Genomic DNA, 230,686 nt, shown 5'->3' on the forward strand with positions numbered 1-230,686 from the left:
TCGAGTCCCAACACACCTCGAAGTTGATCACGGTGGCCGTCTCACATCCCCGGCAGGTCATCGACCAAGATCACGCCATGCGGCTGTAGTACTAGGACGCACCCGGTCGGCGGCCCCTTCGCCGGGGCCGCTGATCGGGCTTATCGTGCGAAAGGTGCTCGATACCCGCCAGCTAGAGGTGTTCGCGACCGTCGCCAGGACCGGGTCGTTCAGCGCGGCCGCGCGGGAGCTGCACTGCACCCAGCCCGCGGTCAGCCAGCAGATGCGGGCACTGGAACGGCAGGTCGGCGGCCCGCTGTTCGTCCGGACCGGCCGCGGCCTGGCCCTCACCGAGGCCGGCCGCATCCTCGCCGAACGCGGCACGGCGCTGCTGGACCAGCTGGCCGCGACCCACCAGCAGATCAGCGCGATCGCGACGCACGACATCGGCACGATCCGGATCTGCGCGTTCCCCAGCGCCAACGTCTCGCTCGTGCCTGTGGCGGCCGCCATCCTGGCGAAGGAACGCCCCGGGCTGCGGCTCGAACTCCTCGAGGAGGAGCCGCCGGACTCGTTCGGCCTGCTGCGGCGCGGCACGGTCGACGTGGTGATCAGCTTCAGCTACCGCGGTGAGCCCCGGGACGAGACCGCCGTGGCCGGGATGCTGCGGGTGCCGCTGCTGCGCGAACCGCTCGCGTTGCTCGTGCCCGCGGGGCACCGGCTGGCCGGCCGCGACCGCGTGTCGCTCGGGGAGACCGAGGGCGAGCGCTGGATCGCCGGCTGTCCCCGCTGCCGACGCGCCCTGGACCAGGCCTGCGCGGAGGCGGGGTTCACCCCGGACGTCACCTGCTCCACCGACGACAACCTCGCGATCCAGAGCCTCGTCACCGCGGGGCTCGGCGTCGCGCTCGTGCCGCGGCTGCTGCTGTCGTTCCTGCAGCACCCCGGCCTGACCGCGATCGCGGTGGACTCCCACGCGGAACGGGAGACCGCGCTCTACACCTGGCCCGACCTGATCCGGCTGCCGTTGATGCGCGCCGCGGTCGACGCGGTGGTGAGCGCAGCCGCCAGGGCATAACGCGAACTTATATGTCCCCAAGCAATGACCATCTTCTGCGCGTAGCTCGTCAGCGTGATGGTTGCTCACATGGGCAGCCTCGGGACCACCACGCGCACGACCGACTCACCGCTACCCGGCCTCACGCTGGTCGCGGCCGGGGTCGCGGTGGCGATGGTCGTCGCGTGGCTGCTGCCGTCGGTCAGCGCGCTGACCGCGGCCGTGCTGCTCGGTGCCGTCGTCGCCAACGTCGTGCGGCTGCCCGCCGCGACCGGCCCCGGGCTGAAACTCGCCGGACGCCGGCTGCTGCGCCTCGGCATCGTGCTGCTCGGGCTGAAGCTGGTGGTCAGGGACGTGCTGTCGCTCGGCTACGAGGTGCTCGCGCTGGCGGTCGTCGCCGTGGTGGTGACGTTCGCCGTCACCCGGTGGCTCGGCCGGGTGCTCGGGGTCGGTGACGGGTTGTCGTTGCTGATCGCGACCGGGTTCTCGATCTGCGGCGCGTCGGCGGTCGCGGCGATGAACGGCGTGCGCGAGCAGGACGAGCAGGACGTCGCCAAGGCGTTGGGCCTGGTCACGCTGTTCGGCACGGTCGCGATGTTCAGCCTGCCCGCGCTGCACTCGCTCACGGGCCTCTCGCCCGCCGCGTACGGGGTGTGGGCGGGCGGGAGCGTGCACGAGGTCGCCCAGGTGGTCGCCGCGGCCGGACCGGTCACCGGCGCGCTCGCCATCGCCGTGGCGGTCAAGCTGACCAGGGTCGTCCTGCTGGCGCCGATGCTCGCCGCGGTGAGCGTCGCCGAACGCCGCAGGTTCCCCGAGGCCGGCACGCGGCCGCCGCTCGTGCCGTTGTTCGTCATCGGTTTCCTGGTCGCGGCCGCCGTGCGCGGCACCGGCGTCCTGCCGGACGTCGTGCTGTCGACCGCGACGTTCCTGGACAACCTGCTGCTCGCCGCCGGGATGTTCGCCCTCGGCACGGCGGTGCGGCTGCGCGCGCTTGCCCGCTCCGGCCTGCCCGCGCTGACGCTGGGCCTGCTCTCCACCGTCCTGATCTCACTCGTGGCCCTGATCGGAGCTGTTGTGATCATGTGACCAGAAGGTGCAAGGAGTCACCGCCATGCCTCGTCTGCTCTCCCCCACCGCCGCGCGCCTGGTCGGCGCGGTCCGCACCGCCGTGACCGCGGGCGGTGACGACGCCGTCGTCGCCGCGCGGGTCGCCGGTGCCCTGACCGTCCACCTCGACGACCCGCGGCTGCTGGACCCCGAAGACCGCGAGCCCGACCCCCACCACTACCGCCAGCACGTCCTGCACGTGGAGCCCGACGGCAGGTTCTCAGTCATCGCGCTGGTCTGGTTGCCTGGTCAGGAGACCTGCATCCACGACCACGTGTCGTGGTGCGTCGTGGGCACGTACGTCGGCGAAGAAGAAGAGACCACCTATCGGCTCGCGGGTGATCACCTCGTTCCGTTGCGGCTCAATCGCACTCCGCAAGGGGTGGCGTCCTATCTGGTCCCGCCGGGCGACATTCACAAGGTGTGCAACAACTCCAGCTCGGTCGCGATCTCGATCCACGTCTACGGGGCCGACATCGGCGTGCTGGGCACGAGCATCCGCCGCCGCTACGACCTCCCCGTCATCGGCGCGAAGATTGCGACTTGAACGCCATTTGGAGCAATTTCGGCATCTGCGGCTAACCCGCGTGCCGGATCGCAGCGATAGGACGGGCGTGGAACAACCCGATCTGTGGGCGATCGCCGCGGAGGCCCTCGAAGAGCACGAACGCCCAGAGGTGCGGGCACGGCTGGCCGGCGTCGTGGTCCAGCAGGGCCAGACGGAGCGGCTCGCGCGAGGCGAGCGCGACGTCCTCTTCCTGCTGCCCGACCGGCTGGTGCTGGTGCGGCCGGACCCGTTCTGGGTCGGCGCGTACCCGAAGGACCACGTGGCGAGCATCCTGATCGTCGCCGGTCACGTGCAGGTCGAGGTGACCGGCAGCGACAGCTTCGAGTTCTGGGTCGACACCGAGCAGACGCCGCTCGCGCCCTTCTCGGAGGAGGCGGAGGCCTGGCTGCGCCCGAAGAAAGGGCCCGGCGTCGGTGTCTTCGCGCTCGGCCTGCTGATCGTGGTCGCGCTGCTCTTCGCGTTCGGACCGGCGGAGTGGGACTCGGAGGAGAGGCTCAGCACCAACTCGACGTGCGGCGACTTCCTGTCGGCTGGGCTCGACGCCCAGATCGACCTGTTGAAGCGGCTCTTCGGGCAGGCCGGCAGGTCGGACGAGGCGAACAACCCGGCCACGCTCACCGCGTCCCGGCGCGCCTGCGGGGAGAACGGCTCCGCGACGGTGGACTCGCTCGTCAGCGGGAAATGACGCCCCGCTCGATCGCACCGGTCGCGAACTCGACGAGGTGCGCGGGGGTGACCCGGTTCGTGCGCGCGCCCTGGAGCAGCAGGTCGTCGGCGAGCCCGATCATGCAGTCCCACACCCAGTGCGGCAGCGCGGGGTCGTCGACGAGCGTCTGACCGGACGCCGCCGCGGTCTCGGCCAGCGCCTGCGCGAGCGCCTTGATCGTCTTGCGGTAGTCCTGAGCGGACCCGGCGACCTCCTTGCCCCTGCGGCCGCCGGACAGCACCTTCGCCTCCCACTGGGCGGCCGACCTGCCGAACCGCCGCCACAGCTCGGTGACCTGCGGCTCGATCTCCCTGAGCACACCCGCGATGCCGAGACCTCGGTCGACCTCGGCGAGCGTGCGCTGCAGCTCGTCCAGACGGCGTTCCATCAGCGCCGCGAAGACGTCCTCCTTGCCGGAGAAGTACTGGTACACGGTGCCGGAACTGACGCCCGCCCCCACCGCGATCGCGCGCATGGTCAGGCCCGCGTAGCCGCTCTGCTCGAGGATCCGCTCGGCGGACGCGAGGATGTCCCGCCGCCTGCCCTCCGCGTCACCCCACGCGGTCTGCTCGGTGCTCACGTCTCGGAATTCTACGTTGAACAACGTTCAAAAGCATATTGAACGTTGTTCGGTTTGCTCGCTACCCTCGGTCGCATGGCGGAGACGGATGCGGAACTGGCCCTGCGGCTGGCCACCGAGACCGGCCGGTTGCTGATCAGCGTGAGACCGGGTGACGGCGACCGGGTCGCGCAGCTCTTCCTGGCCGCACAGCTGGAGGAGCACCGGCCGGACGACGCCGTGCTGTCCGAGGAGGCGCCCGACGACCCCCGCAGGCTGACCGCCGACCAGGTGTGGATCATCGACCCGCTGGACGGCAGCCGCGAGTACGCCGAGCCGGGCCGCACCGACTGGGCCGTGCACGTGGCGCTCTGGGAACGCGGCGAGCTCGTCGCGGGCGCGGTCGCTCTGCCCGCGCTGCAACAGGTTCCGCGCGCACCGCGCCGCCGGCCGAGGATCGCGGTGAGCCGCACCCGGCCGCCCGAGTTCGCGCAGCGGGTCGCCGAGGCGATCAACGGCGTGCTGGTGCCGATGGGCAGCGCGGGCGCGAAGACGATGGCCGTGGTGCGCGGCGAGGCCGACGCCTACCTGCATGCGGGCGGCATGTACGAGTGGGACTCGGCCGCGCCCGTCTTCGTGGCACGCGCGGCCGGGCTGCACGCCTCGCGCGTCGACGGGCGGCCACTCGTCTACAACCAGCCCGACCCGTGGCTGCCGGACCTGCTGATCTGCCGGCCCGAGCTGGTGGGAGCGCTCATATGAACCACCTCGACCGGCTCGAAGCCGACAGCATCGACATCTTCCGCGAGGCGGTCGCGGAGAGCGAGCGGCCGGTGCTGCTGTACTCGATCGGCAAGGACAGCTCGGTGCTGCTCCACCTGGCGCGCAAGGCCTTCTACCCGTCGAAGCCGCCGTTTCCGTTGCTGCACATCGACACCACGTGGAAGTTCCGGGAGATGATCGCGTTCCGGGACCAGACGGCGCGCGAGCTCGGGCTGGAGCTGATCGTGCACCGCAACCCGGAGTGCGTGGCGCTGGGCATCAACCCGTTCGACCACGGATCGGCGCGGCACACCGACCTGTGGAAGACGCAGGGGCTGCGGCAGGCTTTGGACGAACACCGGTTCGACCTGGCGTTCGGTGGCGCGCGGCGCGACGAGGAAGCCTCGCGTGCCAAGGAAAGGGTGTTCTCGTTCCGCACCGCGCAGCACCGGTGGGACCCGAAGAACCAGCGTCCCGAGCTGTGGCGGCTCTACAACACGCGGGTCGCGCCCGGCGAGAGCATCAGGGTGTTCCCGCTGTCGAACTGGACCGAGCTGGACGTGTGGCGCTACGTCGAACGCGAGCGGATTCCGGTGGTACCGCTGTACTTCGCGGCCCAGCGACCGGTGGTCGACCGCGACGGGATGCTGATCATGGTGGACGACGACCGGATGCCGTTGACCGCACCGCCGCGCCACGAGCTCGTCCGGTTCCGCACGCTCGGCTGCTACCCGCTGACCGGCGCGGTGCGCAGCGAGGCGCGGACGGTGGCGGAGATCGTCGAGGAGATGCGGGCCGCGACCACGTCCGAACGGCAGGGGCGGCTGATCGACCACGACCAGAGCGGCTCGATGGAGCGCAAGAAGCGGGAGGGCTACTTCTGATGGGGCTTCTGCGGTTCATCACCTGCGGCAGCGTCGACGACGGCAAGAGCACGCTGATCGGCCGGCTGCTGTACGAGTCGAAGTTGTTGTACGCGGACCATCTGGCGGCGTTGGAGGCCGACTCCCGCCGCGTCGGGACGCGGGGCGGCGAGCTGGACTTCGCGCTGCTCGTGGACGGCTTGGCGGCCGAACGCGAGCAGGGCATCACGATCGATGTCGCGTACCGGTTCTTCGCCACGGAGGCGCGGCGGTTCATCGTCGCGGACACGCCGGGGCATGAGCAGTACACGCGCAACATGGTCACCGGCGCGTCCACCGCTGACGCCGCGGTCATTCTGCTCGACGCGCGCAAGGGCGTGCTCAGCCAGACGCGACGGCACGCGCGCATTGTGTCGTTGCTGGGCATCCGGCACGTCGCGCTCGCGGTGAACAAGCTCGACCTCCTGGGCTATTCGCGGGAGGCGTTCGAGGAGGTGGTCGCGGAGTTCACCGAGTTCGCGGCGGAGCTGGACTTCGCCGAGATCACCTGTGTGCCGATGGCCGCGACCGAGGGCGTCAACGTGGTCGGCCACAGCGAGCTGACGCCGTGGTACGGCGGGCCGACCCTGTTGCAGTGGCTGGAGACGGTCGACGTGCCGGCCGAGGTGGACGGGCCGTCGCGGTTCCTCGTGCAGTGGGTCAACCGGCCGGACTCGTCGTTCCGCGGCTTCTCCGGGCGGGTGCTGCGCGGAACCCTGCGCCAGGGCGACGAAGTCCGCGTCGGAGATCGAGTCTCCACTGTGGACCGGATCGTCACGATGGACGGCGACCTGACCGAGGCGCCGACCGGATCGTCGGTCACCGTGGTGCTGACCGACGACGTGGACGCGAGCCGCGGTGACGTGCTGGCCGCCGCCCAGGACCCGCCGGGAACCGCCGACTCGTTCCAGGCGCACCTGGTCTGGCTGAACGAGACCGGGTTGCTGCCCGGCAGGCAGTACCTGGCCAAGATCGGCGCGCGGACCGTCGGGTTCACCGCCACCAAGCCGTTGCAGCTCAACGAGATCGGCGTCGACCGCGTGCACTTCGACACGCCCGTGCCGTTCGAGGGCTACCGCACCAACCGCGACCTCGGCTCGTTCGTCGTGCTCGACCGGCTGACCAACGCCACGGTCGGCGCCGGGATGATCGACTTCGCGCTGCGGTCGGCGAACCTGCGCTGGCAGACGCTCACCGTGGACAAGCGGGCGCGCAGCGAGCGCAACGGCCACCGGCCCTGCGTGGTGTGGCTGACCGGGCTGTCCGGCGCGGGCAAGTCCACCATCGCCGACCTCGTCGAGAAGGCCCTGCACGCCGACGGCAGGCACACGTTCCTGCTCGACGGCGACAACGTGCGGCACGGGCTGAACTCCGACCTCGGGTTCTCCGACGCCGACCGGGTCGAGAACATCCGGCGCATCGCCGAGGTGGCCGCGCTGATGGTCGACGCCGGGCTGATCGTGCTGGTCTCGTTCATCTCACCGTTCCGGGCCGAGCGGGCGCTGGCCAGGGAGCTGGTCGCCGAGAACGAGTTCTGCGAGGTCTTCGTGGACACGCCGCTGGCCGTCGCCGAGCAACGCGACCCCAAGGGCCTCTACGCGCGGGCGCGGCGCGGTGAGCTGCCGAACTTCACCGGCATCGACTCGCCCTACGAACCACCGGAGAACCCCGAGCTGAGGCTCGACACCACGGCGTTGAGCCCCGAGGAGGCCGCCGAGGCCGTGGTGGCGCGGCTTCGCACGCTCGGCGTCTGTTGAACGTTGTCCAGAATCGGGTATGTTCCGCTAGAACACGTTCTAAATTCGGGGAGGGTCCCGTGCCGGATCAGGCGTGGTCGCAGTTCTGCCGGGCGTTGGAGAAGGCCGGTGAGGTGATCGGCTCCGGGCCGGACACCCCGCTGGACCGGGCGGAGGGCTACCGCTACCTCGCCCGGCTGACCCGCGAGATGCTGTACTCCTGCCTGGACAACGCCGATCCCGACTTCCCGCGGTTCCACCGGCTCGACCTGGTGAAGATCGGCGCGGACAACCCCGACAACGTCTACCTGTCGGCGAACATCCGCGGTGACCGCACGTACCGGATCACCGGGACGCGCGGCACCATCGCGTACTTCAGCATCGGCTCGAAGGCCAACCGGTACGCCAAGGACGGCACGATGGCCTCGACCGGTGAGCTGTCCGACGCCGACCTGACGATCGCGCCGGACGGCACGGTGGAGATCATCGCGAGTGCCGTCCAGCAGGGCGAGAACTGGCTTCCGCTCGCCCCCGACTCGACCGGTCTCGTGGTGCGCCAGACGTATCTCGACCGCACGACCGAGGTGCCCGGGGAGTGGTACATCGAGCAGGTCGGCGGACCGGCCGAACCCGCCGAGCTGACGCCGGAGTTCCTGGCCAAAGCGCTGCAACGGGCCGCGCTGTCGGTGCACGGCACCGCGGCCACGTTCGCGCACTGGACGCAGACGTTCATGGCGCGCCCCAACGAACTGCCCGACTTCGGCCAGGAGATGTTCCAGCGGGCGGGCGGCGATCCGGAGATCTTCTACCTGCACGGCTACTGGACGCTGCGGCCCGGCGAGGCGTGGGTGGTCGAGACCGAGGTGCCCGACTGCCCTTACTGGAACTTCCAGCTCGACAACTGGTGGATGGAGTCGCTCGACCACCGCCGGCGCGTCACGGTCAACAAGCACACGGCCGTGCTGGGCGCCGATGGCCGGCTGACGATCGTGGTGGCGCCGCGCGATCCCGGTGCGGGCAACTGGATCGACACCTGCGGGCACAACTCCGGCACCGCGCTGCTGCGGTGGCTCGGCGCGAGCGAACACCCGATCCCGAAGTGCCGCGTGGTGCCGCTGGAGGAGCTGCGATGACGGTGACGACCGAGCTGAACGTCGCGGAGCTGCTGGAGAAGGCGTCCACCAAGACCGGGCTCTCCGACTTCGGCGACGACTGGTTCCGCGAACCGCTGGATGTGCTCGTGCGCGCCCTCAACACCGAGGCCGCGCTATCGCCGTTGGGTTTCGAGCTCACCAAACACCGGCTGACGGCGCTCTTGGCGGACCGGCTGCGGCTGCGCGCGCTGCAACGCGAGAACCCGTCCGTGCTCGACGTCGAAGTGCGCGTGGCCGCGGAGATCTGCGGCCTGCCCCGCACCGGATCGACGCTGCTGCACCGGTTGCTGGCCGCGTCACCGCAGGTCACCTCCACGCTGTCGTGGGAGGTCGCGTACCCGATCCCGTTCCCCGGCGAGGGCCCGGACGCCCCGGACCGCAAGCGCCGCGCCCAGGAGCGCATGCAGATGTTCGCGCAGCTCTCCCCCGAGTTCGGCGACCTGCACACGGTCGTGTGGGACGGGCCGGAGGAGGACGTGATCCTGCTGGACCGCACGTTCGTGTCGATGAGCTACGACTCGTTCTACTGGGTGCCGTCGTACGGCGACTGGCTGCGCTCCGCCGACCAGTCTCCCGCCTACCGCGAGCTGCGCGAGTGGCTGCAGGTGCTGCAGTGGCAGAACCCCGGCCGCGACCGCCCGTGGGTGCTCAAGTCGCCGCACCACCTGACGGCCGTCGACACGGTGCTCGACACGTTCACCGGCTGCAAGATCGTGATGACGCACCGCTCCCCCGTCAACGCCGTGCCGTCGTACGCCTCGATGGTGCGCGCGATGTCCTCGCAGTACAGCGAGAACGTCGATCCGGTCCTCATCGGACGGTACTGGTCGCGCCGGTTCGCCCGCACCCTGCAGGACTTCGCCACCGCCCGCGCGGCACGCCCCGGCCGGTTCGTGGACGTGCGGTTCGCCGACACCGTCAGCAAACCGCTCCCGGTCGCCCGCGAGGTCCTCGACGCGCTCGGCCTGCCGCCCGGCCCGGCCGACAACGCCGCGTTCGAGGCGTACCTGGCGCAGAACCGCACCGAACGGCACGGCTCGCACTCCTACACGCCAACGGACTTCGGGCTCTCCGAGGACCAGCTGCAGCGTGACTTCGCCTTCTACTCGGAGGTCTACCTGTGATGCTGCAAGACGAGGTCGTGGTGATCACCGGCGTCGGCCCGGGCCTGGGCTCGAAACTGGCCCTGCGCGCCGCCGCGGAGGGCGCGAAGGTCGTGATGGCCGCACGCTCCGCCGACGTGATGAAGCAGGTCGAGAAGGACGTCCTCGCGACCGGCGGCGAGGCCGTCGGCGTGCAGTGCGACGTCCGCCGGCCGGAGGACGTGGCTCAGCTCGTGTCGACCGCCGTCGACCGGTTCGGCACCATCACCGGCCTCGTGAACTCGGCGTTCGGGCACCCCGGCTTCTTCGACCTGCTGGACACACCGGAAAAGGCGATCCGGCGGTCGATGGACATCATCCTGCACGGGGCGTTGAACGTGACCCGCGAAGTCGTGCCGCACATGAAGGCCGCGGGCCGCGGCTCCATCGTCAACATCGGCACCATGACCACCCGCAAGCCGATGCGCGGCGAAGGCGGCTACGCGGTGGCGAAGTCGGCCATGGCGACCGCGACCCAGTTCCTCGCACTGGAGCTGGGCCCGTACGGCATCCGCGCCAACCAGGCGGTGATGGGCTGGCTGGACGGACCGGGCGTGCGGTTCTACCTCAAGCTCACCGCCGACGCGCGCGGCGTGAGCGAACAGGACGTGTACGACGAGATCGCGTCCCGCAACCCGCTCGGCCGCATCCCGGCCGACGAGGCCTGCGCGGGCGCGGTGCTGTTCCTGTTGTCCCGCCTGGCCTCCGAGGTCAACGGCGCGGTGCTGGACGTCAACGGCGGGGAGTACATGCCGGCATGAGCCATCTCATCGAGTCCGCGGTGGTCGAGATCGACGCACCCGCGTCGTTCGTCTGGGACGTGCTGATCGACTACGCGCACTATCCACAGTGGAATCCTTACACGATGGCCGTCTCGACGACTCTCGCCGTCGACTCGCCGATCGACCTCACCCTGCCCATGCCGGACGGCAGCGAGGGGACGTGGGTGAGCCGCGAGTACATCCGCGTCGTGGACCCGCCTCGGCTGCTGCGCTACGACACCGGGGACACGTTCCCCGGCCTGCTCGGTGTGCGTGATCAGGTGATCACGCCGCTTGGGGTGGGGCGCTGCAGCTATCGGACGTTCGAGACGTTCACCGGCAAGTACGCGGAGGCCGTGTTCACGGCTCAGGGCGCTTACGTGCAGAAGGGGTTCGACGCTGTCGCTCACGCTCTGCGTGAACGCGTGGTGCAACTGACGCGGACGTGAGGCCGATGACGGGGGTTGGTTGCGTCATCGCCGCTTCGCGACGATTGCGATTGGGGCTTGACTTCGGGGCCCTTGCGGGGTGCTGGTCGGCCTTCAAAAGTCAAGCCCCAATCGCGAGTGTGCGTGGTTGCGTTGGCACCGGTTTCCGCATTACCGCTTACCGGGGCGGTATTAGTCCTTTTCGGGCTCGGCTTCGCCGTCGCTTCATACTTTCGTGTACGGATTTACCTGCATTTATATCGTGATCTTGCGGTAGATTAGAACACGTGATGAGCGAATCCGACCTTCCACTCCTTTCCACTGGCGAGCTGCTGAGCAGTCTCGTTGGTGAGGTGGCGGAGATTCGGGCTCGTGAGCACGCGGTGATGCGCAAGATTGCCGAGTTGGGTCGGCGTGCTGCCGCGAGTGAACTCGGTTATAAGGATTTGCCGGGCGTGTTGCAGCACGCGGTGCGCTGGAGTCGGAATACCGCCAAGCAGTGGGTGGCGAATGCCGCGCTGCTGGGTTCGGGGATCACGCCGACCGGTAGCGAGATCACTGCCGAGCTTCCGGTGACCGCGTCGGCGGCGGCCGAGGGGGCGTTGTCGGTCGAGCATGTCGCGGTGGTCGCCGAGGTGATGAAGGAGCTGCCCGCTGAGTACGAGGAGGCCGTGGTCAGTCTCGCTCGCGAGCATGATCCGGTGGCGTTGCGGGGGTTGGGCCGCAAGCTGGTTTACGCGCTGCTTCAGAACGATCCGGAACCACGTGACCGTGAGCCGGTGCGGCAGGTCAATCAGCATGTGATGCGCTGGAAGGGCGACCAGCTGGAGATCCGGGCCAAGCTGGACAAGGTCACCGGTGCCCAGTACGAGGCGCTGCTGGACCCGCTGGCCAAGCCCCGCCCCACTACGACCGAGGAAGGCCCTGATTCGCGCTCGCGTGCCGAGCGTGAGGGCGATGCGCTGGCCGAGCTGGTGGACCTGATGCTGCGCGCCGATCAGCTGCCGGAGCATGGTGGTGAGCCGGTCACGTTGACGGTGACGGTGCGCTATGAGGACCTGGCGGGCAAGCTCGGTCGGGGCATGCTGGACAACGGTGAGCGCATCTCGGCCGCGGAGGTGCGTCGGCTGGCGTGCAGCGCGGGGATCATTCCGCTGGTGCTGGGTGAGCGGTCGCAGCCGATGGACATCGGCCGCAAGACCCGCAGTTTCCCCGCCGGAATTCGTCGGGTCCTGGTCGCCCGAGACCGAGGTTGCGCTTTTCCGGGTTGTGGCAGACCGCCGAAACAGTGCGACGCGCACCATATCCAGCACTGGGCGAATGGCGGCGATACGTCCGTCAAGAATGCTGTGCTCCTGTGTCGCCACCATCACACGCTCATTCATCAGAGTGAGTGGGAAGTGAAAATGGTGCACGGCATCCCGACGTTCTACCCGCCCGCCTGGCTCGACCCGCAGCAAAAACCGAGACGCAACCTGATCAACGCGGTCGCGTGATCGGCCTAATACCGACTCGGCAAGCGGTATGACGTGACGTACCCGCCCAACGCAACCACGCACGACTGCGATTGGGGCTTGACTTTGGGTGCGAGGTGCTACCGTGCTCGGATCGGCCGGGCTCCTCATGCCCGGCTTTTGAAGGCCGACCAGCACCTCGCAAGGGCCCCGAAGTCAAGCCCCAATCGCAATCGTCGCGAAGCGGCGATGACGCAACCAACCCCCGCCCTCGGCCCTGAAACGCAACCACAGGGTGAGTAGTTGTACCGATGCCGCCGAAACCGCACCACGAGCACTCTCGACAGCATGACCGAACTCGACCGCGACCGAGGCGCCGCGTTCCTCGGCTTCACCGTCTCGGCGGCCCTGCTCGTGCTGACCGTCGGCGCCTACTTCAACGACTCCCTCGCGCACCTCGGCTGGCAGGGTGGCGAGTACGCGTACGCGTTCCTCGGGATCGCGATCGGTTCCACCGTGGTCGGCGGGGTGATCAAGCTCGCCGCGCCGGCGCCGTGGCGGTCTGTCGGTGCCGGGCTGGCGGTCGGCGGCATCGGTGGTGCGGTGGTCGTCGCGGTGCTGGTGCTGGCGTTCGTCGTGTTGCTCGCGACGAGCGACTGGGGCATCACCGTGCCGTGACCGGCGCGGTTACGGGGTCGCCGCTCCCAGCACCTGGCTCACCGCGGTGGCGATCTGCTCGCGGTGCCCGCTCAGCGCCTCCACCGTGATGCCCGCCGTGCTGGCCCTGGCGACGTCGTCGGTGGCCACCCGCAGCACCGCGCTCGCGGCGGCGGCTCGTACCCGGACGTCGATCGAGTCCGGCGGCAGGCCCATGCGTTCCGCCAGCACTTCGGCCAGTGCGTCCTCGGCGCGTTCGCGCAGCACGAGGTACGCGGCGCGCAGTGCGGGTTCGCCGTGGGTCAGGCGGACGACGGAGAGCACGGTGTCGACGTCCGCGCCCGAGACCGAGTCGACCACCGGTGAGTAGGCCTGGCGCAGGTGGTCGATCAGTTCCAGTTCGGGGGGCCAGGCGCGCAGCACCACGCAGAAGGCGTCGACCATCTTGGTGAGCACCGGTTCGACGCAGCTCTCCTTGTGCGGGAAGTAGCGCCAGAAGGTGCGTTCGGAGACCCCTGCGGCCTGGGCGATCTGCTCTCCCGACGTCGCGGCGACGCCCTGCTCGGTGAAGAGCCGGACCGCGTGCTGGGAGATGTCGAGGCGTTGTCGTTGACGCTGCTCGTCGCTCACCGGCGGCCTGCCTCGGCGGGGCTTTTCGGTCGCAACGTCCGTCATCGGGCGATTTAAGCACGTCATCGCCCAAAGTTTTATGGCAGTGAGTGCCATTAAGCGCTACGGTCGGTGCATGAGCATTGACGCAGAGCGCCTGCAGCTACCCCTGAGCAGGCCGAACGTCCTCGAACTCGCCCCGCTCTACGACGTGCTGCGCCGGGAGGCACCGATCGCGCCGGTCACCACGCCGGCCGGTGACCCCGCCTGGCTCGTGACCCGGCACGAGGAGGTCCGTCTCCTGCTGGGCGACAAGAGGTTCGGCCGCTCCCACCCCGAACCGGAGAAGGCGTCGCGCTTGTCGTCCGCCGCGGTGCTGGACGGGCCGAGCGGCGAGTACGAGACCGAGGAGGCCGACCACGCGCGCATGCGCCGGCTGCTGACGCCGGCGTTCTCCGCCAAGCGGATGCGCATGCTGTCCGACCACATGGGACAGTTGGTCGACGGCTACCTCGACGCGCTGACGGCCTCTTCCGACGACGTCGTCGACCTGCACTCCGGGCTCGCGTACCCGTTGCCAGTCGCCATGATCTGCCGCCTGCTCGGCGTGCCGGAGGCCGACCACGAGCTGTTCTCCCGGCTGTCCGAACGCATGGCCAACCTGACCATCGGCGAGGAGGCCCACCACGCGCGCGAGGAGTTCATGCGCTACATGGTCGGCCTGGTCGAGACCAAGCGTCCACAGCTCGGCGAGGACGTGATCTCCGACCTGATCCGCGCCCAGGACGAGGATCCGTCGTTCGACTACGAGCAGATGGTCCGGCTGTGCGTCGGGCTGCTGTTCGCCGGGCACGAGACGACCGTGAACCGCATCGGCCTCGGCGTGCTGTTCCTGCTGACCGAGCGGTCCCGCTGGGAGGCGCTGGTGGCCGACCCGGACGGCCGCGTCGACGCCGTGGTGGAGGAGATCATGCGGCTCGGCGCGCCCGGCGACCTCGGCCTGCTGCGGTACGCGCACGAGGACGTGGAGATCGCCGGGGTGACCATCCAGCGCGGTGACGCCCTGGTCCTGTCGATCAACGCGGCCAACCGCGACGCGACCGTGTACTCCGACGCCGAGTCGTTCAACCCCGACCGTCCGGAGAGGACACACCTCGGGTTCGGCCACGGCGCCCATTTCTGCATCGGCGCCTCGCTGGCCCGCACGGAGCTGCGCGTGGTGTTCGCCGCGCTGGCCAAGCGCCTGCCGAACCTGCGGCTCGCGAAGGAGCTCGACCAGCTGCCGTTGCGCGCCACCCTCACCGGTGGTGTCGCCGAGCTGCCCGTCACCTGGAGGTAGTCGTGAAGGTCGTGGTGGACCGCGAGAAGTGCGTCGGGGCCGGGCAGTGCGTGCTGGCCGCCGACGACGTGTTCGACCAGCGCGACGAGGACGGGCTGGTGGACCTGCTGGACGAGAGCCCGCCGGACGCGCGGCTGGCCGACGTGCGGCACGCGGCGGCGGTGTGCCCGGCGTCGGCGATCGTCGTGGAGGACTGACTAGCTCCGCATCAGGGGTTCGGCCAGCGCGGTGCCGTCCGCTTTGCCCACGAAGCAGTGGATGATGCGGTCCGACGTGCGATAACCGTTCTCCTGCTTCATCTTCCACGCCTGCTCGGTCGGGATGATCACCCAGTACCGCAGGGTCTTCTCCTTGTCCTGACCGGGCACCTTCGACGACAGGAACGTGCGCGTGCACCCGGTTCCGCCGATCTTCGTCAGCTCGGCGGCGCCGGGGTACGGCACGTCCTTCTCGGTCTCGGTGTTGGCGAGGATGACGTCGAGCACCTCGGTCTCGTGCTCCTTGTAGCAGCCGACCCGGTCCTTGGTCTCGATCTTCCGCACGCCCTTCTCCGGCTTCCAGGTCAGGCAGTCCTCGCGGAACGCCATCAGCCCGTCGTAGGGCAGGTCGCCGCCCGGTCCCAGGGTCAGCACTGGCTGCATGGCGGGTGAGCTCTCGGGTCCGGTCAGGCCCATGCCCTCCAGCATCGGCTTGAACACGGTGAGGTACAACGACACCAGCGCGCCGACCAGCACCAGCGGGGTCAGCGTCGCCGAGAGGACCAGGGCGATCGACCGCCGCTTCTTCGGCGGAGGCGCAGGCGCAGGCGAAGGCGGAGCCGGAGGGAGCACGACCGGTGGGGCGGGTTGCAGCCGCTGGGTCAGGTCACCGCCGGGCAGCTGGGCGCGTTCGATCAACCGGTGCGCGGCCGCCACGCCCAGGCGGCGTTGCGGATCCGGCTCCAGCAACCCGGTGATCAGCTCGCCGAGCGGGCCGGAGACGCGCGGCTGCGGCCGTTCGCTCATCACCGCGAGGATCGTCGCCGAGGTGGTCGGCCGGTCGAACGCCCCGCGGCCCTCGGCGGCGTAGAACAGCGTGGCGCCCAACGCCCACAGGTCCCACGCGGGCGTCGCCTCGCCGCCCGCGAGACGTTCCGGCGACATGTAGGCGGGCGAGCCGATCAGGGTGCCGGTCGCGGTCAGCCTGGGGTCGTCGAGGGACTGGGCGATGCCGAAGTCGGTGAGCTTCGCGGTGCCCCTGCCGGGCACCATCACGTTGCCCGGCTTGACGTCCCGGTGCACCACGCCGGACGAGTGGGCCGCCTCCAGCGCGTTCAGCAGCTGCGCGGCGAGCGTGGCCGCGGCCTTCACGTCGAGCGGGCCGTCGCGTTCGACCAGCTCCTCCAGCGTCGGAGCCTTGATCAGCTCCATCACGATGAACGTCTGGTCGTCCTCGGAGATGAGGTCGTAGACGGTGACGACGGCGGGGTCCTGCAGCTGGCTCGCGATCCGCGCCTCGCGCAGCACCCGCTCCCGGTACACGACCCGTTCCTCGGTGGGCACGTGGCCGGGCAGCAGCAGCTCCTTGACCGCGACCTCGCGGCCGAGCACGGTGTCCTGGCCGAGCCACACGGCCCCCATGCCGCCCCGGCCCAGCTCGCGGACCAGCCGGTAGCGTCTGTTGCCCACCTCGCGCATGGCGGGAAGTTTCCCAGCCGATCACCCGCGCCCGTCACCCGGTCCGGTGACGTACAACAGCAGCGTCATCTGACGGGCGCGAGCGTCGGATCCGCGCACCTAGCGTCGCGGCGTGAGATTGACGAAGCTCTTGGCCACCACCCTGCTCCTGACCGGACTGGCGCCGCTCGCACCCGCTTCGGCGAGCACCACCTCGTGCGCGGCGGTCCCGGTCACCGCCCCGGCCGGCGCCGGGGTCGAGTCCGTGGACGCGGTGCGCCGCCCCGGTGGGACCGTGACGTTCCCGCAGACCCCCTTCTCCGCACCGCCACCGATCCACGACGTGCCCGCGTACTGCGAGCTCACCGTCACCCTGACCCACGACGGCGGCGACCACGTGAAGGTCGTGGTCGGGCTGCCGGAGACCGGGTGGTCCGGCCGTCTGCAGGGCATCGGCGGCAGCGCGTACGCCGCCGGTGACACCGGCGCGCCGTTCGTGCAGGCCGTGAAGGACGGCTACACCGCCGTCACCACCGACGCCGGTGTGCTGACGGGCCTGGACACCAGCTGGGCGGTCCGCAACGGTCGGCTGGACCGGACGCTGCTCGCCAACTTCGCGACCAGGTCGGTGCACGAGTCGTCCGTCATCGCCAAGGACGTGGTGCGCGAGCACTACGGGCGCACGATCTCCTTCTCGTACTGGAACGGCTGCTCGACCGGCGGCCGCCAGGGCTACGCGGAGGCGCAGAACTTCCCGGACGACTACGACGGCGTGCTCGCCAACGCGCCCGCCGTGAACTGGGCCCAGTTCGCCGTCGCGACCCTGTGGCCGCAGATCGTGCAGAAACAGGACGGCCACGTCGTGAGCAACTGCGTGCTCAACGAGTTCCGCAAGGCCGCGATCGAGGCCTGCGACGCGGCCGACGGCGTGGTGAACCGGATCGTCGACCGGCCGGACCGCTGCGGCTACGACCCGCGCCGGCTCGTCGGCAGGGTCGTCGTCTGCGACGGGGTCGAGGTCACCGTCACCACGGCCGACGCCGACGTCATGCGCAAGATCTGGAACGGCCCGGCCGACGAGCGCGGACGTTCCCTGTGGCCGGGGCTGCCGAAGGGCGCGGACCCGGTCTGGCTCGCGGGCACGCTGCCGGGCTTCCCCGGCCCCGGTTTCCCGGTGGCCTCCGCGTGGGTGGCGAGCTTTCTGCTGCGGCAGCCCGGTTTCGACACCTCGAAGCTCACCTATCAGCAGTACCGCGACCTGTTCCGCCAGTCGGTGCGCGAGTTCGACGGCGTCATCGGCACCGCGAACCCCGACCTGTCGGCGTTCCGGCGCGCGGGCGGGAAGCTGATCACGTTCGTCGGCACCAGCGACCAGCTGATCCCGCCCGGCGGGACGCTGCGGTACCGCGAGCAGGTGGAGCGGCGGATGGGGCAGGTGAACGACTTCTACCGCCTGTTCCTGGCGCCCGGCGTCGACCACTGCGGTGGCGGCAACGGTGCCGCGCCGGTCGACCCGCTCGGTGCCCTGGTCGACTGGGTCGAGCACGGCAGGGCCCCGGCGGTGCTGGCCGGTGCCTCCGCCGACGGTTCCGCGACCCGCGACCTGTGCCCGTTGCCGCAGGTGTCGCGGTACCGGGGCCACGGCTCACCGCTGGTGGCGTCGAGCTTCCGCTGCGTCTGACCCCGCTGCGTCTGACCGCGCGCGCCCGTCAGCTGTGCTGCAACGCCTTCGGGTACAGCCAGCTGCCGGGCGTGTTCTCGGCGGGGTTGGTGTAGTAGTCCCGCACCGCCGCAACGTACTCCTGCACGCTGATGGCCCCGTCGCCGTCCGTGTCGAGGTGCGCGAACGCCAGGCCGCACTCCTCCTCGCCCAGCCCGCGCGCCCGCAGCAGCACCGCGAACTCGGCGGCGTCGACCCGGCCGTCCCCGTTGGTGTCCATGATGTCCAGCAACGACTGCACGACCTCCAGGAAGTCGGCGTCGAACGGCCCGTGGTCCACGAACGCCTCGATCATGGCGGCCCGGTACTCCTCCGGCCCGATCCTGCCGTCGCGGTCGGCGTCGCAGTGCTCGACCAGCATCTCCCAGAACCTGTCGTAGGCGTCGACCAGGTCGCTGCCGCGCTCCGAGGACGCCGGCTCCCCGAACGCCTGCAGGAGGCGGTTGGCGAGCGCGTAGATGTCCGCGAGCTCGATGACGCCGTTGCGGTTGACGTCGTAGTGGGCGAACGTCGAGTCGATCCTGTGCTGCAGCACCTGCTTCATGCTCAGGCACTGTGGTGAGGTGAGCCGGGTGAGCGCAAACCGCGTCCCCCTCCTGGGTGGTGGAGTTCAGCCGTCTCCGCGAAGCCGGTATTGTTATACCGGAGACCATCGCACCGGAGGATCACGTTGATCGAACTGAAGTCGCCGGCGGAGATCGAGCGCATGCACGTCACCGGCCGTTTCGTGGGCGAGCTGCTCGACGAGCTGTCGAAGGTGGCCGCGGTCGGCGTGAACCTGCTCGACCTGGAGCTGCACGCGCGCGGGATGATCGAGGAGCGCGGCGCGGTGTCGTGCTACTGGGACTACTCGCCGTCGTTCGGGCGGGGACCGTTCCGCAACGTCATCTGCCTGTCGGTCAACGACGCCGTGCTGCACGGCCTGCCGAAGAGCTACGTGCTGCGGGACGGCGACCTGCTCACCATGGACATCGCCGTGGGCATCGACGGGTGGGTGGCGGACTCGGCCGTGTCGGTCATCGTCGGCACGCCGCGCGAGGAGGACCTGCACCTGATCCGCGCGACGGAGGTGGCGCTCGAAGCCGCGATCGAGGCCGCGCGGCCCGGCAACCGCATGGGCGACATCGAGGCCTCGATCGGCGAGGTCGCGGCTCAGTTCGGGTACACGCCCAACCTCGAGTTCGGCGGCCACGGCATCGGGCGGACGATGCACGAGGCGCCGCACGTGTCGAACAACGGCAGGCGCGGGCACGGCATGAAGCTGCGGCCCGGCCTCACCATCGCCATCGAGCCCTGGCTCGCCGCCACCACCGACCGGATCGTCTTCGACGACGACGGCTGGACGTTGCGGTCCGCCGACGGGTCGCGCACCGCGCACTCGGAGCACACGGTGGCGATCACCGAGGACGGACCGCTGGTGCTGACCCGCCGGCCGAGCGAACCGTCATTCGTACCAGTCGCGTGACCACTGCTCGCGGCGTTCCTGCTCCCTGGCGATCCAGTCGCTGCCCTCGGCGGCGACCGCCTCCAGGATCGGCAGGGCGGCGTCGATGCCGGAGGTCTGCAGCGCCACGAGGAAGAGCTCCGAGTCGTCCTCCAGCGCGGAGTCGTCGGCGTTGCGGAAGTTCTCCGCGACCACGGTGATGTCCCTGCCGTTGACGAGGGTGAGGCAGAACTTGCGGCTGCGCAGCCGTTCCACCTCACGCGTGCCGTCGCCTTCGCCCCTGGTCGCGCGCAGGCCGGTCTCGGTCACGCTGGCGGAGGCGAGGGCGTCGTAGCGGAACAGGTTGCGCCGCTCGTCGCGCGCCTCGCCGGTCAGGAAGTTCAGCTCCAGCCGGGTCTCCCGGACGCCGCTGCGGGTGAGCAGGAAGATCTGCACCTCGTAGTGGGAGTACCGGGGCGGTCCGTGCAGCACGCGGGCACGGGCCGCTCCATCGGCACCCTCGGTCATGACCACGTGCATCACCAGGTCGTGCGTGGTCAGGTTGTTGCGGCGCACCAGGTCGTTCTTGAGGTAGATCTTGTCCATCGCCAGCCAGCGGGCCATCTCACCGTCGGTGGGACGGTCGGACAGCACCCGCAGCCACTCCTCGTAGCCGCGCATCTCCTCGGCGAACGTCCGCTCGTCGTCGGCCCGCGCCAGCGCGCTCATCCGCTGCAGGCCGCGGATCCGGGTCGCGCCCTTGACCGCGAAGTACCCGCCGCCCGCGACGAACACGGCCGCCACCCCCGCGCCCGACGCGAACAGCACCACCAGACCCGCGACGAACGAGCCGATCCCGACGCGGAGCAGCAGGGTGTCCCGTGCCGCCGGGCCCGTGATCGACCCGAACAACGCGTTGTCCGCCCAGCCTTGCGCGACGCGGCGGGCGTGCCAGCGCGCCAGCCAGCTCACCGCGCCGGCCGGGACCTGCGCGTTGCCGTAGAGGTCCACGAAGCGCTGCTTGAGGTGGGCCCTGATGCCGGCGGTGTAGGCGGGCCAGTCGCCGGGGACGTGCGGCCTGGCCTTGGCGAACCGGGTGTCGACGATGCGGTGGACCTCCCGGACGAACGCGGTCGAGACCCAGTGCCCGGGAGAACGCGCGTCCACCGGGTGCGCGGGCGGGTTGACCCTGGCGAGCTGGATCTGCCCCCACATCGCCGCCGCCACCCGCTCCGCCCCGTGGTGCAGCCACAGGAAACCACCGGCCGCCACCAGCGGGATCGCGAGCAGGACACCGAGTGGTGACGTGCCGCCGAAAGCACCGAGCACACCGAAGAGCACGACCAGGCCACCGCAGACCGCGTGCACCCAGGCCTTCTGCTCGGCCTTCGTCTCAGCGGCCACGTACCGGCGCGGCTCCGCCGGTTCCGGCTCGAAGAACTTCCACGCCCGCTGAACGCGGCCGTTCGACATCCGCTGGGTGACCACGCGGTGCGCGTACGCGGCTTCGAGCCTGGACTGCGTGACACCGTTGAGGATCATCTGCAGGTGCAGCGCGATCTCGTCCTGGCGGTCGGCGGGCAGCGCGGTGAACGCGGCGAGCACGTCGTCCAGGTTCTCGCGGTGCTGCTCGCCCTGGACCTCGCCCCGCACGAACCGCATCAGCCGCCACACCACGGCGAACGCGTCCTGCCACCGGTCGTGCGGCAGCGACTGCGCGATCTTGCGGGCGTCCCGGACGTTCTTGAACAGCTCGCCGTTGACCTCGTTGGTGGACCGGCCGCTCACCGCGGAAAGGACGTAGTAGTAAGCCCTTTCCGCGGTGAAGTGCCCTTCCCGCAGCAGGTCGCCCAGGATCTGCTCGGCCTCCCTGGGCACGCCCGCGGCGAGGAAGTTGAGCGCGACCTCGTTGCGCCGCTCCGGCGGGTCGCCCTGGTTGATGTGGTAGGTCGACTCGTGGTGGAACGTCGTGTCGCCGTAGTTGGCGCCGATCTGCTGGCCGACGGTCTCCGCCGTCTGCTCGAAGTGCTCGAAGTTCACCGCTCGCCCCCCAGGTTCATGTGGAAGTCACCCGTGTTGACGCCGATCTGCTGGCCCACGGTCTTGGCCTTCTGCGTGAAGTTCCCGATGCTGATCGGGAACTGCTTGCCCGCACCGGCGGGACGCGTGCTGCCGCGGTCTTCGTGCACCGACGCGGCGAGCGCCACCGCGAAGGCCGCGGCGTTGCGGGCGGCGAGGCGCTGGCCGCCTCTGCCGTCCGTGACGGACTTGGAGCCGTCGGCGCGGTCGCTGATGCCGCGCACGGCCGCCGTGCGCACCTGGCCCGCGAGATGCCCGGCCAGCGCGAAGCCGGCGCTCTCCATCTCGACCGCGACGGCGTCGTTGTAGTTGTGGTGCAACGCGTTCGCCACCGGCGAGGTCGTGGAGTCGAGCACGACGTCGCCCGCGGCGATCGCCTCGAAGTAGACCTCCGGCGCCTGTGCCTCACCGGGCGGCGCGAGCGGCTCGTACCACTTGCGGGTGCGGTGCACCTTGCGCGCGACCTGGTCCAGCTCGTGCGAGATCTCCCACGACCGCGGCCGGGCGAGGAAGTCCGCGTCGGTGCTCTTGCCGCCGTGGTAGGCGTACACCTTGGTGCCCACCACGACGTCACCGATCTCCAGCCACGGCCGCAGACCACCCGCGATGCCCACGAAGAGCACGGCGGCCGGGGAGAACTCGGTGATGGCCCGCTCGGTGAGCGTGGCGGCGGCCAGCGTGCCCTGCCCCGTCACCCCCACCGCGACCTCGCGGCCGGGATGCCCGGCCAGGGTGCCGACGTCGAACAACGTGCCCTGGGCGTGCCGGTGCTCCCGGACGTCCTCCAGGTGCGCGAGCACCGCTTCCTGCTCGACCGCGAGCGCGGTCAGGATCACGATCATCGTTTCACTCCGCTACGCACGACGAAGAAGCGGAGGGCGAGTCCGCGACACGGCCGAGTCGTTCTGGTGGAGACAGCACAGAGCTGGGATCGCGGAACCAGGTCCGCGGCGCGGAGGAGGTTAACCCCACCGGGCGTTTCGCGTCAAACCTTCGGGTGATACCGGCCAGTAAGTCCTCAGTGGACGGTCACTGACCCGAGAAGTGCACGTCTGCCAACGATTCCATGCGAGCTTGAAAGCCGAACCTGCTGGCCACCGCGTCCGCCACGATGCGGCGGTGATCGAACGCGACGGCCGCTTCGAAGAGTTCCGCCAGCGTCACCCACCTCGCTCCGGCGGCGTCACCTCCGTCCCGCGGCACCGGCGCGCCGGGGAGGTAGGCGTGGAACGCCACGCTTTCGACCGCTCCACGCGGATCGCGCCCGCGCTCGCGATAACACCCGAAGCGCCGCAACCGATCGCGCGCGAGCACGATGCCCGCCTCCTCGGCGAGCTCGCGCACGGCCGCGTCGGCCGCGCGCTCCCCCGGCTCCACGAACCCGCCGGGCAACGCGAGCGCACCGCGGAACGGCTCCTTGCCGCGCTCCACCACGAGAACCGCCAGCACCCCGCCCCGTTTGGTGAACAGCACGACGTCCGCGGTGAGCCGGCGGTCGTGCGCCCCACTGCCATCTGCCATATCGGCAGGTTAGGTTATTGTCAGGATGACATCAAGTGGTTCGACGGAAGAACTTCCTTATGCCAAGCCAATTGTCAAGTGGACAAAAAGTGGTCAGGAAGCGGTCAGGAATCGGCCGGGCGGGGTCGCATCATGGGCGGCGACAAGGTGAGCGCACCCCCGGCGCGGTAGAGCGCGGCGGGACGGCCGGTGGGGCTGGGCCGCTTCTCGCCGGTCGGTTCGACGAACCCGGCGGACTCGGTGACCTTGCGGTGGAAGTTCGGCTTGTCGAGCTCGACCCCCCAGACCGCCTCGTACACCTCGCGCAGCTCACCGATGGTGAACTCCGCACCGCAGAACGCGGTGGCGATCGTGCGGAACTGCAGCTGGGCCCTGGCCAGCTCCAGCGCGTCCGCCAGGATCTCGTCGTGGTCGAACGCGAGCCCGTGGCGCTGCACCTGCGTGACGGGCAGCCAGTGGGCGGCGCGCGCGTCCGAGCCCGCGGTGGGCAACGGCAGGTCGGGCGCGATGGCGAGATAGGCGCACGTCACGACCCGCTGGCGGGGGTCGCGATCGGGCGCGGAGTAGACGCCGACCTGCTGCAGGTGCAGGAACGTCGCGTCGAGCCCGGTCTCCTCGGCGAGCTCGCGCGCGGCCGTCTCGTCGAGGCTCTCCTCGCCGCGCAGGAAGCCGCCGGGCAACGCCAGCCGGCCCGCGAACGGCTCGTTGTCGCGTTCCACCACCAGGACGCACAGCACCCCACCGCGGATCGTGAGGATCACGAGATCGGCGGTGAGGGCGATGGTCTGCCGGGGACGGCGGCTCATGGGGTGCAGCGTACCCAGCGGGTCCGCAGTGGACCTCTGCCAGCGGTCTCACCTGCCGTAGTCGACCAGCGCGGCATCATCGTGACGCTGGGCCTGGTGAGCTTCGGCCTGGTGATGATCAGCCTGGTCGCCGCGGCGAACAGTGGCCGCGACCGCTGAGGTCCAGCCGCTCCCCCGCCCACCACCGCCGCAGCAACCGGTCGTGCGACACCAGGACCACCGCGCCGGCGTAGTCCGCGAGCGCGCCTTCGAGCTCCTCCACCAGCGCGGGCGACAGGTGGTTGGTCGGCTCGTCCAGCAGCAGCACGTCCGCCTCCCGCACGAGCAGCCGGGCCAGCGCCAGCCGCCGCCGTTGCCCGATCGACAGCATCCCGACAGGTGTGGTGAAGTCCGCCCGCCGGAACAACCCGAGCGACGCCAGCTCCTCCGCGTGCTCCTCCGGCGCGCCCGGCCGCCCGTCGGCGAACGCGGCGAGCACCGGGCGCCGGGGGTCGCGCACGACGGTCTCCTGCGGCAGGTACCCGACCACGCCGTGCCGCCGCACGGTGCCGGACGACGGTATGAGCACCCCCGCCAGCACGTCGAGCAACGTCGACTTGCCCGACCCGTTCGGGCCGGTCACGAGCAGGCGCTGCCCGGTGGTGACGACGAGCTCGTCGACAGACAGACGGTGGTCGACGGTTACGCCGCAAGCCTCCAGCACCGCATCGCCTACGCGCATCGACGCGGCGGCGAGCGGCCCTTTGCCGTCGGACACCCTGGTTGCCTCCGGCATTGTGCCCTCCCGCACTGGAGAAACGTCGCGCACCGGTGAAGCCTCGGACAGGCCCTCACCGACCGGCACCCCGCCAGCCTCCCGCACCCCCGTGCGCAAGGGTGCGTTGAGCCGCAACGGATCCGGTGGCCGAGGCACCGGGTCGGCCCGCAGCCGCTCCAGCCGTTCCGCGGCGCTGCGCACCCGCGTCGAGATCGACGCCTGCACGCGCCGCCCGTCGCCGTTGTACTTGCACTTGTTGTGGTCCTTGATCGCCCGGCCCGGCGCGACGTGGTAGGCCGTCGAGCCGCGCCACCGGGTCCAGTGCGCGATCTGGCCGGCCCACTCCGCGTAGGCCTGCTCCCAGCGCTGCCTGGCCGCCCGCTTCTCCGCGAGGTACCCGGCGTAACCGTTGCCGTAGCGGGTGATCGTCCGCCGGTCGCCGTCGACCTCGGCGATCGCGGTGGCGACCCGCTCCAGCAGCAACCGGTCGTGCGTCACCACGACCAGCGTGCCGCGGTGGGCGCGCAGCCGGTCCTCCAGCCAGGTCAGCGCCCCGGCGTCGAGGTGGTTGGTGGGCTCGTCGAGCAGCAGCAGCTCCGGCTCGGCCGACAGCACGCCGGCCAGGGCCAGCCGGGCGCGCTGGCCGCCGGACAGCGTGCCCAGCCGCCGGTGCTCGTCCAGGTCGCCGATGCCCAACGCGGACATGGCGGCTTCGACGCGGGCGTCCGCCGCGTAGCCGTCCCGGTGCTCGAACGCGGTGAGCAGCTCGCCGTACGCGGCCAGCTCGGCCGCCGAGGCGGTGCCGAGCGACCGTTCCGCCGCCGCGATCCGCTGCTCCAGCAGGCGGATCTCGGCCAGGGCGGCGTCGATCGCGTCGGCGACGGTCGCGTCGTCCGGCAGCGCGAGCACCTGGCCGAGGTGGCCTACGCCGCCTTCCGCGACCACGGTGATCTCGCCGTCGTCCGGCGTCTCCTGCCCGGCGATCAACCGCAGCAGCGTCGACTTGCCGGACCCGTTCTCTCCTACGACACCGAGCTTCTCGCCGGGGCGGACCGTCAGGGAGACGGCGTCGAACACGCGGCGGTGGGCGAAGGTCCTGCTGACGGACCGAAGAGTGAGCTGACCTGACATACAAGCCTCCGAACGCGGGTGAGAGGAAGAGACGGGACACCTTGCGCGCGGTTGTGGAACATCTCCCGTTGTCCTTTCTTCTCGTTGGAGGTTTCAGGCGACGCGGCCGGAGGCGAGGGCCAGTTCGGGCCCCTCCCAGCCGCGGCGCAGCCAGCGGTCGTGCGACGCGACGACCACGGCACCGGGTGCCGTCTTCAGCGCGTCCTCCAGCTCCTCGGCGAGGCTGAGCGAGAGGTGGTTGGTCGGCTCGTCGAGCAGCAGCACCTCGGGTGGCCGGGCGATCAGCAACGCCAGCGCCACGCGCCTGCGCTGCCCCACCGACAGCTCCCCGACCGGCCGGTCCAGGTCACGGGACGCCAGCAAACCCAGCTGTGCCAAGGGAACCGCACCGGCGGCCCGGTCGTACAGGTGCCGGGCCGACCTCGACGGGTCGGCGAACACCACGTCCTGCTCCAGCAACCCGACGCGGACCCCGCGGGCCCGGCGCACGTCACCGGCGTCCGGGCGCAGCACTCCGGCCAGAACCTTGAGCAGAGTGGACTTCCCCGCCCCGTTCGGGCCGGTGATCATCAGTCGCGCCGACGCCGGCACGTCGAGCTGTCCGATGGCGAGCCGGCCGGAGAGCCGGACGTTCCGCAGTGACAACGCGAACTGCTCGGCGCCGACCTCACCGGTCATCGCGCCGCTGAACCGCAGCGGTGCCGGAGGCCGGCGAACCTGGTCGCGCGTCAGCTCGTCCAGCCGCTGCCGCGCGTTGCGCACCCGCCGCGAGATCTGCTTCTGCACCCGGCCGCCGTGCCGGTCGTAGGCGACCTTGTTGTTGTCCTTCATCACGCGCTGGTGGTTCACCTGATGTGCCGTGACCTCAACGGAAACGCGCAGCTCCTTCAGCTCGTCCTGTTCCTGCGCGTACTGCTGCTCCCACCGGACGCGTTCAAGCCGTTTGGCCGCAAGGTAATCCGAGTAGGCACCGCCGTACCGGGTCACCCCGCCACGGGCCGGGTCGAGGTCCACCACGTCCGTGCACACCTCGTCCAGGAACACGCGGTCGTGCGACGCCACCACGACGACGCCGGGCAGGCCGCGCAGCCGCCGCTCCAGGAACGTGACCGCCTCGTCGTCGAGGTGGTTCGTCGGCTCGTCGAGCAGCATCGCCCGCGGTTGCCGGATCAGCAGTGCCGCCAACCCGAGCCGCGACCGCTGCCCGCCGGACAACGCGCCCAGCCGGCGCGAGCTGTCCACATCGGACAGTCCGAGCCCTGCCAGCACCAGCTCCGCCCTGCGGTCGGCGTCCCACAGGTCGTGGTCCTGCGCCCACTCCAGCAGGTCGCCGTACTCGGCGAGCACCGCCTCGTCGTCCGGCCGCCGCTCCAGCGCCGCAGTCAACTCATGAAGCCGGGCCGCGGCCGCGCGGAGCTCGGCCAGCGCGTCGTCCAGCACGTCCCGCACGGTCGCACCGGGCGCGAAAGGCAGTTCCTGCCACAGGAAACCGCAGTCCGCGGGCCGCTGGACCGCACCGTCGTCCGGTTCGTCGACGCCCGCGAGGATCCGCAGCAACGTCGACTTGCCGGCACCGTTCTCACCCACCAGCCCGATGCGCTGACCAGGCGATCCCACCAGGGAGACCCCGTCGAGCACACGGCGTTCGCCGTAGGACTTCACCAGGTCGCGGGCATGCAAAAAGGGAATGTTCGACATAGGACACCCATCGCCGAAGGAGGATCGGAAACGGACGACACACCGGGCGCACGGCGCACAGGAGGCGCGGGCCGCGGACGCGTGTCGGTGAGGGTGTCAGTAGATCACGTTGAGGATGGTGCCACGACACGAGCGGAACCGTCAACCGCGAACTGCCCTGCCGGGGCGGAAACCCCGGCAGGGCAACGCTTTCCGCCGGATCAGCCGCAGCGGTAGACCACCGCGTCCCACCCGCGCTGGCCGTACGCGACACCGGAGTCGGTGATGCCGACGACGTAGCCGTCGACGTCCTGCGGCCGGCCGCCGGTCCAGATCGCCCAGCTCCGGCGAGCACCGTCGGCGTGCAACCCGGCGATCACACCTCCGGCGTTGACCGCCTCGACCGTCGCCGCACCCGGGATGACCCGAGTGACGTTGCCGCGCACGCCCCACTCGATGATCTCGCCGTTGTTGTTCACACCGACCGCGTGACCGCGGGCGTAGTGCTGCGGACGCGCGCCACGACGATCCCAGATCTGCACGGTTCTCGCGTCAGGCGACCAGATCTCCCCCTCGGTCGTGACGACGCGGCCCTCCTCGTCGAGCCCGGCGGGCTGGCCGTGCCCGATCACGACGGGCTGCACCGACCCGGCCCGCCAGACCACGACCCGGTCGCCCCGGCCGTCGTCCACCCAGCCCACGACGTCGCCGCGTTCGTTGATGAAGTTCGCCACGCCGTTGCCGCTCGGGACCTGCAGCCACTCGTAGGTGCCGTTTTGGGAGTTGTAGCGGTACGAGCTGGTCAGACCGCTGTAGTTGTCGTAGGTGTAGCCGACGACGACACCGGCGTTGTTCACGTCCCACGGCGAGTTGTCGACGCCGGGGCCGCGGTTCGGGTCGGCCATGCCCACCGGGGTGGTGCCGCGCCAGAGGACGCCGTTCAGCACCCCGAAGTCGATGTTGGTGGCGTCGCCGACGGTGATCGTGCCGTCCGGGGACATCCCGGTGACGCGCTCGTGCTCGACGTGCGGGTGGGTGGGCAGTCCGGCGGCAGTCCAGACGCAGCCGGCGGCCTGAGCCGGTGCGGGCAGTGCGGCCAGCACGAAGGCGGCCGCCACCGCAGCAGGGAAACGCATTGAGGCTCCTAGTGAGCGGATCATGTACGACCACCTAGTCGCCCGCGTGGACCCGACGTTAGCGAGAAATTCTCATATTTTTTCGATGGATCTCCCGTCATCTCGTTCGACATCAAATGATGCCTCCGCCGGTGGCCGGAACGCCCGGAATTGCTGCGAACGGTGACACGATTTCGGCCGCCTTAGCACGAATAGCATTAGCCTCACAAACCGCGCTCATTCGAATCCAAGCGACCCCGCATAGCACACGGGCGGCGGTCCGGGCAATTCGCACAGCACATCGACATTCACAGCCCCGGAATGCCGTACACACCATCGAATTCGGCCGTAGTCAATAGTCCGTGCAGTGCAACCTTGATCACAGCTCAGAGTGCCGCACACAACCCCTCTGGCTCTTGACCAGGGCAGGCAGGTGGTTGAGACAATTCACCCGCGATTCCACCCCCGACGGATTGCACCCCCGCCTGATTTCCCCCGCCGATCAGGAGAGCCCCATCTTGAGCGCGCCCGACGTCTCAATACGCGATTTCGCCGTTGAACAACTGCAGATCCTGTTGCGCGCCGTCGGATTGACCGAGTCCGCGGAAAGAGCCACGTCGCTGCTGGCCGAGGCATTGGGGCCCGGCAGCCGGCAGCCGCTCTCGGCAGCTCCCCATTGGCCGTCCTTCGTCGCCGACGACCACACCCCGGTCGAGTTCTCGGTGGCACTGGCCCACCGCGAGCCGCCGGCCATCCGCATGATCGTCGAGCCGCTCGCCGAGGAGCCCGGCCTGCGGGCGAACCTCACCGCGGCGCTCGACGTGCTCGACGGGCTGGCCGGACGGCACCGGCTGGACCTCCGCCGCCTCGACCTCGTGCGCGACCTGTTCCTGCCCGAGCAGCCGCAGGGCGCGTTCGCGTTCTGGTACTCGCTGATCCTCCAGGCCGGCGCGGCACCGGACATCAAGGTGTACCTCAACCCCGAGGTGCAGGGCCGGGAGAGCGCGACCACGCTCGTCCGGGAGGGACTCGGCAGGCTCGGTCTCGACGCGGCCTACTCGACGGTGGCAGGCCACGCGTTGCGACGCGACGGGCTGGACCGGTTCTCGTTCTTCGCCCTCGACCTGATGGACGAGCACCGCGCGCGGGTGAAGACCTACGTGGCGCACGAGGCCGCCGAGATCCCGGACATCATCGCCGCGGCGGCCGCGGCTCCGGACACCGATGCCGAACTGGTGTCGGACGTCATCGCACTGGCCTGCGGCGGCTCCGGACCGTTCGCGCTGCGCCCCCTGATGTCCAGCTACACCTTCATGGCCGGCGACACGGACCGTCCGAGCGGCTACTCGCTCTACATCCCCGTGCGCGACTACGTGCAGGACGACCTGGAGGCGTGCGAGCGCGTTCTCGCGATCATGGCCAGGTGCGGGCTCGACACCGCACCGTTCGTGATGGCGCTGGCGAGCATGGTCCGGCGGCCGCTCGCCGAGGGCGTCGGGCTGATCGCCCACGTGTCGCTGCGGCTGGGCAGACCGCGGCCGGGAGTCACGGTCTACCTGTCGTCCGAGGCGTACGACGTGACGCCTCCTCGCACCAAAGCAACTCGCACCAAAGCACTGTCGCACTGAGAAAGGCACCGCCGTGGAGCCGTACCGCATCAAGGTCGTCGAACCGATTCCCATCACCACCCGTGAACACCGGGAACGCAGGTACGCCGAGGGCGGCTACAACCAGTTCAACCTCACCGCCGAGGACGTGACGATCGACCTGCTGAGCGACTCCGGCACCGGCGCGCTCTCCGCCGAGCAGCAGGCGGCCGGCATGCGCGGCGACGAGACCTACGCGGGCGCCCGGTCGTGGTTCCGGTTCCGCGAGGTCGTCGAGGAGCTCACCGGTTTCACGCACATCTTCCCGGTGCACCAGGGCCGTGCCGCCGAACGGATCCTGTTCAGCGCGTTGCTGAAGCCCGGCCAGATCTCCATCAGCAACACGCACTTCGACACGACGCGCGCGAACGTGGAGATCGCCAGCGGTGTCGTGCGGGACCTCCCCTGCCCGGCGGCGGCGGACCTCGACAGCGACGCGCCGTTCAAGGGCGACATCGACCTCGTGGCGCTGGAGGCGGCGCTGAGCGGGCCGGACGATGTCGGCCTGGTGCTCATGACGATCACCAACAACGGCGGCGGCGGCCAGCCCGTCTCGATGGCGAACCTCGAAGCCGCGAGTGCGTTGTGCCGCAGGCACGGCGTGCCGTTCATCCTCGACGCGGCCAGGTTCGCCGAGAACGCGTGGCTGGTGACGCAACGGGAGGAGAAGTACCGGGGCATGAGCCCGCGCGAGGTCGCGAAGCTCGCGTTCCGGCTCGCCGACGGCTGCGTGGCGAGCCTGAAGAAGGACGGCATCGTCCACATCGGAGGGTTGCTGGCGCTCAACGACCCGGCGCTGGCCAAGCAGTGCGAGCTGCTGCTGATCGCCACCGAGGGGTTCCGCACGTACGGCGGGCTTTCCGGCCGCGACCTCGACATGTGCGCGCAGGGCCTGATCGAGGTCACCGACCCGCTCTACCTGCGCGAGCGGGCGGACGCCACCGCGTACCTCGCCGAGTGCGCGCGACAGGCCGGTGTGGACAGTGTGCAGCCGACCGGCGTGCACGCGGTCTACCTCAACGCGGCCAGGCTGCTGCCGCACATCCCGCCGCACCGGTTCACCGGGCACGCGCTCGCCTCCGAGCTGTACCTGGCGGGCGGAATCCGGTGTGCCGAACTGGGTTCGCTCTACCTCGGCGAGATCACCGAGGACGGCGAGCTGATCACGCCCGCGCCGTTCGAGCTGGTGCGCCTGGCGATCCCGCGCCGCGTCTACACCCGCAGCCACCTGGAGTACGTGGCCGAGACGCTCGCGGGGATCGCCAAGAACCCCGAGCAGGTGCCCGGTTACCGGCTCACCGAGGCACCCGCCCTGCTGCGCCCGTTCCGCTGCCGGCTGGAACAGGTCCGCGACACGGCGGCGTTCCGTCGCACGGAACCCCGCCGCACGGGGTGAGGTACAGCTAGGCGACCGCGTGGTCGAGCTTGCTCATCGCGTGCTCGATCACGCGCGCCAGCACCGTCTTGCACGACTCGCGGTCACGGGCGTCGCACATCACCAACGGCACGTTGTCCGTGATGTCGAGCGCGTGCCGCACCTCGTCCTCGGTGTAGGAGTAGCTGTTCTCGAAGCAGTTCACCGCCACGACGAACGGGATGCCGCGGCGCTCGAAGAAGTCGATCGCCCCGAACCCGCCGTCCAGCCTGCGGGTGTCGACCAGGACGACCGCGCCGATCGCGCCGTAGGACAGCTCGTCCCACATGAACCAGAAGCGGTCCTGACCGGGCGTGCCGAAGAGGTACAGCACGACCTCGGGGTTGATCGTGATGCGGCCGAAGTCGAGCGCCACGGTCGTCGTGTTCTTGCCCTCGACGCCGGCCAGGTCGTCGATCTCGGTGCCGGCCTCGGTGAGCAGCTCCTCGGTCCGCAGCGGGGTGATCTCGCTGACCGCGCCGACCATCGTGGTCTTGCCGACCCCGAACCCGCCCGCCACGACGATCTTGACCGAGGCCGGGACGAGCAGCTCTTCAGATTGCACGGACGCCATCAAGCACCTTCTGGAGTAGGTTTCTGTCCGGCGCGACCGCCATCCGCGACGCGTCGCTGGTGATGACGTCACCGCGCTGGATCAGGTCGCTCAGCAACACCTTCGCCACGACCAGTGGCGCGTGCAGGTACGCGGCGACTTCCGCCACGGACAACGGTTTGCGGCAAAGTCTGATGATCTCGAGGTGCTCGACGGACAGCGAGCTGGTGTCGGACGAGGTGCGGATCGCCCGCACCTGGGTCGCGAGGTTCAACCGGCCCCACGTCGGCCTGGTGCGCCCGCTCACGAGGGCGTAGGGGCGGACCAGCGGGCCCGCCGCCTCGTCGTACCACCAGTCCGACGACCGCGGGCTCATGACAGCCCCATCGGGTGGCGGGGCGCCGCGAGAGTTCGGGGTGCCGACGACAGGTAGGAGCCCACGCGCTTCACGAGCATGTTCATCTCGTAGGCGATCATGCCCATGTCCGCGTCCTCGTCACCGACGACCGCGAGGCAGGCGCCCTGACCGGCGGCCGTCACGAAGAGGTGCGCGCGCTCCATCTCCACGATGGTCTGCCGGACCTGACCGCCGCCGAAGTGCCGTCCGGTGCCGCGGGCGAGCGACTGGAACGCCGACGCCATCGCCGACAGGTGGTCGGAATCGTCCTTGGACAGTTCGGGAGAGCGCGCGAGCAGCAGACCGTCCGCGGAGAGCACCACCGCGTGCCGCGCCCCGACCACTCTGGCGACGAGGTCGTCCAGCAGCCAGTTCAGCTCGGGGTGCCCGCCGGTCAGATCGTCGTCCACGGCAACTGCCTTTCGTGTTCAGTTCGGATGATCACGGTTCGACGGCGTCGTCGGCCCGGCGGGCCTCACGGGTGCCCTGCTGGAAGGCCGACATGCCGTCGCGAGTGCGTTCTGCCCGTTCCTCGGTGTGCACCTCGGTGAAGTCGGGCTCCTGCCGGAGGTCGTTGTTCGCGAGCTGTGGCACCAGGTGCTGCTGCCGCCTCCGGCGCGGCAGCTCTGGCCGGGTGTCCTGACGCGTGTCGTCACCGTCCAGGGCGTTCTCGGCCGGCCGCGGGGCCACCGGGTGGTCTTGAGTGGGCAGCACGCCGACGATGCTCCCGCTGTCCGGATCCCTGTCCGCGCGGAAGCCCTGGTCGTTTCCCACTCCTCCCCCTGCCCAGAACTCGTTCAGCTCCGAGCTGGGCCGCGCGTCGAGCACGACGTCCTCGGCGCGTTCGGAGTGCGGGAGGGCGGCCTGGGCGAGCGTCTGCTGCCGGAACGTCGGCTTGGGCATCTGCACGGGTTCGGACGTGTCCGCCACGCCCGCCTCGCCGACGATCAGCTCGGACGGGACGAGCACCAGCGCGATCGTGCCGCCGGTCGGGCAGTCGCGCAGCTCGACGTGGATGCCGCGGCGGGCGGCCAGCCGCGCGACGACGAACAGGCCGAGGCGGGACTCGCCGCGCAGGCGCATGGCCTCGAAGTCGGGCGGCGCGGTCAGCATCTTGTTGTGCTGCTCGCGGTCCTCCGGCTTGATGCCGAGACCGTGGTCCTCGATCTCGATCACGAGGCCCTGCGGCACCTCGCTGCTGTGCACCTCGACCTGCGAGCGCGGCGAGGAGAACGACGTGGCGTTGTCGACCAGCTCGGCGATCAGGTGGATCACGTCGGCGACGGCGGCACCGGCCAGCGCGATCTCGGGCACCGGGTTCACCTTGACCCGCGCGTACTGCTCGGTCTCCGCGACGGCGGCGCGCACCACGTCGAGCATGCGGACGGGCTTGCGCCACTGCCTGCCCGGCTGCTCGCCGGTGAGGATGATCAGGTTCTCGGCGTTGCGGCGGGCGCGGGTGGCGAGGTGGTCGAGCTGGAAGAACGCGTCGAGGTGGTCCGGGTTCTCCTCCTCGCGCTCCAGCTTGTCGAGGATCTTGAGCTGGCGGTGCACCAGACCCTGGTTGCGGCGCGCGATGTCGAGGAAGACCCGGTTCACGCCCTCGCGGGTCTGGCTCTCCTTCACGGCCGCGGCGACGGCGGTGTACTGCGCGGCGTTGAACGCGTCGGCCACCTGGCCGATCTCGTCGTTGCCGTAGTCGAGCGCGGGCACCTCGTGCGCCACGTCGACGTGCTTGCCGTCGCGCAACCGCTCGACGATGTCCGGCAGCCGCTCGTGCGCGAGCCGCAGCGAGTCGCTCTTCAGGTTGTTCAACCGGACGATCAACGCCTTGTTGACCAGGCGGCTGGAGATGCGCACCGCGACGAAGATGCCGATGATCACCGCGATCAGCGCGATGAGACTGCCGATCAGCACGGTGTTGAACTTGTCCTTGCCGTTGGCCATGGCCACGTTCACGGCGCCGGTGGACTGCTCCTCGACCAGCTTGGTCAGCTCGGTGGACACCGCGCGGTCGGCGGCCTCCCAGTCGGACGCCACGACGGAGCCGCCGATGGGCCGTTCCGCGTTCTGCAGCAACCGGTTCTCGTAGGTCACCAGCTGCTGCCACTGCGGGTTGTCGACGAGCTGCTTGTAGTGCTCACGCACGTTCGGCAGCGCGTAGGGCTCGATCGAGCTGAGCGAGGACCGGTACGCGCCGACGAGGTAGACGAACTCGCGGTGCTCCTCCGGCGTGAACCTGCCCGCCGCCAGCGCCCCCGCCGCGACCGAGCCGGCCCGCGACATCGAGTCGGCGGCCTGGAAGTACTGCACCGCGGCGAGCGCGCCCTGCACGGTCTCGGCGTCCGGCACGATGCGGGCCTGCGTGTTGAACAGCGCGGCGCCGGCGTCGAGCACGCTGTTGTAGTAGCGGTAGACCTCCGGCTTGGACGCCGTGCCCGCCTCGAGTGCCGACCGCTGCTGGGGAAGCTGGTCCAGCAGCCCGTTGAGCTTGCCGATGCCGTCGACGATCTCCCGCGGCGCCTTCGAGGCGAGCTGGGTGAAGGCCGCCTTCATCTTGGTGAGGTCCGCGTCGGTCGCCTGCTGCTGCTTGACGAGCGCCGACGTGCTCGTGCCCGGCTTGCTCAGGCTCGTCATGCTGAGCTCGCGTTCCTTCTGCAGCGACGCGAACGACTGCACGGCGGGGATCGACGCGTCTCGCACCCCGGAGGCCACCAGCTGCAGGTACAGGCCCTCGAACACCGTGTAGGACGAGAACAGCGCCCACATGGCCAGGAGGACGATGCTGGGAACCACCACGACACCAGTGAGCCGCGAACGAATTGTCTTGTAATTCGTCTCAGGCACGTTCTTCAGCTTCACAACGCTCCACGAGCACCCGAATTGGCGACGGAAAGATAGCACCGCGCGATCTGCACGATCAACCAGCGATGATCTTGGGGGCGCGTAGAGACTACTCAGTCACATGACCACCGCAACACCCCCTGCACGACTGTTCTGGCTCTTCCACCGAACCGTTGTTGTCGTGCGTGAACGCGCTCCCGCTGGTAGAACGGTCGCCGATGCTTCTTCCGGGCGGCCGATGCCCAACTGGGCCTTCTCCGACCGAACTCGACAAACACCGCAGCTATTGCGGCCGACTTGACATTCCACGCGAAGTCTTCTAAGGGCAAACGGAGTGCGACCGACGGTCGCTTTCCGTCACCACTCGTTATTCGATGAATTTACAGCGGGGTTACCGTGGACGGATGGCATCCGTGCACCCGCCCGGCCTGACCAGGTTCCGGACGCACGACCTCCCCTGCCCGCGGCGGCTCGCCGGGTGGGAGGACCACAACGCCCGCGCGCTGGTGGGCCTGCGCGCCGAGACGGCGGGCGACCGGCCGTTCGACGGCACGGAGACCAACCTCACGCTGCCCCGCCTGCGGGTGGCGCGGGTGACCGGCACGCCGCACGCCGTCGAACGGGACGTCCGCCAGATCGCCCTGCACCCGGCCGACGGCGTGGTCGTCCACTTCGCACTGGCCGGTGCCGCGCGGTTCTCCCACCGCGGCGGCGACGAGCTGATCAGGCCCGGTCAGGCGCTGGTGGTGGACGGCGACCAGCCGTTCCGGCGGACCTTCCCGGACGGCCTCACCGAACTGGTGCTGAAGGCACCGCGGTCGTTGCTGCGCGAGATCCGGCCGGGTGCGGTGAAGCCGCAGGTGTTCAGCTTCCAGGACAACGCGCACGCACGGGCGCTGGTGACGGCGTTGTCCGGTGCGTTGCGCGGCGGCCCCGCCGACTGGGACGGGCTGGAGACCGTCGCGACCGGGCTGCTCGGCGCGCTGCTCGGCGGGGAGTGCTCCGCGGCCGCCGACCTGGCCGCCGCGCACGCGTTCATCGCCGCCCACCTGCACGAACCCGACCTGTCGGCGGGCCGGATCGCGGCCGCGGTCGGCTACTCGGAACGGCACCTGTCGCGGTTGTTCTCGAAGTCCGGGCAGAGCGTGCCGCAGGCGGTGCTGACCGCCCGGCTCGACGCCGCCCGCCGGATGCTCGGCGAGCCCGTGTCGCTCGCGGAGATCGCCGCGCGCAACGGGTTCGTGTCGCAGGCGCACTTCTCACGCACGTACCGGGCGCGGTTCGGCGTGCCCCCGAGCCAGGACCGCCGCGGGTTTTTGCCTTTTTCCGCCACGTCCGGCCGCTGACCCGCCACGATGCCACCGGAGGCGGCACCGTTGCCGCCATGGTCACCTTCCACGACGGCCTCGCCGAGACCGCCCCGCCGACGCACACCGCGGTCGAGACCGACGTGCTGATCGTGGGCTCGGGTCCGGCCGGCGCCTCCGCCGCGCTCTTCCTGTCCACGCTCGGCGTGCCGAACATCATGATCACCAAGTACCGGTGGACGGCGAACACGCCGCGCGCGCACATCACCAACCAGCGGACGATGGAGATCTTCCGCGACGTCGGCATCGAGGACCAGGTGCTCGCCGACGCCACCCCGCACCACCTGATCGGCGACACGGTGTTCTGCACCTCCATCGCCGGCGAGGAGATCGGCCGCATCCTCACCTGGGGCAACCACCCCGCGCGGCACGCCGACCACGAGCTCGCCTCGCCGTCGCACAACTGCGACATCCCGCAGACGTACCTGGAGCCGATCCTCGTCCGCAACGCGACGGCCCGCGGCACGCAGACCCAGTTCAGCACCGAGTACCTGGGCCACACCCAGGACGCCGACGGCGTGACCGCGCGGGTGCTCAACCGGCTCACCGGTGCCGAGTACACGATCCGCGCCAGGTACCTGATCGGCGCGGACGGCGCGCGGTCCGCGGTGGCCGCCGACCTCGGCCTGCCGTACGAGGGGCGGATGGACGTGGCCGGGTCCATGAACATCACGTTCAAGGCGGACCTGACCGAGCTCTGCCGGCACCGGCCCTCGGTGCTGTACTGGGTGATCCAGCCCGGCGCGAACGTCGGCGGCATCGGTGCCGGGCTCGTGCGCATGGTGCGGCCGTGGCACGAATGGCTGATCGTCTGGGGCTTCGACCTCGCGCAGGGCGTGCCGGAGGTGACCGAGGAAGACGCGTTGCGGATCGTGCGCAACCTCGTCGGCGATCCCGGGCTCGACGCGGAGATCACCGGGATCTCCTTGTGGGGCAACAACGAGCAGTACGCCACCCGGTTGCAGCACGGCCGGGTGTTCTGCGCGGGCGACGCCGTGCACAAGCACCCGCCGTCGAACGGCCTGGGTTCCAACACGTCCGTTCAGGACTCCTACAACCTCGCGTGGAAGCTCGCGCTGGTGCTGAACGGCCAGGCAGGACCCGAGCTACTCGACACCTACACCGCGGAACGCGCGCCCGTGGCGAAGCAGATCGTGTTGCGGGCCAACAAGTCCGCCCGCGAGTTCGGCGCGTTGTTCGAGGCGCTGGGGCTCGACGCGGCCGAGTCCGCCGAGCAGATGCACGCGCGGATCGAGGAGCGCAAGGACGCCGGTCTGGCGGGTGCCGCCAAGCGGGCCGCGGTCCGGGAGGCCATGGAGCTCAAGAACTACGAGTTCAACGCCCACGGCGTGGAGATGGGCCAGAGCTACGAGTCCAGTGCGGTGGTGCCCGACGGCACGGCCCGTCCGGTGCCGGCCCGCGATCCGGAGCTCTACTACGAGCCGTCGACGTTCCCCGGAGTCCGGCTGCCGCACGCCTGGGTGGGGGACAGCCGGCGCAAGGTGTCCACGCACGACCTCGTGCCGTACGGCGGGTTCACGCTGCTGACCGGGATCACCGGCGAGGCGTGGGCCGATGCCGCGCAGAAGGCGGCCGACCGGCTCGGCGTGCCGGTGCGCACCGTGGTCATCGGGCCGGGACGCGACGTGACCGACCTGTACTTCGACTGGTCGCGGCTGTCCGGTGTGGACGAGGACGGCGCGGTGCTGGTGCGCCCGGACAAGCACGTCGCCTGGCGTTCCCGCGCACTTCCCGCCGATCCCGAGGCGGCGTTGATGGCCGTGCTGACCACCGTGCTCAGCCGGGAGGAGAGCGCATGAGCCGGCAGCACGTCACGCTCGGCCAGCGGGTGCTGTTCGGCACCGGCGAGGCGGCGGCGAACCTGGCCGCTGAGGTCGAACGCCTTGGCGCGCGACGGGTCCTGCTGATCGGCTCGGCGCCCGTCGCGGACGCGGTGGCCGCGAAGATCGACGTGGCGGTGCGCTGGACCGACGTCGCGCCGCACGTGCCCGTCGCCGTCGCCGAACGCGCTCGGGCGCGGGCCGCCGGCGCGGACCTGCTGGTGAGCGTCGGTGGAGGGTCCGCGACCGGGCTGGCCAAGGCCGTCGCGCTGACCACCGGCCTGCCGATCGTCGCGGTGCCCACCACCTACGCGGGTTCGGAGGCCACCGACGTCTGGGGCCTGACCGAGGGCGGCCGCAAGACCACCGGCAGCGACGACCGCGTCCTGCCGGTGACCGTGATCTACGACGCGTCCCTCACCGCGTCGCTGCCGGACGAGCTCGCGGTCGCCTCCGGGTGCAACGCCCTGGCGCACTGCGTCGACTCGATGTGGGCCCCGCGCGCCGACCCGATCAACCAGGCCCTGGCGGCGGAAGGCATCCGCGCGTTGAGCGGCGGCCTGCGCCGGATCGGCGAGGTGGACGGCCACGAACAGACCCTCTACGGCGCGTACCTGGCCGCGGTGGCGTTCGCGTCCGCGGGATCCGGGCTGCACCACAAGATCTGCCACGTCCTGGGCGGCGCGTACGACCTCCCGCACGCCCGGACGCACACGGCGGTCCTGCCGTACGTGCTGGCGTTCAACGCCCCGGCCGCCCCGAAGGCCGCCGCCCGGATCACCGAGGCGCTCGGAGGTGACCTGGCCTCGCTCTACGCCGGCATCGGTGCCTCGCACGTGCTGTCCGGCGTGCCCGACCCGCGCGAGGCCGCCCGCCTGATCCTGCCGTCCGTGCCGCCGTCCAACCCGCGTCCGGTCACCGAGGACGACCTGACCGCGCTGCTCGCCGCCGCCTCGGCGGGCCGGAACCCGACCGAGTGGAGCCTGCCATGACCACCGCCCAGCAGGAGATCGAGGAGCGGCTGACCGCCGAGGTCGTCGCGTCGTTCGCGGACACCCCGGACCCGCGCCTGAAGGAGCTGCTGCAGTCGCTCACGCGGCACCTGCACGCGTTCATCCGCGAGGTGCGCCTGACCGAGCAGGAGTGGACGCGGGCGATCGAGTTCCTGACCGCCGTCGGGCACACCACCGACGCCAAGCGGCAGGAGTTCATCCTGCTCTCCGACGTGCTGGGCGCCTCGATGCAGACCATCGCGGTGAACAACGAGGCCTACCTCGACGCCACCGAGGCCACAGTCTTCGGGCCGTTCTTCGTCGAGGAGTCGCCGCTGGTGGGCAACGGCGGTGACATCGCCGCGGGTGCCTCCGGAACCCGTTGCCTGGTGGAGGGAACCGTGCGCGACACCGACGGCGAGCCGGTGCCCGGCGCGCGGATCGAGGTGTGGGAAGCGGACGGCGACGGCCGCTACGACGTGCAGTACGACGACGAGCGCGTCGCGGGCCGCGGCCACCTGTTCTCCGGGCCCGACGGCGGCTTCTCGTTCTGGGGCGTGACGCCGACGCCGTACCCGATCCCGCACGACGGCCCGGTCGGCGCCCTGCTCGAAGCCGCGCACCGCTCCCCCATGCGCGCCGCGCACCTGCACTTCATGGTGACCGCCGACGGTTTCCGCACCCTCGTCACGCACATCTTCGTGGCAGGGGATCCCCAGCTGGAGATCGGCGACTCGGTGTTCGGGGTGAAGGAGTCGCTCGTGAAGGAGTTCGCCGAACAGCCGGGCGAGCAGCCGTGGACACGGGCCCGGTTCGACATCGTGCTGGCGCCTCAGGGCTGAAACGGCTCGTGGCGGCAGGACCAGGCCCCCAGCCCTGTCCTGCCGCCGCGCCCCCCAGAACCCGACTTCGACGACTGGGTGCGTCTCCGTCGTGCCTCCAGCATTGCCGCCGCCGGGCCGCGGCGGCAGGGGTCTCCCGTCTCCCGGCCGGGAAGGCGACGGGAGACGCCTGGGCATCGGCAGGAGGGCGGATCAGACTCGACTCGTGCAGCCAGTGGCTCGGTAGTCTGCGGAGCGTCTGGAGCAGACGGGGGACCCATGGCTGAGCAGTCGGATGTCTTTGGTGTGGAGCTGCGGCGCTTGCGGACCGCGGCGGGTCTGTCGCTGGCGACGCTGGCGCAGCAGGTCCACTACAGCAAGGGCTATCTGGGCAAGATCGAGACTGGCGTGAAGCAACCAGGTGTTGATCTGGCCCGGCGCTGTGACGCGGTTCTCGGAGCCGGTGGACGTCTGGCCCGCATCGTGGACCAGCCCGCTCCCGCGACCCCGCCGGCAGCTGTCGAGGCCGACGGCGAAGTGTGGGTGATGAGCATGGCTCCGGACGGATCGAGCTGGATGGTCCCGATGCCTCGACGCGAGGCGATCGCGACGGGCGCGGCCTCGTTGCTGGGACTGACCTTGGGGACACCGCGCAGCGCGTCGGCGGCCGCGGCGCACGACGGCACGCTCACCGCGTTCCGGTCACTGTTCGCGCAGGTCAGACAGCTGGGGCAGACGACGAGCCCGAGCGTGGTGCTGCCGATGGTGACCGTGCACACGCACACCCTGCGCGGCATGGCGAACGGGGCGCCGTCCCCGATCCGCGAGCAGCTGCTCGGGCTCGCCGCCCGCTACAGCGAGTACGCGGGGTGGATGGCCCAGGAGGCGGGCGACGACCGGGCCGCGCTGTGGTGGACCCGCAACGCCGTCGAGATGGGCGCCGCGGCCGGCGACACCGAGCTCGCCACGTACTCCCTGATCAGGCAGGCCCTGATCACGCTGTACCGCGACGACGCCGCGGGCACGATCGACCTCGCGCAGCAGGCGCAGGCCGCACCGGGCACGTCGCCGCGCGTGCAGGGCCTCGCCGCGCTGCGCGAGGCCCAGGGCCACGCCCTGGCCTGCGACTACGACAACTGCCAGCGCGCGCTCGACCGCGCCGCCGCGTTGCTCGACCAGGCCGACACCTCCAGCGGCATGACGATCGGCTCGGCCTCGGTCAGCGGCGCCGACCTGAACAGCCTGGTGGCCGCGTGGTGCCTGCACGACCTCGGGCGGTCGCGCGAGGCGGCGGACGTCATGGACCGCCAGCTCGCCCTGGTGCCCGGCACCGCCCACCGCACCCACGCCCGTTTCGGCGCCCGCCGCGCCCTCGCCTACGCCTCGGCAGGCGACATCGACCACGCGAGCGCTCTCGCGGCGAAGGTCCTCGACGCGGCCGACCTGGTCGACTCCGCTACCGTCCGGCAGGACCTGAAACGACTGGCCCGGCTGCTCGGCCGCGAACGCGACCATCCGGCGGTGCGCGAGGTGTACCCCCGGCTGACCGCGGCGCTGCGCGGCCCGATTCACTGATCTTCACCTGGGGGAGAACGAAGTGTCCGATGCCGCGATCTTCCAGCGCCGGTTCGAGGCGCTGGCGGCGAACGTCGAGGACTTCATCCGGGGCAAGCCCGAGGTCGTCCGGCTCGCCCTGGTGTGCCTGCTCGCCGAGGGCCACCTGCTGATCGAGGACGTGCCGGGCGTCGCCAAGACCTCGCTGGCCAAGGCCATCGCCCGCTCCGTCGCGGGGGCCGAGGTGAAGCGCATCCAGTTCACCCCCGACCTGCTGCCGTCGGACGTGACCGGCGTGCAGGTCTACGACCAGGGCCGCTCGCGGTTCGAGTTCCGCCAGGGCCCGGTCTTCACGAACATCCTGCTCGGCGACGAGATCAACCGCGCCTCCCCGAAGACCCAGTCCGCCCTGCTGGAGGTGATGGCGGAGGGCCAGGTCACGGTGGACGGCCGCCCGATCCCGGTGCCGTACCCGTTCCTGTGCATCGCCACCCAGAACCCGGTGGAGCACCAGGGCACCTACGCACTGCCGGAAGCCCAGATGGACCGGTTCATGATGCGCGTGAGCATCGGCTACCCGCAGGACCTGGCCGACGAGGTGAGCATCCTCGCCTACGGCGTCACCCGCCGCCGCCCCGAGGAGCTCAAGTCGGTCATGGAGCTCGACGACCTGCGCCTGATGATCCGCGCGGTCCGCGACCAGCTCGTCGCCGACAACCTCCGCGAGTACGTCGCCCGCCTGGTCCGCGCCACCCGAGTCCACCCCGACGTCGAACTGGGCGTGAGCCCGCGCGGCGGCATCGCCCTCGTCACCGCCGCCCAGGCCTACGCCCTGGCCGCGGGCCGCCCGTTCGTGACCGCCGACGACGTCAAGGCCGTGGCCGTCCCCGTCCTCAACCACCGCCTGCTGCTCACCCCGGAAGCCCGCATCCAGCAGCGCACCCCGGAGTCGATCCTGCGCGACGTCCTCGCCGCCGCCCCGGTCCCGGCCGGTCGGTGACCGCTGTGCTGACCAGGTCCGGAGCGTGGATGACGGCTGCCGCCGCGGGTCTGCTCGCCCTGGGCGCCTGGACGGACTACCCGGAACTGGTGACGCTCGGACTCGCCGCGGCGGGCACCCTGCTGATGGCCGCGGCCTGGCTGGTGGCGGCGCCCCGGCTCACGGTGGTGCGGGAGATCCGGCCGAGACGCGTGTTCGAGGGCAGTGCCGCCCAGGGCACGCTCACCGTGACGAACGTGGGCAGGCGCGGCAGCCCGCCGCTGGTGGTGACCGAGACGGTGGGCGGCCACCGCACCACCGTCACGGTCCCCGCGCTGACGGCCGGCCACAGCTGCACGGTCGGCTACCCGCTGCCGGTCGCACGACGCGGCCGGTATCTCATTCCGCCGGTGGTGCTCGGGCACTCCGACCCGCTGCGCCTGCTGCACCGCGGCCGTGCGGCCGGAGGCGAGCTGGTCGTGCACGTCTACCCGCGCGTGCACCTGCTGGCCACGATCGCGACCGGCGGGCCGCAGGACACGGAAGGCCAGACGACCAGCAGCGCTCCGCTCGGCGGCGTGGCGTTCCACAGCCTGCGGGAGTACGCGCCCGGTGACGACTGGCGACGCATCCATTGGGGCGCGACGGCTCGCACCGGCACGGTGATGACACGTCACGTGGTGGTGCCCGACGAGCCGCGCCAGCTGGTCGTGCTGGACACCAGCTCCGCGCCCTACCGCGGCTCGCTGTTCGAGGACGCGGTGCGGGTCGCCGCGTCGTTCTGCGTCGCGGCCGAACGGTCCGGGCTGCCACTGCGGCTGCGCACCACCGGCGGGGCCGAACGGGAGTCCGGCGGCACCGCACTGGAGTTCCTGTCCACTGTGGACACGAACGGCACTGATCGCGGGCTCGCCGCGACCGCGGACCTGGTGCGGGACGTGGTCTCCGACACCCAGGGCGTCGCGCTCACCATCGTGACCGGCCACGTCGACAACGGGGTCGCGCAGCTGCTGATGTCGTTGCGCCCCAGGTTCCTCTCGGTCAGCCTCGCCCAGCTGGTCCCGCCGGACGCCGCGGTGCCGCCGAGGCCGCGCGGTGTGCTCGTGGTCGCCGCACCGAGCAGCGAGCAGTTCGCGACCAACTGGAACCGGCTGGTGCTGCGATGAGCCGGCGGCGGTTCACGCCCGGCGGCCCGTCGGCCGAGGTGGTGCTCGCACTGGTGGCGTCCGCCGCCGGAACGTTGGTGTACCGAGGGTTCTTCGCCACCCACGACCACCTGCTTCCGCTGGTGCTCGCCTGCCTGGCCGGTGGTGTCTCTGCCGCGCTGGGACACCGGCGTGCGTGGGTGGCGGCGGTGCTGGCGGTCGCGGGGCTCGCCTGCGTCATGGTCTACGGCGTGTTCGGCGGCGACGCCTCCGCCGTGCTCGGCGGCGTGCGCGGCAGCTGGAACCGCCTGCTCACCGTGACGGCACCGGCCGACGCCTGGGCCGAACTGCTGGGGGCACCGGCATTGGTGGCGTGGGCAGCGGCGTTCTCGTCGGTTCTGCTCGTCCTGCTGACGCGCAACGCCCTGGCGCCACTCGCGCCGCCGCTGGGCGGCTTCCTGTTCGCCCTCCTGGTCGTCGGCAACCAGGCCGGGGAACACCTGCTCGCCACCGTCGTGTTCCTGGTCGCGGCACTGCTCCTCGTCGCGCTCCGCACGCACCGGCACACCGGCGCCGCCGCGGTCCGCGTCGAACGTCAGTCGTCCAAGCCGGTCGTCGCGCTCGTCGTCGTGGGTTCGGTGATCGCCGCCAGCGCCTTGTTCGGTGTGGCAGGCGGGCAGGTGCTCCCCCTCGCGTCCGGTGACCACCGGTTCGACCCGCGCGACGTGCTCGCGCCCGCGATCGAGAGCACCGACGCGCTCACCCCGCTGGGGCAGCTGAAGAAGCAGCTCAACGAGTCCCCGCCCCGCACGTTGTTCACCGTGCGGACGCCTCCCGGCACCGATTCGCGGATCGACAGGGTGCGCACCGCCGCGCTGGACGCGTTCGACGGCACCACGTGGACGTCGGACGACACCTATCGCGTGGCCGGCAGCCACCTCACCGCCGATCCCGAACTGGTCCACCGCAAGCAGGTGACGGTCCACGTCGAACTGAAGGAGTTCTCCGGCCCGCACCTGCCGGTCGTCGGCTGGCCGTCCCGGCTGGCCGTCTCCGGCGAGACCAAAGGCCGGTTCGGTTTCGATCCGGACTCCGGCGTGCTGGTGAGCACCGGCTCCGTCCCGCAAGGACTCAGCTACGACGTCACCGGTGAGATCTACGCGCAGGACCGCGATCTGGCGCAGGCGGCCACGGCGCCGACCCGCACTCCCCCGCTTCCCGCCGGTGTCCCGGAAGCGGCGCGTGCGCTGGCGGCAGCGGCTGTGCAACGGCCGGGGAAAACCCTTCCTCGCGAACGGCTCGGCTTCGTCGAGTCCGACCTGCAGCGAAGGCCTTACCGGATGAGCACACCGCCAGGGCATTCCTACGCCGCCATCGCCCGTGCCCTGGTGGAGGGGCAAGCGGGCGGCGGATACTCCGAGCAGTACGCCGCGGCGTTCGCGGTGATCGCCAGGATGTGGGGCTACCCGGTCAGGATCGCGGTCGGCTATCGCCTTCGGACCAGCAAGGACGGTGTCTTCCAGGTCACCACGGCCGACGCCCACGCGTGGCCCGAGGTGCACTTCGCCGGCTACGGCTGGGTCGAGTACGACCCCAGCGTTCCCACTGATTCGAGCGTGCCGAGTCCTCCGTCGGAAGCTCCCCGCGTGGTCCCGCCGCAACCGTCCCCGTCGGCCACCGCGCCGACGCTCACCCCGCCGACCTCCGCACAGCTCGCCGAGGCGCCGAGCGAGCAGGGGTTCCGCTGGAGCAACCTCCTCGACGGCACCTTCGTGCTGGTGCCGTCGGTGATCCTGCTCGTGCTGCTCGCCTGCGGGCTCGTGGTGCTCGGCAAAGCCCGTCGCCGCAGGCGCAGGCGCCGCGATCCCGACCACGCGGCGCGGGTGCTCGGCGCGTGGCACGAACAGCTCGACCGGCTGACCGAACGAGGCATCTCACCACCCGTGTCACTGACGTTCCACGAGGTGGCTGAGCACGTGCGCGGCAGCCTCGGCGACGCGGCGAAGCCGATCGCCACGACCGCGGCACTGGCCACCACGGCGATCTACGCGCCGGAGCGCCTCGACCGGCAGGCCGCCGGCCACGCCTGGGAGCTGGTGGCACGGCTCGACGCCGAGCTCTACCCGGGACGCATGTCCGCGGCACGCCTGCGCGCGGCACTGGATCCACGTCCGTTGTGGACGTCGTGGAACGTCGCGCGACGCCGGCGGCAGGCGAGGGAGAGCCTGGAAATGGGGCGATACCGATGAAACCGAGACACACCGGAGTCGCACTCGCCGCCGTCGGCGCGATCGTCGGGGCTGTTCTCGTGGTGGGGCCTGGTTATGAAGCCGCACGGGTGCGGATGTTCTCCGGCGCGGTCTGGCTGGCATCGGGCCGGGCCGGAGCGGCGACGCTGGTGGACGGCGCCTCCGCCGAGGTGAAGTCCCACGTACCGGTGGCCGGCCCGGGCACCGCGCTGACCGTGACCCATCACGACGGCGCCGCCTTCGTCCTGAACGCGAAGACGGGCGCGCTGAGCCGCATCGACAACGCCACCGAACAGGTCTCCCGGCCGTCGTCGGTTCTCCCCGCGAGCGACGGCCTGGTCGTGCTGCCCGCGCCGGACGGGCTGCGGGCGGTCGACGTCCACAGTGGAATGGCCGTCTCGGTCGACCCGGTCACGCTGGCCGCGGTGGGCGAACCGGAGCACCTGGCCGGCGGGCTCAGACGGGACGGTGTCGTGGTCGACGGCCAGGGCCGCGTCTGGGCGGTCGACGACACGACCGGCGATCTGGTCTGGTCGAGCAACGGACAACGGCGCACCCGTGCCACGGCGGCCGAGCACGGTCTTCTGGCGATCACGCAGGGCCGGCCCGTGCTGGTGGATCCCGGACACGGCACGGCCGAGCTGCTCGACCCCGAAACCGGTGCTGCCCGGAGCTCCCTGCGGCCGGATCTCCGCACGGGCGACGCGGTGGTCGTCAGCGGTTCCGCCGACCGGTCGCGGTTGTTGATCGCGGTCGCCTCCCGCGGCGAGCTGATCTCGTGCACGTTCGACACCGGCTCCTGCGCCGAGCCGGTGAAGGTCGGTTCCGCCGGGGCCGAGTTCGGCCCGCTGGCCGAGGTCGACGACCACGCGGTGGTGCCCGACCACTCGACCGGTCAGGTGACGATCGTCGACCTCGCCACGTCACGAGTGGTGGCCCAGCGCCGGCTGTTCGAGCAGCCGACCCCGTTCGAGCTGATCGCCCGCGACGGCATCGTCTTCTTCAACGACCCGGACGGCAACCAGGCCGGCGTGCTCGATCTGTGGGGCAAGGTCCGGACGATCACCAAGTACGCCGAGGACCGGTCCGCGGATCAGCCCTCACCGACACCCGGCCGGTCGACGCGGCCGGCCGACGTGAAGAAGGCGGGCAACGAGAAGTCCAGGACAGGGCTGGGCCTCCCCCGCCAGACCGGCCGGCCGGACCCGACCGCCCCGGGTCTTCCGGCGTCCATCGTGGTCGAACCGGGCAACCGCGGTGAGGCAGGCGACGAGTTCGAGCTGACCATGGTGCTCCGGTCCGACGCCAAGGCCACCACCCGGTGGTCGTTCGGCGACGGAACCGGCGCGTCCGGCTCCTCGGTCCGGCACAGCTGGTCCGCGCCGGGCGTCTTCACGGTCCGCGCGACCGCCACCTCCGACACCGGAGAACGGGCTGAGGCCGAGACCACGGTGACCGTCGACCCGGCGGGCGCCCCGCCGCAGATCACCGCGATCGGCATCCGCAGGCCCAGACCGGTGATCGGCGAGTCGGTGCACTTCAGCGCCGACACCACCCGCGAGCCCGACAGGTGGGAGTGGACGGTCACCAGGCGCGGCCGGACAGCACCCGAGGTGACCGCCGGGACGGCCGAGTTCGACCACAGGTTCGCCACGCCCGGCCACTACACCGTCACGCTCACGGTGGCCAAGGGGTCCCGGATCGCGCAGTCCTCCCAGCAGCTCACCGTGGGCAAGGGCTCGGTCAAGGCCTGGGGCAACAACAACCTCTTCCACCAGCTGGAGGTCCCGGAGGAAGCCGGGAGCGGCGTGATCGCGATCGACGGGGCGGACGGTCACGCGCTGGCGTTGAAGGCGGACGGCCGGGTGATCGCCTGGGGCCGGTACCAGAGCGAGCAGCCGGTGACGGTGCCTCCGGAGGCGTCGAGCGGAGTGATCGCGATCTCGGCCATGGGCCAGCACAACCTGGTGCTGAAGGCCGACGGCTCCGTCATCGGCTGGGGCAACTTCGAGGAGGACTCGTACGTGCCGCCAGAGGCTCGGCACGGGGTGGTCGCCATCGCCGCCGGGCTGGCGCACAGCCTGGCGTTGAAGACCGACGGCTCCGTCATCAGCTGGGGCATCGATGCCGTGAACGTGCCCGCGGAGGCCCGGCACGGAGTGGTCGCCATCGCCGCCGGCCAGTCCCAAAGCCTGGCGTTGAAGGCCGACGGCTCCATCATCGCCTGGGGCTGGGACCCCCAATCGGTACCGACGCCGCCCACTGTCACGGGTGGTGTGCGCGCTCTTGCCATAGGAATGAGCGTCGGCCTGGCGTTGAGGAACGACGGCTCGGTGATCAGCTGGGGGAGCAGGAAGTCCAAGGTGTACCGGGTACCGGAGGAAGCGATGAGCGGCGTCGTCGCGGTGGACTACGGCTACGAACACGCCCTGGCGCTGAAGGCGGACGGCACGGTCATCGGCTGGGGTGACGTCGGCAGCGAGACGGAGGTGGCGCCGCCCGAGTACGACCACGGCGTGCTGTCCATCGCGGCCGGCGCGTTGTTCAGCCTGGTCGTGCTGGAAGAGATCGACTGACCGATGAGATCACTGACCCGACGTACGCGGCTCCTGACCGCCCTCGCCGCCGTCACCGTGACCGCCGCGGCCGTTCTCGTGGTGGGGCCCGGCTATCACGCCTCGCAGGTGCGCATGCGCTCCGGCACGGTCTGGCTGGCGTCCGGCCAGACCGGCGAGGCGACCCTGGTGGACGGCGCCGCCGCCGAGGTGAGCGCCCACGTGCCGGTCGCAGGGCCGGGCGCGGCGTTGACCGTCGCTCAACGGGGCGGCTCAGCCGTTGTGCTCGACCGGAGAACCGGCCGGTTGAGCACGGTCGACAGCGCCACCGAACGGGTCACCCCGGCGGTGCCGGCCCTTCCGGCGAGCGATGGACTGGTCGTGCTGCCCGCTCCGGACGCGCTGCACGTGGTCGATGTCCACAGTGGAATGACGGCTGTGTTCGACCCCGCGACCCTGGCGGCCAGGGGCGAACCGCGGCGCCTGGCGGGGGCGATCAGGCCGGGCAACGTCGCGCTCGACGGTCGTGGCCGGTTGTGGGCGATCGACGACACGACCGGTGACCTGGTCTGGCTGAGCGGTGGACAGCGACGGACTCGTTCCGCCGCGGCGAAGCGCGGTCACCTGACGATCGTCGACGGCAGTCCGGCGGTGGTGGATCCCGACCGCGGCACGGCCGAACTGCTCGACCCCGAGACCGGTGCGGTCGCGCGGTCGGTACGGCTTGACGTGCGTGCCGACGACACGACGGTGATCGGAGCGGCTGCCGGCCGGGCGAGGGTGCTCATCGCGACCGGCAGCCGCGGCGAGCTGGTCTCCTGCGAGTTCGACACCGGCTGCACCGGGCCTGTCCAGGTCAGTTCCGCGGGCGCCGAGCTCGCGGCACCGGTCGAGGCCGGCAACCACGCGGTGGTGCCCGACCACTCGACCGGTCAGGTCACGATCGTCGACCTCGCCACGTCACGAGTGGTGGCCCAGCGCCGGCTGTTCGAGCAGCCGACCCCGTTCGAGCTGATCGCCCGCGACGGCATCGTCTTCTTCAACGACCCGAACAGCAACGTCGCCGGGGTGCTGGACCTGGCGGGGAACGTCCGGACGGTCACCAAATACACGCAAGGCCCTGTCGCCGGCGACGTACCTCCCACCGCCGACCCCCGCAGGCAGGCGGACCCGCTGACGAAGATCGACCACCGCGAGCAGACACCTGGCCTCGGGCTTCCCGGCCGGACGAACCGGCCGTTCCCGCCGGAGCCACCCACGACGAGGCCGACCGCGTCCATCGTGGTCACCCCTGGCGTCCACGGCGTGGTCGGTGACGAGTTCGAGCTGACGATGGTGCTGCAGCCCGCCACCCCGGCTTCGACCAGCTGGTCGTTCGGCGACACCACCGGCGCGGAGGCGGTGTCCACCGTCCGCCACCGATGGCAGCGACCGGGCACCTTCACCGTCAGCGCCACCGCCACCCTCGGCGGTGGCCGCACCGTGCGGTCGGAGGTCGCGGTGACCGTCGCCGAGCCGGGGGCGCCGCCGAGCATCACCCGGATCGACGTCCTGCGGCCGCGTCCGGTGGTGGGCGAGTCCGTGCACTTCAGCGCCGAGAGCACCAGAGACCTCGACAGGTGGGCGTGGACGGTGACCAAGGAGGGTGAGCCGGCGCCCGAGGTCACCGCGCAGACACCCGAGTTCGACCACGCGTTCAGCACGCCGGGCATCTACAGCGTCACGCTCACCGTCGCGAAAGGCGCTCTGACCGCGCAGTTCTCGCGGCAGTTCACCGTCGCGCGAGGCGCGGTCAAGATCTGGGGCGGCAGCCCTGCCGACTCCGGTCTGACCGTTCCACCGGCGGCCTCCAGCGGCGTGATCGCCATCGCCGCCGGCCCCGGCCATGCGCTTGCGTTGAAGTCGAACGGCTCCGTCATCGCCTGGGGCCCCGAGTGGAACGATGCCGTGCGCGTGCCTGCAGAAGCGCTGAGCGGAGTGGTCGCGATCGCCGCGGGTGCCCAGCACAGCCTGGCCTTGAAATCCGACGGTTCCGTCATCGCCTGGGGCACCGACTTCGAAACAATCCTGGACGTCCCGGCCGCGGCCAAGCACGACGTGATCGCGATCGCCGCCGGACTCACGCACAGCTTGGCGTTGAAGAAGGACGGCAGTGTGATCGCCTGGGGCGTGCTGTGGGGAGGACCTGACAAGTGGGTGCCCGCCCCGGCCCTCACCGATGCCGTCGCCATCGCGGCGGGGGTGACGCACAGCATGGCGGTGAGAGCGGACGGCACCGTTGTCGTCTGGGGTGACTTCACCGACTTCAACTGCGACCGCGAGACGCCTGTGCGCAACGTGCGTGCCGTCGCCGCCGGGTGGGGATCGTGCCTGGCGCTGCTGGCTGACGGCTCGACCACGGCATGGGGCTTGAACTTCCGAGATCAGCTCTCCATCCCGGCCGCGGCGAGAAGTGATGTCGCCGCGATGGACACCTTCAAGTGGCACACCCTGGCGTTGAAGACGGACGGTTCGGTGGTCGGCTGGGGGGACAACGAGTGGGGGCAGGCCTCGGTGCCACCGCAGTACAGCAAGGGCGCGCTGGCCGTGGCCGCGGGTGAGGATTTCAGCATGGTCCTGCTGGAGTGATCCGGCTGTCCGCTACGAGTAGCGGGCTCGGGTGGCCTGGCGCAGCTCGCGCCACGCCGCGGCCACCTGACCGGGATCACCACCGAACGCGCCGGCCCGCAGCAGTGCGGAGTCGGCGTCGAGACGGGCGATGTTGCGCTCGTAGATCACGTCACCGACCTGGTCGAGGTGCACGGCGAACTCGCCGAGCGAGGAGAACGCGCCGTCGTGCAGCTCCAGCAGGCTGCGCAGGAACTCGTAGTCCGCGAACGCCCACTCGAACGCGCTGCCGTCGACGACGTTGAAGAACACCCTGCTCAACACCAGCCTCAGTTGCACGCTCAACGCCTGGTGCGGTGGTGCGCCCGCCCACGACGGGAGGGCTGCCGCGTGCCGCGGGTCGACGACGTTGCGCAACGCCAGCGCGCGCAGGGCCGGGGTCGCCCGCTCGTCAGGAGTTCGGCACAGCAGGCGGTGCAGGAGGTCCTCGCGGCCCGAGGCCACGGCGGCCACGCCGATCACGTAGACCAGCAGCAACGCCGGGTAGGCCGCGGCGTTGACCCAGACGTCGTGTGCGGCGCGGTCGCGCGGGGCGGGGCGCAGGAAGCGTTCGACCAGGGCGGTCCACAGGTCGTCGTGGCGGCGGTCGCCGGAGCGGACGCCGATGGCGACCAGGCGCAGCAGCGGGGCCAGGTCGTGTTCGTAGCCGGTGAGCCGTTTTTCCAGCTCGGCGGGGAGTTCGTGGACGTCCAGGTGGCCGGTGGCCGGGTAGCGCTGCTCGGTCAGCAGGTCGAGGACCGCGGACGCGGCGGCCTGGACGCGGTCGGTCACGGTCTGACCCACCGGTTCGGCCAGTGCCTGCCGGAACTCGGTGACCGGGCTGCGCAGCTCGCCCTCGGCGGGGCGGTCCGCGCGCGGGTGCGGGGTGGGCTTCGCGGCCACCAGTTCCGGGACCAGCTCGACCAGTTCGTCCACCAGGCGCGGCAGGTCGAGGTCGTCGCTGCGGTGGTGGATGCGCAGGTACTGGCAGCGGGCGAGGCGTTTCAGCGCGTCCGGCAGGTCGGCCTCGGTGAGCGGGGCGATGCCGTCCATCAGCACCGGGATGACCCGCAGGCCGCACTGGAACGCCTCGGTGATCTCGCGCCGCACCCAGTCGTCGGCCTTGTCGAGCCGGCGGGCGCCCTCGCGGTCGAGGGCGCCCACCCACCTCGGGCCGATGAGCGCGAGCAGCACCTCGCACCGGCGCAGGCCGCTCAGGATCTCGCGGGAGAAGTCCTCGCCGAGGCGGATCGACTGGCTCGCGTAGAAGACCTGGCCGGCTCCGAAGCGCGCGCTCAACTCCCGTTTGACCAGGGCAGCAGCCCACTCACCGTCTCCGGTGCGGTAGTTGACGAACACGCCAGGCATCGCTCATAGCCTCTCATGGTGAGCTGTGGCCTGGAGATTACTGATCGCCGTTCAGCTGCTCCGGTAGACCTCGGTGATCTCCCGGATCTCGCCGGCCAGACGTTGCTGGAGCTGGTCGAGGAACCTGGTGTTGCGCACGATCTTCGTGCGCCGCAGCAGCGGCCGCTTCACGTCGCGCCGGAACACCGAGACGCAGTCGGAGAAGTCCTCACCGCCCCACGGGATGAGCTCCTGCGCCACGCACCGCAGCCCGGCCGCCTCCGCGTACCGCCGGAACTTCGCCGCCGACATGGTCGGCGCGCGCCAGTGCTCGTTGCCGACGGTGAGCTCGCCGGTCCTGGCGTCGCGGTACTCGTCGATGTTGGAGTGGTGGAACACGCCGGTGCCGCCGGGCCGCAGCTTGCGCCCGAGCTGCGCGAGGTAGGACTCCAGCACGTCGTCCTCGGCGTGGACCAGCGAGTCCCAGCTGAACACGAAGTCGATCGAGTCGTCGGCGATCATGTCGAGCGACTTGCCGTCGTTGACGTGGTAGTCGATGTGGTCGTGGCCCGCGAACCGCTCCTTGCACGCGTCGATGCACGGCTGCGCGAGGTCGACCAGCGTCAGCTTCTCACTGGCCGGCACGAGGAACTGCGTGGCGCGGCCGAACCCCGGCGCGATCTCCAGGGTGTGCGCGGACGGCAGGAACGGGCTGATCCTCGGCTGCAGGAACCACGCCCACATGGCCTGCGTGCCGCCGAAGCCCTCGGACCACTCGTCGCCCTTGTCGGTCCAGTCGTAGTTCGCCCATCTGCTGTGGTTCTCTTCAACGCTCGGCATGCCGCCCCCAGGTTCGAAGTTCCCTCAAGTGCGCAGGAGACTAGCGGTTCAGCCGGGCGACCTTGCCGTCGAAACACCGGTTCAGCACCGGCGCCAGCACGCCGCCGAACCTGGCCAGCACCTTCATGCTCAGGTCCGGGCAGATGAGGAACCTCCGCTTCTCGATCCCGGCCACGATCGCCCGCGCGACCACCGCGGCGGGCAGCGGCTTCACCGTGCCGCTGATCGCGAACGTCTCGGCGGGCTTGAACCGGTTCTCCTCCGCCAGCTGCGGCGTGTCCACGTCCGGTGGGAACACCACGCCCACGTGGATCCCGTGTGGCCGCAGCTCCGCCCGCAGCGACTCCATCAGGCCCCGCACCGCGAACTTCGCCGGCCCGTAGGCGCTGTAGCCGTAGATTCCCAGCAGGGCCGTCGCGGACGACACCGCCACCACGCTGCCGCTGCCGCGCTCCACCATGGCCGGCACCGCCGCGCGCAGCACGTGCACCGTGCCGAAGTAGTCGACCTCGATCATCTCCCGGAAGACCTCGCCGGGCAGCTCCAGGAACCGGCCGGGCCGCGCCAGCCCCGCGCAGCTGATCAGCACGTCGCACGGCCCCAGCTCCCCCATCACCTCCCCGACGGCCACCGCGTCCGCCACGTCGACCACGCGGAAGTCCACAGCGGACCCTTCGGCGCGCAGCTTCTCCGCCGCCGTCCTCAGCCGGTCCTCGCCCCGCGCGAGCAACGACAACCGCGCGCCGCGGGCCGCCAGCAGTTCCGCGGTCGCCAGGCCGATGCCGCTGGAGCCGCCGGTGATGATCACGTGCTTGCCGGTGAACATCGGCCCAGCGTGGCGGGGAGCGGTCTGGCCGTCCAGACGCCGAACTGTCACATTCGGCGCCGATACGACGATGTCGCAGGCGAGGGAGGACTCACGTGGCGAAGTCAGTCAAGTCGAGGACCGGCCGGATCGTGGCGGGAATCGTGCTGGTGGGGGCGATCACCGGGCTGGTGCTGGTGATCAGGTCGTCGGCCGAGCAGAAGTCCTGGGCCAGTGCCGAGGGGACCGTGCGGGAACGGCTGCGGTCGGGCAAGAGCTTCTCGGTCCGGGTCGAGTACCCGCTGCCGGACGGCACGAAGCAGGTCGCGACCCTGTCGGAGAACGGCCCGGCCCGCAACCCCGGCGACCGCGTGACCGTCCGCTACGACCTGGAGAACGGCCGGGTCGTCGACGCGGCGCTGGCCGACAACGACCAGGCGCACTGGGTGGCGGGCGGCATGCTGGGCGTCCTCGCCCTCGGCGCTCTCTTCCTGAGCTTCATCGCGTGGGCGCCGAAGCCGCGAGACGACTGACCAGGCTCGCCGCCGCCCTCCGAACCGGACCGGCCACGTCCTGGCGCCGCACCTCGGCACCGCCCACGAACACCCGCTCGACGTTGCCGGGATGCGCCGCCGTGACGACGGCGGCGACCGGGTCGTGCGTGCCGACGAGGTTGATGTCGTTGGCGCGCAACACGACCAGGTCCGCGTGCTTGCCCGCGCCGAGCGACCCGACCCGGTCGGCCATCCCGGCCGCCGCGGCACCCTCGACGGTCGCCATCCGCAGCACGTCGGCCGGTGTGACGTGCACGCCCTCGCTCAGGTGCGCCGACAGCAGGGTCGCGCGCATGACCGAGAACATGTCCCCCGCCACCACTGTGACGCTGTCCGCGGCGAGTCCGGTCAGGACGCCCAGACCGCGCGTGCGGCGCACCATCGGTCCACCGTGGCCCATCCGCGCCTCCAGGGCGGGCGCGATCGACACACCGGCACCGGCCTCGGCCACCAGCTTGAGCTCGTCGTCGGGGAGTCCGTTGCCGTGCACGAAGGTGATGCCCGAGTGCAGCAGCCCGCGGTCGCGCAGCACCGACATCGGCCGTTCCTGCCCGGCGAGGTGGACCATCAGCCGCAGCCCGAGCGACCGGGCGATCTCCCACGTCGCCTCGACGTCGGCCAGGCCGGCGAACGACGGCCCCATCGGGGCCAGCGCGACCTCGACGGTGCCACCCGCCAGCCCCGCGCCCCGTGCCACGTCCTCGGGCACCATCGCCGCCGCCAGCGGCTGCCCGTAGCCGAACAGCGCCCGCACGCCCGACGCGCGCAGGCCCCGCACCGCCGCCTCCGCGTGCTCGAAGGTCGGCGAGAACGAGAAGTCCAGCACCGTGGTGACACCGGAGGCGAGGCACTCCAGGCCGCCGGCGAGCGTGCCGATCTCCAGGTCCTCCGGTGTGACCACGCGTTGCGCCGGTCGCAGCAGCTCGTCCAGGTACTCCGTCAACGTCATGTCGGCGCAGAACGACCGCACGAGCACCTGCCACAGGTGCCGGTGCGTGTCGACGAACCCCGGCAGCACGATCCGGTCCGTGCAGTCGATCACCTCGGCCGCGGTCAGCCCCTTCCCCACCGCGGCGATCCGGCCGTCCGAGACCAGCACGTCCGTGCCCGGTAAGACCGCGACCGGGTCCGTGTCGATCACCAGCGCGTTGCGCAGCACGAAGTCCACGACATCTCCCTCACTCGAAAGCTTTCTCAAAAGCTATCACGGTGTGCAATAGCCTTCGACCTGTGACGGATCGAGTGGACGACCTGATGACGAAGTGGCGGGCGGAGCTGCCGGAGGTGCTCGTGCCCAGCACGGAACTCGGCAAGCGCGTGATGCTGCTCGCCGCCGCCCTCGGCGAGGCCACCCGCGTCACGGTGCACGGGTTCGACCTGACCGGCGCGGACTTCGACGTGCTCGCCGCCCTGCGCCGCAACGGCAAGCCCTACCGCCTCAAGGCGAACGAGCTCAGCCGGGCGTTGCTGCTGTCGACCGGCGGTACCAGCAACGTCGTCAACCGGCTGGCGAGCCGCGGCCTGGTCGAGCGCGAACCCGACCAGACCGACGGCCGCAGCACCTACGTGCGGCTCACCCCGCGCGGCAGGTCACTCGCCGAGGAGGTGACGCTCGCGAACACCAAGGCCCACGAGAAGATCCTCGGCGGCATCCCGGCGGGCCTGCTGGAGCAGGCCACCGCCGTGATGCGCGAGGTCTGGAAACACCTGCCGGACTAACGAACCGCGCGGACGCCGTTCTCGAAGAACGCGAGCCGCACCTCGGGGTCGACCGCCCGCTCGGGGTGGTCCATCAGCCCGAACGACAGCCCGTCCAGGCTCGTGACGCCCGCGATGTCCGCGAACGAACCGTCCGGGTTGGACTCCTTCTCGTAGCGCAGCGCCACGCGGTACTCCGCGGGCGCCGTGCTGTCGGGGTGGAACCGGCCCTCGCCGTGCGCGCACGGGAAGACGAGGGTCTGACCGCCGAGGCCGGCCAGCCACGGGCTGTCGTTGTCCTCGTCGACGACGTGCCGCTGGTGCTCCTCGTTGCGGAACGTGCCGGAGCTGTTCACCTTCAGCCCGACCTTGCCGAAGCAGCCGCCGCGCACCGCGATCTGGAACCCGTTGCAGATGCCGATCAACGGCCGGGTGCGGCACGTCTCGAACTGCTCGGCCAGGTGGCTGCGCAGCAACGCGCCCGCCACCGCACCCGCGCCGAGGTGGTCGCCGAACGAGAACCCGCCGGGAATGCACAGGATGTCGGCGTCGTCGAGCCGCTCGTCACCCGCCAGCAGGTCGGCGGCGAACCGCAGCCGCGGGGTCGCGCCGACCGCCGCGAACGCCGCGACGGTCTCCTCCTGGCAGTTGGTGCCGGGCAGGTACAGGACGTTGACGGTCGGCTTCATGCGATCCTCGCCGTGAACGAGTTGAGCCAGCCGTCGCGCGCGGCCGGGGTGAACAGGTCGGTGCCGTCGAGCAGGATGCCGGCGCCGGGCACGAGCGTGCCGAGCACGACCGGGTTGAGCTCAGCGGGCAGGCGGCCGACGTCGTCAGCGCCGACCTCGACGACCGCGCCGACGCGGTGCTCGGCGAAGAGCGACTCGGTGCTGCCGGACTCCAGCCGCACGCCGATGCCGCTCGCCAGCACGCCCTGGGCGAGCGAGGCCGCGACGCCACCGGCGCCGATGCGGGCACCGCTGCGCAGCAGGTCCCTGCTCGCCGCCAGCGCGGTCAGGTAACCATCCACATCGGACAGAGACAGCTCGTCCAGCGCACCGCCGGGCAGCCCCAGCTTGCGCGCGGCGACCGTGCCGACCGGTGACGGAGTGGACAGTCCGATGTGGACCAGCACGTTGTCCCGCGCGGTCCACTGCTCGCGCAGCAGGCCGTCGCGGTGCGGCACCTTGCCCAGCGCGGTCAGGAACACCGCGGGCGGCACGCTGACCAGGCCCTCGTCGGTGTGCACCGAACCGGCGGAGGAGTCCTTGCCGGAGATCAGCGGCACGCCGAAGTGGCGGACCAGCACGGCCAGCTCGTCGACCATGCCGACGAGCCACTCGCGCCAGTTCTCCGACAGGTGCGGGGTGTAGAAGTTGTCGCACATGCAGATGTCGTGCACCGCGACGCCCGCGAGCACCTGGCCCGCGAGCAGCGAGCAGAACATCTGCCGCGTCGCGGCGACCGGGTCGGCCTCGAACATCCACGGGTTGAACGCGGTGTTCAGCACGGCCGCGGCGGGCGAACCGGCGACCGGTGTGCCGGCCCAGTAGGCCGTGCGGACCGGGTGCTCGGTGCCGTAGTGCGGGCCGTAGAAGGTGTTGCCCTGCACGGTGGAGTCGTACTGTGAGTCCGCGTAGTGCTGTGACGCCACCTCCGCGTCGCTCACGACCTGCTCCAGCAGCCCGGCGAGCTCCGCGGGTGCCAGCGCCGGCCACTCCGGCACGCCGGACGGGCGCGGCGGCGGACCCACCTCCTGCCGTTCGACCTCGATGTCGAGCAGGTCGTACGACACGTCGAAGCCGATCTCGCCCTGGTGCGCGGGCACTTCGAGCGGCGGCGCGGCGAGCAGGGCCTCCTCGGTCAGGTCCGGGGCGTGGAACACGTGGTAACGACCCGTGTCCGCGAACCGGCCGATGGCCGTCGACCGCACCATGTGCTTGTCGAGGATCTTCTTCGCCCGCTCCTGGTGCTCCTGCGGCACGGCCAGCAGCATGCGTTCCTGCGACTCCGACAGCAGGATCCGCCACATCGGCAGCGCCGCGGTCTTCAACGGCACGAGCGCCGTGTTGATCCACACGCCGCACGCCTCGCCGATCTCACCGACGGCGCTGTTCAGGCCCGCGCCACCGACGTCGGTCAGCGCGCGCAGGCAGCCCTCCTCGCGCAGCTCGATCAGCGCCTTGCGGAACTTCACCTGCTCCAGCGGCGCGCCGATCTGCACCGACGCCGTGTCCATCGTCGCGCCCGCGGAGCTCGCGGAGGCGCCGTGGATGCCCTCGTTTCCGGTCAGCCCGCCGATCAGCACGACCAGGTCGCCCGGCTGCGGGGTGCCGCGCTGCGCCGCCGACACCGGCAGCAGGCCGATGCTGCCGCCGAGCGCGAACGGCTTGGCGCGGTAGGCCGGGTGGAACGTCATGCGCGACGACATCATCGGCACGCCGAACGTGTTGCCGTACTCCTTGATCGCCCTGATCGTCTCGCCGGCGAGCCTGCGCGCGTCCGGCCTGCCCTTGATCGGCGCGGGCGCCTCCGGCTCACCGATCGCGGTGTACTCGAAGCTGCCGATCGGGTCGGCGCTCAGGCCGGTGCCGAGGATGTCGCGCAGCACGCCGCCCAGCTTGGTCAGCTGTCCGAAGTAGCCGGAGATCGCCGACGGCCCGTTGTGCGTCTCGGCCTTGATCGCGATGGCGTGACCGTCGTAGAAGTCCCAGACGCCCGCGTTGTCGTGGAACATGCTCAGCACGTTCGGGTTCGCCACGTCCTTGGCGGCCGAGACGAGCCGGCCGAGCAGGCCGCCCAGCGACTTCCACGTGGTGTGCGCGCAGTGGTCGCTCCAGCGCGCGTCCAGGGCCTCCAGCAGCACGTCGGTGACGAACTCGTCGCCGAGGGTCTGCTGGACGTGCTGCACGTGCTTCATCTGGGCGAGCGAGAGGTTGCGGCCACCGGCCACGCCCAGCTCGGCGAGCGCGGCGTCGTCGAGACCGCGCAGGTCGTAGCGCACGGCCGACTCGTAGTGGCCCTGCGGCACGAGCGTGTCGTACTCGGGCTCGGCGTCGTGCAGCTCCTCGATCGTCGCGTTGAACCGCGTCGAGACGACCAGCTCGCGCAACCGCGGTGAGGCGGACTTGTAGCTCGTCGCGACCTTGCCGGCCCGGGCCTTCACGCCGAGCAGCGCGCACACGGTGATGATCGAGTCGCTTTCGTTGTCGACCACGCCGCGCTTGTAGGCGACCTGCACGGCGCCTGCCTCCAGCGGCTGGTCCACGGTGACCTCGACGTCGAGCTGGTCACCGAGCACCGCGGCGACCTCGGTCAGCGCGGCGGGCTCCGGCGCGCCCTCGAACTCGACGTAGTAGTCACGCCACACCTCGAGGTCGTCGAGCTCCCACGACCGGCCGAGCTCACGGATGTCGGGTTCCGCGCTGCCCGCGGAACGCACCGAGAACTTGTGGATCAACAATCCTCCTGGACCTCGACGGTGGCGTCACCGGAGATTGTCCTCAATGGCGGCCGGGCTCGTGGAAGTACCCCAGTGGTGGACACGATCGGGAATCGCCTGATGACGGACAGTGACTGCCGTCGCGGAGGGCCGGCCGGCGATCAGACAGGTTTTCCGACACCGAACACCATTGCGGCCGACTGCGCGCGGCCAACCTCACCGCAAAAGGCCGAAAAAGAAGGACAAAAGCTGGCCACATCTCCGCATGACCAGCTTTTGTCATTTGTTCGCCCTGCGGCCCGCCCGAAGAAGCTCGAACCCGGAATCGATCGGACGCCTATGGAATTTGTCGTCACGACCAGCGCTTTCATCACCCGGAACGCGAGTGGAACAACGCTTATCGAGCACTTGACGCAGGGTGTTACGACTCCAAACGGGTGAACAAAAATATTCGCCACGACCGTAACGCGTGTCCAGTCGGCGCCGATCAGCAGTTCGATGCGGCCGAAGAAAGCCCCACCACGGAGTGCGACGCCCACTTCTCGCATCGGTGATTGCCTTTGTTCACCCGGCACCGGAATCGGAGGGCTGCGGCGGCGATGAGTAACGGCCTCTCCGCGTACTGGTCGATGTTCTTCGGCGGAATCGACGGTTTCAGCCGGTCGTTCATCCTCATCGGGCTGATGCTCGCCATCGGCAACGCGCTGCGGTTCCTGACGAACCGCCCGTCCGCGGCCATCGGCGCGCACGACGCGCCTGACCCGTCGCCGCACATCGCTTTGCCGGGGGTGCTGCTGCGCGGCGGCGCACCGAGCCTGTGGTGGCCGTTCGTGCTGGTGTGGCTGGGTTTCCTGCTCGGGTCCGGGTTGCGGACCACGCACTGGACGCTCGCCGTCCTGATCCTCGTGCTGATCGCGGTGGGGTTCGGCCTGCACCTGCTGAAGGCCGCGCACGGCCGCCGCGGGGAGGCGCTCGTGTCCGGGCCCGCCTTGGCGGTGCTGCTGACCACGGGCGTGCTCGTCCTCTTCGGACTGTTGCTCACCGTGCGGCTGGAGGTCGTGCGCGACCCGGCCGTCGGCTTTCGCGGTGCTCTCGCGGGCAGCGCGCCCACCGACGCGCTGACCAAGGCGATCCTGCCCGCGGCGGCGCTCGCCCTGGTGCTGGTGCTGCTGGCGTTCAAGGTGCGGCCCGGCAAGATCAAGCCCGAGCGGCCGCGGCACGACCTGTGGCACGCGGCCGGACTGCTCGTGGTGTTCGTCCTGTTCGCCGCGCCGCTCGCGGGCGACGGGCAGCTGAAGATCGCCGGCATCGCGACGCCCGAGTTCGGCAAGATCGTCTACGTCGCGGTGCTCGCGATGATGCTGGCCGACCACGCGGTCGGGTTCCGGATCGAGCGCAGGCGGCTGCGGGACTCGCTGGACGACGTGACGCACGCGATCAGGGCGCGGCGGCACCTGCTCTACCCGTTCGTGCTGTTCGGCATGGTCGGCGTGGCGAGCACGCTCAAGTCCGACATCGGTCCGCTGATCCCGGTGTTCGCGGCCACCGTGGCGATGGTGTGGCTCGCGGTGCGCTCCGAGGTGACGCAGACGCTCGACGTGAGCCGGCAGCGCGGCACGGCGCGCACGGCGGCGGTCGTGCGCAACACGTGGAAGTTCACCCGCCCGATGCTCGTGCCGCTGCTGGCGCTCGCGGCGGTGGGTTTCCTCGTCATGCTGACCACCTCGTACATCACGACGCGGTGGGAGACCCAGCGCAACCCGTGGGTCTACAACTGGGCGCAGTCCTGCACCGACGTCACCGGCCCCGGTCAGCCGCCCGTGGTGCCCGCGGGCACCACGGCGTGCCAGGAGACGATGGCCGGCGAGCACTCCAGCGTGCACTCGCAGATCGCGCAGTCGCTCGCGACGATCGCGGACGGCGGCCTGTGGGGACGCGGCCTCACCGACACGACGTCCGGCACGCTGCCCGCCGGCAGCTCGGACCTCGTGCTCGCGGTGATCTGGAGCAAGCTCGGCGGTGTCGTCGTGGTGCTGCTCAGCGCACTGCTGGCGGTGCTGGCGGCGGCGCTCGCCCGGCTGTCCCGCACGACCGGCAAGCCGGCGTCGCCGGAACGGCTGTTCATCGGCGGGCTCGCCGGGATGATCCTCGCGCAGTTCCTGTTCGTGCTGGCCGCCACGGTCAACGCCGTGCCGCACTCGGGCATCACGGCACCGTTCCTGTCCTACGGCGTGCAGTCCACGGTCGCGCTCGGCATCGGCGTGATCGTCGCGGTGCTGCTGCACTACCGCGGCGAACCGCGGCCGGTCGCCGCCGCACCGTCGTCCCGGCTCACCTTCTCCGGCTCGCTGCTGACCTTCCTCACGTGCGTGATGCTCGCGTGGGGCGTGACGGTCTGGCCCTACACCGGTCTCGCGGAGAACCGCCCGTTCTGCGCCACGACCGCCGCCGTGGTCAGGGCCGCGGAGTGCTCGACGGACCGGATCGCACAACAGCGCACCTCCGTGCAGCTCGTCATCGGCGGCCGGGCGCAGTACCAGCGGCAGGGCGCCGCCCCCACCTGGACGCCGGTGGACCAGCCCCAGGTCGACCTGGCCGACCTCGCCGGGATCGTCGACGGCACCGCGCTCGGCGACGCGCTGTCGACCGGAGCCGGCACGTCGCTCGCGAGCAGGCTCGGCCCGCCGGCGGACGCGGCACCGGGCGCGGTCGAGCTGTCGGTCGACCCGAAGATCCAGCAGGCGATGGCGGCGGCGGTGCGCACCGGGCCGGGCAAGCTCGCGGGCGGGCTCGTCGTGCTGGACGCGGCCACCGGGCACGTGCTCGCGGCGGCCAGCGCCCCGACCGAGACGGCGCGGGCCACCACCCCGGCCCCGCTCACCCAGGAGACCGAGGACTTCCTCAAGTCGCACCAGGACTACTTCCACCGCGGGCCCGACGGGTCGCCGGACGAGACGCGCAGGTGCGATCCCGGGGACGTGACCGCACAGGACCGCGCGGACTGCGTGCGCTGGGGCCTGCGCGCGGCGACTACACCGTCCACAGAGGACAGGACCGTGCTGAGCGAGTACGTCGACGGGCGGACGGACGTGCGGCCGCCCAGTCCCGGGGTCAACCGGGCGTTCGGCAAGCGGTACGGCCTCGGCTCGACGTTCAAGGTGGTGGTCGCGGCGGCGTACCTGCGCCGGCCGAACACCGCCGCGACGGACCTGATCAGGGCTCCGCTGTCGGTCCCGGTCGGTGGCGGCAAGCAGATCCTCAACTACAACAGGGGCTACTGCGCCGGTACGACGCTGCCGCAGGAGACGATCACGCTCACCCAGGCGCTCGCCGTGTCGTGCAACACCGCGTTCGTCGAGCTGGCGAAGACCGTCGGGTGGAAGGCCGTCGAGGACACCGCGAAGGCGTTCGGGTTCGCGCAGCGGCAGCCGGAGGAGGGCACGGCGTGGCTCGCCGGCGTCACCGCGGGCCGGGACTCCGTCGTACCGCACGACCTCGCCGCCACCGACCTCGGCAACGAGGCGCTCGGCGGCGGCCAGGTCGAAGGCACGCCGCTGCAGATGGCGACGGTCCTGGCGGCGGTGGCCAACGCGGGCAAGGCGATCCAGCCGTCGCTCGTCACCTCCGTCACCGACGCGAACGGCGGCGAACGGCACCCGGTCGCCGGCGAGGTGCGCCAGGTGCTGACCCCGGCGCAGGCCGCGCAGCTGCAGCAGGCGCTGTCCGCCACGACCACGGACCGGACGGGCACCGCGTTCACCCTGGCCGCACCGGACGGCCGTGCGCTGTGGGTGAAGACCGGCACGCACGAGCTGGTCGAGGAAGGCGCGCCGCAGAGCCAGGAGTTCGTGCGGCAGATCGCGTGGGTCGTCGGCGCCTTCGTCACGCAGCAGGGGCCGGTGTCGTTCGCCGTCGCGGTCGAGACCAACGACGAGAAGGAGGGCGCCGCACGGGCCCGCCTGCTCGCCCAGCAGGCCATCGACAAGATCGTGGAGGTGCGCAGATGACCTCGGACATCGACCCCCGCTTCGAGGAGGCGGTGCGGATCGAGGCCACCACGAAGTTCCACGACTTCCTGGCGCGCCTGAAGGCTCCCGCCCCCGGCGGCCTGACCCTGGTCAAGATCAGGATCGGCACGGCGCGGGCGCTGTCGGACCCGGTGAAGGCGAAGATCCGCGAGTCGTTGCAGGACGTCCGCGCCGACCACCGCCACGTTCGCACCAGGGTCACGTTCACCGTCGACGAGACCGTGCCGCGCGGGCGCGAGGTGCGCTGCGACGCGGTGGAGGCGAGCCACGACGACTTCGCCGAGCCGCCACCGGAGTTCGACGACGACCGGTCCGAGCTGCTGGTGCTCAGCTGGGGCGCGGTGCGGTTCGAGTTCGTGCTCTCGGCGAGCCCGAAGTGGCTGCCGTTCGGCCGCCCGCACGCCAGGAACGACTACGGGCCGGGCGTGGTGCTGCCCCGCTCGATGCTGGCCGTGCCCTCCGGCCGGTTGCTGGACTTCCGCTTCCACGACGGGGAGCTGGAGCTGCGCCGGTTCCCGCACGGCGAGCACGTCGCCGTGAGCGCCGACGACCGGCTGCTGCTCGTCGGGCAGGAACCGCTCACCGCCGGCCGCCGGGGCCGGATCACCTTCACCGACGTCAGGACCGGGCACGAGTGCACGCTCGACTACGAGCTGCAGGACTGGCTCGTCGGCCAGCCGAGCGTGCCGGGCGAACCCGACCACCTGGACGGCTCGCCGCACCAGGCGATGCACCCGTCGGGACGGATCCTGCTGATCGAGCCGCCGCGCACCACGAACAAGCCGGAGGAACGGCTCTTCCCGGTGCCGTCGAGCAGCCCGGACCGCCCGATGCGGCACCTGGTCACCCAGGTGCTCTACTCCGAGGCGTCCGAAAAGGACAGACCGGGGAACCGCTGGCACGTCAAGATGTACCGCTGCGCGACACCGCAGCACGCCGGCCAGCTGCGCCGGTACCTGAACACGCAGGCGGTGCTCATCGAGCAGGTCAACGCGTCGGTCGGCGGCACCGCGCAGGCACCGCCGTGGGTGATCGCGCCGGTGCAGGTGCTGTCCGGCCGCACAGGCCTGACCGGGCCCGCGCAGCCGACGGACCTGCACATCCCGGAGCACGACGTGGTCTCGGACCCGGAGAACCGGCTGTCCGCGTGGTTCGGCGTCGCCGACCGGCCGCAGCCCGCGTGCTTCGTGCTCGTCGTGTCACCGCTGCTGACCCCGGTCGGCTGGCCGCTGTCGGACATGCGCACCTCCGCGCCAGGGGTGGAACAGCTGGCGGAGCTGCGCACGCTCGCGGTGGGCGTGGACGCCTGCCACGAACGCGACATCGCGCACTGCGACATCAAGCCCGCCAACGTCTGCCGCTACCTCACCGCCGACAACCGCAGCGGTTACGTGCTGATCGACGGCGACTCGGTGGCCCGTGCCACGGCCCAGCTGCCCGAGCTGCGGTTCAGCGCCGCCTACGCCTCGCCGGAGGTGCTCTACCAGCGGCACCGGATGCGGGCGCCCGGCCGTGAGGGCACCGAGGTCGACCTGCGCGAGCACGACAGGTTCGGCTTCGCGCTGGTGGTCCTCACCGCCGTCGCGGGCGCGGACCGGGTCACCCCGATGCTCACCCAGGACGACGACGGCCGGCGCACGATCGACTCGCCGGACGTGGTGGCCGGGGCGCTCGCCGCCTACTGGCCGCCGCACTGGCGCCCGTTCGCCGCGGAGCTCGCGGCACCGCTGCGGCCCAACGCGCTGGGCGGTGACGACTGGAGCGCGACCGCGTGGATCGACCGGCTGCACGCGCTCATCCCGGCACCTCCGTCCACAACGGACGGTCCACGGCCGGACGACGACCTGCCGCCGGTCGGCAGGCACGCGCGGCACGTCGACGAGATCCGCGCCGAGGCCAGGGCGGAGCTGGTCGGCTTCAAGACGCGGGTGCCCGCGGTCGCCGCGGCCGTCCGGCGGCACCAGCTGTCGGTGGCCAGGAACGCGTACTGGCGGGAGATCGCGGTGCGCGGGCTGCTGCCGCTGGCGGTGCCGTTGATCCTGCTCGCCGGTCTGCTGCTGGGAGGGAGGTGACGCCGTGCGCTACGAGGAGGTGCTGCCCGGTGCGTTGCGGGGTGCGGTGGAGCGGGTGTACCCGCCGATGGACTTCGACGAGTCGATCAGGCACGTGATCGGCGACTGGGTGCTCACGGAGGAGCCGACCGCGAGCCTCGCGCGCCGGGAGGCCGAACCGCACGTGCACACCTATCTGGAACGGGCGGCGGCGACCGGGGCCGCGCACGGCCGGGCGTTCAGCCGGAAGGTCCTGCTCCCGGTCACGGCGCTGCTGCTGGTGCTGTTCTTCGTCCTGCTGGCCCTGCTGTGAACGGAAACGAGCGGATGCCCCAGTCCCGCAACCTCAACCAGCTCAAGCGATGTCCCGCGTGCGACGACGACCTGGGCGTTCCTCCGACGCGCGCCGAGGACGGCAGCTGGCGGCGGCCGAGCCTCCTGCTGGAGGTCTGCGGCAGCGACCGCGGCGCGATGGAGTGGCGGCTGAGCTCGTTCGGCGGCGCCGTCGAGGCCAGCTCGAAGGGCTACCACGCGTCCCGGCCCGGCTGGGTCTACCGCATGTGCGGCGACGGCCACGTCTTCCTCGACCACATCAGGATGACCGGCGAGAGCGTCAGCACGGAGTGGACGGTCGACGACTTCGACGCCTCCGCCACGATCGGCGGAGTCGCCGCGGGCAAGAGCTATCTGATCCTGCGCACGCTGCACCAGCACCTGTCGGTCAACGGCCTGCCGCACCTGACGATGACCGACCGGCCGATGCAGGTCGACAGCCACACCGCGGACTGGCTGGAGGACACCCCGCTGCAGGTGCTGCTGCAGAGCTACCGCAACACCGAGGAGAAGGGCCTCCCGCTCGACCCGACCGTGCTGCGCACGACGGTGCCGTTCCACTTCCTGAGCACCAACGTCTCCCCCGACCTCGTGCCCGCCGTGCTGGAGCTGCAGGAGAAGCTCGGCGGCGAAGGACACCTCGACCGGTCGACGTGGGGACGCCGGATCCGGCAGCCGATCCTGTGCCGGTACTCGATCGGCGGCAGGCGGGTGCTCGTCGCGATCGCCGACCTGGCCGGCGAGCAGTTCGCGAGGTCGGCGCTGGAGGACGACCACCAGCAGCGGTTGCTGCGCAACTACGGCACGCTGACCTGGGTGGTCGACCCGGCGATCGCGAAGCCGTTCGCCGCGTTCATCCCCGCGGACACCGTCGAGGACACGATCGCGGCCAGCGTGCGCCCGGACGACAACGTGACCAACGACCTGCGCGGCGTGCTGCACCAGCGCAACTCGGTGCAGCGCAGGGTCGCGCTCACGCTCGCGCAGCGGACCGCCGCGCTCGCGGCCAACGTCGGCTCACGGCAACACGTTCTGGTGTGCATCAGCAAGATGGACCTGATCCACCTGGCGTTGCGGCGGGGCAGGAGGCTCGACGAGCTCGGCACCGAGGGCGCGGTCGTCGAGGGCACCGCGCGCTACCTCGCCCACGTCGCGATCCGGTTCTCCGGGCCGAAGCGCAGGCTGGTCGAGGAGGCGGCGCTGCGCTCGGTCGTCGAGCCGATCGCCCGCACCCAGCACGAGCAGAAGCTGTTCGAGGCGACCGTGCGGCAGTTCGCCAAGGCGATCGTGGATCACCACAGCGACCCCGACGCGTGGTGGAACCTGGTGCACGTCGGTGGTGGCGCGGTGATCCCGGTGCGCGAGGGCGAGCTCTCGTCGGTGCTGCCCGCGGGCCGGATCGTGCTGCCGTCGCTGGACGCGCACATCGCGGGCGCGCTCACCCCGCACGCGTCGGCGGTGCTGCGCACCAGGGACCTGGTGATGTCCGCGCTGGGCTGCGGCATCGCGTACGCGCTCGGGTTCGCGCAGCGCATCGAGTCGATGCTCGGCCACGAATGGCGCGACATCCGGTTCTTTCTGTGCTCCCCGCTGGAGCACGCGCCCGTCCGGGTCGCCGAGACGAGCGAGCTGATCGAGCCGCGGGACGCGAGCGCGGTCTTCCCCGATGTCGACGAGAGATCAGCGGCACTGTCCCAGTTGCTGCTCAGCCTTCTCCGGAGGATGCGGCCGTGACCGAACATGTCGTCGTCGAGTGGGGTGACCGGTCGGGTGGCGGCTTCGTGCCGTACACCGATCCGCGGCGGGGCGCGCCGCCTCCGCGCGCGTTCGTGAAGGTGGCGCACGACCTGCAGGACGACGTCGTGCACCAGCCGCCCGACGACGCGCGCGACAACGACAGGTTCCCGGTGTGGGGGCTGCAGCAGGTCGACGTCGAGGACCACGGTCCGCAGTGGTGCTTCACCGTGCAGGGCCGGGGCGGTGCGTTCGGAAGGGCGGGCAGCTGCCAGTTCCTGTTCGTGCCGGCCGCCGACGATCCCGCCGACGTGTGGGCGTACGGCGCCTCGCTGGTGGGCGCGGACGGCAGGCTCGGACTCGACCCCCTGCACCCGGCGCTGCCCTCGGTGGACGCGGAGTCGCTCGTCGGCCCGCTCACGGCGCTGGCGCAACGCCGCCGGCGCATCGCGCTGACCGGTGAGCCCACCGAGGTCGCCCGCGTGATCTGGCACCTGGTCGCCGCGCTGCCGGACGTGGTCGTGGCCGAGCACATCTGGCTGACGTTCCCGTTGAGCATCCCGATCCTCGACGAGCGGCCGAGCGTGACGGGGCAGTGGCCGGCTGAGCAGTCCGACAACCTGAAGGCCCGTCAGGTCGCGCGCTGGCTGGAACCCGATCCCGCCGAGCGCCCCGATCCGCTGCCGCCGCGCGCGGACGAGGCGATCAGGTGGCTCGCGAGGACCGTCACGACGCGGCGGCTGGACGAGGCGCACCGCGCGCACCCGTCGATGCGGGCGTTGCTGGAGACGATCATCGCCAACGAGCTGGACATCACCGACGCGGACGTCCCGAGGCTCGTCCGCGCGCACGACCCGCGGTTGCGCGACGGCGTCAACCCGGACCGGGTGCGGCGGTGGGCCGGCCGGCAACCGAACGCCGCGATCGGCGAACTGCTGCACCGCCCTCCGCCGTGGCTGGAGGAGGAGCTGCTGGAAGGCCTGCTCACCGCCCACCGGCACGCCGAAGCGGGGCAGAACCCGGCGAAGTTCCCACCGGCGAGCGCCACCGGCGGCTGGCACCAACGGCTCGCGGAACTCCTCCGCGCCCGCTATCCCGAGCGGACCGGGCTGGTGCGGTTCGTGTGCGAACACGTGACCGCGCCGGGCAGGCCGCTCGGGACGCCCGAACTCGTGCAGCAGTACCGGGGGTGGCTGGAACGCCTCGGCGTCCCGCCCAACGACCCGTCCGTCTTCGGCGTGCCGGTCAAGGAGATCGCGGCCGCGCTGGCGCAGAGCGGCCGGATCTCCGCCACGCACCGGGACCTGCTGCGCGCGGCACCCGACCAGATCGGCGCGCTGAGGTCGGTCGTGCAGCGCCTGCCCGAGGTGACCGCGGACCACGCCGCGGTGCTGATGACAGTGCGGGAGGACGAGGACGGCATGCGCCAGGTGCTCGAACTCGTGCTCGACCACAACCCCCACCGCGGCGAGCGGGCCGCGGCCTGGCTGGCCGACGTCATGCAGCGGGCCACGTCGGACCGGGTCAGGAGTGCGGTGGTCACCGCGGGAGAGGCGTACCTCGGCAGGTTCGAGGCGGGACCGCTGCCCGCCGCGTTCCTGTCGTTCGCGCTGCGGTTCTGGAGCGAGGGCCAGGAGGACCCGACCGCCGCTCGGGTGCTGCGCGACGCCGCGTCCCGGCTCAAGCCCTCGGCTGCCACGAGCAAGACGACGTACCGGTCCGAGCCGGTGCACCCGCACGACGACGGATGGTCGTCGATCCAGGCCGAGCCCAGGCCGCTGCCGGTCGCCGAAGCGTCCGAGGAGGACGAAGAAGAGTCCGGCGCCGCCGGCTCGCCGTGGACGGTGGTGCTGTTCACGGTCGCGGCGGCCTTCGTGGTGCTGCTGCCCGTGATCTTCCTGCTCAGCCGGTTGGGGCAGTGATGGCGGACCAGATGTCCGCGGCCGAGCGGATCACCGCGCTGACCGGCACCGCGATGTCCACAGTGGACAGGATCGCCGGGGTCTCCCCCACCGGCCGGCCACCGCACCTCGCTCAGCTGGGCGGCGTGCTGGCGGTGGCGGCGCGGCAGGCCGGGCGGATCGAGCTGAACCCGGCCGCCGCCGACCCCGACGCCGACCTGTGGCGGTTGCGCGAACCCGGCTACCTGCGGTCGATCTGCGAGCACCCGGTCGCGCACCCGAACACCGCGCTGGTGCTGCTGCCCGTCGTGCTCACCTGGTCCGCGCTCGGCGTGGCGGAGTGGCGGTACGTGCGGTCGGGCAGCACGGGCTCGCGCCCGTCGTTCTTCGCGGACTGGCTGGCGCAGCCGTGGTACCTCGGCCCGGTGATGCTGTCGCTGGTCATCGTCGTGACGGTGCTGTGGATCATGCTCAACCACCGCCGCACCTCGTCGTCCCAGCGCCGGGCCGACGCGATCGACCGGGTCGCGCACCAGCTGGAGGTGGACCTGCTGGAGCCGGTGGCGATCCTGCGGGCCCTGGTCGGTTCGTCGCCGGAGGAGCAGACGCGGCAGGCCGCCGCGACGCTGTCCGAGGCCGCGCACCGGCTGGGCGAGGCCTCGTCCCGGCTGGCGGCCGCGTCGGCGGTCGTCGACCGGCTCGGCGCGGTGGCGCAGGAGCTCGTGGCGGCACTGCCCGACCTGGCGCGCCAGGTGCAGGCGTTCTCGGCGGTGCAGCAGCGGTTCGGCGAGCAGGCGGCGCAGATCATCAGCGCGGTGGCGCCGTTGGAGAACGTCGTGGCGGAGGTCGGTGCGGCCGGTGCGCTGGCGCGGGACGCCTCGGCGAGGTCCGGCGACGTCGTGCGGGAGGCCGCGGTGCAGCTGGCGGCGGCCAACGAGCTGTCGACCCGCAACACGGCACATCGCGAGCTGCTGGACGAGGCCCAGAAACCGTTCTCCGCGGCCGCCGGCTCGGTGGCGGGCGCGGCGGAGAAGTTCCAGGCCACCACGTCCACGTTGCAGGAGATCACCGGCAAGCTGCGGGAGACGATCCGCGAGGTGAACTGGCTCGCGATGGTGTCCGACGGGCTGCGTCATCCCGCCGAGCACCCGGACCAGCCGGTCGAATCGGATCAGGTGGCCTGATGGCGCGCAGGCACCGCCCGGTCAGCACGCTCGGCGTCGCCGGCTGGCTCTTCGCGGAACTGGCGCTGCTGCTGATGATCGTCGCGCTCGGGTCGGAGGAACGCCGGTCGGTGGCCGAACCCGTGGCGCCTTCTTCTCCCCCGCCCACGACCAGTTCGGCCGTTGCCCCGGAAGGACTTTCGCTGACCACCGAGTCGTTCATCATGCACGTCGACCCTTCCGGCGCGGGCGTGGTGGAGGAGTTCGGGCGCAACCTGGCCGCGAAGGTCGGTGCGGACGGGCGCGTCGGGCTGGTGCTGCTGTTCGGGCGGTCGCGCGACCCGTTCACACCGACGCAGGGGACCGTGGTCTCCCAGCAGCTCAAGGACCTGGTGGTGCCGGCGGGCCTGCCGCAGCTGCGGACCATGAACGACATGCGCGCCTACCTCGGGTCCGACGGCGCGCCCGGTGACGTCAAGGTCGAGCTGTTCCTGCTCAACGGAGGCCGCTGATGCCGCGGCACGGCCCGGACGTGGTCGTGGTCGACGGGTCCGGCGCCGGCCGCGGCGAGGCGGTGCGTTCCGCCTTGGGGCGCAACGGGATGACCGCCGTGGCGGGGTCCGCTTTGGACATCACCGCGCATCCGGGGGCGTGCGTGGTGCTGCTCATGCCCGCCGACTCGCTGCCGGACGCCGGCCACCACGTGCTCTCGGCGGTGGCCGGACTGCGCGACCGGCACCGGGCGCGGTTCGTGGTGGCGTGGCACGTGCCGCACCGGTCCCGGCTGCGGGTCGCCGCCACCGCCGGGAACAACGCCGCGTTGCTGCTCGGCACCAGCTGGCAGCGCGAGCTGACGCACCACGCCACGCCGTTCGACGCGGTGCGCTGCCGCGACCGGCAGGTGCGGGCGCTGATGTCGGCGCGCACGGTCGGCGGCAAGCCGGTCCGGCGGTTCTGCGACGACCTCGCCACGCTGGACCCGCTGGCGTTGCACGACATCACCGCCCAGGTGGCCGATCTCGGCGAGGAGACGCGGCTGTGCTGGCCACCGCCGGAGTCGATCGCCCAGGCCGTCCGGTTGCGTGCCCGGTGAACGACGAGGTGTCGAACTCCGTCGAGGGACGCGCGGACGTGGTCGTGCAGGCGGGCACGCTCATCTTCGGCGCGACCGGTGACATCCCGGTCGGCGAGGCGGTGCGCTCGCTCGACCCGGTGTGCGCCGACGTGCTGCGGGACGGGTTCACCGGGCGGCGGTGGCTGATCGAGCAGATCGACGGGTTCCTGGACTCCCGACCGTGCGGCTACCTGTGGGTGGAGGGCGATGCCGGCGTCGGCAAGACCGCGCTGGCCGCGCATCTCGTCCGGGAACGCGGCTGGGCGGGGCACTTCTCGCGGCTGACCCGCGGCGGCTCGGCCAGGGTCGCGCTGCGCAACCTGGCCGGGCGGCTGGCGGTGGCGCACGGTCTCGCGCCGAACGGGTTGCTGCCCGCCAGGTGGTGCACGCCGGAGGGGTTCGAGACGCTGCTGGCCCGGCTCACGCCGCCGGTCGTCCTGGTGGTGGACGGCGCCGACGAGGCGGAACGGGTGCCGGGCGCGCAACCGTGGGGCCTGCCGAACGAGCTGCCCGCGGGCGTTTTCGTGGTCGGCACGTACCGGACCGGCAGCCCGCCACCCTTCGGGCCGTCGGATGTCGTGCTGCGGCTCGCGGCCGCGGATCCGCGCAACGTCGCCGACGTCGTGGCGCACGCGGCCCGCGTGCAGCCCGATCTGGCCGACGTCACCCGCTGCGGAGGCGTGTGGATCTACCTGCGGTACGTGCTGAACGAGATCCGTCAGGGCGTCCGCGCGGCGGCCGATCCGCTGCCCGCCGACCTGTCCCGGTACTACACCGGCGTCCTGGAGTCGTGGCCTGCCTCCGTCCTGCCGCTCGTCTCGACGCTGGCGGTCGCCGGAGAACCGCTCAACGTGCGGCAGCTGGCCGTTCTGTCCGATGTGGACTCCGCCGGGGAGCACTGCCACCGGACCCTGCGGCCGTTCCTCAGCGTTGTCGACGGGGCGGACGGCCGCGAGTTCACCTGGTACCACGCCGGTCTGCGGGAGTTCCTCACCGGCGTGCGTCCCGGCGAGGACGGTCGGGAGCAGGACTGGAAGTGGTGGGACGTGCTGAGCTCCGCCGCCACCGCCGCGCACGACCGCATCTGCTCCTACTACCTGACCTCCGCCCCGACCGACGGCTACGCGTTGCGGCACCTGGCACGTCACCTCGTGGCGGCGGGCCGCGAGGACGACCTGCACCGCCTGCTGCGCACGGACTCGTGGTTCACCGCGCACGACCAAGCCGACACGATCGACGACTTCCTGTCCGACGTCGCGCTGGCACGTGCCTTGTGCGCGCGGGAAACCGACCGCGCACTGGCCGCCGCGCAACCGGCCACGACCCTGTGCGACGAGCTGCGCTACGACCTGGTGGTGGCGTCGATCGCCAGCCGCACCAACGCGCTCTCCGCCGAACTGGTGGCCGCCCTGGTCGCCGGCGGCGTGTGGACCCGGCCCCGCGCCGTCGCGCACGCGCTCAGGCTGCCCACCGCCACCGCGCGGGCACACGTGCTGGCCGTCCTCGGCGCGGCGGACCTGGCCCTCGCCGAGTCCGCCCAGATCGAGTCCGCGTACGCCCGCGCCGAGGTGCTGCTCACCCTGATCCCGCTGGACCCGGCCCGCCGCCCGGACCTGGTGGCGAAGGCGTTGCACGCCACCGCGGACATCACCGGCGAACACCAGCGCGCCGGAGCCGTTGTGGACCTCGCACCGTGGCTGACCGCCGACCAACGCGACACGGCTCTGGCGCTGGCGCAGCACATCACGCAGCCGCACGCCCGAGCACGCGCGTTGACGGCGCTGGGCGACCACGCCGGTGCGTTGGCGGCGGTGCGCGCGATCAGCGGTGAGAAGGAACGGGCGGAAGCCCTGGCCGCGCTGGCGCCTCGCCTGGCCGCTGTCGAGCAACCCACCTCCCCCGCTCCGAACCTGTCCGCCGCCCTGACCTCGGCCCAGTCGATCACCGGCCCCCACCGCCTCATCGCGATCGCCGCGCTGGCCGCTCACCTCCCCGATCGCGACCAGGTCCTCCAGCACCTCCTCGACACCCCCGTCCCCGACCACCAGGCCGAGGTGTACACCGCCCTGGCCCACCACCTGCCCGCCGCGATCGCCCCGGCCCTGGCCGCCGTCACCGCGGACCCGACCCGAGCCGAAGCCCTGGCTCCGCTGCTCACCGAGCCCCAGCTGACCGAAGCCCTGCACACAGCCGACCCCCGAACCCGCGCTCGCTGCCTCACCGCCCTGGCCCAACATCTGCCGGATCCCCAGACGCTCCACCGAGCACACGAAGCGGCCAAGGCGATCCCCGACGCCCACGACCGCGCGGAGGCGTTGACCCGCCTGGCACCCCTGCTACCCGCCGCCCCACGCCGCCAGGCCCTGCTCGACGCGCTCGCCGCGGCCACCGCCGTACCACCGGAGAACAGGGACCTGCCCGCGGGACTGCGCTGGCCCGGTCCCACGAAAACCCAGAGCCGGCGCGAAGTCCTGGCCACCCTGTCGGCCCGCCTGCGCGCCGAGGACCCGCACGACCCGCGCGCCCGATCGGCGGCGCTGAGCGAACGGATCCCGCACCTGTCCGCCGCCGAGCTGCACGAGGCGCTCGATGCGGCGCCCTACGGCGACCGCGATCTGCTGTGCGCGGTGGTGCTGCGGGCCGGCGAGGTGGCCGGCGACGCGGAGTTCGTCGCGCTGCTGCGGCGGGTGCTGCGCGGCGGGGTCAGCCGGGCCACCTGCACAGCGGTGCTGGCGGCGGCGTTGGGCAGGCTCGTCCAGGTGGCCGGCGAGGACGTGGCCGACCGGATCGGGGACGCGCTGGCCGACGTGCACCGGTGGTGGCCGTGAGTGGCCAATTGGTGGACAGAAGCTCCGCACGGCCGCCGGTTCGGGGCCGTACGGCCTACGCTGCCCGCACCGATCGGCTCCGGCCGGAAGAGGGTGACGGATGAGCCCCGACGACCCGCGCCGGCTGGGGCCGTACCGGGTGCTCGGCCGCCTCGGCGCGGGTGGCATGGGCGCGGTGTACCGGGCCACGTGGTCGGGCACGGACCGCGAGGTCGCGATCAAGGTGATCAACCCCGCGTACTCGGCGATCCCGAAGTACCGCGCGCGGTTCACCCGTGAGTTCCGGACCGCCATGTCGATCAGGTCCCCGTACGTCCCGCGGGTGCTGGACGCGGATCTGGAGTCCGAGCAGATGTACGTGGTGACCGAGCTGGTCGACGGGAAGAGCCTCGCGGACGTCGACCGGCTGCCGGGCGACCGCGTGCCGGCGCTCGCGAAGGACACGGCGCTGGCGTTGCGGGACATCCACGAACGCGGCATCGTGCACCGGGATCTCAAGCCCTCCAACGTGATGATGACCGGCGAACGCGCCATGGTGATCGACTTCGGGATCGCCGCGGACCTCTCCGACCTCGTCCGGCTGACCACCACCGATCACGTCGTCGGCACACTGCCCTACCTCGCCCCTGAGCTGATGGACCCGCGCGCGGCAGCACAGCCGTCGCCGGCTTCGGACGTGTTCTCGTGGGGGTGCCTGATCTACTACGCCGCCACTGGACGTCCCGCCTTCCCCGGCGTGGGCAGCACCCTCACCCAGTCGGCCCCGGACCTCCGGGACGTGCCGGGAACCGTGCGCGAGCTGGTGGCACGAGCCCTCGACAAACGGCCCGAACACCGCCCGTCGGTGCGGGACGTGCTGGACGACCTCGCCACCATCGGCGCGGAAGTCGTGCTGTGCGGCGGGAACGGGCGCGGGTACACCGCGCGGCTGCGGGCCTGCCTGATCGACGCGGGACTGGCCGTGCGGACGTCCGCCGACCCGGACTCCCTGGCGGACGCGGCGGTTCTGGTCGTGGTCGTGTCCGAACGGCCGGACCCGGCGGTGCGGGACATGCGGCTGGCCGCCCGGCGGCGCGGGGTCGAGGTGCTGCCGGTGCTGGTCGGCAACTGCACCGAACCGGACGCGTTCCTCGACGCCCGCGCCGGCGCGCTGCCCACCGCGGCACAGCTGCGGGCGTTGCGCGAGTGTGCGGCCAGGAAACCCATCAGCACCAACGACTTCACTGACCCTGCGGTGACCGCGATCGCCGCCGCCCTCGCCGACGGCGATCTGGTGCTGGCGGACCGGCGCACCACGGCGGCGCTGCTGGCCGCGGCGGGCTGCGCGGAGCTGGGCTGGGCGGGACCGGACGAGGTCGCGTCCATCGGCAGGCAGCTGCTGCTCGACTGCGCGCGCGTGTGGCACGAAGGCACCGACGGCAAGCACGGTTTCCTGGCCCAGCGCGGTCTTCTCGCGGATCGCACCGGGACCGAGGTGGCCGACCTCGCGGAGCTGTTCGGCTGGGGCGACCCGCTGACCATTCCCGCCGACTACGCGAGCTGGGTCGCGGGCGCCGGGGCCGCGTTCTTCCCGACCCTGCGCCACGACCGGGTCACCGGCTCGTGGTTCGACACCTGGAACGTCACTGTTTCCGCGGTACACCGGCGAATCCGGAGCGAATTCCCATGATCGAAGGCTTAGTGATCTTCATCGTGCTGGCCGCGGTGCTCATCGGCCTCGCGGCGCTGGTGCTGCGCAGGATGCGCCATCTCTCGTTGCACCGGTTCGCCGTGGCCACCCGCAAGTGGGTGGTGCCGCAACCGAACATGTCGCGCGAGAAGTACGTGCTGAGCACCATGCGCGTCCTGCGGGGCGGGCAGATGCTCCCGTTGTGGCCGTGGCTGTACAACGTCCGCGAGTACGACTACATCAGCGTCCCGGTCGGCACGGTGGGCCTGGTCAAGGCCAGGGTGGGCAGCAGCGTGCCGGCGAGCCGAGACCTCGCCGCGTACGTCGACTGCGACAGCTTCCAGAACGTCGCGGCCTTCCTCCAGGGCGGCGAGAAGGGCATGCAGCTGCAGATCCTGCGGGGCGGCGAGGAGTACGCCATCGACCCCGAGCTGTTCGAGGTGTACACAGTGGACAGTCTGCCCAGCGGGTTCCCGGTCGGCGCGAAGGACCTGGAGCTGCTGTCGGTCGACAGCGAGGACGTCGGGGTCGTCATCGTCACCGACGCGCCCGCCCCCGACGACCCGAACGTCCCGGCACCCTCGGTGCCGGGTCACGACAACTTCCAGCTGCCGTGGGTGTTCCTGGCCGGCGGCGGGCGCAGCGGCCTGCAGACCGACATCCTGCCGGGCGGGGCGAAGTACGCGATCAACCCGTTGTTCGCGCGGGTCGTGCACATCCCAGTCCGCGAGCTCACCCTGACGTGGGGCGAGAAGTCCGGCAACGAGGACCGCTACGACTCGGAGCTCGGCCCGCTGCGGGTGACGATCCAGGGCTTCGAGCTGGAGGTCGACCTGAGCCAGACGCTGTCCATCCCGCCGCATGCCGCGCCGTACCTGGTCAAGCGGTTCGGCGAGGAGGCGGAGGGCGACATCGGCGGCCGCAAGTCCGCGGCCGTCAAGCGGTTCGTCGGCCGGGTGCTCGGGGAGAAGGTCAAGGGCTACTTCACCGAACGCACGAGCGGCGGCGAGATCGACAAGTTCATCCACCAGCTCGCCGACGTGCGCGGCAAGCTGAAGATCCAGATCACGCAGGCGCTGGCCGAGCTGCGGGTCGACGCCCGCGAGACGACGATCGGCGCGATCCGGTTCGCCTCCGACGAGCTCAACCAGGAGTACCGCAAGTACGTGCAGCGCCAGCAGCAGTTCCGCCAGCTCGAACAGGAGCTGCTCAACCAGCAGGTGATCAACGACATCCAGCGCAAGCAGCTGGAGGTGCGCCGGGAGGAGCTCATCGCCCAGGAGCAGGCGCTGTCCGACCTGTACGGGCTGGACCGCCGCGCGCTCGAACGGCTGCAGGCGATCCTGGGCAGCGCGAACCAGCCGACCGTGATCGTCAACGGCGGTACGGCGGCCGCGATTCCCGTGGCGCCGCACCGGCCGGCGGAGCGGATCGCGGTGCCGGCCTACGACCCCACGGCGGAGATCGACGTGTTCGACATCAGTCCCGGCGTGCTGCCGCCCGCGGACGGAGGAACGGAGTCCGGTGACGCGAACTGAGCCGGCCAGGCCGGTGCTGGGCATCGACCTCGGCACAACCTACACGTGCGTGGCCACGATGCGCGGGCGGGACGCGGTCGTGCTGCCCAACGCCGACGGCGAGCCGACCACGCCGTCGGTGGTCTACTTCGCCGAGGACGGCACGGCGGTGGTCGGCAGCGCGGCCGTGGCCCGCCGCGACCGGGAGCCCGGCCGGGTCGTGTCGCTGATCAAACGCGAGATGGGCAGGGCGAACGTCACCGTGGACGCGGCCGGGCGCCGCTACCACCCGCAGCAGGTGTCGGCGGTGATCCTGATCAAGGTCGTCCAGGACGCGTTGCGCCACCTCGGTTCCGCTGTGCCGGAGACCGGGCCGGTGGCCGACGCGGTCATCGCCGTCCCCGCCTACTTCGGCGCGGCCGAGCGCAGGGCCACCGCGCAGGCGGCCGCGCTGGCCCGGCTCAACCTGCTCGACCTGGTCAACGAACCCGTCGCGGCGGCCGTGGCGCACGGGCTGCACCAAGGCGGCGGACGCACGGCGATGGTGTACGACCTCGGCGGCGGGACGTTCGACGTGACCGTCATCCGGGTCGAGGAGGGCGTGCCCGCGAAGGTGGTGGCCATCGCGGGCGACCACCGGCTGGGCGGCGCGGACTGGGACCGGCGGCTCACCGCGCTCGTGCTGGCGCGGGCGAACTCCGCCGGGGACGCGGTGCGCGGCGACCCGCTGGCGATGGGCGGCCTGACCCGGCAGGTGGAGCAGCTCAAGATCGCGCTCACCGGCGCCGACCGGCACACCGCGCTGATCCCGGGCCGGGACGGCGCGACGCATCCCGTGACGGTGACCCGGGAGGAGTACGAGGAGGCCACGGCGGACCTGCTCGACCGGACTGTCGAGCTGACCCGCGACGCACTCGAACTGGCCAGGCGAGGCGGTGTCGAGGAGATCGACGACCTGCTGCTGTCCGGTGGCATGTCCCGCGGTCCGGCCGTGGCGCGCACGCTCGCCGAGCAGCTGCCCGAGCTGCCACCCGCGCGGTTGGCCCACGACGCCGACCACACCGTCGCCAAAGGCGCGGCGCGGATGGCGAGACGTGCGCTCGGCCAGAACTCCGCCGACGAGGTCGACACCGTGACCGCCAAGGGGTACGGGGTGGCGGTGGTGCGCGACGCCGACCGTCCGGCACTCGGCCACGGGGTGCTGTGGCTGATCCCGCCCGGCACCGACGTCCCGGTCGTGCGGCACCACGAGGTGTGCACGATCCGGGACGGCCAGCGCCGGATGGCCATCCGGGTCTGCGAGTCGGCCACCGGGTTCGTGCTCGGCGACCTGGCCGACGACCCGGCGGACCACACCGCCCTGGTCGACGGCGAGATCACCGGACTGCCCGCGGGCGTGCCGAAGGGCGAGCCGGTGGAGATCGAGTTCGAGCTGGGCGGCGACGGCGTTCTGCACGTGCACGTCCGCGCGCGCGACGCGAGCCTGCGGCTGGAGGCGAAGGTGGCGGGGGCGATGACCGAGGACGAGATGAGCGCTCCCCTGCCGGGGATCCGCCGCTGACATGGCCTCCTACACCGACGACGTGCTGGTGCCGGTGCAGACCGGGTGGTCGCCGCACCGCAACTACTTCCGCGTGTACCGGCTGTCGCCGTACGCGACCCAGTCCGAAGTGGACAGTGCACTGGGCGGGCAGCCCGCGCGGTGGGGCACGGCCGAGTCGCGCCAGTACGCCGTGGCCTGCGAACGCCTGCACGCCTCCCACGCCACGGCCGCCGCGGTGCTCCGCGATCCGGTGAGCCGCGCCCGGCATCGCGAGTCGGTGGAACACGAGCACGAGGCACTCGTCGAGGTGGTGCGCCACCGCCTGCACGGAGCACCCGCGATGACGCCGCACGAGATCGCCGCGCTCGTGCGCAACGCCGCGGGCCGGTGGAGCAGACCGGACGTGGTGGCCGCGCTGGAGGCCGTCGGCGCCGCCGTGCGCGAGCCCGTCGCGCTGCTGTGGCCCATCCAGCCCAAGCGGTGGCCGACGCTGCGCGAGCACTTGGCCGACCTCGCGCAGATGTCGTTGTGGGACTACCTTTCGCTCACGCCGGAACTGTCCGGAGTGGACACCACGGCGGCCGAGGTGGAGCTGCGCCGGCAACGGTTGCGGGTCGTCGCCCGCAACCAGGCGGCCGACGCCGAACGGGGTGTGCTCGCGCTCGTGCGGCCGTGGACGGCGCAACCGGGCGGCCTGGCCGCCGCACTCGCGTACGAGCTGGTGGCCGACCTGACCGCGGCCGCCGTGTGCGGCTACCCCGCGGTGCGGGACCTGGCCGAGCCGCAACGGTGTGCGGCGGCGGGGCTGACCGCCGATCCCGAGGACATCGCGTACGCGGTGTGGGTCTCGCGCGACGAGACGTCGTGGGCGGAGGAGTACTTCGCCGCGGTCGCGGAGCGCCGGCTGCCCGACGCGCTGGCCGTGCTGGACTCGCGCCCAGTGCCCGAGCCGTGGGTGCGCGTCCGCGACGAGCTGCGCTCTGACGTCGACCGGCTGCGCGCGTCGCTGGCGGACGCTCGCGCTCGTGAGGCGCACGCACCGGAAGAAGCCGCGGCCGGTTATCTCGCGATCGCCCGGGAGCTCGCGGATCCGGCCGTCACCGAGGGCCTGCTGCGGTGCCCGGCCGCCGCGCCCGCGACGGTGGACGCCGTCGTGACCGGCACCGAAGTCGTCGTCGGCTGGTCACCGTCCCCGTCGACCGCGGGCCGCATCGGCTACCGCGTCTGCCGCGGCACCACCGTGCTGGTGGAGGAGACGACCGCGCCGCCGTTCGTCGACCGGGAAGCCCCGGCCGGGCGGCTCTCCGTCTACCGCGTCACGGCGTTGCGCGAGGGCTCGCCAGGCGGAACCACGGCGGCGCAAGCGATTGCGGTGCTGCCGGAGGTCACCGACCTGCGGCTGACCGCCGAGCCGGGCGTCGTGCTGGGCCGGTGGCGGCTGCCGTCGGGCGCGGTGCGGGCGGTGATCCTGCGTGCGGGCACCGAGATCGCCGCGAGCGAGACGGGTTTCACCGACCCGCAGGTGCGGCCCGGCGCCACGGTCACCTATCGCGTCCAGGTCGAGTACCCCGAGGCACGCAGCCAGGGCATCGAGATCGCGGTGGTGTGCCTCGGCGAACCCGGGACGGTCACCGACCTGCACGCCGTGGCGAACGGTGACGTCGTCGACCTGTCGTGGACACCCGCCGCCGGGGACGAGGTCGGCATCCGGGTGCTCGCCCACCCCGAGGCGGCACCCGCGGGCGTCGTCCGGCTCGACCAGGCGGAGGCGGCGGGACCGCTCGTCGCCGGCAGCCGGACCGGGCACGCGCGAGTGGCCGCCGCCGACCTGGCCGGAGCACGCACCCTGGTCCCGGTGACGACGTCCGGGGCGTTCGCCGCGATCGGCCTTCCCGCGAACGTGCAGATCCCGCCGGAGCACATCACCGGACTGCAGGCGGTCCGGCTCGGCGCCCAGGTCCAGCTGTCGTGGCACTGGCCGGCCTGGACCCGTGCCGTGCAGGTCGTCTGGCGGCACGGCACCCCGCCCACCGGCCCGGACGACCCGGCGGCCCACCGGTTGCGCGTCACGAGAGCGGCCTACCTGACCAGAGGCCTGCGCGTGACGGCCGCCGAACCGGGCTCGCACTGGTTCGGCGTCTGCACGGCCGACGACCAGTTCGGTCCACTTGCGACAGTCGAGTCGCCCTGCCCGGTCCAGCTCCGCTACCACCTGCGCGGGCGGGCCCGCACCCGTGAGCTGCTGGTGGAGTCCGCGGCACCGCTGCCCGCCGTCGTCGTCCTCGGTCAGTCCGCCCGCCGCCCGCTGACCCCGGACGACGGCGTCGTGCTGGCGACGCTGCCCGGCGGCGAGCGGACTGGCCGAGCCGAGTTCACCGTGCCCGCGACCCTGCGCGGCCCGGTCCACCTGCGGGCGTTCGCGCTGGACGACTCGACGTGGGTGTGCCATCCCGACCCACGCGACCTGGTCGTGCGGTGATGATCTGCCCGTACTGCCACCGGCACTGCTCCAGTGGCGACCTGCTGATGCACTGCGGACCGCTGTGCCCGGTCCGTTCGTCCTTCCCCGCGAAAGCGCTGCGCCACAACCGATGCCCGCACGGCCGGCTTCCGCAGCCCCGGCGCCTCTGCCCGGCCTGCGCGCGGAGGGTGCCGCGCGAGTACGCCGAGGGGCCGAGCCACACGATCCTCGTCACGGGCGCGGCCCGGTCCGGCAAGAGCACGTGGCTCGCGGAGCTCCTGCGCGGGCTGTCGACCGGCGAGGTCGCCCACGCCGTTCCCGGTCTGTCGGTGCGCCTGCTCGGTGACCACGCGGCCCCGGTGCTGCTCAGCCTGCGTCGCTCGAACGCCGCCCCGGTGGTGCTCGCTCTGCACGAACTGTCCACAGAGGATGTTCCGCCTGGTGCGGCAGGTGTGGTGCACCTGGTCGATCCGGCTCACCTACCTGGCGTGCGGGCCCTGTTCGGCCGGAGCGCGGAACCGCCACTCACCGTCCCGGCCTGGCCACCCGGCCTCCCGGTCGCGGTGACCCTGAGCAAGCTGGACCTGGTGTGGGACGCGGTCGAGCACGGCTCACCGCTGCGCCGCCCCAGCCCGCACGCGCACGCCTACCTGGAGCCGGACGGCCTTGACGTGCACCACGAGGTGACGGCGTGGCTGGCCCGCTGGGGCGGCGCCCCGCTCCCGCCCCGGCACCGCTGCTTCGCGCTGTCGGCCAGGTTCGCGGGCTACCGGGTGGCGGACCCGCTGCTGTGGCTGCTGACCACGTTCGGCGCGTACGGCGTGGCCAAGGACAGGAGCTAGCCCGTGCGCACCCTCGCGATCGCGGTCTTCCTCGCACCACTGGCCTTGCTGCTGTTCGCGGTCACCTCCCTGACGAGCACGCTGATCGGCCTGGCCGCCGCGGCCCGCACCCTGACCCGGCGGGCGCCGGTGCACCCCGGACCGGGCTGGGACCCCGCCTACCTGACCGGCCCGACCCCGCGCGGCGCGTGGCACCGGGGACGTACCGCGGTGCGCGCGGCCCACGACAGACTTGTGGCGCTGCCCGATCCGGCGTTGCGCGACTCGCTCTTCGCCCGCCTGTGGCGCCGCCAGTCGGCCAGGACCCACGACGGCGCCCTGATCCTGCACCCCGCGAGCCTGGCGGGCGGTTACGCCCTGGGCTTCGCCGCGGCGGCCCTGCTGATCGCCACGACCACGGCCGCGCACGCACTTCTGGCCACGCTGGCGGCCCTGACCGTCCGGGCCGCGGCCCGCGCACTGCGCCGGCTCGACACCGCCCGGTCCGTCGCCGTCGAGTGCGACACGTGTCGCCGGCGCCTGCGCCACCCGGCGTTCCGCTGCCCCTGCGGCCGCGTCCACCACGACCTGGCCCCCGGCCGCCAGGGCGTCCTGCGCCGGACCTGCCTGTGCGGCCACCGCCTGCCCACCTTGCTGCGCAACGGCAAACGCGCGCTGCCCGCCCTCTGCGACCACTGCCACGCCCCGCTGCCAGCCGTCCCCGCCGCGCACTTCCCGGTGATCGGCGACAGGTCGGCGCTCGTGCGCGCCTTTCCGCCGACGGACGAGCACGTCCACCTGGAGGACTGGCCGTTCGCCGGCCAGGCCGACGGCCTGATCCTCGTCCTGGACCAGGCCTCCGCGAACCCGAAAGCCGTCCTCGACGCGGCGATCGACGTCCTCACCGAGACGTGCGGAACCGCCATCCCCCTGGCCGTCGTCCTGCCGGCCCGGCAGTGGTTGCTCGATCAGGGCCACATCGACCTGGTGAACACCGCGGACAACCACTTCAGCCGCGTCCGCTACTTCGTGGTCGACGACCCGTCGCCGCCCGTCCGCTGGCTGCTCGACCCCGTGGAAACGGAACAGAAGTAGCGCGGGGATCAGCCGGTCTGCGGTAATGGCCGGCATGTCGTTCAGCGTTCAGCCCGGAGCCCTCCACGCGTTCCAGGCACAGCTCTCCGCCCTCGCCGACCAGGCGGCGACGGGCAAGGGGTACGCGCAGCAGCACGTGGCGCTGACCAGCGCGCAGAAGGGCGCGGCCGGCGGGGTCTTCTGGGGCGAGGCGATCAAGCGCGTCGGCGAGGTCTCCGCCGCCGTCACCAGGAACCTCGACCGGCTCAAGGAGCTCGTCGACGCCAGCGCGCTGGAGATCGTGCGGTCGGCGACGATGTACTCGCGCACCGACCAGGCCAGCGCCCAACGGCTCGACGACACCTACCCGGAGAAGCCGTGAAGCCGGTCGAGGCGCTGGTGCCGCCGGAGGCGAAGGGCGCGATCCCGAGTGCCGCCGACGACCTGCTGTCCGTCAGCGACTGGCTGAACGTGAGCCACTCGGTCATGAAGCTCACGGAGTGGGTCACCGGTGGCGTCAACCCCGGCCAGTGGCTCGTCGACCGCGTCACCGGCGACTGGGCCGCGTACGGGCGGGCGGGCAGCGCGATGGTGCACCTCGGCGAGTTCTACGCGGCGTACGGGCGGACCCTGACCGAGCACAAGACGGTGCTGATGAAGTCGTGGCACGGCCATGCGGCGTCGGCCGCGGACGCGTACTTCACCGGGCTCGCCGACGCGGTCGCGGCCCAGCAGGAGGCCCTGACGACGATCGGCGGGGAGCTGCACCTGGTCGCGTACCGGATCTGGACCCTGTCGAAGCTGCTGGACAGCCTGTTGGAGCAGCTGCTCGACATCATGCTGGAGGCGGCCATCGCGGCGGCGATCGGCACCGCCACCGTCGAGACCGGGGTGGGCGCGATCGGCGGGTACGCCCTGGCCGCGTTGCGGATCAAGAAGGCCACCGGGGTGTGGCGGTTGATCGTCGAGACGCACGACAAGGCGTACAACGGTTTCCTGCTGTCGATGACGGTGATCGTCGGCGCGTTGTCGAAGCTGGAGTCGCTGACCGAGCATCCGCTGCCCAAGGGCGCCTACGACCACCCTGGAGTCTGACATGCCCTCGCCCGACGAGCTGCGGGTGCTGCGCGACACGAGCGGCGACCCGGCGTTGCGCACCCTGCTCGACGACGTGCTGGCGGGCCGGAAGTCGTTGCGGGAAGCGGCGTCCACCGACGTCTTCGACCGGGGCGTGGAGGCACGGGTGTCCCGCGGGCTCGACGTGCTGACGGCACTGTCCGAAGAGGACTTCGACGCCCTCGCCGAGCGGGGCGAGCAGGCGCTCGCCCCGCCTCCCGAGCCGGTGCGCCTGCGCCCCATGGCGCCCCCGCGTGCCGACGACGACGAGCCCGACTACGAAGTCGAAGTGATGGAGTAGCAAGCGTTTCAGCGACGCCCGCCGCGCGCGGAGTAGGCGGCGATCCCGCTCACCACCAGCACGGCCGCCGTCCACGTCGCCACCCGGTCGTCGAACGGGCCGAACGGCCACGCGGCGATCCTGCCGGGCACCGACTGCGGTCCGGGAGGCACGATCGCGGCCACCGCCCACCACAGCACCGGCGCGGCCGCGGCGAACCTGGCGCCGGCCGCGGTCGCCGCCAGGCCGGCGAGACCGACCAGGCCCGCCGTGTTCCGCACGACGAACGCCGCGTCGAACCGCTCCTGTCCCAGGTGCTGCACGAGCAGGACCGCGGCCGCGGCCAGCACGGCCGCGAGCAGCAGGTGCCCGAACCTCCACACGGGCCACGGGATCGCGGTCGTGGCGTCCAGTTCGGGGTCCTGACCCGCGAGCCCGATCGTGATCACCAGCACCGCGGCCAGGGACGTCAGCGTGACGCTCAACGGTGTCCACGGCGAGTGCAACGCCGACCACGCGGCGAGCACCACCACGGGCAGAAGCACCAGTGCCGCGGGAACGCCGCGCGACCGCGCGTACAACGTGAGGAGCCTCATCACGGCGCCACCAGCACGTCGAGCACGCGCTCGGAGTCCTCGCACGCCAGCAACATCCGCCGCGCCTTCGCGATCCGGTTCAGCTGCTCCCGCGCGGAGTGGCCGCGCAGGGCCTGCCAGGCCGTCTCCAGCTCGGGACGCAACCGGTCGTCGCGCCACAGGTGGGGATCGGACGCGAGCTCGGCCAGGCCGCCGTTGAAGTAGCCGGCGGTGAGGTAGCGCACCACGGACTCCTTGGCGCTGACCGAGTTCGGCGCGGTGCAGGTGGGGACGCCCGCGCCGGCGAGCAGTTCGAGCCGCAGGCGTTCGGGAGGTGCCGCCAGCAGCCGGGAGCTGTCCTGCGCCCGCAGGTAGACGATCTTGGCGTTGCGCTGTGGTGCGGTGAGATGAGCCATCGCCGAGGTGTCCTCGCGGACCTCGGTGGGCGGGTCGGGCAGCACCGCGAGCTTCGCCAGCACGTCCTTGCCGACCGCGGCCACCGCGGCCAGGTGCTGTTCGTGCACCCGGCTCAGGCAGACCTGGCCGTCGCACACCGGTTTGCTCGCGATGGAGTCGGTCACCAGCACGTCGGAGAACCTCGCCGGCAGGACCGACACGGCCAGCACGACCGCGAGCCCGGCCGGGACCAGCGCCGCCAGCCGCCCGAGCCGGGTCCGCGCCACCAGCAGGAGGAACGCCGTCACGCCAAGACCGGTGAACCACACCATCTGTCCTATGTCGACAGACGTCGACGTCGTCACCAGATCGGAGCTGGGCGGGTCGAAGGCGAGCGTGAGCAACGCCGGCCGGGAGATCTCGTCGTCCGGGGACCGCGCCTGCAGCGCCTGTGCGGCCGTGGCCGCCGCCGTGAACGTCGCCACCAGCGCCACCGGCACGGTCAGCGGGTGGGGCAGCAGCCGTCCGATCGCGAGGCCGAGCAGGACGCTCGACGTGAACGCGAGCACGACGGTCGCCATGAGCGGCACGAACCCGCCCGAGACGAACCCGCCGCCTCCGGCGACGAGCGCGACGAGACCCGCGCACAGCAGAGCCGCGGCCACCGCGACCACCCCCGCCACGGCCGACGCGAGAACACCCAGCCTGACCCGGCCGGGACGCGGCGCCGTGGAGAACAGCTCGGTCACCTGCGCCCGGCTGTCCCGCATGCCTTGCAGGACCGCCAGTCCGACGATCAACGCCCACACGTACGCCAGCGGCGCGCGGAGCTCCAGCACCGCCGACGTCGAGTTGTCCCGCCACCTCGTGCCACTGGAACTGGTCAACCACAGCATTCCGGTGCCCGCGACCAGGAACAGCGCCCCGGCCCAGAGCGCGGTCGAACGCCGCAGCTCGATGCGCAGTGCGGTCACCACGAACCACCCGCGCTCTGGCTGATGAGCGCCGAGTAGCCGCGTTCGATCGGGCTGTCGCCGACGTGCCCGGCGGTGCCCGCCGTGGCCAGATCGGCCGGAGTGCCCTGGAACACCAGGGATCCCTCCGACACGAGCACCACGTCCGTGCACGCCGCCGCGACGTCCTCGACCAGGTGCGTCGAGATCAGCACGCAGGCCTGCTGCCCCAGTTCGACGACCAGTTCGCGGAACCGCAGCCGTTGCGCGGGATCCAGGCCCACGGTCGGTTCGTCCAGCAGCAGGATCTCCGGCTCGTTGACGATGGCCTGCGCGATGCCCACCCGCCGGACCATGCCGCCGGACAACGACTTCATGCGGTCCTCGGCGCGGTCGGCCAGCCCGACCCGCCGCAGCGCCCGGTCGACGGCGCCGGGGATCTCGGCCGGTGGCATCTCCTTCAACCACCCCAGGTACTCGACGAACTCCCGCACCTTGAACCGCTTGTAGTAGCCGAAGTGCTGCGGCAGGTACCCCAGCCGCCTGCGCACCGGCCGCAGGTTCTCGTTCACCGCGGTGCCGAGCAGCGACAGCGTTCCCGAGGTGGGCTTGCGCACCGTCGCCAGCGTGCGGATCAGGGTCGTCTTGCCGGCGCCGTTGGGGCCGAGCAGCCCGTGCACGCCCCGGCCGAGGCGCAGGTCCAGCCCGTCGACCGCGTTGCGGCCGCGTCTGCCGCCCACCCGGACCACGAGGTTCTCCGCTGTGATCGCGTGCATACCGTTCTCCCTGAAGTAACCTTCGTGGACTGTCACGCTTCCGCGAAGTCCTTTCTGCGCAAGGCGATCACCGCGACTCCCAGCAGCAACACACCTGCCCACAACGGCGTCACGGCCAGCGCCGCGGGCGTGTGGCTGAACGCGACCGTCGGCACGACGATCGCCAGTGCCCACACCGCGACGAACGCGATCGCGGCACGCGTAACCCCCACCAGCGCGCTGAGAGCGAGCGTCCCGGCGGTGAACGCGAGACAGGGCAACAACCACCGCGACAGCCCGAGCCCGGTCAGCCGGCTCGCCACCGTCAGGCCCGGCACCACCACCGCGAGCACAGACGCGGTGCGGCGGAACACGAGCGACAGCCCCGCCCGCGGCGTGCCCGCGGTGAGCTCGTGCGCCGGGTCGAGCGCCGGCCCCCACGACGCGGCGACCCCGAGCACCGGCAACACCGGCGCGACCAGCAGCACCAGCGACACCCGCCCGCCCGCCACCGAACCGAGCCGGTCCAGCGCCACGGCCGCGGCGGTCACGAGCAGGATCATCGCGAGCCACGGCCCGGCCGCCGGCGAGACCCACCCGTGCACCCACCGCCACCACGCGTGCGTGCGCGGCAGCTGGCGGGTGCGCTCGATGATCGGCGCGAGCTCGGCCCACACCGCCGTGGCGATCGGGTCCGGTGCCAGGCGGGCGCGGCACGGGGCGCAGGTCTCCAGGTGCGACTCGACGGCCCACAGCTGGTCCGCCGGCAGGTCGTCACCGCGCGTGTAGCGGTGGAGCAGCTGTTCGCTCGGGTGGTGCGCGGTCATGGCCGGCCTCCTTCGCCGCGGCTCAGGCGGTCCGCGGTCGAGCCGGGGCTGCTCCGCCGCGATCCGCACTCGCCTCGCGGGCCGCACACAGCCGCGCCAACGCGGCCGCCCCGGCGACCCTTCGCCCCGCCAGAGCTCCCCCGCCACGATCCACGCTCACCCCGCGGATGCCGGTCTCGGCCAACGGTCATGCCAGCGCCTCCCTCATCGCGATCCGCGCCCGCCGGGCGCGCGTCTTGACCGTGCCCTCCGGCACCCCGAGCAGCACCGCGGTCTCCCGCACCGAAAGCCCGTCGAGCACCATGGCCAGCAACACCTGCCGCAGCTCGGGGGCCAGCCGCCGCAGCGCGTCCCCGACCTCGTCGCCGACCACCCCGTCCAGCACCGGCTCGTCGGCGGCGGGGGCGGTGGGCGCGGACGCGGCGGCGGCGGGTGGCTGGGCGTGGTGGGCGCGGCGGCGGAACGCGTCCACCAGGCGTCTGGCGGCGATGGTCCACAGCCAGCCGACGGCGCTGCCGCCGGTGGTGGCGCCGGCGAACGCGCCGGCGGCTCGCCACACCGCGAGGTAGGTCTCCTGCAGCACTTCGGCGACGATCTGCTCGTCGGAGCACCGCCGGCGCAGCCGCACCGCCAGCCACGGCGAGGTTCGGCGGTAGAGCTCCTCGAAGGCACGGCGGTCACCTCGTGCGACACGGCGCACGAGGTCGTCCTCGTCGAGCTCACGGACAGCTCTCACACTCCGCAAGACGCCGAGACGGCGGCTCAGGTTCTCGCAATCATGTGACCCGCGACACAGAACGGGCCCGGTGCCTCCACCGAGGGCGTGCCGGTGAAGACCGCCGACATCGACTCGATCAGCGTGATCTGCCGCATCGCCGGCCGGCGCCGGGAAGGGTCACAGTCGTTCCACCGCCTTGGTGAGCACGTCCGGCGGAGCCGTGAACGGCAGCCGCACGTAGTCCGCCAGCGTCCGGTCGACGGCGAACTGCGGCCCCGGGCTCACCGCCACGCCCCGCGACCGGGCCCGGTTCGCCACCACCGGGCCCGTCTCGCCCGGCGGCCGCGCCCACAGCGTGAGGCCGCCCGGCGGCACGTCGAACGTCCAGCCGCGCTGCGCGAGCAACGCCGTCAGGTGGTCGCGCTGGGCGCGCAGCTGGGCACGGCGTTGCGCCAGCACACCGTCCAAATCGGACAGCAGCTCCAGGGCGATCAGCTGTTCCAGCGGCGGTGGGTACATCGTCGCGTGCAACGGGTTGAGCAGCAGTTCCCGCACGAGCCGCGGAGTGGCGCGCAGCCAGCCGACCCGCAGGCCGCTCCAGATCACCTTGCTCGTCGAGGCGATCGTCACCACGCCCCGGCCGGTCAGGTGCCGGGCCGGCGACGGTGGCGTGCGCAGGTCGAGATCCCGCAGCGTCTCGTCCACGACGACGGTCACCTGGTGGCGGTCCGCGGCCTGCGCGATCTCGGCGCGCTGCTCGTCGGACATCACCATGCCCGTCGGGTTGTGGAAGTCGGGGGTGAGGTAGGCGAGATCGGCGCCGCTCGTGCGCAGCACGTGTTCGGCGTTGTCCCAGCCCGTCCCGGTGACCGGCAGCGACACCAGGCGCGACCGGTGGCGGTGCAGCGCGGCCAGGGCGCCGGGGAACGTCGGGCTCTCCACCACGACCGGCCTGCCGCGGTCGTGCAGCCGTTCGGCGAGCAGGATCAGCGACGCCATCGCGCCCGTGGTGACGAGGATCTGGTCCGGCGTGGTGGGCAGCCCCTCGCTCGTGTACCGGTCGGCGATCAGCTCGCGCAGCCTCGGCAGGCCCGCGTCGGCGGTCCCGGCGTCGACCAGCAGGCCCGGCAGCCGTTCGACGGCGCGGCGGGACGCGGCGACGTAGGCCTCGTGCGGCGCGGACGTCACCGAGCGGGTCAGGTCGATCTCGACGTCGCCGCCGTGGTCGAGCGACCACGGCGCGGTGCGCGCGGTCATGTGCGACGGCAGGCGCACGACGCTGCCGCTGCCGTGCCGGGTGTGCACCCACCCGGTCTCCCGCAGCAGCATGAGCCCGGCGACCACGGTGCCCCGGCTCAGCGCCAGGTCACTGGCGATCGCGCGTTCGGACGGCATCGCGCTGCCCACGGGGATGCGGCCGGACAGCACCGCGTCCCGCACCGCGGAGGCGAACGACTCGGCCAGGGGACGGCTGCGCAGCCGCCACTCCCCCAGCGCGGTGTGGAAGGACATGGTCCAGTTTTACCTGATTGGACCAGGACCCGCACGGATCCGCGGGCTAGCGTCCGAACTGTGCATCCACGACTCGCTCATGACCTGGCGGCGCTGCCCGAGCTGCTGGAGAACACCCGAGGACTCGCAGAACAGGTGCTGGCCGGCCTCGACGACCGCCCGGTCGCGCCCCATCCGCAGTTCCCGGCGCCCGACCCGCTGCCGCGCGACGGCGCCGGCCTGGCCGGTGCGCTGGAGAGGTTCGCCCAGCGCTGGGAACCGGGGTTCTCCGGCAGCGCGGGACCCCGCTACCTCGGCTTCGTCACGGGAGGGACGACGCCCGCCGCGCTCGCCGGCGACTGGCTCACCGGCGTGTTCGACCAGAACAACACCTCGGGCGCGGACACCTCGGCGGTCGCCCTCGAACGGGAGACCGTCGGCTGGCTGCGCGAGCTGCTCGGCCTGAGCCCCGAGCACACCGGCGCCTTCGTGGCCGGTGCGACCGCCTCGAACTTCACCGGTCTCGCCATCGCGCGGGAGTGGCTCGGCGAGCGACGAGGGGTGCGCGTCGGGCAGTCCGGGGTGGCCGCGCTGGGCGACTTCGAGGTGCTGAGCTGCACTCCGCACGCCAGCATCCCCAAGGCGCTGTCCATGCTGGGAGCGGGCCGCGACCGGTTGCGCCGGCTGCCGGCGCAACCGGGCCGGGAGGCGGTCGACCTCGGCGCGCTGCGCGCGGCGCTGGAGGAGCAGCAGGGCAGGCCCGCCATCGTCGTCGCCAACGCGGGCACCGTGAACACCACCGACTTCGACGACCTGCGGGCCATCGCGGCACTGCGCGCGGAGTTCCCGTTCTGGCTGCACGTCGACGCCGCGTTCGGCGGGTTCGCCGCGCTGTCGCCCGACCACGCCCACCTGGTGGACGGGATAGCCGAAGCCGACTCGGTGTGTGTAGACCTGCACAAGTGGCTCAACGTCCCGTACGACGCGGCGGTGCAGTTCAGCCGCCGGCGCGACCTGCAGGTGGCGGTGTTCCAGAACTCCGCCGCCTACCTCGGCGTGCCGGAGGGCGAGCCGGACTTCCTGCACCTGACGCCGGACAACTCGCGCCGGCTGCGGGCGCTGGCGGCCTGGTTCTCGCTCACCGCGTACGGCGTCGAGGGGCACCGGGACATCGTGACCCGCAACATCGCGTCGGCGCGTGCGCTCGCCGGCAAGCTGGCCGCGCTGCAGGGGGTGCGGGTCTTCGAACCGGTGCGGCTCAACGTGGTCTGCTTCACCGTGCCCGGTGACACCAAGCGGGTCGTGCGCGCGATCGCCGAGACCGGCGAGGCGTTCCTGACCCCGACCGTGCACGAGGGCGCCCCGGCGATCCGCGCCGCGTTCAGCAACTGGCGCACGACCGACGCCGACGTGGACCGGGTCTTCGCCGCGGTCAGAAAGGTGCTGACGTGACCGTGTCACTGGGCCGGGTGGGCCTGTGGGCCCCGTTGTGGCTGTGGACGCGCGAGGGCGACCGGCTGCCGGACACCGCTGCCGAGCTGGACGAGCTCGGGTTCGGCGCGCTCTGGCTGGGCAACGGACCGTCCATCATGGACACCGCGGCGGCCGTGCTCGACCACACCGCGCGCATCCCGGTCGCCACGGGGATCGTGAACATCTGGGTGCATCCGGCGGAGGCGGTCGCCGACGCGCACGCGAAGATCACCGCGCGCCACCCGGACCGGCTGCTGCTGGGACTGGGCAACGGACCGCGCGAGGCGTCGCAGTGGGAGCTGTCGCCGTACCGCAAGATGATCGAGTACTTCGACCTGCTCGACGCCGCGGGCGTGCCGCCGTCCGGCCGGGTGCTCGCGGCGAACGGGCCGCGCATGCTGCGCCTCGCCGCACAGCGCAGCGCGGGGGCGCACCCGTTCCTGATCACCGCCGAGCACACGCACCAGGCCAGGGCCGTGCTCGGCGCGGGACCGCTGCTCGCGCCGGAGCTCAAGGTCGTGCTGGAGACCGATCCGGCCCGCGCCAGGGGCATCGCCCGGCAGGCGCTCGGCTTCTACCTCACCAAGCGGGGGTACGCGGCCAACCTGCGCCGGCTGGGCTACACCGACGCGGACCTGGCCGACGGCGGTAGCGACCGGCTGGTCGACGCGGTGGTCGCGTGGGGTGACGAGGAGACCGTGCTGGGGCGGGTCGCCGAACACCACCAGGCCGGCGCCGACCACGTCGCCCTGCAGGTGCTCACCGAGGCCACCGACACACCCGACCTGGACCGTCGCGAGCTGCCGGTCGCCGAATACCGCCGATTGGCCGCAGCAATGATCAGTTGAACTTCACAATTGACCGAACAACAGGACTCGTCCGAATGCGACCATTTCGGTTCGCGAGGAAATTTCAGGGGGCCCGGGAGCCGAACAACGGACATTTAGAGCGGCCAGCGAGCCGGGAACTGGGTAGCGTGGCCGACAAGGGGGGAGGCGCAACTGATCTCATGCGCCCGCAACGCACTCACACTGGGGAGATCTCGTCACCATGACCTACTCTCTGAATGCGAGCCAGGTGGACAGAATGCTCGGACGCTGGCAATCCCAGGGTCCGGCATATCTCGACCTCGCCAACGCGTTCCGGACGCTGATAATGGACGGCCGGTTGCCGCTGGGCAGCCGGCTGCCGGCGGAACGCACCCTCGCCCCGCAGCTCGGCATCAGCCGCAACACCGTGACCGCGGCGTACCGGCTGTTGCGGGAGCAGGGCTACCTGCAGAGCCTGCGCGGCAACGGCAGCTTCATCACCATTCCCACCGACCACCAGCAGGCCAACCGGATCGCGTCGTGGATACCGGCAGGCCAGGACCGCGACGCCATCGACTTCACGATCGCCTCGCCGCAGGCGTCCACGTCGTTCTACGACGCGACCCAGTCGCTGCACGACGACATCGGCGGCAACGTCGAGGACGCGGGCTACGACCTGCAGGGCATCTCCGGGCTGCGCCGGCTGCTGGCCGAGCGCTACACCGGTCTCGGCCTGCCGACCAGCCCCAGCGAGGTCATGGTCACCGCCGGGGCGCAGCACGCCTGGGGCCTGCTGATCAGACTGCTCACCAAAGAACGCGACCAGGTGCTGATGGAGAGTCCCACCTATCCGAATGCCGTCGACGCCGTGCGCAGTCTGAATCGGCAGACGCTCATGATAGGACTGGACGGGTCGGACTGGCACACCGACCTCATACAAACAACCATCGGCCGGCGCAAGCCTGCATTGAGCTATTTCATGGCGGATTTCCACAACCCCACCGGGCTGGTCATGCCGGAGGAGACCAGAAACCGCGTCATCGCGAGCACCGAGAAGGCCGGTGGCCACGTCGTCTTCGACGAGACGATCTCCGATCTGGCGCTGGACGAGAACGCCCCGCTGCGGCCGACCACCACCCACCGCTCCCCGCACGTGATCATGATCGGGTCCTTCAGCAAGATCGTCTGGGCCGGGTTGCGGCTCGGCTGGGTGCGCGCGCCCGCGCCGTTGATCTCCCGGCTGGTCACGCTGCGCGCGGCCGCCGACGCGGGCAACTCGATCGTGCCGCAGATCATCGCCTGCCGGCTGCTCGAGTCGTACGCGGACGTGCTGCGCGAGCGCAGGAGGTCGCTGCGCCAGGGCAGGGACGTGCTCGCCGACGCGGTGCGCAGGCTGCTGCCGCAGTGGTCGTTCCGCCTGCCCGACGGCGGGCTCAGCCTGTGGGTGGACCTCGGCGCCCGAGTCAGCTCACGGCTGGCGCTGGTGGCTCCCGAGCACGGTGTGCGCCTGCTGCCCGGCTCGCGCTTCGGTGCCGACAGCACGCTCGACAACTACCTGCGGCTGCCGTTCGTGCACGACGAGGCGACCGCGCGCGAAGGCGTCGTGCGCCTGGCGGCCGCGTTCGACCAGGTGATGAACGACCACGACGCCCGGCGGCCGGACCACCAGGCACCCGCGCCGCGCCGGTCCGCGGACCGCAGCCTGGCCATGACCGGCGGGCACGGCTTCCTCTGAGTCACCCCACGGGGACGGTGGTGCGGCGCGGCGGCCGCATCACCGCTCCCAGTGCCGGATCAGGGTCGGCACCGCGAACGCGACCACCACCATGTTCAGCAGGGCGCCGACGATCCACGGCGCGATCAGCCCGTACTGCTGCGCGAGGAACCCGCCGGCCAGCGCGCCGAGCGGCAGCCCGCCGTAGGACGCCATCCGGCCGGCCCCGCTGACCCGGCCGAGCAGCTCGCCCGGCACGACCCGCTGCCGGGTCGAGTACGACACCACGTTCCACATCGCCAGCGCGACCGAGAACACGCTGAACAGCACCACGACGGTGATCGCGTCCCGGCCGAACAGCCCGATGGACAGCCACACGAGCGGACCGACGATCTGCACCGCGACCGCGACCCGCAACCCGCCGAACCGGTCGACCACCCGGCCGGCGACGAGGCTGCCGATGATGCCGCCGATCGCCATGGCGGCCAGCAGCACGCCGTACCCGCGATCGCCGACGTGCAGCACGTCGTGGGCGAACAGCACCAGCGTGGACAACGCCATCGTCTCGCAGAAGTTGCCGGCCCCGGCCACCACCGTGAGGGTGAGCGGCAACCGGTGCTTGCCCAGCCACCGCAGGCCGTCGACGACGTCGCCGAGCAACGAGGACCGCTCGGCCCGCACCGGCGCGGCGGGCCTGGCCCGGATGCGGGACAGCAGCAGCACCGACAGCGAGAACGTGACCACGTTGAGCCAGAACGGCAACGGCATCGCGAAGGTGAACAGCGCGGCCCCCAGCGGCGGACCGGCGAACTCCTTGGACACCGAGACCGTCGCGACCAGCCGCCCGTTCGCGGTCTCCAGCTTGTCGCGCGGCACGATGCTCGGCACCAGCGCCTGGCTGGAGTTGGTGAAGAGGATCTCCGCGCAGCAGAGCCCGAACGCGAGCAGGTACAGCATCCAGATCTCGGTCAGGTGCAGGGTGGCGAGCACGGCGACCACACCGACCAGGAGCGCCTGCGCCACCTGGGCGCCCATCATGAGGCGCCGGCGGTCGAACCGGTCCGCGATCGCGCCGCCGAGCACCGACAGCACCAGCCACGGCAGGGTCGCCGCGGCCGACACCCAGGCGATCAGCCGGGCGTCGGAGGTGAGCGACTTGGCCAGCAACGGCAACGCCGCGAGCAGCGCGCCGTCGCCGAGCGTCGAGAACAGGCTTGCGGAGATCTGGAAGGAGAAGTCCCGGCCCACGCCCGCACGCCGCGGGCGTTCGGTCGTCTCCGGTGGGGAATCGGTCACGTGACGCCGCCTCTGTGATGTCAGGAAGTCGAGTTGTCGCAGTGGAAAACGCCGGCCGCGAGCACCTCCTTGCCCTGTGCGAGGCCGATGACCGCCGGGCCGTCCTCACGGACCATCCAGCACCGTGCGCCCGCATAGCCGCGAGGTGTGTAGAACGGCCCCCACAACGTCCGCCAACGCTCCTCTTCCCCGGTCTCCGGGTCGACCACCACGTCGGGCACGGCCGTCACCCGCTCCTGCACGATGGCACCGTTGGCCACGCCGTGCCGCAGCGCGGTCCACCACTGGTCGGGCGTCGCCTCCCAGCCCGCGACCACGCCGATGCCGCCGTACATCGAGTTCGGCTTCAGGATGAGCTCCTCGCGCCGGTTGCGGCACTCCTCGACGAGCTCCTGGACGTCCGCCGCGGACCCGCGGTTCAGCGACCTGGTCCACGGCAGCATCCGGTCGATCAGCGAGCGCTCCTCCGCGGTGAACGCGCCACCCCAGGCCGGGTCGGAGAGCAGGGCGAGACAACCCTTCTCGCCGTAGAGGTTGGCCTCCATCGGGGTCCACAGCACCACCCGGCCCTCCTCGTGGGCCTTGGCGACCAGCTCCACCCGCGCGATCTCCTCCGCCTCGTGGCAGACGTCGGCGGCCTCGAACACCCGGTAGACCACGTCCACCGGCACCTGGCCGAGCATGATCCGGCCGTTGCGCTCGGTGATGTCGCGCAGCTCTCCGACGTGGAAGTCGACGCCGAGCTTCTGCATGCCCTGCTGCATCAGCAACCACGTGTCGCCCCACGTCGACAGCGCGCCGCTGGCCTCGACCAGCGCCACGACCGGCTCGGCCACGCCGGAGGCCTCGCGCAGCGCGGCGGCCAGCTCCTGGCCGGTGTCCACGAAGTCGAGCCGGTTGGCCGCGGCGAACCCGGCGAACTCCTCGGCCTCCAGCATCGCGCGGGGCAGGTCGCCCGCGAAGATCCACCCGCCGAGCTCGCTGCCGATGCCGAACTCGAGGATCTTGTAGCCCTGCTCGTCGCGGTGCACGTCGGCCCGTCCGACGAACTGCGGCGGACGGCCGCCGAACCGGGTCATCAGCGCGGCGCGGCTCGGTTCGACGCCGAGCGCGGCGCAGAACCGGTCGAGGTCCCCGTCGAAGATCCGTTCCGGCAGCGACGTCAGCAGCTCCAGCATCCGGCGCAGATCGGCGCCGAAGCCCGCGATCTCGGCGGAGGAGACGAACAGCGGCCTGCTCAGCGTGCAGCGGTGGCCGCCGTGCCGCAGCGACGGGTCGCGCTCGACGTGCCGGACGACGCGGGAGAGCCCGCCGCCGGGTGCGCGGCACGACTCGTTGTACTTCCTGGTGACCTCGTTCATCGGATCCCCCGTTCTCCTCTGGACACGGCCACGAACCCCGGCTCGGCCTCGGGGGTGGCCACCTGGTCTCCCGTGCACACCACACCGGCGCGCAACACGTTCGCGTAGCTGCCGAACGTCTTGTCCGACCGCGTGATCACCGCCCGCAGGAGCTCGCGGTCCTTGGCCAGTCCCCGCTGCGCCATCGAGATCATCACGCAGCGGCGGCACGGCCCGGTCACGTCCAGCAGCACCCGTCCGACCGCGATCGGGCCCCGGTGCGGCAGCTCGCCCGCGGACAGCACGACGTTCGGGCGGAAGCGGCGCACGTCCCACACGCCATCCGGATGCCACTCACGGCCGTGTGCCAGCAGGTCCTCGCTGAGCACGTGCACCGGTGACTCGTCGACGAACCCCCACTGCGGCAGCTCGAACGAGGCGAGCTTGGCCGACTCGGTCAGGTACTCCTCGACCTGCACGGCCTGCCCGGACGGGCGGCGCAGCTCGACGTCGAGGTGCAGCCAGTCGCTGAGCCGGTCGGCGCTCTCCGGATCGTCGCTGTGCACCGTGCCGCCGTCGGGCAACGTCAGCTCCACCGCGTCGCCGAGCCAGCGCGCGGTGGCCTCCAGCAGCTCCGGCGACCGGCGCGCGGTGAGGACGCGGCCGCCCGCCCGCGTGGCGATGGCGAACGCCCGGTCGCCCTGCACGCCGTCGGCCACGAACCGCAGCCGCTCGACCTGTTCTCCCCCAACGGATTTCACCGGGTACCGCCACAACCCGGTCACCGTGACGCCGGCCATCACAGGTCCAGCACCAGGTCGGTCACCGGCCGGGCGATGCACAGCAGCACCTCACCGTTCGGCGGCGTCACCTCGGGCTGGAGGTGGTAGCTGACCGTGCCGCAGGTCAGCCTGGTGCTGCAGGTGCCGCACACCCCGCCCCAGCACAGCGAGTCCACCTCGATGCCGTTCTTCTCCGCGAACGGCAGCAGCGAGTCGATCCGCCCGTCCCAGTCCAGCTCGACCCCGGACGCGGCGAACGTGACCCGCAGACCGGTCAGCTGCGGCACCACGTCCACGCCGTCCTCCCCGCGCACGGTCGGCCGCGTCATGGGCACCGACTCGCGCTCGGGGTCGATCATGGCGATCCGCTCGGGCGGCAGCGCGGCGGGGTCCAGCACCGCGAAACCGTGCCGCGCGAACCAGTCCCTGGTGGTCCTGGTGAAGACGAGCGCGTCCGCGAAGCCCTCCTCCGCCAGCACGATCAGCATGCTGGCCAGCAGGAAGCGGCCGAGGCCGAGGCCCTGCCACCGTTCGCCCACCGCCACGTTGAAGATCTCGGCGAGGCCGCCGAACCGGCGGATGCCCGCGCAGCCGGCGATCTCGTGGTCTATCTCCACCACGTGGAAGTCCTCGACGGAGGCGTCGAAGAGCTCGATGTCCCGCTCGATCAGCTGGCCCGCGGCGACGAACGGTTTGGACAGCTCGTGCATCGCCCCCACGTCCGACGAGCGGGCGCGGCGGAACGTCGCGTCGATGATCTCACCTCCCCCTGTGCGGGTGAGGATCACGTCCACTCTTTCCTTCACTGCCGCTCCCCCTAGAGGTAGGACTCAAGACCGCCCTGCCGCCGCACGTCGAGGCTGCAGCAGTGGAAACCGCCGCCGAAGGTGCGTCCGTGGCGGTACGGCACGGGCACGACCGTGAAGCCCTCCTTCTCCAGCAGCCGCGCGAGACCGGTCTGCTTGTCCGGCACGATCACGGTCTCCTCGTTGACCGACAGGATGTTCATGCCGATCCACGTGGACGCGCGCGCCCAGTCCAGCGCGAAGCCGTCGTCCTCCGGCTCGTCGAACCACAGGGTCTTCCAGCCCTGCAGCGGCGCCGGGATGTCGTCAGGGCCGAGCCTGCCCGCGTTGGCCAGCAGCACGCCCGGCCTCAGCAGGTGGATCGTCGTGCCGACGTGGTCGTCGCAGATCGAGATCTCGTGCACCCGGAATTCGGGGCCCAGCACCCGCGCGAGCCAGCGCGCGCCGATGCGGTTGGCGGTGTTGCTGATGTTGACGAACACGTCCCGCCCGCAGCGGATCATGTTGGCGGCGTCGAACAACGGCTCCACTTCGTCCAGCACGGCACCTTCCGGCGTGAACCGGTAGGTGCTGTCGGGCAGCTGCGGTTTCGGTGCCGCGAGCCACAGCGCGCCGCTCTCGAAGTACTCGCGCAGCAGCGACCGGAACGGGAACGTCTCGGCGTAGCGCGACCGGACCGGCATCGGCGCCTCGATGATCGTCTCGCCGATCACCAGCAGGCAGTCCCTCGGCATCAGCGCGTGCCCGGCCGTGGTCCGCCACTCCAGCAGCGACAGCGGGCGCGAGTGGTCGGCGGGCTCGGGCCTGCGGACCTTGACGCCGAACGACTCCAGCGTCCGGCCCAGCGTCGCCAGGTCCTCGTCGGCCTCGGAGATCGCCCGAGCGAGGTCGGCGGGCGCGGCCGCGTCGGCGTGGTCCGGCTCCAGTCCGAAGAAGTGGCGTTGCGAGATGTCCACCGGCGGCACGTGCAGGTTCGCGGCGCTACCGACGACGATCTCCTCCAACTGCGCGAAGTCGGTGTAGGACCGGACGGCGCTCACGGCGATTCCCTTCTGGTGTTCGAGCGGCTCAGGGACAGCCCGAACGGTTGGTCGACGGACATCAGCTCGACGTAGTTGATGTTGACGTGAGGTGGCGTGTTGCACGCCCACAGCACGGCACTCGCGACGTCCACGGAGGACAGTGGCTGGATGCCGGTGTACAGCGCGTCCGCGCGGCCGGCGTCGCCCTTGAACCGGACCTGGGCGAACTCGGTGCGCACCATGCCGGGCGCGACGCAGGTGACCCTGACTCCGGTGCCCTGGACGTCGACGCGCAGGTTCGCGGACAGGTGGTGCACGAAGGCCTTGCTCGCCGCGTAGACGTTGCCGCCGAAGTACTCGTGCTCGGCGGCGAGCGAGCCGAGGTTGACGATGTGCCCGCGGCCGGCCGCCAGCATGCCCGGCAGCACCGCCCCGGTGCAGGCGAGCACGCCCGCGATGTTGGTGTCGATCATGGTGCGCCAGTCGCCGGGGTCGCCGTCGGAGAGCGGACCGAGCCCGAGCGACAGCCCCGCGTTGTTGACCAGGACGTCCACGTCGAGACCGGCGAGCAGACCGTGCACGGCGTCCTCGTCGCGCACGTCGACCGTCTCGACGCGCAGCAGGTCCGTGCCGTGCACGTCGGTCAGCTCGGTCAGCCGGTCGGCCCGCCGTGCCACGGCGACGACCCGCCTGCCCTCCTTGAGGAACCCCTCGGCGATCGCCCGGCCGATGCCCGACGACGCACCGGTCACCACCACCCAGCCGGTCACCGCGCCTCACCGGCCACGTCGGCCGCGACCCGCGGGTGGAACGGGCAGGTCCAGTCGTCCTCCACCGCGCGGCCGGAGTACTGGGCGGCCTCGGACGCCTCGCCGAAGTCGGCCAGGTTCGGGTTCAGCGAGCCCTGCAGGGCCATCTCCCGCGCCTGCACCTGGGACTGGATCCGCGTGTACGCACCGCGTTCCCGCAGCCGTTCGAACTGCAGGTGCGAGTTGAACACCATCGTCGGGTAGCGGAACCGGCGGGTGATCCTGGACGCGTTGGAGTGCAGGCCGACGACGAAGAACGCGTGCCCGCCGAGGCTGAACCCGAACCGGGGTGAGGCCGGGTCGGAGTCGACCGCGGGGTCCCAGCCGAACCGGGTCGCGTCGAGCTCGTGCAGGTCCTGCAACTGCCGCCACAGCGCGGTCTCGAACTCCTGCTCGGTCAGCCCGAGCGGTGCGGTGAAGCTCGCCGCGAACGTGGCCATCAGCGGGTCGATCTCGTCCTTGTGGACCACGAAGTCCACGACGGCGTCGTGCAGCTCGCGGGTCGTCGCGGGCGCGCTCATCTCGCCGAAGTGCCGGTGCACCACGGTTCCTCGCAGCCACGCGGTCTTGCCGGCGACGCAGGAGAACTCGTCCCCGGTCAGCTTCTCCGCCAGCGCGACGCGCACGGCGCCGGCGTCCTCCCCCCGTTCGGTCATACCCCAGTCCTCCTCCGGTCCGCACCCGGCCCGTCGGGCACCACGACCAGCTCGTAGTTCTCGATGATCTCGGTCGCCGCGCGGTGCACGTCCGCGTATCCCTTGCCGCGCAACCGGAACCGGCCACCGATGTGGTAGTAGCCGCCCTTGCCGTCGAAGACCGAGCCGACCTCGGGCAGCACCTCCGCGTACACCTCGGGCACCACGCCGGCCATCGGCGTGCGCGAGACCACCCGGCTGGGCAGCGGCCCGCGTTCGGGCACCATCACGAAGCCGCCGCCGGACGGGTCGGCGAACTCCTCGGCCATGGTCAGCGGCGGCAGGCCGAGCGTGGCGCGGAACGTCTCACCGAACAGGTCGATGCCGAGCACGTCGCGGTGGATGAACCCGATCTCGCCGCCGCCCGGCCGCATGCCGACCTCCAGGAAGACCAGCTCCCCGGTGCCGGTGCGGAACAGCTCCAGGTGGAAGGCGCCGTCCTCCTGGCCGAGCGCGTCCAGGCAGTGCCCGGCGAACTCGGCGATCCGGTCCCGTTCGGCGCCCGCGTCGAGCAGCACCGAGCCCAGCGATCGTCCTTCGGTGAAGCCCAGACAGGTGTCGATGTACTCGGAAACGCTGACGTAGTGGAACTTCCCGTGCCGCCGGACGCCGTCCGCGTGCAGGACCTGACCCTGGATGTACTCCTCGCACTCGTGTCCGGCCGGGTCCACCTCGGCGAGCGCGGCGGCCAGCCCGGCGACGTCGTGGTGCACCGACACACCGCGCGATGCCGCGCCGGCCCGCGGTTTGAGCACCACCGGCAGTCCGAGCCGCGCCACCACGGCCTGTGCGTCGGTGTCCTGGTCGAGCGCCAGGTACCTCGGCACCCGCAGCCCCGCCCCGCCGACGAGCTCCTTCATCCGCGGCTTGTCCAGGAACCGGGTGACGTACTCCGGCGTCCAGCCCGGCGTGTCGAGCTCCATCCGCAGCCGGGCCGCGGTGAGCACGTCCCGTTCGGAGATGCCGACCACGCCCGCGAACTCGCCGTGCCGCCGGGCCAGGTCCCGCGCGATCGGCAGCACCGCGTCGAAGTCGAGGCTCTCCACGACGACGGTCTGCAGCGCGCTGTCCTGGTCGAGGACGGCCAGGCCGGCCGGCAACGTGATGTGGACCAGATCGCAGTCCAGGCCTTCGGTGAACCGGTGGTACTCGCCGAACTCGTCGTCGAACCTGTTCAGCACCAGGTAGATCGGCCGTTCAGACAAAACGCACCTCTCTCTCGATCGCTCGCCAGCGCTCCAGAGCGGCCGCGTACGAGTCGGCGTGGAAGATCACGTGGCCGAGCCGGGCGCGGAAGTCGTCCGGCCGCGGCAGCGGTTCGCCCGGTCGCACGTACACCTGCAGCTCCAGCACGTCGGGCGCGTCGCGGAGCTCGTCGAGGCCGTGCGCCCCGTTGAACCGCTCCCCGGTCGCCGTGAACCCGAGCAGTCCGGCGCACTTGACCTTCGGCGTGCCCAGCGCCGCGACCTGGTCCAGGTCGAGCCCGGTGTAGGCGGCGAGCATGACCCGCGGCAGCGACACCCCGGTGACCAGCTCGATCAGGTCGGCGATGTGGCCGCCCGGCAGCCGGGCGCCGATCTCGATCAGCACCGGGCCGTCCGGCCGCAGCCGCAGCTCGCAGTGGAACGGGCCGGTGGTGAGCCGCAGGGCGCGGCAAAGTTCGTCCACATAGGACTCGACGTCGGCGCGGACCGCCGGGTCCAGGTCCGCCTGCACGATGTGGCCGACCTCGACGAAGTACGGTTCCGGCCCGAGCAGCTTGGCGGTCACCGAGACGATCACCACCTCGTCGCCGCTCACGTACCCCTCGACGCTGACCTCCGGCCCGACGACCAGCTCCTCCAGCAGCACCCTGCCGTCCAGTCTGCGGCCGAGGTCGGTGCGCGGATCGGACGTCATGAACTCGTAGCGCCGCAACAGCTCCTCGGTGTCGTTCACCCGGCTGACGTGCACGCTGCCCGCCGAGTCGGTCGGCTTCAGCACCGCGGGGAACCCGACCACCTCCGCCGCCGCGAGCAGCTCGGCGCGGCTGGTGGCCCGGACGTGGCGCGGCACCCGCAGCCCCGCGGCCTGCGCCCGTTCGCGCATGACCGCCTTGTCCCGCAGCGCGAGCACGCTCGTCGCGGGCAGGCCGGGCAGCCCGAGCCGGTCCGCCAGCCGGGCCACGACGTCCACGTAGAACTCGAACCCCGGCAGGATCGCCGCGAGCGGGCGCTGCGCGTGCAGGTCCACCGCGATCTCGGTCAGCGCGGCCTCGTCGTTGGTGTCCACCTGGACGACCAGCTCGGCGAGGGCGAGATCGTCCGCCGAAATGACCCTGTCGTCGCCGTTGAACGTGGCCACGACAATGTCGAACCCGAGCTCACGCCCCACCCGGACGAGACCCAGGCCCGCGCCCATGGGTTCGATCACGAGAATTCGGCGGCCCTGACCCGGCTGCACACCAGCCATGAACACTCATCTTTCTGCGCTGTGGGAAAACCAGGCCTGGTGGAGGTGGCTCACCTGGCACGCCGAACCACCTCCGGGCACCTGACTCAGACTGCGGAGAGCTCCTTGTCGGCCACCGTCGTCTTGTGCAGCTCGGCGAAGTAGTCACCGATCAGGTTGACGAAGGTGATCAGGTCGGAATACGCCTGCTCGGCCGTGCCGAACGATTCCACCGCGCGCGACACCGTGCGGAACATCAGCTCGTCGTGGTCGTGCGACTCGTCGAAGTCCAGGTGCGCCTGCTTGCCGCGGGTGAATTCCTTGCCGAAGACCTCGGTGGCCTTGTTCGTGATGATCTGGTTGTAGCGGTCGGAGTACCACTCCACGAACCAGTCCCACACCGTGGTCGGCGCCGGGCCGCGGTCGTCGGCGGCCAGCCGCAGGTAGCCCATGAGCTGCTTGGTGGTCGGGAAGACGTCGTAGGTCTCCAGCTCCTCCGCGGACAGCCCGAACTTCTTCAGGTCGCGGGTGAACATGGTCTCGTGACCGAACTCCTCCGCCAGGTACTTGGCCAGGTTGGCGGCGAGCGTGTCGTCCTTCGAGCCGACCTTGAACAACGCGTAGGTGTCCACCTCGTTGTTGAGGCGGATCCGCAGAACCGTCTCGATCACGTGGCGGATGTAGTAGTCGCGGTCGATCCACTCGCCCGCGTGGAACTCACGCATCCGCGGAACCCGCTGGAACTGCTCCTCCATGAGGTCCGCAGCCAACTTCTCCAGACGCGTGCGGTCCAGCTTTTCCGTTCCTGCTGACACGAGTTTCTCCTTAGTTTGTGTTCAGTGAACAAGCCCAAGGAGGGAGGTGTGCACACCGCGCAGAGGGCAGCCGAAAACAGCCGCAGCGTCCAGCCGAAACCGAATCCCCCCGAAGACCCGCGCACCGCGCGGGCAGGTGTGACAACCCCTCCCAGGTCGTCTCAATGCCCCTCGTATCCGACGATAATGGGGCACCCAGGCGGTGCAAAGAGCCAATCCGAGACTCGTGGCCCCCTTACCGGAACTCTTCGCAGAAGCCGCCCCCTACCACACCCCGGGAGCCATTTGCCAGGAATGGATCAGCCATTGGTCTGGCCATCGGAACACGTGCACCCGCGGGCGGCGGCGGAAATTCGCTGGAATACGGCCCTGGCCCGGTACCGCGGGTGCGGTACCGGGCCAGGAGAGGTACTTCGGGAAACCGAAGGTGAGTGGTCAGGCGCCCACGGCCGGCTGATCCACCTCGTGCCGCGCAACGCAGTGTGCGCGGACGATCTCCCACACCTCCTCCGCGGTGGAGAGGGCGAGGGCCTGGCGGGCGACGGCGGCGCACGTCGCGTGGTCGAGCGCGCGGATGGTCGCGCGGACCTCGTCGAGGCGGGACGGTGCCGTCGACAACACGTCGCAGTCCAGCCCGACCAGCAGCGGCAGGACGAGCGGATGCGCGGCCGCGTCGCCGCAGATCGACACGCGCTGACGGTGGCGGTGGGCCGCGGCGATGGTGTCGGCGATGGCCCGCAGCACGGCGGGATGCGCGGCGAGCTGCGGGGTCAGCGCGGGGTCGCGGCGGTCCAGGCCGAGGATCTGCCCGGTGAGGTCGTTGCTGCCGATGGACAGGAAGTCCGCGCGGGCCGCGATGTCGTCGACCGCGGCAACGGCCTGCGGGAGCTCGATCATCGCGCCCAGCGGTGGTAGCGTGACGCCCAGGTCGAATGCGACGCGGGTGAGGACGTGCCGGCACGCGTCGAGCTCGGCCGGGGTCGCCACCATCGGGATCATGATGCGCACGTCGCACTCCCCCGCGGTGGCGAGGACGGCCCGGAACTGGCGCGCGAACGCGTCAGGTTCGGCGAGCATGAGCGGCAGGCCGCGGCCCACCCGGCCGTCGCGCCCCCTGGCCAGGAACGGCGGCAGCTTGTCGTCGGCGTAGTCGAGGGTGCGCACGGTGACCGGATGCCCGGCCAGCGCGCGCAACACCGGCCGCAGCACACCGGCGTGCTGCGCCTCGCTGGGCCACTCGGTGGCGTCGAGGAACGGCAGCTCGGTGCGCAGCAGGCCGACGCCGTCGGCGTTCGCGCTGACCGCGGCACGGGCCTCGACGGTGGTGGCTATGTTGGCGCGCAAGGTGACCGTGTGGCCGTCACGGGTCTGCGCGGGCAGATGTCGTTGCCCGGCAAGGGCCTCCCGGCGTTGCCGCGCGGACCGCATCGCCTCGCCCGCGGCGGCCTGCTCGGCCTGGCTCGGGTGGACGACGATCCGGCCCAGCTCGCCGTCGACGGCGACCGGTGCGCCGTCGGCGTGGTCGAGCACGGCGGGATGAACGCCGACGAGCAACGGGATGCCCAGTGAGCGCGCCACGATCGCGGCGTGCGAGTTGAAGCCGCCGGTGACGGAGACCGCCGCGGCCACCGCACCGGCCCGTTCCAGCAGATCGGCCGCGCCGATCTCGCCGGCCATCAGCACGACCGGGCCGTCGGCGTCCAGACCGTGGTCGTGGCCGTGCAGCCGGGCGATCACGCGCTTGCCGACCTGGCGGACGTCGGCCGCGCGTTCGGCGAGCGTCGGGTCGGGCAGCGCCGCCAGTGCCGCGGCATGGCGGTCCACCGCCCGTTGCACGGCCAACGCGAGCGGCAGGCCGTCCTGGGCGTGCCGGACGGCCAGTGCCCGCAGGTCGGTGTCCATGGCCAGGTAGCTGATGACTTCGAGGATGTCGGCGTCCTCCGCGCGGTCGTCCGCGCGCAGCCGCTCCGAGGTGGCCAGCAGGTCGGCGGCCACGCCCTGGAAGGCCTCGGTGATCTGGGTGACGGGGTTGCCGATGCCGTTCCAGGGCAACGCGGTCGGCAACGGGCGGTCGGTGCGGTGCAGCACACCGACCGCGGTGCCGGGGCTCGCCGCACGCCCGGTGAAGCGCAGCCGGTTCACGTGGCGGCCACCACCCCGGCCAGTGCGGTGAAGATCAACGCGGTGGACGTCGCGCCCGGATCCTGGTGGCCGATGCTGCGCGGACCGAGGTAGGACGCCCGGCCCTTGCGGGCCTGCAGCGGGATGGTGGCGTGCGCGCCCTCCTCGGCCGCCTTGGCCGCGTCCGCGACCGCCGCGGCCAGGTCGGCACCGTGGAAGACGGCCTCTTCGAGGGCGCTGACGGCCGGCGCGAGCGCGTCGAGCATGGTCTTGTCGCCGAGGGTGGCCGCACCGAGCTGGGTGACCGCGGCCGTCGCGGCGTGCAGGGCCGCCACGAGCTGCCGCGGGGTGGCCGCCGGTTCGGTCAGCGCCTTGCCCGCGGCCCGGAAAGCCGCGCCGTACAACGGACCCGACGCACCGCCCACAGTGGACATGAGCGTGCTGCCGGTCCTGACGAGGACCTCGCCGGCCGTGACCGGGCCGAGCTCGTCGAGCGCGGCGGCGACGGCGGTGAAGCCGCGGGACATGTTCGCGCCGTGGTCGGCGTCGCCGATCGCGGCGTCGAGCTGGGTGAGCTGGTCGCGATGGGACTCGACCGCCGCGGCGACCGCCCGGATCCACGCGATGACCGCGGTCGTGTCCAACGTGTCCACCGGATCCTCCTCGACTCGGACGGCTGTGCCGCCATCGTGCCCGGTGGGCTGATGGTGCGTCATCAGTTGCCCCACCGCAGCCCCGCCGTCGCCACCGGCGCCGCCCAGAGGTCGAGCATCTCGTCGTCGGCGCGGCAGACGGTGATCGACACCCCGGCCATGTCGAGGCTGGTCACGTAGTTGCCGACCAGGCTCGCGCCGATGCGCACGTCGTGCGCGGCGAGCACCGCGGCGGCTTCGCCCGCGACCACGTAGAGCTCGATGAGCGGTGTGCCGCCGAGACCGTTGATCATCACGATGGTCTTGTCGCCCGCGGTCAGGGGCTGGTCGGCCAGGATCGCGTCCAGCGCGAGGCCGACGAGCTCCCCGGCCGGCCGCAGCTTCCCGCGGCTGCGGCCGGGTTCGCCGTGGATGCCCACGCCGATCTCGATCTCGTCCTCGGGCAGGTCGAAACCGGGACGCCCGGCCGCCGGGGTGGTGCAGGCGGTGAGCGCGATCGCGAACGACCGCGACGCCGCGTTGACCTTCTCCGCCATCTCGGCGACCTTGTCCAGGTCCGCGCCCCGGTCGGCGAGCGCACCGGCGATCTTCTCCACGAACACCGTCGCGCCGGTACCGCGCCGGCCCGCCGTCCAGGTGGAGTCCTGCACCGCCACGTCGTCGTCGACCAGCACGGTCCGCACGGCGATGCCCTCGTCGGCCGCGAGTTCGGCGGCGAGCTGGAAGTTCATCACGTCACCGGTGTAGTTCTTGACCACGAAAAGCACTCCGGCGCCGCCGTCGACCGCCTTGGCCGCGGCCAGGATCTGGTCGGGCACCGGGGAGGTGAAGACCTCGCCGGCCACCGCGGCGTCGAGCATGCCCGGACCGACGAACCCGCCGTGCAGTGGTTCGTGACCGGAACCGCCGCCGGAGACCAGCGCGACCTTGCCCGTTCTCGGCGCGTCGCCGCGCACGATGATCCGGTTGCCGCCGTCCACCCGCAGCTCCGGGTGGAACGCCGCGATGCCCGCCAGCGCGTCGGTCAGCACCGACTCGGGGGTGTTGATGAGCTTCTTCACGACAGGACTCCTTCGGCCTGCACCGGCGCCGGGCGTTCGGCGACGCGCTGGGTGGTGGCGATGAGGTGGTAGACGGCCGCGGCCGCGAGCCCGCCCGCGACCTCGGCGGCCACGTACACGGGCAGCTGTCCCCAGTGGACGGTGCCGCCGAACAGCCCTTCGGTGAGCATCGGCCCGAACGTGCGGGCGGGGTTGATCGAGGCGCCGGTGGCCGGGGCGATCGGGATGATGATCGCGAACACGGCCAGTCCGATGGCCACGCCCGCGAAGCCCTGCGGCGCCCGTCTGTCGATCGCGCCGAACACCACCAGCACGAGCAGGAAGGTGCCGATCGCCTCGGCGGTGAACGCCTGGCCCGCACCGACTTCGCCGCTGTAGGAGGCGATGCCGAGCCCGGTGTCGACGGCCTTGTGGCCGAGGACGGCGACGATGCCGAACGCGCCCAGCGTCGCGCCCGCGAGCTGCGCGGCGAGGTAGCCGGGCACCTGCCGCCACGGCATCCGCCCGCTCGCGGCCAGCGCGAGCGTGACGGCCGGGTTGATCTGGCAGCCGGAGACGTGCCCGATCGTGTGGACCATCGCGATGACGGCGGTCGCGAAGGCCAGGGAGATCATGCCCAGCTGGGCCATGGTGAACGGGGCGTCGCCGCCCACGATCAGCGTCGCGGGGACGGATCCGACGCCGATGAAGACCAGCGTCGCGGTGCCGAGCGTCTCGGCGATCAGTGCCTGGGTGAATGAGTTGTCAGCCATGTGGGACGCCCGCGGCGATGCGGGCGCTCACCTCCTCGGCGGGGAACCAGGGTCCAGTTTGCTGAACGGCGGTCGGTAATGCTGAACGAGAGGAAGGTAAGCGTGGCCCAGGTCACTGTCAAGGCCGAACGTCAGGCGAGCACGCGCGCAAGCGGTGCGCGACCGGCCCCCAGCTCACGGGACAGCTGCCGGGACACCTCCCGCACCTTGACCGCCAGGTCCTGGTTCTGCCCCTCCGCCAGCAGCCGCTCGACCGGTCCGACCACGCCGATCGCGCCGGCGAGCCCCGACCGGTCGAACACCGGCGCGGCGATCCCGGCGTCGCCGAGCGTGGACTCCTGGTCCTCCTGCGCGTAACCGGCCGACCGCACCTGCGCCAGCTGCTCGGCCAGCACGTCCGGGTCGGCGATGCTGCGGCCGGTCAGCGGCGGCAACGGCCCGGCGAGCAGCTCCGCCTGCCGTTCCTCCGGCAGGAACGCCACGATCGCCTTGCCCAGCGCGCACGTGTGCCACGGGATGCTCGCCCCCACCTCGAGGATCTGCACCGCGCCCTCCGGCCGGAACGCGTGGTGCACCACCAGCACGTGATCCCCGGTCAGCACGGCGACCCAGACCGCCTCGTTGGCCCTGGCCGCCAGCAGGTCCGCCCAGGTCAGCGACCTCATCCGCAGCTCGTGCGTCTCCAGGAAGGCGTTGCCGAGCGTCAGCACGCCGGGCCCCAGCACGTACTTGCCGGTCTGGCTGTCCTGCGCCACCAGCCCCTCGGCCTCCAGCGTGCGCAGCAGCGCGTGCACCGTGGGCTTGGCGATGCCGATGCGATCGGCCAGCTCGGCCAGGCCCAGCCGAGGACCGCCCGCGCTCAGCAGTCGCAGGATCTGCACCGCCCGCTGCACCGACTGGACCACAACAACCTCGATTCAGTATTGCTGAACACCATTCAGCATGACAACATCCCATTCATGCAACCTGTTGGGATCGTACTCGTGTCGCACAGCGCGGAGCTGGCATCCGGCCTGCGCGCGTTGCTGAACCAGCTGGGCGTGGAACCGGGCTCGGTGATCGCCGCCGGCGGCACCGCCGACGGCCGCATCGGCACCAGCTACGACGCGATCGCCGCGGCCGTGAAGACCGCCGACCACGGCCGCGGCGTCGTCGTCCTGCCCGACCTGGGCAGCTCCGTCATCACCGCCCGCGCGGTGCTGGACGACCACGACCGGCCCGACGTGGTGCTCGTGGACGCCCCGTTCGTCGAGGGCGCCGTCGCCGCCGCCGTCACCGCCGCCGGCGGCGCCGACCTCGCCACCGTCACCACCGCAGCCCAGGAGGCCCGCCATGCCACCAAGCTCTGACACCTCTCGGCACACGGCCGACGTCGTCCTGCCGGCCCACCTGCACGCCCGCCCCGCGGGCAGGCTGGCCAGGGCGGCGGCGCAACTGCCGTGCCGCCTGGAGCTCTCGCACGAGGGCAGGACCGTCGACGCCACCGGCATCCTCGCCGTGATGGGGCTCGGCGCCACGGCTGGTACGACCGTCACCGTCCGCGCGCACGGCGACGGCGCGCACGACGCGGTGACCGAGATCTGCCAGCTGCTGCGCACGATCGACTGACCGAGCCGGGCCAGGCGCGACGGCGTCCACCTCACCCGCGGGCACCACCGTCCACGCGCACGGAGACGGCGTGACCGGCACCTGCCGACATCCACGTCACCTCTCGCGAACAGCTGCGCGGCCGAAGGCGGCAGCGAGATCATCTGTCTCATGACGAGCGCCAGCCGGTGGCCGGACGTCAAGGAGATCGTCCGGGTCGCCTTGCCGTTGTACCTCTCGATGATCGCGGTGTCGTTGAGCGCGCTCGTCAACACGGCGGCACTGGGACGGTTCGGCACCGCCGCGCTGGCCGAGTTCGGCCTCACGGCGGCGGTCTACCTGCCGGCGATGGCGGCGGTCTCGGGTGCCGTGCGCGGCGTGATGCCGTTCGTCGCCGCCGAGAAGGCCGACCCGGCGGGCTTGCTGCGCGTCGTGCGCAACGGCGCCTGGCTCGCGGTGTTCGCGGGGGTGCCGGGCGCGGCCGCCGTGGCGTGCGTACCGCTGCTCGCCGGTGCCACGGGCGTGCACGCGGCGGCCGGCCCGTTCCCCCTGCTGATGGCGGGAGGCGTGCTGCTCAACGGGTTCGGCTCGATGGCGACGGCCGGGCTGGTCGGACTCGGGCACGGCAGGACCGTCATGCACGCCGGGCTGGCCGGAGCCGCGTGCACCGCGGTGCTGTCCCCCTTGCTGGTCATCGCGGCGGGCATGGGGCTCAACGGCGCGGGCGTCGCGTTGCTCGCCTCGAACCTCGTCAGCGGCACCATCGCGCTGGCCGGGCTGCGCCGCCGTCTCGGCGTCCGGTTCACCGCGATGGTGGGCACCAGGGTCCACTTCGGACAGATGATGAGCCTCGCCGGGGTGGGTCTCCCGATGGCGGGCACGGTCCTGGTGAAGTTCGGCGTGCTGGGCGTCCTCGCGTTCGCGGCGGCACGGCTGAGCCAGACCGACGTCGCCGTCCACAACATCGCGACCTCACTGGTGAGCCTGATGTTCACCGCGGCGGTGGCGATCGGACAGGCGGCGGTGCCGCTCGTGAGCGTGCGGGCGAGCCACCACGACCTGCGCGGCGCGCGGCGAGGCGTCTTCGCGGGCCTGCTGACGGCGATGACGACGCTGACGGTGGTCTGTGCGCTCGTCCTGGCGCTCCGGGCGTTCGTGGTGCCGTTGTTCACCTTCGATCCGACGGTGGCGAGCGCGGTCACCGCCTTGCTGGTCCTGGTGGTGCTCGTGGTCCTCGGTGACGGGCTGCAGGCGATCCTCGGTTTCGGCCTCACCGGCCTGAAGCGCTCGACGCCGAGCTTCGTGGTGTTCGCCGCGTGCTACGGCACCCTGGCGCTGGCAGCCGTGCCGATCGCCGGGCACGCGGGGCTGACGGGACTGTGGGTCGCGCTGGCGGTCACGAACCTGGTCGTCGCTACGGGACAGGGGCTCGCCTTCCGGCGCGAGAGCACCCGCGTGATCAGGCCGGCGGCTCGGGCGTCAATTCACCAACTCGGTGAGCAGCCTTTTACCAGCCGGTAATCACTCGACCGGCGAGCAGGTCATCGGTTTCGCGAACACTCGCCATTGCTGCGGTCCAGCCACCCGGCGCGCTGAACAAAACCGCAGCTCAGCGAGCCGCGACTACCCCTCGATTCACCGTGCACTGGAATTAGTGGACATTTCCTGGCCACTTCCCGATCCGGCGTAACAGCTCGCCTGAGCGTCGCGATAGCGCAGCAGAAGGCGGCCCGGAGCGGGCTGCCGGCTGATTTCACTCCACTTATGGGGAACGAGGGTCGAGTGAGTTCGATGGACGCTGCCGCGAGCAGACTCGAACAGCTGGCACAAGAGCCCGCATATCAGAACTTCGTCGCGGACATCGAACGACTCGCCGGTGATCTGCGCGCGGGAGACACGGCCTCGTGGCGTCAGGTCGACCTGATGGCGTACTTCGACGCGGACTCGGTGGTGGGCCGGGCACGGGGCCGGCTCGCCAAGGTGTCGCGACACGTCGACGTCGTCCGCAACGTTCTGCTGTTCACCCCGCTGTTCTTCACCTGGGTGGGCATCTTCGCCGCCGTGCAGGCCTATCGCGAGCTGCTCGCCCAGCCGGTGCAGGTGCAGCAGGAGTTCAAGGACGCATCGTTCTTGCAGCTGTGGACCAGGGGTTTCGGCGACCGCACCTGGTGGACGCTCGACCACGTGGCGCTGTGCGACTTCCTCGCGCTCGCCGCGGTGATCGTCACGTTCCTGCTGGGGGCGTGGCTGCAGAACCGCACGGCCACCGCGGAGGAGTCCGACCGGCGGGCCCGGGTCAGCGCCCTGCGGTCCGCGCTCGCCGACGCCGCTCTGGCGGTGCGCGAGGAGAGCGGCGAGCTGGTGGACCGGATGAGCGCGAGCCTGCGCACGTTGCTGCCCGAGTACCAGCGGACCGTGCAACAGCTGGTGACCGCGCAACGCGAGCTCAACAGCCTCGTCGCCGACGGCAAGGACAACATCGCGCTGATGGTGCGCGCCACCGGCGAGCTCGCGATCACCAGCTCCACCATCGCCGAGAGCGCGAAGAGCCTGGGCGGCCCGACCGGCGAGCTCGCGGGGCACGTGCACGGCATGGGGGCCACGGCCCGCGATCTCGCCGAGAACCTCGGTCACGTCGCGGCCGGCCTGAGCTCCGCGAAGGACGGGATGGCCGACGTGGTCAGAGGAGCCGGCGATCTCAACCGCGAACTGCGCGAGGTGTACGCGAGCCGCGTCGAGGAGCTGCGCCAGGAGTCCTCCGCGCACGCGGCGACGGTCAGCGAGCTGATCGAGGCCAGACAGGAGATGAACCGTTCGATCGAGTCGGGACGGGCCGGGGTGGCGCAGTGGGCGCGCGGCGCCGAGGCGATCGCCGCGGGCGGGGAATCCGTTGTGGACAGTGCGAACGAGCTGCGGGGCAACGTCGCCGCGCTCCGGGTCGCGTCGGAGCGGTTCGACCGCACCGTCGGCACGTTGGTGTCCGGCACCGAGGGCCTCGCGGCCGAGCTGCCGGCCGCGCAGAAAGGCGTGCTCGACGTGCTCGGCGCCGTCGTGCAGGTCGGCAAGAAGCTCGACGGCGTCCACGAACGCCAGGAAAGGCTCACCGCGAACATCGCCGCGCTGGCCGACAACCCGCAGGCGGCGGCCAGCGCGGCGAAGCGGACGGCGGAGGCGGCACGGGACGCACAACTGGCCCTGCAGCGGGCGGTCGAGGCCCTGCCGGAGCAGATGGACCAGCTGCGGGTCGCCGTGGTCGCGGCGTTCGACCGCGAGATGGAGCACCGCAGGACGGCCGCGGAGAGCCTCGGCGCGTCGGTCGGCGCGTTCAACGGCAAGGCCGGGGAGACCGCGCAGGCACTGCGCGAGACCGTCGACACCCTGCGGGCCGCGCCCACGCTCATGCTGCCGGAGCTGCGCACCGCGTCGCTGGAACTCGTGCAGGCGCTGGATCAGTGTCGCGTTCTCGTCGCGGAGCTGGCCGCCGCCAACGGGAAGAAGCCGCGCAGGCGGCTGTTCCGGCGCGGCGGGTGATCGGCGATGGCAACGTCGCGCAACCGCGGCTCGCAGCTCACCGGTCTCGTCGGCTGGATCTTCGCGGACACCCTGCTGGTGCTCGTGGTGATCTTCCTGGCCACGCAGACCGGTGGTGCGGTGCAGAAACCCCCGGAGCCGAGCAGCTCGGCACCGACGACCACGACCACCACGACGACGAAACCACCGACACGTGGTGTGGACAGCGGTTTCGTCTGCTTCCGGGTGTCGACGGACCCCGCGCTGCTCACCGGTTCGCCGTCGCCGCAACGCGACGCGCATCTCAAGGCGGTCGAGCAGCAGGTGGTGGACCGGCTGACCCAGCCAGATCTGAAGGGCAGGCGCGCGGGCGTCGTCCTGACGTTCGGCGTGGCCGAACAACCGCTGGCGGGAGCCGACCGCGCGAAGGCGTTCAACGCCGAGATCCTGCCGCGCCTCGGCGCGTTCGCGAAACGCGACGACGGCGGAGAAGTCGCCAACCGCGCCTTCTGGGGCGGCAATCCCAAGGCGGACAAGCCCGATGGCGCGATCACCGTGAACGTCTACCCGTTGCTCGAAGGCGGCCAGGAACCACTCACCGGTCCTCCCACCGAGGACTGCTGACCCCAGGAGACGAGCTTTGACCACCCTAGATCTGCCTGGCGGACCGATCTCGCACCGCCCGCTCCGCTTCTACTGGATGCTCGACGTGTCCGGCTCGATGCACGGCGAGAAGATCGGCGAGCTGAACTTCGCCATCCGCGAAGCACTTCCGCACATGAAGGACTCCGCCGAGGACAACCCGCACGCCGCCGTCGAGGTTCGTGCGATGACCTTCGGCACCGGCGCGCGCTGGATGACGCCGAATCCCGTGCCGCTGAACGACTTCAGCTGGACCGACGTGTCGGTCAACGGCATCACGGACATGGGCGCGGCCCTGAAGCTGATGGCACGCGAGCTGTCGGTCGGGAACATGCCGGACCGCGGTCTGCCGCCGGTGCTCGTGCTGGTCTCGGACGGTCAGCCGACCGACGACTTCAACAGCGGCCTGACCGAGCTGATGAACCAGCCGTGGGGCAAGCGCGCGGTCCGCATCGCGATCGGCATCGGCGAGGACGCCGATCTGGACGTGCTGCGCAAGTTCATCGCGCACCCGGAGATCGAGCCGCTCAGGGCGAAGAACTCCGGCGACCTCGTCGCGTTCATCAAGTACGCCTCGACCGTCGTGCTGAAGTCCGCGTCGTCGCCCGCGAGCCAGCAGTCCGACAGCGCCCTGACCGGCACCCCGCCGCCCCCTCCGCCGCCGCCCGCGGTCGACGACGACCAGGTGTGGTGATCACGTTGGCGTGGTTCAAGAGGTCGCAGGCCGCGACCGGGCGCAGATCCCTGGTCTGGCGGACCGCACACCTGTCGCTGCAGGGCGACAAGCACGTCCGGGACGGCTCCCCCTGCCAGGACGACAGCGACAGCAGGGCGTTCGAGGACGGCGCCTGGGCGTACGTCGTGGTCGCGGACGGACACGGCTCGGAACGGCACTTCCGCAGCGGCAGCGGCTCGCGGCTCGCCGTCGCCACCATGCACGACGTCTTCCAGTCCTTCCTCGGCAAGACCGGCGAGCTCGGTGAACCGTCCCCCGCCGAGCTGGCGGAGCTGTGGGAGGCCAGGGCCGCCGAGATCGTGCGGAGGTGGCGCGCGAAGGTGCACTCCCACCTCGTGAAGAACCCGGCGCTGGTGCCGGGCAGGACCGACGGCGAGCGCGGTCTCGTCCGCTACCTCGACGACTTCGCGCGACGCAACGGTTACGCGCAGCTGGAGCTGTTGTTCTGGCAGCTGCGCAGGTTCGAGGAGTACGCGAAGGGCGTGATCTCCCAGGAGGCCGAGGCGCTCGGCCCGCTGCCGTACTCCACCGACGCCCGCTGGGACCTGGCGAAGTACGGCGGCTGGCAGGCGAAGGCCTACGGCACCACGTTGCTGGGGGTGCTGGTCGGTCCGGAGACGCTGCACTGGGTGCAGCTCGGCGACGGCGCGATGGTGCAGATCGTCGGCGGCGAGGCGAGCTACCTCGTCCCGCCCCCGGCCGAGGCGGTCGGCAACCTGACGCCGTCGCTGTGCGACGACGACGCGCAGCACAAGATCCGGTACGGCACCATGCCGATCCGAAGTGGACAGATGCCGTCCGGGATCGTGCTGGCGACTGACGGCGTGCCGAACTCCTACGACGACAACAGCGGCTTCTTCAAGTTCTGCCAGGAGATCGCGCAACGGGCGGACACCTCTCCCGCCTTCGCCGAGGACCTGCCGAAGTGGCTCAAGGCGATCTCGCGCCAGGGCAGCGGTGACGACGTGAGCGTGGCGCTGGCCTGGCTGCGGGAGCTGCCGAAACCGGGAAAGCCGGCCCCGCCGCCGGAGGAGGTTTCCGACGACCCCGCGCGGGACCGCGACGTACCCGCCGAGGTGCCCGAACCGGTGCGTGCCAGGCCTGAGCGAGTCAGGTCCGAGCGGGGCGAACCTGAGCGGGTCAGGCCCGAGCGGACCGAGCCCGAGCGAGTCAAGCCCGAACAGGTCAGGCCCGAGCGGACCGAGCCCGAGCGAGCCAGACCCGAACAGGTCAGGCCCGAGCGGACCGAGCCCGAGCGAGCCAGACCCGAACAGGTCAGGCCCGAACGGGCCGAGCCCGAGCGAGTCAAGCCCGAACAGGTCAGGCCCGAACAGGTCAGGCCCGAACGGGCCGAGCCGGAGAGAACCCCCTTCGACGAGCGGGCCGACTCGGCGATGGAACTGGTCGCGTCGGGATCCCGCCCCCAGTGCGTCCCGGCCAGGGCACGCCATGCCGCACCACCGGACGAGGACGCCGCCGGGGCGGACGAGCCGCCGAACGCACTGGAGACGGGCGCGCCCCGCGCCGTCCGCAGAGGAGCTCAAGAGGAAGGAGGTGACCGAGGTGCTGAAGACGGGCGATCAGCTCAACTGTGAGTCCGGTGCCGTGGTCACCGTCGGCGACGTGCTCGGCACCGGCGGCCAGGGCGAGGTGCGCGCGGGCCGCATGAGCGACGGCCGCACGGTCGCGATCAAGTGGTACCACCCGCAGTTCCAGACCGCGGACCTGCGCGAGAGCATCACGGCGCTGGTCGGTGAGAAGGCGCCGTCGGCCCACTTCCTGTGGCCGGAGGACATCGTCGTGCAGGGCGGTCACTTCGGTTACGTGATGCGGTTGCGGCCGGCGCACTACACGAGCCTGCCCAAGGTGCTCGGGCGCACGGTGCAGATCGGGTTCAGCGAGCTGGTCCGGGCGGCGAGCCACACCGTGGCGGCGTTCAAGGCGTTGCAGGCCAAGGGGTTGTTCTACTGTGACATCTCCGACGGCAACCTGTTCATCGACCCGGCCACCGGTGATGTGCTGATCTGCGACAACGACAACGTCGGCTCGACCCGCACGGCACCGCGGGTGCTCGGCACACCGAGGTTCATGGCGCCGGAGATCGTGCGCGGCGACACGAGACCGTCCGCGCTCACCGACAGCTTCTCGATGTCGGTGCTGCTGTTCCTGTTGCTGGTGAACGACCACCCCCTGCAGGGCGAGGCGGAGTCGAGGATCCACGTGCTGGACGCGCGGGCGATGCGGCAGATCTACGGCACCGACCCGGTGTTCATCTTCGACCCGGACGACGCGAGCAACCGGCCGGTGCCGGACGTGCACGTCAACGCACCCGCGTTCTGGCCGCTGTACCCGGCGGCGCTGCGCAACGTCTTCACCCGCGTGTTCACCGCGGGGCTGACCGATCCGGGCAGGCGGCCCACGTTCAGGGAGTGGGAGACGGCACTCGCGGCGACGTCGGACGCGATCCACCAGTGCGCTCGGTGCGAGCGGCAGAACTTCTACTGTGCCGAGAGGACGGACGCGACGTGCTGGGGCTGCCGCAGCAAGCTCGCCAAGCCGTTGCGGTTGCTGATCAACGGCCGCACCACCGTGGTGATGTCCCCGGACAGCAAGCTCTACCCGCGGCACCTGAGCAAGCGCGGCGACACGACCCCCGGCGACCCGCCGGTGGCCGAGGTGTCGAAGCACCCGACGCTGGACCGCTTGGGCCTGCGCAACCTCACCGGGCAGCAGTGGTTCGCGACCCCGTACGGTTCGAGCACGTCCCGGACGGTCGGGCAGGGCCAGTCGATCGGGCTGATCCCTGGGACCCGGATCGACTTCGGCGCACTGGACGCCGTCGTCGAGCTCTAGGGCCCGCGTCCGGCGGGTCCCGAGCCGCGTGCGGGACCCGCGGGACCCCGCCTAGCGGTCACCGCGGGCGGCGACCGACTGGATCTGCCCGCTCGGAGTGCCGAACGCCGTGCACGGCGCCCACTTGCAGTACCACTGCGGTTCCCCGCGCACCCAGCAGCTCAACTGCTCGCACGTGCCGCACTGCACGAACGCGTCCGCACCGCACCTCGGACACAGCACAAAGCCCGGATCAATTTGAATGGTGCCCTTGATGACCGTATCGCCGTACTTCTCCCGGCGCGCCGAACCCTCATTGATGACAAATGACCACGTCACATACCAGGAATCGGGGCGCTGCTCCGTCCGGAGCCCGAACAAGCCGGCGTCCCGTCTGCACCTGACGGTCAGAATTTCAGCTCTCATGGGGCGATAGTAGCTGATGAGAGGCACCTTCAGGTGTGCAGTCTGCGACGATCCACTGGGATTTACCTGGATGGAGGACCACTTCGACGAACGCATTTGCAAGAAATGCGTGCACCTGCCCCGGTGCTGGAGCTGCTCTGCCATCACGGGTGGAATCGGAATGCGCCGAGAAACCGTTCTCCCGGACGGCCGGAGTCGTTGCGCCCGCTGTTCGAAATGGGCGGTGGACCGCCAGGAGGACGTCGGCGCGGTGGTGCGCGTGGTGCGCCCGTTCCTGCACTCCCTGGGCCTGCGACTGCCGAACCAGGTGCGGGTGGAAGTCGTGGAGCCGGCCGATCTCCGCACCAACGCGGGCGAGCTCGCCCACGGCCGCACGGTCGTGGAGCAGGGCGGCTGGGGACGCGGGCCCAGGGTTCGCGGCATCAAGGTGGTCTCCGGCATGACGGCGACGCAGTTCGGCCAGGTCGTGGCGCACGAGATGGGTCACGGCTGGCTGTCCCTCTGCCCGGGACGGCGCACCCAGGTCCTCGAGGAGGGCATCTGCGAGCTGATCGGCAGCTGGTGGCTGCGGCACCGGGGCGGCCGCCTCGCCGAGCACTACCTGCAACAGCTGCTGCAGAACCCCGACCCCCTCTACGGCGACGGCTACCGGTCCGCGTACCGCAGGGCGGGGGACGCCACCCCGGCGGAAGTGGTGCGGCGCCTGGAGAGGACCGGCACGCTCTGAAGGGGACGGCTCATCCGCCCGCTCGACGGTGCCAGACCAGCCAGCCGACGCTCGTGAGCGAGATCGTCCTGCGGCGCGAGTCGCTCTCGTCCACGGCGGAGTCGACGAGCTGCGCCTGCTCCAGCCGCTGCAGCTGCGACCGCATCGCCTGGGGCGTGCGGAAACCGAGGTCCTCGTGGTCGCCGGGGGCGATGGAGCCGCCGACCCGTCCCATCGCGTCGAGCAGGGTCCACTGGGCGGTCTGGAGGTCGAGCGAGCGGGTGTGGCCGTCCGCGACCTCGGCCATCCACACCTCCAGCAACGCCGTTCTCGTCGACTCGTCCACGCCGAGCTGGTCGGTCTCGTCCAGCCACATGGCGAAGTCCTGCGCGTATTTCATCGCGTTGCGGAGGTTGCTGTTCGACACGCGGTACAGGTAGGAGAACCCGGCCTTCGAGACCGGCGCGATCGCGTCCGGCCGGTTCGCGTGGTGCGCGAGCCTCGTCCTGATCAGCTCCGGCACCAGGTCGTCGGGAACCGGCGCGAGCTCGATCGGCAACCCCACCCGTCCCGACAGCCGCGGGGAGGACACGGCACTGCGGACGATTCCCTTGGCTCCGCACAACACCCACCGCACGCCGGGGAACGCGAGCACCCCGTCGCGGATCTCCTCCAGCACCCGCCGCGCCTCCGCGGACGTCTGCAGCAACTCCAGGTTGTCCACGATCAGCACGAACGCGCCGCGGTCGCGATGGGGGAACGTGAGCGTCAGCCAGCTCTTCACCTTGCTGCGCAAGCCGGCTTCGGAGAACCCCGCCGACGTGTTCGCCTGTCTGGCGACGGTGGCACTGGCGCCGAACCCGAGGAACGAGCCGCCGCCTCCACCGCCGTGCAGCACCGGCGCCCGCAGCCAGGTCTCGATGTCCTTCGTCTCCGGGACGTCGAACCCCTCGTCGGCGAGAACGTCGCGGTAGAGCAGGAACGCCTCGAGGATCTTCAGCAGCGCTTCGCGCTCGAACTTCTGCGCGTCGCCGCCGATCTGCACCGGATCGGCGACCGGGAACAGCAGCTGCGTCGTCTCGCGGGCGAAGAACGACTGGGCCGCGCGGTAGGCGGCGACGAAGGCGAGGCTCGTCTTGCCCACCCCGTTGTCGCCCTCGATGGTGGGATGGGTGTCGGTCGAGCTCAGCTGCGTGATCAGCCTGCGCAGCTCGCGGTCGCGGCCGACGAACAGCGCGGCTCCCTCCGGCGTGGGCTGGAGGTGGTCGACGCTGTACGGGTTGTCCTTGTACCCCAGCTTGTGCCAGAGCGTCACGCCACTCTCCTGTCAGATCTCGACGGTCGCGCTCGCCGCGCCGAAGTCGATGCGGACGCCGGGCATCAGGCGGACCGACTGACCTGGCGCCACGGTCCGCACGACCGCGCCGGGCAGCACCGCGGTCCACGGCGAGCCGCCCATGTTCCTCAGTCCGAGGAAACCCAGCGTCGGATGCCGGATGACCTCCGCGCTGAGACCGCCCTCGTGGACCTCGGCACCGAACGCCAGCAGGACCACGCGTCCGCCGTTGACCACGAGCTTGCGCTGCTCCTGCAGCGGCTCGGCGCATCCCCAGCAGCTCGGGGAAACACCGTTCTCCTGCCAGTGGAAGCCCTCTCTGTTGCAGTGATGGCACTTCACGATCGCGCCGTCGGCAGACGAGAGAGCGGCGTCCCACTCCGCACACGACGGCCTGCTGGCGGGATCGTGCAGACCCGTGGTGAAGACGCGGGTGAAGATCTCCCTGATTCTCGGCGGGTACAGCGGCCAGAAGATCGGCGCGTTCACGTGGACCCCCGGCACCGGCCGGTTGCGGGCATCGTCCGGGTCGAAGATGAAGATCGGCTCGGTGCCGTAGAGCTTGCGCATCGCCCGTCCGTCGAGCACGTGGATCCTCGACTCGACCTCGCCCTGCAACGGGTGGTCGTTCATCAGCAGCAGGAAGAGCAGGATCGCCATGGAGTAGCCGCTGGAGATCGTCGACGGCCGCGTCTGGCCGCGGACGATCTCCGGTGCCATGAACCTCGGTGTCCCGAGCACTCTCGGCACGCGGTGCGCCGAGCCGAGGTTGTCGTGGTCCCCCAGCAGGACGTGGCCGGTGGACGGGTTCACGTAGACGTTGTTGTCGCTGACGTCGGACCAGAAGTAGCCCCTGCGGTGCAACGCGTCGAACGCGGCGACGAGGCTCCTCGCGACACGCAGCAACTCGCGGAACGCGATGGGGGTCTTGCGGCGCAGGACGTCGGAGAGGCTGACGTAGTCCCGAGGCCGCAACGGCATCCAGTAGCCGAACTGGCCGTCGTCGCGGTGCAGCACGTCAGACGGCCACAGGAAGTGGTCGGACGGCGCCCGCCACCTCACCATGTCGGCGATCTGGCTGCGCATCGCCTCACCCTGGAGGTGCGCGTAGTACCACTTGATCGCGACAGCGTGCCCGTCGTCGGTGTGCCCCAGGTAGACCTCGCCCTGGCCGCCGATGCCGAGCACCTCCCCGACCGTGACCACGTCACCGGACTCGCCCACCAGCCGCTCACCGCCCGCGAGCATGCTCCCGTACGAGCGTCTCTGCACCACGGCGTCACCACACCTGGTCGTCGTCGGTCGCCGGCGGTGGAGGTGGCGGCGGAGGCGACCCCTGTCCCCAGTCCGCCTCTTCGTCGGTGGACAGACTTTGCGGCGACGACGCGGCCTTGAGCGCGGTGGTGGACGCGAACCTGATGAAGTCGACCAGATCGCCGGGATTGCGGACGGTCAGCGGTTCGATCTCCCTTCGCCCGATGAACCTGCGCAGCACGTCGAAGTCGGCGTCATCGCCGAGCCCGATCGCGATGCGCATCGCTCGTTGCCCCCACGGCTCGCTCAGCAGCGCGTGCAGACCGGCGGTGAAGTCGTCGGTCGGATGCCCGTCGGACACCAGGACGATCACCGGAGGCAGCCCGCGGTCGGGCATGTTGGACACCGACAGCTCCACCGCCATCGCCTTCAGCGCGGCGCCCATGTCGGTGATCCCGCTGACCGTCACGTCGGACCACGCGAAGTCCGTCAACGGCACCGGGGCGGCCGTGACCCACCGGTAGCCGGTGCTGAACGTCATGGCCCTGACCTCGACCTCGGCGTGCGGGTTGTCCTCGGCCGAGTCCCGCATGCTCGGCAACGCCGCGCGAATCGCGTGGTTCAGCTCCGCGATCTTCTCCCCGGCCATCGACCCCGAGACGTCCAGCATCCAGTAGAACCTCAGCGGTCGCTGGGAGATGGCTCCCCCCGGAAGTTCCGCGTTCACACCACACCCCGTCCTGGGAAGGCACCCGGCCCGTCGAGGTCCGCGACTCTGAGTCCATCGCCGGGAAGGCGCACATCCGTTACGGCGGCCTCGCCGGATCGGTCACCCGTTCCGACGCCCGGCGAGGCCTCCTGTCCACAGTGGACGGACAGCGCCGTCCCGCGCGGCCGCCGGCCTCGACGAACCGGCGTTCGACCTGGTGGACTGCACACGAACACGACCGGAACAGGAGACTTATGCACCGTGACGACATGTTCTCCGCATTGCTGATCGGCGGACGGTCCGGCGTCGGCAAGTCGACCGTCGCCTGGGAGATCTCCGCTCAGCTGCAGGCGGCGTCCGTCGCCCACTGCTTCGTCGAGGGCGACTTCCTCGACCAGGCCCACCCGGCGCCGCCAGACGACCCGCACCGCACGGAGATGACCAGGAGGAACCTGGCGTCCCTCTGGGGGAACTACGCGGCACTCGGGTACCGGCGGCTCATCTACACCAACACCGTGAGCGTGCTGGAACGCGATCTGGTCGTCAGCGCGATGGGCGGGAACGTGGACGTGACCGCCGTTCTGCTGACCGCGGAGGACGAGATCGCGAACCAGCGGCTGAGCCTGCGCGAGACGGGCAGCCAGTACGACGCGCACGTGACGCGCGGGGTCGCTGCCGCCCGCCACCTGGAGACCAACGCGCCCGGCTGGGTGGTGCGCGTGCCGACCGACGGCAAGGGCGTCGCCGAGGTGGCGAGCGAGATCATCGCCTTGTGGGGCGTCACGACCCCGCACTGAACCGTCAAGCCGCGACGACGGCACTCAGGCCGGATCTTGCGGCACTCGGGTCGAGTTCACCCGTTTCGTACCGAACCGATCGACGACCACGTACTGTCACTGATCGGTGCCGAGAGGGGGCCGTCGGATGTTCGGACGGGGAACGCGGAAGGTCACCGCGAGCGGCTTCGCGGACGCGGTGGCCGAGGGCATCAGTCCGGACCTGACCCACCTCTACCTGATGTACCAGGTGGGCGGCGTGGTGATCGTCAAGTGGGAGGCGCGGCGGGGCGAGCGGCGCAAGTCGTTCCGGATCGTGCCCGACGAGGACGGCAACGCGTGCCCGCACTGCGCCGTTCTGCTCGCGATCACCAGGATCGGTGACGAGCTGCCGCTGGGCGACGAACGGGTCGAGCGGGTGCGCCGCGAATACCTCTCGGTCGTGCTGCGGGAACGGATGCTGCCCTGTCCCGCGATCGGCCGCGCGCCGTCGGTGCCCACGCCGTTCGGAGACCTCCCGTTGATGCTCGGCGCCGGTCCCTGGATGGCCGAGTGCCATGTGGGCCACGGGGATCCGCGCACGCCGGCCGACTGCGCGCGGCATCGTCCGTCATGATCGGGTTCGGCGCCGCCGAGTACGAAGAGGCCCAGGCGCACTTCCGGGCCTTCGAACGGACGGGGCGGCTGTCCGAGCTCACGGCGGCGATCGACCGGTTCCGCGCGCTGGCGTCGTCGCGCATGGACGGGTCCGTCGCGAACGGTCTCGCCATCGCGGTGTGGTCGCGGTACGAGGTGCTCGGCCGCGGGGAGGACCTGGACGAGGCCATCGGGCTGCTGCGCAACGCGGTGGACCGGCATCCCGACGACGCCGAACGGCTGCCGTCGTACCTGGCCAACCTCGCCGGAGCCCTGCGGCTGCGCTGGAGGCTGACGGGATCGGGCGAGGACCTCGCCGAGTCGGTCGCGGCCTGCCGACGTGCGGTGGAGGTGACACCGGCAGAGCACCGCCGGCGTTCCGCGCGACTGAACAACCAGGGCGACGGGATGCTCGCGCTGCACCTGCACTCCGGTGACAGCTCCGCGCTGGACCACGCGATCACGCTGTTCCGCCAGGCGATCGACGTCGCGGACGGCGGCAGCGACGACCTGGTGAACGCCAGGTCCAACCTGGCGGAGGCGTTGCGTCAGCGGTTCCAGTCCAGTCGCGACATCGGGCTGCTCGACGAGGCCGTGGAGCTGGCCCGCGCGGTCGTGCGACGGGCGCCGACCCCCGCACTGCGCGCCCGGTTCCAGTCGAACCTCGCGCTCGTCCTGCTCGCCCGCCACGGCGCGACGGGGCGGCAGGAGGATCTGCGCGAGGCGACCGCCCTCGTTCGGCAGGCGCTGAAGGCGAGCCCGCCCGGCCACCCCAACCGCGCGGAACGCTCGGCCGTGCTGGCGGAGTGCCGGCGGTTGGCGCTGGTGTCGTTGGTGGGCAGGGACATGACGTCGCCACGCCGGTTCACCCCGGCCGGCACGAGGCTGCCGATCCGGTGGTGGCTCGCCGGACGGCGGGTCGCCCGTGCCGCCGAGGACGCGGTGCGGTCCACGCCGCACGGACATCCGTCGCGCGCCGACGCGTTGCTGAAGGACGGCCTCGCGCTCGCCCTGGGCGGCAACGGTGCCGCGGCGCTCGCGCGGTACCGGCAGGTGGCCGAGGAACCCGATTTCCCGCCGCGCCTGCGGGTCGCGGCGGCCAGGGCGTGGGCGTACGACCTGGTGCGGCGCCGCGACTGGCCGGCCGCGCTGGCGGCTTTCCGGCTGGCCGTGGAGTTGTTGCCGCGCACCGCACCGAGGCACGTCACCCAGGCCGACCGGGAACAAGCGCTCGCGGCGTTCGCGGGGCTGGCGTCCGACGCGGCGGCCTGCGCGCTGCGGGAGGGTGATCCACCGCTCGCGGTGGCCCTGCTGGAACAGGGCCGTGGCGTGATGCTCGGGCGCGCGCTCGACACCCGGACCGAGCTGACCGATCTGGAAGAACACCACCCCGGCCTCGCGCGCCGGTTCGACGAGCTGCGGACCGCCCTCGACACACCCGAGAGCGCGTCGTTCAGCGGCGGCGAGACCGGGCTGACCGGTGAGCGCAGGCACGCGCTGACAGCGGAATGGGACCACCTGGTCGAGTCCATCCGGTCCCTGCCCGGATTCGCGGAGTTCCTGCGCCCGCCCGCGGTGGAGGAGTTCGTGGAGACCGCCGCCGGACACGGACCGGTCGTCATCGTGAACGTGAGCGCGTTGCGGTGCGACGCGCTGAAGATCGCCGACGGCGAGATCGTGCCGATTCACCTGCCGGGGCTGGATTTCGCCGAACTCGCGGCCCGCGTGGAACGGTTCCGCCGCAGCCCGTCGGACGAGATCGGCTCGGTCCTGGAGTGGCTGCGGGAGGCGGTGGTCGAGCCGGTGCTGAGCCACCTCGGCCGCGGTCAGGGCGCGCGACGACTGTGGTGGGTTCCGACAGGTCCGTTGGCGGCACTGCCGTTGCACGCGGCCGGTGACGTGATGGACAGGTTCGTCTCGTCGTACGCGCCGACGTTGCGGAGCCTGATGTCGGTGTGGCATGCGCCCGCGCTCAGCCGGCCGGCCGATCCGCTGGTCGTCGCCGTGCCGTCGGCACCACGCGTGCCCGAACTGCCGGCGGCGCGGGAAGAGGCCGACGACGTCGCGCGCCGGTTCCCGCGGCCGCGCGTGCTCACCTCGGACCAGGCCGTGCGGCAGACGGTCCTCGAAGCCCTGCCACGACACCGTTGGGTGCACTTCGCCTGTCACGCCGCGAGCGCGGACAGCGCCGGTGAAGGACGGCTCGTGTTGTGGGACCACCTCACGGAACCCTTGACCGTCAACGACATCGCCCGACTGCGCCTGACCGGCGCGGAGATCGCGTTCCTGTCGGCGTGCGAGACCAGCGCGGCACCTCCGGAGCTCACCGACGAGGCACTGCACATCACCGGTGCGTTCCACACGGCGGGGTTCCGGCACGTCATCGGGACGCTGTGGCCGGTCGGCGACCGCACGGCCCAGCTCGTCGCGAGCCACTACTACGACGCTCTGGAAACCACACCGACGCCCGCGATCGCGCTGCACGAGGCGGTCCTCAGGATCCGCGGCACCCGTCCCGCCCACCGGTGGGCTCCGTTCGTGCACGTAGGAGGTTGATCTCCGGCATCATGGCCGACATGACCGATCACGAGTCCGATCGCGGCCTCCTCGACGTCCTGCTCGGGGCTGCCGCGGGGTCCGCGCTGGTGCCGTTCGTCCAGGCCATCGCCACCAAGGGCGGCGAGGACGTCTACGCCAAGATCAAGGAACTGCTGTCCAGGCCCGAGCGCAAGAAGACCGAGGACGAGATCAAGAAGGCCGGCACGGTCACCCTGTTCTCCGCCGAGACCCGAGTCGTGCTGCGGATGCCGTCCCGGATGACCCCGCAGATGACCGCCCAGCTGAAGCAGGTCCGGCTGCCATTTCGCGGTGACGAGTGGCTGCGCGTGTCCTGGGACAACGCGAAAGGCCAGTGGCTCGTGCGGGAAATCGATCCACCGGACGACCTCGCCCCGCGGGGATGACCGACCTCAGTCCGCGGCTCTCTCCGGGGACGCGACCGCGCCGATCGAGGTCTGCCCGCCGTCGACCCGGATCGACTCGGCGGTGACGTACCCGGCCGCGGGGGTGGCGAGGAAGCGGACGACCGCCGCCACCTCCTCGGGACGTCCCATGCGGCCCAGCGGAATGCGCCCGGCGACGCGGCGCTCCTGCGCGGGATCGCTGAAGGCGTCGTCGTTGATCGGGGTGCGGATGAACCCGGGATTGACGACGTTGACCGTGATCCGGTGCGGCGCGAGCTCCGCGGCGAGCTGACGGGTCAACGCGATGATCCCGCCTTTCGAGGCGGTGTACGCGGGATAGGCGTAGCCGATCTCACCGGCGCACGAACCGATGTTGATGATCCTCTTGGCGCCGTCCCCGGCGCCGTCGAGCAGATGGGGCCGCGCTGCCTGGCACACCCGGAAGGCGCCGGTGAGGTTGATGTCGAGCACCCGAGCCCAGGTCTCGGCGTCGGTGTCGGCCAGACCGGTCCGGTGCAGCACTCCGGCGGCGTTGACGACGACGTCGAGCCGTCCGCGCCACGCGATCACGTCCGCGACGGCCTGGTGCACGGCCTGCTCGTCGCGGAGGTCCGCGGTCAACGGCAACGCGTCGCCACAACGCTTCGCGGTGCTCTCGGCCCCGAGGCCGTCGCGGTCCAGCACCGCGACGTCGAACCCGTCCTCGTGCAGCGCCACGCACGTCGCGGCACCGATGCCCGACGCTCCGCCGGTGACCAGCGCGACCCGTCGTTCCATTCCGGTCATACCTCCTGCGTCCTGTCGCCCGAGCGACCTGATACCAGCCACGACCAGCGCGGCAGCTCGGTCACCGCGGAGGCGGCCACGAGCACCGACACGCACGCGGCGATCGCGGGGTGCCAGGCGAACCACGACGACACCACCGCCGCGACCATCTGCAGCACCACCAGCCCGACCGTGACGTGGCCCGGGACGGGGACGATCACCTGCCGCTTGTCGCCCGGTGTGGCGAACACCGTCGGCAGTCCGATCAGGACGACCACCGCGACGATCGCCAGCGGCCACGAGATGCCCCACAACGCCCACGGTGTGGCGACCCACGCGACCAACTCGGTGAGGAACCTCAGGGCGGAGGCCGGACCTGGGCGGTTCGGAGAAGTCGGCACAGCCGCAGAGGTTAGCCGTTGGCCGATCACGCCCGACGGCGGAACGGCCGGAGAAGCGCCCGCACCTGCTCGGCCGCGCCCCAGTCGTGGTCGAACTGGGCGATCACGGCCAGGTGCTGACGCAGCTGGACCAACGGCATCCGCTCCCGCCAGCCGTCGTCCAGGCCGGTCAGCTCCGCGTACAGGCCGAAGAACCGCTTCGCCTCCGGCGGGTGCGGAGAGCACCACAGGTGCGCCAGGTCGACCTCGGCCCAGGTGAAGGAGACCGCCGGGTCGATCAGTGCGGGCAGACCCGCTTCGGTGGCGAGAACGTTGTGCGCCCACAGATCACCGTGCGTCAGGCAGGCCGGCCGGCGTGGCAGCAGGTCGGGCAGCCGCTCGCACAGCCGTTCCAGCGCCCGCCGGTCACGTTCGTCCAGCGCCGCCAGCACGCGTCGCTCCGGCAGCCAGCGCAACAGGCGGTGCCGCGCGAAGAACTCGTACCCGTCGGCAGTCCACGCGTTCTCCTGCCGGTAGCGGCCGAGCCAGTTGTCGCGCTCCCAGCCGAACCTGTCGTGCACCGTCGAGGTGTGCAGCCGTGCCAGCGCGTGGGCCAGCTGTTCCCAGAAGGCCTCCGTCGCCGGCCGTTCCCGCAGGACCGACAGCACCAGCAGGTCCCGCGTCACGAGAACGACTTCCGGCGTGGTGAGCCCACCGCGTTCCCGCAGCGCCCCCAGCCCTTCCGCCTCGGCCGCGAACACCTCGTCCGCCGGCACCTCGGCGAAGGACTTGACGAACAACGGAGGTCCGCCACGACGGGTCGCCACGCCGGCGAGCGCCGCGAACCCGCCCTCGACCGGGTCGACGGCGGTGACATCGCGCAGGCCCGCGGCGTGCAGGCGGTCCAGGAGCAACGAGGCGGTCGGCACGGGAACACAGGCTACGGCCGTGTGCGGCACCGCGGCGACGGAACCGAGCGCGACCGCACGTTCCCCGACTGTCCTTTGCAGACTGTCAAGTGCTCCGCGGGCGAAGGGCAGGACCTCGATCTCGTGATCCCCCGGTGGTCGCGAAGTCGCCAAAACCGCTCAGCTGAGCAGCTCCGCGACGTGCACCCGCTCACGGCGAGCCCAGAAGCGATGTCCTCCGCCGTGGAAGACCACGCGGACACCTTGTTCGAACGTGACCGCGACGACCTGACCGACCGGCCCGATCGAGCCGTACAGCCGGACGACGTCACCCGGCATCAGCTTCTCCGCGTGTTTCGTGCCGACGTTGCGGGCCGAGGACGCGGGCCGCACCCAGGTGATCACGATCCCCCAGACGGCACTGCACAGCACGGGAACCACGACCACCAGCACGCCGGCGGCCACCGGAAACGTGTTGAGCAGCAGCACCGCGCCGACCATCGCCCCCAGCATCCCCAGCAACGCCGCCATGAGCGCCGAGCTCACGGGCTGGTCGCCGAACTGCAGCCATCCCGTCGTGCGCACCCAGCCCTCCGCGGTCAGGCCGCGCGGTGGACTGCCGTCCGGGAGACAGAGCTTCTCGTCGACGGCAGGGGCGTGTTCGCGAAACAGATCGACATGATCCTCAGTGGACACGCCGCCACCTCAACCGGTCGCGACCGTTGCGCTGGCAGACCATCTCGTCACCGTTCGCGGACGTGCGCCGCGCGCCCTCGTCGAAACACGGCCTGCCCAGCAGAACGTCGATCCAGGAGTCGTCCCGCGGCGACGAGGTGGACGTGACCGGAGCCGAAGACGATGTGGGCTCGACGGAGCCGGTGGTGGTCGTGACGGTCGTCGTGGTGGCCGGCGCCGGTGAGGAGGACGCGGAGCTGCTCGACGCCGTGGTCGCCGCGGCGGCCGACGTCGTCACGTCCGCGGCACAGCCGGCCGCCCACCGGCCGCGGAGCTCCTGACGGGCCGCGGCGTCGACGACGGCGAGATCGGCGCGGCCTGCCGGATCGGCGGGCGCGTAACCGTCGTGCACGACGGTGCGGGCGTAGTCCGTCCCGTCCGGCAGTGCCACGTCGACGGTCATCCGGTCGCCGTCGAAGACGCCGTCCTTCCTGACCACGAGCCGCACGTTCTTGCCGAGCAGCAGGTTCTGCGCGGCCTGGCGCGACTGCGTCTGCCAGCAGCCGGTCCTGAGCAGCCCGGCGACGTGGGCGGAGAAGAAGAGCCCGGTGGCGGGCTCCACCCCGTCGAAGGAGTCCACATCGGACACCGCGTGGACCACGGCCTCGAAGGAGTCCCCGCGGTGCACGGCCGCCTCCGGCCCGTCGTTCGGGCGATCGCGCGGCAGCACCTCACCGGCGAAGCCGACCGTCCCGGTGGTGAAGACCGCGGTGAGGACGCCGAAGCCGATCAGTGCCAGTCTCGACCGCTGGTCGGTGCGCCACCAGAAGCGGCGGACAATCCCCGGACACCTCTTGTGAATGTTCAGCTCGATTGGTTTGGACAACGAAAGAACCCGTATCCGTTCGCGATGATCTCAACGTTTCCCCTGGTGGAGGCAGTGTCATCGCCGACAACCGATAGGTCAACAATCAAAACGGTTCAATCGAATAATCATTCGTCGTTCACATGCGTCGCGCTGTGATTGCCTCCGCACGCGTTCGACACCATCTCGTCGAACATTCGACGCGTCAGCGGAGCTGGGCGTCGGTGTAGTACCCGGACTCGACCAGAACCTTGTGGTAGTTGCCCTGGTCGACGCTCACCGGGTTGAGCAGGAAGGCCGGCACGACCTTGACGCCGTTGCTGTAGTCGTTGAGGTTGTTCACCTGCGGCGGCGTCCGGCCCTTCAGCACCGCGTCGGCCATCCTCGCCGTGGCGGTGGCCAGTTCGCGGGTGTCCTTGTAGATCGTCGAGTACTGCTCACCGGCGATGATGGACTTCACGGAGGCGAGCTCGGCGTCCTGGCCGGTCACGACCGGGAAGGCGGGCCCGTAGCCGTTGTTCTTCAACGCGGTGAGGATGCCCAGGGAAATGCCGTCGTAGGGCGAGAGCACGCCGCTCACCTTGGCCCGGCGGTAGGTCGTGGAGAGGATGTCCTCCATGCGCCTGCGGGCGGTCTCGCCGTCCCACCGCAGGGTCGTGACGGCCTGGAAGTCCATCTGCCCGCTGCGCACCACCAGGGCGCCGCTGTCGAGGTACGGCTTGAGCACGGACATGGCGCCGTTGAAGAAGAACGTCGAGTTGTTGTCGTCCGGAGAGCCGGCGAACAGCTCGATGTTGAACGGCCCCGGCGCGGAACCGGGCTTGCCGTCGGCGGTGCGCAGTCCCAGCCCGGTCAGCAGCGACTCGGCCTGGTAGATGCCCACCCGGAAGTTCTCGAAGGTCGCGTAGTAGTCGACGTACGGGCTGTTGCGCAGGAGCCGGTCGTAGGCGATCACCGGAATCCTGGCGTCGGCGGCGTGCTGCAGCGGCTGGGTCAGCGCGGAGCCGTCCACCGACGCGATGATCAGCACCTTCGCGCCCTTGGTGATCTGGCTCTCGATCTGCTTCGCCTGCGCGGGGACGTCGTTCTCGGCGTACTGCAGGTCGACCCGGTACCCCTGCGCTTCCAGGTCGTGCTTGATGTTCTGACCGTCGCGGGTCCAGCGCTCCGACGAGGTCGTCGGCATCGTGACGCCCACTAACGCGCCGCCGGGACTCGACGGCTGGTCCGCCGGGCGCGCACCGCACGCCGCAACCAGCAGCACGACCACGGGCACCACTGATCTAGCCAATCTCATGCCTGCTCCAAGCGCGGATCAACACCGGTGTTGACGACCGCCGCGGTTCCCGGGGCGGGCCGAAAGCACGGTCTTCTTGTGATCCGCGCCACGAGCGGCTGTGAACGTTAACAAGCGACGGCGCGCTGATCAAGCGGAACTTTCCGGTCATTCGACGCCGGCGTCGAACCCGTTCGCGGACCGGCAGAAGATCCGATGTGGACAGACCGCCGTTTCAGGCCACTTCTTCCAGTTCGCCGGATTCGACCGCCGCCACCTGCCCGCGGCGGCGCAGGACGACGATCACGCCGACGACCACCGCGACCGCCAGCAGCACCCACATCGCTCCGTTGAAGACGGACTCGACGTACTTCGCCGAGGCACCCGCCGCCGAGCCGATGCCGATGTGCAGCGCCGACCAGCACGCCGCACCGGCGACCGAGGCCGGCAGGAACCGGCGGTACTCCAGTTTCGACGCACCCGCCGACGCCGGCACCAGCGTGCGCACGACCGGCATGAACCGGGCGACGAACACCGCCCACGCCCCACGCCGCCGCAACAACTCTCCCGCCTTGTCCCAGTGCTGCCGGCCGATCCTGCGGACCACCGCGCTGTCGCGCAGCCGGCCACCGAACCGGCGGCCGAGGTAGTAGCCGATGCTGTCGCCCGCCACCGCGCACACCGTCACCACCAGCCACATGACCACGAACCTGGGCACGCTCGTCACCGCCGTCGAGGCCAGCAGGAGAGCGGTCTCGCCCGGCGCGAGGAAACCCACGCCGAGCGTGCACTCCGCCAGCGTCAACGCACCCGTCACCGCCAGCACGGCGGGCTGCGGCAGACCGGCCAGCCCTTCGAGGGCATCGGTCAAGAAGGCCATGAGCTCTCCCCAGTGGAACATCAGAACGCGGGTTCGCCGGGCAGTCCACCGCAATGAGCACCGCCCCCACATCGGCCCGCGGTCTGAACCGGCGGTACACCTCGGGGGTAAGGGCGAACCCCCAGTGGGAACGACGTTGTGACCAAGTGGCCCGATCTTCCGGACGGTCGGCCACTTGCCGGGCCCGCTCCCCCGTTCGTCGTCCTTGACACCGCGAGACGTGCCCCGCATTCTGGGAGCGCTCCCAGAATGTCGGCGGCGTTGCCAAGGGGTGGCCATGAAACCGTGTCGCAGCAGGCTGTCCGCACGTCGGCTGACGTTGGTCCTGGGCGCCGCCCTCGCGGTACTGGTCGTGGTCGCGGGCTCGCTCGTGCCCACGAGCTCGACGGCCGCCCCCGCGGCGCCGGTGACCGGCACCGCCACCCACTTCGACGGGCTCGGCGCACCCTACGGCGGCTGCGGACTGCCCCAGGAAGTGCTGGACTCCCAGGACTTCGTGGCGCTCAACGTCTACAACACGCCCGGCGACTACAGCTTCTACCCGAGGCCGATCCCGCCCTCGCAGGCGGCCAAGATCGGGCTGTGGGACAACGGGCGCAACTGCGGCCGGTTCGTGCAGGTCACCATCGGCGACTACTGCACCGGCACCAACGACGGCGCGGCCGGGCAACCGTTCTGCCGCAACGGTTCCTGGATCTCCGACGGGTACAACGGCGCGACCCTGACCATGGTGGTGGCGGACAGCTGCGGCGACTCCAACGCCTGGTGCCGCGACGACCCGAACCACCTCGACCTGTCCACCGCCTCGCTCAACAGGTTCCTGCGCAACGGTGTTCCGGTCGGCGACCTCAACCCCGCGCACTGGAACAACCGCAAGGTGTCCTGGTCCTACGTCCCGAGCCCGAACTACACCGGCGACCTGCGGCTGGGCTTCCTGCAGGGCGCCCAGCGGTACTGGCCGGCGATCGCGGTGTCGCACCTGGCCAACGGCATCCACGGGGTGGAGTACCTGAACGAGAGCGGGACGTGGACGCAAGCCAAGCCCAACAGCGACATGGGGCAGGCGTTCATCATCGGCCCGACCACGAACGCGGGGACCTCGTACGAGATCAGGGTGCGCGACGCTGCCGACGCGCTGGTGAACGGCGGCCGGACCTACCGGTTCTCGTTGCCCGGCCAGTGCTCGTCGACGTGTTCGGCCGCCTACACGGCCGTCACCTACACCACCGGCGACGGCACTCCGCCCACGAGCACGACCACCACAACGACCACGACCACGACGACTACGACCACGCCTCCTCCGGCCAACGGGTGCACCGCGACCGCGACGATCACCGGTACCTGGAGCGGTGGCTACCAGGTGGACGTCGTCGTCAAGAACACCGGGTCGAGCCCGCTGTCCGGGTGGACGTCGTCGTTCTCCTTCGACGGTGACCAGCGGATCACGAACTCGTGGAACGCGACCGTGAGCCAGACCGGACGACAGGTCACCGCGAGCAACCAGAACTACAACGGAAACCTGGCCGCGGGCGCGAGCACCACGTGGGGTGCCGTCATCACCGGGAACAAGGCCGCCTTGTCACCGGCCTGTGCGGCGCGGTGAACCCGCCGTACCGCAAAGAAGGACTCCTGCCAAGCGACGATCGTCTGGAATGACCGCCCACCAAGAAGATTCCACTTTTCCCGGAAACGCTGTCCGACCGCAGAAGCGCTACCGCCGAGCAACATCACGGCGATAACGTCCTTTCGGCGCACGACCGTCCGTGCGACCCGAAACCCTGCACTAGGAGCCTCGCAGCGTGCCTAGAACATCGTCAACGAATCGACTCAGGACAGCGGCCGCGGCGGTGATCGCGGTGACCGCACTGGCCGGACTGCCCGCGGTGAGCACCGCGGCGCCGGAGAACCCGTGGACCGCGGTGTCCGCACCAGGGGCGGCGTCCCTGTCCGCCGAGCAACCCGAGATCCGGACCGGCCGGTACGCGGGCTACGCGCTCGACCGCGCCGCCATGGCGTCCAAATTGGACGGTGAGGCCGCGCGCGAGGTGCTCCTGCCCACGCCGGAGGGCGGCTTCCAGCGGTTCCGGCTGGAGGACGCGCCGGTGATGGAGGCCGGGCTGGCCGCGGCGCACCCCGAGATCAGGACGTACTCGGGCAGGGGCCTCGACGATCCCGCCGCCTCCGTGCGGGCCGACCTCACGCCGCTGGGCTTCCACGCGTCGGTCCGCTCGCCGCGCGGCCAGTGGTACGTCGACCCGTACCAGCGCACCGGTCAGGGGCTGTACGCGAGCTACTACGGCCGTGACCTCGCCAGGCCGGCCAGTTCACTGGTGGAACGCGGGTCCGTCCGGGGATCGGCGCCCGACGTGCAGGCCAACGGCGCCGCCGGGCCCGTGCGGTTGCGCACCTACCGGCTCGCGCTCGTCACCGATCCGTCCTACGCGACGTACTTCGGCGCCGCCAACGTCACCGCCGCGAAGGTCACCCTGATCAACCGGGTCAACCAGGTCTACGAGGACGAGACCGCGATCCGGCTGCTGCTGGTCAACGACACCGACAAGACGAACCTCAACACCGCGGCGATGGCCTTCGAGCCCAACGGTCCCTGTGGCGCGGAGGCCTGCTTCGCGCCGAGCGACCTCACCGCGTGCGACGTTCCCGCGCTCTACCGCAACCCGACCGTGCTCGGTCAGCTCGTCGGCGCGAGCAACTACGACGTCGGGCACATCGGCCTCGGCGTCAACGGCGGCGGCCTGGCGGCCCTCGGCGTGGTCGGCCGCGAGGACAAGGCACTGGGCTGCACGGGGTTGCCGACACCGGTCGGTGACTTCTACGCGGTCGACTACGTGGCGCACGAGATCGGCCACCAGTTCGGCGGCAACCACACGTTCAACGGCTCGCAGTACAACTGCGCGTCGGACAACCGGAACGCGAGCACGTCGGTCGAGCCCGGCAGCGGGTCGTCGATCATGGCCTACGCCGGGATCTGCCAACAGGACAACCTGCAGCCGCACAGCGACCCGTACTGGTCGCAGCGCAGCTTCACCGAGATCACCTCGTACGTCACGAGCACCCAGCCCGTCATGAACGAGCAGCAGAACGTGTCGCTGCGCGACTTCGACGGCACGGACTCGTTCCGGATCAGCTTCCGCGGCCGGGAGTCGGCGCCGATCGTGCGCGGCACGAACTACACCGACACCGGCATCAAGGCCGCCATCGAGGCGATCCCGGGGTGGCCCGCGGGCGCGACGGTCGACGTGCTCGGGTTCGGCGGTCACGAGATGACCGACGCCGGGTTCCGGGTCAGCTTCACCGGCGGTCCGCTGGCGGGCAAGGACGTGCCGTCGCTCGTCATCACCGACGCGCACGGCACGACCGGTCTCGTGGGCGAGGAGATCAAGGGCGGCAAGCCCGACAACGGCGGACGCCGCGTCACCAACACCGGCAACCACGCGCCCGTGGTGAACGTCGCGCCGAAGTACACCATCCCGGTCCGCACGCCGTTCGCGCTGACCGGACGCGCGATCGACGTCGACGGCGACACCGTCACGTACATGTGGGAGCAGAACGACATCGGTGGCGCCACCGGCACGGGGCTGGTGAGCAACACCAAGACCGACGGGCCGCTGTTCCGGCAGTTCGGCACCGCCGCCGTCGTCAGCAAGGAGGACGCGCTCAAGTACCACTCGCCGGGTGAGAACGCCGTGACCACCAACCCCACCAGGGTCTTCCCCGACCTGGCCCAGATCGCGGCGAACAACACCAACGCCCGCAGCGGTGCCTGCCCGGCCGCACCGCCGCCGCCCACCACCGGCGGCGGGACGAACGTGCCGGCCGAGCTGATCGACTGCTACTCGGAGTTCCTGCCCACCGCGGACTGGGTCGGCGTCACCAAGGACCGGACGCTGCACTTCCGGCTCACCGCCAGGGACGGACGTCCCGGTGGCGGCGGCATCAGCAGCGCGGACACCGCACTCGTGCTGGCACCGACCGCGGGCCCGTTCCTCGTGACCTCGCAGGCGGCCGCGACCACGCTGGCCGGTGGCACGGAGCAGACGATCACCTGGGACGTGGCGGGCACCAACGTGGCGCCGATCGGCGTGCGCGACGTGAAGATCTCGCTGTCGCTCGACGGCGGCCTGACCTTCCCGCACGTGCTCGCGCACCGCACGCCCAACGACGGCAGCGCGACCGTCTGCCTGCCGCGGGTCAGCACGTCCAAGGCGAGGATCAAGATCGAGGCGGTCGGGAACGTCTTCTTCGACCTCAACGACGCGGACTTCACCATCCAGCCGCCGTCCTCGGGTGCCGCCGGACTGCTGTGACACACCGCAACGGAGGGGCGATCGACTCGCCCCTCCGTTCTGCGGCAGTAGTCCGACCAGGTGAACAACGCCGACAAGAACGCCCGTCCGGCTACCCGTGGTGACGCGAAGCAGGTATGGGTGTACTCCATGGAGAGACGGAAGGCGGCGATCGGCTCGGCCGCGTTCTTCGTGCTCGCTCCGGGCGGCGTCGCCGGGCTGGTGCCCTGGCTGCTGACCCGCTGGCGGCTGGGGGAGCCGCTGCCGTTCTGGTCGCCGCTGCGCGTGCTCGGCGCGGTCGTGCTGCTGGCCGCGCTCGCCGTGCTGATCTCCGCGTTCGCCCGCTTCGCGCTGGAGGGGCTCGGCACGCCCGCGCCGGTCGCGCCGCCCGATCGTCTCGTCGTGGGCGGGCTCTACCGGTACGTGCGCAACCCGATGTACCTCGCGGTGCTGTCGTTGATCATCGGGCAGGCGCTGCTGCTGGGGCAGCCGGTCCTCTTCGCCTATGCCGCCGTGGTGTCCGCGGCGTTCACCGCGATGGTGCACTGGCACGAGGAACCGGCCCTGCACCGCCAGTTCGGCGACCAGTACGACACCTACCGGGCGGCCGTGCCGGGGTGGTGGCCGCGGCGCAGGCCCTGGCAGCCGCGGTGACCGGGCCCAGGCCGGCACCCTTGATCACCGCTCGTCCAGCGCGTCCTCCAGGAACGCCGTGACGAGCTCGACGAACTCCTTGTTCGACGCACAACAGGGCGGATCCGTCGGTGGTCCCCGGCGAGCTGTTCCTCGCTGATCTTGCCGAGGGCGTTGTCGTTCAGGGCACGTGCTTGATCGGGATTCCGTGCTTCACCGCGACAACGCGACCGTGCGCCCGTCCACGACGACACTGCGCACGCGCCCGTCCTCCGGGACGTCGGAGGGATCCACCCGATGCCGTGACCGGCGTTGCACGAGGAGACGAGATGACTTTCGAAACGACCCGCCGCGCGTTGCACGGCATCGCGGAACTGGTCCTCGCCGGACCCCAGTACGACCGCAGCCGCACCATCCGGCTGCGCCCCAGGCCGGGAGGCTTCGGCACGGTCGCCGAACCGGACGTGCGCGTCGACGGCGACCAGCTCGTCGCGAACGGCGTGCGCGTGCCGCTCAAAGGCACGTGCGCCGACCTGGCGGCGGCCGCGGGCATGCGGGTCCGCTCTCTCGGCGACGTCTACCGCGACGGTTCCGGCGTCACCCCCGACGAGGAGCTCCGCGTGGATCCGGACGACGCCCGGCTCCTCGCCGACGCCTTCGCTGCGGGCGACCGGGCGTTGCGCGAGCTCGCCCCGGACCTGACGCCGGTGCTCTGGCCGGAGCACTTCGACCTCGGTATCACCCTCGACGAGGTCAACTACGGCATCTCCCCCGGCGACCGGCACCTCGCCGAGCCCTACGCCTACGTCGGTCCGTGGCGGCAGCGCAGCGGACCGTTCTGGAACACCGGGTTCGGCGCCGCGCACCCGCTCGCCGGGCTCGGCTCGATCGTCGAGTTCTTCCGCGAGGGCCGCGAGGAAGCCGCGCAACCGTGACCGGTGCCGCTCGACCTTCAGGGTGGCTTTAGCGGTGGCTTAAGGCGTGCTTTCCAGGATGGCCTGGCCGCAGTGCAGGCATCCGAAGGGAATCCAGCCATGACCACCGACGTCCGCGTCCTCGCGGCGGGCTCGGCGTTGCCGGGTCCGCTGGTCGACAACGCCGCACTCGCCAGGCGGTTCCGCATGACCTCCGCCTGGGAGCAGTGGGTCGACACGTTCATCGGCACCCGGTCGCGCCACCTCGCCGTCGATCTGGAGAGCGGACAGGTGCGCTGCTCGCTCACCGATCTCGCCGCGCAGGCGGGTGGCCGCGCGCTCGACGCGGCCGGGGTCGAGCCCCGCGACGTCGACCTGATGGTGTTCGGCACCGCGACGCCGGACAAGCTCATGCCCGCCACGGTGAACATGGTCGCCGAGCGGCTCGGCATCGACAACGTGCCCACCTACCAGCTCCAGTCCGGCTGCACCGGGGCGATCGGCGCGCTCGACGTCGCCAGGCAGTTGCTGCTCACCGGCGAGCACCGCACCGCGCTCGTGCTCGGTGGGGACGTGTGCGCCAAGCACTTCGACCCGGACATCGACCTGACCGCGCTCTCCCCGGCCGAGCTGGTGAACGTCGTGCTGTTCGGTGACGGCGCCGGCGCCGCCGTGCTCACCACCGACGCCGAGCCTGGCGCGCCGAGGATCCGCCGGGTGCTCAACCGGCTCGTCGGGCTCGGCCGTGAGCCGGGACAGGTCGTCGACTGGTACGGGCAGGCGCGGCGGGAACCGGACGGGCCCGCGTTGCGCGAGGACTACAAGGCCATCGAAGAGCTCGTTCCGGTGCTGTCCATCGAGGTGCTCAAGGAGCTGCTGGACGCGTTGTCCTGGCAGGACACCGATGTCGACTACCTGCTGCCGCCGCAGCTGTCCGGCTCGATGACCAGGCGCATCGTCGACGAGCTGGGCCTTGCCGCCGCGGAGGAGGTGAGCTGTGTCAGCGAGATCGCGAACATCGGCAACGCCGCGCCATTCGTCCAGCTGGAACGCCTGCTCCCCGAACTGGTGTCCGGTGACCGCGCGATCGCGATCGCCGTCGAGTCCAGCAAGTGGATCAAGGCCGGTTTCGCGCTGGAGATGGACTGATGGACCCGATCACCGAACTCGTCGCCATCCACCGCGCCGGCACGCTCGCGGAGCGGTACGCCGATGTGCCCGCGTTGCTGTCGGGACTGTCCGGTGACGACCTGACCCGTGCGGGCAGGCTGCTGGCCGGGGCGGATCCCGACCTGGTGCAGGCGCGCAACCCCGGGTTGACCGCGTGCACCGTGGCGGTGACCGGTCACGGCACGCTGTCGGGGCTCGTCGCGCCGCTGACCGCCGAGCTGGCCAGGCACGGCCTGCTCCCCCGGACGCGGGTCGGCGACTACGGCACCTACGTCTCCGATCTGTCCTCGGAGGACAGTCCGTTGCTCGCGGGCGACCCGCGGCTGGTGCTGTGCGTGCTGACCCATCACGCCGTGTTCGAGCAGGTTCCGGTGCCGTGGCGGGTCGAGGACGTGACGCTCGTCCTGGACGCCCAGGTCCGGTTGCTGGCCGGGCTCGTCGCGCGCTACCGCGGTTCGGGCACGGTCGTGCTCAACACGCTGCCGCTGCCGCAGGACGTGCTCGCGCAGCTGATCGACCACCGGTCGCGGGCCCGGCTCGGTGCCGCGTGGCGCGAGGCGAACGCGGCTCTGCTGCGCCTGTCCGCCGAGCACCGCCACGTCGTGGTGCTCGATCTCGACGCGCTGCTCGCGTCCGGCGCGGCGCTCAGCGAGCCGCGGATGTCCCGCTACGCCAGGGCGCACCTGTCCCCCGAGCTGCTGGGCGCCTACGCGAGGCAGGTCGGGCACCTCGCCCGCGCGGTGTCGGGCAAGGGCAGGAAGGTGCTGGCCGTCGACCTGGACGAGACGACGTGGGGCGGTGTGCTCGGCGAGGTCGGCCAGGAGGGCATCGAGGTCGCCGACACCTACCGCGGCGAGGCGTTCGCGGCGTTCCAGGCCGTGGTGAAGCAGCTGGCGTCGCAGGGCGTGCTGCTGGCGGCGGTGAGCAAGAACGATCTCGCGCCGGTGCTCGAAGCCGTGCGCACGCACCCGCGGATGACGTTGCGCGAGGAGGACTTCGTCCGCATCACGGCCGACTGGCGGCCCAAGCACGACCACCTCGCGCAGCTCGCCGGCGACCTCAACCTCGGCGTGGACAGCCTGGTGTTCGTCGACGACAACCCGTTCGAGTGCGGTCTCGTGCGGCACTCGCTGCCGGAGGTCGCCGTCGTCCAGGTCGACACCGAGCCGGCGCTGCACGTGCCGAAGCTGTTGCGGGACGGGTGGTTCGACGTCGTGGAGGCGACGGAGGAGGACCGGGCCCGGCCCGCGCGCTACCGCGACGAGCTGGCGCGCACGGACTTCCTGCAGAGCTTCGACTCGCTGGAGGACTACCTGGCCGAGCTGGACGTGTGGGTCAGGTTCGAGCCGGCCACGGCGGCCGAGGTCGCCCGCGTCTCGCAGATGACCCTGCGCACCAACCAGTTCAACCTCACCACCGTCCGGTTGCAGCAGCAGGACGTCACCGCCCTGCTCGACGGCGACGACACCGAGGTGCTGGTGATCGAGTCCGGGGACCGGTTCGGCGACAACGGGATCGTCGGCGCGGTGTTCCTGCGCCGCGACGGTGACGCGGTGCGCATCGAGAACTTCCTGCTCAGCTGCCGGGTGTTCGCCAGGGGGATCGAGCAGGCCTGCCTCGCGGAGGTGCTGCGCAGGGCACGGGCCGTCGGAGCGACGCACGTGATCGCCTCCTACCGACCGACGGCGAAGAACCACAACGTCGCGGACTTCTACCCCCGCAACGGGTTCGTGCCCGACGCGACCGGCACCGAGTTCCGCCACGACCTCACCGCCATCCCCGCCGGGCATCTCCACATCCGGCTCACCGCTGCCGAAGGGACCTCCGCATGAAGACCATCGACGACTTCGTGACGTTGCTGCGCGAGGAGATCGGCCTCGCGGTGAGCGCCGACGACGTCGAGGCCGACCTGGACCAGGTGCCGGGGTGGGACTCCATCCACCTGCTGGCGCTGACGATGGTGCTGGAGCAGCGGACCGGCCGCACGATCGCCATGCCGGACCTGCTGGAGGCGGCCACGCTCGGCCACATCTACCGGTTGGCGGCGGCCGCGTGAAGCCCGCGCCGGTACCCCACCACCGCAGGCAGACCCTGCACTTCCTCGACCACATCCGCGGGTTCTCGCCGGTGTTCCTGGGCACCGACGTCGACATGACCGCCGTGCTGGCGCACCGCGCGGCCGCCGAGGCCGACGGGCTGCGCTACTCCGTGGTGACCTACGTGCTGCACGCCGCGGCCGGTGTCCTCGCGGCACATCCGGAGGCCAACAGCGCCATCCACGGCCGGTGGCGGCCGCGGATCGCCCGCTACGAGCAGGTGAACGCGAAGCTGGCGCTGGACAAGCTCGTCGCGGGCAGGCGCGCGGTGCTGTCCGCGGTGCTGCCCGATCTCGCCCACGCCAAGCTCGCCGACATCCAGCGGCAGGTCGAGCACTTCCGCGACGGCGACCCGGACACCATGCCGGAGTTCGCGGGCGTGCGCCGGCTGCAGCGGCTGCCGATCGCGTTGGGGCGCCTGGCGTTCCGGCGGTTCGTCGGTCCCCTGCGCCGGCGGGCGGACCTCTTCGGGACGTTCGCGGTGAGCTCGCTCGGCCACCGGCCGGTCGACTCGTTCCACTCGGTCGGCGGCACGACGGTCACGTTCGGCGTGGGACAGATCGCGCCGAAGCCGGTGGTGCGTGACGGTGACATCGTTGTCGCACCGGTCATGCGGCTCAACACGTCGTTCGACCACCGGGTGATCGACGGTGGCGAGGCGGCGGACGTGCTCGCCGAGCTGAAGCACGCGCTGGAGCACTTCGAGGTGACGACGTGAACGACGTCGCCGAGCTCAAGCGGTTCATCGTGGTGCACGCCAAGGCGCAGGGCGTGCGCGCCGCGGAGTACGAGCCGCTGCTGCAGCGGATCACCAACGACACCGACGGCGAGCCGGGCTCGTGGGCGAGGGTGTGGCGCACCGCGGGTGAGGCGCTGGAGGCGCGCGGCGATCTGCTCGGTGCGAACCGCCGGTACGTGCTGGCGCGGTTCCCGTTCGTCGACGGCCCGAGCCGCGAACTGGCGCAGGAGCGCTACGTGCGGGCGTTCGCGCGGTGGAGCGCGGCGCAGACGGACCTGGAGCCCGTCGAGGTGAAGGTGGGCGACGACGTCGTGCGCTGCTGGGCGACCGGGTTGTCCGCCACCGCGCCGCGACCGCTGGTGGTGATCTGCGGCGGCATCGTCAGCGTGAAGGAGCAGTGGGCGCCGACGTTGCGGCTGGCGCGCAGGCTCGGCCTGGCCGCGGTGGTGACCGAGATGCCCGGCGTCGGGGAGAACCCGATGCCCTACGACGCGGACGGCTGGCGGTTGTTCAGCGCGGTGCTGGACGCGGTCGCCGACCGGGCCGACACCGATCGCACGACCGCGCTGGCGCTGAGCTTCAGCGGGCACCTGGCGTTGCGGTGCGCGGTCGCCGACCCGCGGATCACCGCCGTGATCACCGCCGGCGCACCGGTCGCCGGGTTCTTCACCGGTGACCACTGGACCACCCTGCCGAAGGTCACCACCGACACGCTCACCCGGCTCACGGGCAGGCCACCGGCCCAGCTCGCGGACCTGGCGCTGACCGGTGAGCAGCTCGCCGCGCTGGACATCCCGGTGCACTACCTCGCGAGCCTGCGCGACGAGGTCGTCCCGCAGGAGGACCTGGCGCTGCTGCGCCGCCACGTGCGGCGGTTGCGGGTCCAGGAGAACGACGACGTGCACGGCTCACCGCGGCACGTGCTGGAGAGCCGCCTGTGGGTGGTCGAGTCGCTGATGCGGCTGACCGGCCGGCCCGCGGTCACCACCGCGCTGGTCGGCGGCCTGCGCAGGACCCTGCGCGGCATCCAGCGACAACGCCCGCACGACAACGGATAGGCGACGCGACCATGGGGGATTTCGAAGCGATGATCGACGACACCATCGCCGTCATCGGCCTGTCCTGCCGGCTGCCCGGCGCGGCGAACCCCGCGCAGCTGTGGGACCTGCTGCGCGACGGGCGCGATGCCGTCGGTGCTCCCCCGCCGGGACGCGGCACCCGGCCCGGCGGCTACCTGGACGACGTGCGCGGGTTCGACGCCGCGTTCTTCGGGATCAGCCCGCGCGAGGCGACCGCGATGGACCCGCAGCAACGGCTGGCGCTGGAGCTCGCGTGGGAGGCGCTGGAGCACGCCAGGCTGCTGCCCGGTTCGCTCGCGGGCACGCGCACCGGCGTGTTCGTCGGGGTGATCGCCGACGACTACGCGACGCTCGCGCACCAGCGCGGTGCCGAGGAGATCACCCCGCACACCCTGACCGGGCTCAACCGCGGCATCATCGCCAACCGCATCTCGTACTCGCTGGGGCTGAGCGGCCCCAGCGCCTGTGTCGACACCGGCCAGTCGTCGTCGCTGGTGGCCGTGCACCTGGCCGCGGAGAGCCTGCGGCGCGGGGAGTCCTCGGCCGCGCTCGCCGGTGGCGTGCAGCTCAACCTCGTGCCGGAGAGCACCGAGACCGCCGACCGCTTCGGCGCGTTGTCCCCCGACGGGCGCTGCTTCACCTTCGACGCGCGCGCCAACGGTTACGTGCGCGGTGAAGGCGGCGCGTTCGTCGTGCTCAAGCCGCTCGCCGCCGCGCTGGCGGCGGGCGACGAGATCCTCTGCGTGCTGCGGGGCAGCGCGATGAACAACGACGGCGCCACCGGAGGTCTCACCGTGCCCGGCACGTCCGGCCAGCGCGAGGTGCTGCGGTCGGCACACCGGCGCGCGGGCGTGCGACCGTCGGACGTGCAGTACGTCGAGCTGCACGGCACCGGCACGCGCGTCGGCGACCCGGTGGAGGCGGCCGCGCTCGGTGCGGTGTTCGCGCCGGACCGCTCCGACGAGCTGCTGGTCGGGTCGGTCAAGACCAACGTGGGGCACCTGGAGGGCGCGGCGGGCATCACCGGGCTCGCCAAGGCGGTGCTGAGCATCCGGCACCGGATGCTGCCGCCGAGCCTCAACCACGCCACCCCCAACCCGGACATCAGGTTCGACGAGTGGCGGCTCGCCGTGACCGGCGAGCTGCGGCCGTGGCCGCACCCGGACGCGCCGCTCGTGGCCGGGGTCAGCTCGTTCGGCATGGGCGGCACGAACTGCCACGTCGTGCTCTCCGACTGGCCGTCCACCGCCACGCCCGCCCAGCCCGCGACCGGCCAGGTGGCGTGGCTGCTGTCCGGCAAGTCGGTGGACGCCGTCCGGGCGCAGGCCCGGCAGCTGCGGTCCTTTGTGGACTCGCCTGCGGCGGTCGCCGTGTCGCTGGCCGGGACGCGCACGACGTTCGGCCACCGCGCGGTCGTGCTCGACCCCAGCCCGGCCGTGCTCGACGCGGTGGCAACGGGCACACCGGTTCCCGGCGCGGTGACGGGCTCGGTGGTGCCGGGCGGGCTGGCGTTCCTGTTCTCCGGCCAAGGCAGCCAGCGCATCGGCATGGGACGCGAACTCCGCGCCTCACAGCCGGTGTTCGCAGCCGCGTTCGACGAGGTCTGCGCCGAACTCGACCGGCACCTCGCCCAGCCGTTGGCCGACGTGATCGACACCGACCTGATCCACCAGACCGAATACACGCAACCCGCCCTGTTCGCACTGGAAACCGCGCTGTACCGGCTCCTCACCCACCACGGGGTCACGCCGGATCACCTCATCGGCCACTCGATCGGCGAACTCGCGGCTGCCCACGTCGCTGGCGTTCTCTCGCTGGCCGACGCCGCCCTGCTCGTCTGCACCCGCGCCCGCCTCATGCAAGCACTCCCCACCGGCGGCGCCATGATCGCCCTGCAGGCAGGCGAAACCGAAGTCCTGGACTGGCTCGTGCCCGGCGCCGACATCGCCGGACTCAACTCCCCCGACAACACCGTCGTCTCCGGCGACGAACACGCCGTCGTCGCCGTCGCCGAGAACGCCAAAAACGCTGGACGCAAGGCAACCCGGCTCCAGGTCAGCCACGCGTTCCACTCCGCGCACCTCGACCCCATGCTCGCCGAACTCACTGCCGTCGCGGAAACCCTGACCCACAACGAACCCCAGATCCCGATCATCTCCAACCTCACCGGAACGGTGATCGACAACTACACCCCGGGCTACTGGGCACAGCAGGCTCGCGGAGCCGTCCGCTACCTCGACGGCGTCACCACGTTGACCTCACTCGGCGTCACCACCGCACTGGAGATCGGCCCCGACGCCACCCTCAGCCCCATCACGCCCGACGCAACCCCAGCCCTGCGCCGCAACCACGACGAGAACGACACCTACCTCACCGCACTGGCCCGCCTGCACGTCCGCGGCGCGAACGTCGACTGGACGACCGTCCTGCCGGACGCCCCGATCATCGACCTGCCCACCTACCCGTTCCAGCGCAGGGAGTTCTGGCTCGGCGAGGCACCGGCGAAGGCCGAACCGCAGGCGGAGGCCGGCGACCAGCTGGACCTCGTGCGTGCGCACGTGGCCGCGGTGCTCGGGCATTCCTCGCCCGCGGACGTCGACACCGGCCTGGCGTTCAAGGACCTCGGCTTCGACTCGATCAGCTCCGTCGAGCTGCGCAACGCGTTGAGCGCGGCGACCGGGGTGTCGTTGCCGTCCGGCCTGCTCTTCAACTACCCGACGCCCGCGGCGGTCGCCGAGCACCTCCGCGACCGGCTGGCCGGAGTGGACGGTCCGGTCGCCGATCTCGGTGACGTGCTGCCGGACGAGCCGATCGCGATCGTCGGCATGGCGTGCCGGCTGCCCGGTGGCGTCACGTCGCCCGACGAGCTGTGGGACCTCGTCGCGGCCGGGGTGGACGCGGTCGGGGACTTCCCGGCCGACCGCGGCTGGGACCTCGCGCCGGGTGACTCCGCCGTGCGGCGCGGCGGGTTCCTGCACGACGCGGACCGGTTCGACGCCGAGTTCTTCGGGATCAGCCCGCGGGAGGCCGCGGCGATGGACCCGCAGCAGCGGTTGCTGCTGGAGACCGCGTGGGAGACGTTCGAACGGGCCGGGATCGAACCCGGCACGCTGCGCGGCAGCAGGACCGGCGTCTACGTCGGCGCGACGGCGCAGGAGTACGGGCCGCGGCTGCACGAGACGGCGAACGGCCACGAGGGCTACCTGCTGACCGGCGGCACGGCGAGCGTCGCGTCCGGCCGGGTGGCCTACACGTTCGGGTTCGAGGGCCCGGCCATGACGATCGACACGGCGTGCTCCTCGTCGCTGGTCGCGTTGCACATCGCCGCGAACGCGCTGCGCCAGGGCGAGTGCACCCTGGCGCTCGCGGGTGGCGTGACCGTGATGGCGACACCGGGCATGTTCGTCGAGTTCAGCAGGCAGGGCGGGCTGTCGCCGGACGGCCGCTGCAAGGCTTTCTCCGCGAGCGCGGACGGCACGGGCTGGGCGGAGGGCGCCGGTCTGGTCCTGCTGGAACGGCTGTCCGACGCGCGGCGCAACGGGCACCGCGTGCTGGCCCTGATCCGCGGCTCGGCGATCAACTCCGACGGTGCCTCCAACGGTCTCACCGCGCCGAACGGGCCGTCGCAGGAACGTGTTGTGCGCCAGGCGTTGCACAACGCCGGACTGTCCCCTTCGGACGTTGCGGCGGTCGAGGCGCACGGCACCGGCACGACGCTCGGCGACCCGATCGAGGCCCACGCGCTGCTCGCGACCTACGGCCAGGACCGCGCCACTCCGCTGTGGCTGGGTTCGCTGAAGTCGAACATCGGCCACACCCAGGCCGCGGCGGGCGTCGCCGGCGTGATCAAGATGGTGCAGTCGATGCGGCACGGCGTCCTGCCCGCGACCCTGCACGCCGACGAACCCAGCCCGCACATCGACTGGGAGGCGGGCGAAGTCGCCCTGCTCACCTCGGCCCAGCCGTGGCCCGAAGGACCGCGCCGCGCGGGCATCTCGTCGTTCGGCATCAGCGGCACGAACGCTCATCTGATCGTCGAAGGTGTGCTGGACGAGCCCGGCCCCGCGCCGACCGGCGCACCGGCACCCTGGGTGCTGTCCGGCCGGTCGGCAGCCGCCGTGAGTGCGGCCGCCGAGGCACTCCTGTCCTTTGTGGACGCCGACGAGGCCGCCGTGGCACGGTCTCTGGTGACCAGGACCCAGTTCTCGCACCGCGCGGTGATCGTCGGTGACAAGGCCGCGGGGTTGAGCGACCTCGACTCACGGCACGTGGTCACGGGCTCGGTGGTGCCGGGCGGGCTGGCGTTCCTGTTCTCCGGTCAGGGCAGCCAGCGGGTGGGCATGGGCCGCGAGCTCCGCGCCTCGCAACCGGTGTTCGCAGCCGCGTTCGACGAGGTCTGCGCCGAACTCGACCGGCACCTCGACCGGCCGTTGGCCGACGTGATCGACACCGACCTGATCCACCAGACCGAATACACGCAACCCGCCCTGTTCGCACTGGAAACCGCGCTGTACCGGCTCCTCACCCACCACGGCGTCCAGCCCGACCACCTCATCGGCCACTCCATCGGTGAGCTCACCGCCGCGCACATCGCGGGTGTTCTCTCGCTGCCCGACGCCGCCCTGCTCGTCTGCACCCGCGCCCGCCTCATGCAAGCACTTCCCACCGGCGGCGCCATGGTCGCCTTGCAGGCAGGCGAATCGGAAGTCCAGAGCTGGCTCGTGCCCGGCGCCGACATCGCCGGACTCAACTCCCCCGACAACACCGTCGTCTCCGGCGACGAACACGCCGTCCTCGCGGTTGCAGAAAACGCCAAAGCCGCTGGACGCAAGGCAACCCGCCTGCAGGTCAGCCACGCGTTCCACTCCGCACACCTCGACCCGATGCTCGCCGAACTCACGGCGGTCGCGGAAACCCTGACCCACAACCCACCCCAGATCCCGATCATCTCCAACCTCACCGGAACGGTGATCGAGAGCTACACCCCGGACTACTGGGCACAGCAGGCACGTGGAACCGTCCGCTACCACCGAGGCGTCACCACACTCACCGAACTCGGCGTCACGACAGCACTCGAGGTCGGACCGGACGCGACGCTGAGCAGCCTCACCCCGGACGCCACACCCGCACTGCGCCGCAACCACGGCGAGAACGACGCCTACCTCACCGCACTGGCCCGCCTGCACGTCCGCGGCGCGAACGTCGACTGGACGACCGTCCTGCCGGACGCCCCGCGCATCGACCTGCCCACCTACCCGTTCCAGCGCGAGCGGTACTGGCTCGACGCACCCCGCACGACCGACGCCGAGGGCCTCGGTCTCACCGCGACCGGTCATCCCCTGCTGACCGCGATGATCACCCAGCCCGACGGCGACGCGGTGCAGTTCACCGGCGCGCTGTCCACCGCCACCCACCCCTGGCTCGCCGACCACGTGGTGAACGGCGCGGTGCTGGTGCCCGCGACCGCGTTCGTCGAGATGGCGAGCCTCGCCGCCGACCACACCGGGTGCGCGGGCATCGGCGAGCTGATGCTGCAGACCGCGTTGGTGCTGCCCGAACGCGGATCCGTGCGGCTGCGGCTGTCCGTCGCGGCACCGGACGGTGCCGGCGAGCGCCCGTTCACCGTGCACTCGCAGGTCGACGACGACATCTGGACCACACACGCCACCGGCGTGCTGACCGGGACGGCCGGCCGCGGCACGGCGCTCGACCAGTGGCCGCCCACCGCGACCCCGATCGAGCTGGAGGACGTCTACGACCGGCTCGCCGAGCTCGGTTACCGCTACGGGCCGGCGTTCCGCGGGCTGCGGGCCGCGTGGCGCACCGAGAGCGAGCTCTTCGCCGAGGTCGCGCTGACCGGTGACGCGGCGGGCCACGGCACGCATCCCGCCCTGCTGGACGCGGCACTGCACCCGCTCGTGCTGGACGCCGCCGAACCGGACGTGGTCAAGCTGCCGTTCTCGTTCTCCGGCGCGGAATTCCACGCCGCGGGCGCCACGGCGTTGCGGGTGCGCTGGACGCACACCGGCACGGACACCGCACGTCTGGTCGTCGCCGACAGCACCGGCGCACCGGTGGCCGTCGTGGACTCGGTCGCGCTGCGGCCGGTTCCACGCGACGGGCTGCGCGCGAGCGCACCCGACTCGCTTTACCGCGTGGCCTGGGAAGCCGTCCGCACCGACGGCACTGGCGAGGTGACGCCGTGGCACGAGATCGGCGACGACGTGCCCGAGTTCGTCGTCGTGACCGAGACCGACGTGACGGGCGACCCGCTCGCCACCGCCGAACGCGGGCTCGCGATCGTGCAGGACTGGCTGGCGCGGCCGGAGTTCGCGGACAGCACGCTGGTGTTCGCCGTCGTCGACGGTCTGGGCACCGCACCGCTCACCGGCCTGCTGCGCACCGCGCAGTCCGAGCAGCCCGGCCGGTTCGTGCTGGTGCACCTCGGCGACGAGAACGACCTCGGCGGGCTGCCCGCGGCCCTCACCGCCGGTGAGCCCGAGGTGTCCGTGCGCGGCGGAGAGGTGCGGGCACCTCGCCTGGTCCGCGCGGACGTCGCCGACGGTCCAGCACTCGACACCGACGGCACGGTGCTCATCACCGGCGCCACCGGCACGCTCGGCCGCCTGCTGGCCACTCACCTCGTGACGACGCACGGCGCCGCACACCTGTTGCTGCTCAGCCGGACCGGTGCCGCGACGCCGGAGAACCGGGCGTTCCTGGACGACCTCACCGCACTCGGTGCCGACGTGCGGATGATCGCGTGCGACACCGCGGACCCGGCCGAGCTCGCGGCGGCCGTCGCGGCGGCCGAGCGGCCGATCACCGCCGTGTTCCACGCGGCGGGCGTGCTGGACGACGCCACGGTCTCCTCGCTCACCGCGGACCGGCTCGCCTCGGTGTTCGCCCCGAAGGTCGACGCGGCGTGGCACCTGCACGAGCTCACCGCGGACCAGCCGCTCACCCACTTCGTGACGTTCTCCAGCATCGCCGCCACGATCGGCAACCAGGGCCAGGGCAACTACGCGGCGGCCAACGCGTACCTGCACGCGCTCGCCGCGCACCGGCAGGCGTCCGGGCTGCCGGCGACGGCACTGGCGTGGGGGCTGTGGCACACCGCCGACGGCATGGCGGGCAGCCTCAGCGGCGCGGACGTGGCCAGGTGGCGGCGCAACGGGTTCGTCCCCCTCACCCCGCGGCTCGGCCTCGAACTGTTCGACGCGGCGCTGCGCTCGCGGGAGGCCGTGCTGGTCCCGGCGCACCTCGACCTGAACGCCCTGCGCGCCAAGGCGAGCGACGGCACGCTGCCCGTCCTGTTCGCGCGCCTGGTCCGGGTGCCGCGACGGCAGGTGAACACCGCGCGGGCGGACACCTCGTGGGCGGCGCGGATGAGCGCCCTGACCGAGGACGACCGCGCTCGCGCGGTCCGCGACGTCGTGGTGAGGACGGTCGCCGTGGTGCTCGGGCACGACGCGGACACCGAGCTCGACTCGGCGAAGGCGTTCCGCGAACTGGGGTTCGACTCGCTCACCGGGGTCGAGCTGCGCAACCGGCTCGGCGCGGTCACCGGGGTGAAGCTGCCGACCACCCTCGTCTTCGACCACCCGTCACCGGACGCGGTGATCACGTTCCTGCTCGGGCGGCTCACGGGTGAGCAGGCCGTGCGGGGCGCGGCCACGGCCATCGCGTCCGACGAACCGATCGCGATCATCGGCATGGCCTGCCGCTACCCCGGTGGCGTGTCCTCGCCCGACGAGCTGTGGGAGCTGGTCGCCCAGGGTCGTGACGCGATCAGCGACTTCCCCGTCAACCGCGGCTGGGACGTGGAGAACCTCTACGACCCCGATCCGGACGCGATCGGCAGGTCCTACACCCGCCACGGCGGTTTCCTGCACGACGCACCCGACTTCGACGCCGAGTTCTTCGGCCTGAGCCCACGTGAGGCCACCGCAACAGATCCGCAGCAACGGTTGCTGCTGGAGGTCTCGTGGGAGGCGGTCGAACGGGCCGGGATCGACCCGCAGTCGTTGCGCGGCACCGACACCGGTGTGTTCACGGGCGTCATGTACAACGACTACGGAACCCGCCTCGTCTCGGCGCCGGAGGGGTACGAGGGCCATCTGCTCACCGGAACGATCGCCAGCGTCGTCTCGGGCCGGATCGCCTACACCTACGGGTTCGAAGGCCCCGCGGTCACCCTCGACACCGCCTGTTCCTCGTCACTGGTCGCGATCCACTTGGCCGCCCAGGCACTGCGCAACGGCGAATGCACTCTCGCCCTCGCCGGCGGCGTCACGGTCATGTCCACCCCCAACACCTTCATCGAGTTCTCCCGCCAACGCGGACTGTCCCCCGACGGCCGCTGCAAAGCCTTCTCCGCCAACGCCAACGGCACCGGCTGGTCCGAAGGAGCGGGCATCCTCCTGCTGGAACGGCTGTCCGACGCACGACGCAACGGGCACCCCGTGCTGGCCGTCGTCCGCGGTTCGGCGGTCAACCAGGACGGCGCGTCCAACGGCCTCACCGCCCCCAACGGGCCGTCCCAGGAACGCGTCATCCGCGCCGCCCTCGCCAACGCCGGACTGTCCACAGAGGACATTGATGCCGTCGAGGCACACGGCACCGGAACCACCCTCGGCGACCCCATCGAAGCCAACGCACTGCTCGCCACCTACGGACAAAACCGCGACACCCCACTGCGGCTGGGCTCGCTCAAGTCCAACATCGGCCACGCCCAGGCGGCGGCGGGCGTCGGCGGCGTGATCAAGATGGTGCAGGCCATGCGCCACGGCGAACTGCCGAAAACCTTGCACGCCACCGAGCTCAGCCCGCACGTCGACTGGACCAGCGGCGCGGTCGAGGTGCTGACCGAAGCGCAACCCTGGCCCTCCGAACGCCCGCGCCGCGCCGGCATCTCCTCGTTCGGCATCAGCGGCACCAACGCCCACGTCATCATCGAGGAAGCGCCGGCGCAGTCCCCCACCACTCCGGCCGTCACGCTGCCGTTGCTGCTGTCGGCCCGGTCGGAGGCGGCGCTGGCCGCCCGCGCGAGCCAGGTGCTGGACCTGCTGGACACCCGGGAGTTGAGCGATGTCGCCGCCGCGCTGGCCACGTCGGCGCCGCAGCTGACGCACCGCGCGGCCGTGACCGGCGATCACCGTGCCGCCCTGGCAGCGCTGGTGTCCGGCACGACCGCTCCGGCCCTGCTGAGCGGAACCGCCAGTGCGCCGGGCAAGACGGTGTTCGTGTTCCCCGGCCAGGGCTCCCAGTGGTCAGGAATGGCACTCGACCTGCACCGCGACTCCGAGGTCTTCCGCACCCAGCTCGACGCCTGCGCCCAAGCCCTCAGCCCCCACACCGACTGGGACCTGCTCACCGAACTCGCCGGACCACTCGACCGCGTCGACATCGTCCAACCCGCCCTCTGGGCCGTCATGATCTCCCTCGCCACCCTCTGGCAACACCACGGAGTTCAACCCGACGCCGTCATCGGCCACTCCCAAGGCGAAATCGCCGCCGCCCACATCGCCGGCGCACTCTCCCTGGAGGACTCCGCAACCGTCGTCGCACTCCGCAGCAAAGCCATCACCCGCCTCGCCGGCACCGGCGGCATGGTGTCCGTCCCGTTGTCCGTGAACGAAGTGACCGCGCTGCTGCGCGACGGTGTCGAGATCGCCGCCGTCAACGGGCCGCGGTCGGTCGTCGTCGCCGGCGACACGGCGGGGCTCGACGCGTTGCTCGCGCAGTGCCGCGACAACGGTGTGCGGGCCCGTCGCGTGCCGGTGGACTACGCGTCGCACTCGGCGCACGTCGAAGTGCTGCGGGACGAGATCATGGCCGCGCTCGCGGGAATCAGCCCGGTCACGAGCCGGCTGCCGTTCTTCTCCACCGTCACCAACGAGGTCGTCGACGGCGCTGAGCTCGACGCCGCGTACTGGTTCGGCAACCTGCGCGGCACCGTCCGGTTCGAAGAGGCGACCCGAGCGCTGCTGGGCACGGGACACGGCACGTTCGTGGAGGTCAGCGCCCACCCGGTGCTCACCGTCGCGCTGCAGGAGAGCACCGACGCGATCATCGTGCCCTCGTTGCGCCGCGACGACGGCGGCCTCTCGCGGTTCCTCGCCTCCGCCGCGCAGGCGCACGTCGCCGGAGTCGCCGTCGACTGGGCCACCGCGGCGGGCACGACGAGCACGACACCGCTGCCCACCTACCCGTTCCAGCGCCGCACCTACTGGCTCGACGCCACCGGCACCGCCGCCGACGCCACCGGCCTCGGTCTCACCGCCGAACCGCACCCGCTGGTCGGCGCCGTGCTGGAACTGGCCGACACCGACCGGATCGTGCTGACCGGCCGCGTGTCCCGCACCACCCACCCGTGGCTCACCGACCACGCCGTCGACGGCACCCCGCTGCTGCCCGGCACCGCGTTCGTCGACCTCGCCCTGCGCGCCGCCGACCGGGCGGGCCTGGACCTGGTCGAGGAGCTCACGATCGAGACGCCTCTCGCGCTCGACGGCGGCGTGCAGCTCCAGGTCGTGCTCGACGCCCCCGACGCGGACGGTCGGCGCGGCCTGACCGTGCACAGCCGCACCGACTCCGACGCGCCGTGGACGCGGCACGCCACCGGTGTCCTCGCCACCGCCACCGGTGCCGGCGAACCGCTGACCGAGTGGCCGCCGCCCGGCGCCACCCCGGTCGAGCTCTCCGACGCCTACGACGTGCTGGCCGGGCGCGGTTTCGGTTACGGCCCCGCTTTCCAGGGCCTGCGCGCCCTCTGGCGGGCGGGTGACACGTCCTACGCCGAGGTCGCGCTGCCCGAGGGCGTCGCGCCCTCCGGGTTCGGTCTGCACCCCGCACTGCTCGACGCCGCGCTGCATCCGCTCGCGCTGGCCGGCGACGAGCTGCTGCTTCCCTTCTCGTGGACCGGAATCCGCCTGCACGCCACCGGAGCCACGGCGTTGCGCGTGCGGATCACCGGCGACTCCCTGACCCTCGCCGACGGCACCGGCGCACCCGTCGCGTCGGTCGACTCGCTGACGTTGCGGCCGCTCACCGGCGCGAAGGTCACGCGTGGCGCGCTCTACCGGACGACGTGGACGGCTCTCGACGAGGGCGAGGCCGGGGACTGGGCCGTGGTCGGCCTCGGGCTCCCCGGGAACGCGGTCGGAGACCTGGCCGAACTGGCGGAGGTGCCGGCCGTCGTGCTGGCACCGCTGGCAGGTCCCGGGACACCGCAAGCGCTCGCCCGGCAGGCGCTGCGGCTCGCGCAGTCCTGGCTCGCCGACGAACGGTTCGCCGAGTCCCGGCTCGTCTTCGTCACCGCCGCAGGCGATCTCGCCGCAGCAGCGGTACCGGGACTCGCCCGCACCGCGCTGACCGAGCACCCCGGCCGCTTCGGCCTGCTCCAGGTCGACCGCTGGGACGTGCCGACCGCCGCACTGGCCCGCGCCCTGACCGCACCGGAGGCCGCGATCAGGGACGGCGAACCGGTCCGGCCGCGGCTCGCGAAGGCCGAGACCGCCGGCGATCCCGTGCCGTTCCGCGAGGACGGCACGGTGCTGATCACCGGCGCCACCGGCACGCTCGGCGGCCACGTGGCACGCCACCTGGTGGCGAGGCACGGCGTGCGGAATCTCCTGCTGCTCAGCCGAAGCGGCCGCGCTGCCGCGGGTGCGCTGGAGCTGGAGGCCGAGCTGGTCGCGCACGGTGCGGCGGTGACGTTCGTGGCGTGCGACGCCGCGGACCGCGACGCGCTCGCGGCGGTGCTGGCCGAGCACCCGGTGACCGCGGTGGTGCACACGGCCGGTGTGCTCGACGACGGGTTGCTGTCCTCGTTGACCGCGGAGAGGCTCGACGCGGTGCTGCGGCCCAAGGTCGACGCCGCACTCGCGTTGCACGAGCTGACGCACGACCTGGACGCGTTCGTGCTGTTCTCCTCGTTCGCGGGCACGGTCGGCACACCCGGCCAGGCCAACTACGCGGCGGCGAACGCGTTCCTCGACGCGTTGGCCGAGCACCGCCACTCGCTGGGACTGCCCGCCGTGTCGCTCGCCTGGGGCCTGTGGGACGAGGGCAGCGGCATGACCGGGCACCTGGCCGGCGCGGACCTGGCCAGGCTGGCGAGGGACGGCATCGCCCCTCTGTCCACGGAGGACGGACTGGCGCTGTTCGACGCGGCGCTGAACGCCGGGCAGCCGGTCGTGGCGCCGGTGCGGCTGGAGCTGGGCGCGTTGCGGGCCAAGGCGGGGTCGGGCACGTTGCCGCCCGTGTTCGACGGGCTGGTCCGAAAGCCGCGCCGCACGGCGGCGGCCGCCGAGGCGGGCACGTCGACGTTGCGCGACCGGCTGGCCGCCCGGCCCGCGGCGGAACGAGAGCGCGCGTTGCTGGACCTCGTGCGCGGGAGCGCCGCCGCGGTGCTCGGCCACGGCGGTGCCGAGGAGGTGCCGCCGGACCGGGCGTTCAACGCGCTCGGGTTCGACTCGCTGATGGCCGTGGAACTGCGCAACCGGCTGATCGCGGCGACCGGGTTGCGGCTGCCCGCGACGGTCGTGTTCGACCACCCGAACCCGGCGGAGCTCGCCGGGCTGCTCGGCGCGGAACTGTTCGGCGCCGAGGAGAACACCAAGCACACCAACGGGATCACGACGGACGAACCCGTCGCGATCGTGGCGATGGCGTGCCGCTACCCCGGTGGCGTGGCCTCGCCGGAAGACCTGTGGCGGCTGGTCACCGAGGGCGTGGACGCGATCGGCGAGTTTCCCGCCGACCGCGGCTGGGACCTCGACTCGCTCTACCACCCCGACCCCGACCACCCCGGCACGTCCTGCACGCGGCACGGCGGTTTCCTGGCCGGTGCGGCGAACTTCGACCCCGACCTGTTCGGCATCAGCGCCCGCGAGGCGACCGCGATGGACCCGCAGCAGCGGCTGCTGCTGGAGGTGTCGTGGGAGGCGTTCGAACGGGCGGGCATCGACCCGCTCTCGGTGCGCGGCAGCAACACCGGCGTGTTCGCGGGCGTGATGGCCAACGACTACGCGGCCCGGCTGCGCACCGCACCGGAGGCGCTGGAGGGCTACCTGTCGGTCGGCAGCACGGTCAGCGTCGCGTCCGGCCGGATCGCCTACACCTTCGGCCTGCAGGGACCCGCGATCACCGTCGACACCGCCTGCTCGTCGTCGCTGGTGTCGATCCACCTCGCCGCACAGGCGCTGCGCAACGGGGAGTGCGACCTCGCCCTCGCGGGCGGCGTGACCGTGCTGGCCACCCCGACGCTGTTCGTCGAGTTCTCCCGGCAGCGCGGACTCGCACCGGACGGGCGCTGCAAGTCCTTCTCCGACGCGGCCGACGGCGCGGCGTGGGCGGAGGGAGCCGGCATCGTCGTGCTGGAACGCCTTTCCGACGCCCGCCGCAACGGCCACCGGGTGCTGGCCGTGCTGCGCGGTTCGGCGGTGAACCAGGACGGCGCCTCGAACGGCCTCACCGCCCCCAACGGCCCGTCCCAGGAACGCGTCATCCGCGCCGCTCTCGCCAGCGCAGGTCTGTCCACGAGGGACGTGGACGCGCTGGAGGCGCACGGCACCGGAACGACGCTGGGCGACCCGATCGAGGCGCAGGCCGTGCTCGCCACCTACGGACGCGACCGCGAGACACCACTGCTGATGGGGTCGATCAAGTCCAACATCGGCCACGCGCAGGCCGCGGCCGGGGTCGCCGGCCTGATCAAGATGGTCGAGGCGATCCGGCACGGCGTGCTGCCGAAGAGCCTGCACCTCGGCGAGCCCAGCCGTGCGGTCGACTGGACCGCGGGCGAGGTGAAGCTCCTCTCCGACGCCTCGGCGTGGCCCGAGACCGGTCGCGCGCGCCGGGCTGCGGTGTCGTCGTTCGGCATCAGCGGCACGAACGCGCACGTGATCATCGAGCAGGCCGCGGAACCGGAAGCTCAGGCCGGGGTCGCGCTTCCCGCGGTGCCGCTGGTCGTCTCCGCGCACACGGAGGAGGCGCTCACCGCGCAGCTCGACCGGTTGGGCGCGGTGACCGCGGACCTCACCGGTGTGGGCCGGTCGCTCACGCCCAACACAACAACGCTGCCACACCAAGCGGACCTCACCGACGTGGGCCGATCGCTCGCACTCGGCAGGGCCGCACTACCCCACCGCGCGGTGCTCACCGGCTCAGAACCGGTGCGCGGCAAGGCCGTGGACGGCAGGGTCGCGTTCCTGTTCACCGGCCAGGGCAGCCAGCGCATCGGAATGGGCCGCGAGCTGCGCACCTCCCACCCGGCGTTCGCAGCCGCGTTCGACGAGGCGTGCGCCGAGCTCGACCGCCACCTCGGCCAACCGCTCGCGTCCGCGATCGACACCGACCTGATCCACCAGACCGAGTACACCCAGCCCGCGCTCTTCGCGCTGGAGGTCGCGTTGTTCCGGCTGCTGCAGAGCTGGGGTGTGCGACCGGACGCGGTGGCGGGGCACTCGATCGGCGAGGTCGCCGCCGCCCACGTCGCCGGGGTGCTCTCGCTGCCGGACGCGGCACGGCTGGTCGCGGCGCGCGGCAGGCTCATGCAGGCGTTGCCGGGCAACGGCGCGATGCTCGCGGTCGAGGCGGCCGAGCAGGACGTCCTGCCGCTGCTGGCCGGACGCGAGGCGCAGGTGGACGTGGCCGCGGTCAACGGGCCGCGTTCGGTGGTGCTGTCCGGTGACGCGGCCGTCGTCGAGGAGATCGGCGCCGAGCTGGCCGCGGCGGGCGGGCGCACGAAGCGGTTGCGGGTCAGTCACGCGTTCCACTCCCCGCACGTCGACGCGGTGCTCGACGAGTTCCGCGCCGTCGTGGCGGAGCTGACGTTCGCGCCGCCCGTGATCCCCGTCGTCTCCGCGCTGGCCGACGCCGATGTCACCGATCCGGAGCACTGGGTGCGGCACGTCCGCGGGTCGGTGCGGTTCCTCGACGCGGTGCGGGCTCTGCGCGCGGACGGTGTGCTGACCGTGCTGGAGCTCGGGCCGGACGCCGTGCTGAGCGCGATGGCCGAGGACTGCGCGGACGACGTGGTCGCCGTGCCGGTGCTGCGCCGCGACCGGGCGGAGGTGGACGCGGTCGCCACGGCCGTCGGGCACGCCCACGTGCGCGGTGTGCCGGTCGACTGGCACGCGTTCTTCGGTGCGGGACCGGTCGTGCCGTTGCCGACCTATCCGTTCCAGCACAGCAGGTTCTGGCTGACCGACGACTCCACCGGTGACGTCACCGCCGCCGGGCTCGACGACGCGGGGCACCCGTTGCTCGGCGCGTCGGTGCCGCTCGCGGGCGGTGGCCGGATGTTCACCGGGCGGATCTCGGCGCAGTCGCAGCCGTGGCTGCGCGATCACGCGGTGGCGGGCCGGGTTCTGCTGCCCGCGACGGCGCTGCTGGAGATGGCGGTGCACGCGGCGGACGGCCGGGCGCTGGCCGAGTTCACGCTGCACGAGCCGCTGGTGGTGTCCGAGGCGCGGACCCTGCAGATCATCGTCGGCGAGGACGGGACTGTCGCCGTGCACTCGCGCGGCGACGACGGCACCTGGGCCAAGCACGCCGACGGCGTCATCGGCGACACGCCTGAACCGTCCGATGTGGACTTCTCCGCCTGGCCGCCCGCCGGCGCGGCGGTGGTCGACGTGTCCGGGCTGTACGAAGATCTGGCAGGCCGCGGCTACCACTACGGGCCCGCGTTCCAGGGACTCACCGCCGTCTGGCGGCAGGGCGACGACCTGTACGCGGAGATCCGCCCGTCCGTCGAGCCCGGCCGGTTCGCGGTGCATCCGGCGTTGCTCGACGCGGCGCTGCACGCGTTGCTGCTCAACGACTCCGAAGGTCTGCGGGTGCCGTTCTCGTTCTCCGGCACGGCGTTGCGGGACACGCGGCCGTCCGGGCTGCGGGTCCGGCTGTCCGGCGGCCGGGTCGACCTCGCCGACGAGCACGGCAGGCCGGTCGGCGTGCTCGGCTCGCTCACGACTCGGCCGCTCGGCACCGTCGCGGCCACCGCGGACGGCGTGCTGTTCGGCGTCGACCAGGTCGAGGTGCGCCTCACCGGAGGGTCGTCCGGCGAGGTGATCCGGGTCCGCGAGGCCGAGCTGTCCGAGGCACGCGAACTCGCCGTGGAGGTCTTCACCGCGCTGCGGGACCGCACGGACCCCGTCGTGCTGGTCACCAGGGACGTGCCCGCGCACGGCGTGCTGGCCGGGTTGATCAGGGTGGCCCAGTCGGAGCACCCCGGTCGCATCCGGCACGTGATCACCGACGGGACACCGCGGAGCGCGGCGGCCGAACAGGCGGCGATCGCGGGCGGCCCCGCCGAGGTCCTCGTCCGAAGTGGACGCGTCACGGCACCGAGGCTGGTGCGGCTGCCCGTTCCGCCAGGAACTCGAGAGCTCGACGGCACCGTCCTGATCACCGGCGGCACCGGGGCGCTCGGCCGCCGGCTCGCCCGGCACCTCGTCGACCGGTACGGCGTTCGCGACCTGCTGCTCACCAGCAGGAGCGGAGGCGGCGACGACCTCGTCGCCGAGCTGACCGCGCTCGGCGCGTCGGTCAGGGTCGCGGCGTGCGACGTCGCCGACCGGGCCGCGCTGGCGGCACTGCTCGACGGCGAGCGGATCTCCACCGTGGTGCACGCGGCGGGTGTGCTCGACGACGGTGTGCTGACCTCGCTGACCACCGAACGGGTGGCAGAGGTGTTGCGCGCCAAGGTCGACGGCGCCCTGCACCTGCACGAGCTCACCGGTGACGTGACCGCGTTCGTGCTGTTCTCCTCCATCGCCGGGATCGTCGGCAACGCCGGTCAGGCCGCGTACGCCGCGGGCAACACGTTCCTCGACGCGCTGGCCGAGCACCGCCACTCGCTCGGGCTGCCGGCCGTGTCGCTGGCGTGGGGCATGTGGCAGGACGGCATGGCCGCGACGCTCGACGACGCCGGCCGGGCCAGGCTCGCCCGCGGCGGGGTGCGCCCGATGCCGGTGGAGCAGGCACTGGCGGCGTTCGACGCGGCACTGGTCACCGGCCGCGCGGTCGTCGTGCCCGCCGCGCTGAACCTCACGTCGCTGCGGCAGCTCGGTGACGCGCTGCCCGAGGTCTACCGCGAGCTGGTGCCCAGGCAGACGTCGACGATCTCGTTGCGGCAACGGCTCACCGGCGTTCCCGCGCCCGAGCGCGACAAGATGCTGCTGGAGTTCGTCCGCGAACAGGTCGGGCTCGTGCTGGCGCATCCCGCACCGCGCACGATCGACGTCAGGCGCGGGCTGCTCGACCTCGGTTTCGACTCGCTCACCGCGGTCGAGCTGCGCAACCGGCTCACCACCGCGACCGGGCTGCGGTTGCCGTCGACGCTCGTGTTCGACCACCCCACCACCGCGGCGCTCACCGAGCACCTCAGCGCCGCGCTGACGGTCCGCGAACCCGACCCGCTGCAAGCCGCGCTCGCCACCGTGGAGGCCGCGCTCACCGCGGGGGACACCTCGCTCGCCGACCGGCTACGCGCCCTGCTGCGCACGTCAGAGTCCATGCACGACAACGAGAACGACATCGACAGCGCGTCCGACGACGAGCTGTTCGCCGCACTCGACCACGAACTCGGCAGGTAGGCATGAACAACGAGGACAAACTCCGCGACTACCTGAAGCGGGCGACGGCCGACCTGCGGGAGAGCCGCAGGCGCGTGCGCGACCTGGAGGAGCGCGAACGCGAACCGATCGCGATCGTCGGCATGGCGTGCCGGCTGCCCGGCGGCGTCGCGTCACCCGACGAGCTGTGGGACCTGGTCGCCGACCGGCGGGACGCGGTCGGCCCGTTCCCCACCACCAGGGGCTGGGACCTCGACGCGCTCTACCACCCCGACCCCGACCACCAGGGCACCTCCTACACCCGCGAGGGCGGGTTCCTCCACGACGCCGACGCGTTCGACGCCGAGTTCTTCGGGATCAGCCCGCGCGAGGCGCTGACCGTCGACCCGCAGCAACGCCTGCTGCTGGAGACGGCCTGGGAGGCGGTCGAACGGGCGGGGATCGACCCGTTGTCGTTGCGCGGCAGCCGGACCGGGGTGTTCGCCGGGGTGATGTACGACGACTACGGCTCGCGGATGCCGCACGCTCCGGACGGCTTCGAGGGCTACCTGCTGATGGGCAGCACCGGCAGCGTGGCATCGGGCCGGGTGGCCTACACGTTCGGTTTCGAGGGCCCGGCGGTCACCGTCGACACGGCGTGCTCGTCCTCGCTGGTGGCGCTGCACCTCGCCGCGCAGGCGCTGCGGCGAGGTGACTGCGAGCTGGCGCTGGCCGGTGGCGTGACCGTGATGGCGACGCCGGGCACGTTCATCGAGTTCTCCCGCCAGCGCGGCCTCGCTCCCGACGGCAGGTGCAAGGCGTTCTCCGCCGCCGCGGACGGCACCGGCTGGGCCGAGGGCGCGGGCCTGCTCCTGCTGGAACGCCTGTCCGACGCCCAGCGCAACGGTCATCGCGTGCTCGCCGTCGTGCGCGGCTCCGCGGTGAACCAGGACGGCGCCAGCAGCCAGCTGACCGCTCCGAACGGCCCGTCGCAGGAACGCGTGATCCGCGCGGCCCTCGCGGACGCTTCACTGTCCACTTCGGACGTCGCAGTGGTCGAGGCGCACGGCACCGGCACGACGCTGGGCGACCCGATCGAGGCCCACGCACTGCTCGCGACCTACGGCCAGGACCGCGCCACCCCGCTGTGGCTGGGTTCGCTGAAGTCGAACATCGGCCACACCCAGGCCGCGGCGGGCGTGGCCGGCGTGATCAAGATGGTGCAGTCGATGCGGCACGGCGTCCTGCCCGCGACCCTGCACGCCGACGAACCCAGCCCGCACATCGACTGGGACGCGGGCGAAGTCGCCCTGCTCACCTCCGCCCAGCCGTGGCCCGAAGGACCGCGCCGCGCGGGTATCTCGTCGTTCGGTGTGAGCGGCACCAACGCGCACATCATCCTCGAACAGGCGCCCGAAGTGCCCGCGCCCGAGCCCGTCTCGCACACCGGGCCGCTGCCGCTCCTGCTGTCCGCCCGTTCGTCGGCCGCACTGGCCGAGCAGGTGGCCCGTCTGTCCACTCTGGAGAATCGGGCTGCGGTGGCGTGGTCGCTCGCGACGACGCGGTCGACGTTCGACCACCGCGCGGTCGTGCTCGACGACGTGGTGACGGGTTCGGTGGTGCCGGGCGGGCTGGCGTTCCTGTTCTCCGGTCAGGGCAGCCAGCGGGTGGGCATGGGCCGGGAGCTCTACGCCTCGCAGCCGGTGTTCGCGGCGGCGTTCGACGAGGTCTGCGCCGAACTGGACCGGCACCTCGCCCGACCGTTGGCCGACGTGATCGACACCGACCTGATCCACCAGACCGCCTACACCCAACCCGCGTTGTTCGCGTTGGAAACCGCGCTCTACCGCCTCCTCGCCCACCACGGCGTCCAGCCCGACGTCCTGATCGGCCACTCCATCGGCGAACTCACCGCCGCCCACGTGGCGGGCGTTCTCTCGCTGGCCGACGCCGCCCTGCTCGTCTGCACCCGCGCCCGCCTCATGCAAGCACTCCCCACCGGCGGCGCGATGATCGCCCTGCAGGCAGGCGAAACCGAGGTACTCGACTGGCTCGTGCCCGGCGCCGACATCGCCGGACTCAACTCCCCCGACAACACCGTCATCTCCGGCGACGAACACGCCGTTCTCACCGTCGCCAAGAACGCCAACGGACGCAAGGCAACCCGGCTCCAGGTCAGCCACGCGTTCCACTCGGCGCACCTCGACCCCATGCTCGCCGAGCTGACTGCCGTCGCGGAAACGCTGACCCACAACCCACCCCAGATTCCGATCATCTCCAACCTCACCGGAGCCGTGATCGACAGCTACACCCCCGACTACTGGGCACGACAGGCCCGCTCAGCCGTCCGCTACCTCGACGGCGTCACCACGTTGACCTCGCTCGGCGTCACAACGGCGTTGGAAATCGGCCCCGACGCCACGCTCAGCGCCATCACCCCCGACGCGACGCCCTCGCTGCGCCGCAACCACAACGAGCAGCTCACGTACGCGACGGCACTGGCCAGGCTGCACGTGCGCGGAGTCGGCGTCGACTGGCGCGCCTACCTGCCGCCGGCGCCGGTCGTCGACCTGCCGACCTACCCGTTCCAGCGCGAGCGGTACTGGCTCGACGCACCCCGCGACGCCGATGCCGCGAGCCTCGGCCTCACGCCGGAACACCACCCGCTGCTGACCGCGATGATCACCCAGCCGGACCACGACACCGTGCAGTTCACCGGAACCGTCCCGGCGTGGACCGCGGACCACGTGATCGGCGGCACGCCCCTGCTGCCCGGCACGGCGTTCCTGGAGATCGCCCTGCGCGCCGCCGAGGCGCTCGGCCACGCGGGCGTGGACGAACTGACGCTGCACACGCCGTTGTCCGGTGACGTGCCGCTGCGGATCACCGTCGACGGCACTGACCTCGCGATCTACGCGCGGCACGACACCGAATGGATCCGGCACGCCTCCGGCAGGCTCGCCGCCACCGCACCCGCGGCACCCGCACTCACCTGGCCGGCCGACGCGGACCCCGTCGACCTCGACGACTTCTACCCGCGGCTCGCCGATCTCGGCTACGAGTACGGCCCGCTGTTCCAGGGCCTCACCGCGGCGTGGCGGGCGACCGACGTGTTCGCCGAGGTCGCGCTGCCCGCCGAGGCACACGCCGAGGCCTCCCGGTACGGGGTGCATCCGGCTCTCCTCGACGCCGCGCTGCACCCGTTGCTGCTGGACGCGAACGGGACAACACCGCGCCTCCCGTTCGCGTTCAGCGGCGTCGTCGTCCACGCGCCCGGCGCCACGGCCGCACGGGTCCGCGTCGCGAAGCTCGACGACAACGCCTTCTCCATCGCGCTCGCCGACCACTCCGGTGCTCCGGTGGCCACGATCTCGCGACTGGAGGTGCGGGCCGCCCAGACCCCCGCCGCGCCGCTCTACCGCGTGCAGTGGGTCCCGGTGTCCGGTGGCACGGCGGAGCGTCCCGAACTGCTCGTGCTGGACCGCCACGAACCGCTCGTGGCGGACCGCGACGACGTGCACGGCGTGACCGCGTACGTCCTCGCCGAACTCCAGCGCTCCCTGCGGCGCCCGGACGGCAGGCTGGCCGTGGTCACCCGGCGCGCCGTGGCCGCGGTGCCGGGCGAGGCGGTCGAGGCGCTCGCGCAGAGCGCCGTCACCGGACTGGTCCGCGCCGCCATCGCCGAGCACCCCGGCCGGTTCCAGCTGGTCGACGTGGACGATCTCGCGGGACTGGACGCGGCGCTGAGCTGTGCCGAGCCCGAGGTGGCGGTGCGGAACGGCGAGTTGCTCGCGCCCCGCCTGGTGCGCGCCACGCCCGCCACCGGAGCCGGCTTCGACACCGACGGCACCGTCGTGCTCACCGGTGCCACCGGCACCCTCGGCAGGCTCGTCGCGAAGCACCTCGTCACGCACCACGGCGTGCGGCACCTCCTGCTGCTGAGCCGCTCCGGCGAGGCACCCGCGGAGTTCCTGGCCGAACTGGGCGAGCACGCACGGGTGGTCGCGTGCGACGTGGCCGACCGCGACCGGCTGGCCGAGGTGCTCGCGTCGGCGGACCGGCCGATCACCGCCGTCGTCCACGCGGCGGGCGTGCTGGACGACGGCGTCCTCCCCGCCCTCACGCCGGACCGGCTGACGACGGTGTTGCGGCCCAAGGCGGACGCGGCTTGGCACCTGCACGAGCTCACCGCGGGCCAACCGCTGACCCACTTCGTGCTGTTCTCCAGCGTCGCGGGCACGGTCGGCAACGCGGGTCAGGCCAACTACGCCGCCGGCAACACCTACCTCGACGCGCTCGCCGCGCGCCGGCACGCCCGCGGGCTGCCCGCCACCTCGCTGGTGTGGGGTCTGTGGGCGGAGGACGGCATGGCGGGTGCGCTGTCCGCGGCCGACCGCGAGCGCGTCGCGCGGTCCGGCATCGCACCGATGTCCGCCGCCGAAGGGCTGGCGTTGTTCGACCTGGCCGTCACCGCGGACGAAGCGGTGCTCGTGCCGGCGAAGCTCGACCTCGCCGGGGTCCGCGGGGCCGCGGAGGTGCCGCCGTTGTTCCGGGCGCTGGTGCGGCAGCCGGTCAAGCGCGCGAGCGAGTCCGATGTGGACGAACTCGTGCGGGCGGAGATCGCGGCCGTGCTCGGGCACGGCACACCCGCCACCATCGCACCGGACCGGCCGTTCAGCGAGCTCGGGTTCGACTCGCTGACGGCGGTGGAGCTGCGCAACCGGCTGGCGGCCGCGACCGGGGTGAGCCTCCCCACGACGCTGGTGTTCGACCACCCGAACCCGGCGGCGCTCGCCGCCTTCGTCCGCTCCCGGCTGACTCCGGCGGAAAAGACCGTCACCACCACGAGGACGGTGGCGAGCGACGAGCCGATCGCGATCATCGGCATGGCGTGCCGCTACCCCGGCGGCGTGACGTCTCCCGAAGAGCTGTGGGAGCTTCTCGCGCAAGGCCGTGACGCGATCGGGCCGTTCCCGGACAACCGCGGCTGGGATCTCGGCACCCTGTTCGACCCGGACCCGGACGCGATCGGCAAGTCGTACGCGACGACCGGCGGCTTCCTGCACGACGCGGCCGACTTCGACGCCGAGTTCTTCGGCCTGAGCCCACGTGAGGCCACCGCGACCGACCCGCAGCAACGGTTGCTGCTGGAAGTCTCGTGGGAGGCGGTCGAACGGGCCGGGATCGACCCGCAATCCTTGCGCGGCACCGACACCGGCGTGTTCACCGGCGTCATGTACAACGACTACGGCTCACGCCTGAGCACCGTCCCCGACGGCTACGAGGGTCACCTGCTCACCGGCACCATCGCCAGCGTCGTGTCCGGCCGCATCGCCTACACCTACGGCCTCGAAGGCCCCGCGGTCACCCTCGACACCGCCTGCTCCTCCTCACTCGTCGCCATCCACCTCGCCGCCCAAGCACTCCGCAACGGCGAATGCACCCTCGCCCTCGCCGGCGGCGTCACCGTCATGTCCACCCCCAACACCTTCATCGAGTTCTCCCGCCAACGCGGCCTCTCCCCCGACGGCCGCTGCAAAGCCTTCTCCGCCAACGCCAACGGCACCGGCTGGTCCGAAGGAGCAGGCATCCTCCTGCTGCAACGACTCTCCGACGCCCAACGGGACCGCAACCCGGTCCTCGCCGTCCTGCGCGGCTCCGCCGTCAACCAGGACGGCGCCTCCAACGGCCTCACCGCACCCAACGGACCGTCCCAGGAACGCGTCATCCGCGCCGCCCTCACCAACGCCGGACTGTCCACACAGGACATCGACGCCGTCGAAGCGCACGGCACCGGAACCACCCTCGGCGACCCCATCGAAGCCAACGCACTGCTCGCCACCTACGGACAAAACCGCGCCACGCCGCTGAAACTCGGTTCCATCAAGTCGAACATCGGCCACACGCAGGCCGCCGCCGGCGTCGCGGGTGTGATCAAGATGGTGCAGGCCATGCGCCACGGCGAACTGCCCAAGACATTGCACGCCACCGAGCTCAGCCCGCACGTCGACTGGACCAGCGGCGCGGTCGAGGTGCTGACCGAACCACAACCCTGGCCCTCCGACAAACCGCGCCGCGCCGGCATCTCCTCATTCGGCATCAGCGGCACCAACGCCCATGTCATCATCGAGGAAGCACCGGCGGAATCTCCCGCCACGCCGGCCGTCACGCCGCTGTCGGCTCAGCCGGAAGCGGCCCTGGCCGCCAACGGGGGCGAGGCACCGGCCCAGCAGCACACCCCGGTGGCGGCCGAGGTGCCGCTGCTGCTCTCCGCCCGGTCGCAGGCCGCACTGGCCGCCCGCGCGAGCCGGCTGCGGGACGCGTCGCCCGTCGCGGCCCTGGCCACCAGCGCGCCCCTGCTCCCCCATCGCGCGGCCGTCATCGCCGACGACCCGGCGGCAGGCCTGCTGGCGCTCGCCGAGGGAAGGCCCTCTCCCGACGTCGTGCAGGGCATCGCCGCCCCGCGAGGCAAGACGGTGTTCGTGTTCCCCGGCCAGGGTTCCCAATGGCCGGGGATGGGGCTCGACCTGTACCGCGACTCCGAGGTCTTCCGCACCCAGCTCGACGCCTGCGCCCAAGCCCTCCAACCCCACACCGACTGGGACCTGCTCACCGAACTCGCCGGACCACTCGACCGAGTCGACATCGTCCAACCCGCCCTCTGGGCCGTCATGATCTCCCTCGCCACCCTCTGGCAACACCACGGAGTTCAACCCGACGCCGTCATCGGCCACTCCCAAGGCGAAATCGCCGCCGCCCACATCGCCGGCGCACTGTCCCTGGAGGACTCCGCAACCGTCGTCGCACTCCGCAGCAAAGCCATCACCCGCCTCGCCGGCACCGGCGGCATGGTGTCGGCACAGCTGCCTTCCGCCGAGGTGGAACGCCGCATCGCCCGCTTCGGCGGTGAGGTGGAGATCGCCGCGGCGAACGGGCCGCAGAGCACCGTCGTGTCCGGCACGGTCGAGGCGCTCGCGCGGTTCGTCGTCGACTGCGAGGCCGACGGCGTGCGGGCGCGGGTCATCCCGGTGGACTACGCGTCGCACTCCCGGCAGGTGGACGAGCTGCACGAGCCGCTGCTGGAGCTGCTGGGACACCTCACGCCCCGCCAGCCGTCGATCACCTTCCACTCCACCGCGGAGCCAGAGCCGACGTTCGACGCGGCCTACTGGTTCCGCAACCTGCGCAACACCGTCGGGTTCGCGGGCGGCGTCCGCGCGCTGCTCGACCGGGGACACCGGGTGTTCGTCGAGGTGAGCGCCCACCCGGTGCTCACGACGGCGATCGGTGACACGATCGAGGAAGCCGACGTGACCGACGCGGTGGTGCTGGAGTCGCTGCGCCGCGACGAGGGCGCGCCCGCGCGGTTCCGCGCCTCGCTCGCGAAGGCGCACGTGCAGGGCGTCGAGGTCGACTGGCGGGTACCGCGAACGTTTGCGGAGCTGCCGACCTACCCGTTCCAGCGACAGCGCTACTGGCTCGACGCCCCCGCGGCCGCCGGCGACACCGCGGCCCTCGGCCTGCGCGAGGCGGGGCATCCGCTGCTCGGTGCCGCGCTGCGCACCGCCGACGCGGGCACGGCCGTGCTCACCGGCCGGTTGTCCCGCTCGGCCCAGCCGTGGCTCACCGAGCACGCCGTCGGTGACACGGTGCTGGTGCCGGGCGCGGCACTGGTGGAGCTGGCGCTGCACGCCGGCGACCGGACCGGCCGCGGGCACCTCGCCGAGCTCACCCTGCAGGCGCCGCTCGTGCTGGACGGCGACCTCGACCTGCAGGTGCTGATCAGCGAGACGGGCGAGGTCGGCATCCACTCGAGCCCGAGCGGCACCGACACGTGGACCAAGCACGCCTCGGGTGTGCTCACCGCCGACGAGCCGGTGACGGACGAGCTGGCCGAGTGGCCTCCACCGGGCGCGGTCGCGCTGCCGGTCGACGACTTCTACGACACCCTGGCCGAACGCGGTCACGGGTACGGCCCGGTGTTCCGGGGTGTGCGGGCGGTGTGGCGCGACGGCGACGTCCTCTACGCGTCGGTCGCGCTGCCGGACGACACCGACGTCACCGGCTTCGGCGTGCACCCCGCGCTGCTCGACGCGGCACTGCACGCGGCCGTTCGCACCGACGACGACGGCGTGCGGCTGCCCTTCAGCTGGACCGGCGTGCACCTGCACGCGACCGGAGCCAGGTCGGTCAGGGTCCGGCTCTCTCCCGCCGGCACCGACGCGATCGCCGTGCTCGTCACCGACGAGACGGGCCGTCCGGTCGTGTCGGTCGACGAGCTCGCGGTCCGTCCCGTCGACACGTCCGCACTCGGTGCGCCGCGCGCGGACACCTCGGCGTTGTTCGGCCTCGACCTGGCCCCGGTCGAGCTCGCCGACGGCGGCGAACCGGCGGAGGTCTGGGAGTGCCCGGACGGCGACCTCGACGACGTCCTGCTCCAGACGCTCGACGTGATCAGGCGGCGGTCGGCCGGCGAGACGCCGTTCGTCGTGCTCACCCGCGCGGATCTGGCGGCGCACCGCGCGGTCACCGGGCTGCTGCGCACCGCCCGCACCGAGCACCCCGGCCTGCTGCGGCACGTGGACACCGACGACCACCCCGGCAGCCGCGGCCTGCTGCCCGCCGCACTGGCCTCGGCACACCCGGAACTGGTGTTGCGGGCCGGAGTCGCCGCCGTGCCGAGGCTCGTCCGCCCGGCACCGGCGCTCACCGCACCGGACGACGGGCCGTGGCGGCTGTCGCTCACCATCCGCGGCGAGCTCGACAGCCTGTCCCTGACGGCGTGTCCCGACGTGCTGCGGCCGCTCACCGAAGGAGAGGTGCGGGTCGCCGTGCGGGCCGGTGGCCTGAACTTCCGGGACGTGCTGCTGGCGCTGGGCATGGTGCCCGACGACGAACGCCCGCCGGTCGGCGAGGGCTCCGGCGTCGTGCTGGAGACCGGTCCCGGTGTCACCGGGCTCGCCGCGGGCGACCGCGTCATGGGCCTGTTCTCCAGCGGCGTCGGCCCGGTCGCGATCACCGACCACCGCCTGCTCGCCACGATGCCGAAGGACCTGACGTTCACCCAGGCCGCCGGCGTCCCGGTCGTGTACCTGACCGCGTTCTACGGTCTCGCCGACCTCGCGGGCCTCAGCGCGGGCGAGGCGCTGCTGGTGCACGCCGCCACCGGAGGCGTCGGTTTCGCCGCGACCCAGCTCGCCAGGCACTGGGGTGCCGAGGTGTTCGGCACCGCGAGCGTGGGCAAGCACGACGTGTTGCGCGCCAACGGTTTCGACGACGACCACATCGCCGACTCGCGCACGCTCGGGTACGCGGGCCGCTTCGGTGAGGTGACCGGTGGCCGCGGTGTCGACGTCGTGCTCAACTCCCTGGCCAACGACCACGTCGAGGAGTCGCTCGCACTGCTGCCGCGCGGCGGCCGGTTCCTGGAGATGGGCAAGACCGACATCCGCGACCCGCGCGCCATCGCGGCGGCGCACGAAGGCGTGCGGTACCAGGCGTTCGACGTGCTCGACGCGGGGCCGGAGCGGATCGGCGAGATGCTGGAGGAGATCCGCGGGCTGTTCGACCAGGGCGTGCTGACCCCGATGCCGGTCACCGCGTTCGGCATCCACCGCGCCCCCGAGGCGTTCCGCCACCTCAGCCAGGCCCGGCACGTCGGCAAGGTCGTGCTCACCGTGCCCGCGCCGCCGGATCCAGACGGCACCGTCCTGGTGGTGGGCGGCACCGGTGTGCTCGGCGCGCTGGTCGCCCGGCACCTGGTGACCGGCCACGGCGTGCGCAGGCTCGTGCTGACGAGCCGGAGCGGCCTCGCGGCCGATGGCGCGGCCGAGCTGGCCGCGCAGCTGCGGGCCGAAGGTGCCGAGGTGGACGTGGTGGCGTGCGACGCGGCGGACCGCGACGCGCTGGAGCAGGTGGTCCGGTCGGCGCACCGGCTCACCGGCGTGGTGCACGCGGCGGGCGTGCTCGACGACGCGGTGCTGACCGCCCTGACGCCGGAGCAGGTGCGCAACGTGGTGCGGGCCAAGGCGATCTCGGCGCAGCACCTGCACGAGCTCACCGAGGACCTCGACCTGTCGTCGTTCGTGCTGTTCTCCTCGCTCGCCGGGGTGCTCGGCAACGCGGGTCAGGGTGCGTACGCGGCGGCGAACGCGTTCCTCGACGGGCTCGCCGCGCACCGCCGCGAACAGGGCTTGCCGGGCACGTCGATCGCGTGGGGGCTCTGGCAGAGCACCAGCTCGATGACCGAGCACCTCACCGAGAACGACCGGGGCAGGCTCGACCGGATGGGCATGGGCGTGCTCACCGACGAGCGGGGTCTCGCGTTGTTCGACGCCGCTCTCGGCCTGCACCGCGCGCTCGTGGTGGCGGCGCCCGTCGACGTGCGGCGGCTGCGGGCGAGCGGGCAGCCGGTCCCGGAAGTGCTGGCGGCACTGGACTCCGGTGCTCCCGCACGCCGGCGCGTCGCCGAGTCCGGTACCGCGGTGTCCCAGGCGGAACGGCTCGCCGGACTGCCGGAACCGCAGCGCCGCAAGGCTTTGCTGGACCTGGTGCGCGAGTCGGCAGCGGTCGTGCTCGGCCACGGTTCCGCGCTGGCGATCACCGCCGAGCGGGCGTTCAAGGAGCTCGGGTTCGACTCGCTCACCGCGGTGGAGCTGCGCAACCGGCTCGGCAACGCGGTCGAGCTGCGGCTGCCCGCGACGGCGGTGTTCGACCACCCGACGCCCGCGGCGCTGGCCTCGTTCCTGCACGACCTGCTCGTGCCGGCCCAGGAGGCGACGGTCGCGACGGTGGTGGCCGACCTGGACCGGCTCGTGGTCGAGCAGCTCGGCGAGGCCGAACGCGACCTGCTGGCCGTGCGCCTGCAGGACCTGCTGCGGGTGATCACCACGACCACCGCCGCCGCACCGGAGGAACGCGATCTCACGGCGGCGTCCGACGACGAGATCTTCGACTTCATCGACAGCGAACTCGGCACGGCATGACCGGGCCTGGGCAACGAGGGGGCGGACCGGGGATGTCCACCGAAGAGAAGCTGCGCGACTACCTCAAGCGGGTCACCACCGACCTGCAGCGGACCCGCCGGGAGCTGCACGACGCCGACGCCGCCGCGCACGAGCCGATCGCGATCATCGGGATCGGCAGCCGCTTCCCCGGCGACGCGCACGGCCCGGACGCGTTGTGGGAGCTCGTCCGCGACGGCCGGGACGCGATCACCGAGTTCCCGTCCGACCGCGGCTGGGACCTCGACCGGCTCACCGGCACGGGCGAGCCCGGCACCACCTACGTCACGCGCGGCGGCTTCCTGCACGACGCGGCCCTGTTCGACGCGGAGTTCTTCGGCATCAGCCCGCGCGAGGCGGAAGCGGCCGAACCGCAGCAGCGGCTGCTGCTGGAAACGGCGTGGGAGGCGCTGGAGGACGCGCGCATCGACCCGTCGTCGGTGCGCGGCCGCGCGGGTGGCGTGTTCGTCGGCGTGATCGCGCAGGAGTACGCGACCCGTCCCGGCGAGACACCGCAGGAGCTGGAGGGCTTTCTGCTCACCGGCAGCACGACGAGCGTCGCCTCCGGGCGCCTGGCCTACACGTTCGGCCTGGAAGGCCCGGCGATCACCGTGGACACGGCGTGCTCGTCGTCGCTCGTCGCGATCCATCTGGCCGTGCAGTCGTTGCGGCGCGGGGAGAGCGAGTTCGCGCTCGCCGGTGGCGCCACGGTGATGGCGAGCCCGAGCCTGTTCATCGAGTTCTCCCGCCAGCAGGGCCTGTCTCCGGACGGCCGGTGCCGCTCGATGGCCGCCGGCGCGGACGGCACCGGTTTCGCCGAGGGCGTCGGTGTGCTCGTGCTCGAACGGCTGTCCGACGCCGAACGCCACGGCCACCGGGTGCTCGCGGTCATCCGCGGCTCCGCGGTCAACCAGGACGGCGCGTCGAACGGGCTCACCGCCCCGAACGGCCCGTCGCAGGAACGCGTGATCCGCGCGGCCCTCGCGGACGCCCGGCTGTCCACTTCGGACGTCGACGCGGTCGAGGCGCACGGCACCGGCACGACGCTGGGCGACCCGATCGAGGCGCAGGCCCTGCTCGCCACCTACGGCCAGGGCCGCACCGAACCGCTGCGGCTGAGCTCGATCAAGTCCAACATCGGCCACACCCAGGCCGCGGCGGGCGTCGCCGGGGTGATCAAGATGGTGCAGGCGATGCGGCACGGCACCTTCCCGGTGTCGCTGCACGTCGACGAGCCGACGCCGGAGGTGGACTGGTCGGCGGGCGCGGTGACGCTCTCGGCGTCCGCCGAACCGTGGCCGGCCGGCGAACGGCCGCGCCGGGCCGGGGTGTCGTCGTTCGGCGTGAGCGGCACGAACGCCCACGTGATCCTCGAACAGGCACCCGCGCCGGAGCCGGTCACCGCGCCGGGTGCGACCGGGATCGTGCCGTGGGTGCTCTCGGCGGCGACCGAACAGGCGCTGGGCGTGCTCGCCTCCCGTCTGTCCGAAGTGGAAGGTGAGGCCGCTGCGGTGGCCTGGTCGCTGGCGACCACGCGGGCCGCGCTCGACCAGCGCGCGGTGGTGCTCGGCGAGACCCGCGAGGAACTCGTGCGGGGCCTCACCGACCTCGCCGCCGGCGTCCCGTCCGCGCGCGTCGTGACCGGCGCGGTGACCCCGGGCGGGCTGGCGTTCCTGTTCTCCGGTCAGGGCAGCCAGCGGGTCGGCATGGGACGTGAGCTCTACGCCTCGCAGCCGGTGTTCGCGGCGGCGTTCGACGAGGTCTGCGCCGAACTGGACAAGCACCTCGACCAGCCGTTGAAGACCGTGGTGTTCGACGACGAGAACCTGCTGAACCAGACCGCCTGCACGCAGCCCGCGTTGTTCGCGTTGGAAACCGCGCTCTACCGCCTCCTCGCCCACCACGGCGTCCAGCCCGACTACCTCATCGGCCACTCCATCGGTGAACTCACCGCCGCCCACGTGGCAGGCGTTCTCTCCCTCGCCGACGCCGCCCTGCTCGTCTGCACCCGCGCCCGCCTCATGCAGGCACTACCTGCTGGCGGCGCGATGATCGCCTTGCAGGCAGGCGAATCCGAAGTGCTCGAATGGCTCGTACCTGGCGCGGACATCGCCGGACTCAACTCCGCGGACAACACCGTCGTCTCCGGTGACGAAGACGCCGTCCTCGCCGTCGCCAAGAACGCCAACGGACGCAAGGCAACACGACTGCAGGTCAGCCACGCCTTCCACTCCGCACACCTCGACCCCATGCTCGCCGAGCTGACTGCCGTCGCGGAAACCCTGACCCACCACCCACCCCAGATCCCGATCATCTCCAACCTCACCGGAACCGTGATCGACAGCTACACCCCCGGCTACTGGGCACGACAAGCCCGCTCAGCCGTCCGCTACCTCGACGGCGTCACCACGTTGACCTCGCTCGGCGTCACCACCGCACTGGAGATCGGGCCGGACTCGACGCTGAGCGGTATCACCACCGGCGGCATCCCCTCGTTGCGGCGCAGGCAACCCGAGCACCTCACGTTCGCCACCGCGCTGGCCCGGCTGCACGTGCGCGGCGTCGCGGTCGACTGGCGGCTCACTGAGACCCAGCCGGTCGACCTGCCCACGTACCCGTTCCAGCGCGAGCGGTACTGGCTGCGCCGGCCGGCCGGCGGCGACCCCGCGAGCCTGGGCCTGACCGGCCACGACCACCCGCTGCTCACCGCGGTGGTGCGGCCGGCCGACACCGACACGCTGCTGCTGACCGGCGGCCTGTCGCTCGCCACCCACCCGTGGCTCGCGGGCCACACCATCGGCGGCACCGTCCTGCTGCCCGGCACGGCACTGCTCGACCTCGCGATCACCGCGGGCGACGCCGCCGGCTGCGCGACCGTCGGCGAACTCACCGTCGAGCAACCGCTCGTGGTGCCCGCGACCGGCACGGTCCGGCTCCAGGTCGGCGTCGGCGCGCCCGACGACAACGGCACCCGCGAGTTCTCCGTCCACGCCCGCCTCGACGGCGAGGACTGGACGAGGCACGCCACCGGCACGCTGGAGACCACCCCGCGCGCCGCCGATCACCTCACCTGGCCACCCGAGGGCGAACCCGTTGCCCTGGAAGGCTTCTACGACTCGCTGGCCGCACTCGGCTACCACTACGGCCCGGCGTTCCGCGGCCTGACGGCGGCATGGCGGGACGGCACCACCGTGCACGCCGAGGTCGAGCTGCCCGCCGAGCACCACCGCGAGGCGCACGGCATCCACCCGGCCCTGCTGGACGCGGCGCTGCACACCCTGGCCTTGTCCACTGTGGACGCACCGGAAGGCGTGGTACGGCTGCCGTTCTCGTGGGAGGGCAGCACCCTGCACGCGACCGGCGCGACCCGCCTGCGGGTCAGGCTCACCACCACCGGTCCCGACACGGTGTCGTTGCTCGCCGCGGACGACACGGGCGCCCCGGTGGCGTCGATCGAGTCGCTGACGCTGCGGACGATCCGCGCCGACGCGATCAGGACGCGGCGCGGGGAGCGGCCGTACGAGCTGGAGTGGGTGCCGGTCGCGCTCGCCGAGCCGGACGCGCCAACGCCGGTCGTGATCGAGCTGCGCGGCGACTCCGGCTCCGTCGTCGACGCCACCCACCGCCTCGCCGCCACCACCCTGCGCCTGCTCCAGGACCACCTCGCGGGCGAGGGCCGAGCCGTCTTCCTCACCAGGTCCGCGGTGGCCGCCGTGCCCGGCGACACCGTCACCGACCTGGCCGCCGCCTCCGTCCGCGGCCTGGTCCGCACCGCGGCGTCCGAGCACCCCGGCCGTGTCGTGCTGATCGACACCGACGACCACGAGGACTCGGCCGACCTGATCGCCTCCGCGGCCGCGACCGGTGAGTCCGAGCTGGTGCTGCGCAAGGGCGAGGCGTTGCGGCCGCAGCTCGCCCGCGCCCGGCAGGACGTGCTCGTCCCGCCGGACGCGCCGAACTGGCGGATCGACGCCACCGGCACGGGCACGCTCGACGGGTTGACCCTCGCACCCGCTGAGCAGCAGCCGCTCGGCGAGGGGCAGGTGCGGATCGCGGTGCGGGCCGCGGGCCTCAACTTCCGCGACGTGCTCATCGCTCTGGGCGTCTACCCCGGTGCCGCGGTGATGGGCAGCGAGGGCGCCGGTGTCGTCGTCGAGATCGGACCCGGCGTCACGGACCTCGCGGTGGGCGAGAAGGTGATGGGCCTGCTCGCGGGCGGGGCGGGGCCGACGTCCGTCACGGACCGCGCGCTGGTCACGCGGATGCCGCACGGGTGGTCGTTCACGCAGGCGGCGTCCGTGCCGATCGTGTTCCTCACCGCCTACTACAGCCTCGTCGACCTCGGCCGGGTCCAGCCGGGCGAGTCGGTGCTCGTGCACGCCGCGGCCGGTGGTGTCGGCATGGCGGCCGTCCAGCTGGCACGGCACCTCAAGGCCGAGGTGTACGGCACGGCGAGTCCCGGCAAGTGGTCCGTGCTGCGCGGGCTCGGGCTCACGCGGATCGCCGGCTCTCGCACCCTGGAGTTCGAACGGCAGTTCCTCGACGCCACCGGCGGCGAGGGCGTCGACGTCGTGCTCGACGCGCTGGCGGGCGAGTTCGTGGACGCCTCGCTGCGGTTGCTGCCGCGCGGTGGCCGGTTCCTGGAGATGGGCAAGACCGACATCCGCGAGGCCGCCGTGGTCGCGGCCGAGCACCCCGGTGTCGACTATCGCGCGTTCGACCTCATGGAGGCCGGTCCGCAGCGGATCCAGGAGATGCTCGGCGAGCTGGTGACGCTGTTCGAACGCGGGGTGCTCACGCCGTTGCCGATCACCACGTGGGACCTGCGGCGGGCACCGGAGGCGTTCCGGTTCCTCGGGCAGGCCAGGCACATCGGCAAGATCGTGCTGACGGTGCCGCGGCACGGCGACGGCACCGTGCTGATCACCGGCGGCACCGGGGCGCTGGGCGCGCGGGTGGCGCGGCACCTCGTGCGCGACCGCGGTGTGCGCGACCTCCTGCTGCTGAGCAGGAGCGGCCGGGCCGACGACCTCGTGGAGGAGCTCACCGGCCTCGGCGCGCGGGTCCGCGTCACGGCCTGCGACGTCGCGGACCGCGCCGCCCTCGCCGAGGTGCTCGCCCCCGAACGGCTCGCCGCCGTCGTGCACGCGGCGGGCGTGCTGGACGACGTGCCGCTCACCGGGCTCACCCCGCAGCGGCTGGCGGACGTGTTGCGCCCCAAGGTGGACGCGGCGTGGCACCTGCACGAGCTGGCCGGTGACGTGCCGTCGTTCGTGCTGTTCTCGTCGATCGCCGGTCTCGCGGGCAACGCCGGTCAGGCGGCGTACGCGGCGGCCAACTCGTTCCTCGACGCGCTCGCCCGGCACCGCGCGGAGCTGGGCCTGGCCGCGACCTCGCTCGCGTGGGGCCCGTGGGCCACCGGCATGGCGGCCGGGCAGCGCTGGGAGCACCGTGCCGTGCGGGCGTTGAGCGACGCGGAAGGCCTGGCGCTGTTCGACGCCGCCGACTCCGGCAGCCCCCTCGTGGTGCCGGTGAAGATCGACCCGGCGGCCCGCGACGCCGCCGAGCGCCCGTTGCTGCGAGGCCTGCGCACCGCACCGGCCAGGCGGGCGGCGGTCCGCGACGCGCTCGCGCTGGACCAGCTCTCCGGCGCCGAACGCCAACGCGCGCTCGTCGACCTGGTCCGCGCGCAGGCCGCGCTGGTGCTCGGCCACTCGGGGGCCGAGGCGATCGCACCGGCCAGGACGTTCACCGCGCTCGGGTTCGACTCGCTCACCGCCGTCGAGCTGCGCAACCGCCTGAACGACGCGACCGGCCTGCGGCTGTCCACCTCGCTGATCTTCGATCACCCGACGCCCCAGGACCTCGCCGGGTACCTGGAGGGCGAGCTCGGCGGGGCGGCGCAGACCGGATCCGCGGTCACCACAACGGCTTCCTCGGACGACCCGGTCGTCATCGTCGGCATGGCGTGCCGCTATCCCGGTGGCGTCGCGTCGCCGGAGGACCTGTGGCGGCTCGTCACCGACGGCACCGACGCGATCGGCGAGTTCCCGGTCAACCGCGACTGGGACGTGGAAGACCTCTTCGCCGACGACCCGGACGCGCCCGGCAGGTCGTACGTCCGCACGGGCGGTTTCGTGCACGACGCCGACACGTTCGACCCGGCGTTCTTCGGCATCAACCCGCGTGAGGCGACCGCGCTCGACCCCCAGCAGCGGCTGTTGCTGGAGACCTCGTGGGAGGCCGTGGAACGGGCCGGCATCGACCCGCGCCGCCTCGCCGGCACCGCGACCGGTGTGTTCGCGGGCGTGATCGCGGGCGACTACGCGTCCAGGCTCGCGAAAGTGCCCGACGACGTCGAGGGCTACCTCTCCACCGGCAACACCACCAGCGTGGCGTCCGGTCGCGTGTCCTACACGCTCGGCCTGCGCGGCCCCGCGATCACCGTCGACACCGCCTGTTCGTCCTCGCTGGTGGCGATCCACCTCGCGGCGCAGGCGCTGCGGCGCGGCGAGTGCGACCTCGCGCTCGCGGGTGGCGTGACGATCATGGCCAGCCCGGCGAACTTCGTCGAGTTCTCCCGGCAGCGCGCGTTGTCACCGGACGGGCGGTGCAAGGCGTTCTCCGCCACCGCGGACGGCACCGGCTGGGGCGAGGGCGCCGGCATGCTGCTGCTGGCCCGCCTGTCCGACGCGGTGCGCGACGGCCGGGAGGTGCTCGCCGTGCTGCGCGGTTCCGCGGTCAACCAGGACGGCGCGTCCAACGGCCTGACCGCGCCGAACGGTCCCTCGCAGCAACGGGTCATCCGCGCCGCGCTCGCCGACGGCGGACTGTCCACATCGGACGTCGACGTGGTCGAGGCGCACGGCACCGGCACCGCGCTCGGCGACCCGATCGAGGCGCAGGCGCTGCTGTCGACCTACGGCCAGGACCGCGCGGAACCGCTGTGGCTGGGCTCGATCAAGTCCAACATCGGGCACACGCTCGCGGCCGCGGGCGTCGCCGGGGTGATCAAGATGGTGCAGGCGCTGCGGCACCGCGAGCTGCCCAGGACGTTGCACGTCACCGATCCGACCTCCGGCGTCGACTGGTCGGCGGGCGCGGTCAGCCTGCTCACCGAGGCGAGGCCGTGGCCGGACCGCGACCGCCCCCGCCGGGCGGGCGTCTCGTCGTTCGGCATCAGCGGCACCAACGCCCACGTGATCGTCGAGCAGGGCCCGGCACCGGCCACCACCGAACCCCGGCCGCACGACGGCCCGGTGCCGGTCGTGCTGTCCGGACGCGGCGGCGGCGCGCTGCGCGACCAGGCGGCACGGGTGCGGGAGCTGGTCGCCGCGGGCACGGACCTGGCCGATCTGGCGCACTCGCTCGTCACCACCCGCTCGGCGTTCGAGGACAGGGCGGCCGTGGTCGCCGCGTCGCGCGAGGAGCTGCTGTCCGGCCTGGACGCCCTGATCGCCGACCGGCAGGCGGCGCACCTGGTGCGCGGCCGGGCCGGTGACGACAGCGGGGTCGTGTTCGTCTTCCCCGGCCAGGGTTCGCAGTGGGCGGGCATGGCGGTGGAGCTGGCCGAACACTCCCCCGTGTTCGCCGAACGCCTCGGCGAGTGCGCGGCCGCCCTGTCGTCCTATGTGGACTGGTCATTGCCGGAGGCGCTGCGGGGCGAGTCGCTGGACCGCGTCGACGTCGTGCAACCGGCGTTGTTCGCGGTCATGGTGTCACTGGCGGCGTTGTGGCGGTCGTTCGGCGTCGAGCCGAGCGCCGTCGTCGGCCACTCGCAGGGCGAGATCGCGGCGGCCTGCGTCGCGGGCGCGCTGACCCTGGACGACGCGGCCAGGATCGTGGCGTTGCGCAGCCAGATCATCGCGCGCCGGATGGCGGGTGCGGGCGGCATGGGTTCGGTGCCGCTGCCCGCGGCCGAGGTGGCCGAACGGCTCCGGCCGTGGCAGGGCAGGCTCGTCGTCGCCGCGCACAACGGCCCGAGCTCCACCGTGATCTCCGGCGACGCGGACGCGCTGACCGAGTTCCTCGCGGCGAACGACGACGTGCGCGCCCGCCGCATCCAGGTCGACTACGCCTCGCACTCCGCGCACGTCGACGGCATCCGCGACGAGCTGCTCGCCGCACTGGCCGGTCTCACGCCGAGGCGGACGTCGATCACCTTCCACTCCACGGTGACCGGCGAACCCGTGGACGGCACCGAGCTGGACGCGGACTACTGGTTCCGCAACCTGCGCGAGCCCGTGCGGCTGGAACCGGTGATCACCCGGCTGGCCGGGCAGGGCAACGGCGTGTTCGTCGAGTGCAGCCCCCACCCGGTGCTGGCCGTCGGCGTCGGCGAGACCCTGGAGGCGGCGGGCGCCCCGGCCGGTGCCGTCGGCTCTCTGCGCCGCGACGACGGCGGCCTCGACCGGTTCCTGCTGTCCGCCGCGCAGGCCCACGCCCTCGGCGCGCCACTGGAACTGGACGGCCTGCTCGGCCGGCGCCGCCTGATCGCCCTGCCGACCTACCCGTTCCAGCGGTCGCGGTTCTGGCTGGAGTCGGCCGCCGTGCCGGTGTCGGCGGCCGGGCTGGGCCTGACGCCGTCGACGCACCCGCTGCTGGGCGCGAGCGTCTCGCTGCCGGGCGACGGCGGCGCGGTCTTCACCGCGGTGCTGTCGACCAGGACCCACCCCTGGCTGGCGGACCACGCGCTGGCGGGTGCCGTGCTGCTGCCCGGCGCCGGACTGGTGGAACTGGTCAGGCACGCGGGCGCGGAGACCGGGTGTCCGGCGGTCGCGGAGCTCACGCTGGAGGCACCGCTGGTGCTGACCGAGACGCCGGTGCGGGTGCAGGTCACGGTCGGCGCGGACGAGTCGGGCCGGCGGACCGTCGAGGTGCACACGGTCGGTGACACGTGGGTCCGTCACGCGACCGGTGCGGTCACGACCGCAGGCGCCGTCCCGACCGGCTTCAGCCGGCCCTCCGACGCCGAACCGGTCGACCTCACCGGCCGCTACGAGGCTTTGCGGGAGCTGGGTTACGAGTACGGACCGGCGTTCCGCGGCCTGCGCGCGCTGGCCCGCTCGGGCACCGACCTCCACGCCGAGGTGTCGGTGCCGGCCGAGCCCGGCTACGGCGTGCACCCCGCGCTGCTGGACGCCTGCCTGCACGCCATGGTGCCGGCGGAGTCCTCGGCATCGGTGCGGGTGCCGTTCGAGTGGCGTGACGTGCAGGTGCACCGCGCCGCGGCCACGTCCCTGCGGGTGCGGCTGACCCCGGTGGAGGGCGACGCCGTCGCACTCCACGCGGTCGACGAGTCCGGCGCGACCGTGCTGACCGTCGGTTCGATCGCGGTGCGGCCGATGCCCGCCTCGGCGCTGATGGCGTTGCGGGCGGGCGACCGCGGCCTGTTCACGCTCCGCTGGCAACCGGCGGCCCCGGCCACCGGCACTGCCGAGGTGAGCCCGTTCGGCGAGGACGTGCTCGGCCTCGGACTGTCCACATCGGACGAGCCGGACTGGTTCGCGCTCACGGTGGCAGGTCCGGACGTGCACGGCGAGTGCGGCCGGGTGCTCGCCGCCCTGCAGGCGTGGCTCACCGACGAGCGGTACGAGAACACGAGGCTCGCGGTGGTCACCCGCGGCGCGGTGGCCGCCGTCGCCACCGACACCGTGCCCGACCTCGCCGGTGCCGCCGTGCACGGCCTGGTGCGCACCGCCCAGTCCGAGCACCCGGACCGGATCGTGCTCGTCGACCTCGACGACACGACGTCGTTGACCGCCGCGCTGACCGCGGGCGAACCGCAGGTGGCCGTGCGCGGCGGCCGGGTGCTCGTGCCGAGGCTGGTGCGCGACACGGCCGAGCCGGTGCCGTTCGACTTCGACCCGGACGGCACGGTGCTGGTCACCGGCGCGTCCGGCACGCTCGCCGGGCTGGTGGCCCGCCATCTCGTGACCGCGCACGGCGTCCGGCGGCTGCTGCTGGCCAGCCGCACGCCCGCGACCGAGCTGGCCGCCGCGCTGACCGAGCTCGGTGCGCGGGTGCGGGCCGAGGCGTGCGACGTGTCGGACCGGGAGGCCGTGCGCGAGCTCGTGGCGGGCGCACGAGACCTCACCGCGGTGATCCACCTGGCGGGTGCGCTCGACGACGCGACGATCACCGCACTGACCCCGCGGCAACTCGGCACCGCGTTGAGGCCCAAGGCCGACGGCGCGTGGCACCTGCACGAGCTCACCGAGAACCTCAAGGCGTTCGTGCTGTTCTCGTCGGCGGCCGGAGTGCTCGGCAACGCCGGGCAGGGCGCGTACGCGGCGGCCAACGCGTTCCTCGACGGCCTCGCGGCCCACCGGCGCGCCGCCGGTCTGCCCGCGAGCTCGCTGGCGTGGGGCCTGTGGGCCCGCACGTCGGGCATGACCGACGGCGTCGACGCGGCACGACTGTCCGGAGCCCGCGCGATGAGCGACGAGGAAGGCCTTGAGCTGTTCGACCGGGCACTGCGCGAGAACCCGGTCGGCGCGATCGCCGCGGCGCTCGACCCGGCCGCACTGCGCGCGGCGTTCACCCCGCTGTTCGCGGCGCTGGTGAAGGCACCCGCGAAGGCCGAGCCGGCCGTGCTGCTGCCGGAGGGCCTGTCCGACGAGGAACGCCACGCCGCGGTCCTCACCCTGGTGCGCGGCACCGTCGCGGCCGTGCTCGGCCACCGCGACGACGAGGCGATCGAGCCCGACCGGCCGTTCAAGGAACTGGGTTTCGACTCGCTGACGGCCGTCGAGCTGCGCAACCGGCTGACCTCGGCCACCGGCCTGCGCCTGCCCGCCACGATGGTGTTCGACCACCCGACCCCGGCGGCCGTCGCCGCGCGGATCGCCGGCGCACTCGCCCCGGCGCCGCGGCAGGGCCCGGACGCGGCCGGTCTGCTCGCCGAGCTGGACCGGTTCGAAGCGGGTCTGGCCGAACTGTCCGAACAGGACGGTGGCAGGGCGTTGATCACCCGGCGGTTGCACCGCCTGCTCGCCGGTCTCGGCACCGAACCCGAAGGCGGCGACGACTTCGCCGACCGGCTCGGCGCGGCGTCCGCGAGCGACATCCTCGACCTGATCGACCAGGAGTTCGGGAGCCCCGCATGACGAACGAGGACAAACTCGTCGAGTACCTGAAGCGGGTCACCGCGGACCTGCACCAGACCCGCAGGCGGCTGCACGAGCTGGAGTCGGCCGAACCCGACCCGATCGCGGTGGTCGGGCTCGGCTGCCGGTTCCCCGGCGGGGTGCGCACGCCGGACGACCTGTGGCGCCTGGTGTCCACCGGCACCGACGCCATCGGCGCGTTCCCCACCGACCGCGGCTGGGACCTCGCCGGGCTCTACGACCCCGATCCCGACCAGCCCGGCACCTGCTACGCCACCGAGGGAGGTTTCCTCTACGACGCCGACCGGTTCGACCCGGCGTTCTTCGGCATCGGGCCGAGGGAGGCCACCGCGATGGACCCCCAGCAGCGGCTGCTGCTGGAGGTGGCGTGGGAGACGCTGGAGCACGCGGGCATCGACCCGCAGTCGCTGCGCGGCAGCAGGACCGGGGTGTTCGCCGGGGTGATGTACGGCGACTACGCGACTCGGCTGCGTTCGGCGCCTCCCGACTACGAGGCCTTCCTCGGCAGTGGAAGTGCGACCAGCATCGTCTCCGGACGGGTGGCCTACACGTTCGGTTTCGAGGGGCCCGCGCTCACCGTCGACACGGCGTGTTCGTCCTCGCTGGTCACCATCCACCTCGCCGCACGGGCCCTGCGCACCGGCGAGTGCGACCTGGCACTCGCCGGTGGCGCGACCGTGCTGTCCACGCCCGCGGTGTTCACGGACTTCAGCAGGCAGCGCGGCCTCGCCCCGGACGGTCGCAGCAAGCCGTTCTCGGCGGCGGCCGACGGCACCGGGTTCGGCGAGGGCGCCGGACTGGTGCTGCTGGAACGGCTGTCCGACGCACGCCGCAACGGACATCGGGTGCTCGCGCTCGTCCGCGGCAGCGCGGTCAACTCCGACGGAGCGTCGAACGGCCTCACCGCCCCGAACGGCCCGGCGCAGGAACGGGTGATCCGCGCGGCACTGGCCGACGCCCGGCTGACGCACCGCGACGTGCACGTCGTCGAGGCGCACGGCACCGGCACGGCACTCGGCGACCCGATCGAGGCGCAGGCCCTGCTCGCGACCTACGGCCAGGACCGCGACGAGCCGCTGTGGCTGGGTTCGATCAAGTCGAACCTCGGTCACACGCAGGCCGCCGCCGGGGTCGCCGGGGTCATCAAGATGGTGCTGGCGCTGCGCAACGGCACCATGCCCGCCACCCTGCACGCGGACATCGCGTCCCCGCACGTCGACTGGTCGGCGGGCCGCGTCGAGCTGCTCACCGAGGCGCGGCCGTGGACGGTGGACGGACCGCGCCGCGCGGGCGTCTCGTCGTTCGGCATCAGCGGCACGAACGCGCACGTGATCCTCGAACAGTCCACAGAGGACTCGGCGACGGCTCCGGCGGACGTCCGCGTGCTGCCGTGGGTGATCTCCGGCCGCACCCCGAACGCGGTGCGCGCCAACGCGGAACGGCTGAGCAGGCACCTCGCCGACCACGCGGGCGCGGCTCCGGCCGACGTCGCCGCGACGCTGGCCGCCCGCACCCGGTTCGACCACCGCGCGGTCGTCGTCGGCGAGGACCGCGACGGTCTGCTGCGCGGCCTGCGGGCACTCGCCTGTGGAGAGGCCGCGCCCGGTGTGGTCACCGGCGCGGTCACCCGCGGCGGCACCGCCTTCCTCTTCAGCGGCCAGGGCACGCAACGCCTCGGCATGGGCCGTGAGCTCTACGAGTCCGAACCCGTGTTCACCGCCGCCGTGGACGCCGTGCGCGCCCACGTGGACCCGCACCTCGAACGCCCGTTGCTGGACGTGCTGTTCGCGTCGCCCCGCACACCCGACGCCGCGTTGCTCGACCAGACGCGGTACACGCAGGTGGCCCTGTTCGCCGTGGAGGTCGCGCTGTACCGGCTGGTCGAGCACTGGGGCCTGCGCCCAGGCCACCTGATCGGCCACTCGGTCGGCGAGCTGGCCGCCGCGCACGTCGCCGGTGTGCTGTCGCTGCCGGACGCGTGCACGCTCGTCGCCGCACGCGCACGGCTCATGCAGTCGGCACGGCCGGGCGGTGCGATGGTCTCGATCGCCGCGGGCCACGAGGCGGTCCGCGCCTCGCTCGTGCCCGGCACCGGCATCGCCGCGGTCAACGGACCGGCCGCCACGGTGATCTCCGGTGATCCCGAGGCGGCGGCCGAGGTCGCCGCGCACTGGCGCCGGGAGGGCGTGAAGACCAAGCGGCTCAAGGTGAGCCACGCGTTCCACTCGCACCACATGGACCCGGTGCTCGACGAGTTCCTGGAGATCGCGAGCGGGCTGCACTACGCGCGGCCGGAGATCCCGGTGATGTCGAACGTGACCGGCGCGGTCGCCGACCGGTTGCACGAACCGGGCTACTGGGCCGAGCACGTCCGCGGCGAGGTGCGGTTCGCCGACGGCGTGCGCGCGCTCGCCGAGCTCGGCGTCGACACGTTCGTCGAACTGGGCCCCGGCACCGTGCTGTGCGGCATGGCCCGTGACTGCCTCGGCGACGGCCCCGCCGTGCTGGTGCCCGCGCTGCCCGGCGGGCGCGGCGAGATGACGTCGGTGCTGAGCGCGGTCGCCGCGGCACACGTGCGCGGAGCCGCCGTCGGCTGGACGACCGTCCTCAACGGACACACCAACCGCACCGACCTGCCGCCGTACGCGTTCTCCCGAGGCAGGTTCTGGCTGCACGACACCGGCGAGCCGACCGGGGTGGACGCCAGGCTGTGGTCGGCGGTGGAGGCGGCGGACCCGGTGGCGCTCGCGGCCGTGCTCGGCGCGACGGAGGACCTGCTGGACCCGTTGCGGGCCGTGCTGCCGGCGCTGCTGACCTGGCGTCGGGAGCAGATCGCCGGGCTGCGGGCCGGGCAGCCCGAACCCGTGTGCGAGGACGAGCACGCCGCCGATCCGCAGCCCGCGCTGCTGCGCGCCCAGCTGCTCGAACTCGGCGACGCGGCCGCGGAGGAGGTGCTGCTCGACCTCGTGCGCACGCACACCGCGATGGTGCTGGGACTCGGCACGGCCGAAGCCGTCGACGTCGACGCCGGGTTCCTGGACATCGGCATGACGTCGTTCACCGCGATGGAGCTGCGCAACGCCGTCGTCGCGCTCACCGGTGTCGAGCTGTCGGCCGTGGTGCTGATGGACAACCCGTCGCCGCGCGGCCTGGTCGCACTGCTGCGCGCCGAGCTGATCGTGAGCGCCTCCGACCCGGAGTCCTCCCGACCTGCCAGCGCCTTTAGGTCAGGGCAAGGCCGGCCTTAGCCCTCCGGCACACCATTTCGGGCGCCAAGCCCGTCGGAAGCGAAGGAGCCGTCGCATGGCGGAGAAGGTGGACCACGGCAGGCTCGAACCACCCGGCACGGCCGGCGAGCTGGCCCGCCGGTGGAGCGTCTACCAGCCGTGGCTGCAGCGCGACCCGGTCACGCCGTGGAACCGGATGCGCGAGGGCTCGCCGCCGATCGTGCGGTCGGAGGAACTGGGCGGGTTCTGGATCCTCACGCGCTACGAGGACATCGAGTGGGCCGCGAAGAACCCGGAGATCTTCTCCAGCGCCCAGATCGGCATCCCGCACCGGGACATCTTCGAGACCAAGCAGATCCCGATCCAGCTCGACGGCGACGAGCACCGCATGTGGCGGCAGACGTTGTCGGTGCTGTTCAACCCGTCGGTGGTGAACCACTTCGCGCCGCTGATCCGCGAGGCCACCGTCGAGGCGATCGAGCGCGTGGTGCCGAAGGGACGCTGCGAGTTCATCGAGGAGATCGCGGTCACGCTGCCCGCGGAGACGTTCCTGATCACGTTCGGCATCGGCCGGGAGTACCTGCAGCCGTTGCTCGACCACAAGACGTGGCTGCGCAAGGAGGGCATCCCCAACGCCAGGACGGACGCGGACATCCACGCGGCCAACAAGCCGCTGTGGAACTTCTTCCGCGACGCGCTCGCCCGCCGCAGGGCGGAGGGCACCGCGGGCAGGATGGACGTGTTCAGCCGGCTGATCGAGACCAGCTTCGGCGACCGCCCGCTCACCGAGGACGAGATGGTCAACGCGGCGTTCGTGTCGATGCTCGCGGCGCTCGACACCACCACCGCGGCGCTGGGACTCGCGTTCCTGCACCTCGCCGACCACCCGGACGTGCAGGACCAGGTGGTGTCCGCGCCGGACAACGTGCCCGCGATCGTCGAGGAGCTGATCCGCCACGAACCGGTCTCCACGACCGGCCGGGTGGTCACCCGCGACGTCGAACGGCACGGCGTGACCATGCGCGCGGGCGACCGGGTGCTCATGTCGTGGGGCATGTCCGGGCGCGACCCGGAGGTGTTCGAACGGCCCGACGAGGTCGACTTCGGCCGTGACTCGACCCGGCACCTCGGGTTCGGCATCGGCCCGCACCGCTGCCTCGGCATGCACGTGGCCCGCCGGATCATGCGCACCGCCGTCGAGGAGTGGCACGCGCGGGTACCGCGCTACCGGGTCGCGCAGGGCAGCGTGCCCATCCACCACTACTCGCCCGCCCGCGGCATCGCCTCGCTGGAACTGGAGTGGGAGTCGTGACCGCACAACAGCAGACCGGCACGTTCAAGATCAGCGTCGACGGCGACCGGTGCATGGGGCACGCGATGTGCAACGCCCTCTCCCCCGACGTCTACGAGGTCGACGACGACGGCTTCAACGTCATGGGCGAGTTCGAGCTCGGCGAGGACCTGCGTCCGGCCGCGCAGCGCGGCGCCCAGGCCTGCCCGGAACGCGCCATCACCCTCAGCCGCCGCCCGGCAGCTGACTGACCCACCACGAGGACGGCCACACCCATGTCCGACGACCGCTTCCCGTTCCCCGACGGCCCGCTCTCCACCCAGCCGCCCGAGTACGAGCGGCGGCGGGCGGAGTGCCCCGTGTCGGAGGTGACCACGCCGACCGGCGACCGCGCCGTGCTCGTGCTGAAGTACCACGACGTGGAGACGGTCATGCGCGACAGGAGGTTCAGCCGCGACCTCTCCGCACCGGGCACGCCGCGGCTGTGGCCGAGCAACCTGCTCGCCGACGACCCCGACTTCCTGATGAACATGGACGGCGACGACCACCGGCGGCTGCGCCGGATCGTCGCGTCCGCGTTCACCCCGAAGCGGGCGGAGCAGTGGCGGCCGGAGATCGCGCGGATCACCGAGGAGCTGCTCGACCACGTCGACGCGGCGGGCCCGCCGTCGGACCTGATGGCCGACTTCGCCTACCAGCTGCCGGTGCGGATCATCTGCCGCCAGCTCGGCGTGCCGGACGAGGAGGGAGACCGTTTCCAGCACTGGGTCTCCGCGTTCCTGTCCGTGTCGGGCATGAGCATGGCCGAACGGGAGGTGGCGGCGGGCGAGTTCACCGCCTACACCGAGGAGCTGATCGGCAGGCATCGCGAGCACCCCGGTGACGACCTGATCGACCAGATGATCAGCGCGCGGGACGAGCAGGACCGGCTCAGCGAGGCCGAGCTGGTGTCGCTGGTGCGCGGGCTGATCGTCGGCGGCAACGAGACGGTGGCCAACTCGTTGAGCCGCTGCGTGCTCACGCTGCTGACGCACCGGGACCTGTGGGACGACCTGGTGCGCGACCGCTCCGGCCTGCCCGCCGCGGTCGAGGAGCTGCTGCGGGTCAACCCGCCCGGCCGCATCGGTCTGCTGCGCCTGGCCACCGAGGACGTCGAGCTGCCGTCCGGGACGGTGATCAGCGCAGGCCAGGCGGTGATCTCCCCGCTCATCGCCGCCGGGCACGACCCGGAGGTCTTCGCGGAGCCGGACGAGGTGCGGCCGGGCCGTGCGGCTGCGACGCTCCAGTTCGGCGCCGGCGCGCACTTCTGCCTCGGCGTGCACCTCGCACGGGTCGAGCTGCAGGAGGCGCTGAGCGCGCTGATGGACCGGTTCCCGAAGCTGGAGCTCACCGCCGCGCCGGAGGACCTGCCGTGGAACCGCGGCGGCTACGGGATCACGCTCAGCGCGCTTCCCGTGCGCTGGTGATTGCTAAACGGAGACCGTCTCCGTATCCTTGCGTGTGACGGAACCACACGCATCGGAGGAACGCGCGGATGAGCGGCGCACGACTCGACCTCGGCCGCGTCGGGGTGTGGACGAGCCAGTTCGACCAGCACCCCATCGGGACCGCCCGCCGGGCGGCGGCCGAGCTCGAGGAGCTCGGCTGCCCGGCGCTGTGGCTCGGCGAGACCAGCGGCCGGGAGGCTTTCACCCAGGCGGCACTGCTGCTCGGCGCCACCAGCCGGATGCGCATCGCCACCGGCATCGCGACCATCTACGGCCGCGACCCGGTCACCACGGCACAGGCGCAGCGCACGCTCACCGAGGCGCACCCCGGCCGGTTCCTGCTCGGGCTCGGCGTGAGCCACCCGTGGTTCGTCGAGGACATCCGCGGCCACGTGTTCGGGCCGAGGGTGCCGACCATGAGGTCCTATTTGGACAGGATGGACGCCGCGCCGTTCGGACCGCCGGGCACCGGCAAGCAACCCGCCCGCGTGCTCGGCGCGGTGGGGCCGCGCATGCTGAAGCTCGCCGGGGAACGCGCGGACGGCGCCCTGCCGTTCTGCGTGCCGGTCGAGCACACCGCGCTCACGCGGAAGCTGCTGGGGCCCAACGCGTTCCTCGGGGTCGAGCAGGCCGTGTTCCTCACCGGCGACCCCGCCGCCGCCCGTGCCGTCGCACGCGAACACGTCGCCGCGAGCCTGCCCAACCGCGCCGCGGTGTTCCGGCAGCTGGGCTTCGAGATCGCGCTCGACGGACCGGCGGGCGACCGGCTGGCCGACGCGCTGGTCGCCTGGGGCGGGCTGGACGAGATCTCCGTGCGCGTGCAGGCCCATCTCGACGCGGGCGCGGATCACGTGTGCCTGTACGTGATCGGCACGCCGTCCACCGTGCTGCCGCTTCCGCAGTGGCGGGCCCTGGCCCCACTGCTCGGCTGAGTCGAAAGGCCTGACATGAGTGTCGAGAACGTCGAGCGCAACAAGCGGGTCGTGCTGTCGCTGCTGGAGAACTGGCTCGATCCCGACCACTTCGCGGCGGTGACGCACGACGAGCTGGAGTTCGTCGTGGAAGCCGACCCCGAGCACACCCCGTTCGCGGGAACCAAGTCCAAGCAGCACATGATCGAGACCCGCAGGCGGGCGGCCGAGCGCTTTCCCGAGGGCGTCACGATGACCGTGCTGGGTCTGGTCGCCGAGGGCGACCAGGTGGCCGTCCGGGTCGTCGCCGACGGCGCGCTGGCCGGCGAGGAGGGCCGGTACCGCAACCGCGCCCACTTCGCGTTCCAGCTCAGGGACGGCAAGGTGCTCCGGGTGCACGAGTACACCGACACCGCGTACCTCGCCGCCGCGCTGACCGCCACCACGACCCACATCTCCTCCCGCTAGGCCAACTCTCCCCCGGTGTCGCCCGGCGCCAACCCCCACGCGGGCGACCCGCGGAACGCGGCTGCCCACCCTCCACTGCGGACAGGCGGGCGGCCGCGTTCTGGTGTGCTCTCCGTCAGACCACCGGTGCGCCGAACCACGTCTGCAGCGCGGCTCGCAGACCGTCCAGGTCCTGCTCGCCACCGGCGAACGCCACGTGCCCGTCCGGCCGCACGAGCACGACGTCGGCACCGGCGTCGTCCTCGCGCACCACCGCGACCCGGTCCTTCCACCCCGCCGCGGCCTGCGACACGCTCTCGCCGGCGGTGGCGTCGAGGAGCACGCCCCGGCCGTCCGCCAGGCCCCGCACCACGGCCGGCAGGTTCGCGATCCTGGTGCCCAGCAACGGATGCGCGTTCTCCCCCGGCAGGTCGTAGCGGGTGAGCGTGGCGGCCTGCAGCACGTGCCGGTTCGCCGCCTCCAGCCCGAGCACCTCGCCGAACAGCTGCCGCAGCGGGCCGACCCGGTCCAGCGGGTGCATGAGCGCGAGCTGGGCCAGTGCGTGCACGCGCACCCTCTCGCCGACGGCACGGCGTTCGGTGTCGTAGGTGTCGAGCAGGCCTTCCGGTGCCCAGCCGTGGATCTCCGCCGCGAGCTTCCAGCCGAGGTTCACCGCGTCCTGGATGCCCGTGTTGAGCCCCTGCGTGCCCGAGATGAACAGCACGTGCGCGGCGTCGCCCGCGAGCAGCACCCGGCCGGAGCGGTAGGTCTGCGCGACGGAGGTGGGATGACCGAACCGGGAGAGCCACCGCACCTCGCGCAGCTTCGGGCGCCTGCCGGTGAGCCGTTCGATGCTGTCGCGCAGCTCGTCGGCGGTCACCTCCTGCTCGGCGGGCGGCTTGGGCACGCCGAACTCGATGGTCATCAGCCGCAGGCTGCCCGGTTGCAGCGGCAGCGCGCCGAACAGGCCGCCCTCGCGCAGACCCGCGTCGAAGGTCTCGTTGTCGTCGTCGGCGACCACCACGTCGCCGAGCAGGCCGTAGTAGCCGCTTCCGTTGTCCGGCATGGTGATCCCGGCCAGGCTCCGCACGGTGCTGTCCGGACCGTCCGCGCCGACGAGATGGCTTCCGCGCAACGAGTACTCGCCGTCGCCGGCCCGCACGGTGACGGTGACGCCGTCGTCGTCCTGCGCGAGACCCGTGACCTCGTGGCCACGCCTCAGATCCGCGCCGAGCTCGACCGCGCGGTCGCGCAGCACGCCGCGCAGTTTCCACTGCGGCATCGCGAAGGTGTAGTCCTCCTCGCCGACGCTCTCCAGGTCGAGCCAGAAGAACGAGAACGGCGTGCGCGGCCACGGGAAGATGCCCTCCGCGCGGACCCGGCCGGCCAGACCTCTCGTCTCCAGCGTCTGCATCGTGCGGCCGTGCACGGCCATGCCCTGCGAGTGCGGCGGATCGTCCGTGGTGCGTTCGAGCACGACGACGTCGGCTCCGGCGAGCCTGAGCTCGCAGGCCAGCATCAGCCCGGTGGGACCGCCGCCGGCGACGACGACTGGATCGCTCATCGGTGTTACTCCTGCCTGTTCGGTTGGCTGTCCCGCCACCACGGCACGACGACGGCCCGCCCGGTCACCACCGGACGGGCCGCCGTGCGAAGAGCTACCGCCTACGCGGCGGCGGGCTTCTTGGTGCGAATCACGAAGAGCGCGATCAGCAGGGCGAGGCCGCTGAAGATCGCGCTCACCTTGAGCGCGTTGGACACACCCGCGGTGAACGCCACGTGGTCGGCCACGTTGCCCTTCAGCGCGGCGTTGAACACGGTGACCAGGATCGCGAGGCCGAGCGACGCACCGACCTGCTGCATCGCCTGCAGCAGACCGGAAGCAGCGCCCGCGTCCTTCGGCTCGACACCCGCGAGGATGGTCATGTTGAGCGGCATGAACGACAGGCCCACCCCGGCGCCGAACAGGATCGTCGGCCCGAGGACCGACACCCAGTAGCTGCTCGTCGGCGTCAGGAACGACATCCACACGATGGCGGCGGTGACGAGCACCATGCCGGTGATCATGACCGGCCGCGCGCCGTACTTCGGCATCAGCTTCGGCGCCCGCTTGGCCGCGAAGAACAGCACCACGGCCAGCGGGATGAACGCGACACCCGCCATCAGCGGGTTGAGGCCCTGCACGTCCTGCAGGTACTGCAGCAGGAAGAAGAACATGCTCGCCGTCGTGGCGGGCAACAGCAGCATGTTCACGTACGCGGCCGCGCGGTTGCGCACCGAGAACAACCGCAGCGGCATGATCGGCTGGCTCGCCTTGCCCTCGTTGACGAGGAACAGCCCCAGCACCACGACACCCACCACGAACGAGACGATCGTCGTGGTCGCACCCCAGCCGGCGGTCGCGGCCTGGATGAACCCGTACACGAGCGCGGTCATGCCGATCGTGGAGGCCAGCGCGCCCACGAGGTCGAACTTGCCGGGGTGGCGCGGCGGCTCGGCCACGAACTTCGGGGCCAGCAGCACGATCGCGAGTCCGATCGGGACGTTGATGAACATGACCAGCCGCCACGAACCGGCCGCGGTGAGCACACCGGACAGGATGAGGCCCGCCGTCATGCCGAGGCCCGCGACCGTCGAGAAGATGCCGAGCGCCTTGTTGCGCTCGTTGCCCTCCGGGAAGTTCGTGGCGATCAGGGCCAGCGTGCTCGGTGCCGCGAACGCCGCACCGGCGCCCTGCAGCGCGCGGGCGGTGAGCAGCACGGCCGGGGTGGTGGCGAACCCGCCGAGCAGCGAGGCGAGCGTGAACACCGAGACACCCACCACGAACACGCGGCGCCTGCCGAGGATGTCACCGGTGCGGCCGCCGAGCATCAGCAGGCCGCCGAACGCGAGCGTGTAGGAGGTGAGCACCCAGGACAGGTTCGCCGCGTCGAAGTGCAGCGCCTGCTGGATGTTGGGCAGCGCGACGTTCACGATCGTCGCGTCCAGCACGACCAGCAGCTGACAGGCGATGATCACGGCGAGCGCAATGCCCGGCCGGGTGCGAGCGCCGGGCGCGTCCGCCCCCACCCCGGTCGAGGTCTTCGAGGTAGCCGGCGTCGACATACCTTCCCCACTCCTTACCCGACGGCCCCTGACCGGAGTCGAGGACGGTCGAACACAAACGGAGGCTTTCTCCGATTCCTGAGGATACGGAGCCTGTCTCCGGTTGACAAGATGTTTCCTGACCTGTGGTTTCAGGACGCCGTCGGTTCGCCGAACCAGGTCTTGAGCGCCAGCCGCAGCCCTTCGCTGTCGGCACCCGTGCGGTCGGTGAAGACCACGTGCCCGTCCGGGCGCACGAGCACCACGGCCGCGTCCAGCTCGGGCACCGCGCTGATTCCGACGACGTCGACCCGGTCCGCCCAGCCCTCCGCGGTCACCGCCGCCGCCGAGGTGAACAGCACCGCGCGACCCGAGGCCAGCAGGGACGTGCCCGTGGCGCCGCCCTCGGTGACGAAGGAGGGCAACCTGCGGCCCAGCAACGGGTGCGAGTCCTCGCGGCCGGGATAGCTCACCGGGTAGGTGATGCCGATGCCGGTGACCATGTCCGTGACGTACTGGCAGACCGGGGGCAGCCGGAGCAGCTCGGCCATCAGCTCCCGCAACGGCTCGACGCGGTCGAGGGGGTGCATCAACGCGTCCTGGGCGCGGGTGTTCATGCACACCCGCTCACCGATGGGCCTGCGCTCGCTCTCATAGGTGTCGAGCAGGCCTTCCGGTGCCCAGCCGTGGATCTCCGCCGCGAGCTTCCAGCCGAGGTTCAGCGCGTCCTGGATGCCGGTGTTGAGGCCCTGGCCGCTGACCGGCAGGTGGATGTGCGCCGAGTCGCCGGCGAGGAAGATCCGGCCGGCGCGGTAGGAGTCCGCGAGCCTCGTCGCGTTGCCGAAGCGGGACAGCCACCGCACCTCGGCCTGGTCGAGCAGCGGCAGGTCGACGCCGGCGACGCGCTTGATGCTCGCGCGGAACTCCTCCAGCGTCGGCTCGACGTCCCTGCCGGTCTGCTCGACGCCGAACTCGATCGTGGTGACGCGGAAGAGGCCGGGCTGCAGGGGGATCACCGCGAAGAGCCCTGCCGGGTGCAGGGTGGGCGGAATGCGCTCCTTGACGTCCGGGTCGGTGATGACGTCGGCCGTGAGACCGTTCGCGCTGGAGGCGGTGCCGGGGAAGCCGATGCCCGCGAGCTTGCGCACCCGGCTGGCCCCGCCATCGCAGCCGACGAGGTAGCTCGCGCGCAGCTGGTACTCGCCGTCGGGCCCGCGCACGATCACCGTCACGCCGTCGCGGTCCTGCACCGCGTCGACCACCTCGTGCCCGCGCCGGACGTCCGCGCCCATGCCCGTGGCCCGTTCCTCGAGCAGCCGCTCGACGTGCCGCTGCGGCACCAGCAACGGGATCAACGACTCGTCGATCAGGTGCTGCAGCTGCAGCAGCCCGAAGTTGTAGGACTGCACCCGCGGGTAGTCGCGGAACCAGTCGAGTCCCCGCTGGCCGAACACCTCGACCGACCGCGCGTGCAGGGTGAGCGACCGCGAGTACTCGCTCGCCTCCCGCGCCTGCTCCAGCACGATCGGCTGAACTCCGGCGAGGCTGAGCTCGCTCGCGAGCATCAGACCTGTCGGACCCCCGCCCGCGATGACGACTTTCCAGCTCAAGACGACCCTCCCAGCGTGTGCGGCGTGCGGGGGAACTCTGGACGGCGGCGCTGAAGTACGTCTAAACCCGGAGAACGTCCGGGTCCGAGGTACATTCGAGGTGGTGGGCGAAGAAGATCAACGAAAGGCCGTGCGACATGACCACGGGCACCGCGCACAGCGATCCCGCTGAGCGGCCTTTGCGCGCCGACGCACGCCGGAACAGGGCCAAGCTCCTCGGTGTCGCGGCGGAGCTGTTCGCCGCGCACGGCACCGACGCCTCGCTCGACGAGATCGCCAAGCGCGCCGGCGTCGGCCCCGGCACGCTGTACCGCCACTTCCCGACGCGCCAGGACCTGCTCGTGGCGTTGCTGCGCGACCGGGTCGACCTGCTCACCGCGCAGGCGACCGAACTGCTGACGGACTCGTCACCGCGCGAGGCGCTGCACACGTGGTTGCTGGCGGTGGCACGGCACGCGACGACCTACCGCGGCCTGGCGAGCGCGCTGATGGTCGCCGACGACGAGCCGGACGTGCTGGCCGAGGTCCACCAGGCCATGCGGTCGGCGGGAGCCGCGCTCGTGCGGCGGGCGAAGTCCGAAGGCGTGCTGCGCGAGGACGTCGAGGTCGCCGAGGTGTTCCAGATCGTCAACGCCGTCGCGTGGGCCAGCGAGCAGAGCGCGGCCGGCACCGGGCACACGGACCGCCTGCTGACCCTCGTGCTGGACGGCCTGCACCGGCGCTAGCCCTCCGGCGGAAGCGCCGGTTCGAGGACGAGACAGAACGGGTGACCGGCCGGATCCGCGAAGACGCGCCAACTCCGCGTCCCGTCACCCTCGTCGAGCAGTGCGGCGCCGTGCTCGCGGACGGCTTCCTGGGCTCGTTCCAGGTCCTCGACCCCCAGGTCGAGGTGGAACTGCTGGGGCCGGGCGGGATCCGGCCACCGCGGTGGCCGATGGTCTTCGACGCGCTGGAAGGCCAGCACGAGCCCACCGTCGGTGTGGAGCGTCGCCCAGCCGTCGCCGAGCGTCCACCGCGGATCCGGCCGGTTCACCACGCCGCCGAGAAGCGACTGGTAGAACCGGGACAGCTCAGCGACATCGGCACAGTCCAACACCACACACTGCAGCGTCGCGATCACGAAGAGCAGCTTCTCACGCCGCGCCCCTCAGTTCACCGCGGCGATGAAGCGCGCCAGCTCCGCGCGGGAACGCAGGTGCAGCTTGCGGTAGATGCGGGTCAGGTGCACGTCCACGGTGCGCGGGCTGAGGTTGAGCCGGCGCGCGATCTCCCGTGTCGTGGCGCCCTCCCCCGCGATGAGCGCCACCTCGTGCTCTCGGTTGGTCAGCGTGCGCAGCGCGGTGGCCGGCGGGCGTTCCGGTTCCGGCTCCTCCGGGTCTTCCGGCACCACCCTGGTCACGCCCTGCCGCAACGCGAGCGCCTGGCCCTGCCAGAGGAACGCGTTCGCGAGGTGCAGCGCCCCCGACTCCGCGGCGGCCATCGCGCCCAGCAGCAACGCCCGCATCTGGTACGCCACCAGGCCCGCCGGCGCGAAGGTGTCCGCGGCCCGCAGGTACAGCGACACCGCGCCGCTGCAGTCACCTCCGCTGTGCAGCAGGTGCCCCCGCGCGAGCGCTCCCGACCCGCGCTGGGCGGGCAGCGGGAACACGTCCGCCGCGGCCTCGGCGCGTTCGGCCCAGGGCTGCGCGTCCTCACCGCGCCCGATCGCGATCGAGGTGAGCGCCTCGAAGCAGGCGGGTCTCAGGAACGGCGGCAGCTCGGCCAGGTCGGGTCCTCCACCGGCCTCCAGCACCAGCGTCCGGCACCGTTCCGGGTCGCCGTCCGCGCGAACCGCGAACGCCAGCGCCACCATGGCGTCCCGGCTCCAGCAGTGGCCGGGCGACACCTCGGCGACCGCGCGCTCGGCCAGCCACAGCGCCTCCTTGCCGCCCTGCGGTGCCAGGGAGACAGCGCTGAGCGCCTCCGCCGTCAGCGCCAGGCCGAGCACCTCGCTCGCGTCCATCCGGCGCGCGTACTCGGCGGCCTCCGCGGCCAGCGACTTGGCTTCGTCGGCCCGGCCGGTCTGCCGCCGCACCCCGCTCAGCCCGACCAGCAGCAACGGCAGGACGTGCACGCGCCCGGTCCGGCGGGCGAGTTCGAGCCCCCGCTGGAAGTGCCGCTGCGCCGGCTGCAACCAGCACATCAGCAGCTCGGCCCAGCCGAGTATCGCGAGGTACTCCGGATACCTGTGGAGCTGGTCGTCGTTCAAGCCGTCGGCGAGCCGGGCGCACGCCACGACGCCGCGCACGGCCTCGCCGACATCACCCGCGTAGACCTGCCCGAGCGTCTGCAACGCGAGCGCGCCCGTCTCGCCGAGCACGTCCTGGTGCCGCCGCGCGGTGGTCAGGGCCAGGTGCACCGCGTCGGCGTCCGGCACACCGGTCTCGACCAGGCGCGCGAGCCCGCGCGCGATCATCAGCTCCGCCACGTCCGACGGTGCCGTCACCGGCGGCGCTTCGACGGGCAGCCCGAGCACCGCGTCGCGCAACGCCGCGGCCGACATCACCCGCAGCCGCCCCGAGTCCTCGCTGAGCCCGGGGTTGCTCACGATGTCGTCGAGCACCTCGCGGCTGCGCGCGTACTCACCTGCCGCGGCCAGCGCCCGCGCGAGCAGGTCCGCGACCTCGACCAGCTCCGACAGCTCGCCGCCCGCGGCCGCGAGCGCGCGTGAGGCGGCGCTGAGCCACCGCGCGGCCGCGTCCGGTCTCGTGCACATCACCCGTTCCGCGGCTTCGAGCACCGCGCGCACGGTCTCCCGCTCCGGCATGGCCAGCGCCAGCTCGACGTGCCGGTCGACCAGCGCGCAGTCCGCGCCCTGGTCGACGAGGTAGAGGAACGTCCTCAGGTGCGCCCGGCGGCGCAGGCACGGGTCGATCGCGGCATACCTGACATCGGCGACCACCTTGTGCCGGAAGGTGAACCGGTACGTGGGCGACCGCGCGACCGTGCGGATCAGATGGCGCCGGTGCAGGTCGCCGACCGCGTGGCAGACCACGTCCGCGGACAGCCCGGTGACGTGCGCGATGCCGTTCATGGTGAACTCGCCGAACACCGCCGCGGCGTCCGCGACCGCCGCCTCGTGCCGGCCGAGCAACGCCATCTCGGCGTTCAGCACCGCCGCGACCTGTTCGGGGATCTCGCCGTTCGCCAACGCCCTCAGGTACAGCGGGTTGCTCTCGGCCGCGGCGTGCAGGCGAGCCACCTCCGGCGCGGTGACCGGCAGGTCCAGCAGCAGCGCGGCGTCGGTCAGCGCCAGCGGGCCCACGTCGACGCGTTCGACGGTGCCTTCGACCCAGCCGTCCGCGAGCGCCGCCGCCAGCCGGGGCGGCGCCTGGCGGCCGCGGTGCGCGAGCACCAGCAACAGCGGCGCCTCAACGGGTTTGCGCACCAGGTACTCGATCAGCTCGATCGACTCCGGGTCGGCCCAGTGGACGTCGTCGATCAGCACCACCAGGCCTTCGCCCGCCCACGACCGCAACAGCACGCGCACCGCGCGGCGCAGCTCCAGTGCGGCATCGGGCCCGTCGTCGACCGTGCGGTCGATCAGCACGGTGCGGAGGCGATGCGCCAGTGCCGCGGGCAGCGCGTCGAGCGCGTCGACGACCAGGGCGGTGTCGAGCAGGTTCGCGACGGCCTGGAGCGGCACGTCCTTCTCACGCCCGTGGCAGCGTTGCGTGAGCACGGGCAGTCCGCATTCTCTCGCCCGGTTCGCCAACCTGGTGAGCAGGCTGGTCTTGCCACTGCCCGGATCACCGACGAGTTGGACGATCCGCGACCGCCCTGATCTCACATCATCGAGCGCGGACGACAGACGCGACATCTCGGCGGTGCGAATGTCCAGCAATTGTCCGCGCATCAAACCCCCCGATGTGATGCCCCCAGTTACAGTTGTGTGAAATGGGTACTACCGGTCCACCGCGAAGAGAACGACGGCGCCATTGAAACGGCAGCCGATCCCAGTTCCTCGCCGGTCCCCAGCCTCCCCAGGCACAACAACACTTGAACCCTACCAGCATCGCCAGGGGTTCGGTGGCCTGTTCACCACACCGCAGGGCGGACAGGATCATCCGTTACGTCTGGTTTGCGAGGTGCCGCTCCACCGTTCTCACGGACGTATACGTAGTTTCTCTGATGCCACCGCCGCCGCAAAGCGTGCCATAGTCCGAGCAGACACCGACGTCGTCCGATCACGTGCATGAACCATCATGGGGGAATATTTTGCGGTATCGACTGCTGGGACGCGTCACGTTATTGGACCAACACCGGGAATCGGTGATCAGCGCACCGAAGGTGGAATTGCTGTTCGCCGCGCTGGCCATCAGAGCCAACCAGGTCGTGAGTTTCCACCAGCTCACCACCGAGATCTGGGGCGACGACCCTCCCCGCAGGGCGAGCGCCGCCCTGCACGTCTACATCTCCCAGCTCCGCAAGCTCCTGCAACCATCGGAAGGCGGCCCGGCCCCGATCGTCACCCAGGCCCCGGGCTACCTGCTGCACACGACCGGTGAACAGGACTTCAGCACCTTCGACCGCCTGCTCACGAGCGGCCGCGCCCTGCTCGCCCAGTGCCGTCACGCCGAAGCCGAAACCGACCTCACCGCCGCGCTCGAACTCTGGCGCGGCCCCGCCCTCGGCGACGCGCAGGGCAACGGCCCCATCGTCCGCGGCTTCGTCGCGTGGGCCGAAGCCGCTCGCCTTGAGTGCACCGAGCTGCAGATCGACGCCCGCCTCGCACTGGGCTCCCACCGCATGGTGATCGGCGACCTGTACCGCCTGATCTCCGAACACCCGCTGCGCGAAGCCTTCTACCGCCAGCTCATGCTCGCCCTCTACCAGGCGGACCTGCGGGCCGACGCACTGCGCGTCTACCGGTCCGCACGCGCGACCCTCGCCAGCGAGCTCGGCGTGGAACCGTGCCTGCGCCTGCGCCGCCTCCACCAGCAGATCCTGCTGGGCGACCAGTCACACCTCGGCCTGGCGGGCTGACCGGGTCGTCGGCCGCACCGCAGGTCACTCGTCCGAACGGACTGCCGGACCGGCGCGGTCGAGGTCGTCGAGCAGCCGCTGGACGTGAGCGGCGTCGGCGTCACGGCCCTGGTCCTCGTACATCCGCAGGGCTTCCCGCCACACCGCGCGGGCGAGCTCGCACTCGCCCAGGGCGAGATGCGGATGGCCGAGCCGGCCGAGGGTGTTGACGGCCTCGGTCGTGTTGCCGAGAGCGCGGTGCAGGGCGGCGGCCTGCCGGTAGTAGTCGGTCGCCTGCCGGTGGTCACCGGTGCGGTGGGCGATGTAACCGAGGCTGTCCAGGGTCTTCGCCTCACCGGTGGGATTGCGGTGGTACCGGTGCTGGGCCAGTGCGGCCAGACAGCGTCGGCGGGCGACGTCGTGCTGACCCAGCTGTGCCGCGAGCCAGCCCGCCGCGTTGAGCGCGAACGCTTCCGGCACCGGCTGGTCCAGCACGCGGAACAGCTCCAGTGCGTGAACAGCGTGCTCCAGGGCTTGCCGGACGTCTCCCCGGTGCTCCCAGGCCCACGCGAGATTCCGGTGGCTCCGGGCCTGCCCGTCGGTGTCGCGGTGTTCCTCGGCCAGGGCGAGGGCACGCAGCATGTGCTCGATCCCCTCTCCTGGGCGCCCCAACGCGGTGTGGGCGTGTCCGAGGTGCTGGTGAGCGTCGACGCGGGCGGCGGGGTCGGACAGGCGCTCCGCGGCGTCCAACGCCGCCTGCCACACCCGAAGCCGGTCGTGGCGGTGCCCCCGCCGGTAGTGGAACGTGTCCAGGGTCCAGGCCAGCTGCCACACCGCGTCGTGCCAGGCGTTGCCGGCCGCGACGTGGTGGGCCGCGAGCAGCACGGGGTGTTCGGTCTCCAGCCAGCTCATCGCCGCCGGCGCGTCGGGCAGCTGCTGGGGGTGCGCACCGGGGACGGGCGGCCCGAGCGGGACGGGAGAACGGTGCGGGTCGAGGAGGCGGTCGGCGGCGCAGGCGGTGTGCAGATAGAAGTCGATCACTCTGCGCAGCGCCGCCGCCCGTGCCTCCTCGTCCCCGGGCCGGTAGTCCGGGTCCGCGGCGAACAGGCGGATCAGGTCGTGCATCCGGTACCGGTCAGGGGTGTGCTGCTGGGCCAGGGACGAGTTCTCCAGCTCGCGCAGCACCAGCCGCGTCCGGTGCACGGGCAGTGCCGCCAGCGCCGCGACGGCGGGCAGGCCGATGTCCGGGCCGGGCGCGATCGCCAGCAGCCCCAGCAGGATCGCCGCCGTGCCGCTCAGAGCGCGGGTCGACCACGACAGCACGACGCGCAGGTTCGAGTGCAGGTCCCCGGCGTCCAGCCCGTCCAGTCGCGCGGCCGTGTCGCGCAGTTCCTCGGCCAGCACCGCGAGGGGGAAGCCGGGGTGGTGCCGGGTGCGGGCGGCGACGATCCGGATGGCCAGCGGCAGACCCGCGCAGCAGGCCAGCAGGTCGGCCACCGCCTCCGGCTCGGCCTCCATCCGCTGCGCGCCGAGATGGCTCGCCAGCAGGCTCCTGGCGTCGGAGGCGGGCAGCACGTCCAGATCCAGCAGGCGGACGTGGGCCGTGACCAGCCCGGTGAGCCGATGCCGGCTGGTGACGATCACGGTGCACGTCGGGCTGCCCGGCAACAGCGACCGCACCTGGTCGACGCTCGCCGCGTTGTCCAACATGATCAACATGTGCTTGCCGTCGACCAGACTCCGGTACAGACCGACCTGGGCGTGCGGCGAACCGGGGATGCGGTCGGGATCCACGCCGAAGGCGTCCAGGAACCCGCGCAGTGCGACCGCCGGCTCCAGCGGGGCGCCCGCCGGGGAGAACGCCTGCAGGTCGACGAAGAGCTGGCCGTCGGGGAACCGGTGCCGGTTCGCGTGCGCCCAGTGCAGCGCCAGCGCGGTCTTCCCGATGCCCCCGGTACCGGCCAGCGCGGAGATCACCACGGCGGGGCCCGACGCAGCCGCGCCCGCGTCCAGCGCGGCACTGAGCTGGGCCAGCTCGGACGAGCGGCCGACGAACCCGGCGGGCGCGGGAGGCAGCTGCCGCGGTGTCGGCATCCGGTACGGCGGTGGCTGCTGATGGACGACATGGGCGACGATGCCTGCCTGGACCACGACACCTGACACGGTCTTGGCGGACACGGCGTTGTGCGTCTGCGACAGCACGTCGGGCTCCTCGGCACCGCGGGCCGGGTCGAGTTCCGTCATCCACCGCCCCCTCGTCACCGCTGCGCGGAACGTCGTCCCGTCGCGCCCGCCCGTTACCGGTGGCTAGTCCGGATCGGAGTCCGGGAACCGGACCCGCACGTTCGCCGCCGGGGTGAGGAAGGCCTGGCCGAACCGGCGCTGCAGCGAGATGTCCGCGGAGCCGGCTGACCGCGAACGCCCGGCGGGGACGGCTTTCACGATGAACTCCTGGATGCGCGCCGGCTCCACGGGCGTCAGGTGGATCATGCACACCAACTCCCCGCGTTCACCGGGGATCGACCAGGTGATGTCGGCGGCGGTGCCGGCGGAGACGTGGTCGGCCGGGCGGGCGTCGAGCAGGGGCCCGACCTCGGCCACGAGCCGGGCGACCTCCGCGCGGCGTTGCGGCAGCGGGCGGTCGAAGTCGACGTTCTCGGCGAAGATCCGGGCGGCCAGCGCGTCGTCCCAGTTCCGGACGAGCGAGTCGGCCTGCGCGCGCAGGGCGACCGTTTCCGGCCACAGCGTCGCGGTGGCCGCGGGGGCCTGGTCGTGGTTCAGCATCCGTCCGAGCGCCTCGACGCAGAGCGCGGCGGGGTTGCCGCGGTTGCCGTTGGTCAGCACGACCGCACCGCGGCCCGATTCGGGGTGCCAGGCCATGTGGAGCCAGAAACCGGGGAGCCCGCCGCTGTGCGAGATCATCGTCCCGCGATGCAGGTCGTTGCCGACCCCGAGGCCGAGCGCGTACCCGCTGGAGTTCAACCGGGCCTGCCCGATCCCGGTCAGGCTCAGCGACGGTGCCGTGAACACCCGCACGCGCTGCAGGTCCCGCCGGGACAGGCGGCTCAGCACCTGGTTGTCGCCGGAACGCGCGGGCCGGAAGGCGGAACCGAGCCAGGTGATCCAGCGCGCGAGGTCGCGCACGGTGCTCACCAGTCCGCCGGCGCCGAGGAACGCGTCCGAGGTCTGCGGCGGGTAGGCGACCCAGTTCCCTTGCGCGTCCAGCGAATAGCCGACGGCGCGCGGGAGGTGATCGGGCACGGCCGTGTCGCAGAACGTCGACGTCAGGCCCAGTGGCCGCAGCAGTTCCTCGGTGACGAACTCCGCCAGCGGCCGGCCCACCGCCCGGCTGAGAGCCAGGCCGGCCATCGTGAAACCGAGGTTGGAGTACTCGAACACCGCGCCCGGCAGATGGCTGAGGCGAACCCCCTTGGACACCCTGGCGAGGAGGTCCTCGGTGGGGGTGTCGATGAACGGGTCCACCCAGGAGTTGTCCTCGGTGAGGCCGCCGCACATGCCCAGCAGCATCTCGATCGTGGGGACGTCCCCCTCGCCACCGGCGATGACGAACTCGGGGACGTGCTTGGTGATCGGGTCGTGCAGTGACAGCCTGCCCTGGTCGCGGGCGATCAGCACCGCGCAGGCGACGAAGCTCTTCGTCAGCGACGCGATCGGGAAGACCACGTCCGCGTCGGGAACGCGGTCCTGCTCGTCGACCGCCCCGAAACCGGCCGCGTGCGACAGCCCGTCCCGGTCGGTGACGCCGTAGACCAACGCGCGCGCGTGCCCGGCCGCCGTGTGCTGGCCGAACAGGGCGTCGAGCTCCTTGTGAAGAGGCACCTGGAGCACTTCATCGGACATCCGCCAACCAACTCCCCCATCGGCACGGCCATCGCCGGGCCAACGCTACCGAAGAGCCCGGTCCGCACGCGCGGACGATCGCGGACCGGCCGGCCGGGTGTCGCGAATGGACAGTCCACGGCAGACCCTTTTGGTTCTGCCGCAATCGTTCACCTCTGAGCGATCACATTGCGCAACAGGACATTTGTCCGGTTATATGCCGCGCGAACACGCATAACGCCTTCAGCTGCGAATTCGGCGAGTGTCACCCGATATCGGAAAGCATAAACACCGTTGGGCCATACGAGTGGTCCGCACATCCGACGGGTTGGGGCCGCAGGACAGGTGGATAACCACGGTGCACAGCCGAGCGACATTCGGGGTGTGGGGACAGCGTCGATCTCGGCAGGTCCCATTTCGCCTGCGTCGCGAAAGTCCGTCGAACCGAGGAGTGCGAATATGGCCGTGGTCGCAAACGGTTTACCGGGTGCGTCTGAGATCGAGCTGTTGGACTGCACACTGCGCGACGGCGCTTATGCCGTCGACTTCCAGTTCGAGGAAGAGTTCGTGTGGACACTGCTCAGGCGGTTGAACGAGACGCCGGTGTCCAAGGTCGAGGTGGGCCACGGGCTCGGGCTCGAAGCCGAACGGGCCGGGATCAAGCCGTGCAACATCGGGCACTTCGACTGGTGCGAGATGGCCGGGTCGGCGCTCACCACCAAGCCGTGGGGAATGTTCGCCCAGCCCGAGTTCACCCAGGTCGAGACCATCGTGGAGATGTGCCGGCGCGGGTTGTCGTTCGTGCGGGTCGGCATGGAGCCGGACCGGGTGCAGGACCACCTGGAGTACATCCAGCGGGTGGTCGACTCCTGCGCCGAGGTCTACCTGAACCTGATGAAGTCGAGCGCGACGCCGGTGGACGAGCTGCTGCGGGCACTCGAAGGGGTCAGTCCCGGGATCGCCGGCGTGTACGTGGTCGATTCGTACGGGGCGATGTTGCCCGAGACCGTGCATGAGTACGTGAGTGCGGTCGCGGAACATTATCCGGTGGTCGGATTTCACGGGCACGACAACCTCGGAATGGCGAACATCAACACCATCACCGCCGCCGAGTCCGGGGCGAAGATTCTCGACGGCACGTTGAACGGGATCGGGCGGGGATCGGGCAACGCGGCACTGGAGTCGCTCGCCGGGGTCATCAAGCTCAAGGACAGCGACCGGTTCGACTACCAGCGGCTGGCTCAGCTCGCGGAACTCTGCCGGGTCAACATGGACGTCATTCCGGACGACCGGAACATGCAGGTGCTCGGCGGGGTCATCGGAATTCACTCGGGCTTCTTCCCGCTGGTCGAGGAGCTCGCCGAGAAGGCCAACACCGATCCGGCGCGGCTGATGGAGACCGCGGTGGACGTCGCGGAGCAGAGCCCGCGCAAGGCCGATTTCCAGGCGGCCGCGGCGGTGCTGTCCGACGACTACGAGATGTCGAACTGACGGGACGAAGAATGAGGCTGGCGAAGAAAGGGAGCGAGATCCTCGTCGCGGCCGGCGAGAAGTGGTTCGAGCTGCGGCGGGTGCCGGGGTACGAGCACGTCACCCGGATCGCCGAGGTGGACGGGCCGGTGGACCTGAGCGGCCTGGCCGACACGCTGGACGTGGTGGGCCTGGACCTCGACCGGGCCGCGACGATCGCGGAGCGCGACGCCGACATCTGGGGTGTGGGCCTGAACTACCGGCGGCACGCGGCGGATCTGGAGACCGCGCAGCCGGGGTCGGGGCCGGGGTCCTACCTGCGGCCGGGCAACTGCCTGATCGACAACGGCGGGACCGTCGAGCTGCCCGCGCCGTCGCAGTCGCAGCGGGTGACCGCGGAGGCGGAGCTCGGGCTGGTGGTCGGGCGGCGGTGCAAGAACGTGTCGAGGGAGAACTGGCGCGAGGTCGTCGCCGGGGTCACGGTCGTGCTGGACATGACCGCCGAGGACGTGATCCGGGAGAACCCGCGGTACATCCCGTGGGCCAAGGGGTTCGACACGTTCTGCAGTGTCGGGCCGGTCATGGTGACGTTGGACGAGATCGAGTCGTTGGAGTCGTTGCGCATCACGACGGAGCGCAACGGTGAGGAGATCGCGACCGCCACGCCGGCGGACATGAAGTACGACATCGGTTTTCTCGTCGAGTACTTCAGCGCGGGCCGCACGCTGGAGCAGGGCACGGTGATCTCCACCGGCACGCCCGGCGCGGTTCCGATCGAGACCGGTGACACGGTGCGCGCGATCGTCGAGCAGGTCGGCACGCTGACGCACCCCGTGCGGTGATGGCCGTGGACGACGGTCTCAAGGGCAAGCGCTCCCTGGTGTTGTGCGGAACGCGCGGGATCGGACTCGGTGTCGCGCGGTGTCTTGCCCGCGACGGCAGCGCGGTCACGATCTCCGGACGGGACGAGCGGCGCGCGGCCGAGGTGGCCGCGGAGCTGCCCGGTGCCGGGCACGGCTCGTTCGCCTGCGACTTCGGCGATCCCGGCCAGGTCGGGCGGCTCGCCGCCACCACCGGCCCGTACGACGTCGTCCTGCTGAACTCGCCGGGCTTCGCGCCCGGCCGGGTCGGCGAGCTGACCCCGGCGCGGCTGGAGGAGGCGATGCGGCTCATGCTGCTGCCGTTCCAGCACGTCGTCGAGGCGGTGCTGCCCGCGATGAAACGCGCCGGGTGGGGCCGGCTGGTCGCGATCACCTCCAGCTCGGTCGAGGTGCCGATCAGCGGCCTCGCCGGGTCGAGCGTGGCCAGGGCGGCGGTCTCGTCGTACCTGCGGCTGCTCGCGCAAGACGTTGCGCCGCACGGCATCACGGTCAACCAGGTGCTGCCGGGGAAGATCGAGACCGACCGGGTGCGCGCGGTCGAGGAGGCCACCGCGCGAAGGCGTGGCACGGCCGTCGACCGGGTGCGCGAGGAGACGTTGCGCGCCATTCCGCTCGGCCGTTACGGCACACCGGAGGACGTCGGCGAGCTCGTGGCGTTTCTCGCGAGCGACCGGGCGGCCTACCTCACCGGCACCGGAATCCGTTGCGACGGCGGCTATCTGACGCCCGCCTGAACCACAGGAGACCATCACAGGAGACACCGTGGAACCACCACTGATCGTCGAACGATTCGAGCGGGCGGTGCGGGAGCACCCGGACCGGCCCGCCGTGCAGACCGCGGACCTCACCATCGACTACCGCGAGTTCGGCAGGCTCACCGACGAACTGGCCGAAGAGCTGGGCACGCGCCTGGCACCCGGCGAGTTCATCGGCATCGACGCCGGACGCCATCCCGGTGCGGTGACCGCGCTGATGGCCGCGCTGAAGGCCAAGCGCCCCTTCGTGTTCCTCGACAGCCGCGACAGCGACACGTCGAACACGCGCAAGGCGAGCCTGCTGGGCCTGAAGCTCATGGCCGACCGGGACGGCACGCTCACCGAGGTCCCGCAGCGGTGGCGGAGCGCCGGGCCCGCCCCGGTGATCGACGCGGCCGAGGGCGAGGTCTGCTACGCCATCCACACCTCGGGTTCCACCGGCGAACCCAAGTGCGTGCTCGTGCGCACCGAACCGCTCGCCCACGTGATCGACGACCACGTGCGGCGGCTGCAGGTCGGCCCGCGGTCGCGCACGTTGCAGTTCGCCCGGCTGACCTTCGACGGGTGCATCACCGAGATCCTGTGGACGCTCACCGCGGGCGGCTGCCTGGTGGTGCTGGACGAGGCGTTCCTCGCGCCCGGCAACGAGCTGCGCGACACGTTGGAGCGTTACGGCATCACGCACCTGAAGACCACGCCGTTCGCCCTCACCGCCACCACGCCCACCAACGAGATGAGGCTGGAGCACGTGATCAACGGTGGTGGCGCGTGCCGTCCGGCCGTGGTCACCAAGTGGTCTGCGGTGGCGGACTTCCACAACGCCTACGGGACAACCGAAACCACCATCTGCAACCTCCTCAGTGGACCGTTGCGCGCCGGCGGCACGGGCGTGCCGCTCGGCGAGGTCGTCGGCGACTGCGCCTACCACCTCCGTGACGGCGAGATCGTCATCACCGGGAACAGCGTCGGCATCGGTTACCTGACCGACGAGGGCGTGCGGCCGTTCGGCGGCGAGTACCGCACCGGCGACATCGCCGAGGAACGGGACGGTCAGCTGTACTTCGTCGAACGGCTCGACCGGCAGGTGAAGGTCCGCGGCTACCGGCTGGACCCCGGCGAGATCGAGAACGCCGTGTGCGTCGCGGACGGGGTGGCCGAGGCCGCGGTGACGGTCGAGTCCCACGACGGCGCCGCGGAGGCGGACGCGCTCGTCTGCTACTACCAGGGCGACGCGGACCCGAGGGCGTTGCGGCGCCACCTGGAAGAGGTGCTCGACCCGTACAAGATCCCTTCCGCGCTCCACCGGGTCGACGCCCTGCCGTACACGCCGAACGGGAAGCTCGACCGCGACGCGCTGCAGAACAGCAAAACCGGCGACACGAACGGCGACTCGCCGGGCGAGCGCGTGCTCGACGTCGTGCGCGGCCTCACCGGCGTCCAGGACGCCGGGCTGGACGACAACTTCTTCGACATCGGCGGCGACTCGGCATCGGCGCTGACGCTCGTCGGGCGGATGCGCGAGTTCGGCTGGACCGACGCCGGCGTGCGCGACGTGCTGCGGGCACCGGACCTGCGGGCGCTGGCGAAGCAGCTGCAAGAGCGGAGCGGGTGATGTGCGGTCTGTGCGGAACGTTCGCGTGGCAGGGCGGTCCCGACCGCACGATCGCCGCGGCCATGCACAACCGGATGCTGCACCGCGGCCCGGACGAGACGTACTCGCTGAGCACGCCCGCGCTCTCGGTGAAGCTCGGCCGGCTCGGCATGACCGGGCTCGCCGACGGCTGGCAGCCGGCGCAGGACCGCTCGGGGCGGTTCACCGCGCTCACCAACGGCGAGGTCTACAACGCCGGGGAGATCTGGGCGAAGCTCGGCGAGGACCCGGTCAACCGGGTGGACGTCGCGGTCGTCCCGGAGCTCTTCGCCCGGCACGGCGCCGCCGGCCTCGCGATGATCGACGGGCAGTTCGCCACCGCGATCCACGACCGCGAGCGGAACTGGCTCTACCTGGGCCGCGACCGGTTCGGCATCTGCCCGATGTACCACACGGTGAGCGACGCCGAGGTGCACTTCTGCTCCGAGCTCAGGCCGCTGCTGCGGTCGGTGCCGGGCGCGTGGCGGCTCGACGCGACGGCGCTCGACCAGTACCTGCAGCTCGGCAACATCGTCGCGCCCCGCACGCTGGTGCGTGACGTGCGGGCCGTGCCGCCTGGCTGCGTGGTGCGGTTCGGTGCGGATGGCGCGGAAACCACGCGGTACTGGCGCTACGGCGAATTCGAGACCGCGGAGACCGTGACGGCCGAAGAGATCCGCGAGACCCTGCAGCGGTCCATTCAGGACAGACTGCGTGCGGAGGTCGAGATCGGCGCCTACCTCAGCGGTGGCTTCGACTCCTCCACGCTCGTCGTGGCGGCGTCCCGGCTGCGGGAGAAGCCGCTCAGGACGTTCTCGGTGGTCTTCGGGGACGCGGTGCTGGACGAGGGCCGGTTCCAGCGCGAGGTGGCCGAGGCGGCGGGCGGCGAGCACCGGGAGATCCGGTGCGGTCCCGCCGACATCGCCGCCGAGTTCGAGGCCATGGTGCGGCACTGCTGCTTCCCGCAGCGCGAGACCTACAACGTGGCCGCGCTCATGCTCTCCCGCGAGGTCGCGCTCACCGGGCTCAAGGGCGTGATCTCCGGGGAGGGTGCGGACGAGCTCTTCTTCGGCTACGACTCCTACGCCTTCGACGCGGTGACGTCCCGCCGGCGCGGCGACCGCGGCGAGAACGAGCGGGCGTGGGGACGCGCGGACTTCTCCTGGGAGGTCGACTGGTCCGCTGTGGACGGCCGGCGACAGGGTCTGACCGGCCAGGCGCGGGAAGCGCTGTCCGGACAGGAGTTCTGGCGCGACCGGCTGATCCCGTTCACCGACGAGGAGACCGCCGGGCTCACGCCGATGAGGTTGCGCTCGATCGCGGACGTCTACGTGCAGCTCGGCGGTCACCTGCTGGGCGACCACGGCGACGCCATGCTGATGGCGAACTCCGTGGAGGGGCGCTACCCGTTCCTGAGCAACTCGATGGCGGCACTGGCGATGCGGGTGCCCGACGAGGAGAAGATGGCCGACTTCGAGGGCAAGGCCTGTCTCAAGGCCGCCTACGAGGGCATCGTGCCGCAGTCCGTGCTGCGACGGGCGAAGCAGGGCTTCACCGCGCACGGCCTCTCCTCGGTGACGGACGAAGCCGTCTGGGACCGGTGGCGCGACCTGGTCGCGGCCAGCGGCGTCTTCCGCCCCGACGCCCTCGACGCCGAAGCGGCCGGCGGCAAGTGGGATCCGAGAGTGAGCGTGATCAGCACCAGCATGGTGATCGACGAACTGGGACTGCGGTTATGAACAAGACCTGGGAGGACCTGCTCCACGGCGACCAGTGGCGGTCGGCGGACCCGCTGTGGGCGGAGGACGACGAGGAACACAGCTGGCGGGAGGTCGACGCCCTCGCCACCACGATCGAACGCGCGATCCGCGCGCACGGCTCGGCCAGGATCGTGCTGATCCGCGCCGGCACCAAGCTCGGCTTCTTCGCGGGCCAGCTCGGGGCGTGGCGGGCCGGCTGCGCCGTGGTCAGCGACGACGGCACCCTGGGCCCCGACGAGATCGACCGCGTCCGCCCCGACCTGTCGCTGTCCGTCTACAGTGGAGTGACGATCGCCGAGGGCACGTCCGGCAACGACGTCGCGGACGACGTGGCGTCGGTCAACTTCACCTCCGGCAGCACCGGCAGCCGCAAGGCCGTCGCGGTGACGAGGGACAACCTGCTGGCGCTGTTCGCCTGCCGCGACCTGGAAGTGCCGGTGGACCACCGGCTGACCGCGGGCAGCTTCGCCACCCCGGCGTTCGACGGCTGGTGGTTCGACACGTGGTGCGCGGTCGCGGCGGGCGGGAAGGTCGTGTGCCTGCCGAACGTCAACGAGGACGTCTTCGAGTGGCCGGACCTCGTGCAACGGCACGGCATCGACCGGCTGCTGCTGCCCGCCGCCGTGATCGACACGCTGCTCGACGTGCTGCCGGAGGCGATCGCCGGCATCCCGTGGCTGTTCAGCGGCGGCGAGCAGTTCCACGTCTCGACCTACCGGCGGGCGCGGGAGGCCGGCCTGACGAACCGGTTCGTCAACCTCTACGGACCGACCGAGGCCACGTTCGCCACCCACGGGTACGTGCTGCCGGAAGGCTTCGAGGGCGACGTCATCCCCATCGGCAAGCCGCTCGACGGGTGCGTGCAACGGTTGCGCGACCTCGACGGCGCCCAGGAGCTCGTCGTCGAAGGCCCGTTCGTCTGCCTCGGCTACCTCGACCAGGGGAAGCTCACGACCCGGTTCGACGGCCGGTACCGCACCGGTGACCTCGTGTGGGCCACCGACGAGGGCGACCTGGTGTTCGCCGGGCGGACGGACAGCAGGATCAAGGTCAACGGGACGCGGGTCGACGCCGCCGCGCTGGAACACGACGTGGCCGGGCTGCCCGGCGTGTCGGCCTGCCGGGTCGCCCAGCACGAACGGCACACGGTCGCGTTCGCCCGGCTCGAACCCGGTACGCCCGGCGACGAGGTTCGCGACCGGGTCGAGTCACTGGTCCGCGGTTACTCCAGGGCGATCGCCGTGGAGCTCGTGGACGATTTTCCGGTCAAACCCGGCGGAAAGGTCGACACCGCCGCACTGGTGGGCCGCCACTTGCGCACAACGGGAGTCTGAATGAGTGAGATCACCACCGCCACGATCGTCGAATGTGTGCGGAAGATATCGAACAAGGACATCGCGGAGGACACCGACATCTTCGCGGCCGGATTCGACTCGCTGGCCGTGCTGCGGTGCCGGGCGCTGCTGAAGGAGCAGACCGGGGTCAAGGTGCCCGGTCACGTTTTCTTCGGCGGCCGCACGCCCGCGGGAATCGCAGAGCTGATCGGAGGCGACAATGCTGGTCGTTGAGAACAGCCCACTCTACTCGGCCGACTTCTTCGCCGAGGACGACCCGTGGGCTTACCTGGCCGAGCTGCGGGAGAACAATCCCGTGTCCTGCCACCGCCGTGAGGACGGATACGAGTTCTACGCGCTGACGCGTTATGACGACGTGTACGCCGCTTATCTCGACCACGAGGGCCTCAGCTCGTCCTACGGCACGATGATCGACGGCTCGTACCGCCCGGAGAAGGACTCGGCGTCGGGCCGCATGCTGATCGTCGCGGACGAGCCCGCGCACGCCGCCATCAAGAAGCCCATCAAGACCAGCGGCTTCAGCCGCGAGATGGTCGCGAGGATCGGCGAGACGGTCCGCCGCAACATCCGCGAGGCCTTCGCCGAGCTGTCCGTCGGCGACCGGGTCGACTTCACCACGCTCGTCGCGCCCGAGCTGCCCAAGGGCGTGCTGGAGATCCTCTTCGGCATCGGCCCGCAGGACGCGGCCTCGTTGCTGGACGCCACCCGGACCATGATCGGCTACCGCGACCAGGCCTACAACGGCGCGGCGCCGCTGGACTCGCTGGTCGACGCGCAGCTCGAGGTGCTCGACTTCATGGACGAGCTGGTGGAGCGGCGCATCGCCGACGGCGGGGGCGACGACATGATCGGCATGCTCGCGCAGCTCGTCGCGTCCGGTGAGATGCCGCGCGATGTCGCGCTGCTGAACGGGTTGAACGTCGCCGTGGGCGGCAACGAGACGACCCCGCACACCGCCAGCCTGACCGTCGACACGATCAGCCGCGAGCCCGCGCAGTGGGCGAAGGTGGCCGACGGCGAGGTGCCGGCCGGTGTCGCCACCGCCGAGTTCCTGCGCTGGACCTCGACGAACAGCTACGTGCAACGCCTTGCGGTGCAGGACTTCCACGTCGGCGGCGAGGTCATCCCCAAGGACAGCTTCGTGACGCTGTGGAACATGTCGGCCAACCGGGACGCGGCCGTCTTCGACCGGCCCGACGAGTTCGTCATCGACCGCGAGGACAACAAGCAGATCGCGTTCGGCGCTGGCGTGCACCGCTGCATCGGCGCACCCGTGGCGACGCTGGAGATCCAGATGTTCGTCGAGGAGCTGGCCGCGTGGGACAAGGCGTTCGCCGTGGTCGCGCCGCCGCAGCGGCTGCGGTCGAACTTCATGCTGGGCCTCACCGAGCTGCAGGTCGAGGTCGTCAAGGCGAGGGACCTGGGCGCATGATCGTGTCCTTCCCCGCCGCCGGTGCGGGCCGGACGTTCGGCTGGCTGTCCGGCGCGCAGTACCTGCCGTGCGCGAACGCGGCGGGGGTCGGCGAGCTGCGCTCGGGCCGGTGGGAACGCGACACCGTCGACGAGATCGTGCGGGCGGCCGAGGAGTCCTCCGCGCCGCACGTCGTGCTCGTCGGGCACAGCATGGGCGGCCTGTCCGCGATCCGGTTGTCCGGCAAGCTCGGCCCCGCCCTGGGGAAGCCGGTGGGCGTGTTGCTGCTCAACACGCCGTGCCCGGACACCGCCGGCCGCATTCCGACGATGTCGCATTCCACGGACGCCGAGATAGCGGACGTTCTCGCCGGCGACGGATTCCCGGCCGAAGTTCTCGCCGACCCGGAATTGCTGACCGAGGTCGCCGCCGGAGTCCGCACCGATGCCGAGGTCGCCGACCGGTTAGCCGAATGGGTGAATCATGCGGCGGACATCGACCGGTTGCACGTGGTCACGACCCGCGGGGACTCGTTCATCGGAACGGAAAGGTGTGCCCGCTGGCGTGCTCGGGTATCAGGGGAATTCCGACTGATCGAAGCCGAAGGGGGACACATGCTCGACGGAACTCCGCCGGAGGTGCTCCGCGGGGCGGTGGACTCGGTCGTCGCAACGCTGAGGGATGTCGCGTGAGCGAGCTTCGCAAATCGATGGGAGTCGTCGTCGGCACCTTCGTGGCGCTGTCCACGATCCTGGGCGCCGGCATGATGGTCCTGCCCGGCACGAGCTACTACCAGCTCGGCCTGTCGGCGTGGATGCCGTGGGCCGTCGCGGCGTTGTCGGTCGTGCCGCTGCTGTACTGCTACGCCTGGCTGGGCCGGCGGTACCCGGCCGCGTCCGGTGTCGCCCACTACGCCGAGGTCGCCCTCGGCCGGGCGACCGGGCGCACCTCCGGCATGCTCGCCACGTTCGCGCTGGTCACCGGCATCCCGGCGACCGCGATCACCGGCGGCCGCTATCTCGCGGAGTTCTCCGGCGTGTCCGCGCTGGCCTGGGTGTTCCCCGTGGCCGTGCTCGCGGCCGCGACCGCCGTGGCACTGCTGGGCGCGAACGTCTCCGGCAAGCTGCAGGTCACCCTGCTGGTGGCGCTGTTCGCCCTGGTCGTGGTCACCGCGGTGATCGCGATCGGCGCGCACGGACCGGCCGCCCCGAGCACGCACCTGCCGGAGTTCTCCGCTCTCGGCACCGCGCTCACCGCGGTGTACGTCGCGTTCACCGGCTGGGAGACGGTCGCGTTCACGTTCGAGGAGCACAAGAGCGCGGACGCGATCCCGCGCATCTTCGTCGCCTCCTACCTCGCCGTGGTGGCGCTGTACGCGTTGCTGCTGCTGGGAATCTTCGCCGTGGTGGACTCCCGCGACCCGGCGCTCAACTCGGCGCCGCTGCTGATCCTCGCCGAACACGCGCTGGGCGGCCTCGGCCGGCCGATGACGCTGCTGCTGGTCATCGCCACGATCACGGCGAACGTCTGCGCCTCGGTGCTCGCCCTGTCCCGCCTGGTCTTCGGCATGGCCCGCAGCGGCCACCTGCCCGCGCTGCTCAGCCGGGTGCGCGCCCGCGACGCGAACCCGGTGACGTCGGTCGTCGTGGTCGGGCTGGTCCTGACCGTCATCGCCGTGCTCGGCGCGCTGGGGCTGGTGCCGTTCGAGGCGCTCTTCGTGGTGTCGGGCGGGATCTACTTCGTGCTCTACGGGGTGGGCGCCGCAGCGTTCGCGAAACTGGCGGACGGCACCCGTGCGCGCGTCATCACCGCATTGTGCGGGGTGACCGTGCTGGCCGTGACGCTGCTCGCGGGACCGCCGATGTGGCTGTGCTGGGCGCTTTTCGCGGTCGTGCTGCTGAGCCTGCACCTGGCCGGCCGCAGGCAGGTGAGCAAGCTGTGATCACCTTCTTCCCCGGTGCCGGGTCGTTCGGCGGCGACGCGCCGCCGGGCACACGGGCCGTCAAGTACCCCGGCCGCTTCGGCACGGACCCGGCGTCGTCGTTCGACGACCTCGTGCGCGCCTGCGCCGGCCAGGCCGGCACCGTCCTCTTCGGACACAGCTTCGGCGCCTACGTCGCCTGCGCCGTCGCGGCCTCGCTGGGAGACTCCGTCGAGACGCTGGTCGTGTCCGGGGCGAACGCGCGGGTGCACGTGCCGTCGCAGGCCATCGCCACACCGTCGGACGCGCTGGCGTACCTCGACGCCGCGGGCGCGCTGGCGGACGCGCCTTCGGACGAGTGGCGGGAGATCATCGCCGAGACCGCGATGCACGACCTGCGGCTGCTCGCCGAGTTCGACTTCGAGGCGCTCGAACCCTTGCGGTGCCCGGTGATCGCGGTCCGCGGGGACCGGGACCCGTTGACCACGGAGGAGGGCGTGCGGGACTGGCAGAACCGGACCAGCGGCCCGTTCACCGAGCACGTCCTCGCCGGCGGTCACTCGGACCTCCTCACCGGCGAGGAGCTGAGTGCCGTGACCCGGCACCTCTAGAGCACCCGCCTGGCGATCGCCGGCACCGACCACAAGATCACCGTGTGGGACATCCCGTCCGTCCGGAAGCGGGTGTCGCTGAGCGACGACACCCACGACGTGAAGCAGCTGGCCTGGCGCCCCGACGGACGCGCGCTGGTGTCCGCCGGCACCGACGACACCGTGCGCCTGTGGCCCCTCGACGAGGACGAGGCGGTTCGCGAAGTCCGCGCCCGCATCCGATCCTGGTGAACTACGCGGTGTGGCTGCTCATGCCGAATCTGGTCGAGATCAGACCGCGACGTCGCAGATCTCGTCGTCACCCGCGGGCTCGCTCGCGCGGTCGGCAGCGATGTGCGCCAGCACCACGGCGGCCTTCTCGGGCGCGAGGAAGCGCAATCCCATGAAGTTGTCGCCGGCGGTGAATCCCGGTAGCGCCCAGATCTCCTCGTAGGGCATCCGCGCGGGCCAGTAGCGGCGGAGGCTGTAGACGTTGCTCCAGAGGCACTTCCCCGGATCGGGGCGCCACAGCCGTCGTGCGAACGCCGGGTCGCGGAACGCGTGCCCGACCTCGCCGATGGCGAGCACGTGCTTTCGTCCGGTGAGGAGCACGACGTCACCGGGGGCGAGGCCGTCCATGCGCTTGTCGTGTTTCGCCGTGGCACCCCAGAACCGCGCCCGCCCGCGAGGGTGCACGGTGTTCAAGCGGGCCAGGTCCGCCGGACTCGGGCCGGCCGACCGGATCGGCACCGCTCGCGTCAAGGTGTCCGCCCAATGCCTGCGGGCCCCGGGAGTGCCGTAGGAGGGCTGGATGAAGACCTGCACCACGACGCCCACGGTACGTGACCACGTTTGCACCGTACAAAGAAGTGGGTACCCTCGGGCTTACTTGGTCGGGGCTACTTCGACGTCTCGGGAAGCGTTGCCCGTCTCGGTGACAGGCCGCTGTCGTGACGCCTGGACGGCCGTGCCGGCAGCGCACGCACCCCAGCAGGAAGAACGACGGCCATGACCGAGCTCAAGCCGCGCGCGCCCATTTCCGTGCAGACCATCCAGATCGACCTCGTACCCGTGACCTCGGTCGCCGGTGAGATCGACATGAGCAACGACGACCTCGTCCGGCGCGAGGTGCACACCCAGCTCGGAGCCAGACCCGGCGTGCTCGTGCTGGACCTGAGCGAGGTCGAGTTCATCGGTTCGGCCGGAATCAACCTTCTCGTCCAGAGCCAGAGGGAAGCCGTCCGGCACGGCACGCGACTCGCGGTCGTCGCGCCCGGCGGCGGTTGCGTGAACCGGGTGCTCTCGATCGCCGGCGTGAGCGAGGTTCTCGACCTGCACCACGATCTCCCCAGCGCGGTGGCCGCAGGGTGAACCCGGATGACCGCGTTCGGTGTCGGGGGTCAGGAGGTCCGCGTCATCCGGCCGACTGCTTGATGATCGTCAGGATCCACGCACAGCTGTCCGGCTTGCCGGTGGCGGCGTTCAGGCAGTCGCGGTAGGAGTTGATCAGAGCGGTGGTCGTCTCGGCGCGGTGCGCGGCGGGCGACGGCTGCGGGGTGTCCGCGGTCTTCTCCGGCCTCGGGCACTCGGCCGGGAAGGTCTGCGCCGGGATCGTCTCCAGCGTGATCTTGTTCTTGGTCAGGGCCTCCACCGCGTCGGCGCACGCCTTCACCGTGGCGACCTTCCTGTCGGTGCTCTCCAGCTCGGAGGTCCGCCGGGCGCTCAGTTCGCCGGCGCAGAGGCTCGAAGCGACCAGGCCGGCCGCGAACAGCGCCGCGAACCCGTAGAGCGGGCCGGGCTTGCCGATCTTCGCCGCGCGCGTGCGGACGACGAGCGCGGCCGCACGGGCCTGGGTGGCGCGTATGTCGGTGCGAATCGCCGTCGCCCGCGTGCGCAGTACGGCACGCTCCTCCGGCGGCAGGCCGTCGGCTTCGGCGTCGAGCTCCAGCGCGATCGCCCGCTGCTCGTAGGCCTTGAGCGACGACTTCTCCGCCGGCGTGAACGCCGCGAACTCGTCGGCGCTGAAGTTCAGCTTGACGGTCTCCCGGTAGGCCTTCTTGACCAGGCGTTTCTCTTCGTGGTCCGCCAGATCCATCTCCGCCGGATCGGCCGTGGTGAAGACCGGCTCACCGACCAGCCACAGCTTCCCGGTCAACGCGAGCACGGCCCACCCCATCGCGCCGAAGCCGACGAGCGTCACGGCCAGAAGGACGAGTACTCCCCCGTCGCTCCACCCCCGGCCGGGCAGGGGCAGGATGTCGCTGAACTTCGCGACCCCCACCGCCGCGACCACCGCGCTGCCCACGCCGCCCAGCGTCTTGGCCGCGGTACCCGCGTTCGCCCTGATCTTGTCCGCCGCCTCGGAGAACCGCTTGAGCTGGTAGGACGCCGTGTCACCCGTCGCGGGCTCGGCCGGCGCCGTCATCGCGTACTCGCTCGAACACCCATACCGGCACATCGGCCGATCAGCCCACGACGTTGCACCGAACGGCGTACCGATACCGAGTCGTCACCTGCCTCACCGCCACCGACGCATCCGTAGTGGTGGATCCATCTCACGCGCAGAACAGGCGGCGCTTCGCCGGCAGCAGGAACGGCTCTGCTCATCGCCGTGTCAGAGCGATGTCAGAACTTTGTCAGCGCCATGTTCGAGCCTGTGCACAGGCACTGCGCTTGCGCTGTCCCCACTGCCAGAACAAAGGGAACGACCATGTCCAAAGTGGCCACTGCCGCGGCACTCGCCGTGCAGGCCTCCCCTTCGGGGACACCACCGCGTTGACCGACCTCCGCTGCTGACCTGGCGCCGCACCGCAGCCACGTCTCCCACGCAGGAAACGCACCTCCACGACAAGCCGCACGCACACGACTCCCGGCGCTGAACCGAAGCCGTGGCAAGGCTTTTGACCGAACGGAAAGAAACACCGCATGAACATGAAGATGAAGACCCGGGGCGCCGTCACGGCGCTGGCGGCCTTCGCCGTCCTGGGCTCCCTGACGATGAGCGCGACGGAGGCCGTCGCCGCGCCCGTCGTCAACATGGAAGCCACCGTCCTGGCCGCCCAGATCGACCCCCGGCGCGCCGACGACACGCTCACCCCTGGCGCCAAGGACTCCGTGCTGGCCGTCGAGCGCGCGCTCCAGGCGCGCAACCTGCTGGACGCCCAATGGGTCGACGGTTACTTCGGAACCACGACCATCAAGGCGTACGCGGCTTACCAGCGTTCGCTCGGCTACACCGGACTGGCCGCGAACGGGCTGCCCGGCGCGAGCTCGCTGGCCGCGCTCGGGGAGGGCCGGTTCACCGTCTCCCACGTGATCAAGCCGGGCTCGAAGGTCCAGCGTGACGGGTACGTCGTCAACACCCGCACCCAGGCGATGCTGACCGAGACCGAGCGCGTGCTGGGACGCCGTCTCAAGCTGGACCAGGGTTCCTACAACCCCGGTGGCGACCCGACCTCCGCCGGCACCCACGACGGCGGTGGCGTCGTGGACATCAACGTCGACGGCATGTCCGCCGACACCCGCACCTCCGTCGCCCGTGCGCTGCGCCAGGTCGGCTTCGCCGCCTGGGTCCGCAGCCCGTCCCAGGGCAACTGGCCGTGGCACATCCACGCGGTGGCGATCAACGACACCGACCAGTCGACCCAGGCGCAGAACCAGGTCGGTGACTACTACCTCGGCATGAACGGCCTCGGCAACCGCCACCCCGACGACGGCCCCAAGGTGCCGATCCACACCTGGGAGGAATACCAGCGCTCGCACTGACCACAAGCCTGATCACTGATACTTCGCGAAAAGGGAAACCCGTGAAAATCGCACCCACGATGCTCGCCGCCGCCGGGGCCGCACTGGCCCTCGTCGCGCCGCTCATGGCCGCCACCGCCTCACCCGCGTCCGCCGCGAGCCGGGACGGGGACTGCGACAGCGGAGAGTTCTGCCTGTACTACAACAGCAACCAGGCCGGCTCGATCTCCGACTTCACCGGCTCGATCGACGACTACGGCGCCACCCAGCCGTCCTGCTACGAGTTCAAGGGCGAGGGCGCCGGCAAGGGCCTGTGCGTGAAGAACCACGCGGCATCAGTGCGCAACCGCACCAGCCACACGGTCCGGGTCTACTTCAACAGCAACTACGGCGGCGCGAGCCAGGACTTCGCTCCCGGCGCGTCCGGCAACCTCAACGCCACGCTGAAGAACAACAACGCCAGCCACAAGTTCCTCACCAGTGGCGGCGGCGGTTCGGAAAGCCCCACCAACGACTACGACGGTCGTCCCCGCGGGTTCGCCCAGGACAACTGCACCGCCTTCGCGGCGTACCGGATCGCCAGCAGGCTCGGCGTTCCCAGCTTCAGCAACTCCTACGGCGGGACCACCTGGGGCAACGCCGGCACGTGGGACGACGCCGCCCGCCGCGTCGGCGTCACGGTCAACAAGACCCCGAAGGTCGGCGCCATCGCCGTCAACGACGTTCACCGGGTCGGCCACGTCGCCTACGTCAACGCGGTCCACTCCGACGGCTCGTTCGACGTCGAGGAGTACAACTGGAACAACCCGCTCGCCTACGGCACCCGCAAGAACGTGCACGTGAGCAACGCGCAGGCCGACTTCCAGTACATGCTCCACTTCTGATCGGCCAGTGATCACCCGCGAGGTGCCGGTAGTCCCTACCGGCACCTCGTGTTCGCGGGTTCCCTCAACGGCTCGCACGCAGCACGCGGATCAGGTTCAGCCCCGGAGACGGTTCGTCCTCGAACTCCGCGGAGCCGCCGAGGTAACCGGCGATCAACTCGGCGGCGGCGTGGTCCTCGACACCGGTGAACCCGAGGGCTCGCAACTGCTCGGCGATGCCGTCGGGGGTGAAGTAGCTGAACAGCGGTTCGCCGACGCCGGCCAGCCGATCGGCGCGTGCGCGCTGGTAGGCGTGTTCGGCGTCGGTGGTCGCGGTCCGCAGGTAGTCGAAGACCACCTCGACCGGCTGGGCCTGGCCGGCGATGTAGGAGAGGGTGGCCTCAGCCGCTTCCGGGGTCAGGTAGTAGACGACGCCCAGCCACACGAACACGGCCGGGTCCGTCCGGCTGAATCCGGCGGACTCCAGTTCCGTTGGCAGCGCTTGGGTTTCGAAGTCGACCGGCACGAAGGTCAGCGTCTCGGGGCTGTCGATTCCGGCCGTGGCAAGGCGTTCTCGCTTCCACGCCTGGGTGGCGGGGTGGTCGACCTCGAAGACGCGCACGTCGCGGCGCGGGTTGCGGTAGGCGAAGGTGTCCAGGCCCGCACCCAGGACGACGACCTGCCGCACACCGGCGGCGACGGCCTCGGCAACGGTGTCCTCGGCGAAGCGAGCCCTGGTGGCGAAGAACAGGCGGCGGCGCCGGTCCGTCACGGCCTCGCCGAGCCGATCGGTCGCTTCCGTGCCCAGTGTCGGCAGGTCGTCCGCGGTGTGGCCGAGCAGACGTGCCGCGAGGGGATCGGTGAAGATCTGTGCCCGGTCGACGATCTGGTGATACGCGCGGGCGTACGCGGTGACGAGCGCCGTCCGGCTGGGTCCGCCGTTCTCCATGGTCATGACACTACTCACGAAGTCGTCACCACCGGAGAAGCCGGTCGCCGGACGGCGCTCGCCGCGGCTCAGGGCAGCCTGATGGACTGCGCGTGCCGGAAGAAGTCACGCGGGTCCCAGCGCGCCTTGATCCGCTGCAACCGCGGGTAGTTCTCCTTGAAGTACAGGCCGTGCCAGTCCACAGAGGACTGGTTGAACCGGGGATCGCCGAGATCGGCGTCCGGGTAGTTCACGTAACAGCCGTCCGTGACGGAGTTCGGCACCGGCACGCCGCCCGTCTCCGCGTAGGTCGCGGCATAGGACTCACGAGCCCATCGCACGTGCAGATCGTCCTCGGCCGGGTCGTTCCAGAACACCTGCCACTGCAGCTTGTACGCCGCGTCGCGGTGCGCCGAAGCGGTGGCATCGGGTGCCACGTCGGCGATCCGGCCGCCGTACGAGGTCAGCTGCACGGCCGCGGTCGGGTTCACGATGTCGGTGCGCGTCAGGTGCGCGTGCAACGCCGCCAGGTGGCTCTCGGGGAACGTCGAGCGCATGTAGGCGGACTTGTACTCGGCGCGCAGGGTCGGGTCGTTCAGCGTGGTGTTGGTGGTGCCCAGCAGGCGGATCGCCTGCAGCCACGGCAACGAGCGCGTGTTCACGAACTGGGGCATGGCGGGCAGCTCGGCCATCGGTGTGGTCAGGGCACCCGGCGTCACGGACACCCCGGCGTTGATGTCGCGCAGGTAGGACGACAGCACCGACTCGGCGTCGGGAGCCGTCCCGTCGACCAGCGCCAGCAAGCCGATCTGGCCGGCGCTGCGGTGGGTCAGCACCAGCTGGCTCATCAGCTCCACAGTGGACCGCCGGTGCTCGACGTGCCAGGACGCGTAGTTCTGGGCGATCCGCCCGAACTCCGCGGCGCTGATCTCCTCCCACGGCCAGCTGACCGCGCTGACCAGCAGAGAGCCCGGCGGGCGCGGCAGCAGTCCGGCCGGATCGTGACCGGTCGCTCCCGGCGTGCGGAACCAGTAGCGGGTGACGACGCCGTAGCTGCCGCCGCCCGCGCCGGTGTGCGCCCACCACAGGTCGTGGTTCGGGTCCTGCGGCGAACGGCCGGCGGTCACCGCGCGGGCGCAGCCGTCCTCGTCCACCACCACGACCTCGACGGCTTCCAGGTGGTCGACGACCAGGCCGTGCTGACGGGCCAGCGGGCCCCACGCGCCGCCGCAGACGTGGCCGCCCATGGCGACCGAGTAGCAGAAGCCGGCCGGCACGACCACGCCCCAACGGGGATAGGTCGTCTGGTACGTCCGCAGGTTGGTGGCGCCGGACTCCACCGCGATCGCACGGCGGTGCGGATCGAAGTAGACGTCGGACATGCCGGACATGTCGATCACGATCTCGACGTCCGGGTTGAAGACGAAGTCCTCGTAGCAGTGGCCGCTGGACCGGACGGACACGCGCTTGCCGCGGTCGACGGCGTCCTGGACGACCGCGACCACCTCCGCGGTCGACCGCGGCAGGTGCACCGACTCCGGTGTGCCGCGGTAGCGCTGGTTCAGGCCGCTGACCAGGTCGGCGTACCGCGCCTCCTGTTGTGTCACCACGCCGATGTGTTCTTTTGTTTCCATGTCTCCCCCTTTGGTCGAGCTTCACTCGCGCAGGGGAGGAACCACTTCCAGTGCGACGCGCTCGAACTCCTCCTGATGCGCCTCACCCGGCCAGTCGAGGACGAAGTCCGACACGCCGATTCCCCCGAAGCGGTCGAACACCTCCTCGTAGCTGTGTCTCCCCCACCTCGGGTCCCAGGGCCCGAAGATCGTGTAGCCACGCCGGATCGCCGCGGGATCGCGGCCGGCGGCAACGGCCAGCGCGTCCAGCTTGCGGTTCTGGGTGGTCGTGGCCCGCAGCGTCTCCTCGTCGGAGGCGCCGGGCGGGCCGTGGGTGTTCCAGCCCTGGGCGAACGCGGCCGCGGTGCGCAGCACGGTCGGTGACTGTCCACCCAGGATGATCGGCGGACGCGGCGTCTGCACGCAGCCGGGTGCGGTCGCGACGTCCTTCACCCACAGCACTTCGCCGGTGTGGCTGAACATCGGCTCGTCCGCGCGCAGCAGGCCGTCGGTGATCGAGACGTAGTCGGCGAACCGCCGCATGCGCTCCTTGGGCGCCCACGGGTCCTCGCCCACGCTGTGGTGGTCCCAGCCGAACAGGCCGGCGCCGATGCCGAGGTCGAGCCGGCCACCGGACAGGTGGTCGAGCGTCATCGCCTGGCGGGCCAGCTGGGCCGGCGGGCGCAGGATCTGGTTCGCCACCATCGTGCCGATCCGCACACGGGTGGTCGCCAGTGCGATCGCCGCCAGCACCAGCCAGCTGTCGTGCCACGTGCGCTTGCGATCTCGCAGATCACCGCTGTGGTCGGGCAGGTAGATCTGGTCGAACCCCAGCCCCTCCAGCCACCGCGCTCGCTCGACGAGCACCGGAACCGGCTGGTCCGGGTAGAGCATCACGCCGAATCGGCGTCCGGTCACCACTCCTCCAGAAACGCCGGCGCCTGGCGGGGGTCCGGTACCGGGACCCAGGCACCGCCGAGCCGCTCGTAGGTCCACTGTGGACCCTTGCGCACCAGCGCGTCCAGCCCGGCCACCAACCGGTCCACGTGTCCGGCCGTCGTGCCGAGGCCGATGCTCGCCCGCAACGCGCGGTCGAGATGGGGCATGTCCATGTCGGTGAGCAGCGAATCCACCATCTGGTGCGCGCAGAACGCGCCGTCGCGGATCCCGACCCCGTGCTCGGCGGCCAGTGCCGTGGCGACCAGCTGCTGGTCGAGGCCCGTCACGGTGAACGGCACCACGCCCACCTTCGGGTGGTCGTCGTCCCACATGCCGAGCTGCTGCACGCCCGCGATCCCGGCGAGCCCGTCCCGCAGGCGCTCGGCCAGCGCGGTCTCGTGCGCGATCACGGTGTCCCAGCCGATCCGCGTCAACGCGTCGCAGGCGACCCCCATCGCGTGGGCGCCGATGACGTTCGGCGAGCCGCCTTCGTGCCGGTGCGGAAGCTCGGACCAGGCAACGTGTTCGGTACCGGCGTGCTCGGTGACGAGAGCCGTCGCGCCACCGCCCGCCAGGTACGGTTCCGCCGTCGCCAGCCAGTCGGACGTGCCCACCAGCGCTCCCGAGCCGAACGGCGCGTAGAGCTTGTGGCCCGACAACGCCACCCAGTCGATCTCCCAGGACGCCAGCTCGATCGGCCGGTGCGCCGCCAGCTGGGCCGCGTCGAGCACCGTGCGCGCCCCGAAGAGCCGGGCGACCTCGGCCAGTTCGTCGACCGGCCACAGTTCACCGGTGACGTTGGACGCCCCGGTGAGCACCACGAGTTTCGGACCGGAATGGGACGCCGCCAGCGCACGGGCCAGCGATCGCACGGCCTCGCTCGGGCTCGCGGGCACGCCGAGCCGCCGCACCCGCGCGCCGCGCCACGGCAGCATCGCGGCGTGGTGGTCGGTCGCGAACCGGTACACCTCGGTGCCCTCCGGCAGCACGCGGCCGAGCAGGTTCAACGCGTCGGTGGTGTTGCGGGTGAACAGCACGGTGCTGTCCGGCGCGGCACCGGTGAACCGCCGCACCGCTCGCCGTGCCTGTTCGTACACCCTGGTCGAGACCTGGGAGGCGTAGCCCGCGCCCCGGTGCACACTGCTGTACCAGGGCAGGAACGCGTCCACCGCACGCCGCACGTCGGCCAGGCAGGGCGTGCTGGCCGCGTGGTCCAGGTTCGCGTAGGCCGCCACCTCCCCGGTCACCAGGGGAACTTCGAGATCGGCGCCGATCACCGGCGGCAGGAGGTCTGTCGCGATGGTCACCTCGCTGTCCACCCGCCGTCCATGACGAGCACGGACCCGGTGAAGAACGCCGCGTCGTCGCCGGCGAGGTAGGCGACCGCGGAAGCCGCCTCCGCCGGGGTCGCGATGCGGCCCAACGGGTGCAGCGAGTTGAAGTACGCCGTCATCTCCGGGCTGGCACCGACCGACGACTGGTACATCGGAGTGTCCACGGAGGCCAGTGCCACCGCGTTGACCCGGATGTTCTGCGACGCGTACTCCAGCGCGGCCGCCTTGGTCAGGCCGATCACACCGTGCTTGCCCGCCACGTACGCGCTGATCCCCGCGCCGAACCCGACCACGCCGAGCTGCGAGGCGTTGTTGACGATCACGCCGCCGCCGCGCCTGAGCAACGCCGGGATCTCGTGCCGCATCGACATGAACGTCGTCGTGAGCACGGTGAACAGGTCCTCGCCCCACGTCTTGGGGTCCTGCTCGGCGACCAGGCCCATGGTGCCCATCGAACCGGCGTTGTTGAACGCGATGTCGAGCCCGCCGAACCGCTCCTCCGCCGTGCGCACCGCGTTCTCGAGGTCCTCGTCGACGCTCACGTCCGTGCGCACGCCGACCGCTTCGCCGCCTGCCGCGCGGATCTCCTCCGCCACCCGGTCGAGCTCCTCGGTCCGCCGTGCCGCCAGCACGACCCGCGCGCCCTGGGCGGCCATCGCCTTCGCCGCCGCCTCGCCGATGCCGGAGCTCGCCCCGGTCACCAGCGCCACCTTGTCCCGCAGTCTCGTCACTTCGTCCCCCGGAAGGTGCGTTCGACCGGCACGCCGATCAGCGATCCGTATTCGGCCCACGAGCCGTCGTAGTTGCGAACCTCCGGCCGGCCCAGCAGTTCCCGCAGCACGAACCAGGTGTGCGCGGAGCGCGCACCGACCCAGCAGTAGGTGATCGAGCCTGCCTGCGGGTCCAGATCCGCGAACAGCTCGGCGAGCTCCGCGTCGGACTTGAAGGTGCCGTCGACGTTGACGACCGCGTCCCACGGCCGGTTCAGCGCGCCCGGCACGTGCCCGGACCGCTGCGCGACCTCGTGCGGGTTGTTGCCGGGCGCGAAGGCCTCACCGGCGAAGCCCGGCGCGAAGATCTGGCCGGAGTACTCCTCCGGCGTGCGGACGTCGAGGATGTTCTGCACGCCGATCGCGGCGAGCACGTCGTCCCTCGTCGCCCGCACCGCGAGATCCGGCTCGCCCACGCGGTAGTCGGTGACCGCGCGCAACGGCACTTCCGTCGACAGTGGACGTTCGTCCAGCTCCCACCGCGTGCGCCCGCCGTCGAGCAGCCGCACGTCCTTGTGGCCGTACAACGTGAAGTACCAGTACGCCAGCGCGGCCAGGAGGTTCGACCCGCCGGAGTACAGCACGACCGTGTCGTCCGGGCCGATGCCCTTGGCGGACAACAGGTCCCCGAACCTCTCCGGCCCGATGACACCGAGCCGGAGGTCGTCCTGGAACTCGTCCCAGCCGATCCACACCGCGCCGGGCGGGTGGCCCTTCACGTACTCGGTGTCCTCGTTGCCGGTCTCGACGAGCACCACACCGGGTGCGCCGAGGTTGCGTTCGGCCCAGTCACCGTCCACCAGAGCTTTGTCGCGCCCCATTTTCCATCCCCCAACGGGTTCCTATGCGGCTGAGACCTTCTCGGCATCGGCGACCCGATCGCGGTACCAGGCGAAGAGGCTCACCAGGATGCCCGCGACCGTGACGCCCGCGCCGACGAGGTAGATCGACTTCAGGCCGGGTCCGTCGATCACCCGGCCGCCCAGCCAGCCGGCGAACGCCGCGGCGAGCTGGTAGGCCGACGCGTTCACCGCGATGGCCAGCGTCGGCGCGGCGGTGGCGGTGCTCATCACGCGGGCCTGCATGCCGGGCACGACGGAGAACCCGAGCGCACCCACGACGAACACCATCACGCCGGTGAGGAAGATGCTGCCGCTGACCGCCCACATGAGCACCAGGGCGGCCGCGAGCGCCGACAGCAGGCCGATCTGCGAGGGCATCAACGCCCGGTCGGCCAGCCAGCCGCCGGCGAAGTTGCCGACCGCCGCGCCCACGCCGTACACCAGCAGCATGCTCGCGACCGTGCCCGCCGCGTACCCGGTGACGTCGGTCAGCAGCGGCGCGACGTAGGTGAACACCATCAGCAGCCCGGCGTTGCCCACCGCGGTGACCAGGATCGCCAGCTGCACGTTGTGGGCGCGGAACACCTTGAGCTCCGCGACCGCGGAACCACCGGCGCTCGCCACCGCGGGCACCAGCCGCCAGGTGAGGAGCAGGCCCAGCGCGCAGACGATCGCGATGGCCAGGAACGTGGCCTGCCAGCCGAACCGGTTGCCGATGAAGGTGCCGAGCGGCGCGCCCAGCACCATCGCGATGTTCATGCCGAACACCAGCTTGGACACGGTCGAGGCCTGCTTGCCCTCCGGCGCGGTCGACACCGCCGTCACGATGGCGTTGGCGAAGAACGTCGACGTCACCAGTGCGGTGATGACCCGGGCCGCGAACAGCATCCCGTACATCGGCGCGAACGCCGACGCGAGGTTGCCGACCACGGTGATCACCATCAGGGTCAGCATCAGCGGCTTGCGCGGGAAGCGGGCGGTCAGCGCGGTCAGCAGCGGGCCACCCACGATCATGCCGATCGCGTACGCGGTGACCAGCAGGCCGGCCGCGGGGATCGACACCTGCAGATCGGTGGCGACGTCCGGCAGGATGCCGGCGATGACGAACTCGCCGGTCGTGATGCCGAACACGCACACCATCAGGGAAATCAGGCTCAACGGCATATCAGTCTTCTTTGTTCAGAGGGTTGGTGCCGGGCCGGCGAATCCGTACCCGTAGGTCTCACCGAGCTTGACGATGTGGTCGAGCCCGTACGGGAACTCCTCGGTCGGCAACGTCAGTGCCTTGGCGTGCGGGATCTCCGCGTCGAGGAAGAGGTCGAACTGCGGCCGCTCCCCCTCGCGCGGCGTCGAGTGGATCGTGAGGAACTTGATGTCCGAGGTGGCGACGAACCCGTGCGGGATGGTCCGCGGGATGATCATCGTGTCGCCGGCTTCCGCGATCTGCTCCTTGCCGTCGCAGACCATCTTCAGCGTGCCGTCGAGCACGACGAAGACCTCGTCCTCGAAGTGGTGCACGTGCTGCGGGGTCGTGTAGCCGCGCAACCCGGTGTGCTGCACCACGGTGAAGCTGTTGCGCGTCGCCTCACCCGGTACGCGCACCTGGGCGAGCCCGCCCATCAGCCACACCGCGGTCTGCTCGCTCTCGGGGATGAACCGCCCCTTGTCGTCGAGCTCCATGTTCAGGTCGGTCATCGGGTTCCTCCGGGGAATCCGGCGAGGAAGCCGTCGACGCCCGCCGGACTGGACAGGGTCTGCCACATGGCGACCGGGTCGTTGAAGTTGCTCACGAACGCGTCCGCGACCCGCCGGTCCGCTGCCGCGGCCTGGAACAGGCCCACCACGTGCGGAGGCGGTGGCGCGAGGAACGCCGTGCTCCACTCGACCACCGGCTTCGCGTGCTCCCACAACGAGCCGGAGGCCTTGCGGCAGAACGACTCGTCGAACGGCCCGGTCTGCGCGCCGATGAGGTCCGCGAGCGCGAACGCGCTGTAGGAGCCCAGGTTGGCACCCTGCGCGGTGAGCGGGTCGTTCGTGATCCACGCGTCGCCGATCGCGAGCGCGCAC

172 protein-coding genes (1 of these 172 cut by a window edge) are annotated in these 230,686 nt (G+C 71.6%); 100 read left to right on the forward strand and 72 right to left on the reverse strand.

Going from position 1 to position 230,686, the window contains the following annotated elements; genetic code table 11:
- Positions 1 to 154 precede the first annotated feature (154 nt).
- From ACWEIJ_RS24435 to ACWEIJ_RS24450, 4 genes are all read left to right on the forward strand, one after another.
- Positions 155 to 1,057: a LysR family transcriptional regulator gene (locus tag ACWEIJ_RS24435; protein ID WP_449839539.1), complete on the forward strand. Its 903-nt coding sequence runs from the start codon at positions 155 to 157 to the stop codon at positions 1,055 to 1,057.
- A 69-nt stretch (positions 1,058 to 1,126) separates the two neighbouring features.
- A complete protein-coding gene (locus ACWEIJ_RS24440) occupies positions 1,127 to 2,122 on the forward strand; it encodes a YeiH family protein (protein ID WP_449839540.1) in 996 nt (331 codons plus the stop codon).
- Positions 2,123 to 2,147: 25 nt separating this feature from the next.
- Positions 2,148 to 2,690 (forward strand): hypothetical protein, encoded by a 543-nt coding sequence (locus ACWEIJ_RS24445; protein WP_449839541.1) that lies wholly within the window; start codon positions 2,148 to 2,150, stop codon positions 2,688 to 2,690.
- A gap of 67 nt (positions 2,691 to 2,757) precedes the next feature.
- A complete protein-coding gene (locus tag ACWEIJ_RS24450; protein WP_449839542.1) occupies positions 2,758 to 3,396 on the forward strand; it encodes a hypothetical protein in 639 nt (212 codons plus the stop codon).
- Here ACWEIJ_RS24450 and ACWEIJ_RS24455 read toward each other — a convergent pair.
- Positions 3,383 to 3,997 (reverse strand): TetR/AcrR family transcriptional regulator, encoded by a 615-nt coding sequence (locus ACWEIJ_RS24455; protein ID WP_449839543.1) that lies wholly within the window; start codon positions 3,995 to 3,997, stop codon positions 3,383 to 3,385. The two genes, ACWEIJ_RS24450 and ACWEIJ_RS24455, sit on opposite strands and share 14 nt — an antisense overlap.
- A 75-nt stretch (positions 3,998 to 4,072) precedes the next feature.
- Here ACWEIJ_RS24455 and ACWEIJ_RS24460 point away from each other — a divergent pair, with 75 nt between their 5' ends.
- From ACWEIJ_RS24460 to ACWEIJ_RS24500, 9 genes are all read left to right on the forward strand, one after another.
- Positions 4,073 to 4,738, forward strand: a complete 666-nt coding sequence (locus tag ACWEIJ_RS24460) for a 3'(2'),5'-bisphosphate nucleotidase CysQ (RefSeq protein WP_449839544.1) — start codon at positions 4,073 to 4,075, stop codon at positions 4,736 to 4,738.
- On the forward strand, positions 4,735 to 5,622 hold the full coding sequence (gene cysD, locus ACWEIJ_RS24465; RefSeq protein ID WP_449839545.1) for a sulfate adenylyltransferase subunit CysD: 888 nt from the start codon (positions 4,735 to 4,737) through the stop codon (positions 5,620 to 5,622). The genes ACWEIJ_RS24460 and cysD overlap by 4 nt, the downstream gene beginning before the upstream one ends.
- A complete protein-coding gene (cysC, locus tag ACWEIJ_RS24470; RefSeq protein ID WP_449839546.1) occupies positions 5,622 to 7,397 on the forward strand; it encodes an adenylyl-sulfate kinase in 1,776 nt (591 codons plus the stop codon). The genes cysD and cysC overlap by 1 nt, the downstream gene beginning before the upstream one ends.
- 59 nt (positions 7,398 to 7,456) lie before the next feature.
- Positions 7,457 to 8,509: a DUF1214 domain-containing protein gene (locus ACWEIJ_RS24475; protein WP_449839547.1), complete on the forward strand. Its 1,053-nt coding sequence runs from the start codon at positions 7,457 to 7,459 to the stop codon at positions 8,507 to 8,509.
- Positions 8,506 to 9,654: a sulfotransferase family protein gene (locus ACWEIJ_RS24480; protein WP_449839548.1), complete on the forward strand. Its 1,149-nt coding sequence runs from the start codon at positions 8,506 to 8,508 to the stop codon at positions 9,652 to 9,654. The genes ACWEIJ_RS24475 and ACWEIJ_RS24480 overlap by 4 nt, the downstream gene beginning before the upstream one ends.
- A complete protein-coding gene (locus tag ACWEIJ_RS24485; RefSeq protein WP_449839549.1) occupies positions 9,654 to 10,433 on the forward strand; it encodes an SDR family oxidoreductase in 780 nt (259 codons plus the stop codon). The genes ACWEIJ_RS24480 and ACWEIJ_RS24485 overlap by 1 nt, the downstream gene beginning before the upstream one ends.
- Positions 10,430 to 10,882, forward strand: a complete 453-nt coding sequence (locus ACWEIJ_RS24490) for an SRPBCC family protein (protein ID WP_449839550.1) — start codon at positions 10,430 to 10,432, stop codon at positions 10,880 to 10,882. The genes ACWEIJ_RS24485 and ACWEIJ_RS24490 overlap by 4 nt, the downstream gene beginning before the upstream one ends.
- A 269-nt stretch (positions 10,883 to 11,151) precedes the next feature.
- The gene (locus ACWEIJ_RS24495; protein ID WP_449839551.1) at positions 11,152 to 12,357 is read left to right on the forward strand and encodes a DUF222 domain-containing protein; all 1,206 of its coding nucleotides are present in this window, start codon (positions 11,152 to 11,154) and stop codon (positions 12,355 to 12,357) included.
- A 306-nt stretch (positions 12,358 to 12,663) separates the two neighbouring features.
- Entirely contained in the window at positions 12,664 to 12,993 is a 330-nt protein-coding gene (locus ACWEIJ_RS24500) for a hypothetical protein (RefSeq protein ID WP_449839552.1), read from the forward strand.
- A 9-nt stretch (positions 12,994 to 13,002) separates the two neighbouring features.
- Here ACWEIJ_RS24500 and ACWEIJ_RS24505 read toward each other — a convergent pair whose 3' ends face one another.
- Complete coding sequence (locus tag ACWEIJ_RS24505; protein ID WP_449839553.1) at positions 13,003 to 13,647, reverse strand: TetR family transcriptional regulator; 645 nt, start codon at positions 13,645 to 13,647, stop codon at positions 13,003 to 13,005.
- A gap of 70 nt (positions 13,648 to 13,717) precedes the next feature.
- Here ACWEIJ_RS24505 and ACWEIJ_RS24510 point away from each other — a divergent pair, with 70 nt between their 5' ends.
- Positions 13,718 to 14,920: a cytochrome P450 gene (locus ACWEIJ_RS24510; RefSeq protein ID WP_449839554.1), complete on the forward strand. Its 1,203-nt coding sequence runs from the start codon at positions 13,718 to 13,720 to the stop codon at positions 14,918 to 14,920.
- 2 nt (positions 14,921 to 14,922) lie between these two features.
- Entirely contained in the window at positions 14,923 to 15,117 is a 195-nt protein-coding gene (locus ACWEIJ_RS24515; protein WP_449839555.1) for a ferredoxin, read from the forward strand.
- On the opposite strand, the gene ACWEIJ_RS24520 is transcribed toward ACWEIJ_RS24515, so the two are convergent.
- On the reverse strand, positions 15,118 to 16,596 hold the full coding sequence (locus ACWEIJ_RS24520; RefSeq protein ID WP_449839556.1) for a protein kinase domain-containing protein: 1,479 nt from the start codon (positions 16,594 to 16,596) through the stop codon (positions 15,118 to 15,120).
- Between the two features lie 112 nt (positions 16,597 to 16,708).
- Here ACWEIJ_RS24520 and ACWEIJ_RS24525 point away from each other — a divergent pair, with 112 nt between their 5' ends.
- Positions 16,709 to 18,256 (forward strand): tannase/feruloyl esterase family alpha/beta hydrolase, encoded by a 1,548-nt coding sequence (locus tag ACWEIJ_RS24525; protein ID WP_449839557.1) that lies wholly within the window; start codon positions 16,709 to 16,711, stop codon positions 18,254 to 18,256.
- 28 nt (positions 18,257 to 18,284) lie between these two features.
- Here the strand turns inward: ACWEIJ_RS24525 and ACWEIJ_RS24530 are convergent, their stop codons facing one another.
- Positions 18,285 to 18,839 carry an EF-hand domain-containing protein gene (locus ACWEIJ_RS24530; protein ID WP_449839558.1) on the reverse strand — a complete coding sequence of 185 codons (555 nt, stop codon included), beginning with the start codon at positions 18,837 to 18,839 and terminating at the stop codon, positions 18,285 to 18,287.
- A 126-nt stretch (positions 18,840 to 18,965) separates the two neighbouring features.
- Here ACWEIJ_RS24530 and map point away from each other — a divergent pair, with 126 nt between their 5' ends.
- Positions 18,966 to 19,760, forward strand: a complete 795-nt coding sequence (gene map / locus ACWEIJ_RS24535) for a type I methionyl aminopeptidase (RefSeq protein ID WP_449839559.1) — start codon at positions 18,966 to 18,968, stop codon at positions 19,758 to 19,760.
- Here the strand turns inward: map and ACWEIJ_RS24540 are convergent.
- The 7 genes from ACWEIJ_RS24540 to ACWEIJ_RS24570 form a co-directional block, all read right to left on the reverse strand.
- A complete protein-coding gene (locus tag ACWEIJ_RS24540) occupies positions 19,740 to 21,758 on the reverse strand; it encodes a hypothetical protein (RefSeq protein ID WP_449839560.1) in 2,019 nt (672 codons plus the stop codon). The genes map and ACWEIJ_RS24540 overlap by 21 nt on opposite strands.
- Positions 21,755 to 22,639, reverse strand: a complete 885-nt coding sequence (locus ACWEIJ_RS24545; protein WP_449839561.1) for a 5'-methylthioadenosine/S-adenosylhomocysteine nucleosidase family protein — start codon at positions 22,637 to 22,639, stop codon at positions 21,755 to 21,757. The genes ACWEIJ_RS24540 and ACWEIJ_RS24545 overlap by 4 nt, the downstream gene beginning before the upstream one ends.
- A 187-nt stretch (positions 22,640 to 22,826) precedes the next feature.
- Positions 22,827 to 23,318 (reverse strand): NUDIX domain-containing protein, encoded by a 492-nt coding sequence (locus ACWEIJ_RS24550; RefSeq protein WP_449839562.1) that lies wholly within the window; start codon positions 23,316 to 23,318, stop codon positions 22,827 to 22,829.
- Positions 23,319 to 23,422: 104 nt separating this feature from the next.
- Positions 23,423 to 24,124 (reverse strand): NUDIX hydrolase, encoded by a 702-nt coding sequence (locus ACWEIJ_RS24555; protein WP_449839563.1) that lies wholly within the window; start codon positions 24,122 to 24,124, stop codon positions 23,423 to 23,425.
- Between the two features lie 118 nt (positions 24,125 to 24,242).
- Positions 24,243 to 26,012: an ABC-F family ATP-binding cassette domain-containing protein gene (locus ACWEIJ_RS24560; RefSeq protein ID WP_449839564.1), complete on the reverse strand. Its 1,770-nt coding sequence runs from the start codon at positions 26,010 to 26,012 to the stop codon at positions 24,243 to 24,245.
- A gap of 93 nt (positions 26,013 to 26,105) precedes the next feature.
- Entirely contained in the window at positions 26,106 to 27,710 is a 1,605-nt protein-coding gene (locus ACWEIJ_RS24565) for an ABC-F family ATP-binding cassette domain-containing protein (protein ID WP_449839565.1), read from the reverse strand.
- A gap of 200 nt (positions 27,711 to 27,910) precedes the next feature.
- Positions 27,911 to 28,825 carry a hypothetical protein gene (locus tag ACWEIJ_RS24570; protein ID WP_449839566.1) on the reverse strand — a complete coding sequence of 305 codons (915 nt, stop codon included), beginning with the start codon at positions 28,823 to 28,825 and terminating at the stop codon, positions 27,911 to 27,913.
- A gap of 497 nt (positions 28,826 to 29,322) precedes the next feature.
- Here ACWEIJ_RS24570 and ACWEIJ_RS24575 point away from each other — a divergent pair, with 497 nt between their 5' ends.
- Positions 29,323 to 30,432 (forward strand): tryptophan dimethylallyltransferase family protein, encoded by a 1,110-nt coding sequence (locus ACWEIJ_RS24575; protein ID WP_449839567.1) that lies wholly within the window; start codon positions 29,323 to 29,325, stop codon positions 30,430 to 30,432.
- Between the two features lie 13 nt (positions 30,433 to 30,445).
- Positions 30,446 to 31,846, forward strand: coding sequence for a tryptophanase (locus ACWEIJ_RS24580; protein ID WP_449839568.1), 1,401 nt, complete (start codon positions 30,446 to 30,448; stop codon positions 31,844 to 31,846).
- 7 nt (positions 31,847 to 31,853) lie between these two features.
- Here ACWEIJ_RS24580 and ACWEIJ_RS24585 read toward each other — a convergent pair whose 3' ends face one another.
- Genes ACWEIJ_RS24585 through ACWEIJ_RS24600 form a run of 4 tightly spaced genes read right to left on the reverse strand, consistent with a single transcriptional unit; the run spans position 31,854 to position 35,610 of the window.
- The gene (locus ACWEIJ_RS24585) at positions 31,854 to 32,438 is read right to left on the reverse strand and encodes a GTP-binding protein (protein WP_449839569.1); all 585 of its coding nucleotides are present in this window, start codon (positions 32,436 to 32,438) and stop codon (positions 31,854 to 31,856) included.
- Positions 32,419 to 32,793, reverse strand: coding sequence for a DUF742 domain-containing protein (locus ACWEIJ_RS24590; RefSeq protein ID WP_449839570.1), 375 nt, complete (start codon positions 32,791 to 32,793; stop codon positions 32,419 to 32,421). The genes ACWEIJ_RS24585 and ACWEIJ_RS24590 overlap by 20 nt, the downstream gene beginning before the upstream one ends.
- Positions 32,790 to 33,224 (reverse strand): roadblock/LC7 domain-containing protein, encoded by a 435-nt coding sequence (locus tag ACWEIJ_RS24595; RefSeq protein ID WP_355439363.1) that lies wholly within the window; start codon positions 33,222 to 33,224, stop codon positions 32,790 to 32,792. The genes ACWEIJ_RS24590 and ACWEIJ_RS24595 overlap by 4 nt, the downstream gene beginning before the upstream one ends.
- A gap of 31 nt (positions 33,225 to 33,255) precedes the next feature.
- On the reverse strand, positions 33,256 to 35,610 hold the full coding sequence (locus ACWEIJ_RS24600) for a nitrate- and nitrite sensing domain-containing protein (RefSeq protein ID WP_449839571.1): 2,355 nt from the start codon (positions 35,608 to 35,610) through the stop codon (positions 33,256 to 33,258).
- A gap of 452 nt (positions 35,611 to 36,062) precedes the next feature.
- On the opposite strand from ACWEIJ_RS24600, the gene ACWEIJ_RS24605 reads away from it, so the two are divergent.
- From ACWEIJ_RS24605 to ACWEIJ_RS24650, 10 genes are all read left to right on the forward strand, one after another.
- Positions 36,063 to 37,004, forward strand: a complete 942-nt coding sequence (locus ACWEIJ_RS24605) for an AraC family transcriptional regulator (protein WP_449839572.1) — start codon at positions 36,063 to 36,065, stop codon at positions 37,002 to 37,004.
- Positions 37,005 to 37,042: 38 nt separating this feature from the next.
- Entirely contained in the window at positions 37,043 to 38,845 is a 1,803-nt protein-coding gene (locus ACWEIJ_RS24610; protein ID WP_449839573.1) for an FAD-dependent oxidoreductase, read from the forward strand.
- The gene (locus ACWEIJ_RS24615) at positions 38,842 to 39,858 is read left to right on the forward strand and encodes a maleylacetate reductase (protein ID WP_449839574.1); all 1,017 of its coding nucleotides are present in this window, start codon (positions 38,842 to 38,844) and stop codon (positions 39,856 to 39,858) included. Before ACWEIJ_RS24610 ends, ACWEIJ_RS24615 begins: the two co-directional genes overlap by 4 nt.
- The gene (locus tag ACWEIJ_RS24620; protein ID WP_449839575.1) at positions 39,855 to 40,700 is read left to right on the forward strand and encodes a dioxygenase family protein; all 846 of its coding nucleotides are present in this window, start codon (positions 39,855 to 39,857) and stop codon (positions 40,698 to 40,700) included. Before ACWEIJ_RS24615 ends, ACWEIJ_RS24620 begins: the two co-directional genes overlap by 4 nt.
- Positions 40,701 to 40,958: 258 nt before the next feature.
- Positions 40,959 to 42,254 (forward strand): helix-turn-helix domain-containing protein, encoded by a 1,296-nt coding sequence (locus ACWEIJ_RS24625; RefSeq protein ID WP_449839576.1) that lies wholly within the window; start codon positions 40,959 to 40,961, stop codon positions 42,252 to 42,254.
- Positions 42,255 to 42,276: 22 nt separating this feature from the next.
- Entirely contained in the window at positions 42,277 to 43,233 is a 957-nt protein-coding gene (locus tag ACWEIJ_RS24630; protein WP_449839577.1) for an AAA family ATPase, read from the forward strand.
- Between the two features lie 29 nt (positions 43,234 to 43,262).
- Complete coding sequence (locus tag ACWEIJ_RS24635; RefSeq protein WP_449839578.1) at positions 43,263 to 44,378, forward strand: DUF58 domain-containing protein; 1,116 nt, start codon at positions 43,263 to 43,265, stop codon at positions 44,376 to 44,378.
- Positions 44,375 to 46,606: a DUF3488 and transglutaminase-like domain-containing protein gene (locus ACWEIJ_RS24640; protein WP_449839579.1), complete on the forward strand. Its 2,232-nt coding sequence runs from the start codon at positions 44,375 to 44,377 to the stop codon at positions 46,604 to 46,606. The genes ACWEIJ_RS24635 and ACWEIJ_RS24640 overlap by 4 nt, the downstream gene beginning before the upstream one ends.
- Entirely contained in the window at positions 46,603 to 49,182 is a 2,580-nt protein-coding gene (locus ACWEIJ_RS24645; RefSeq protein WP_449839580.1) for a PKD domain-containing protein, read from the forward strand. Before ACWEIJ_RS24640 ends, ACWEIJ_RS24645 begins: the two co-directional genes overlap by 4 nt.
- A 3-nt stretch (positions 49,183 to 49,185) precedes the next feature.
- A complete protein-coding gene (locus ACWEIJ_RS24650; protein ID WP_449839581.1) occupies positions 49,186 to 51,789 on the forward strand; it encodes a PKD domain-containing protein in 2,604 nt (867 codons plus the stop codon).
- 12 nt (positions 51,790 to 51,801) lie between these two features.
- On the opposite strand, the gene ACWEIJ_RS24655 is transcribed toward ACWEIJ_RS24650, so the two are convergent.
- The 3 genes from ACWEIJ_RS24655 to ACWEIJ_RS24665 are packed head-to-tail and all read right to left on the reverse strand — an operon-like array spanning position 51,802 to position 54,820.
- Complete coding sequence (locus tag ACWEIJ_RS24655; protein WP_449839582.1) at positions 51,802 to 53,175, reverse strand: toll/interleukin-1 receptor domain-containing protein; 1,374 nt, start codon at positions 53,173 to 53,175, stop codon at positions 51,802 to 51,804.
- Positions 53,176 to 53,226: 51 nt separating this feature from the next.
- Complete coding sequence (locus ACWEIJ_RS24660) at positions 53,227 to 53,994, reverse strand: class I SAM-dependent methyltransferase (protein ID WP_449839583.1); 768 nt, start codon at positions 53,992 to 53,994, stop codon at positions 53,227 to 53,229.
- Positions 53,995 to 54,034: 40 nt separating this feature from the next.
- Positions 54,035 to 54,820, reverse strand: coding sequence for an SDR family oxidoreductase (locus ACWEIJ_RS24665; protein WP_449839584.1), 786 nt, complete (start codon positions 54,818 to 54,820; stop codon positions 54,035 to 54,037).
- Between the two features lie 95 nt (positions 54,821 to 54,915).
- Between ACWEIJ_RS24665 and ACWEIJ_RS24670 the strand changes: the two genes are divergently transcribed.
- A complete protein-coding gene (locus ACWEIJ_RS24670; protein WP_449839585.1) occupies positions 54,916 to 55,332 on the forward strand; it encodes a DUF3592 domain-containing protein in 417 nt (138 codons plus the stop codon).
- On the opposite strand, the gene ACWEIJ_RS24675 is transcribed toward ACWEIJ_RS24670, so the two are convergent.
- Positions 55,298 to 56,521 (reverse strand): amidohydrolase family protein, encoded by a 1,224-nt coding sequence (locus ACWEIJ_RS24675; RefSeq protein ID WP_449839586.1) that lies wholly within the window; start codon positions 56,519 to 56,521, stop codon positions 55,298 to 55,300. The genes ACWEIJ_RS24670 and ACWEIJ_RS24675 overlap by 35 nt on opposite strands.
- A 62-nt stretch (positions 56,522 to 56,583) precedes the next feature.
- Between ACWEIJ_RS24675 and ACWEIJ_RS24680 the strand changes: the two genes are divergently transcribed.
- On the forward strand, positions 56,584 to 57,072 hold the full coding sequence (locus tag ACWEIJ_RS24680) for a MarR family winged helix-turn-helix transcriptional regulator (RefSeq protein WP_449839587.1): 489 nt from the start codon (positions 56,584 to 56,586) through the stop codon (positions 57,070 to 57,072).
- Here ACWEIJ_RS24680 and ACWEIJ_RS24685 read toward each other — a convergent pair.
- From ACWEIJ_RS24685 to ACWEIJ_RS24695, 3 genes are all read right to left on the reverse strand, one after another.
- Positions 57,069 to 57,740, reverse strand: a complete 672-nt coding sequence (locus ACWEIJ_RS24685) for a phosphoribosylformylglycinamidine synthase subunit PurQ (protein WP_449839588.1) — start codon at positions 57,738 to 57,740, stop codon at positions 57,069 to 57,071. The genes ACWEIJ_RS24680 and ACWEIJ_RS24685 overlap by 4 nt on opposite strands.
- Entirely contained in the window at positions 57,737 to 60,511 is a 2,775-nt protein-coding gene (locus tag ACWEIJ_RS24690) for an AIR synthase-related protein (protein WP_449839589.1), read from the reverse strand. The genes ACWEIJ_RS24685 and ACWEIJ_RS24690 overlap by 4 nt, the downstream gene beginning before the upstream one ends.
- A 143-nt stretch (positions 60,512 to 60,654) precedes the next feature.
- Positions 60,655 to 61,032, reverse strand: coding sequence for a hypothetical protein (locus ACWEIJ_RS24695; RefSeq protein ID WP_449839590.1), 378 nt, complete (start codon positions 61,030 to 61,032; stop codon positions 60,655 to 60,657).
- 60 nt (positions 61,033 to 61,092) lie between these two features.
- Here ACWEIJ_RS24695 and ACWEIJ_RS24700 point away from each other — a divergent pair, with 60 nt between their 5' ends.
- The 18 genes from ACWEIJ_RS24700 (at position 61,093) to ACWEIJ_RS24785 (ending at position 86,147) form a co-directional block, all read left to right on the forward strand.
- Entirely contained in the window at positions 61,093 to 64,500 is a 3,408-nt protein-coding gene (locus ACWEIJ_RS24700; RefSeq protein WP_449839591.1) for a penicillin-binding transpeptidase domain-containing protein, read from the forward strand.
- Positions 64,497 to 66,593: a hypothetical protein gene (locus ACWEIJ_RS24705; protein WP_449839592.1), complete on the forward strand. Its 2,097-nt coding sequence runs from the start codon at positions 64,497 to 64,499 to the stop codon at positions 66,591 to 66,593. The genes ACWEIJ_RS24700 and ACWEIJ_RS24705 overlap by 4 nt, the downstream gene beginning before the upstream one ends.
- A gap of 4 nt (positions 66,594 to 66,597) precedes the next feature.
- Positions 66,598 to 66,885 carry a hypothetical protein gene (locus ACWEIJ_RS24710; protein ID WP_355439324.1) on the forward strand — a complete coding sequence of 96 codons (288 nt, stop codon included), beginning with the start codon at positions 66,598 to 66,600 and terminating at the stop codon, positions 66,883 to 66,885.
- 14 nt (positions 66,886 to 66,899) lie between these two features.
- A complete protein-coding gene (locus tag ACWEIJ_RS24715; RefSeq protein WP_449839593.1) occupies positions 66,900 to 68,639 on the forward strand; it encodes a hypothetical protein in 1,740 nt (579 codons plus the stop codon).
- On the forward strand, positions 68,636 to 70,561 hold the full coding sequence (locus ACWEIJ_RS24720) for a hypothetical protein (protein ID WP_449839594.1): 1,926 nt from the start codon (positions 68,636 to 68,638) through the stop codon (positions 70,559 to 70,561). Before ACWEIJ_RS24715 ends, ACWEIJ_RS24720 begins: the two co-directional genes overlap by 4 nt.
- Positions 70,561 to 71,724 (forward strand): hypothetical protein, encoded by a 1,164-nt coding sequence (locus ACWEIJ_RS24725; protein WP_449839595.1) that lies wholly within the window; start codon positions 70,561 to 70,563, stop codon positions 71,722 to 71,724. The genes ACWEIJ_RS24720 and ACWEIJ_RS24725 overlap by 1 nt, the downstream gene beginning before the upstream one ends.
- Positions 71,724 to 72,215: a hypothetical protein gene (locus tag ACWEIJ_RS24730; RefSeq protein WP_449839596.1), complete on the forward strand. Its 492-nt coding sequence runs from the start codon at positions 71,724 to 71,726 to the stop codon at positions 72,213 to 72,215. The genes ACWEIJ_RS24725 and ACWEIJ_RS24730 overlap by 1 nt, the downstream gene beginning before the upstream one ends.
- Entirely contained in the window at positions 72,215 to 72,796 is a 582-nt protein-coding gene (locus ACWEIJ_RS24735) for a hypothetical protein (protein ID WP_449839597.1), read from the forward strand. Before ACWEIJ_RS24730 ends, ACWEIJ_RS24735 begins: the two co-directional genes overlap by 1 nt.
- Positions 72,793 to 75,645, forward strand: coding sequence for an NACHT domain-containing protein (locus ACWEIJ_RS24740; RefSeq protein WP_449839598.1), 2,853 nt, complete (start codon positions 72,793 to 72,795; stop codon positions 75,643 to 75,645). The genes ACWEIJ_RS24735 and ACWEIJ_RS24740 overlap by 4 nt, the downstream gene beginning before the upstream one ends.
- Before the next feature lie 100 nt (positions 75,646 to 75,745).
- Positions 75,746 to 77,314: a serine/threonine-protein kinase gene (locus ACWEIJ_RS24745; protein WP_449839599.1), complete on the forward strand. Its 1,569-nt coding sequence runs from the start codon at positions 75,746 to 75,748 to the stop codon at positions 77,312 to 77,314.
- On the forward strand, positions 77,311 to 78,852 hold the full coding sequence (locus tag ACWEIJ_RS24750) for an SPFH domain-containing protein (RefSeq protein WP_449839600.1): 1,542 nt from the start codon (positions 77,311 to 77,313) through the stop codon (positions 78,850 to 78,852). The genes ACWEIJ_RS24745 and ACWEIJ_RS24750 overlap by 4 nt, the downstream gene beginning before the upstream one ends.
- Entirely contained in the window at positions 78,839 to 80,392 is a 1,554-nt protein-coding gene (locus ACWEIJ_RS24755) for an Hsp70 family protein (RefSeq protein WP_449839601.1), read from the forward strand. Before ACWEIJ_RS24750 ends, ACWEIJ_RS24755 begins: the two co-directional genes overlap by 14 nt.
- A gap of 1 nt (position 80,393) precedes the next feature.
- On the forward strand, positions 80,394 to 82,853 hold the full coding sequence (locus ACWEIJ_RS24760; protein ID WP_449839602.1) for a hypothetical protein: 2,460 nt from the start codon (positions 80,394 to 80,396) through the stop codon (positions 82,851 to 82,853).
- Complete coding sequence (locus tag ACWEIJ_RS24765; protein WP_449839603.1) at positions 82,853 to 83,677, forward strand: hypothetical protein; 825 nt, start codon at positions 82,853 to 82,855, stop codon at positions 83,675 to 83,677. The genes ACWEIJ_RS24760 and ACWEIJ_RS24765 overlap by 1 nt, the downstream gene beginning before the upstream one ends.
- 3 nt (positions 83,678 to 83,680) lie before the next feature.
- On the forward strand, positions 83,681 to 84,751 hold the full coding sequence (locus ACWEIJ_RS24770; protein ID WP_449839604.1) for a hypothetical protein: 1,071 nt from the start codon (positions 83,681 to 83,683) through the stop codon (positions 84,749 to 84,751).
- 34 nt (positions 84,752 to 84,785) lie between these two features.
- On the forward strand, positions 84,786 to 85,112 hold the full coding sequence (locus ACWEIJ_RS24775) for a hypothetical protein (protein ID WP_449839605.1): 327 nt from the start codon (positions 84,786 to 84,788) through the stop codon (positions 85,110 to 85,112).
- Positions 85,109 to 85,825: a hypothetical protein gene (locus ACWEIJ_RS24780; RefSeq protein ID WP_449839606.1), complete on the forward strand. Its 717-nt coding sequence runs from the start codon at positions 85,109 to 85,111 to the stop codon at positions 85,823 to 85,825. The genes ACWEIJ_RS24775 and ACWEIJ_RS24780 overlap by 4 nt, the downstream gene beginning before the upstream one ends.
- A 1-nt stretch (position 85,826) precedes the next feature.
- Positions 85,827 to 86,147 (forward strand): hypothetical protein, encoded by a 321-nt coding sequence (locus ACWEIJ_RS24785; protein ID WP_449839607.1) that lies wholly within the window; start codon positions 85,827 to 85,829, stop codon positions 86,145 to 86,147.
- An 8-nt stretch (positions 86,148 to 86,155) separates the two neighbouring features.
- Here the strand turns inward: ACWEIJ_RS24785 and ACWEIJ_RS24790 are convergent, their stop codons facing one another.
- The 6 genes from ACWEIJ_RS24790 to ACWEIJ_RS24815 all read right to left on the reverse strand — a co-directional run bounded on the left by ACWEIJ_RS24790 (position 86,156) and on the right by ACWEIJ_RS24815 (position 91,862).
- Complete coding sequence (locus ACWEIJ_RS24790; protein ID WP_449839608.1) at positions 86,156 to 86,725, reverse strand: hypothetical protein; 570 nt, start codon at positions 86,723 to 86,725, stop codon at positions 86,156 to 86,158.
- Complete coding sequence (locus ACWEIJ_RS24795) at positions 86,722 to 88,071, reverse strand: hypothetical protein (protein WP_449839609.1); 1,350 nt, start codon at positions 88,069 to 88,071, stop codon at positions 86,722 to 86,724. Before ACWEIJ_RS24795 ends, ACWEIJ_RS24790 begins: the two co-directional genes overlap by 4 nt.
- Positions 88,068 to 88,826 carry an ABC transporter ATP-binding protein gene (locus tag ACWEIJ_RS24800; RefSeq protein WP_449839610.1) on the reverse strand — a complete coding sequence of 253 codons (759 nt, stop codon included), beginning with the start codon at positions 88,824 to 88,826 and terminating at the stop codon, positions 88,068 to 88,070. Before ACWEIJ_RS24800 ends, ACWEIJ_RS24795 begins: the two co-directional genes overlap by 4 nt.
- 32 nt (positions 88,827 to 88,858) lie before the next feature.
- Positions 88,859 to 89,632, reverse strand: coding sequence for a zf-HC2 domain-containing protein (locus ACWEIJ_RS24805; protein WP_449839611.1), 774 nt, complete (start codon positions 89,630 to 89,632; stop codon positions 88,859 to 88,861).
- Between the two features lie 187 nt (positions 89,633 to 89,819).
- Complete coding sequence (locus ACWEIJ_RS24810) at positions 89,820 to 90,368, reverse strand: RNA polymerase sigma factor (protein WP_449839612.1); 549 nt, start codon at positions 90,366 to 90,368, stop codon at positions 89,820 to 89,822.
- 159 nt (positions 90,369 to 90,527) lie between these two features.
- Complete coding sequence (locus ACWEIJ_RS24815; RefSeq protein ID WP_449839613.1) at positions 90,528 to 91,862, reverse strand: aminotransferase-like domain-containing protein; 1,335 nt, start codon at positions 91,860 to 91,862, stop codon at positions 90,528 to 90,530.
- Positions 91,863 to 91,922: 60 nt separating this feature from the next.
- Here ACWEIJ_RS24815 and ACWEIJ_RS24820 point away from each other — a divergent pair, with 60 nt between their 5' ends.
- The 3 genes from ACWEIJ_RS24820 to yczR all read left to right on the forward strand — a co-directional run bounded on the left by ACWEIJ_RS24820 (position 91,923) and on the right by yczR (position 95,858).
- Positions 91,923 to 93,293 carry a pyridoxal phosphate-dependent decarboxylase family protein gene (locus ACWEIJ_RS24820; RefSeq protein ID WP_449839614.1) on the forward strand — a complete coding sequence of 457 codons (1,371 nt, stop codon included), beginning with the start codon at positions 91,923 to 91,925 and terminating at the stop codon, positions 93,291 to 93,293.
- The gene (locus ACWEIJ_RS24825; protein ID WP_449839615.1) at positions 93,290 to 94,162 is read left to right on the forward strand and encodes an LLM class F420-dependent oxidoreductase; all 873 of its coding nucleotides are present in this window, start codon (positions 93,290 to 93,292) and stop codon (positions 94,160 to 94,162) included. The genes ACWEIJ_RS24820 and ACWEIJ_RS24825 overlap by 4 nt, the downstream gene beginning before the upstream one ends.
- Positions 94,163 to 94,364: 202 nt before the next feature.
- Positions 94,365 to 95,858 carry a MocR-like transcription factor YczR gene (gene yczR, locus ACWEIJ_RS24830; RefSeq protein ID WP_449839616.1) on the forward strand — a complete coding sequence of 498 codons (1,494 nt, stop codon included), beginning with the start codon at positions 94,365 to 94,367 and terminating at the stop codon, positions 95,856 to 95,858.
- 39 nt (positions 95,859 to 95,897) lie between these two features.
- Here the strand turns inward: yczR and ACWEIJ_RS24835 are convergent, their stop codons facing one another.
- The 15 genes from ACWEIJ_RS24835 to ACWEIJ_RS24905 all read right to left on the reverse strand — a co-directional run bounded on the left by ACWEIJ_RS24835 (position 95,898) and on the right by ACWEIJ_RS24905 (position 111,324).
- A complete protein-coding gene (locus ACWEIJ_RS24835; RefSeq protein WP_449839617.1) occupies positions 95,898 to 97,133 on the reverse strand; it encodes an MFS transporter in 1,236 nt (411 codons plus the stop codon).
- Between the two features lie 20 nt (positions 97,134 to 97,153).
- Entirely contained in the window at positions 97,154 to 98,494 is a 1,341-nt protein-coding gene (locus ACWEIJ_RS24840; RefSeq protein ID WP_449839618.1) for a hypothetical protein, read from the reverse strand.
- Complete coding sequence (locus ACWEIJ_RS24845) at positions 98,491 to 99,273, reverse strand: MOSC domain-containing protein (protein WP_449839619.1); 783 nt, start codon at positions 99,271 to 99,273, stop codon at positions 98,491 to 98,493. Before ACWEIJ_RS24845 ends, ACWEIJ_RS24840 begins: the two co-directional genes overlap by 4 nt.
- Entirely contained in the window at positions 99,273 to 100,061 is a 789-nt protein-coding gene (locus tag ACWEIJ_RS24850) for a GNAT family N-acetyltransferase (protein ID WP_449839620.1), read from the reverse strand. Before ACWEIJ_RS24850 ends, ACWEIJ_RS24845 begins: the two co-directional genes overlap by 1 nt.
- Before the next feature lie 11 nt (positions 100,062 to 100,072).
- A complete protein-coding gene (locus ACWEIJ_RS24855) occupies positions 100,073 to 101,101 on the reverse strand; it encodes an amidinotransferase (protein ID WP_449839621.1) in 1,029 nt (342 codons plus the stop codon).
- Positions 101,098 to 101,853: an SDR family NAD(P)-dependent oxidoreductase gene (locus ACWEIJ_RS24860; protein ID WP_449839622.1), complete on the reverse strand. Its 756-nt coding sequence runs from the start codon at positions 101,851 to 101,853 to the stop codon at positions 101,098 to 101,100. The genes ACWEIJ_RS24855 and ACWEIJ_RS24860 overlap by 4 nt, the downstream gene beginning before the upstream one ends.
- Entirely contained in the window at positions 101,850 to 102,548 is a 699-nt protein-coding gene (gene gntA, locus ACWEIJ_RS24865) for a guanitoxin biosynthesis heme-dependent pre-guanitoxin N-hydroxylase GntA (protein WP_449839623.1), read from the reverse strand. Before gntA ends, ACWEIJ_RS24860 begins: the two co-directional genes overlap by 4 nt.
- The gene (locus ACWEIJ_RS24870) at positions 102,545 to 103,792 is read right to left on the reverse strand and encodes an ATP-grasp domain-containing protein (protein WP_449839624.1); all 1,248 of its coding nucleotides are present in this window, start codon (positions 103,790 to 103,792) and stop codon (positions 102,545 to 102,547) included. The genes gntA and ACWEIJ_RS24870 overlap by 4 nt, the downstream gene beginning before the upstream one ends.
- A complete protein-coding gene (locus ACWEIJ_RS24875; RefSeq protein WP_449839625.1) occupies positions 103,785 to 105,038 on the reverse strand; it encodes an ATP-grasp domain-containing protein in 1,254 nt (417 codons plus the stop codon). The genes ACWEIJ_RS24870 and ACWEIJ_RS24875 overlap by 8 nt, the downstream gene beginning before the upstream one ends.
- An 86-nt stretch (positions 105,039 to 105,124) precedes the next feature.
- Complete coding sequence (locus ACWEIJ_RS24880) at positions 105,125 to 105,832, reverse strand: iron-containing redox enzyme family protein (protein ID WP_449839626.1); 708 nt, start codon at positions 105,830 to 105,832, stop codon at positions 105,125 to 105,127.
- 435 nt (positions 105,833 to 106,267) lie between these two features.
- On the reverse strand, positions 106,268 to 107,974 hold the full coding sequence (locus ACWEIJ_RS24885) for a putative PEP-binding protein (protein WP_449839627.1): 1,707 nt from the start codon (positions 107,972 to 107,974) through the stop codon (positions 106,268 to 106,270).
- A complete protein-coding gene (gene dhaL / locus ACWEIJ_RS24890) occupies positions 107,971 to 108,606 on the reverse strand; it encodes a dihydroxyacetone kinase subunit DhaL (RefSeq protein WP_449839628.1) in 636 nt (211 codons plus the stop codon). Before dhaL ends, ACWEIJ_RS24885 begins: the two co-directional genes overlap by 4 nt.
- A 62-nt stretch (positions 108,607 to 108,668) precedes the next feature.
- Positions 108,669 to 109,667 (reverse strand): dihydroxyacetone kinase subunit DhaK, encoded by a 999-nt coding sequence (dhaK, locus tag ACWEIJ_RS24895; RefSeq protein WP_449839629.1) that lies wholly within the window; start codon positions 109,665 to 109,667, stop codon positions 108,669 to 108,671.
- Positions 109,664 to 110,419 (reverse strand): MIP/aquaporin family protein, encoded by a 756-nt coding sequence (locus tag ACWEIJ_RS24900; RefSeq protein ID WP_449839630.1) that lies wholly within the window; start codon positions 110,417 to 110,419, stop codon positions 109,664 to 109,666. Before ACWEIJ_RS24900 ends, dhaK begins: the two co-directional genes overlap by 4 nt.
- A gap of 131 nt (positions 110,420 to 110,550) precedes the next feature.
- Positions 110,551 to 111,324, reverse strand: coding sequence for an IclR family transcriptional regulator (locus ACWEIJ_RS24905; RefSeq protein ID WP_449839631.1), 774 nt, complete (start codon positions 111,322 to 111,324; stop codon positions 110,551 to 110,553).
- Positions 111,325 to 111,378: 54 nt separating this feature from the next.
- Here ACWEIJ_RS24905 and dhaM point away from each other — a divergent pair, with 54 nt between their 5' ends.
- From dhaM to ACWEIJ_RS24945, 8 genes are all read left to right on the forward strand, one after another.
- Entirely contained in the window at positions 111,379 to 111,768 is a 390-nt protein-coding gene (gene dhaM, locus ACWEIJ_RS24910) for a dihydroxyacetone kinase phosphoryl donor subunit DhaM (RefSeq protein ID WP_449839632.1), read from the forward strand.
- Positions 111,752 to 112,027 (forward strand): HPr family phosphocarrier protein, encoded by a 276-nt coding sequence (locus ACWEIJ_RS24915; RefSeq protein ID WP_449839633.1) that lies wholly within the window; start codon positions 111,752 to 111,754, stop codon positions 112,025 to 112,027. The genes dhaM and ACWEIJ_RS24915 overlap by 17 nt, the downstream gene beginning before the upstream one ends.
- Positions 112,028 to 112,177: 150 nt before the next feature.
- Positions 112,178 to 113,527 carry an MATE family efflux transporter gene (locus ACWEIJ_RS24920; RefSeq protein ID WP_449839634.1) on the forward strand — a complete coding sequence of 450 codons (1,350 nt, stop codon included), beginning with the start codon at positions 112,178 to 112,180 and terminating at the stop codon, positions 113,525 to 113,527.
- A gap of 261 nt (positions 113,528 to 113,788) precedes the next feature.
- Positions 113,789 to 115,537 carry a hypothetical protein gene (locus tag ACWEIJ_RS24925; RefSeq protein WP_449839635.1) on the forward strand — a complete coding sequence of 583 codons (1,749 nt, stop codon included), beginning with the start codon at positions 113,789 to 113,791 and terminating at the stop codon, positions 115,535 to 115,537.
- Between the two features lie 6 nt (positions 115,538 to 115,543).
- Positions 115,544 to 116,140 carry a hypothetical protein gene (locus tag ACWEIJ_RS24930; RefSeq protein ID WP_449839636.1) on the forward strand — a complete coding sequence of 199 codons (597 nt, stop codon included), beginning with the start codon at positions 115,544 to 115,546 and terminating at the stop codon, positions 116,138 to 116,140.
- Positions 116,141 to 116,156: 16 nt separating this feature from the next.
- Complete coding sequence (locus ACWEIJ_RS24935; RefSeq protein ID WP_449839637.1) at positions 116,157 to 116,852, forward strand: vWA domain-containing protein; 696 nt, start codon at positions 116,157 to 116,159, stop codon at positions 116,850 to 116,852.
- Complete coding sequence (locus tag ACWEIJ_RS24940) at positions 116,849 to 118,489, forward strand: protein phosphatase 2C domain-containing protein (RefSeq protein WP_449839638.1); 1,641 nt, start codon at positions 116,849 to 116,851, stop codon at positions 118,487 to 118,489. The genes ACWEIJ_RS24935 and ACWEIJ_RS24940 overlap by 4 nt, the downstream gene beginning before the upstream one ends.
- Positions 118,449 to 119,747: a protein kinase domain-containing protein gene (locus tag ACWEIJ_RS24945; protein WP_449839639.1), complete on the forward strand. Its 1,299-nt coding sequence runs from the start codon at positions 118,449 to 118,451 to the stop codon at positions 119,745 to 119,747. The genes ACWEIJ_RS24940 and ACWEIJ_RS24945 overlap by 41 nt, the downstream gene beginning before the upstream one ends.
- Positions 119,748 to 119,798: 51 nt before the next feature.
- Here ACWEIJ_RS24945 and ACWEIJ_RS24950 read toward each other — a convergent pair whose 3' ends face one another.
- On the reverse strand, positions 119,799 to 120,152 hold the full coding sequence (locus ACWEIJ_RS24950; protein ID WP_449839640.1) for a hypothetical protein: 354 nt from the start codon (positions 120,150 to 120,152) through the stop codon (positions 119,799 to 119,801).
- Positions 120,153 to 120,375: 223 nt separating this feature from the next.
- Here ACWEIJ_RS24950 and ACWEIJ_RS24955 point away from each other — a divergent pair, with 223 nt between their 5' ends.
- Positions 120,376 to 120,879, forward strand: a complete 504-nt coding sequence (locus tag ACWEIJ_RS24955; RefSeq protein ID WP_449839641.1) for a protein DA1 — start codon at positions 120,376 to 120,378, stop codon at positions 120,877 to 120,879.
- 10 nt (positions 120,880 to 120,889) lie between these two features.
- Here ACWEIJ_RS24955 and ACWEIJ_RS24960 read toward each other — a convergent pair whose 3' ends face one another.
- The 3 genes from ACWEIJ_RS24960 to ACWEIJ_RS24970 are packed head-to-tail and all read right to left on the reverse strand — an operon-like array spanning position 120,890 to position 124,118.
- Entirely contained in the window at positions 120,890 to 122,173 is a 1,284-nt protein-coding gene (locus ACWEIJ_RS24960) for a hypothetical protein (protein WP_449839642.1), read from the reverse strand.
- Between the two features lie 12 nt (positions 122,174 to 122,185).
- Entirely contained in the window at positions 122,186 to 123,469 is a 1,284-nt protein-coding gene (locus ACWEIJ_RS24965) for a protein kinase domain-containing protein (protein ID WP_449839643.1), read from the reverse strand.
- A 4-nt stretch (positions 123,470 to 123,473) separates the two neighbouring features.
- Positions 123,474 to 124,118 (reverse strand): vWA domain-containing protein, encoded by a 645-nt coding sequence (locus tag ACWEIJ_RS24970; RefSeq protein WP_449839644.1) that lies wholly within the window; start codon positions 124,116 to 124,118, stop codon positions 123,474 to 123,476.
- A 308-nt stretch (positions 124,119 to 124,426) separates the two neighbouring features.
- On the opposite strand from ACWEIJ_RS24970, the gene ACWEIJ_RS24975 reads away from it, so the two are divergent.
- The 4 genes from ACWEIJ_RS24975 (at position 124,427) to ACWEIJ_RS24990 (ending at position 128,532) form a co-directional block, all read left to right on the forward strand.
- Positions 124,427 to 124,954 (forward strand): AAA family ATPase, encoded by a 528-nt coding sequence (locus ACWEIJ_RS24975; protein WP_449839645.1) that lies wholly within the window; start codon positions 124,427 to 124,429, stop codon positions 124,952 to 124,954.
- A gap of 127 nt (positions 124,955 to 125,081) precedes the next feature.
- A complete protein-coding gene (locus ACWEIJ_RS24980) occupies positions 125,082 to 125,549 on the forward strand; it encodes a hypothetical protein (RefSeq protein WP_449839646.1) in 468 nt (155 codons plus the stop codon).
- Positions 125,546 to 128,125 carry a CHAT domain-containing protein gene (locus tag ACWEIJ_RS24985; protein WP_449839647.1) on the forward strand — a complete coding sequence of 860 codons (2,580 nt, stop codon included), beginning with the start codon at positions 125,546 to 125,548 and terminating at the stop codon, positions 128,123 to 128,125. Before ACWEIJ_RS24980 ends, ACWEIJ_RS24985 begins: the two co-directional genes overlap by 4 nt.
- A 20-nt stretch (positions 128,126 to 128,145) precedes the next feature.
- Complete coding sequence (locus tag ACWEIJ_RS24990) at positions 128,146 to 128,532, forward strand: hypothetical protein (RefSeq protein WP_449839648.1); 387 nt, start codon at positions 128,146 to 128,148, stop codon at positions 128,530 to 128,532.
- Between the two features lie 6 nt (positions 128,533 to 128,538).
- Here the strand turns inward: ACWEIJ_RS24990 and ACWEIJ_RS24995 are convergent, their stop codons facing one another.
- From ACWEIJ_RS24995 to ACWEIJ_RS25025, 7 genes are all read right to left on the reverse strand, one after another.
- A complete protein-coding gene (locus ACWEIJ_RS24995) occupies positions 128,539 to 129,309 on the reverse strand; it encodes an SDR family NAD(P)-dependent oxidoreductase (RefSeq protein ID WP_449839649.1) in 771 nt (256 codons plus the stop codon).
- A gap of 5 nt (positions 129,310 to 129,314) precedes the next feature.
- Complete coding sequence (locus tag ACWEIJ_RS25000; protein ID WP_449839650.1) at positions 129,315 to 129,698, reverse strand: hypothetical protein; 384 nt, start codon at positions 129,696 to 129,698, stop codon at positions 129,315 to 129,317.
- A 26-nt stretch (positions 129,699 to 129,724) separates the two neighbouring features.
- Complete coding sequence (locus tag ACWEIJ_RS25005; RefSeq protein WP_449839651.1) at positions 129,725 to 130,606, reverse strand: fructosamine kinase family protein; 882 nt, start codon at positions 130,604 to 130,606, stop codon at positions 129,725 to 129,727.
- Between the two features lie 159 nt (positions 130,607 to 130,765).
- Complete coding sequence (locus ACWEIJ_RS25010) at positions 130,766 to 131,281, reverse strand: hypothetical protein (RefSeq protein ID WP_449839652.1); 516 nt, start codon at positions 131,279 to 131,281, stop codon at positions 130,766 to 130,768.
- The gene (locus ACWEIJ_RS25015) at positions 131,271 to 132,146 is read right to left on the reverse strand and encodes a hypothetical protein (RefSeq protein WP_449839653.1); all 876 of its coding nucleotides are present in this window, start codon (positions 132,144 to 132,146) and stop codon (positions 131,271 to 131,273) included. The genes ACWEIJ_RS25010 and ACWEIJ_RS25015 overlap by 11 nt, the downstream gene beginning before the upstream one ends.
- Positions 132,147 to 132,330: 184 nt before the next feature.
- The gene (gene chvE, locus ACWEIJ_RS25020) at positions 132,331 to 133,422 is read right to left on the reverse strand and encodes a multiple monosaccharide ABC transporter substrate-binding protein (protein ID WP_449839654.1); all 1,092 of its coding nucleotides are present in this window, start codon (positions 133,420 to 133,422) and stop codon (positions 132,331 to 132,333) included.
- A gap of 214 nt (positions 133,423 to 133,636) precedes the next feature.
- Complete coding sequence (locus ACWEIJ_RS25025; RefSeq protein WP_449839655.1) at positions 133,637 to 134,281, reverse strand: DedA family protein; 645 nt, start codon at positions 134,279 to 134,281, stop codon at positions 133,637 to 133,639.
- A gap of 277 nt (positions 134,282 to 134,558) precedes the next feature.
- Here ACWEIJ_RS25025 and ACWEIJ_RS25030 point away from each other — a divergent pair, with 277 nt between their 5' ends.
- From ACWEIJ_RS25030 to ACWEIJ_RS25115, 18 genes are all read left to right on the forward strand, one after another.
- Positions 134,559 to 135,884: a cellulose binding domain-containing protein gene (locus ACWEIJ_RS25030; RefSeq protein WP_449839656.1), complete on the forward strand. Its 1,326-nt coding sequence runs from the start codon at positions 134,559 to 134,561 to the stop codon at positions 135,882 to 135,884.
- 253 nt (positions 135,885 to 136,137) lie between these two features.
- Positions 136,138 to 138,606 carry a M12 family metallo-peptidase gene (locus ACWEIJ_RS25035; RefSeq protein ID WP_449839657.1) on the forward strand — a complete coding sequence of 823 codons (2,469 nt, stop codon included), beginning with the start codon at positions 136,138 to 136,140 and terminating at the stop codon, positions 138,604 to 138,606.
- Between the two features lie 129 nt (positions 138,607 to 138,735).
- Complete coding sequence (locus tag ACWEIJ_RS25040) at positions 138,736 to 139,239, forward strand: methyltransferase family protein (protein ID WP_449839658.1); 504 nt, start codon at positions 138,736 to 138,738, stop codon at positions 139,237 to 139,239.
- Positions 139,240 to 139,547: 308 nt separating this feature from the next.
- Positions 139,548 to 140,153, forward strand: a complete 606-nt coding sequence (locus ACWEIJ_RS25045) for a hypothetical protein (RefSeq protein ID WP_449839659.1) — start codon at positions 139,548 to 139,550, stop codon at positions 140,151 to 140,153.
- Between the two features lie 99 nt (positions 140,154 to 140,252).
- On the forward strand, positions 140,253 to 141,281 hold the full coding sequence (locus tag ACWEIJ_RS25050; protein ID WP_449839660.1) for a 3-oxoacyl-ACP synthase III family protein: 1,029 nt from the start codon (positions 140,253 to 140,255) through the stop codon (positions 141,279 to 141,281).
- Positions 141,281 to 143,134: an HAD-IIIC family phosphatase gene (locus ACWEIJ_RS25055; protein WP_449839661.1), complete on the forward strand. Its 1,854-nt coding sequence runs from the start codon at positions 141,281 to 141,283 to the stop codon at positions 143,132 to 143,134. Before ACWEIJ_RS25050 ends, ACWEIJ_RS25055 begins: the two co-directional genes overlap by 1 nt.
- Positions 143,131 to 143,358, forward strand: coding sequence for an acyl carrier protein (locus ACWEIJ_RS25060; RefSeq protein ID WP_449839662.1), 228 nt, complete (start codon positions 143,131 to 143,133; stop codon positions 143,356 to 143,358). Before ACWEIJ_RS25055 ends, ACWEIJ_RS25060 begins: the two co-directional genes overlap by 4 nt.
- Positions 143,355 to 144,116 carry a 2-oxo acid dehydrogenase subunit E2 gene (locus ACWEIJ_RS25065; RefSeq protein WP_449839663.1) on the forward strand — a complete coding sequence of 254 codons (762 nt, stop codon included), beginning with the start codon at positions 143,355 to 143,357 and terminating at the stop codon, positions 144,114 to 144,116. The genes ACWEIJ_RS25060 and ACWEIJ_RS25065 overlap by 4 nt, the downstream gene beginning before the upstream one ends.
- The gene (locus ACWEIJ_RS25070) at positions 144,113 to 145,195 is read left to right on the forward strand and encodes a hypothetical protein (RefSeq protein WP_449839664.1); all 1,083 of its coding nucleotides are present in this window, start codon (positions 144,113 to 144,115) and stop codon (positions 145,193 to 145,195) included. Before ACWEIJ_RS25065 ends, ACWEIJ_RS25070 begins: the two co-directional genes overlap by 4 nt.
- A gap of 11 nt (positions 145,196 to 145,206) precedes the next feature.
- Complete coding sequence (locus ACWEIJ_RS25075) at positions 145,207 to 162,822, forward strand: SDR family NAD(P)-dependent oxidoreductase (protein WP_449839665.1); 17,616 nt, start codon at positions 145,207 to 145,209, stop codon at positions 162,820 to 162,822.
- A gap of 2 nt (positions 162,823 to 162,824) precedes the next feature.
- Positions 162,825 to 173,765: an SDR family NAD(P)-dependent oxidoreductase gene (locus ACWEIJ_RS25080; protein WP_449839666.1), complete on the forward strand. Its 10,941-nt coding sequence runs from the start codon at positions 162,825 to 162,827 to the stop codon at positions 173,763 to 173,765.
- Between the two features lie 50 nt (positions 173,766 to 173,815).
- A complete protein-coding gene (locus ACWEIJ_RS25085) occupies positions 173,816 to 184,891 on the forward strand; it encodes an SDR family NAD(P)-dependent oxidoreductase (protein ID WP_449839778.1) in 11,076 nt (3,691 codons plus the stop codon).
- Positions 184,888 to 188,160 (forward strand): type I polyketide synthase, encoded by a 3,273-nt coding sequence (locus tag ACWEIJ_RS25090; protein ID WP_449839667.1) that lies wholly within the window; start codon positions 184,888 to 184,890, stop codon positions 188,158 to 188,160. The genes ACWEIJ_RS25085 and ACWEIJ_RS25090 overlap by 4 nt, the downstream gene beginning before the upstream one ends.
- 55 nt (positions 188,161 to 188,215) lie before the next feature.
- Positions 188,216 to 189,451: a cytochrome P450 gene (locus tag ACWEIJ_RS25095; protein WP_449839668.1), complete on the forward strand. Its 1,236-nt coding sequence runs from the start codon at positions 188,216 to 188,218 to the stop codon at positions 189,449 to 189,451.
- On the forward strand, positions 189,448 to 189,681 hold the full coding sequence (locus ACWEIJ_RS25100) for a ferredoxin (protein ID WP_449839669.1): 234 nt from the start codon (positions 189,448 to 189,450) through the stop codon (positions 189,679 to 189,681). The genes ACWEIJ_RS25095 and ACWEIJ_RS25100 overlap by 4 nt, the downstream gene beginning before the upstream one ends.
- 24 nt (positions 189,682 to 189,705) lie before the next feature.
- A complete protein-coding gene (locus ACWEIJ_RS25105) occupies positions 189,706 to 190,896 on the forward strand; it encodes a cytochrome P450 (RefSeq protein WP_449839670.1) in 1,191 nt (396 codons plus the stop codon).
- 68 nt (positions 190,897 to 190,964) lie between these two features.
- On the forward strand, positions 190,965 to 191,849 hold the full coding sequence (locus tag ACWEIJ_RS25110) for a TIGR03620 family F420-dependent LLM class oxidoreductase (protein WP_449839671.1): 885 nt from the start codon (positions 190,965 to 190,967) through the stop codon (positions 191,847 to 191,849).
- A 15-nt stretch (positions 191,850 to 191,864) separates the two neighbouring features.
- Positions 191,865 to 192,296 carry a nuclear transport factor 2 family protein gene (locus tag ACWEIJ_RS25115; protein ID WP_449839672.1) on the forward strand — a complete coding sequence of 144 codons (432 nt, stop codon included), beginning with the start codon at positions 191,865 to 191,867 and terminating at the stop codon, positions 192,294 to 192,296.
- Between the two features lie 115 nt (positions 192,297 to 192,411).
- Here ACWEIJ_RS25115 and ACWEIJ_RS25120 read toward each other — a convergent pair whose 3' ends face one another.
- The 3 genes from ACWEIJ_RS25120 to ACWEIJ_RS25130 all read right to left on the reverse strand — a co-directional run bounded on the left by ACWEIJ_RS25120 (position 192,412) and on the right by ACWEIJ_RS25130 (position 196,969).
- A complete protein-coding gene (locus ACWEIJ_RS25120; RefSeq protein WP_449839673.1) occupies positions 192,412 to 193,839 on the reverse strand; it encodes an FAD-dependent monooxygenase in 1,428 nt (475 codons plus the stop codon).
- Between the two features lie 101 nt (positions 193,840 to 193,940).
- A complete protein-coding gene (locus ACWEIJ_RS25125) occupies positions 193,941 to 195,380 on the reverse strand; it encodes an MFS transporter (RefSeq protein WP_449839674.1) in 1,440 nt (479 codons plus the stop codon).
- 131 nt (positions 195,381 to 195,511) lie between these two features.
- On the reverse strand, positions 195,512 to 196,969 hold the full coding sequence (locus tag ACWEIJ_RS25130; RefSeq protein ID WP_449839675.1) for an FAD-dependent monooxygenase: 1,458 nt from the start codon (positions 196,967 to 196,969) through the stop codon (positions 195,512 to 195,514).
- A gap of 137 nt (positions 196,970 to 197,106) precedes the next feature.
- On the opposite strand from ACWEIJ_RS25130, the gene ACWEIJ_RS25135 reads away from it, so the two are divergent.
- Entirely contained in the window at positions 197,107 to 197,694 is a 588-nt protein-coding gene (locus tag ACWEIJ_RS25135) for a TetR/AcrR family transcriptional regulator (protein ID WP_449839676.1), read from the forward strand.
- Here ACWEIJ_RS25135 and ACWEIJ_RS25140 read toward each other — a convergent pair.
- Together ACWEIJ_RS25140 and ACWEIJ_RS25145 are read right to left on the reverse strand one after the other, a co-directional pair.
- Complete coding sequence (locus ACWEIJ_RS25140; RefSeq protein WP_449839677.1) at positions 197,691 to 198,089, reverse strand: VOC family protein; 399 nt, start codon at positions 198,087 to 198,089, stop codon at positions 197,691 to 197,693. The genes ACWEIJ_RS25135 and ACWEIJ_RS25140 overlap by 4 nt on opposite strands.
- A gap of 27 nt (positions 198,090 to 198,116) precedes the next feature.
- Positions 198,117 to 200,864: an AAA family ATPase gene (locus ACWEIJ_RS25145; RefSeq protein WP_449839678.1), complete on the reverse strand. Its 2,748-nt coding sequence runs from the start codon at positions 200,862 to 200,864 to the stop codon at positions 198,117 to 198,119.
- 434 nt (positions 200,865 to 201,298) lie between these two features.
- On the opposite strand from ACWEIJ_RS25145, the gene ACWEIJ_RS25150 reads away from it, so the two are divergent.
- On the forward strand, positions 201,299 to 201,994 hold the full coding sequence (locus ACWEIJ_RS25150; protein WP_449839679.1) for an AfsR/SARP family transcriptional regulator: 696 nt from the start codon (positions 201,299 to 201,301) through the stop codon (positions 201,992 to 201,994).
- Between the two features lie 24 nt (positions 201,995 to 202,018).
- Here ACWEIJ_RS25150 and ACWEIJ_RS25155 read toward each other — a convergent pair whose 3' ends face one another.
- Positions 202,019 to 204,217, reverse strand: coding sequence for an ATP-binding protein (locus ACWEIJ_RS25155; protein ID WP_449839680.1), 2,199 nt, complete (start codon positions 204,215 to 204,217; stop codon positions 202,019 to 202,021).
- Between the two features lie 63 nt (positions 204,218 to 204,280).
- Complete coding sequence (locus tag ACWEIJ_RS25160; RefSeq protein WP_449839681.1) at positions 204,281 to 205,834, reverse strand: serine hydrolase domain-containing protein; 1,554 nt, start codon at positions 205,832 to 205,834, stop codon at positions 204,281 to 204,283.
- A gap of 438 nt (positions 205,835 to 206,272) precedes the next feature.
- Between ACWEIJ_RS25160 and ACWEIJ_RS25165 the strand changes: the two genes are divergently transcribed.
- Genes ACWEIJ_RS25165 through ACWEIJ_RS25220 form a run of 12 tightly spaced genes read left to right on the forward strand, consistent with a single transcriptional unit; the run spans position 206,273 to position 217,838 of the window.
- On the forward strand, positions 206,273 to 207,304 hold the full coding sequence (locus ACWEIJ_RS25165) for a hypothetical protein (RefSeq protein WP_449839682.1): 1,032 nt from the start codon (positions 206,273 to 206,275) through the stop codon (positions 207,302 to 207,304).
- 11 nt (positions 207,305 to 207,315) lie between these two features.
- Positions 207,316 to 208,125 (forward strand): fumarylacetoacetate hydrolase family protein, encoded by an 810-nt coding sequence (locus ACWEIJ_RS25170; RefSeq protein ID WP_449839683.1) that lies wholly within the window; start codon positions 207,316 to 207,318, stop codon positions 208,123 to 208,125.
- A gap of 5 nt (positions 208,126 to 208,130) precedes the next feature.
- The gene (locus ACWEIJ_RS25175) at positions 208,131 to 208,898 is read left to right on the forward strand and encodes an SDR family oxidoreductase (protein WP_449839684.1); all 768 of its coding nucleotides are present in this window, start codon (positions 208,131 to 208,133) and stop codon (positions 208,896 to 208,898) included.
- A gap of 28 nt (positions 208,899 to 208,926) precedes the next feature.
- A complete protein-coding gene (locus ACWEIJ_RS25180; protein WP_449839685.1) occupies positions 208,927 to 210,531 on the forward strand; it encodes a non-ribosomal peptide synthetase in 1,605 nt (534 codons plus the stop codon).
- Positions 210,531 to 212,288, forward strand: coding sequence for an asparagine synthase (glutamine-hydrolyzing) (gene asnB / locus ACWEIJ_RS25185; protein WP_449839686.1), 1,758 nt, complete (start codon positions 210,531 to 210,533; stop codon positions 212,286 to 212,288). Before ACWEIJ_RS25180 ends, asnB begins: the two co-directional genes overlap by 1 nt.
- On the forward strand, positions 212,285 to 213,643 hold the full coding sequence (locus tag ACWEIJ_RS25190; RefSeq protein WP_449839687.1) for an AMP-binding protein: 1,359 nt from the start codon (positions 212,285 to 212,287) through the stop codon (positions 213,641 to 213,643). Before asnB ends, ACWEIJ_RS25190 begins: the two co-directional genes overlap by 4 nt.
- Positions 213,644 to 213,877, forward strand: coding sequence for an acyl carrier protein (locus tag ACWEIJ_RS25195; RefSeq protein ID WP_449839688.1), 234 nt, complete (start codon positions 213,644 to 213,646; stop codon positions 213,875 to 213,877). It abuts the gene before it with no gap.
- The gene (locus tag ACWEIJ_RS25200) at positions 213,864 to 215,096 is read left to right on the forward strand and encodes a cytochrome P450 (protein ID WP_449839689.1); all 1,233 of its coding nucleotides are present in this window, start codon (positions 213,864 to 213,866) and stop codon (positions 215,094 to 215,096) included. Before ACWEIJ_RS25195 ends, ACWEIJ_RS25200 begins: the two co-directional genes overlap by 14 nt.
- A complete protein-coding gene (locus tag ACWEIJ_RS25205; protein ID WP_449839690.1) occupies positions 215,093 to 215,767 on the forward strand; it encodes a thioesterase II family protein in 675 nt (224 codons plus the stop codon). The genes ACWEIJ_RS25200 and ACWEIJ_RS25205 overlap by 4 nt, the downstream gene beginning before the upstream one ends.
- Entirely contained in the window at positions 215,764 to 217,017 is a 1,254-nt protein-coding gene (locus ACWEIJ_RS25210; RefSeq protein ID WP_449839691.1) for an APC family permease, read from the forward strand. Before ACWEIJ_RS25205 ends, ACWEIJ_RS25210 begins: the two co-directional genes overlap by 4 nt.
- Positions 217,014 to 217,607 carry a thioesterase II family protein gene (locus ACWEIJ_RS25215; RefSeq protein WP_449839692.1) on the forward strand — a complete coding sequence of 198 codons (594 nt, stop codon included), beginning with the start codon at positions 217,014 to 217,016 and terminating at the stop codon, positions 217,605 to 217,607. The genes ACWEIJ_RS25210 and ACWEIJ_RS25215 overlap by 4 nt, the downstream gene beginning before the upstream one ends.
- Positions 217,608 to 217,649: 42 nt before the next feature.
- Complete coding sequence (locus ACWEIJ_RS25220; protein ID WP_449839693.1) at positions 217,650 to 217,838, forward strand: WD40 domain-containing protein; 189 nt, start codon at positions 217,650 to 217,652, stop codon at positions 217,836 to 217,838.
- Positions 217,839 to 217,877: 39 nt separating this feature from the next.
- Here ACWEIJ_RS25220 and ACWEIJ_RS25225 read toward each other — a convergent pair whose 3' ends face one another.
- Positions 217,878 to 218,414 (reverse strand): hypothetical protein, encoded by a 537-nt coding sequence (locus tag ACWEIJ_RS25225; protein WP_449839694.1) that lies wholly within the window; start codon positions 218,412 to 218,414, stop codon positions 217,878 to 217,880.
- A gap of 180 nt (positions 218,415 to 218,594) precedes the next feature.
- On the opposite strand from ACWEIJ_RS25225, the gene ACWEIJ_RS25230 reads away from it, so the two are divergent.
- Entirely contained in the window at positions 218,595 to 218,957 is a 363-nt protein-coding gene (locus ACWEIJ_RS25230) for an STAS domain-containing protein (RefSeq protein WP_449839695.1), read from the forward strand.
- A gap of 43 nt (positions 218,958 to 219,000) precedes the next feature.
- Here ACWEIJ_RS25230 and ACWEIJ_RS25235 read toward each other — a convergent pair whose 3' ends face one another.
- Positions 219,001 to 220,011: a hypothetical protein gene (locus ACWEIJ_RS25235; protein WP_449839696.1), complete on the reverse strand. Its 1,011-nt coding sequence runs from the start codon at positions 220,009 to 220,011 to the stop codon at positions 219,001 to 219,003.
- Positions 220,012 to 220,511: 500 nt separating this feature from the next.
- Here ACWEIJ_RS25235 and ACWEIJ_RS25240 point away from each other — a divergent pair, with 500 nt between their 5' ends.
- Positions 220,512 to 221,351: a peptidoglycan-binding domain-containing protein gene (locus tag ACWEIJ_RS25240; RefSeq protein WP_449839697.1), complete on the forward strand. Its 840-nt coding sequence runs from the start codon at positions 220,512 to 220,514 to the stop codon at positions 221,349 to 221,351.
- Positions 221,352 to 221,392: 41 nt separating this feature from the next.
- On the forward strand, positions 221,393 to 222,214 hold the full coding sequence (locus tag ACWEIJ_RS25245) for a CHAP domain-containing protein (protein WP_449839698.1): 822 nt from the start codon (positions 221,393 to 221,395) through the stop codon (positions 222,212 to 222,214).
- A gap of 64 nt (positions 222,215 to 222,278) precedes the next feature.
- On the opposite strand, the gene ACWEIJ_RS25250 is transcribed toward ACWEIJ_RS25245, so the two are convergent.
- The 9 genes from ACWEIJ_RS25250 to ACWEIJ_RS25290 form a co-directional block, all read right to left on the reverse strand.
- A complete protein-coding gene (locus ACWEIJ_RS25250) occupies positions 222,279 to 223,142 on the reverse strand; it encodes a class I SAM-dependent methyltransferase (protein ID WP_449839699.1) in 864 nt (287 codons plus the stop codon).
- 68 nt (positions 223,143 to 223,210) lie between these two features.
- Positions 223,211 to 224,755 (reverse strand): FAD-binding oxidoreductase, encoded by a 1,545-nt coding sequence (locus ACWEIJ_RS25255; RefSeq protein ID WP_449839700.1) that lies wholly within the window; start codon positions 224,753 to 224,755, stop codon positions 223,211 to 223,213.
- Between the two features lie 21 nt (positions 224,756 to 224,776).
- Positions 224,777 to 225,652, reverse strand: a complete 876-nt coding sequence (locus ACWEIJ_RS25260; RefSeq protein WP_449839701.1) for an LLM class flavin-dependent oxidoreductase — start codon at positions 225,650 to 225,652, stop codon at positions 224,777 to 224,779.
- Positions 225,649 to 226,980: an aminotransferase class V-fold PLP-dependent enzyme gene (locus ACWEIJ_RS25265; RefSeq protein WP_449839702.1), complete on the reverse strand. Its 1,332-nt coding sequence runs from the start codon at positions 226,978 to 226,980 to the stop codon at positions 225,649 to 225,651. The genes ACWEIJ_RS25260 and ACWEIJ_RS25265 overlap by 4 nt, the downstream gene beginning before the upstream one ends.
- Positions 226,977 to 227,738 (reverse strand): SDR family NAD(P)-dependent oxidoreductase, encoded by a 762-nt coding sequence (locus tag ACWEIJ_RS25270; protein WP_449839703.1) that lies wholly within the window; start codon positions 227,736 to 227,738, stop codon positions 226,977 to 226,979. Before ACWEIJ_RS25270 ends, ACWEIJ_RS25265 begins: the two co-directional genes overlap by 4 nt.
- Positions 227,735 to 228,598 carry a sulfurtransferase gene (locus tag ACWEIJ_RS25275; protein WP_449839704.1) on the reverse strand — a complete coding sequence of 288 codons (864 nt, stop codon included), beginning with the start codon at positions 228,596 to 228,598 and terminating at the stop codon, positions 227,735 to 227,737. Before ACWEIJ_RS25275 ends, ACWEIJ_RS25270 begins: the two co-directional genes overlap by 4 nt.
- 21 nt (positions 228,599 to 228,619) lie before the next feature.
- On the reverse strand, positions 228,620 to 229,783 hold the full coding sequence (locus ACWEIJ_RS25280) for an MFS transporter (RefSeq protein WP_449839705.1): 1,164 nt from the start codon (positions 229,781 to 229,783) through the stop codon (positions 228,620 to 228,622).
- 15 nt (positions 229,784 to 229,798) lie between these two features.
- Positions 229,799 to 230,314 (reverse strand): cupin domain-containing protein, encoded by a 516-nt coding sequence (locus ACWEIJ_RS25285; RefSeq protein ID WP_449839706.1) that lies wholly within the window; start codon positions 230,312 to 230,314, stop codon positions 229,799 to 229,801.
- Positions 230,311 to 230,686, reverse strand: the 3' portion of a protein-coding gene (locus ACWEIJ_RS25290) for a styrene monooxygenase/indole monooxygenase family protein (protein ID WP_449839707.1). Its footprint extends 848 nt past the window's final position; 376 of the gene's 1,224 nt are visible here — the last part of the coding sequence; its start codon lies off the right edge, out of view; the stop codon is at positions 230,311 to 230,313. The genes ACWEIJ_RS25285 and ACWEIJ_RS25290 overlap by 4 nt, the downstream gene beginning before the upstream one ends.

This window comes from Lentzea sp. NPDC004789 (assembly GCF_053601075.1).

Coding starts and splice junctions, on each gene's coding strand:
- ACWEIJ_RS24750 (WP_449839600.1), top strand. CDS start 77,311: ATGATCGAAGGCTTAGTGATCTTCATCGTGCTGGCCGCGGTGCTCATC.
- ACWEIJ_RS24995 (WP_449839649.1), bottom strand. CDS start 129,309: ATGGAACGACGGGTCGCGCTGGTCACCGGCGGAGCGTCGGGCATCGGT.
- ACWEIJ_RS24985 (WP_449839647.1), top strand. CDS start 125,546: ATGATCGGGTTCGGCGCCGCCGAGTACGAAGAGGCCCAGGCGCACTTC.
- ACWEIJ_RS24920 (WP_449839634.1), top strand. CDS start 112,178: ATGACGAGCGCCAGCCGGTGGCCGGACGTCAAGGAGATCGTCCGGGTC.
- ACWEIJ_RS25045 (WP_449839659.1), top strand. CDS start 139,548: ATGACTTTCGAAACGACCCGCCGCGCGTTGCACGGCATCGCGGAACTG.
- ACWEIJ_RS24520 (WP_449839556.1), bottom strand. CDS start 16,596: ATGCGCGAGGTGGGCAACAGACGCTACCGGCTGGTCCGCGAGCTGGGC.
- ACWEIJ_RS25160 (WP_449839681.1), bottom strand. CDS start 205,834: ATGTCCGATGAAGTGCTCCAGGTGCCTCTTCACAAGGAGCTCGACGCC.
- ACWEIJ_RS25055 (WP_449839661.1), top strand. CDS start 141,281: ATGGACCCGATCACCGAACTCGTCGCCATCCACCGCGCCGGCACGCTC.
- ACWEIJ_RS25050 (WP_449839660.1), top strand. CDS start 140,253: ATGACCACCGACGTCCGCGTCCTCGCGGCGGGCTCGGCGTTGCCGGGT.
- ACWEIJ_RS24975 (WP_449839645.1), top strand. CDS start 124,427: ATGTTCTCCGCATTGCTGATCGGCGGACGGTCCGGCGTCGGCAAGTCG.
- ACWEIJ_RS24980 (WP_449839646.1), top strand. CDS start 125,082: ATGTTCGGACGGGGAACGCGGAAGGTCACCGCGAGCGGCTTCGCGGAC.
- ACWEIJ_RS24605 (WP_449839572.1), top strand. CDS start 36,063: ATGGCATCCGTGCACCCGCCCGGCCTGACCAGGTTCCGGACGCACGAC.
- ACWEIJ_RS25060 (WP_449839662.1), top strand. CDS start 143,131: ATGAAGACCATCGACGACTTCGTGACGTTGCTGCGCGAGGAGATCGGC.
- ACWEIJ_RS25120 (WP_449839673.1), bottom strand. CDS start 193,839: ATGAGCGATCCAGTCGTCGTCGCCGGCGGCGGTCCCACCGGGCTGATG.
- ACWEIJ_RS24565 (WP_449839565.1), bottom strand. CDS start 27,710: ATGTCGAACATTCCCTTTTTGCATGCCCGCGACCTGGTGAAGTCCTAC.
- ACWEIJ_RS24745 (WP_449839599.1), top strand. CDS start 75,746: ATGAGCCCCGACGACCCGCGCCGGCTGGGGCCGTACCGGGTGCTCGGC.
- ACWEIJ_RS25030 (WP_449839656.1), top strand. CDS start 134,559: ATGAAACCGTGTCGCAGCAGGCTGTCCGCACGTCGGCTGACGTTGGTC.
- cysC (WP_449839546.1), top strand. CDS start 5,622: ATGGGGCTTCTGCGGTTCATCACCTGCGGCAGCGTCGACGACGGCAAG.
- ACWEIJ_RS24490 (WP_449839550.1), top strand. CDS start 10,430: ATGAGCCATCTCATCGAGTCCGCGGTGGTCGAGATCGACGCACCCGCG.
- ACWEIJ_RS25165 (WP_449839682.1), top strand. CDS start 206,273: ATGGCCGTGGTCGCAAACGGTTTACCGGGTGCGTCTGAGATCGAGCTG.
- ACWEIJ_RS24635 (WP_449839578.1), top strand. CDS start 43,263: ATGACGGCTGCCGCCGCGGGTCTGCTCGCCCTGGGCGCCTGGACGGAC.
- ACWEIJ_RS24930 (WP_449839636.1), top strand. CDS start 115,544: ATGGCAACGTCGCGCAACCGCGGCTCGCAGCTCACCGGTCTCGTCGGC.
- ACWEIJ_RS24500 (WP_449839552.1), top strand. CDS start 12,664: ATGACCGAACTCGACCGCGACCGAGGCGCCGCGTTCCTCGGCTTCACC.
- ACWEIJ_RS24445 (WP_449839541.1), top strand. CDS start 2,148: ATGCCTCGTCTGCTCTCCCCCACCGCCGCGCGCCTGGTCGGCGCGGTC.
- ACWEIJ_RS24645 (WP_449839580.1), top strand. CDS start 46,603: ATGAAACCGAGACACACCGGAGTCGCACTCGCCGCCGTCGGCGCGATC.
- ACWEIJ_RS24530 (WP_449839558.1), bottom strand. CDS start 18,839: ATGAAGCAGGTGCTGCAGCACAGGATCGACTCGACGTTCGCCCACTAC.
- ACWEIJ_RS24545 (WP_449839561.1), bottom strand. CDS start 22,639: ATGATCGTGATCCTGACCGCGCTCGCGGTCGAGCAGGAAGCGGTGCTC.
- ACWEIJ_RS24990 (WP_449839648.1), top strand. CDS start 128,146: ATGACCGATCACGAGTCCGATCGCGGCCTCCTCGACGTCCTGCTCGGG.
- ACWEIJ_RS24725 (WP_449839595.1), top strand. CDS start 70,561: ATGGCGGACCAGATGTCCGCGGCCGAGCGGATCACCGCGCTGACCGGC.
- asnB (WP_449839686.1), top strand. CDS start 210,531: ATGTGCGGTCTGTGCGGAACGTTCGCGTGGCAGGGCGGTCCCGACCGC.
- ACWEIJ_RS24570 (WP_449839566.1), bottom strand. CDS start 28,825: ATGCGTTTCCCTGCTGCGGTGGCGGCCGCCTTCGTGCTGGCCGCACTG.
- ACWEIJ_RS24735 (WP_449839597.1), top strand. CDS start 72,215: ATGCCGCGGCACGGCCCGGACGTGGTCGTGGTCGACGGGTCCGGCGCC.
- ACWEIJ_RS25230 (WP_449839695.1), top strand. CDS start 218,595: ATGACCGAGCTCAAGCCGCGCGCGCCCATTTCCGTGCAGACCATCCAG.
- ACWEIJ_RS24700 (WP_449839591.1), top strand. CDS start 61,093: ATGAGTAACGGCCTCTCCGCGTACTGGTCGATGTTCTTCGGCGGAATC.
- ACWEIJ_RS24610 (WP_449839573.1), top strand. CDS start 37,043: ATGGTCACCTTCCACGACGGCCTCGCCGAGACCGCCCCGCCGACGCAC.
- ACWEIJ_RS24950 (WP_449839640.1), bottom strand. CDS start 120,152: ATGAGAGCTGAAATTCTGACCGTCAGGTGCAGACGGGACGCCGGCTTG.
- ACWEIJ_RS24785 (WP_449839607.1), top strand. CDS start 85,827: ATGCCCTCGCCCGACGAGCTGCGGGTGCTGCGCGACACGAGCGGCGAC.
- ACWEIJ_RS25250 (WP_449839699.1), bottom strand. CDS start 223,142: ATGGAGAACGGCGGACCCAGCCGGACGGCGCTCGTCACCGCGTACGCC.
- ACWEIJ_RS24495 (WP_449839551.1), top strand. CDS start 11,152: ATGAGCGAATCCGACCTTCCACTCCTTTCCACTGGCGAGCTGCTGAGC.
- ACWEIJ_RS25280 (WP_449839705.1), bottom strand. CDS start 229,783: ATGCCGTTGAGCCTGATTTCCCTGATGGTGTGCGTGTTCGGCATCACG.
- ACWEIJ_RS25115 (WP_449839672.1), top strand. CDS start 191,865: ATGAGTGTCGAGAACGTCGAGCGCAACAAGCGGGTCGTGCTGTCGCTG.
- ACWEIJ_RS24845 (WP_449839619.1), bottom strand. CDS start 99,273: ATGGCCGGCGTCACGGTGACCGGGTTGTGGCGGTACCCGGTGAAATCC.
- ACWEIJ_RS25080 (WP_449839666.1), top strand. CDS start 162,825: ATGAACAACGAGGACAAACTCCGCGACTACCTGAAGCGGGCGACGGCC.
- ACWEIJ_RS24765 (WP_449839603.1), top strand. CDS start 82,853: ATGATCTGCCCGTACTGCCACCGGCACTGCTCCAGTGGCGACCTGCTG.
- ACWEIJ_RS24760 (WP_449839602.1), top strand. CDS start 80,394: ATGGCCTCCTACACCGACGACGTGCTGGTGCCGGTGCAGACCGGGTGG.
- ACWEIJ_RS24685 (WP_449839588.1), bottom strand. CDS start 57,740: ATGAAGCCGACCGTCAACGTCCTGTACCTGCCCGGCACCAACTGCCAG.
- ACWEIJ_RS25255 (WP_449839700.1), bottom strand. CDS start 224,755: ATGGAAACAAAAGAACACATCGGCGTGGTGACACAACAGGAGGCGCGG.
- ACWEIJ_RS25155 (WP_449839680.1), bottom strand. CDS start 204,217: ATGACGGAACTCGACCCGGCCCGCGGTGCCGAGGAGCCCGACGTGCTG.
- ACWEIJ_RS24715 (WP_449839593.1), top strand. CDS start 66,900: ATGCCCCAGTCCCGCAACCTCAACCAGCTCAAGCGATGTCCCGCGTGC.
- ACWEIJ_RS24665 (WP_449839584.1), bottom strand. CDS start 54,820: ATGTTCACCGGCAAGCACGTGATCATCACCGGCGGCTCCAGCGGCATC.
- cysD (WP_449839545.1), top strand. CDS start 4,735: ATGAACCACCTCGACCGGCTCGAAGCCGACAGCATCGACATCTTCCGC.
- ACWEIJ_RS25075 (WP_449839665.1), top strand. CDS start 145,207: ATGGGGGATTTCGAAGCGATGATCGACGACACCATCGCCGTCATCGGC.
- ACWEIJ_RS25240 (WP_449839697.1), top strand. CDS start 220,512: ATGAACATGAAGATGAAGACCCGGGGCGCCGTCACGGCGCTGGCGGCC.
- ACWEIJ_RS24460 (WP_449839544.1), top strand. CDS start 4,073: ATGGCGGAGACGGATGCGGAACTGGCCCTGCGGCTGGCCACCGAGACC.
- ACWEIJ_RS24805 (WP_449839611.1), bottom strand. CDS start 89,632: ATGACCGCGCACCACCCGAGCGAACAGCTGCTCCACCGCTACACGCGC.
- ACWEIJ_RS25095 (WP_449839668.1), top strand. CDS start 188,216: ATGGCGGAGAAGGTGGACCACGGCAGGCTCGAACCACCCGGCACGGCC.
- ACWEIJ_RS25145 (WP_449839678.1), bottom strand. CDS start 200,864: ATGCGCGGACAATTGCTGGACATTCGCACCGCCGAGATGTCGCGTCTG.
- ACWEIJ_RS24705 (WP_449839592.1), top strand. CDS start 64,497: ATGACCTCGGACATCGACCCCCGCTTCGAGGAGGCGGTGCGGATCGAG.
- ACWEIJ_RS25110 (WP_449839671.1), top strand. CDS start 190,965: ATGAGCGGCGCACGACTCGACCTCGGCCGCGTCGGGGTGTGGACGAGC.
- chvE (WP_449839654.1), bottom strand. CDS start 133,422: ATGAGATTGGCTAGATCAGTGGTGCCCGTGGTCGTGCTGCTGGTTGCG.
- ACWEIJ_RS25200 (WP_449839689.1), top strand. CDS start 213,864: ATGCTGGTCGTTGAGAACAGCCCACTCTACTCGGCCGACTTCTTCGCC.
- ACWEIJ_RS24655 (WP_449839582.1), bottom strand. CDS start 53,175: ATGCCTGGCGTGTTCGTCAACTACCGCACCGGAGACGGTGAGTGGGCT.
- ACWEIJ_RS24815 (WP_449839613.1), bottom strand. CDS start 91,862: ATGTCCTTCCACACCGCGCTGGGGGAGTGGCGGCTGCGCAGCCGTCCC.
- ACWEIJ_RS24615 (WP_449839574.1), top strand. CDS start 38,842: ATGAGCCGGCAGCACGTCACGCTCGGCCAGCGGGTGCTGTTCGGCACC.
- ACWEIJ_RS25205 (WP_449839690.1), top strand. CDS start 215,093: ATGATCGTGTCCTTCCCCGCCGCCGGTGCGGGCCGGACGTTCGGCTGG.
- ACWEIJ_RS25025 (WP_449839655.1), bottom strand. CDS start 134,281: ATGGCCTTCTTGACCGATGCCCTCGAAGGGCTGGCCGGTCTGCCGCAG.
- ACWEIJ_RS24640 (WP_449839579.1), top strand. CDS start 44,375: ATGAGCCGGCGGCGGTTCACGCCCGGCGGCCCGTCGGCCGAGGTGGTG.
- ACWEIJ_RS25235 (WP_449839696.1), bottom strand. CDS start 220,011: ATGACGGCGCCGGCCGAGCCCGCGACGGGTGACACGGCGTCCTACCAG.
- ACWEIJ_RS25105 (WP_449839670.1), top strand. CDS start 189,706: ATGTCCGACGACCGCTTCCCGTTCCCCGACGGCCCGCTCTCCACCCAG.
- ACWEIJ_RS24620 (WP_449839575.1), top strand. CDS start 39,855: ATGACCACCGCCCAGCAGGAGATCGAGGAGCGGCTGACCGCCGAGGTC.
- ACWEIJ_RS24650 (WP_449839581.1), top strand. CDS start 49,186: ATGAGATCACTGACCCGACGTACGCGGCTCCTGACCGCCCTCGCCGCC.
- ACWEIJ_RS25125 (WP_449839674.1), bottom strand. CDS start 195,380: ATGTCGACGCCGGCTACCTCGAAGACCTCGACCGGGGTGGGGGCGGAC.
- ACWEIJ_RS24915 (WP_449839633.1), top strand. CDS start 111,752: ATGCCACCAAGCTCTGACACCTCTCGGCACACGGCCGACGTCGTCCTG.
- ACWEIJ_RS25190 (WP_449839687.1), top strand. CDS start 212,285: ATGAACAAGACCTGGGAGGACCTGCTCCACGGCGACCAGTGGCGGTCG.
- ACWEIJ_RS24900 (WP_449839630.1), bottom strand. CDS start 110,419: ATGGCTGACAACTCATTCACCCAGGCACTGATCGCCGAGACGCTCGGC.
- ACWEIJ_RS25195 (WP_449839688.1), top strand. CDS start 213,644: ATGAGTGAGATCACCACCGCCACGATCGTCGAATGTGTGCGGAAGATA.
- ACWEIJ_RS25040 (WP_449839658.1), top strand. CDS start 138,736: ATGGAGAGACGGAAGGCGGCGATCGGCTCGGCCGCGTTCTTCGTGCTC.
- yczR (WP_449839616.1), top strand. CDS start 94,365: ATGACCTACTCTCTGAATGCGAGCCAGGTGGACAGAATGCTCGGACGC.
- ACWEIJ_RS24775 (WP_449839605.1), top strand. CDS start 84,786: ATGTCGTTCAGCGTTCAGCCCGGAGCCCTCCACGCGTTCCAGGCACAG.
- ACWEIJ_RS24730 (WP_449839596.1), top strand. CDS start 71,724: ATGGCGCGCAGGCACCGCCCGGTCAGCACGCTCGGCGTCGCCGGCTGG.
- ACWEIJ_RS24440 (WP_449839540.1), top strand. CDS start 1,127: ATGGGCAGCCTCGGGACCACCACGCGCACGACCGACTCACCGCTACCC.
- ACWEIJ_RS24800 (WP_449839610.1), bottom strand. CDS start 88,826: ATGCACGCGATCACAGCGGAGAACCTCGTGGTCCGGGTGGGCGGCAGA.
- ACWEIJ_RS24505 (WP_449839553.1), bottom strand. CDS start 13,647: ATGACGGACGTTGCGACCGAAAAGCCCCGCCGAGGCAGGCCGCCGGTG.
- ACWEIJ_RS24480 (WP_449839548.1), top strand. CDS start 8,506: ATGACGGTGACGACCGAGCTGAACGTCGCGGAGCTGCTGGAGAAGGCG.
- ACWEIJ_RS24555 (WP_449839563.1), bottom strand. CDS start 24,124: ATGAGCCGCCGTCCCCGGCAGACCATCGCCCTCACCGCCGATCTCGTG.
- ACWEIJ_RS25275 (WP_449839704.1), bottom strand. CDS start 228,598: ATGGGGCGCGACAAAGCTCTGGTGGACGGTGACTGGGCCGAACGCAAC.
- ACWEIJ_RS24875 (WP_449839625.1), bottom strand. CDS start 105,038: ATGGCTGGTGTGCAGCCGGGTCAGGGCCGCCGAATTCTCGTGATCGAA.
- ACWEIJ_RS25170 (WP_449839683.1), top strand. CDS start 207,316: ATGAGGCTGGCGAAGAAAGGGAGCGAGATCCTCGTCGCGGCCGGCGAG.
- ACWEIJ_RS25090 (WP_449839667.1), top strand. CDS start 184,888: ATGACGAACGAGGACAAACTCGTCGAGTACCTGAAGCGGGTCACCGCG.
- ACWEIJ_RS24485 (WP_449839549.1), top strand. CDS start 9,654: ATGCTGCAAGACGAGGTCGTGGTGATCACCGGCGTCGGCCCGGGCCTG.
- ACWEIJ_RS24840 (WP_449839618.1), bottom strand. CDS start 98,494: ATGAACGAGGTCACCAGGAAGTACAACGAGTCGTGCCGCGCACCCGGC.
- ACWEIJ_RS24970 (WP_449839644.1), bottom strand. CDS start 124,118: ATGCTGGACGTCTCGGGGTCGATGGCCGGGGAGAAGATCGCGGAGCTG.
- ACWEIJ_RS24585 (WP_449839569.1), bottom strand. CDS start 32,438: ATGGCGTCCGTGCAATCTGAAGAGCTGCTCGTCCCGGCCTCGGTCAAG.
- ACWEIJ_RS24590 (WP_449839570.1), bottom strand. CDS start 32,793: ATGAGCCCGCGGTCGTCGGACTGGTGGTACGACGAGGCGGCGGGCCCG.
- dhaM (WP_449839632.1), top strand. CDS start 111,379: ATGCAACCTGTTGGGATCGTACTCGTGTCGCACAGCGCGGAGCTGGCA.
- ACWEIJ_RS24510 (WP_449839554.1), top strand. CDS start 13,718: ATGAGCATTGACGCAGAGCGCCTGCAGCTACCCCTGAGCAGGCCGAAC.
- ACWEIJ_RS24560 (WP_449839564.1), bottom strand. CDS start 26,012: ATGTCAGGTCAGCTCACTCTTCGGTCCGTCAGCAGGACCTTCGCCCAC.
- ACWEIJ_RS25285 (WP_449839706.1), bottom strand. CDS start 230,314: ATGACCGACCTGAACATGGAGCTCGACGACAAGGGGCGGTTCATCCCC.
- ACWEIJ_RS24660 (WP_449839583.1), bottom strand. CDS start 53,994: ATGCCGAGCGTTGAAGAGAACCACAGCAGATGGGCGAACTACGACTGG.
- ACWEIJ_RS24550 (WP_449839562.1), bottom strand. CDS start 23,318: ATGGCAGATGGCAGTGGGGCGCACGACCGCCGGCTCACCGCGGACGTC.
- ACWEIJ_RS24625 (WP_449839576.1), top strand. CDS start 40,959: ATGGCTGAGCAGTCGGATGTCTTTGGTGTGGAGCTGCGGCGCTTGCGG.
- gntA (WP_449839623.1), bottom strand. CDS start 102,548: ATGACCGAACGGGGGGAGGACGCCGGCGCCGTGCGCGTCGCGCTGGCG.
- ACWEIJ_RS25135 (WP_449839676.1), top strand. CDS start 197,107: ATGACCACGGGCACCGCGCACAGCGATCCCGCTGAGCGGCCTTTGCGC.